The following is a 172,189-nucleotide window of genomic DNA, read 5'->3' as shown; positions in this document are numbered from 1 at the left end:
CCCTTTCGGGTTCGGTGCGGGGCTTTTCTGCGTTTACGGGTCTTTTCACTCCTTGGGTTTCGTGGTAGGGGAAACTCGGATGAAGCCGGGCCGGCCCGCTCGTTAGGATCCCGACGTATGAACGAGTACGTGATACGTCCTGTGCGGGCTGAAGAGTGGGACAAGGTGAAGGAGCTGCGGCTCGCGGCTCTGCGGGATCCGGCCGCGCCGGTCGCCTTCCTGGAGACCCTTGAGCAGGGCGAGGGGAGGAGCGATGAGTTCTGGCAGGAGCGGGCTGCCGGTGCCGCTGCAGGGCGGAGCGTCCGGCAGTTCGTGGCCGAGGGGCCTGATGGGGTGTGGGCCGGGACGGTGAGCATGCTCCTCGAGGAGGCCGGTACGACCGACATCTTCGATGGGGAGATCGAGCAGGCCCAGGCGCACCTCGTGGGCGTGTTCGTCCGACCCGGGCAGCGCGGGACCGGGCTGACCGAGAAGCTGTTCTCGGCCGCGCTGGAGTGGGCCTGGGGGCTGGAGGAGCCGGCGCTGGTGCGCGTACGGCTCTTCGTGCACGAGGAGAACGCGCGGGCCGCGGCGTTCTATCGGCGGTTCGGGTTCGTACCCAGCGGGACGGTCGTGCCGATGCCGACCGACCCGTCCGCGAAGGAGCTGGAGTACGTGTTCCCGCGGCCCGCCTAGCGGGCGGCTACGGGGAGGTCCGCTTCCGGCCAGCGGGAGCGGGCCTGTTCGCGGCTGCGGCACAGGGCGACGAGCGGGAGGGTCGTGTCCTGGAGCAGCTGTGGCAGTTGGGGGATAGGGGCCACGGCGGCGACGTCCTCGAAGACCAGGGTCAGTGGTGGGTCGAGCCGACCGTCGGATGACCGTGCGGCCATGCGGCGGCCGTGCTCGACCACGCTCGAGGCGAGTGCGGTCAGCAGTGGCATCGCACCCGGGTGGGCACGGGGGTCTTCCAGGGGTTCGCCCACCACGTAGAGGGTGCCCCCTTCGGAGACGAACGATGCCAGGGCGAGGGAATCGGTTCGGTTCGGGGTGCAGGATTCCCGGATGTGGATCGAGGAGAGAGCGGTCAGGGCGCGGGCCGTGAGGTGTTGGGCCTGTTCGCGGCGGTCGGGGTGGGCGGTGAGCGCGCTCTCCAGTTCGCCGGCCGCGCCGGGGGCGGCCGTCGCCGCCTGGGGGTGGGTGCGCAGGATGCGGACCGGCTCCTGGGCGTTGGTGCCCTGGGCCCAGCGGTGCAGCTGCTTGAAGGGGCGGTCGTCCAGGGCGGCGGCCTGGAGCCAACTGCGCAGGAGCGTTTCCGCGGTGTCCGCGAGGGCGGAGTCCATACGGGCCTGGGGGCGGACCGGGGCGAGCAGCGCGATGGCTCGGGCGGCGGCGGTGGCGCGGTCCGCGCAGCCTTCGGTGGGGCTCCAGTGGATGCGGGCCGGGGTGTCGCAGAGGTGGGAGGGGTCGTAGAGGAGGACGGGGCCCAGCTTGGAGCGGGCGTCCTTGGTGTCCGACCAGAGGGCGGGGGAGGACGTGATCACGAGGGTCGCGCCCTGTGCGGATGCGATGGCTTCTGCGGCTGCGGTGGTTCGGGCTTGGGGTGGGGCGTAGGCGAGGCGCGGGGCGTGTGGCGGGGTGGGGGCAGGCACCGGCACCGGCACCGGCGCCGGGGTCGGTGCGTAGCCGAAGCCGTAGCGGTATGCCTCGTCCGTGGGGGCGGCGGCGTTGCCGGGGGCTCTGCCCCCGGGTCCCCGCTCCTCAAACGCCGCAGGGGCTGAGAACCGCTGCGACGGGGCGGGGACGGGGTGGGGTTTGGTCGGGATGGGGACCGTGGCGGGGTGCGGCGCCGCCGCCGGGGGCCGGCTCCCGGGCCCCCGCTCGTCGAGCGCCGGTGGGGCTGGATGTGGCTTCGGCCGGTCCGGAGGGTGGGGCGGTTCGGCCGTCGGGGGGTGGCGGCGGCGGGATTTCGTGCGGGCGACGATGCCCAGGGTGAAGATCGCCAGGACCAGGAGGATCAGGAGCTGGCTGATGAACAAGCCCCAGAAGAGGCCCCAGTTGGAGAGGGCCTCGGGGGGTGTGTCCGGCCAGGCGGCCGGGATGTTCTGCGGTTGGGCTATCAGCGAGCGGACCGCGGTCGGGGTGCGGGTGAAGGTGACCTCGCTCGGCCAGGCGCCCTTCGTGAAGAAGGCCGCCAGGCCGGTGGACGTCCAGATGAGGACGGCCAGGCCCAGGAGGAAGGCCAAGAGGCCTACCAGGAGGCCGTCCGGGATGCCGCCTTGGGGGCGATGGTCCGTGCTGTTGGGCATGTCAGGCCACCGTGGTCGCCGAGCCGCCGGCGTTGCGGTGGCGTTCCATCAGGAGGGCGCGCTCCTCCGTCTCCAGTTCGGCGGCGAGGAGGTCGTCGGGCAGGCGGTGCTGGACCGAGGATTCGGTCATGGCGCGGTCGGTGAAGACCAGGGGGCGTTCGGCTTCGGTGATCAGGTGTTTGACGACCTGGACGTTGCCGTTCACGTCCCAGACCGCGATGCCGGGGGTCAGGGTCGGGATGATTTCCACCGCCCAGCGGGGGAGGCCCAGGACGCGGCCCGTGGCGCGGGCCTCGTCGGCTTTCTGGGCGTAGATCGTGCGGGTCGAGGCCATCTTGAGGATCGCCGCCGCTTCGCGCGCTGCTGCGCCGTCCACTACGTCCGATAGGTGGTGGACGACCGCCACGAAGGACAGGCCCAGGCGCCGGCCGAACTTGAGGAGGCGCTGGAACAGCTGGGCCACGAAGGGGCTGTTGATGATGTGCCAGGCCTCCTCGACGAGGAAGATTCGCTTCTTGCGGTCCGGTCGGATCCAGGTGTGTTCCAGCCACACGCCGACGATCGCCATCAGGATCGGCATGGCGATGGAGTTGCGGTCGATGTGGGAGAGGTCGAAGACGATGAGAGGGGCGTCGAGGTCGATGCCCACGGTGGTCGGGCCGTCGAACATGCCCCGCAGGTCACCGTCGACGAGGCGGTCGATGACGAGCGCGACGTCGAGGCCCCAGGCCCGGACGTCGTCTGTGGCCACGTTCATCGAGAGTGCCGATTCGGGTTCCGGGTGGCGCAGTTGTTCGACGATGTCCATCAGGACCGGCTGGCGGTCGCGGATCGTTTCGACCACGTAGGCGTGCGCGACCTTCAGGGCGAAGCCCGAGCGTTCGTCCAGGCCGTGGCCCATGGCGACTTCGATGATGGTTCGGAGCAGCGCGAGCTGGCCCGTCGCGGTGATCGCCGGGTCGAGGGGGTTGAGGCGGATCCCGTCGTCGTTGGCGGCGATGGGGTCCAGGCGGATGGGGGTTATTCCCAGCTGCTGGGCGATGAGGTTCCACTCGCCGACGCCGTCTTCGCCCTGGGCGTCCAGGACGACGACCTGGCGGTCCCGGAAGCGGAGCTGGCGTAGGACGTACGTCTTCTCCAGGGCGGACTTGCCGTTGCCCGACTCGCCCAGGACGAGCCAGTGGGGGGCCGGGAGCTGCTGGCCGTACAGCTGGAAGGGGTCGTAGATGTAGCCCTTGCCGCTGTAGACCTCACGGCCGATGATGACGCCGGAGTCGCCGAGTCCGGGGGCGGCCGTGGGCAGGTAGACGGCTTGTGCCTGGCCCGTGGACGTGCGGACGGGGAGTCGGGTGGTTTCGACCTTGCCGAACAGGAAGCTGGTGAAGGCGTCCGTCAGGGCGGACATGGGATCTCGCATGGGCGGCCATTCCCTCCAGCTAGCGTCGGATGCCGGTGGCGAACGGCAAGGTGTTGACGAAGGCGCGGTGGTGCTCGCGGTCGCACCACTCGAGCTTCAGGTAGGACTTGCCCGCCGAGGCGCGGATGGTGCGCTTGTCGCGGGCGAGGGCTTCGGGGGAGCGGGAGGAGACCGTGATGTAGCCGACGAGGTTGACGCCGGCGGCGCCGCTCGCGAGGTCTTCGCCGCGCTGGTCGAGCCGGCCGTGCGCGGCGATGTCGCGGGGGTCGACGGTGCGGTTCATCTTGGCGGCGCGGCTGGCGTCGGCCTCGTCGTTCGTCTTCTCGGTGAGCATGCGCTCGATGGCGATCTCGGTGGGTTCCAGGTCCATGGTGACGGCGACCGTGCGGATGACGTCGGGGGTGTGGACGAGGAGCGGGGCGAGGAAGTTCACGCCGACCGGGGTCATCGGCCATTCCTTGACCCAGGCGGTGGCGTGGCACCAGGGGGCGCGGGTGGAGGACTCGCGGGTCTTGGCCTGGAGGTAGGTCGGTTCGACGGCGTCCAGTTCGGCGGGCCAGGCGTTGCGCTTGGTCATGGCCTGGATGTGGTCGATGGGGTGGTCCGGGTCGTACATGGAGTGCACGAGGGAGGCGAGGCGGCCCTGGCCCAGCGGCTGGCGGACGCGGATGTCCGCCTCGGCGAGGCGGGCGCAGATGTCGGTGAGCTCGCGGGCCATGACGATGGCGAGACCGGCGTCGCGGTCGACCCTGCGGCCCTTGTGGGGGGTCGCGGCGCGGGCGATGGTGTGGGCCTCGGCGGCGAGTTCGCGGGTGAAGTGGATGCAGGCGACGAGGTACGCGCGGTGCTGCTCGGAGGAGGTCGACACCATCGACTGGAGCTGGTCGTACGAATCGCGCAGCCAGACCGGGGCGTTGGTGTTGCCGCGGGCGGCAACGTCCTTGTCGTGGGCCTCCGGGTCGGCGGGCAGGGTGCGTACGAGCATCTGGAGGCGGGTGACGAAGCCGTCGCCGTTGGCCACGTGCTTGAGGAGGGTGCCGAAGCGGTCCACGAGGGCCTCTTGGTCCTCGCTGTCGCGCAGGCCCACGCCGGGGCCCTCGATCTCGATGGCGGCGGTCACGGTTCTGCGGTCCGCGTGGAGCAGGACGGCGATCTCGTCGGGGCCGAAGGGAGCGGCGAGCCAGTTGATGCGGCCGATGCCGGGGGGCGGGCCGACCTCGACCTCGCGGCCGTCGGCGGCGCGGATGCCGGCTTCCATGGCGCCGGAGCGGAACGTCGTGCCGCGGCGCAGGGTGCGCTTGTAGCTGCGGTTGATCTCGAACCAGCGGTAGAAGGTGCGGCCGCGGTAGGGGACGTAGACGGCGGCGAGGGCGAGCATCGGGAAGCCGGCGAGGGAGGCGATGCGCAGGGTGAGGGAGGGGACGAGCAGTCCGCTCATCATGCCGAGGAACGCGCCGACGATGATCAGGGCGATCTCGCCGGTCTCGCGGTTCTTGCCGACGATCGCGTTCGGCCGGGCCCGGCCGATGAGATACGTGCGGCGGGGCGTGACCGGGTGGAGCTGGTGGGACTGGGTCGTCACCGCCCGTCACCTCCTGTGTTCCTCGTGCTGGAGCCCGTACGGGGCGGGGGTGCGGCGGCGGGGCCGCCGCCGTTTCCGCCGCCGGAGCCGCGGCTGCTGTGTGCGGCCATGCCTCCGGAGATCTGGTTGGCGTCGCCGCCGGCGCGGTGGGCGCCGCCGCCGCTGTTTCCGCCGCCGCGGCTGCTGTGGGTCTTGATGCCCTGGGAGACGAGGGAGGCCGGGGAGCTGATGACGGCGGCCGCCTGGGCGCCGTCGGTGGCCTTGCTGCGGTTGGTGCGGGCGGAGGCGATCTCGTCGCCGAAGCCGGGGACGAAGCGGTAGATCATCGCGGAGGCGAAGATCGCCAGGAGGATGATGGCGAGGCCGGAGACGACCGCGGAGAAGGCGTTCGGTCCCTTGTCGCCCGCCAGGGCTCCGGCGAGGCCGAGGACGATGACGATGACCGGCTTCACGAGGATGACGGCGATCATGATGCCCGCCCAGCGGCGGACGTGGCCCCAGAGGTTGCGGTCGACGAGGCCGGCGTAGACGACGGTGCCGAGCAGGGCGCCGACGTAGAGGAGCGCGGCGCGGATCACGAGCTCCAGGCAGAGGATGCCGGCGGCGAGGACGGTGACGAGGGCGACGACGATCAGCATGATCGGGCCGCCGCCGATGTCGTCGCCCTTTTTGAGGGCTTCGGCGAAGGAGCCGAAGAAGACGTCGGTCTGGCCGCCGGTGGCGGAGGCGATGACCTCGGTGACGCCGTCGGTGGCGGAGACGACGGTGTAGAGGATGAGGGGGGTGAAGGCGGAGGCGAGGACGGTGAGCCAGAGGAAGCCGATGGCTTCGGACATGGCGGTGGCGAAGGGGACGCCGCGGATGGCTCGTTTGGCTACGGCGAAGAGCCAGAGGATGAGCGTGAGGATGGTGGAGGCGGCGAAGACGATGGCGTACTGCTTGAGGAAGGCGCCGTTGGTGAAGTCGACGTTGGCGGTGCCGTTTACCGCTTTGCTGAGTTCGCCGACGATCCAGGCTGCGGCGTCGGCGCAGCCCTTTGCGAGGGAGGAGAGGGGGTTGAGGGCGTCGGTGGGGTCGCTGGGGGTGAGGCCTGCGCCGGGGGCGGGGGCGGAGCCGTCGCGCTCGCAGTAGTCCTTGGCAGGACCTGAGATCAGCCCGCAGGGGTTGCTCGGGCTGGGCAACGGGGCCGGCGGCGGTGACGGAGCGGCCGTCGCGCGGGTGGCGAAGAGGATGACGGCGGTCTGAACGGCTGCCGCCGTGGCACCGATGCCGCGGAGCGGCAGCTTGCGGCTACCGGGCATAGGTGAAGCCTCCGAACTCGGTGACGGCGCGGCCGATCTCGTCTGCGGTGGACACCGGGTCGTCGCCGGTCACGGGGGTAGGACCGTCCCTCTGCGCGGTTTCGAGGACCTTCCAGTCGGACCCGTTCCACTTCAGCGTCAGGGAGATGGTGAACCAGCCGCTGGTCACGGGGCGGGTGGACTTCTCACCGGTCAGGCCGAACATGCCGATGCACCAGACCTCGACCGAGGCGGTCCCGTTGGAGAAGCTCTTGACCTTGGCGCCTGCCGGAACGGTCCGGTTGACGAACGTGGAGCCCGTGGGCGCGAGGCCGTCCTTGGTCAACCCGATCTGCGCGAGCAGACCGGGCGAGTAGTCGGCGTCGAAGCCGCTCTGGAGCTTCGTCTTGGTGCTGTCGTCTGCGACGGCGTCGACGATGGCGTGTCTGCGCGCAGGGTTGAACATGCCGTCAGAGCCGAGTGCCACGGCGTAGTTCGATGCCGCGGACTGGGCTCCCTGCTGATCCTGTGGGAAACCGGAGGGCACCCCAGCCGACTTGCCGTCCACCGGGGCGGTGCCCGTGGCCGCCGTCGGGTTGGTGGCGGTGGGGGGCTTGTCCGCGGTCGGGGGGTTCTCGGGGGTGCGGGACTGGTTGGCGAAGGCGATGGCTGCGATGAGGAGGACCACTACTCCGACGACTGTGATCAGGCCTCGGGGGGTGCGGCGCGGTGGGGCGTACGGGTCCGTGGGCTCCGGGAAGCGGGTACGGGTCTGGCCGGTGCCGCCGACCTCGCCGCGACCGTATGGGTCGTCGGTGCTCATTCGGTGTTCGCCCCCTCCGCGTCGTACGACGGTAGCGCTGGTATCCGCGCAGGCGCGGCGTGGTGAGTCCTCATCAGAGCTCGGGCTAGACGGCCATTCCGTAGACGATCGTGAAGAGGGTGCCCAGTGAGCCGATGATGAAGACGCCCGTCAGGCCGGCCACGATGAGGCCCTTGCCCTGTTCCGCGCTGAAGGTGTCGCGCAGTGCGGTGGCGCCGATGCGCTGCTTGGCCGCGCCCCAGATGGCGATGCCCAGGCAGAGCAGGATCGCTACGGCCATGACCACTTCGATCATGATCTTCGCTTCGTTGCCGAGACTGCCGAACGGCCCCCAGTTCGGGGCGATTCCGCCGATGATGGTGGTGATGTCGCCCTTTTCGGCTGCCAGGATCATGTAACTCACCGCCCCTGTATGGGTAGTTCCGGTAGCCCGTGCCCGGACGGCAGGGGTCACGCTCTATCTTCCCTGATGAAACCGCCGTCGGATGTCGACTTGACTGCTCTCTTTACCCGATCCGTCGCCCCGGGTGCCGTTCGTATGTCCTGACCTGGGGTCGGGCGGCGTGTGGGGGAAAGAACGTATCGTCACTCTGTGTATCACGAGGCGTGACTGCGGGCAATGATTGCCGTCCCGGTGTGCTGGGTGGTCGCCGTGGGGGCGCCGTTTGGCGCAACGGGGCGTGGTTCGTTCGACCATGCCGATGGTGTTTTCCGACATTCCGTCAGTCGGTCGATCCGCGCCACCGGTTGCGGGCGATGCTTCGTGTGGGCAGGCCGTCGTCAGGCCGTGCCGGCCGGCGTCCCCGCGGTGCCGCGCCCGGGGCACGAGCCGGGCGCGGGATCCGCGGGGTGGGGTGGTGTCCGGGCTACGGGACGAAGATGTTCGAGGTGAACGGGGCGAAGCGGGTCTCGCCCGAGTGGATGACGCCGATGACCGCCCCGGTGCACCAGCGGCCGCTGGTGATGAAGACGGGGCCGTCGGTGTGGTTCGTGACCGCGGCGGGGCCGTTGTGCAGGACGCAGCCGGACGGTTCGTGGATCGCGTGGCCGTTGATGAACAGTTCGCCCGAGGACGCGTGGGCGGAGCCGCCGAGGCCGAGGGCGAGGGTGGCGGCGGCCGCGAGGGTGCCGAAGGTCGTGGTCGGGCGTCGTCGCATGGTGGGGAGCCTCCAGTGGGCCGGTAGGTGACGATCATCTTCCGGTTGCGTGGCTCACCGTATGGGGCCGGTAGCGGATGGTGACGCCCGTCGGGGGGCGCGTGGATGCGTCAGGGGCGCACACGTGTCCGGTGTGCGCCGCCAGTCGCCGCGTCGGCTTCGAGCCGGACCTCGGGCGGAGCGGAAGCCGCCTCTACGGGAGCCAGTGCGCGGGGCGGGTGAGGGCGGGCGGGATGCGGGTCGCGGGGTTGCCCCGGGCCGCGTTCAGCTGGGGCTGGGTGAGGAAGAGGGCCTCGCGGAGGTCGGCGTCGCGCAGGTCGGTGTCGCGGAAGTCCGCGCCGATCAGGTCTGCCGTGCGCAGGTCCGCGCCGCTGAGGTCGGCTGCGATCAGGTAGGCGCCGCGGAGGTTGGCACCGCGCAGGTCCGCGCCGGAGAGGCGGGCGCCCATCAGGTCGGCGCCGCGGTGGTTCTTCTTGCGGCCCGCCACCTTGGCCCGTACGAGCTCGCTGGTCTTGAGGAGCAGGGTGTTCACCTCCTGGCGCAGCGGGGTGATGTCGAGCTCCGCGAGGGCCTCCGGGGTCGCGCCGGTCCACCCGGTGGTGTCGGCCAGGGCGGTGCGCAGCTCCGCGTGGAGCGGGCGGGCCGCGGGGAGGGTGAGGGCCTCGGTGAGGTAGGAGAGCAGCTCGTGCAGGCTCCGCATCACCGGGAAGGCCGTGAACATCGCGCGGGCCGTGCCGGGGTGGGTGCGCCAGTCGCGGCCGCCGAAGGTGACCTGGGAGACCTGCTGGCCCGCGCCGAAGCAGTCGAAGACGGTGCAGCCCTGGAAGCCCTGGTCGCGCAGCCCGGTGTGGATGCCGCAGCGGAAGTCCTGCCGGAGGTTCTTGCAGGGGGTGCCGGCGGACTTGTTCACGGCGAAGTCGCTGGACTTGGAGAAGGGCAGGGCCACGCAGCAGAGCGCGAAGCAGTTGGCGCAGTCCGCTTGGAGGAGCGGGAGCGGAGCGGGGGCGGCGGGGCTGGCGGGGCCGGCGGGAGGAGGCTTGGGCACGTCCCCATTGTCTCCCGGAGGGGGAGTTGTGCCGTCGTCGGGTGCCCGGGGCGCGGAAAGCCCTTGATCGTTGTGGGCGGGTCCGGGGAGCATCGCCGCATGACCGAAGTGATCGCAGTAGCCGTCATCACCTTCCTCGCCGTCATCAGTCCCGGCGCGGATTTCGCCATGGTCGTCCGCAACAGCTACCTGTACGGGCGGCCCACCGGCCTGTTCGCGGCCGCGGGTGTCGCGGCCGGGGTGCTGGTGCACGTCTCGTACACGATGCTCGGGGTCGGTCTGCTGATCGCCTCTTCCGCCGAGCTGTTCACGGTGATCAAGCTGGCGGGTGCCGCGTACCTGGTGTGGATCGGGATACGGACCTTCCGGGCGCGGGCCGAGCTGACCGTGGACCTGGAGGAGAAGGGCGGGCTGACCCCGTTCGGGGCGCTCAGGAGCGGTTTCCTGACCAACGTGCTCAATCCGAAGACCACCCTGTTCGTGGTGTCCACCTTCACGCAGGTGGTCGGGCCGGGGACCCCGGTGTGGCAGCAGGCCGGGTACGGGCTGTTCATGTCGGCGGCGCACCTGGGCTGGTTCGGGGCCGTGGCGCTGTTCTTCTCCAACTCCCGGCTGCGCGACCGGATGCTGAAGGCGCAGAAGACGCTGAACCGGGCCATCGGGTCGGTCCTGGTGGGGCTCGGGGTGGGGCTGGGCTTCGCCCGTTGAGGAGGGTGGGGGCTGGCGGTCGCCGGTTACCACTCGGTAGCGTGGCGGCCATGGGCGCCGAGGGCAAAGTCAGCGATGTAGAGGGGTTCTACGAGCGGATCGACGCGGGACGGTTCCTGGCGAGCGGCTACACGCGCGGCCCGTGGGATCCCGGCGCGCAGCACGCCGGTCCGCCGGCGGCGCTGCTCGGGCGGGCGATCGAGGAGCGGCCGGGCGGGCGGGGCGACATGCGGATCGCCCGGATCACGTACGAGATCCTGCGCCCGGTGCCGATCGGCCCGTTGGAGCTGACGACCAGCGTGCTGCGGGCCGGCCGCGGCACCGAGGTGGTCGAGGCCGCGCTCGCCCCCGCCGGGGCCGCGCCCGTGATGCTGGCGCGGGCGCTGCGGATCCGGGTGGCGGGGGAGTCCGTACCGTCCGTCGTGCCCGGGCCGGAACTGCCGCCGCCCGGGGAGGTGGGGCCGACTCCGTTCTTCCCGGTGCCGTGGGAGACGGGCTACCACTCGGCGATGGAGACCCGGTTCACGCGGGGTGCGTTCGTCGAACTGGGGCCCGGGACGTGCTGGATGCGGATGAGGGTGCCGCTCGTCGCCGGGGAGGAGCCCCGGCCCCTGGACCGGGTCCTGGTCGCGGCGGACTCGGGCAACGGCATCAGCTCCGTCATGGACTTCGCTCGGTACGTCTTCGTCAACGGCGACCTGACCGTGCACCTGCACCGCCATCCGGCCGGTGAATGGGTGTGCGTGGAGGCCCGTACGAGCGTGGACGCGGCGGGCATCGGGCTGGCGGACGCACGGCTGCACGACGAGAAGGGCCCGATCGGGCGGAGCGCGCAGAGCCTGTTCGTGGCGCCGAGGGGGTAGAGGGGCCGAGGGGCCTAAATACTTCGTATCGTCGTATGAGTTCACCCGTACGCCGGGGGCCGTGCTCCAACTGCCCGTGGTGCTGCGGTTCCTGTGGCGGTTCCCCGGCGGGATGATTCGACACGGGGTGGAGCAAGCCCCGGGAAAAGCCGTTCGATGGGGGAAGGTTGGCGGGTGCGCAGACTCTGGGTGGTCGGTGGAATCAGCTTCGGGGCGTGCCTGTGCTTTCTCGCCCTGCTCGTGGTCGGTACGTACTCGGCGGCCGCGGGCATCGCGACCGGCGCGGCCGGGCGGGCCGGCGGGCTCGCGAAGGGGGCCGTGCCGGGGAAGTACCAGTCCCTCGTGCAGAAGTGGGGCAACCTCTGCCCGACGCTCACCCCGGCGCTGCTGGCCGCCCAGCTCTATTCGGAGAGCGGCTGGAACCCGGGCGCGGTGAGCCCGGCCGACGCGCGGGGCATCGCGCAGTTCATCCCGGGGACCTGGGCCACGCACGGCGTCGACGGGGACGGCGACGGGGACCGTGACATCTGGGATCCGAACGACGCGATCCCGTCGGCGGCTTCGTACGACTGCGAGCTGGCGCGGTACGTGTCCAAGGTGCCGGGCGACCCGGTCAAGAACATGCTGGCCGCCTACAACGCGGGGCCCGGCGCGGTGAAGCAGTACGGGGGCGTCCCGCCGTACCGGGAGACCGAGGGGTACGTGAAGACCATCACGACCCTCGCCAAGAGCTTCGAGGCCCCCATCGGGCGGGTGGCGCCCTCGCAGCAGGCCGCCGGGGCGATCTACTTCGCGCAGAAGCAGCTGGGAACCCCGTACCTGTGGGGCGGGAACGGGACGCCCGAGCAGGGCGGGCGGTTCGACTGCTCGGGGCTGACCAAGGCCGCGTACGAGTCGGTGGGGATCGATCTGCCGCGCGTGGCGAACGACCAGTACAACGCCGGTCCGCACCCCTCGCGCGCGGAACTGCTGCCGGGAGACCTGGTGTTCTTCTCCGACGATCTGACGAACTCCCGGGAGATCCGGCACGTCGGGCTCTACGTGGGCGGCGGGTACATGATCAACGCCCCGTTCACCGGAGCCGTGATCCGCTTCGACAAGATCGACACGCCCGACTACTTCGGCGCGACGCGCGTGACGAAGGACGGTGCGGAGGCGCTGCCCCGGCGCGAGGGCGTTGGCAACACAGCGTGAAGCGAAGGCCCTGAGCTGCGACGATGAGTCACTCTTCGATAACGTTGGGGTGATCATTCGGTGGAGAGTGGAACGTAGCAGCCAGAACGGGCGTTCCATGGTCACTGGGGCAGGACGAGCGGAAGCGCCGGATTGATCACCGGGGGCGAAGGGCCGCACATCGGCGTGCGGCCGTACGGGTACCAAGGCAAGGGCAAGGGGCCGCATCACCATGGCTGGACTCACAACAGGTGGGCCGAACGTGGATGTAAGCCTGCTGTACGAGATCAACGGACTGGCGCGGCAAGCCCCGGAGTGGCTGGACCGGACGGTCGCGCTCCTGGGCGAGTACGGGATCCTGCTGGCCCTCGTCCTCCTGGTGCTCTGGTGCTGGCGCGGAGCGCGCCGGCAGGACGAGCCCGCCGCCGTCGAGTCCTTCACCGCGCTCCTGTGGGCCCCGCTCGCCGCCGGTGCCGCGCTGCTCCTGAACGTCCCGCTGCGGGAGTTCGTGGGCCGGCCGCGGCCGGCCGCGCAGCACGGCGGGGTGGAGGTGCTGGAATCCGGCGCCGGGATCGGCGACAGCGCCTTCTCCTTCGTCAGTGACCACGCGACGCTCGCGATGGCGCTCGGCGTCGGCCTGTTCGTCGCCCACCGCAAGCTCGGCTTCATCGGGATCGGGCTGGCCCTGGCGGAGGGGTTCACGCGGGTCTACATGGGCCTGCACTATCCGACCGACGTCATCGGCGGGCTCGCCCTGGGCACCGCGGTGGTGCTGCTGCTCGCGCCGCTCGCGATGGCGCTGCTGACCCCGGCGGTGCGGGCCGTGGCCCGGTCCCCGCGGCTGGGCGTACTGGTCCGGCCACGCGAGCGCGTGGTGGCCCGGCCGGTGGGCCTCGCGGCGGCGGAGCCGGCGGGGCGCGGGCACGAGAGCGACCTCGCCGCCTGAGGGGGTGCTCCGGGCGGTGTCCGGAGCCTCAGCCGATGCGGTACGAGTCCCAGACGGCCAGCACCACGGCGGCCAGCAGGCACAGCGCCGCCGCACCGAAGCAGACGCGGACCGCCGCCGGCCGGGAGCGCGGGGGCGGGGTCACGGATCGCCGCCGGGGTCCGTGCCGTCGGCATCCGAGTCGGTGCGCCGGTAGTGGGAGCGCAGCCACAGACCGGTCCCGGTGGCCGCGGCGGTGGTGACCCCGATGGCCAGGGCGACGTCGCCGGGCCCGTCGGCCGTACCCACGGGGCTGGCCCGGGCCGGGGTGGCGGGGGCGAACGCGATCAGCAGGGCCCAGAGGAGGGCGGCGAGTCGTGGCGCGGGTCCGGGCATGAGACAAGGGCATCCGCTCCCGGGCGAGTCGGCCAGCCGGGCCGTCCGATCGGGCGAACCGCTATGCCGCGGCGTGGCCGGTGGCGTCCCTGCGGGCCAGATCGCGGGAGCGGCGGGCCGGGCCGCGCCAGCCGCACGTACAGACGGCCAGGCTGAACGAGCCGCGGTCCGAGGTGCTGGTGGCGTGGCCGACGGGCGGTGTCCCCGCCGGACCCGAGGGGTCGCGGGGCAGCGGTACTGCGGCAAGCGGAGGGACGAGGGTCGCTTCGGTGTGCGGTTCCACTCCACCAAGGTACCGGGCCGGGGGCGGTTGGGGCACTGGCCCGGGGTGAGGAGCGCGCGGCCGTGACGGGAGGCCCGGGACCTCGTTAAGCGGAGCGGGTGGGCCTCGGGCAAACAGCGGTCACGCGTTGGGGGTTGGCAGGCGATGGTGGTGCACCAGCACAGGCGGAGGCGGCGACGCGCGGGTCGGGTCGCGGCCGCGGTCGGCCTGGCCCTGACCGTGGCGGCGTTGAGCGGGTGCGGTGGCGACGCCGTCGCGGGCGACGACGCCCGGCCCGGCGACGACCCGGCGGCGACGGTCCGCGGAGCCGCCGACGCGCTCCTCAGGACCGGGAGCGCGCAGACCCGTACGGCCATGGAAATGGCGACGGGCGGCACCCGGGTCACGATCCGGGGCGAGGGCGGCGTCGACTTCAAGAACCGGATGGGGCAGCTGCTCGTCATGCTGCCCGACGACGCCAAGGGCAAGGCCGAACGCCGGCCCATCACCGAGCTCCTGGTGCCCGGCGCGCTCTACATGAAGAACCGGGGCGCGGGCGTCCCCGACGACAAGTGGGTCCGCGTCGACACGACGGCCCTCGCCGACGGGAACCTCGTCACCGGCGGGGCCACCGACCCGATGGCCGCCGCCGAGCTGCTGCGCGGGGCGCAGGACGTGACGTACGTGGGCGAGACCGAGGTGGCCGGGACCAAGGTGCGGCACTACCGGGGTACGACCGACATCGCGCGGGCCGCGGCGCAGGCCTCACCGGCGGTGAAGGGGGCGCTGGAGGCGGCGGCGAAAGGGTTCAGCAAGGACGCGGTGCCGTTCGATGCCTACCTCGACGCCGAGGGCCTGCTGCGCAAGGTCCGCCACCGCTTCACCTACGTCAACAAGGGCGTGATCGACGTGTCCTCCACCACGCTGCTCTACGGCTTCGGGACCCCGGTCACCGTCGTGTTGCCGGCGGAGGGGGACATTTATGCCGGGAAGATCGCCGATTAGCCGGCCGGAGCCCCCCCCCCCGGGGGGCGGCGCGATCGGGCCGCCCCCGGCCAACGGGCCCATGTGAGGGGGCCGGAAATGGTCCATCCGTGTCATGCGCGCCGCGCCGCGCGCTCCCTACGCTGAGAAGCCGAGTGCCGGCGACCGTACGACGGCAGATTGAGGTGACACGCGTGACTCCCGCAGGCGGTTCGACGGTGCAGGACCTCGTGGCTCTGGCCGAGATCGAACTGTGCGGAGAGCTGATCATCGCGGCGTCGGCCGTGGCCGAGGAGAGACTCAGCCAGGACCGGATCGACGAGGTGCTGAGGGGCGTGTGGTCCGGCTGACCGCCGTTCCCCGGGTCAGGTGCGCAGCAGTCGGGCGATCGCCTTCGTCGCTTCCTCGACCTTGGCGTCGATCTCTCCCCCGCCCTTGACGGCCGCGTCGGCGACGCAGTGCCGAAGGTGCTCCTCCAGGAGCTGGAGCGCGAAGGACTGGAGCGCCTTCGTGCTCGCCGAGACCTGGGTGAGTATGTCGATGCAGTAGACGTCCTCGTCGACGAGGCGCTGGAGGCCCCGGATCTGGCCCTCGATCCGGCGCAGCCGCTTGAGGTGCTCGTCCTTCTGGTGGTGGTACCCGTGCACCGCGCCCGTGTCCGCGGCCGTGGTGGCGGCCGTGGTGGCTCCGGAGCCCTCCGCCTGGATGGCAGTCATGCGTCCTCCCGTGGTCCGGAATGGAGACCTATACCCCTCATGGGTATAGGGTACCGGCCCTCGGCCGTAGGGGCAGGGGTCCGTCGTCCTCACTCTGCCTGATGGAGGACACTGGGGAACTGCCGGTTAGCCGTGGCCGGGGGATGCGCCTAGCATCAGCCTGACCGAATCCAATGCACCCCGAGGACCTCACGTGCGATTTCGTCTGACCCCCAGGGAGACGAGCTTCTACGACATGTTCGCCGCATCCGCGGACAACATCGTCACGGGCTCCAAGCTCCTCATGGAACTGCTCGGAGCGGACTCCTCCGCCCGGGTCGAGATCGCGGAGCGGATGCGGGCAGCGGAGCACGCGGGAGACGACGCCACGCACGCGATCTTCCACCAGCTCAACTCCTCCTTCATCACACCGTTCGACCGCGAGGACATCTACAACCTGGCGTCCTGCCTCGACGACATCATGGACTTCATGGAGGAGGCGGTCGACCTGGTCGTCCTCTACAACGTGGAGGAGCTCCCCAAGGGCGTCGAGCAGCAGATCGAGGTACTGGCGCGCGCGGCCGAGCTGACCGCCGAGGCCATGCCCCACCTGCGCACGATGGAGAACCTGACCGAGTACTGGATCGAGGTCAACCGCCTGGAGAACCAGGCCGACCAGATCCACCGCAAGCTGCTCGCCCAGCTCTTCAACGGCAAGTACGACGCCATGGAGGTGCTGAAGCTGAAGCAGATCGTCGACGTGCTCGAAGAGGCGGCCGACGCGTTCGAGCACGTCGCGAACACGGTGGAGACCATCGCGGTCAAGGAGTCCTGAACCTCGTGGACACCTTCGCTCTGGTCGTGACCATCGGTGTCGCGCTCGGCTTTACGTATACGAACGGTTTCCACGACTCGGCGAACGCGATCGCGACCTCGGTCTCGACCCGTGCGCTGACCCCGCGCGCCGCGCTCGCGATGGCCGCGGTCATGAACCTCGCCGGCGCCTTCCTCGGCAGCGGGGTCGCCAAGACGGTGAGCGAGGGCCTGATCGAGACGCCCCACGGCAACCGGGGCATGTGGATCCTCTTCGCGGCGCTCGTCGGCGCGATCGTGTGGAACCTGATCACCTGGTACTTCGGCCTGCCCTCGTCCTCCTCGCACGCGCTGTTCGGCGGCATGGTGGGCGCGGCGCTGGCGGGCGGCACCGAGGTGCTCTGGTCGGGCGTGGTCGACAAGGTCGTCATCCCGATGTTCATCTCGCCGGTCGTCGGCCTCGTCGTCGGCTACCTGGTGATGGTCGCCATCATGTGGATGTTCCGCCGTGCCAACCCGCACAAGGCCAAGCGCGGGTTCCGCATCGCGCAGACGGTCTCGGCGGCCGGCATGGCGCTCGGCCACGGCCTGCAGGACGCGCAGAAGACCATGGGCATCGTGATGATGGCCCTGGTCATCGCCGACGTGCAGAACGCGGGCGACTCGATCCCGGTCTGGGTCAAGGTCGCGTGCGCCGTGATGCTCTCGCTGGGTACGTACGCGGGCGGCTGGCGCATCATGCGCACCCTCGGCCGCAAGATCATCGAGCTGGACCCGCCGCAGGGCTTCGCGGCGGAGACCACCGGTGCCTCGATCATGTTCGGTTCGGCGTTCCTCTTCCACGCGCCGATCTCCACCACGCACGTGATCACCTCGGCGATCATGGGCGTGGGCGCGACCAAGCGGGTGAACGCGGTCCGCTGGGGCGTCGCCAAGAACATCATCCTGGGCTGGTTCATCACCATGCCGGCCGCGGCGCTGGTCGCGGCGCTCAGCTTCTGGATCGTGAACCTGGCCTTCGTCGGTTAGCGACCGGCCGGTCGCCGACGGACCTACGAAAGCGGGCCGGCTCCCCCCACCCAGGGGGAGCCGGCCCTTTTCTTTCTTTCGCCTTGCGGTGGCACCGCCATGCAGCACCGCAGGACGTTCTGTGGGGCCGCGGCTCAGCCGAAGCGGCCCGAGATGTAGTCCTCGGTCGCCTGCACGGACGGGTTCGAGAAGATCCGGTCCGTGTCGTCGAGCTCGATGAGCTTGCCGGGCTGGCCGACCGCGGAGAGGTTGAAGAAGGCCGTGCGGTCGGAGACGCGCGCCGCCTGCTGCATGTTGTGCGTCACGATGACGATCGTGAAGCGCTCCTTGAGCTCGCCGATCAGGTCCTCGATGGCGAGGGTGGAGATCGGGTCGAGGGCCGAGCAGGGCTCGTCCATCAGCAGGACCTGGGGCTCGACCGCGATGGCGCGGGCGATGCACAGGCGCTGCTGCTGGCCGCCGGAGAGGCCGGAGCCGGGCTTGTTCAGGCGGTCCTTGACCTCGTTCCAGAGGTTGGCGCCCTTGAGGGACCGCTCGACGATGTCGGCGAGCTCGGCCTTCTTGAAGGAGCCGTTCAGGCGCAGACCCGCGGCCACGTTGTCGAAGATCGACATGGTGGGGAAGGGGTTCGGGCGCTGGAAGACCATGCCGACCGTGCGGCGGACCGCGACCGGGTCGACACCGGGGCCGTACAGGTTCTCGTCGTCCAGCAGCACCTTGCCCTCGACGCGGCCACCGGGGGTGACCTCGTGCATGCGGTTCAGGGTGCGCAGGAAGGTGGACTTGCCGCAGCCGGAGGGGCCGATGAAGGCCGTCACGGAGCGGGGCTCCACGGTCATCGAGATGTCGTCGATGGCCTTGTGGGTGCCGTAGAAGGCGGACAGTCCGCTGACGTCGATTCGCTTCGCCATGGTGGTCACTTCGCTTTCTGTGGTCGCGTCAGCGACCGGTCTTCGGGGCCTTCCAGCGGGCGATGCCGCGAGCCACCAGATTGAGGATCATGACGAAGGCGATCAGGACGAGCGCTGCGGCCCATGCCCGGTCCATCGAGGCGTCGGTGCCTACGGAGTACTGCTCGTACACGTAGAGCGGGAGCGACGACTGGGCGCCTTCGAAGGGGTTCGGGTTGATCAGCTTCGTACCGAAGACGAGCAGCAGCACCGGGGCGGTCTCACCCGTGATGCGGGCGACCGCGAGCATCACACCGGTGGTGATGCCGCCGATGGCCGTGGGGACCACGACCTTCAGGATGGTGCGCCACCTCGGGACTCCGAGGGCGAGCGAGGCCTCGCGGAGTTCGTTCGGGACGAGCTTGAGCATCTCCTCGGTCGAGCGCACGACCACCGGCATCATCAGGATGGCCAGGGCCATCGCGCCGGCGAATCCGGAGGGCCCGAAGCCCAGCATCAGATTCCAGGTGGCGAGGATGAACAGACCCGCGACGATCGACGGGATGCCCGTCATGACGTCGACGAAGAAGGTGACCGCCTTGGCGAGCTTGCCGCGGCCGTACTCGACCAGGTAGATCGCCGTGAGCATGCCGATGGGCGCGGCGATCAGCGTCGCGATGCCGACCTGTTCCAGGGTGCCGAGCAGGGCGTGGTAGATGCCGCCGCCCGCCTCGACGTCGAGCAGGCCGCTCATCGAGTGGGTCAGGAAGTACGGGTCGAGGACCTTGATGCCCTTGCCGACGGTGATCCAGGCCAGCGACAGCAGCGGCACGATGGCGAGGGCGAAGCAGACCCAGACGATGCTGGTCGCGACGCGGTCCTTCGCCTGGCGGCTGCCTTCGACCTTGCTGGTGATCGTGTAGTTGGCGACCACGAAGAGCAGGGCGGCGATCATGCCCCACTGGATCTTGCTGTGCCAGCCCGCGGCCAGGCCTATGCCCGACGCCACGGCGACGGAGGTGACGGCCATGGCTGCCGGCGCCCAGCGGGGCAGCCGGGCGTGGGCCAGGGAGGTCTGGCCGAGCGCGGGGGCGGGCCGCTTGTCTTGGACGAGCTGGCTCATGCGTTGGCCCCCGAGTACTCCTTGCGGCGCGCGATGATGAGGCGAGCGGCGCCGTTGACCAGCAGGGTGATGAGGAAGAGGACGAGGCCGGAGGCGATGAGCGCGTCACGGCCGAACTCGTCGGCCTCGTTGAACTTCGCGGCGATGTTCTGCGCGAACGTACCGCCACCCGGGTCCAGCAGGTGGCCGGAGATCAGGAAGCTCGGGGAGAGGACGACGGCGACGGCCATCGTCTCGCCCAGGGCGCGGCCGAGGCCGAGCATCGAGGCGCTGATGATGCCGGAGCGGCCGAACGGCAGGACCGCGATGCGGATGACTTCCCAGCGCGTGGCGCCGAGGGCCAGAGCGGCCTCTTCGTGCGCCTTGGGCGCCTGGAGGAAGACCTCGCGGGTGACGTTGGTGATGATCGGCAGGACCATGATGGCCAGCAGGATGCCGACCGTGAAGATGTTCCGGGCGATGCCTTCGGAGGTCTTGTCGAAGATGTACGTCCAGCCCATGTACTGGTCGAGCCACTGGTTCAGGCCGCCCAGGTACGGGACCAGGAAGACCGCGCCCCAGAGGCCGTAGATGATGCTCGGCACGGCGGCCAGCAGGTCGACGACGTAGCCGAGCGGGCCGGCCAGCTTGCGGGGCGCGTAGTGCGAGATGAACAGCGCGATGCCGATGGCGACCGGCACGGCGATGGCCATCGCGATGACCGAGCTGACGACCGTGCCGTACATGAGGACGGCGACGCCGAACACCGGCGGGTTGCCGGCCGGGTTCCACTCGGAGGTGGTGAGGAAGTTCCCCTCGTTCCGCGACAGCGCGAGGACCGTCCGGTAGGTGAGGAACGCCGCGATGGCGGCCATGATCACGAGCAGCGTGATGCCGGATCCCCGGGACAGGCCCAGGAAGATCTTGTCGCCGGCGCGGCCGGTGCTACGTCGCGCGCGAGAGGCGCGGGGTGCCGACGGTGGCAGTTTCGACTCTGTGGTGTGCGTGGCTATGTCCATGGTTTCTCCGGTCTGCGGAGCTTGCGCTCCAGGCGGCGGTGCACCGGATGGTGCGGCCGGCCCCTCGGGTGTGGGGGCCGGCCGCGGAGGGTCAGGAGAGGGTGGGGACGATCTCGCGGACCTTGGCCGCGATCTCGGCCGGGATCGGCGCGTAGTGGGCGTCGGTCAGGACCTTCTGGCCCGCGTCGCTCACGGCGTAGTTGAGGAAGGCCTTCAGGGTGGGCAGGGTCTCTGCCTTGTTGCCCTTGTCGCAGACGATCTCGTACGTCACCAGGACGAGCGGGTAGGCGCCGTCGGCCTTGGTCTTGTAGTCGAGTCCGAGCGACAGGTCGCTGCCGGTGCCCTTGACCTTGGCGGCCGCGATCGCCTTGGAGGCGTTCTCGCTGGTCGCCGCTACCGGGGCGGCCGCACCGGTGTTCAGGGCGACGGCCTTGATGTTGCCGGACTTCGCGTACGAGAGCTCGAAGTAGCCGATGGCGCCTTCGGTGCTCTTGACGTTGGAGGCGACGGAGGAGGAGCCGTTCGCGGCCTGGCCGCCGGGGGCGGGCCAGGACTTCGCCTTCGGGTCGTGCGTCCACTCGGCCGGGGCGGCCTCGCTCAGGTACTTGCCCAGGTTCTGGGTGGTGCCCGACTCGTCGGAGCGGTGGAAGGCCTGGATGGCGGTCGAGGGAAGCGCGGCGCCCGGGTTCAGCTTCTTGATGGCCTCGTCGTCCCACTTGGTGATCTTCGAGTCGAAGATCTTGGCCAGCGTGGGGGCGTCCAGGACGAGGTTGTCGACGCCGCTCAGGTTGTAACCGATGGCGACGGGGCCGCCGACCATCGGGAGGTTGATGCCCTGGCCGCCGGTGCAGATCTTCTGCGACTCGGCGACCTCGTTCTCCTTCAGCGCGGAGTCGGAGCCCGCGAAGGCGACCTGGCCCTGGGTGAACTTGGTGATGCCGCCACCGGAGCCGATGGCCTGGTAGTTGATCTCCACGCCGGGGCAGGCGGCCTGGAAGGCCTTGACCCACAGGTCCATCGCGTTCTTCTGCGCCGTAGAGCCCGCGGCCAGCAGCTGGCCCTTGGCGTCGTCGCACTTGACGTCACCCGCAGCGGCCGGAGCCTTCGTCGTGCCGTCGCCGGTGGCCTTGGTGTTGTCGTCCGAGCCGCACGCCGTGAGGACCAGGGCGCCGGACACGACGAGCGCCCCGAGGGCGGAGGCACGAAGCATGTTCTTGCGCTGAAGCTTCACTTTCGGGTGTTTCCTTCCAGAAGCCGCCGGCCGCTTTCTGGATCGGGGCGGCGTGCGAAGAGGACTACGTCGATTGCCCGGAGGAATCGTCCGCTTTCGCGGCGACTCGCTCCCTGCTCCTACGAAGTTAGGCAGATCAGGTGAAGCGGCCGACCGCGGCAAGTGAACGGACGGTGAACCGTGGTGGGCGGGGTGGTGTGTCCGGTCGGCTCCGGGACTGGACGTCATCTTCCGTTACCCCGCCGTTACCATTACGTGACCGCGTCGGCCGGGCCGGAAGCGGATGCGACGCCGGCGTGGTCCGGCGGGGTCAGACCCCCGCGTGGCTGGAATCGGCCGGTTGCCAGATGTGCTGGAAGGTGGCGCGGGAGGACTCGACCTCGTGCCGCTGGTCCGCGTGCAGGACGCCCAGGGCGTACGCCGTCGCCGGGGCGATGCGGGGGGTGCGGGCCGCCGTGGCCGAGGCGGCGGCGGCCTCCGCGGCGTCCCGGTGGCGGGTCAGGGCCTCGCCCGCGGCCGTCAGGCGGGCCACGTCGCCGCCCAGGGCCTCCTGCGCGTAGCGGTGGACGCGCAGCAGCCGGCGCACCTCGTTCCACGAGCCGTCGTGGTCCGCGTCGTACGGGTGCGAGGGCGAGGGGGCGGGGAGCGAGTGCACCGCCACGGACAGGCGGGAATGCGCCACCTCGGCCAGGGGGACCAGGACGTCGTCCACCCGGCCCCGGGCCGCTACGGGGTCCAGCGGGACCTCGGAGGCCAGTACCGCCACCGCGTCCGCGACCGCGTGGAAGCGGGAGGAGCCGAGCGCGTGCAGGGTCGCGGAGTGGGCCCGGGTGCGGGCCAGGGTGAGCTGGCGCTCCAGCAGGGCGCCCGCGCGGGCGGAGCCCACGGTCAGGGAGCCCGCCGTGCCCCTGGGCGCCGGCACCTCGGGGTTCCCCGACAGCCGTTGCAGGGCGTCCATCAGCCGTGACAGCCGGGCCGCATACGCGTGCTCGTCGGCCAGCGTCCCCGACAGCCAGACCAGCTCGGTGCGCAGCGAATCCGCCCAGGCGGAATCGGCCACCGCCCTGAACGTGGACAGGGAGCAGGAGATCCGGCGCGCAGCCCCCCGCAGGCCGCGCGCCGCCTCGCCGCCGCCGCTCGCCGCGCCCTCCTCGTGCAGGCGCAGGCCCCGTAGGAAGGCGGTGGCCTGCGCCCGCAGGTACGTACCGAGTACGGTGCCTGCCGTCGTCGCGGTCAGGTCATGGTTTGGCTGAGCCACGCCGGCGCCTCCGGGCCTCAATGAGCATCTCCTGAACGTGCCGCAGCGGCTGGCCCTCGCCGTCCGTGCTGTGCCGCGTCCATTCGCCGTCCGGGCCCAGGTGCCAGGAGGTGGTGGCGTCGGACATCCCGGTCTCCAGCAGCCGGTCCAGAGCCGCGCGGTGGGCCGGGTCGGCGACCCTGACCAGTGCCTCGATACGGCGGTCGAGGTTGCGGTGCATCATGTCGGCGCTGCCGATGTACACCTCGGGTTCGCCGCCGTTGCCGAACGCGAAGACCCGGGAGTGCTCCAGGAAGCGGCCGAGGATCGAGCGGACCCGGATGTTGTCCGAGAGCCCGGGGACACCGGGGCGGATCGCGCAGATGCCGCGGACCCATATGTCGATGGGCACGCCGGCCTGCGAGGCCCGGTAGAGCGAGTCGATGAGCGCCTCGTCGACGATCGAGTTCATCTTGAGGCGCACGTACGCGGGGCGCCCCGCCTTGTGGTGGGCCGCCTCCTTGTCGATCCGGGAGATCAGGCCGTCGCGCAGCGAGCGCGGGGCCACCAGAAGCCGGCGGTAGGTCTCGCGGCGCGAGTAGCCGGACAGCCGGTTGAAGAGGTCGGAGAGGTCCGCGCCGACCTGCGGGTCGGCGGTGAGCAGGCCGAGGTCCTCGTAGAGCCGTGCCGTCTTGGGGTGGTAGTTGCCGGTGCCGACGTGGGAGTACCGGCGCAGCGTGTCGCCCTCCTGGCGGACGACGAGGGACAGCTTGCAGTGGGTCTTGAGGCCGACGAGCCCGTAGACGACGTGGCAGCCGGACTCCTCGAGCTTGCGCGCCCACTTGATGTTGGCCTGCTCGTCGAATCGGGCCTTGATCTCGACGAGTACGAGGACCTGCTTGCCGGATTCGGCGGCGTCGATCAGGGCGTCCACGATCGGGGAGTCGCCGGAGGTCCGGTACAGGGTCTGCTTGATCGCGAGCACGTCGGGGTCGGCGGCGGCCTGCTCCAGGAAGGCCTGCACGGAGGTGGAGAAGGAGTCGTACGGGTGGTGCAGCAGCACGTCCCGCTCGCGCAGCGCCGCGAAGATGTCGGGCGCGGACGCGGATTCGACCTCGGCGAGGTCGCGGTGCGTGCCGGCGACGAACTTCTTGAACTTCAGCTCCGGCCGGTCCAGGGAGGCGATCCCGAAGAGGGCCGTGAGGTCGAGGGGGCCGGGGAGCGGGTACACCTCGGACGGGTTGACCTTCAGCTCCTGCACGAGCAGGTCCAGGACCCCGGGGTCGATGGACTCCTCGACCTCCAGGCGCACCGGCGGGCCGAAGCGGCGCCGCATCAGTTCCTTTTCGAGGGCCTGGAGGAGGTTTTCCGCATCGTCCTCTTCTACCTCGAGGTCCTCGTTGCGGGTCACGCGGAACATGTGGTGCGCGAGCACCTCCATGCCGGGGAACAGCTCCTCCAGGTGCGCGGCGATGACGTCCTCCAGCGGGACGTAGCGCTGCGGGGAGGCCTCCAGGAAGCGGGAGAGGAGCGGGGGGACCTTGACCCGGGCGAAGTGGCGGTGGCCGCTGACGGGATTGCGTACGACCACGGCCAGGTTCAGGGAGAGGCCGGAGATGTACGGGAACGGGTGCGCGGGGTCCACGGCCAGCGGGGTGAGCACCGGGAAGATCTGGTTGCGGAACAGGGTGAAGAGGCGCGCCTGCTCCTTCTCGGTGAGGTCGGGCCACCGGATGAGGTGGACGCCCTCCTCGGCGAGCTGCGGGGAGATGTCCTGCTGGAAGCAGGCGGCGTGGCGGGCCATGAGCTCGCGGGAGCGGGTCCAGATGAGGTCGAGGACCTCACGGGGCTGCAGGCCCGAGGCCGAACGGGTGGCGACGCCGGTCGCGATGCGGCGCTTGAGGCCGGCGACGCGGACCATGAAGAACTCGTCGAGGTTGCTGGCGAAGATCGCCAGGAAGTTCGCGCGTTCCAGGAGGGGCGTGGCGGGGTCCTCGGCGAGCTCCAGGACGCGCTCGTTGAAGGCGAGCCAGCTGCGCTCCCGGTCGAGGAAGCGGCCCGGGGGCAGCTCGCCGGTGTCCTTCTCGTCGTAGGCGTCCAGGTCCGCGTCGAGATCCGGTTCCAGATCGACGTGCGGGCGGTGGGCGGCTATGGACCCCAGGCGGGCGTGTGCGCCGGTGGCCGCGCGGGCCGCCACCGCCTCGGGCGTGGCGGCGGCCGCGGCCACGGAGGCGGAGATGTCCGCGGCCGTGGGCGCGGACGGGGACGCGAACTTCTGCGGCGGCGGCTGGTTGGGGACCTCGGTGGGGGCTGCGCTGGGCTTGTGGCTCATGACTCCATTCTTCCGCGCACGCGGGAGGACAGGCGCGTCGGACGGGTCGGCCGTCAGTCGGAGTCGGGGCTGCATGCCGTCAGCTTCGCGACCGCGCATTAATGCCCGGTTAATGGCGTATGGCTTCCAGGGTCCGCGCGGACGGCTGGGGAGGTGCCAGCGGGTGCGGGGGGCCGGGGGGTGTTCTAGCGTCGGTAGGAGGGAGGGATGTCCTGCCGAGCCGGTCCGGTACGGGGACCGGGCCCGGGCCGTACGCGGCCGCGCGTGCTCGGCGCCGTTCCCGCGCGGTCCGGTCACGTCGTGCTGGGCCGGGCGCGTCTCGGTACGCCGAGGCGCGTCGGGGTCCCGGTCGGGGTCGCGTGGAGATTCCGGAGAGCAGGTGCGTCCCATGCGCACGTCGATCCGTATCGCAGGTGTCCTCACCGGTCTGACCCTCGCCCTGGGAGGCGCGGCCGTTGCGGCCCCCGCCGTCCAGGCCGCCGTTCCCGCCGACGTCTCGGCCTGCATCAGCCAGGTCGAGCGGGAGCTGAAGGGCGGCGAGGCTCCGGCAGCCGTTCGCGCGGCGTGCTACGTCGCGGTGACCGGGGCCCAGGACGAGTGTGTGACCGGCCTGACCGAGGTCAGCGGTGTCACCAAGGCGACCGCGGAGAGTGCCTGCAAGCTGGGCGCCGAGTAGCCGCACAGCCGCATGGCCGAGGGGCCGAGGGGCCGAGGGAAACCCGGCCCCCGGCCCCCGGCCCCCGGACCGGACGGGGGTCAGCTCTCAGTGCGGTACATCAGGTCCACCTCGTGGGTGGTGAAGCCGAGGCCCGCGTAGACGGCCAGGGCCGCCGGGTTGTCGGCGTCCACGTAGAGCATCGCGGTGGGCAGGCCCGCCGCGGCCAGGTGGCGCAGGCCGATCGCGGTGAGGGCCTTGCCGAGGCCGCCGCCCTGCGCGCCGGGGCGCACCCCGAGCACGTAGACCTCGCCCAGCTGCTGCTCGGCGTGCACCTTCGTCCAGTGGAAGCCGATCAGTTCGCCGTCGCGCTCCGCGAGGAAGAAGCCCTTGGCGTCGAACCAGGGCTGCGCGATGCGGTCGTTCAGGTCCCGCTGCGTGAGCGAGCCCTGCTCGGGGTGGTGGGCGAAGGCCGCCGCGTTGACGGCCAGCCAGGCGGCGTCGTCGGTGCCGGGCACGAAGGTGCGTACGGTCACGCCCGCCGGGAGGACGGCTTCCGGCAGGGCGGCCGCTTCCGCGCCGAGCGGGCGGCGGAGCTGGCGCAGTTCGCGGAACAGGGTCAGGCCGAGCACCTGCGCGAGGTGGCGGGCCGCTGACTTGCCGCCGTGCGCCCACACCCGGATCCGCTTGCCGGAGGCGGCCAGCAGGGCGGTGCCCAGCGCCCGCCCGTGCCCGCGCCCGCGCATCGCGGGGTGCACGACGAGCTCGGCCGCGGGGGCCTCCACCGGGTCGGTGTCCTCCAGTTGTCCGTACGCGGTGAGCCGCCCGTCGGAGGTGAGGAGGAAGTGGCGGATCCCCTCCCGCGCCCCGCCGCGCAGCTGGAGCCGGCCCTGCTCGGACACGGCGGTGGTGCCGTCGGTGCGGGCCGCGTCCTCGATCAGGGCGAGAACGGCGTCGGCCTGCTCATCCGTCAGTTCGTCGAGGGTCTGGATCTGCCGTCCCGGCTCCAGGACCACTGCTGCGTCGTCAGTCATGGAACCGAGCCTACGACCACGGTGGGGGAGCGGCGGGGTGCGGCCCGGACGGGCGCCCGGACGGCCGCGCGAACCGGCCTCGAACCGGTCACGAACAGTCCCGCCAGCCCGCGGACAGCCCCGCGGACAGCCCCGCGGCCGGGTGCTCGTCTCTTGTGTGTAACCAGCTCGATACCCAGTACCCCTGTCGCGCTACGCGCGTTGACTCTAGGCTTCGGCAGACCTCCCAAGATGTATCGCTGTCCGCAAAGGGGACCAAATGTCAGCGACGCCACAACGGCACCGCCGAAACCGCCGGTTGGCCCTCACCGCTCTCGCCGTTGCCGCGGCGGGCGGTGCGATGATCGCCGCCGCCCTTCCGGCCGGAGCCGCGAGTGGTGACGGATACGGCCGTGACACCGGCCGCACCGTCGACGTACAGATGCTGTCGTTCAACGACCTCCACGGCACGCTGGAGCCCCCGCAGGGCTCCTCGGGCTCCGTGACCGAGCGTCAGGCCGACGGCACGACCAAGGCCATACCCGCGGGCGGTGTCGAGTACCTCGCCACCAGCCTGCGCGAGGCCCGCAAGGGCCACCGCTACTCCGTCACCGCCGCGGCCGGCGACATGATCGGCGCCAGCCCGATGGTGTCCGGCCTCTTCCACGACGAGCCGACGATCGAGGCGCTCAACGACCTCGACCTGGACGTGAGCGGCGTCGGGAACCACGAGTTCGACGAGGGCAAGACCGAGCTGCGCCGCATGCAGTACGGCGGCTGCCACCCGCTCGAGGGCTGCTTCGAGTACGGCAAGGAGTTCGGCGGCGCCGACTTCAAGTACCTCGCCGCGAACGTGGTGGACGAGAAGACCAAGCGTCCGATGATGAGCCCCACCTTCATCTGGAAGAAGGGGGACGTGAAGATCGGCTTCATCGGCGTCACCCTGGAGGGCACCCCCGACATCGTGACCGCCGAGGGGGTCAAGGGCCTCGCGTTCGGCGACGAGGTCGAGACGGTCAACAAGTACGCCGAGGAGCTGAACCGCCAGGGCGTCAAGTCGATCGTGGCGCTGATCCACGAGGGCGGCCTGCCCGCGAGCGGCGCGTACAACTACGACTGCGACGTGCCGGGCGCCGGCGCCGGCATCTCCGGGGCCATCGTCGACATCGCGAAGAACATCTCGCCGAAGGTCGACGCCCTGGTCACCGGCCACACGCACCAGGCGTACGCGTGCAACATCCCCGACCCGGCGGGCAATCCGCGCACGGTCACCTCGGCCGCCTCGTACGGCCGGCTGTACACGGACACCACCCTGACCTACGACCGCGCGACCAAGGACATCGTCCGTACGCCGGTCGCGTCGCCGAAGGTCCTCCAGAAGGTCGTCACCCGGGACCAGCCCAAGGCCCCGGACCTGACCGCGCTGATCGAGCGCTGGAACGCGCTGGCCGCGCCGATCGCGAACCGTCCCATGGGCTACATCTCGGCCGACATCCCGGGCCGCGGCTCGTCGGAGTACGAGAAGCCGCTCGGTGACGTGATCGCCGACGCGCAGCTGGAGGCCCTGGCCCCGGCGGCCAAGGGCGGCGCCCAGCTCGCCCTCATGAACCCGGGCGGCATCCGCGCGGACCTGGCCTACAAGGCCGCCGGCGCCGAGGGCGACGGGGTGGTGACCTACGGGGAGTCCTACACCGTCCAGCCGTTCACCAACATGATGACGGTCGTCGACCTGACCGGCGCCCAGCTGATCACCGCGCTCCAGCAGCAGGTCAGCGGACCGGTCAACGGCGTGAGCCCGAAGATCCTGCAGGTCTCCAAGGGCTTCACCTACACCCTGGACACCACCAAGTCGGGCGCCGAGCGCATCGTCGTGGACTCGGTGAAGCTGAACGGCGAGGCCATCGACCCCGCGCGGACCTACCGGGTCGCGATGAACGAGTTCCTCGCGGGCGGCGGTGACGGCTTCGGCGTCCTGAAGGAGCACAAGAACAAGCTGGTCGGCGCGTCCGACCTGGACATCTTCAACGCCTACCTGGCCGGGCACTCCTCGGCGGCCGCGCCGCTGGCCCCGCCGGCGGCGGACCGGATCACGGTCGTCAAGTAGCACCTGCTTCTCGGGGGCGGCGGGCCATCGGCCCGCCGCCCCTTCGGCGTTCCCAGGCGTCCTACAGCGTCGCCAGGAAGCCGCGTACGGCCTCCGCGAAGCCCTGCGGGTCCTGGAAGGGCACGAAGTGCTCGGTGTCGAGGCCGGCGTACGAGGTCCCGGGGCGCCGGGCGACCATCGCGTCGGCCAGCTCCCGGGAGAGCACGTCGCTGCGCAGTCCGTGGATGAGCAGCGCCGGGCAGTCGCTCGCCTGCCAGACGTCCCAGGTGGAGCCGTCGCCCTCGGCGAGGGTGGCCAGGGTGGCCCCGGGGTGGAACGGCAGCCGCCAGCCGGTGTCGCCCCCGGACAGCGGACGCAGGAAGGGTCCGATCCCCTCGCCGAGCGGGCCGAGGGCGGCGAGGAGTTCCTCGCGGCTCGGCGCGGTGTACGGGAGCTCGTGCAGGAAGTCCCAGAAGGACGGGCCGTCCGGGCGCGAGAGCTCCACCGGGGCGTCGACGTTGATCAGGGCGGACACCAGGTCGGGCCGGTCGGCGGCCAGGTGGTAGGCGTTGACCCCGCCGAGGGAGAAGCCGAGGACGGGCACGGGGCCGCCGGGGGCGAGGTGTTCCAGCAGGGCCGCGGCGTCGGAGACGTAGCCCGCGCGGCTGTACTCCGCGGCGAGGTCGGAGTCGCCGTGCCCGCGCTGGTCGGGGGCGATGACCCGCCAGTCGTCTCCGAGCACGGTGGCGAGGCCGGTGAAGTGGGCGCCCTCGGAGAGGCCTCCGTGGAGGGCGAGCAGGGGGCGGCCGGGCCCGCCGAAGTCCAGGTAGGACAGGGTGCGGTCGTCGATCTTCAGCTCGTGGCGCATGGCGTTGCTCTCCCCGTGTGTGCTTGTCCGTGGGCCGGGCACCAGGCTGCCAGTATTTGGGCAAGTGCGCAATACGATTGTGTAGGGCGCTCGCCCAAAACCCGGCGCAGATACGATCCGGGCATGGGAAATCGCGAGGACCTGCTGGCCGGAGCCCGGCGCTGCCTGGAGGAGAAGGGGTATCTCCGGACGACCGTGCGCGACATCGCCTCGGCCGCGCAGGTGAGCATGGCCGCGATCGGCTACCACTTCGGGTCCCGCGAGGTGCTGCTCAACCAGGCGCTGTTCGCGGCCATGGACGAGTGGGCCGCGGGGTCGGGCCGGCTCGCCGGGCAGGGTGACACCGCGCGGGAGCGCTACGCCGACACCTGGGACCGCAAGATCCGGGACTTCGGCGAGATGCGCTGGCTCTGGACCGCCTCCGTCGAGGCCTTCGTGCACGCGCAGTCCTCGCCCGAGCTGCTCGCGGTCCTCGCTGAAGGGCAGCGCCAGAGCCGCCGCATGGCGGCCGCGCAGTTGCGCGGAGTGCCGGAGGAGGCGGTCGGGGAGGAGGACGTACGGGCCCTCGGGTCGGTGCACGTCGCGCTGCTGGCCGGGGTCATGGTGCAGTGCCTGACCGACTCGGAGCAGGCGCCGGACGGCCGTGAACTGGTGCGGGGGCTGCGGGAGATGGCGGCATTGCTGGAGGGTTAGGCCGGCCTCCTCGTGACGGCTCGGAAGGCACCGATCCGTACCCGTGGGTAGTAAAGCTGACGTGAACACGCCATAATCCGGTCCCACCACTGGGTCGGCAAAGGGGCGGGCATGGGCGTGGGCATGGATCCGGGCGCGGATACGGATACGGGTACGGGTACGGGTACGGATACGGATAGGGGTACGGGTACGGGGCTGCGGCGGCGCGGCTTCCTGGCGGGGGCGGCGGCCCTGGGCGGCGCGACCCTGCTCGGCGCGGGCGCCGGCACGGCTTCGGCCGCCACCGGGGCCACATCCGCGGCGGCCACCGCACTCGGCACCCAGGACTGGATGGCCGGCCTCGGCGACTCCACCGCCCTCCAGCGGATGACCATCCCCGGCACCCACGACTCGGGAGCCACCCGGGGCGGGCTCTACGTCGCCTGCCAGAACACCTCCATCGCCGACCAGCTCGGCTCCGGGATCCGCTTCCTCGACGTCCGCTGCCGGGTGACCGGCGGATCGTTCGCGATCCACCACGGCGCGTACTACCAGAACCTGATGTTCGGCGACGTCCTCGGCGCCTGCTGGAACTTCCTCGCCGCGCACCCCTCCGAGACCGTGCTCATGCGGCTCAAGCAGGAGTACTCCGAGGAGAGCGACGCCACCTTCCGCGCCGTCTTCGACGACTACCTGAACAACCGCGGCTGGAGCCCGCTCTTCAGGATCGCGGACTCGCTGCCCGACCTCGGCCAGGTGCGCGGCAAGGTGCTGCTGCTCCCCGACAACGGCGGCCTGCCCGGCGGCCTGCGCTACGGCGACGGCAACGTCTTCGACATCCAGGACGACTACATGGCCGAGCCCTTCGCCAAGCGGGGCAAGATCGAGAACCACTTCCGCAAGGCCGTCCAGCAGCCCGGCAAGTTCTTCGTCAACTACACCAGCACGGCCGCGGCCCTGCCGCCCCGCTGGAACTCCGACCGCCTCAACCCGCAGGTGCACGCCTTCGTCGACGGCTCCGAACTGGCCGGCCGGACCGGGCTCGGGATCGTCCCGATGGACTTCCCCAACACCCGCTCCGGCCTGGTCGCCTCACTGATCCGGCACAACTGACGCCTGCGCGGGCGGCGGAGCCGGTGCGCCCGGGATGCTGAGGACCGCCTCCGTGCCCGCGCCGCCGTCCGCCGGGGCACGGAGCTCGGCAGTGCCGCCCGCGCGCTGCACCGTACGGGCCACGATGGACAGGCCGAGGCCGCTGCCGGGCAGGGCCCGGGCGGACGGGGAGCGCCAGAAGCGCTCGAAGACGTGCGGGAGGTCGTCGGCGGGGACGCCGGGGCCGCGGTCCCGTACGGTCAGCTCGCCCGCGCGCAGCGACACCGTGACCGTGCTGCCCGGCGGGCTGAACTTCACCGCGTTGTCGAGGACGTTGACCACCGCCCGCTCCAGGGCCGCCGCCTCGCCGCGTACGTACCAGGGCGCCAGGTCCGAGTCGAAATCCAGCTCCGGACCGCGCAGCCGGGCCCGGGACAGCGCCGCGCCCGCGATCTCGTGCAGGGCCACCACCCCGAGGGGGCCGGGGGCGGTCGCGTCCGGGCGGGACAGCTCCTGCAAGTCGCCGATCAGCGAGGCGAGCTCCGTCATCTGCGCCTTCACCGAGGCCAGCAGCTCCTTGCGGTCCTCCGGCGGGATGGCCCGGCCGGTCTCCTCGCTGCGCGCCAGCAGCTCGATGTTGGTGCGCAGCGAGGTGAGCGGGGTGCGCAGCTCGTGCCCGGCGTCCGCGATCAGCTGGGCCTGGCGCTCCTGGGAGGAGGCGAGCGCGGCCGTCATGGAGTTGAAGGAGCGCGAGAGGCGGGCGATCTCGTCGTCGCCCTGGTCGGGGATGCGGACGGTGAGGTCCTCGGTGCGGGCGATGTGCTCGACCGCGCCGGTCAGCTCGTCGACCGGGCGCAGCCCCGTACGGGCCACCCAGAGGCCGGCCACGCCCGCGCCGAGGACGCCGACGCCGCAGACGAAGAGCAGCACCCAGGCCAGGGTGGACAGGGGCTTGTCGATGTCGGCGAGCGGCTTGGCGACCGAGATGGCGAAGAGCGGGGAGGTGGCTGAGACCCGCGCGGGCTGGGTGTAGACGCGCATGTCCACGCCTTCGGCGGTCGTCACGTCGTGCAGGGTGGCGCCCCGCAGGCCCGAGGCGATCTGCTTATCGAGGTCGGTGACCGGCAGGTTCGCCGGACCGCTCACCCAGCAGTGCCCGCCGTCGGCCGTCACGATCTGTACGGACGCGTTGAGGCTGCCGGCGATCTCCTGGCCGGGCTGGGTGTTCTGGTCGTTCTGCGTGGGCGCCTTGTCCGGGCACGGTCGGTTGCCGAAGATGAGCCGCCCCACCTCCGCGGAGGCGTTCGTGGACATCAAGGACCGGTCCAGCTGGTCGCGCAGCTGCGTACGCACCATCACCCAGGACACCGCGGCGACCGCCGCCACGGCCAGCGCCACCGCGACGGTGACCAGGAGGGCGAGGCGGGAGCGGAGCGGGAGGGCGCGGAATCTGGCGCTGGGGCTCACTCGGGACCGCCGGTGTCGCCGGCCCCGGCCGCGCGCAGCACGTAGCCCACCCCGCGCACGGTGTGGACCAGGCGGGGCTCGCCCCCGGCCTCGGTCTTGCGGCGCAGGTACATCACGTACACGTCCAGGGAGTTGGAGCTGGGCTCGAAGTCGAAGCCCCATACGGTCTTGAGGATCTGCTCGCGGGTCAGGACCTGGCGCGGGTGCGCGAGGAACATCTCCAGCAGGGTGAACTCGGTACGCGTCAGCTCCACCGGGCGGCCGCCCCGGGTGACCTCGCGGGTGGCGAGGTCCATGCGCAGGTCGCCGAAGGTCAGCGCGTCGGCGTCGCCGGGGTGGCCGTCCCCGTGCGAGGGGGCGGCGTAGGAGCTGCGGCGCAGCAGGGCGCGCACCCGGGCGAAGAGCTCGTCCAGCTCGAACGGCTTGACCAGGTAGTCGTCGGCGCCCGCGTCGAGGCCGGTGACGCGGTCGCCGACCGTATCGCGGGCGGTCAGCATCAGGACCGGCGTGGTGCTGCCGGAGGCGCGCAGCCGGCGGGCCGCCGTCAGACCGTCCATCCGCGGCATCTGGATGTCCAGGATGATCAGGTCGGGGGCGTACGAGTCCGCCTTGTCGAGGGCGTCGAGCCCGTCGACGGCGGTCTGGGTGCCGTACCCCTCGAAGGCCAGGCTCCGGCGCAGGGCCTCGCGTACGGCCGGTTCGTCGTCGACGACGAGGATGCGCTGCTGGTCGCCTTCGGCGCTCATACGGGGTCCCCCCAGGTGGTGGTCGGTCTCCTACCAGGCTCGCACGGGCGGGCTAGAAGGAGGTCCCGAAACCGTTCGCGGCGCTGCCGGCGCCGTTGTCGGAGCTGTTGCCGGCGCCGCCGGCGCCGCCCTTGCGGAGGGAGGGGAGGTCGGCCTTGATCGTGTTGACCGGGATGGCGAAGCCGAGGCCGACGCTGCCCGCGGCGTCGCTGCCGCTGGAGGGGGAGTAGATCGCGGAGGGCATGCCGACGATCTCGCCGTTCATGTTGACGAGGGCGCCGCCGGAGTTGCCGGGGTTGAGGGAGGCGTCGGTCTGGATGGCCTTGTACGAGGTGGTGTCCGTGCCGGTGTTCCCGTTGAACTGACGGCCGCCGTAGGCGAACGGGTAACCGCCCTGCGGGGACTGCTGCTTCTCGGACTTCGGGACGTTCACCTCGCGGTCGAGCGCGGAGACGATGCCGCTGGTGACCGTGCCGGTGAGGCGGTCGGGGGAGCCGATGGCGACGACCTCGTCGCCGACCTTGAGGTTGTCGGAGTCGCCGAAGGCGGCGGGCTTGAGGCCGCTCGCGCCTTCCAGCTTGATGAGGGCGAGGTCCTTGTCCGGGTCCGTGCCGACGGTCTTCGCGCTGTACTTCTTGCCGTCGCTCATCGTCACCTGGATCTGGCTCGCGCCGTCAATCACGTGGTTGTTGGTGACGATCTCGCCGTCGGCGGTGATCACGATGCCGGAGCCGGTGCCCTGGCCGGCGGTGGTGCGGGTGTCGATGCGGACGACGGAGGGGCTGACGTTCTCGGCGACGCCGGAGACGGTGCCGCTGTTCGACCGGGAGATGGTGCTGCCGTTGACGCCGGTGCCGGTGCCGTTGGTCTTGCTCAGCATCTGCTGGACGGCGGCGGCCGTTCCGCCGCCGACGGCGGCCGCCGCGAGGGCCACGGCGGCGAGCAGGGCGACCGGGCGCTTGGCGCGGGCGTGGCCCTGCGGGGCGGGTCCGGCCGGGGCGGCCCCGCCCCAGGTGGCCCAGCCGCCGTTGCCGCCGGCGCCGCCGGTGCCCTGGGGGACGGTCTCGCCCTGGATGACCGGGGGAGTGTGCGCCTCGTGCCAGCCGGGGGCCGGGGCGGCCGGGGGATAGGACGGGGGCGGCGGGTACGCGGCGTCCTGTGCGAGCCGGTCACGACCGCGCTGCCAGTCCTCACCCCAGGGGGCGGGCTGCTGGGGGCGGTTTTCCTGGGGGTACTCGCCTTCGCGGCGGAGGTTCTCGGTCATGCATATGACTGTGTCCGCCGATCATGAGAGCTTCCTGAGTCCCGGCTGAGAAGCCCGACAGAACCGTGTATGCCCGATATAAGGCCGACTGGGACGGGTGGGTCGGGGGCGGGTGGTGCGCCGCTGCACGTGCGGGCTGACGCCGGCGAAAATCCAGCCCCTCCGGCGTTTGAGGAGCAGGGGTCCGGGGACTGGTCCCCGGGTACGGCGCCGCGCGCGGATGCGGCGGGCAGCACGCTCCGGGGTGCCGGGTTACATCAGCGGCCGGCTGCTAGCGGCAGCCGCAGGAGCGGCGGATGACCAGGGCCGACGGGAACTGCTTCAGGCGTTCGCGGCGCGAGCCCGCCACCCGCAGGGCGTCGTCCAGGACGAGGTCCACCGCCGCGCGGGCCATCGCCGGGCGGTCCGAGGCGATCGTGGTCAGGGGCGGGTCCGTGAGGGCCGCCTCCTTGACGTCGTCGAAGCCGGCCACCGCCAGCTGCTCGGGCACGTCGATGCGCAGCTCGCGCGCGGCGCGCAGGACGCCGATCGCCTGGTCGTCCGTAGCGCAGAAGATCGCCGGCGGGCGGTCCGGCCCGGCCAGCAGCTCCAGGGCGACCTTGTACGCGTCGTAGCGGTTGTACGGGGCCTGGAAGAGCCGGCCCTCCACCGAGCGGCCGGATTCGAGCATGGCCCGCCGCCAGCCCTCGACGTGGTCGGCCACCGGGTCGCCGACCTCCGGGGTGTTCTCGACGCCGCCCAGGCAGGCCACGTACGGGTGCCCGTGTTCGAGGAGGTGCCGGGTGGCGAGCTGCGCGCCGCCGATGTCGTCCGTGACGACGGCGACGTCGTCGATGGCCTCGGGGCGCTCGTGGAGGAGGACCACGCGGGCGTCCCACGCCTCGATCTCCGAGGCGGCCCGCTCGCTCATGCCCTGGCTGACCAGGATCAGGCCCGAGACCCGCATGCCCAGGAAGGCCCGCAGGTAGTGGACCTCGCGCTCGTCGCGGTAGTCGGAGTTCCCGACCAGCACCATCTTCCCGCGCTCGGCGGCGGCCTGCTCGACCGCGTGCGCCATCTCCGCGAAGAACGGCTGACGGGCATCGGGGACGATCATGCCTATGAGGTCGGTGCGCCGTGAGGCCATCGCCTGGGCGACCCGGTCCGGGCGGTAGGACAGCTCCTTGATCGCGGCGAGTACACGCTCGCGCGTGGCCGGGGCAACCGGCCGGGGTCCGTTGTTGATGACGTAGCTCACGACGGCGGTAGAAGTACCCGCAAGTCGTGCCACGTCATCCCGCGTCACCTTGGCCACGCGCGGAAGTCTACGCGGGGCGACCTACCTCTGGGCAGGGCGTCCAGAGGAGATCATTCCCAAAGCGTTCCCACAGGTCCCCTAGTCCATCCGGGTGAGTGCCGCCGCGGCCCGCGCGGAGGCCTCGGCCGCCGCCTTCGTGGCCGCCTGCGCGGCCGCTTCCGCCGCCGCCCGTTCCACCTTCTCCGGGGTGACGAAGCGGTACCCGACGTTGCGGACGGTACCGATCAGCGACTCGTGCTCGGGCCCGAGTTTCGCGCGCAGCCGCCGTACGTGCACGTCGACGGTGCGGGTGCCGCCGAAGTAGTCGTAGCCCCACACCTCCTGGAGGAGCTGGGCGCGGGTGAAGACCCGGCCCGGGTGCTGGGCGAGGTACTTGAGGAGTTCGAACTCCTTGAAGGTCAGGTCCAGGACCCGGCCCTTCAGCTTCGCCGAGTACGTCGCCTCGTCGACCGACAGGTCACCGTTGCGGATCTCCATCGGGGAGTCGTCCGAGCCGAGCTGCTGGCGACCGGTGGCGAGGCGCAGCCGCGCTTCGACCTCGGCCGGTCCCGCGGTGTCGAGAAGGACGTCGTCGATGCCCCAGTCGGCGGTGACGGCCGCGAGGCCGCCCTCGGTGACGACGAGGATGAGCGGGCAGCCGGGGCCCGTGGAGCGCAGCAGCTGGCACAGCGACCGCACTTGGGGCAGGTCGCGGCGGCCGTCGACGAGGATCACGTCGGCGCCCGGGGTGTCCACGAGGGCGGGGCCCTCGGCCGGAGCCACCCGGACGCTGTGGAGCAGCAGGCCGAGGGCGGGCAGCACCTCGGTGGACGGCTGCAGGGCATTGGTCAGGAGCAGGAGTGAGCTCATGCCCGACCACCTGCCCGGGTCGGGCGGTGGTGCTGGTGTGCGTGAACGTGCGCAGATACGTGCTCCTGCGCCTGCTCCCGCACGACGGTTCGCTGGTCCATCACGTCGGTTCCTCCTCGGTCCCGTCGAGGACTTTCGCGGCACTGCTTCGTACGACTTGCCTGGTGTCCGCCCGGTCCCCGCGCCCTGAGGTCCGGATGGATACCACTGTTCTCGGTCCGTTCAACGTGCTGAAAGCACAAAAGGACCCGGGGGCTACGTTGCCCGGATCCTCTCGCCAGCAGAATAGCCCACCCTCCCCGGCCGGGCCGAGGCTTCGGAACGTTCCACTTCTGTGGTTCCCACCACGCCCGGGACCAGCGTATGCCCCGGTTTCACCGTATCGGTGGACTCCGTGCGGGCCGCCCGGGCGCACGCGGGGCGCGCGGAGGCACGCCGGGATCGGGTGCCCGAGGCGTCATGATGGAGGCCGACGGCAGAGCGCCGACGAGAGGAGCCTGCAGTGGCAACCGGAACCATCCGCTACTGGGCGGCGGCGAAGGCCGCGGCCAAGACGGCGGAGGAGCCGTACTCGGCACGGACACTGGCCGAGGCGCTCGACGCCGTGCGGGAACGCCACCCCGGGGAACTGACCCGGGTCCTGCTGCGCTGCTCCTTCCTCGTGAACGAAGAGCCCGTGGGCAAGCGCCCCCACGATTCCGTCGAGCTGACGGAGGGGGGCACCGTCGAGGTGCTCCCGCCGTTCGCGGGCGGGTGAGCGGAGCCCCATGAGCACGCCCGAGGAACAGCGGCAACAGCAGCAGCTACAGCAACAGCAACAGCAGTTTCTGGAGCAGCAACAGCAGCAGCAACAGCAGCCGGAGTCGGAGGCGTACGGGACGCAGACCTGGCAGTCCCCCACGTGGGACACCTCGTACCAGCCGTTGCAGGCGCCGCTGGACGGCGTACCGGCGCAGTACCCGGTCGCCCCCGAGGGCTGGTTCCGCGAGGAGCCGCAGGCCCAGTCGCAGGCCCAGGCCCAGCCGCAGGCCCAGGCGCCCGTCTCCGGGCAGGAGTGGGGGCAGCAGCAGGGGTACGCGGAGTCCTACCCGGATCCCTACGCGGCCCCGGCCTACCCCCAGACCTCGGCGCCGGACCACTGGTTCCGCGACGAGGTACAGGCAGCCCCGCAGGCCCCGCAGGTGCAGCAGGCCGAGCCGCCGCAGCAGTGGGGGGAGACGGCGTACCTGCCGCCCTACCCCGGCCCGTCCGACCCGTCCGACCCGGCGGCCCCGTTCCGGGCGGAGGCCCGGGCCCAGGCTCCGGCCCCCGGCCAGGAGTGGGCCGCGGAGCCGGCCCCGTACCTCCCGCAGCAGGCGGCCGGGGCTCCCGTAGGCCCCCCGGCGGCCGGCGGGGCGGCCGAGGAGGAGCCCGCCTGGTCGCCGCCCACGCTCGCCGGCAACACGCTGCGCGCGGTGGACCCGGCCCAGGCCCGCGCCGAAGGCCGCTCGCCGATCATCGATCCCGGTCCGCAGGCGGCCATACTGACGGCCGCCCTCGGGCTGGTCATCGCGGCCGCCGCGGCGCTGGGCGAGTTCGCGCTGCTCGCGCCGCTGATCGCCCTCCAGGGCCTCACGGCGGCGGGCTGGTTCCGGCTCAACGGCATGTGGCCGGCCCGTCAGGGCATCGCCCTGGCCTTCGCCGGGGCGGTCGTCGCCGACGCGGCCGTGCTCGCGGTGGACGAGCCGTACGGGCCCGGCGCGATCATCGGCACCCTCGGGGCCTGGGTGCTGCTGACGCTGGTGCTCCAGCTGCGCAGCCACGCCGATCCGGACGAGCGGATGTACGGGCTGATGGCCTCGGTGGCCTCGGCCGCGCTGGCCATCGTCTGCGCCGGCTACCTCGCGGCCGACTCCGCCGCCGCGAGCGTGGGCGCCGCCGCCGTGGCGGTGGCCGTCTTCGCCCGCGCGCTCCCGCTGCCCACGGCGCCCTCGGTCGGCGTCTCGCTGGCCGCCGCGGCCGGTGCGGGCATCGCCGTGGGCGGGCTGACGTCCGTCGGAGCGGGCGGTGCGCTGATCGGCCTCGCGGCCGGGGTGTGCGCGCTGATCGGGCTGCGCGTGGCGGCGTACGACTACCCGTCGAAGTTCGTCCACATGACGGCCGGCGTCGCGCTGCCGCTGGCCGCGGCGGCTCCGGCGGTCTACCTGATCGGCAGGGTGGTGGGCTGAGTCCCCCGACTCCGCCCCCTGCGCCCTGCCCCCCGCCCCCCGCGTCGCCCGCCCCCCCTTGCCCCGGGGCGGGCGACGCGCCGCCACCTCGGGTCATCTCACAGCGCCCTCACGGCCGGACATGGTCCACTGGGCCGACGTACCAATCGTCTGGGGGGTGGGCACGTGCGTGTCCTGCGTGTCGTTGTGATCATCGGAGTGGTCCTCGGCGGCCTGTTCGTCGGGCTGGACCGGTGGGCCGCCGGCTATGCCGAGGACCGTCTGGCGGACCGGATCCAGGCCCGGCAGGGCCTGTCCGGGGTGGAGGTGGACATCCACGGGTTCCCCTTCCTGACCCAGGCGCTCTCCCACGACCTCGACCAGGTCGACCTGAAGGTGGCCGGCCTCGACGCGGCGACGGCGGACGGCCGTAAGACGCACCTGTCCCGGCTGCGGGTCGCCTTCCGCGGAGTGGAGCTGAACGGCGACTACAGCGGCGGCACCGCGCGGTCCGCCAAGGGCTCGGCCCTCGTCACGTACGCGGACCTGACCGCGGCCGCGCAGCCCGGGGTGACGGTCGGCTACGGCGGGGCGCCGGGCAAGCTGAAGGTCACCGCGAGCGTGGAGTTGCTCGGCCGGACGCTCAGCCGCAGCGTGGTCTCGACGGTCTCCCTCGTCGACTCCGGGGACGGCAAGGGCCCGAAGCTCGTCCGGGTCCGCGCCGACGAGGTGCCGGGTGAGGGCCTTCCCGGGATCGAGGCCGCGGTCCGCAAGAAGACCGACTTCGACCGGCGGATCGACGGCGGACTGCCGTCCGGAGTGCAGCTGACGACGCTGACCTCGGACGAGACCGGTCTGGTGCTCACTCTGGGCGGTACGAATCTGACGCTGGCCGGATAGTGAGACGGACAGGTCCGATCCGCAGATGGGAGGGCCATTAGGGGCCCCGGGCACCCCGAGCCGGAAGATCGCCGAGGACTCCGATCCCAGCATTCGGACGATCCTGTCTCGAAATATGACACGGCGGTGACAGGGCGACTGATTCGTCCCTACGATCCATGGCTATGAAGCATCAGCAGGCGGACCTCACGAAGCGACGGGCAGTAGACCTGTGTCGCGTCGCCGCCATGCTCTGTCGATCCATGTGACGTGTGAGCGCATCCCGCTCCATAGCCGGACGACGGCCTTCCGCTTTCCCGTGTGACCACCTCTGCCTCCCGCCCTCCTGAAGCCTCCCCGCAACAGGATCCGTGAGCGCACCCGGACGCACGCACCCCGTACCACCAGCACCACCCCGCCGCACACTGCCCCGGAGGAGAACATCATGAGCCGCAGCGACGTCCTTGTAGACGCCGACTGGGTCGAGGCCCACCTGAACGACGCGAACGTCGTCATCGTCGAGGTGGACGAGGACACGTCCGCGTACGACAAGAACCACATCACCAACGCCGTCCGGATCGACTGGAAGAGCGACCTCCAGGACCCGGTCCGCCGCGACTTCGTGGACCAGGAGGGCTTCGAGAAGCTCCTCTCCGCCAAGGGCATCTCCAACGACGACACCGTCGTCCTCTACGGCGGCAACAACAACTGGTTCGCGTCCTACGCCTACTGGTACTTCAAGCTCTACGGCCACCAGGACGTCCGCCTGCTCGACGGCGGCCGCAAGAAGTGGGAGCTCGACTCCCGCGACCTGGTCGACGGCACCGAGGTCCCGAACCGCCCGGCCACCCAGTACAAGGCCAAGGCCCAGGACACCTCGATCCGCGCCTTCCGTGACGACGCGGTCGCCGCGATCGGCACGAAGAACCTGGTCGACGTCCGCTCGCCCGACGAGTTCTCGGGCAAGCTGCTCGCGCCGGCGCACCTCCCGCAGGAGCAGTCGCAGCGTCCGGGCCACATCCCGAGCGCCCGCAACATCCCGTGGTCGAAGAACGCCAACGACGACGGCACCTTCAAGTCCGACGAAGAGCTCACCGCCCTCTACCAGGCCGAGCAGGTCGACCTGGCGAAGGACACCATCGCCTACTGCCGCATCGGCGAGCGCTCCGCGCTCACCTGGTTCGTGCTGCACGAGCTCCTGGGCCAGGAGAACGTCAAGAACTACGACGGCTCGTGGACCGAGTACGGCTCGCTGGTCGGCGTGCCGATCGAGCTCGGCGCCAACAAGTAGTTCCGGGCAACAAGTCTTCCGGGGCACGCGACGCCCCGCAGTCGTACCTCTCTAGGACAGGACAGAGAACATGTGTGGAGCAAAGATCGGCGGGCCCGACCTCTCGACGCTGAAGCCCGGTGAGACGGCCATCCAGGGCCAGATCACCAAGGACGGCGAGCCCGTCAGCGGTTACGTCCGCCTGCTGGACTCGACCGGCGAGTTCACCGCCGAGGTCCCGACCTCGGCGACCGGCCAGTTCCGTTTCTACGCGGCCGAGGGCTCATGGACGCTGCGCGCCCTCGTGCCCGGCGCCCAGGCGGACCGCGCCGTGGTCGTCGTCGAGTCCGGCGGCGTCACGGACGTGGCGATCGCGGTCTGAGCACCGCACCTGTGTGACCGCATGACCGGCCGAAGGGCCGCACCCCCGGGGGTTGGACGCCATCGGATCGGGGTGCGGCCCTTCGTGTCGTTCCGGGCCTCCCCGGAAGCGCGGGGCGGATCTACCCTGAAGTCATGTACGCCCGGCGCCGGCGCGTCTACTTCCTGCTCATGGGCGGATGCCTCTTCCTCTTCGTCTCCGCCTGGTCCTTCGTGCGCCTGTGGTCCGTCGAGGCCGCCGTGGCGCTGTGCGTGGTCGCGATGGTCATTCCGCCGGTCGCCGCGGTGATCGCGAACCGGCGCGGCCCGGACGACCGCTGGTGGGACGACCCCTCGGGTGACCCGAAGTCCGACGAGTGGTGGGACGAACTGGATGGAAAGCGGCGTCACGAGGACTGAAACCCGTTGAGATAAAAATGTAATAAGGGTGATCACAACATCTCCCCACGCGAGGGTGTCTTCTGTGTACGCGGGCGATCGGTCCGCGACTCCAGTCCTGTGGGGGGACTTCTTTTGGAACACGAACAGACCATCCCTGACCAGCGGAAAGAGGGGGAGAGTGCCTCGGAACCAGGCATTCCGGACGCGGTTTTGGGCGCAGCTCCGACCACCCCCCGCCGCCGTCGCGGCGGCCGTACCGTCCTCCTGATCGCGGGCGCCGTCGTGCTCGGCGTCCTGGCGGGCACGGTCACCGGCTACGCGATCCAGTACGACCGCGAACCGACCCCGCTGGCGCCCCTGGCGCAGGCGGAGCTGGTGCACCCGAAGGCCATCGCGCCCGACGACGCCACCACGCACAAGACGATCAACGCCAACCGCTGGCACAAGACGGACGACGACCTTGCGAAGCTGCTGATCGAGGCGCCGGGCGGGGCGAAGAACGGCGGATCGGGCTACATCTCCACCGACTTCCTCTCGCTGGATTACGAGTACCCGGACCGCGCCCTGCGCAACTTCGCCGCCACCGGGCTCCGTCGGGCCGTAACGGCGAGGTGGTCGCAGAACGACACGACCTTCGTCGAGGTGACGCTGCTGCAGTTCGACGACCGCAGTGGCGCGGACGACTACCAGAGCGATCAGTCCCGGTACATGTCCTCGGACGAGTACGCGGGCAACGACGGTATGCCCATCGACGGCCTGCCCCCGGGACTCGGGCACGTCTGGGTGTACTCGAAGGCCGACGAGGAGCCGGGCTACCTCCCGGTGCTTTCCGCGCGAGCCTTCGCCCGCCGCGGCGACCTCGTCCTCGAGATCCACTACAGGAACAACCGGGGCAAGGTCGCCGCGGGCGATGTCATGGAGCTTGCCAAGCGACAGCTGGAGCGACTGTGACCGAGCCGCAGAACGAAGTGATCCCGGCAGCCGTCCCGCAGACCCCTGAGGCCGGCGGTCCCGCTCCCGAGACGACGGCCGAAGCCGCGGTCCTGCCTGTGCCGCCCGTGAAGAGCGCGCGCCGTATCAACCGCAAGGCAGCCGCCCTGGTCGCCGGCGGCGTGGCCTTCACCGCGCTGGCCGGCGGTGGAGTCTGGGCGTCCTCCGCGCTCGCGGACGCGGACCGGGAAGCACCCACCGCGTACTGGGTCCCCGTCGGGGACCGGGTGGGGAAGTACGCCGAGCCCGGCTCCGTGCCCGCGAACGAGCTCACCGCCAAGCTGCTGCCGGTCCCGTCCGGCTTCACCCTCGGCCCCGACCTGGGGGCGAAGGGCAAGGACTTCTTCGCCTCCGGGGAGAACGCGGCCGAGGGGGTCAAGGAATCCCGCGACGGCCTGTCCACCACGGAGCGCAAGAAGCGCGACGAGGCGTTGGACGAGCTCAAGCTCAAGGGACTGGCCGGACGCAGTTACACCCAGGGCCAGGGCGAGTGGGTTGCCGAGGTCCGCATCATGCGGGCCGACCCGAAGGCCGTGGGCAACGTGTCCGAGGTCACCAAGAAGATCTTCGAGCTCATCGGCGACAAGCGCGAGGCGCCGAAGGTGGACGGGTTCCCGGACGCCAAGTGCTCGCTGATGGCGATGGGGGAGAAGGGCAAGGAAGTGGTCGACTCGATCGACTGCACGGCCGTCGAGGGCGATGTGGTCGTCACCTTCCGCGCCTACGGTCCCAAGCCCTTCTCCAGCGCCGACGCCGTCGCGTTCTTCAAGAACCAGATGACCCACCTGAAGTCCCCCGGGGAGTCCGCGTGAGCGAGCAGAACACCACCGGATCCGTATCGGCACTCCCTGAGGACGCCGCACCGCAGCACGCGGTGGCCACGGACACCGTCGCCGACGCGGTCCCCGAGCAGGCCCCCGAACCGACCGTCCCGGCGGCCGCGCCCAAGGACCGCCGCAAGCTGTTCGCGGCGCTGCGCTGGACCGCCGCCGTACTCGTCTTCGCCGGTGTGGGCACGGGTGTCGCGTACGGGCTCGCCCAACCCGAGCGCACCGACATCCCGGGCCTGTCCACCAAGGCCGACGGCCGCTGGGACTACCCGGCCCTGGCCAAGCCGACGCTGCCGCCGGGTGCCGCGCTGCCGTTCGCCGAGGACAACGAGGACGGCATCCACTACGCCGGCCTCACCCAGCTGCTCCTGCCGCCGCCCGTCGGCTCCACCCCTGACTCCACGATGAAGCTGGAGAAGGACGAGGTGGTGACCCAGGACACCTTCCTGACGGAGTACGATGCCTCCGCGCACGGGGAGATGAAGTCGCAGTTCGCCAACGAGGGCCTGCGGCAGATCGTCGGCCGCGGCTGGACCACCCCGGACGGCACCCGCACGCGCGTCTACCTGCTGCGGTACCACTCCTCGGGCTTGGCGGACACCTTCAAGGAGTGCAACGTCGGCATGCACCTGAACGCGGCAAACGTCGCCACGGACTCGGCCTGGAGCAAGGGCAGGACCGGCCAGTCCGTGCCCGTCCTCACCGGTGTCTCGCTCTACGCGGAGACGGCCCCGTTCGGCGACGAGCAGGCCAAGGTCGGCTGCGTCCGATCCGGTGACGTGGTCGCCGTCATCCTCCAGACCCGCAAGGGCGAGGTCGCGACCATCCCGTTCCACCAGACGGTGATCCTCCAGCACCAGCTGCTCGGCTAGCGCGCGGTCTCCGGGGCAGCGCGTCGTACGGGCTACCTCACACGGTGCCCCGGTCCCCGGGCCAGTAGGCTTGGGGACCGGCCCCGTAACGCCACCCTTCACTCCGAGGAGCACCCCGTGCTTGAGGCAGTCTTCACCTCCCTGCTGGTCCTGGTCTGCGTCGGCGTCATGGCCTTCACCGTCCTGGCCGTGAAGAAGCTGTACCAGGGCCAGCGCTGATCCCCTCGGATCCGCAGCCGTCCGCCCCGGACACCGCAAACCCTCCCAACAGATCGCCTGAGCTGAGCAGCCATTCATGATCCAGATCCCGTCCGACCTGAACCCGGGGCTCGTCCCCCTCGCCTTCCTCCTCGGCAACTGGGAGGGCGCAGGCGTCTTCGACTTCCCCGGTGAGGAGAAGTGCAACTTCGGCCAGGAAGTCGTCTTCAGCCACGACGGCCGGGACTTCCTGGAGTACACCTCGCACACCTGGGTGCTCGACGCCGAGGGCACCAAGGTGCGGCCGCTGGAGTCCGAGTCGGGCTACTGGCGCATCGACAAGGACCGCAAGGTCGAGATCGTCATGGTCCGCGACCAGGGCGTCGTCGAGGTCTGGTACGGCGAGCTCGCCGACAAGAAGCCGCAGATCGACGTGGTCACCGACGCGGTCGCGCGCACCGCGGCCTCCGGCCCGTACAGCGGTGGCAAGCGGCTCTACGGCTACGTGAAGAGCGACCTGATGTGGGTCGGCGAGAAGGCCACCCCCGAGGTGGAGCTGCGCCCGTACATGTCGGCGCAGCTGAAGAAGGTCGTCACGCCCGAGGAGGTCGCGGAGATGGCGCGCAACCTTCCGGACATGCCGGACGACGGCATCGCCTTCTTCCGCTAGGCCGCGAGGCCGTCCGGCCGATCCGGCCGATCCGGCCGAGCGAGGTCATGCGTACGCCCGGGAGCCCCCGGCGGCTTCGGCCGCCGGGGGCTCCCGCACGTGCGGCGCCGTCCCGCGCCGCCGTCCCGCCCCGCCTCCCCGCTCCCCTCGTGCGGGCCCGAGGCCTACACTGGCCGGGTGGTGACCACCGACAGCACCAAGCACACCGAGAACGCAGCCGCCGCCGACGGCGGCGACTGGAAGAGCGACCTGCGCCAGCGCGGATACCGCCTGACCCCGCAGCGCCAGCTCGTGCTGGAAGCCGTGGACGCCCTGGAGCACGCCACCCCGGACGAGATCCTCGTAGAGGTGCGCAAGACGGCCTCCGGGGTCAACATCTCCACGGTCTACCGCACGCTGGAGCTCCTGGAGGAGCTGAAGCTCGTCTCGCACGCCCACCTCGGGCACGGGGCCCCGACGTACCACCTCGCCGACCGGCACCACCACATCCACCTGGTCTGCCGCGACTGCACCGAGGTCATCGAGGCGGATGTGGACATCGCCGCCGAGTTCACGGCCAAGCTCAGCCACACCTTCGGCTTCGAGACCGACATGAAGCACTTCGCGATCTTCGGCCGCTGCAAGAACTGCGCCGCCAAGCAGCAGACGGGCTGATCCCGTGGGCACGGCCTAGGACTGCCCGGGGCAGGGTCGTACGCTGGTGCCATGACCAGCAGCCCTTTGCTCCATCTCCCCGGCGCCGTGCAGGCCGAAGGCCGTGACGAGGGCGTCGCCGCCCACTACGGAGAGCTGTACGGCGAACAGCGCGCACTCGCCGACGGCCGAGGCTTCGTGGACCTCTCCCACCGCGGGGTCGTCACCGTCACCGGCTCGGACCGGCTGAGCTGGCTGCACCTGCTGATCACTCAGCACGTCACCGCGCTCCCGGCCGGCGAGGCCACCGAAGCGCTGATCCTCTCCGCGAACGGCCACATCGAGCACGCGCTCTACCTCGTGGACGACGGCGAGACGACGTGGATGCACGTCGAGCCCGGCACCCAGGAGGCGCTGATCGCCTACCTGGAGTCGATGAAGTTCTTCTACCGCGTCGAAGTCGCCGACCGGACCGGCGAGTTCGCCGTCTTGCACCTGCCGGCCGGCTCCATCGCGGAGGTCGCCAAGGAACTCGCCGTACGGGAGACCCCGTACGGCCGTGACGTGTTCCTGCCGCGCGACGGGCTGGAGGCCTTCGCCGTCTCCCACGGCCCGGTCGCCGGGCTGCTCGCGTACGAGGCCCTGCGCGTCGAGGCCCACCGGCCGCGGCTCGGCCTGGAGACCGACCACCGCACCATCCCGCACGAGCTCGGCTGGATCGGCACCGCCGTGCACCTGCAGAAGGGCTGCTACCGCGGCCAGGAGACGGTGGCGCGCGTCCACAACCTGGGGAAGCCGCCGCGCCGGCTGGTCTTCCTGCACCTGGACGGCTCCGAGGTGCTGCTCCCCGCGCACGGCGCGCCCGTACGGCTGGCCGCGGACGGGGAGGAGGGCCGCCAGCTGGGCTTCGTGACCACCTCGGTCCGCCACCACGAACTCGGCCCGATCGCCCTCGCGCTGGTCAAGCGGAACGTCCCGGTGGACGCCCCGCTGCTGGTGGGCAAGACGGCCGCCGCACAGGAGGTCGTCGTAGCGCCGTGACGGCCGCGCGCCAGTCCGTCTAGATGTCGATGACGATGGTGAACGGGCCGTGGTTGGTCAGCGAGACCCTCATGTCCGCGCCGAACCGGCCCGTCTCCACCGTCGCGCCCAGCGCCCGCAGCTGCGCCACGACCGCGTCCACGAGCGGCTCGGCGAAGGCCCCGCCGGCGGCCGCGTTCCACGTGGGGCGGCGGCCCTTGCGGGCGTCTCCGTAGAGCGTGAACTGGGAGATCACCAGCAGCGGCGCGTTCACGTCGCTGCAGGACTTCTCGGCCTCCAGGATCCGCACCGACCAGAGCTTGCGCGCCAGCAGCTCCGCCTTCTCCGGCGTGTCGTCGTGGGTCACACCCACCAGCACGCACAGCCCCTCGCCGACGATCTCCCCGACGGTCTCGCCGGCCACCACGACGCTCGCGCCGTCCACCCTCTGCACCACTGCTCGCATAACACCTGTGTACCAGGCGTGCACCGTTGCTATCGATGCGGGCCGGTACCGGCCCCATCGCTGCCCACCGGCCTGGCCGGTCGTCTCCCCGAACGGTCTTGGGAGGCGGGGAACAGCGCGAGCTGGTCGCTTCGGTCCCGGCAGGTCTTGTCACCCGGGTGGGGTGGTGTGCCTGTGGTCCTTGGCGGGCTCGCGGTTCCGCGTGCCCTCGGTACGAGAACGGTCTGGCCGGTAGCTCTCCGCGCGACGATCCTCTGGTCGTGTGCGGTCACACCTGGCCGACGCCGTGTTCCGTGTCCGAGGGCACGTCTGCCGATCGCCACTGCGGCCGCGTGGTGGCCGGTGACGAGCGTGGTCTTGGGAGGCGTGCGTGTCCCGATTCTTTCCCCTTCACCCATATGGGGTATTTGGTGAACGGCAACGGCTGACAAGCGAATCAGTTGGGCCGTCCGGGGCCGATCGGGTGGAGTGGGACTGCGTCAGTACCACGGAGAGTGGCACGATGCACGCAGGCGGTGCCCCCAGCACCGGTCGAGGGGACGGACACGAACGCATGAATACTTCTGGTACCTCCGCACCTGCTTCTGCGCCCATCGCGCCCATGGGATCCGGCGGACCCGTCGCACCCGTGGCGTCCGCGGCGTCCGCCGAGACCTCGGCGCCGCGCCCGCCCGCGCAGCGGACCGGGGCCGCGGACGCGGCTCCGACGGCGACCACCGCGCTCGGACTGCCGGAACTGCGCGGGCTGCGCCGCGACGCGCAGCGCGACGAGGCCGACCTGAGCTACGTACGCCGGATCCTCCAGGGCCGCATCGACATCCTGCGCGCCGAGCTCGCCCGCCGTACGGATCCCGAGGCGCCGGTGGTGGACCGGCTCTCGGAGATCCTCGCGGACGCCCCCTCCAGCCGCAGCGCCTCCGCCCGGCACGTCACGCTCGGCACCCCGCACGGGGAGGAGTACCGGCTGCTGGCGGCCGAGATGCTCTCCGACGTGGAGCTGTCGGACCTGGGAGCGCGCACGGACGAGGAACTCCACGAGGGCATGGGCCGGTTGGTGCGTTACGAGCAGCAGGTCTCGCGGCGCCGGCAGCAGCTCCAGCGCACGGCCGACGACTGCAGTGCGGAGATCACCCGGCGCTACCGGGAGGGCGAGGCCCAGGTGGACGACCTCCTGGCCTGAGCGGGCGGGCCGGCGGAGCGGGCGGGGCGACAGGAGCCGGCCGGGCGCACGCGGAAATGCGGGCGACGCGGCCGGGGCGGGCCGATTAGCGTGGCCGCCATGAGCGCTGACGTCCGGCCGATCGCCGCATCCGAGCTTCCCGAGTGGCTGAAGACCCTGCACACCGGCTTCCTGCGCCCGGACCGGGGCACGGCCGAGGACGTCGAGCGGCTGGCCGACTACGTCGACCCGGCGCGGACGCAGGGCGCGTTCGACGCGGATACCGGCCGGTGCGTGGCGACCTTCCGCTCCTTCGCCCAGGAACTGACCGTGCCGGGCGGGGCGTTCGTCCCGTCGAGCGCCGTCACGCACGTGTCCGTGCTGCCCACGCACCGCAGGCAGGGCCTGCTGACCCGGATGATGGCCGCCGACCTGGCGGCCGCCCACGCGCGCGGCGACGTGCTGTCGACGCTGATCGCCGCCGAGTACCCGATCTACGGGCGGTACGGGTACGGGGCCGCGACCTCCGCCGCGGAATGGGAGATCGACGTACCGCGCACCGGACTCGACGGGCGCTGGTCGGCGGCCGAGGAGGGCGGGCGGATCGAGCTGGTGGACGTGGACGAGGTGCGGAAGGCGGGCCCCGCGCTGCACGAGCGGCTGCGGGCGGCCACGCCCGGCGCGGTGAGCCGCGACGCCCGCTGGTGGCGGCTGACCACCGGCGAGGAGGAGATGTCGCACCACCATGACGAGGCCGGGTTCCACGCCGTGTACCGAAACGCCCTGGGCGAGGTGACCGGCCTGGTCAGGTACGGAACGGACGACAACTGGACCGATGCGAAGGTCCCCCACAACACCCTGCGGGTCAAGCAGCTCATCGCCGTCACACCCGAGGCGGAGCGGGCGCTGTGGCACTTCCTCTGCTCCGTCGACTGGGTGGTGAAGGTCCGCACCGGCTACCGCGCCCCCGACGACCTCGTCACCGGACTGCTGCCCGACGCGCGCGCCGCCCGCCTGGTGACCTCGGCGGACTGGCTGTGGGTGCGGCTGCTGGACGTCGTACGGGCCCTGCGCGCGCGGACGTACGCCGTACCCGGGGTCCTCGTCCTGGAGGTCGCCGACCCGTCCGGGCCGGCGGGCGGGCGCTACCGGCTGGACGCGGGCGCGGGGGACTGCGTACGCACGGAGGAGCCGGCCGATCTGCGCCTGGACGTGGGCACACTGGGGTCGCTGTACCTGGGCGACGGGTCGGCTGTGCGGCTGGGGGCGCTCGGCGCGATCGTGGAGGAGCGCCCCGGGGCGCTCGCGCTCGCGGACGCGGTGTTCCGCACGGCGCGCCGGCCGTGGTGCCCGGACATCTTCTGAGCGCTGTAAGGGTGTTGGGCCTGTCGGCTGCGGAAAACCGGGAACACGAGGACTGAGGTACTTGGCAACACTGGTGGAAGCCCTGCGCGCGGCCGGCTGCGTCTTCGCGGAGGAGGAGGCGGAGCTGCTGACGGCCGCCGCGCGGGACGCGGGGCACCTGGAGGGGCTGCTGGCCCGGCGGGTCGCGGGCGAACCGCTGGAACACGTCGTCGGCTGGGCGGAGTTCTGCGGGCTGCGCATGGAGGTCGGCGAGGGGGCCTTCGTGCCGCGCCGGCGCAGTGAGTTCCTCGCGCGGGAGGCGGCGGAGGCGGCCCGGCCCGGCGCGGTGGTCGTGGACCTGTGCTGCGGGGTGGGCGCGCTCGGCGCCGCCGTGGCCGCGCACGTGCCGGGGGCCGAACTGCACGCGGCGGACATCGACCCGGTCGCGCTCGCCTACGCCCGGCGCAACGTGGCCCCGTACGGCGGCCGGGTGTGGGAGGGCGACCTCTACGCTCCCCTGCCGGCCGGACTCCGGGGCCGGGTGGACATCCTGGTGGTCAACGCCCCGTACGTCCCGACCGGGGAGATCGGCCTGCTGCCGGCGGAGGCCCGCGACCACGAACCGCCCGTCTCCCTGGACGGCGGGGCGGACGGCCTGGACGTCCACCGCCGGGTGGCGGCCGGGGCCCGGCCCTGGCTCGCGCCGGGCGGCAGCCTGCTCATCGAGACGAGCGCCCGCCAGGCACCGGTCACGGCCTCGGCCCTGACGGCGGCGGGCCTGTCGGTACGGGCGGTGGCCTCGGAGGAGTACTACGCGACGGTGGTCATCGCGCGGGCACCGTAGCCCGGGAGGCGGGCACGGCCTCTTCGACGCGGTCACCGGCGGGTGGGAGTTATTGCAAGCAGGTGCTTGCAATAGTTAGCAAGGTGCGGCAGGATCGGGGCATGGCATCGCTCAACGTCGGGAATCTCGGCGAGTACCTGCGCGAGCAGCGGCGGCAGGCGCAGCTTTCGCTGCGGCAGCTGGCCGATGCGGCGGGGGTGTCGAATCCGTACCTCAGTCAGATCGAACGCGGGCTGCGCAAGCCGAGCGCGGACATCCTGCAGCAGCTCGCCAAGGCGCTGCGGATCTCCGCCGAGACGCTGTACGTGCAGGCCGGAATCCTGGACGAGCGGGACCGGGACGACGTGGAGACGAGGGCCGTGATCCTCGCCGATCCGTCGATCAGCGAGCAGCAGAAGCAGGTGCTGCTCCAGATCTACGAGTCCTTCCGCAAGGAGAACGCCGCCGAGGCCGAGGCCGGGGCGGCTGCCGGGGCGGCGGCGCGAGGCGCTGCCGACGGCGGCAGCGGCGATGCCGAGACGCGCCGTACGAGCTGAGCACGCACTGAATACGCACTGAGCACGAACTGAGACCGTGATCCGGGAGGACCACCACATGGCCATCGCCGATGACCTGAAGAAGACCCTCACCGACCCGACCCCCCTCTACTTCGCCGCCGGCACCGCCGACCTCGCCGTGCAGCAGGCCAAGAAGGTGCCCGGGCTGATCGAGCAGCTGCGCGCCGAGGCCCCCGCGCGCATCGAGGCCGTGAAGAACACCGACCCGAAGGCCGTGCAGGAAAAGGCCAAGGGGAAGGCCAAGGAGGCGCAGGAGGCGGTCACCGCCACGGTCGCCGAGGTGCTCGGCGCGATCGACGCGAAGAAGTTCGGGGAGACCGCCCAGGACCTGGCGCTGCGCGGGGTCGGCGTGGCCGCCGAGTACGCGGTCAAGGCCAAGGAGGCCTACGACAAGGTCGCCGAGCACGGTGAGCAGACCGTACGGGCGTGGCGCGGGGAGGTCTCCGAGGAGATCGTCGACATCGCCGTCGTCGTGGAGCCCGAGCCGGCGGCGCAGACCGCGCCGGAGCCGGAGTCGGCCCCGGTGGCCGATGCCGCCGCCGAGGAGAAGCCCGCCGCCCGGAAGACCACCGCGCGCAAGAGCACGGCCAAGAAGGCCGCTGCCGCGTCGGGCGACGAGGGCTGAGCCGCTTGCAGTGCGGCGGGCCGGGCACCTGTGAGGTGTCCGGCCCGTTGTAGTTCGTGAAGGGGTTCGGGCCGGTAGCGTGGAGTGGAAGACAGCAGGCCCGTGAGTACCAGAAGGTGGTCGACGCGATGCGGTTGATGGACAGTTTTGACAACGGCGTGATCCCGTTGATCGGGCTCGCCATGCTGGTGCTCGCGGTCGTGGCCTTCGTCCTCGCCCTGGTGGCGCGGGAGGATGCCTACCGGGCCGCCGACAAGAAGACCAAGACCTTCTGGCTGGTCCTCCTCGGCATCACCGTCGTCGTGGACTTCTTCCTGCCGCAGATGCTGTTCCTGACGGTCGCCGGACTGATCGCCACCATCGTGTTCTTCGTCGACGTGCGCCCCGCTCTCAAGCAGGTGTCCGGCGGCGGCCGTGGCGGCCGGCGGGGCGGCAGCAGCAGCGACGGGCCGTACGGGCCCTACAACGGCGGCCGGTAGACCGGTAGACCGGCAGGCGCGGGCTGGTCCGCGCGGCCGGTCAGCCTTCGGCGCGGGAGAGGAGGACGACGGCGACGTCGTCCGTCAGCTCCCCGCCGTTGAGGCGGCGGGCTTCGGTCACGGAGGCTTCGAGCAGGCCCTCGCCGGTCAGTCCGTCGGCCAGGTGGCGGTTGATTATCTCGACCATGCCGTCCTGCCCCAGCCGCTCCTTGCCCCGCCCGATCTTGCCCTCGATCAGGCCGTCGGTGTAGAGCATCAGGCTCCACGTGCCGCCCAGTTCCACCTGGCGGCGCGGCCAGCGGGCCCGGGGCAGCAGGCCGAGCGCCGGGCCGCTGTTCTCGTACGGGAGCAGTCGCGCGGGACGGCCCGGCCGGGAGATCAGCGGCGCCGGGTGGCCCGCCAGGCACAGGCCCGCGCGCCGGCCGTCCGGGGCGATGTCCACCGTGCACAGCGTCGCGAAGATCTCCTCGCAGGGGCGCTCGACTTCGAGGACCTCCTGGAGGGTGGCGAGCAGGTCGTCTCCGCACAGGCCGGCCAGGGTCAGCGCCCGCCAGGCGATGCGCAGCTCGACGCCGAGGGCGGCCTCGTCGGGGCCGTGCCCGCAGACGTCCCCGATCATCGCGTGGACGGTGCCGTCGGGGGTGCGGACGGTGTCGTAGAAGTCCCCGCCGAGGAGCGCGCGGCTGCGGCCGGGGCGGTAGCGGGCGGCGAAGCGGAGGTCGGAACCCTCCAGGAGCGGGTGCGGGAGCAGCCCGCGCTCCAGGCGGGCGTTCTCCTGGGCCCGCAGTTTCGATTCTGCAAGCTTGTACTGGGCGATGTCGGCCCGTTTTCTCTCCACCGCGTAGCGGATGGCGCGGCTGAGCAGCCGCCCGTCGAGCTCGTCGCGGAACAGGAAGTCCTGGGCCCCCACGCGTACGGCCTCCGCGGCGCGCTCCGCGTCCTCCTCGGAGGTGAGCACGAGGACGGCGTGCCGCGGGGCGATGCGGAGGACCTGGCGCAGGGCGCCGAACGGATCGGCGGCGTCGCCCGTGCCGCCGGCTCCGCCGTGCGGGAGCGCGAGGTCGAGCAGGACGCAGTTCACGTCGGGGGTGAGCAGCCGGGCCGCCTCCGTGAGGTTGCGGGCGCTGCGCAGCCGGATGCGGTGGCCGTCGGCGTCGAGGATCTCGGGGACGGTGAGGCCGCCGGCGGGGTCGTCCTCGATCACCAGCAGGGTGAGCGATGACATGCCGCCCGGGCCGCTCTCGGTGCCCGGGATGTCCCTCTGCCGCGGTACGGGTACGGGCATCGTCTCCGGTTCCTTCCCGCCCCCTCGGGGGTTCGCTCGTCCGGCGACCCTAGCGGCGGGACGAGGGAAGCGGAATGGCAGGTCCGGCTCGGGGCTCCGGCATATGCCGTTATCGGGGGGGAAAGTCCGCGTCGCCGAATGACCAACGTCACGGCGCAGGGGTACGGCGTCCCGCCCACCGAGACGTGACGGCGCCCAGTGCCCTACGTCCCCCGCGACGGGCGCCCACCGACGGTGCTGCCTGTCGGTGAGCGGGCCGTCGCTACGCGTCCGGCCTGACCACGGCCTTGATCGGCATGGACCCCGCGCCCGCCATGGTGACGTTGCGGCCGGGTCGGGGGGCGTGGACCATCGCGCCGTCCCCGACGTACATCCCGACGTGGCTCGCGTCGTCGAAGTAGATGATCAGGTCGCCCGGCCGCATGTCCTTGACCGCGACCTTCGGCAGCCGCAGCTGCTCCTGCGAGGTGCGCGGGATCCTCTTGCCCGCCGCCAGCCAGGCCTGCGAGGTAAGCCCGGAGCAGTCGAACGAGCCCGGCCCCTCCGCACCCCACACGTACGGCTTCCCTATCTGGGCGGCCGCGAACTGCACGGCCCGCTTGCCCGCGTCGGTGGCCGCCGTGCCCGCGGAGCCGGTCATCGCGCCCGTGGACAGCCAGTCGGTCTGCGCCTTGCGCTGCGCTTCCGCCTCCAGCTCCAGCAGCCGCGCCTTCTGCTCGGCCTCCAGCTTGCTTTCGAGGTCCTCCGCCGCCTTGATCTTGTCCTCGACCTGCTTCTTCGCGGCCTCCTGCTTGACCCGGTTCGCCTCCAGGGTCTCCCAGTGCGCGCTCGCGTCCCTCGCGTACTGCTGCAAGTCGCTCTGGGTCCGGTTCAGTTCCGAGAGCAGGTCCGCGCCGGCCTTCTCGCCCTGGCGCAGCCGGTCGGAGCCGTCCAGGAACTGGGCCGGGTCGTTGCTCAGGGCCAGCTGCGCGCCGGGCGGCAGGCCGCCCGAGCGGTACTGGGCGCGGGCGGCCGCGCCCGCGCGGCCCTTCAGGGCGGTGATGCGGTCCTGGCCCGCGAGGACCAGGTGGGCGATCTCCACGATCTTGTCGGACTGCGTCTTGGTCTCGCTCTCCGCGAGGTTGAAGGCGTCCGTGGCCGTGCCGGCCTCGCGGTAGAGGCCCTCTATCTCCTTGCGGACCTGCTCCAGGGACTTGCCCTGCCGGGGCTCCGGTGCGGCGTACGCGGTGCCGGCCAGCGCGCCGGGAGCGGACAGCAGCGCCATCGCGCAGAGCAGTGTGAGGGCGATCGAACCCCGTCGTCGTTTCCTCATGGTCCCCCCAGACACAGGATCGATTAATCGTCAGTAACGTGTCATTGCCTTCGGGATGGTGCCACGAGTCGCTGAATTCCAACACCCTTGTGGATATCCACCCGATGAGTCCCCATGGGTCCCACTCGCCGCCCCTGCGGCCCCCCGGCCCCCCTGGCTGCACCGGCCACTCCCGCCCCCGTCACCCCGAAGGCCTCAACGCGTCCCACCGCACCGTGAGTTCCCCCTGGCGCCACCGCACCGGCCCGTCCGCCAGCGGCCAGTCCCCGGACAGCGCCCGCGCCGTCCGGATCCAGCGCTGCCGCGCCCCGTAAGAGGCGTACGGGGCCGCCGCCGCCCACGCCCGGTCGAAGTCGCGCAGGAACGCGTGCACCGGTTCGCCCGGCACGTTCCGGTGGATCAGGGCCTTCGGCAGCCGCTCCGCCAGGTCCGAGGGGCGCTCCAGGGAGCCCAGCCGGGTCGCGAAGGTCACCGTGCGCGCCCCTTCGGGCCCGAGCGCGACCCATACGTGGCGCCGCCCGATCTCGTCGCAGGTCCCCTCCACCAGCAGCCCGTCGGGAGCGAGCCGGTCGCACAACCGCTCCCACACCGCCTCGACCTGCTCCTCGTCGTACTGGCGCAGCACGTTCGCCGCCCGGATCAGCGCCGGCCGCACCCCGCCCTCCAGCGGCACCTCGAAGCCGCCGTGCCGGAAGCTCAGGCCCTCCCGCTCGTACGGCTTCGCGCCCGCCACCCGGGCCGGTTCGATCTCGATGCCCACCACCCGCACCCGCGGAGCCGCCTCCCGCAGCCGTGCCAGCAGCTCCACCGCGGTCCAGGGCGCGGCCCCGTAGCCGAGGTCCACCGCCACCGGGGCGTCCGCGCGCCGCAACGCCGCTCCGTGCGTCGCCGCGATCCAGCGGTCCATGCGGCGGAGGCGGTTCGGGTTCGTCGTCCCGCGGGTCACCGTGCCGACGGGGCGACGAGGGGGAGGGGTGGAGCGGGAGGCCATGTGCAGAGAGTAAGCGGAGCGCTCCCGCGCGATGAAAATCCGGCTCGGCAGCAGGAAAAACGCCCGCCCCGGAATGCGGGACACGGCCGTCCGGGTTGCACTCCTAGAAGAGCGCCGACAGCGCTCTCGGTGCCATGCCGTCCGAGCGAGAGGAACTGCTCCCTTGAGCCAGTACGTGTCCCGCATCGGCGGCAGCATCGGCGGCCGCTTCGCCGCGGCCCGTTCCGGCACCCGCCACGAGCCGCCGCGCCTGCGCCTGCCCGCCGCCGTCGGCGGCCACCGCAAGCCGCGCCGCGTCGCGATGCTCAGCGTGCACACCTCACCGCTGCACCAGCCCGGCACCGGCGACGCCGGCGGCATGAACGTCTACATCGTCGAGCTGGCCCGGCGGCTCGCCGCGATCAACATCGAGGTCGAGATCTTCACCCGGGCCACCACCGGCGGCCTGCCGCCCGTGGTCGAGCTCGCGCCCGGAGTCCTCGTACGGCACGTGGACGCGGGCCCGTACGAGGGCCTCGCCAAGGAGGAGCTGCCGGCCCAGCTGTGCGCCTTCACCCACGGCGTCATGCAGGCCTGGGCCGGCCACCGCCCCGGCTACTACGACCTGGTCCACTCCCATTACTGGCTCTCCGGCCACGTCGGCTGGCTCGCCGCCGAGCGCTGGGGCGTCCCGCTCGTGCACGCGATGCACACCATGGCCAAGGTCAAGAACGCGGCGCTCGCCGAGGGCGACACCCCCGAGCCCGCCGCCCGCGTCATCGGCGAGACGCAGATCGTCGACGCCGCCGACCGGCTCATCGCGAACACCGCCGAGGAAGCCGACGAGCTCGTCCGCCACTACGCGGCCGACCCCGGCAAGGTCGCCGTCGTCCACCCGGGCGTGAACCTCGACCGCTTCACCGTCGCCGACGGCCGCGCCGCCGCCCGCGCCCGCCTCGGGCTGCCGCAGGACGCCGTCATCCCGCTCTTCGCCGGCCGCATCCAGCCGCTCAAGGCTCCCGACATCCTGCTGCGGGCGGTCGCCGAGCTGGTGGACCGGGAGCCGGCGCTGCGCAGCCGGCTGTTCGTGCCCGTCGTCGGCGGGCCGAGCGGCAGCGGGCTCGCGAAGCCGGAGGGACTGCAGAAGCTCGCCGCGAAGCTCGGCATCGCGGACCTCGTGCACTTCCATCCGCCGGTCGCGCAGGACGCGCTCGCGGACTGGTTCCGGGCGGCGTCCGTCCTGGTCATGCCCTCGTACAGCGAGTCCTTCGGGCTGGTCGCCATAGAGGCGCAGGCCACCGGCACGCCGGTGCTGGCCGCGGCCGTCGGCGGGCTCCCGGTCGCCGTCAACGACGGGGTGACGGGCATCCTCGTACCCGGCCACGATCCGGTCGACTACGCCCGCGAGCTACGGCGCTTCGTGGACGAGCCGGGGCTGTCGGACCGGATGGGCGCGGCGGCCGCGCGGCACGCGCAGTTCTTCGGCTGGGACACCGCCGCGAGCGGCACGGCCGACGTGTACACGGGGGCCATGCACGATCATCGCCGTCACGTACGCTCCCACCATGGCTGACGCTGAACCCACCGACGGCACTGACGGCACCGGCATCGCGGCGATCATCGAAGCGACGCTGACCGGCGCGGAACTGAGCTGGGAGAGCCCGGAGCCGGGCTCGTACGTGGTCCAGCTCCCCGGCACCCGCAAGCTGAGCACCACCTGCTCGCTCAAGGCCGGGAAGCACTCCCTGTCGGTCAACGCCTTCGTGATCCGCCACCCGGACGAGAACGAGACCGGAGTCCACCGGTGGCTGCTGGAGCGCAACCTCAAGCTGTACGGCATGGCCTACGCGGTCGACGCGCTCGGCGACGTCTACCTGACGGCCCGCCTCCCCCTGTCGGTGATCACCCCCGACGATCTGGACCGGCTGCTCGGCACGGTCCTGGAGGCGGCCGACGGAGCCTTCAACACCCTGCTGGAGCTGGGTTTCGCGAGCGCGATCCGGCGGGAGTACGAGTGGCGGGTCTCGCGGGGCGAGTCCACGCGCAACCTGGACGCCTTCAAGCACCTGACGCGGCCTTCGGCCTGACCGGCCATCAGCCCGGGCGGCCATCAGCCCGGCCGGCCCCCGAGGCGCCGGATCCCGGGCGGCCGCGCCGGGAACGGCGCCGCGCGGCGCCCCGGGCCGCATCCCCGCCTCAGACGCCGGCGCCACCGGGGACGACGGCGGTCGCCGGAGCCGGCTCGCCCGTGAGGACGGCCACCGGAGCGGTCTCCGCCCTGAGGACGGCTGCCGGAGCGGGCTCCGCCGGGGCGGGCTCGGCCGTGGCGACGGGCACGGGGGAGTCGCCCGGACCCGCTCCCGGTTCCCCTTGGGGGAGCCCCCGCATCAGCAGCCAGTAGCCCAGCGCCGCCACCGTGCCCAGGACCGCCGTCGCGCCCCACAGCCACGCCGCGCCGAAGTGCTCGATCGCGAAGCCCGCCATCAGCGGCGCGATCAGCGAGGCCACCGCCCAGGACATCGTGTACATGCCCTGGTAGCGGCCGCGCCCGTGGACCGGGGAGAGCCGCGCCACCAGGCCCATCTGGGTCGGCGAGTTGATGATCTCGGCCAGCGTCCACACGCAGACGGTCAGCGCCAGGCTCCACACCGCGCCGCCGAAGGCCGTCAGCCCGAACCCGTACCCGGCCAGCAGCGCCGAGATCACCAGCAGCTTCTGCGGATCGCGGTGCTCGATGAACCGGGTGACCGGGATCTGCAGCAGCACGATCAGGACGCCGTTGACCCCGATGACCAACCCGTAGTCGGCGGTGGAGAACCCGGCCGCGCCCATCGCGAGCGGCAGCCCGAACGAGCCCTGCATGAAGATCAGCGAGATCAGGAACGACAGCCCGACCACACCCATGAACCGCCCGTCCCGCAGCACCGTCCCCAGGCCGACCTCCGGCTCGGCGGCCGCCTTCTCCGCCTCCGTCTTCTCCGGCCGGGACTCCGGCAGCTTGAGATAGACGAGCACCGCGCAGACCAGCGTCAGGGCCGCCTCGCCGAGGAAACCGGCCAGGTAGCTGTACTCCGCGACGAAGCCCGCCACGGTCGCGCTGACGGCGAAGCCCAGGTTGATGGCCCAGTAGTTCAGCGCGAAGGCCCGTACCCGGTCCTCCGGGCGGACGATGTCGGCCATCATCGCCTGCACCGCCGGCCGCGAGGCGTTGGAGGTCATGCCGACCAGCAGCGCCACCGCGGCGATCGCCGCCGGGTGCTCCATGAACCCGAGCAGCGCCACCGAGAACGCGGTCGACGCCTGCGCCACCATCAGCGTGGGCCGCCGGCCCAGCCGGTCCGTGAGCACCCCGGCGACGAGCGAGGACACCACACCGCCGAGCCCGTGCAGGGCCACCACAAGTCCCACGAAGGAGGCCGAATAGCCCCGCTCCAAGGTCAGGTACAAGGTCATGAATGTGGCGACGAAGGCCCCGAGCCTGTTGACCAGCGTGCTCGTCCAGAGCCACCAGAACTCCCGGGGCAGACCCGCCACGCTCTCGCGGGCGGCCCGTCTCACACTGGCAACGGACATATGGGATCCCCCCGGAGATGTAAGCGTCCCTCTACTCGATCGGACCCTACGGACCCGGGCCCGCCGGAGCCACTGGATTGACGGCTGCCGTCAATCGGGGACCGTCCGCGCGCCCTCCGCGCGCGGTCCACACCGCGCGCGGGCGCACGGGTGCGTCCATTAGGCTCGTACGCATGGCCGACGCACCGTACAAGCTGATCCTCCTCCGCCACGGCGAGAGCGAATGGAACGCGAAGAACCTGTTCACCGGCTGGGTGGACGTCAATCTCAACGAGAAGGGCGAGAAGGAGGCAGTCCGCGGTGGCGAACTCCTGAAGGACGCCGGACTTCTCCCCGACGTGGTCCACACGTCCCTCCAGAAGCGCGCGATCCGCACCGCGCAGATGGCGCTGGAGGCCGCGGACCGCCACTGGATCCCGGTCCACCGCTCCTGGCGCCTGAACGAGCGCCACTACGGCGCCCTCCAGGGCAAGGACAAGGCCCAGACCCTCGCCGAGTTCGGCGAGGAGCAGTTCATGCTGTGGCGCCGCTCGTACGACACCCCGCCGCCGGCGCTCGAAGACGGTACGGAGTTCTCGCAGTCCGGGGACCCGCGCTACGCCTCCATCCCGCCGGAGCTGCGCCCGCGTACCGAGTGCCTCAAGGACGTCGTCGTCCGCATGCTCCCGTACTGGTACGACTCGATCGTCCCGGACCTGCTCGACGGCCACACCGTCCTGGTCGCCGCGCACGGCAACTCCCTGCGCGCGCTGGTCAAGCACCTCGACGGGGTCTCCGACGCCGACATCGCGGGCCTGAACATCCCGACCGGCATCCCGCTCTCCTACGAGCTGGACGCCGACTTCAAGCCCCTCAACCCGGGCGGCACCTACCTCGACCCGGACGCCGCCGCGGCCGCCATCGAGGCCGTCAAGAACCAGGGCAAGAAGAAGTAGTACGAGCGCCCTGCCCCCGACCCGCGCCCCCGCGCGGATCGGGGGCATTCGTCTGTCCTGGGCCCCCTGGGGCCCTCGGTGTTGACGCCTGCTGAAGCGGTGAACTCCGCCCCGCCCCCGGCTCAGGTCACGGCGCGGGGCGGGGGAGCGGGCCCCGGTCCGCCGGGGGCCCCGACGGGCGGGGTCGCGTCGCGCGCTCGGCGATCCTGCGGGCCATCTCCGCGCGCCGCGCCTTCGCGTTGCTGCCGTCGATCTGGCCGGCGAAGGCGCGGTACGCCGCGGCCACCAGCTCGTCCGAGGCGCCGGGGAAGGCACGGCCGATCGCCCACAGGGCGTTCTCGGTCGCGGCGTCGAGCCCCGTCTCGGTACGGACGCCGCGCCCCGACAGCACGTCCGTCAGGACGCTGTCGAAGGTGCGCCGCACCTGCTCCTTGCCGGGACGACCTGAGCGCACGGCGGCCTCCTCCTCGTAGGGACCGGTGCGAAGGGCCCCGGCCGACGGGGTGTCGGACGGGGCCCTTCGCGTACGGGCGACCGTACGGGCGGCCTCAGCCGCCGCACTGGCAGGGGGCTCCGGACTGGCAGCCGCAGCCGCAGCCCGAGCCGCAGCCGCAGGCCGCGAGCAGGGGCAACCGCAGGCGCAGGCCCTCCGGGGGCTGCGCTTCCTGCTCCGGGGTGATGGGGACGGGGGAATCGGGCATGGATCCTCCTCGTGGGCGTCGTGCCTTCGCCCTCATTCATGCCCAGCCCGGCCCCCGCGTCAACGGCGCATTGGGGGCTCGTTGTTGATCCAGGCTCAGCGGAGACCGGTCGGGCGGTCCCGGCTCAGGCGCCCTCGACCGGGGTGGGCGCCTGGAGCTCGTCCGCGTGCTCGCCCGTCACCAGGTAGACCACGCGCTTGGCGACCGACACCGCGTGGTCCGCGAAGCGCTCGTAGTAGCGGCCCAGCAGCGTCACGTCGACCGCCGTCTCGATGCCGTGCTTCCAGCGGTCGTCCATCAGGTGCTGGAACAGCGTGCGGTGCAGCTGGTCCATCTCGTCGTCGTCCTGCTCCAGCTGGAGCGCCAGGTCGACGTCCTTCGTGATGATGACCTCGGCCGCCTTCGCCATCAGCCGCTGCGCGAGCTGCCCCATCTCCAGGATGGTCGCGTGCAGGTCGCGCGGGACCGCCGTGTCCGGGAAGCGCAGCCGCGCGAGCTTGGCGACGTGCTGCGCCAGGTCGCCGGAGCGCTCCAGGTCGGCGCTCATGCGCAGCGAGGTGACGACGATGCGCAGGTCTGTGGCGACCGGCTGCTGGCGCGCGAGCAGCGCGATGGCACGGGCCTCCAGGTCGTGCTGGAGGTCGTCGACCTTCTGGTCGGCGGCGATGACGCTCTCGGCGAGCTTCAGGTCGGCGTCGAGCATGGAGGTCGTGGCCCGCCCGATGGCGGAGCCGACCAGCCGGGCCATCTCGACCAGGCCTTCACCGATCGAGTCCAGTTCCTCGTGGTACGCGTCACGCATTCTCGTGTCCCTCTCTCGACCTACTACTGCCTACTGCGGGTACTGCCCGGGGCGCGGGCCGGTGCGGCCATCGCCCCCACGTTGCCACGGTGAACCCCGAACGCGACCGACTCCGGCACCACAAGTGAATCAGCACGGTCGTCAGGGTGAACTCTGGGCGACGACTGTTCGAGGTGCCACCCGAACGGCTGTGGAAGTGTCCCCCCACCTGCTTAACCTGGAGTCATGGACGTGAACGCGGCGGTCGCCGCAGCTGCAGCGATCGCCGGTCTTTGCACCGGTGTGATCGCGATGCTGGCGTTCCGCTGGAGCGAGCGCGACCAAGCCCGCCCCACCCGGAGCTCCATGCGCCCCGACATCAACGCGGTGCTCCCACCGGGAGTGGACACCGTCCTCTCCGTGCTCCGCTCCTCCGCCGTCGTGCTCGACGAGGGGGACGCGGTGGTCAAGGCCAGCTCGGCGGCATATGCCCTCGGCCTGGTCCGCGGCGGCAAGCTGGCCGTCGAGCCCATGCTCCACATGGCCCGCGACACCCGGCGCGACGGGGAGATACGCCAGGTCGAGCTCGACCTGCCCCGGCGCGGCACCGGCCGCGGCGAGGCGCTCGCCGTCTCGGCGCGCGTCGCCCCGCTCGGCTCCCGCCTGGTGCTCCTCCTCGTGGAAGACCTCACCGAGGCCCGCCGCATCGAGGCCGTGCGCCGCGACTTCGTCGCGAACGTGTCGCACGAGCTCAAGACCCCGGTCGGCGCGATCTCCCTGCTCTCCGAGGCCGTCATGGACGCCTCGGACGACCCCGAGGCGGTGCACCGCTTCGCCGGCCGCATGCAGATCGAGGCAACCCGCCTGATCAACCTCGTACAAGAACTCATCGACCTCTCCCGGGTACAGAACGACGACCCCCTGGAGGACGCCGAGCCCGTCCGCGTGGACACCCTCGTGGCCGAGGCCATAGACCGCTGCCGCCACACGGCGTCCGCGAAGCAGATCACCATGGCCGCCGGCGGCACCGCCGACCTGCGGGTATGGGGGAACCGGGGGCAGCTGGCGGCCGCCCTCGGCAACCTGGTCGAGAACGCCGTCAACTACAGCCCCGCCCGCACCCGCGTCGGCATCGCCGCGCGCCGGGTCACCGCGCCGGGTGGAGACTTGATCGAGATAGCCGTGACCGACCAGGGCATCGGCATCCCGGAAAAGGACCGCGAGCGCATCTTCGAACGCTTCTACCGTGTGGACCCGGCCCGCTCCCGCGCCACGGGAGGAACCGGCCTGGGCCTTGCGATCGTGAAGCACGTAGCGGCTTCGCACGGCGGGGAGGTGTCGGTATGGAGCTCGGAGGGCCAGGGTTCCACGTTCACCCTGCGACTCCCCGAAGCGGCCGCGCCGGCCCCGGCGAAGGCCTCCGCACCCGCCAACCCCCTGCTCGAACCTCACACCGCACCAGCCATCCCTGCCCCGGAGGTCCTTCCGTGACCCGAGTGCTCGTCGTCGAGGATGAGGAATCCTTCAGCGACGCCCTGTCCTACATGCTCCGCAAGGAGGGCTTCGAGGTCGCCATCGCCGCGACCGGGCCCGACGGGCTCGACGAGTTCGAGCGCAACGGCGCCGACCTCGTCCTCCTCGACCTGATGCTCCCCGGCCTGCCGGGCACGGAGGTCTGCCGGCAGCTCCGCGGCCGCTCCAACGTCCCCGTGATCATGGTGACCGCCAAGGACAGCGAGATCGACAAGGTCGTCGGGCTGGAGATAGGAGCCGATGACTACGTCACCAAGCCCTTCTCCTCGCGGGAGCTGGTCGCCCGCATCCGCGCGGTCCTGCGCCGCCGCGGCGAGCCGGAAGAGGTCACCCCGGCAGCCCTGGAAGCGGGCCCCGTCCGGATGGACGTCGACCGCCACGTGGTCACCGTCGCCGGAGGCAAGGTGGACCTCCCCCTGAAGGAGTTCGACCTGCTGGAGATGCTGCTGCGCAACGCGGGCCGCGTACTGACCCGCATGCAGCTCATCGACCGGGTCTGGGGCGCCGACTACGTCGGCGACACCAAGACCCTCGACGTTCACGTGAAGCGCCTGCGCGCCAAGATCGAGCCGGACCCGGGCGCGCCCCGCTACCTGGTCACGGTGCGTGGCCTCGGCTACAAGTTCGAGCCGTAAGCCGCAACGGGCGGATGCGTCCGGCCCGCCGCCGGCCGGAGGCCGGCGCAGCGTCCCGAAGCCGGGGAGGCCCCTTGGGGCCGAGCGGTGCGAGGGGCGCGTGTGGGAGGAGACGCACGTACGGGAACGGCCCCCGTCCGCATCGAGCGGACGGGGGCCGTTCCCGTTGAGTACGGTGCCGCGTGCCTCAGTGGCCGGTGCCGGTGGACGCCGACCCGGACGGGGAGCCCGACGGGCCGCCCGCGTGCGAGCCCGAGGGGGACCCGGACGGCGAGCCCGAAGGGGACCCGGACGGCGAGCCCGAGGGGGAGCCCGACGGGGTGGCGCCCGCGACCGGGGCGACGGTCGGGCCGTAGCCCGCGTACATGCCGGTGGCCGGGACGACGAAGCCTTCCAGCTCGACGTCGCCCGTGGTGCTCAGCTGGAAGACGATCTTCTGGACGTTGCCGTCCACGATGGAGTCCCCGCCGCCCGCGATCGCGGCGGAGGCGTTGCCCTTGCCGCCCAGGACGACGGAGCCGCCGGCCGGGACGACGACCTTGGAGCCGCTGCCCGCGGGCTTCAGCGTCACGATGGCCTTGCCCCCCGGAAGGGTGATGGCATCGAGCGTCTGCGCCTTGGTGCCGGTGTTGAACACCGTCGCGGAGACCGCGGCCGGGCCCTTCTTGTCCTTCTCCTGGGTGATCACCAGAGCGTTCTGGATCTTGATGTCGCCCTTGGTGGTGGCGGCATTGTCCGGCTTGACCTGGAGAGTCGGCGCGTCGTTGCCCGCGGCGCAGGCGCCCAGCGAGACGATCGAGAACGCGACGGCGGTGGCGGCGAGGGCGCCGCGTCGAAGGCTGCGGCTCACGGGGGAGGCAACTCCTTGGACGTACGGAACGGAAGGGTGGACGCCTCGGAGCGGCGAAGTAAAGCCGCTCTAAGGATGTGTCAGCGCGCTTAGGTTACCGAGCCGCCGCCCTGCCCCCGCACCCGACCCTCCGCAGTGTGGGACCGGGCCCTCCGCGGGGTTCGGCCCCCGCACCTGCGGCTCCCGACGCGGCCCGGCCGGGGTCGGGTGATCTTTCATTCGCAAAAGACCCGGGCGCAAAGGCCGGCGCGGCTCCGGTGATCAATTTCGGGATTTCATCGAACACCGCCGGGTGATCAATTCCGGATTGGGCCGGAGCGGACCCCGTACGGGTGGCCGCCAGTCGAACGGAGTAGTTCGGTTTCCCGCCCTGGAAACCGTCAAAACGGGACGTACGACACATCGTCGGGGCTCCCGGGCAGGTGTAACGTAGCCGTTTCGCCTGGTCCGCACAGCGCCTCCGACCTGCGAAGACCCTCTTCCGGAAGCCTCTCGCAGCACGTTCCTGTCGCTGTTGTCAAGCCCTGAGATGGGCCCTGACCTGCGAAAACGCCATTCATAACGGTCGATTCTCGTGTTACCCTGGATAGCCACGGAAGGGGTACCTGTCACATGACGTTCAAGGTTGGCGACACCGTGGTCTATCCCCATCACGGGGCCGCGCTGATCGAGGCTATCGAAACTCGCCAGATCAAAGGCGTGGACAAGACCTACTTGGTGCTCAAGGTCGCTCAGGGCGACCTGACCGTTCGTGTGCCTGCGGACAATGCGGAGTTCGTCGGTGTTCGCGACGTAGTCGGCCAGGACGGGCTGGACCGGGTCTTCGAGGTGCTTCGCGCACCGTACGCAGAAGAGCCGACGAACTGGTCCCGGCGCTACAAGGCAAATCTGGAAAAGCTCGCTTCTGGCGATGTCATCAAGGTCGCCGAGGTTGTGCGTGACCTGTGGCGTCGTGAGCGCGAGCGCGGGCTTTCCGCGGGCGAGAAGCGCATGCTCGCGAAGGCGCGTCAGATCCTGGTGAGCGAGCTCGCGCTCGCCGAAAACACCAACGAGGACAAGGCCGAGGCCCTCCTCGACGAAGTGCTCGCGTCCTGACGCGATCATTCGTACGCTCTGTCGTACACAGTTGTGCCGCGGTGCCCGATGACAAGGAGACTTGTTGCCGGGCGCTGCGGCATGTCTGGACCCATGCCTGTATCGCTACTGCCTGCACTGACCAGCTGCACCCACTGGCGTGCCGGGTCCGGGCAGCCGACTCGACCGGTCGTCACGGAAGGGGCGAGGGCGTCGCACCCGGCACCCTTCAGGCCATACCCATGTCGGCCGAAGTCACAAACCTGGCTCGGAGCTACTGATGTCTGACGAATCGCGCCCGCACCGCACCGCCGCGGTGATCCCGGCCGCCGGCCGCGGAGTCCGTCTCGGTCCCGGCGCCCCCAAGGCCCTGCGGACCCTGGGCGGCACCCCCATGCTCATCCACGCCGTACGCGCCATGGCACGCTCCCGCGCGGTCGCGCTCGTCGTCGTCGTGGCGCCCCCCGCCGACACCGCCGAGGTGCGCCGACTGCTCGACGAGCACGCGCTGCCCGAGCGCACGGAGATCCTGGTCGTCCCCGGCGGGGAGACCCGGCAGGAATCCGTGCGCGCCGGCCTGGACGCCCTCCCGGCCGACATCACCGCCGTCCTCATCCACGACGCCGCCCGCCCCCTGGTTCCCGTCGACACCGTCGACTCCGTCGTCGAGGCCGTCCGCGACGGCGCGCCCGCCGTCGTCCCCGCCCTCCCGCTGGCCGACACCGTCAAGGAGGTCGAGCCCGGCAAGCCCGGCGAGCCCGAGCCGGTCGTCGCCACCCCCGTACGGGCCCGGCTGCGCGCCGTACAGACCCCGCAGGGCTTCGACCTCGCCACGCTCCGCCTCGCGCACGAGAAGATCGCCCTGAACGGTGAGGGCGCCACGGACGACGCCGGCATGGTGGAGCAGCTCGGCGTCACCGTCGTGGTGGTCCCCGGCCACGAGGAGGCCTTCAAGGTCACCCGCCCGCTCGACCTGGTCCTCGCCGAGGCCGTACTCGCCCGCCGGAGGGCCACCGATGCGTACTAGCTCTGCAGGTTCCGAGGAGTCCGCGGGCGCGGGCGCCGGTTCCGCGGCTCCGGCCGAGGCCGCCGCCCGGCCCGCCGCCGCCGCGGCCGCGGGTGACGGCGGGCAGGCCGCCGCCGGCCCCGTCATCCCGCTCGTCGGCATCGGCACCGACGTGCACGCCTTCGAGGCCGGCCGCGAGCTGTGGTGCGCCGGCCTGCTCTGGGAGGGCGAGGACGGCCTCGCCGGGCACTCCGACGGGGACGTCGCCGCGCACGCCGCCTGCGACGCGCTGTTCTCCGCCGCCGGCGTCGGCGACCTCGGCGCACACTTCGGCACCTCCCGCCCCGAATGGTCCGGCGCCGCCGGAGTCACCCTTCTGGCCGAAGCCGCCCGCATCGTCCGCGCCGAGGGCTTCGAGATCGGCAACATCGCCATCCAGGTGATCGGCGTGCGCCCGAAGATCGGCAAACGGCGCGAAGAGGCGCAGAAGGCGCTCGCCGCCGCCGCGGGCGCCCCCGTCTCCGTCTCGGGCACCACCACCGACGGACTGGGGCTCACCGGCCGCGCCGAAGGCCTCGCCGCCCTCGCCACGGCCCTCGTCTACCGGACGAACCGGGCTTAGGGGGTGTTTCCCGGATCTCCGCGGCGTCGCGGGCTCCGGGAAACACCCCCTGATACCCCGTACGCCCACACCGCTCCCGCGACTCTTCGACAACAAAGCGGGCCCCGCGTTCCGAAAGGGTCGCGGGGCACTGCTACAGGCGCACTACCCTGGATGCCGTGACTATTCGCCTGTACGACACCAGCGCCCGGCAGATCCGTGACTTCACCCCGCTCGTTCCGGGCTGCGTCTCGATCTACCTCTGCGGCGCCACCGTGCAGGCGGCCCCGCACATCGGGCACGTCCGCTCGTACCTGAACTTCGACATCGCGCGCCGCTGGTTCACCTACCGCGGGCTCGACGTCACCTTCATCCGCAACGTCACCGACATCGACGACAAGATCATCGCGAAGGGCGAGGACCAGGGCCGCCCCTGGTGGTCCATCGGCTACGAGAACGAGCGCGCCTTCAACGACGGCTACAACGCGCTGGGCTGCCTCCCGCCCACGTACGAGCCGCGCGCCACCGGCCACGTGCCCGAGATGATCGAGATGATGCGCGGGCTCATCGAGCGCGGCCACGCCTACGTCGCCGACGGCAGCGTCTACTTCGACGTGCGCTCCTTCCCCGGCTACCTGGAGCTCTCCAACCAGGACCTCGACGACCTGCGCCAGCCCGCCGAGTCGGGCATCACCGGCAAGCGCGATCCCCGCGACTTCGCCATGTGGAAGGCCTCCAAGCCGGGCGAGCCCGACTGGGAGACCCCGTGGGGCCGCGGCCGTCCCGGCTGGCACCTGGAGTGCTCCGCGATGGCGCACAAGTACCTCGGCAGCGCCTTCGACATCCACGGCGGCGGGCTCGACCTGATCTTCCCGCACCACGAGAACGAGATCGTCCAGGCCAAGGCCTACGGCGACGAGTTCGCGAAGTACTGGATGCACAACGCCTGGGTCACCCTCTCCGGCGAGAAGATGTCCAAGTCGCTCGGCAACTCCGTCCTCGTCTCCGAGATGCTCAAGGTCTGGCGCCCGATCGTGCTGCGCTACTACCTCGGCACCCCCCACTACCGCTCGATGATCGAGTACAGCGTGGAGTCCCTGCGCGAGGCCGAGTCCGGCTTCGCGCGCATCGAGGGCTTCGTCCAGCGCGTCATCGAGAAGGCCGGCGGCTCCGTCGAGCCGGCCGCCGAGGTGCCGCCCGCCTTCGCCGAGGCCATGGACGACGACCTGGGCGTCCCGCAGGCGCTCGCGATCATCCACACCACCGTCCGCCAGGGCAACAGCGCGCTCGCCGCCGACGACAAGGACGCCGCCATCGCGCGCCTGTCGGAGGTCCGGGCCATGCTGGGCGTCCTCGGACTCGACCCCCTCGACCCGCACTGGGCCGGCGAGGCGGACCGCGGGGAGGACCTCCACGGAGCCGTGGACACCCTCGTACGCCTGGTCCTGGAGCAGCGCGAATCGGCGCGCGCCCGCAAGGACTGGGCCACCGCCGACGCCATCCGCGACCAGCTCCAGCAGTCGGGCCTGGTCATCGAGGACAGCCCCACCGGACCCCGATGGACGCTCGGCCCCCGCTGAGCCCACCGGCGCAGTCCCACTGGCGCACCCAGATTGGGCCGCCCGGCGATCCGGGCGGCACACTCTTCATACGTACATATCGCAGAACCAACGAAAACAGGTAGAGGTCATGGCCGGGAACAGCCAGCGCAGGAACCGCCGCACGTCCAACAAGAAGGGCGCGACGGTCGGCAGCGGTGGCCAGCGGCGCAAGGCCCTGGAAGGCAGGGGCCCCACGCCCAAGGCCGAGGACCGCAAGAAGCACAAGGCCAACCGCATCAGCAACGCCATGGCCAGGCAGGCGGCCAAGCGCCGCCCCGCCCCCCGCCGCGGCGGCCCCAAGGGCACCAGCGAGATGGTCGTCGGCCGCAACCCGGTCTTCGAGGCGCTGCGCGACGGCGTACCGGCCGTCACCCTGTACGTCCAGCAGTTCATCGACAACGACGAGCGCGTCCGCGAAGCCCTCCAGCTCGCGGCCGAGCGCGGCAACATCAACCTGATGGAAGCCCCGCGCCCCGAACTCGACCGGCTGACCAACGGCCTCAACCACCAGGGCCTGGTCCTCCAGGTCCCGCCGTACGAGTACGCGCACCCGGACGACCTCACCGCCGCCGCGTACGAAAACCACGAGGACCCCCTCATCGTCGCCCTCGACGGCGTCACCGACCCGCGCAACCTCGGCGCGATCGTCCGCTCCGTCTCCGCCTTCGGCGGCCACGGCGTGGTCATCCCCGAGCGCCGCGCCGCCGGCATGACCGCCGGTGCCTGGAAGTCCTCCGCCGGCACCGCCGCCCGTACCCCGGTCTCCCGGGTCACCAACCTGACCCGCGCCATCCAGGAGTACAAGAAGGCCGGCATCACCGTCGTCGGCCTCGCCGCGGAGGGCACCCACGAGGTCCACGAGCTCGAAGCGCTCGGCGGCCCCGTCGTCATCGTCGTCGGCTCCGAGGGCAAGGGCCTCGGCCGCCTCGTGGGCGAGAACTGCGACTACCTCGTGCGCATCCCGATGCCGGGCGGCGCCGAGTCGCTCAACGCCGGTGTCGCCGCGGGCGTCGTCCTGTACGAGGCCTCCCGCCGCCGCGCCACCCGCGGCCGCGCCTGAGCACCACCACCCGCACGCACCACCCGCGATCCCGCCGGCCGCAGCCGTTCGAGCACCACCGCGGCCGCCGCTTGATCCACTTGGCTCACCGGACGTGACCCGTGAGCGTGTCACCCCGCCCCTTACGGGCGGGGTGGCTTGATTTGACGGGTCTCGGACACATCCCTGATGTCAAGGCAGTGTCCTAAACACCCGTCACTCGGTTAGATGAGTGTGGACACCAGAACGCCAGGGTTCGACGACCAGCCCGCGCTGAGCATGGTCAAGGTGCCGTGCGACCCCGCACAGGTCATCGTCAACCACGCCAGCTTCCGCGTGCGGCTCGCTCCGAGCCCCAGCGCGCGTCCCAGGCCCGCGGGCGCCCCCGGGCTCGCCCCGGCACTCGGCGGGGCCCTCGCGGCCGCCGGAGCCGGAGCCGCCCGCCGCCGACCCGTCGTCTGGAGCGGCAAGTCCGCCCCCGGCGACGCCGCCGCCAGCGCCGCCATGGGCGGCCTGCTCCAGGCCGTACGCGATCACGGGCGCGCCCACGACGGCCACGCAGAGTACGACGGCGGAGCCACCCAGGTCATCCCGCGCATCGACCTCGCCCACGACCTCGCGGACGACACCCTCGCCACCCCGACCGTCATCGGCCAGCGCAGCTACGGCGATTCCCCCGATGACGCCGACACCCGCGCGCAGCCCGTCGTGGGAGGCCGTTCCCACCCCCACGAGGCCTACGACGCCGCCCACGAAGCCACCGGATCCGCGGACTCCCGCCGGGCCCAGGGCGACGCCCGCGCACAGGCCTCGTACTACCCCGGCCGCCGCATGAACCTCGGCGTCGTGCTGCTCCCGCTGCGCGTCTTCCTCGGCTTCATCTCCATCTACGCCGGCATGGGCAAACTGTGCGACCCCGTCTACTTCGACGGTGGCGAGCGCGGCTCCATGGTCACCTGGCTGCACACCCTGCAGCCCTGGGCCCTCGCCGAACCGCTGCGCGACTTCGCGCTCGCCCACCCCGTCGGAGCCGGGCTCAGCGTGGCCTTCCTCCAGGTCATCGTGGGCGTGCTGACCGTCTTCGGCCTGTGGCAGCGGTTCGCCGCCTGCTTCGGCGCCCTGCTGTCCGCCGCGCTCCTCATGACGGTGAGCTGGAAGACCGTCCCCGCCTACGACGCCCCGGACATCATCTACCTCGCCGCCTGGAGCCCGCTGATCATCGCCGGCGCCCCCGTCTACTCCCTGGACGGCCGCCTCGCGAGCGAGGCCTGGCGCACCCTGGGACCGCGCTCCGAAGTCTGGCGGCTGCGCCGCCGGGTCCTGCGCCGCGGAGCCGTCATGGCCGGTGTCATCTGCGGGCTCACCCTGCTCATCGGCTCGCTCCTCGGCGGCGCCGTCCGCTCCACCACCGTGGTCACCGTGCCCGGCCCCGGCGAAGCCCCGAGCAACTACCTGCCCGGGCGGCCCCTGCCGCGCACCCCGCAGCAGCAGCCCGTCAGCCCCAAGCCCTCGAAGCCGGCCGCACAGCCCTCGGCCGGTGCCTCCTCGCCCGCCGCCAAGTCCGGGCGCGGCACCGCCGGTTCGACCTCCCCGACGGCCGGCTCCGGCTCGCCCACCGCGACCCGCGGCACCACCAGCGGCAGCCAGACCCCGCGCAGCACCCCCCGCCAGTCCACCCCGCAGAAGCCCCCGGCCAGCTCCACGGGAACGGGCAGCGGCGGCTCCACCGGCGGCACGGGAAGCACCGCACCGTCGCAGCCCGACCTGCTGGGCGGACTCCTCGGAGGCTGACGGGCACCCGACGAAGGCGAAGGGCCCGGCACGCGAGAGCGTGCCGGGCCTTCTTCGTGTGCGGCGGCCGTACGGGCCCGGCGAGGGCCCGTGCGGGTCTGTACGGGCCGCACGGGCGCGGGTGGCGGTACGGGGGCCCGCCCGGGCGCGTGTGGGCGGCAGGAGGCGCTACGGGGCCTTCTGCGCGGCCAACTCCCGCGCCGCCTCGGTCAGGTCCTTCGCCGTGTCGATCGCCCGCCAGTAGGCCCCCTGGGGCAGCGGGAAGCCCGCCAGGCGCCGCTCACGGGCCAGCCGCGGGAACGTCGTACGCTCGTGGTCACCCAAATCCGGCAGCAGCGCGGCGAATTCGGGCCCGAAGACGTACACGCCGGCATTCACCGGGTACGGCGACTGCGGCGCCTCGATGAAGTCCAGTACGTGCCCGTACGCGTTGATCTCCACGACCCCCCACGGAATGCGCGGCCGGGCCAGCGCGAGCGTGGCCGTGGCGCCGCGTTCGGCATGGAAGGCGGCCATCTCGCGCAGCGAGAAACGGGTCCACACGTCCCCGTTGGTCGCGTACCAGGACCGGTCGGGGTGCGGAAGGTGCCGGGCGGCGAACTTCAGACCACCGCCCCGGCCCAGCGGCTCGTCCTCCACCACGGTGGTCACCCGCAGCGGCAACGGGGCCTCGGCCAGCCACTTTTGGAGCACCTCGGCGAGGTGTCCGCAGGAGACCACGGCATCCGTCACCCCCTCGGAGGCCAGCCAGGCGAGCTGGTGCCCGATGATCGGCATCCCCGTTCCGGGGATCTCCACCATCGGCTTGGGACGGTCGTCCGTATATGGCCGCAGCCGCGAACCCTGACCCCCCGCCAGGACGACCGCCTGGGTCGGGGAAGCCGGGAACGCGGCCGCGTGAATTCGGTCGGAACGCTCGGAATCGGTCATGTTCGTTGTGTCCGGGTGCTGAAGGGAGTGCGGCGGCGACCGTCAGCCCATGGAGGCGACGCCGGACGCGTACGAGGTGTCGCACACCGGCCGCGCGAACGACTGGGCCTTCGTGGGCCCGTAGGCGTCCACCGCGGCCCGCCCGAGGGCGCGCGCGATCCCCACGCAGTGCTCGGCGAGGGACGGCCGCCGGTCGACCTCCTGCTGGAGGTGGGTGAGGACGTCACCCGGCTGCTCGCCCTGCTGGATCTCGCTCAACAGCTTGGCGCGCAGCACGTCCTGGGCGGCGAGCGGCTTCGCGGGGACGGAGACGTCCTCGGCGGACGCGGTCAGGATCTGGGAGGGGGTGTTGTCCGCCCAGGGGACCATGGTGACCGCGAGGGTCCCGGACAGGACCAGGACGACGGGCAGGACCAGGGCGAGGGATCGGCCGATACGGCGGGCAGTGTGGGTCACGAGGGCGAGAGTAGCGCTCGGTGAAGATATGGCGACATTTAGTCACCCGGTCGGGGGATGGTTCGACGTGGCTTTTCGAATTAAGGGTTGACGCTTGGGGCCGAATGGCCCGATCTGCCGGAACTCACGCCGGAGGGGCGCCCCTTGACGGGACGCCCCTCCGGCGCTTGCGCTTCGAGCGTGGGACGGGTCAGCCGGACAGGCGTGCACCCGAAGACGTCGAGAAGACGTGGATCTCGTTGCCGCGCGGCACCACGTGCAGCGTGGAGCCCTTCTCCGGCACCTGGCGGCCGTTCACGCGCACCACGATGTCCTGCGAGCCCTCGGAGTGCGAGGTCGAGCCGTAGACGTACCCGTCGGCGCCCAACTCCTCGACGACGTTCACGATGATTTCCAGGCCGCCCGTTTCGCCGATGTCGAAGTGCTCGGGGCGCACGCCCACGGTGACCGTGCGGTCACCCGCGTCGGCGGCGGCGGACAGCGCCTCGCGCGAGACCGGGACGACGCTGTCGCCGAACTTCACGCCGCCGTCGGTGATCGGGACCTCGACGAGGTTCATGGCCGGCGAGCCGATGAAGCCGGCGACGAAGAGGTTCGCCGGGCGGTCGTACATGTTGCGCGGGGTGTCGACCTGCTGGAGCAGACCGTCCTTGAGGACCGCGACGCGGTCGCCCATCGTCATGGCCTCGACCTGGTCGTGGGTGACGTAGACGGTGGTGATGCCCAGGTCGCGCTGGAGCGCCGCGATCTGCGTACGCGTGGATACGCGGAGCTTGGCGTCGAGGTTCGACAGCGGCTCGTCCATGAGGAACACCTGCGGCTTGCGCACGATCGCGCGGCCCATCGCGACGCGCTGGCGCTGACCGCCCGAGAGCGCCTTCGGCTTGCGGTCGAGGTACTGGGTCAGGTCCAGCATCTTCGCCGCGTCCTCCACCTTCCGGCGGATGGTGGCCTTGTCCTCACCGGCGATCTTGAGCGCGAAGCCCATGTTGTCGGCGACGGACATGTGCGGGTAGAGCGCGTAGTTCTGGAACACCATCGCGATGTCCCGGTCCTTGGGCGGCAGGTGCGTGACGTCGCGGTCACCGATGCGGATGGCGCCGCCGTTGACGTCCTCCAGGCCGGCCAGCATGCGCAGCGAGGTGGACTTGCCGCAGCCGGAGGGGCCGACGAGGACGAGGAACTCGCCGTCCGCGATCTCCAGCTCCAGCTGGTCCACGGCGGGCTTGTCGCCCCCGGGGTACAGACGGGTCGCCTTGTCGAACGTGACAGAAGCCATGGTGATGAATCCCTTCTACCGGCAGGAACGTGCCGGACGATCCGAGTGGAAGGTCTAGTCCAGTGACCTGGACTCGGCCCGACGCTACCCGCCCGAGCCGCTCCTGTCAGCACCTGGGCGGGGGTGACTTCCCCGACGTCCCCGACCGACCCGGGCGGCTGTCAGCGGCGGCTGCTTTGATCGCTCCCATGACCATCTACGACGTGACCCGCGGGCTGCCCGGCATCGAGACGCTGCGCGACCGCTGCCGGGCCCTGGCGGCGCTGGAACTGGTGATCAGCGGCGAGGAGGGCGACGGCTACTTCTCCTACGACCCGGCGTGGGGCCCGGGCGAGGAGGCGGCGCTGATGGACAACGGCTCCGGCGACGACTACGCGATCGTCTTCACGGCGGACGGAGTCTTCGGACACGGCTTCGACCACGAGTCGGTGATGAGCCCGTGGGCGGACACCGGCCACGAGGACGGGTGGCCGGGCCTGACCGACGGCATACCGGAGGCCTTCCGGCCGTACCTGACGGAGCCGGCGTTCTGCGCGGACGGCGTCTTCAACGCGACCGCCGTCTTCTGGCGCGAGACCGGCGACACGCAGTGGCGCACGGGCCAGGTGGAACTGCCGGAGGGCAAGTCCGACCCGGACGGCGCGGACTACCTCTTCGAGCTGCTCGTGACGGGCACCCCGGAGGCCTACCGCGACTTCGCCGAGGACTACTTCGAGACGGACCTCCCCCTGGAGGCGATCCGCCACGTGTGGGAGCTGCGCCCGCTCACCCAGGCCGTCGTGGACGCCCTCAACCCGGGGCTGCCGCTGGAGGCGGTGCGGCCGAGGGTGGCGCGGGCGGGGTACCCGGGGCCTTCGCCCTGCCCGTGAGGGGCTTGGCCGCGCGCCGCTGGTGCTTGCGCTGGTCGGGGACGCCCAGGACCTCCCGTTTGAGGCGCTTGGCCTCGGCGCCTGTGACGCGCTTCTTGTGCTCCGCGGCTTCGGCCACGAACCCTCGCACCCCTGTGGTCCGATCGTCGGACGTGTAGTTCAGTACGTAGAACGAACGGGCAGGCGAGGGGTTGTGGACGCCGGAAAGTTCTTCGCGGCGGGGTTGGGCGGCTGTGTAGAGTGAAGGCGATTCTGTGCGCTGCGCAGTGTCACATGTGCCCCCTTAGCTCAGTCCGGCCAGAGCACTCCACTTGTAATGGAAAGGTCGTCGGTTCGAATCCGACAGGGGGCCCCATCCCAGGTCAGAAGCTTTAAGGCCAAGGGAATTCGTACAGAAGCGGAAGGCCCCGGGCAGTCGCCCGGGGCCTTTTGCGTGTCCGTCAGTGGCGGCCCGAGATGCGGTCCGCCAAGCGGGCCAGCGGGGTTGTCGTCGGGGTGTGGGTGGTGGATTCGCGGCGGTCGGCTTCGCGGTAGGCGGCGTAGAGGGCCTGGACGCCGAGCCAGCGGAAGGGTTCCGGCTCCCAGCGGCGGACGCGGTGGTTGACCCAGGGGAGGGTGGTGAGGTCGGTCGTGTCGCCCAGGACCAGGTCGCGGAGGGTGCGGGCCGCGAGATTGGCCGTGGCCACGCCGGAGCCCACGTAGCCGCCGGCCCAGCCGAGGCCCGTCGTGGAGTCCAGGGTGACCGTGGCGCACCAGTCGCGGGGGACGCCCAGGACGCCGGACCAGGCGTGGGTGATCTCCACTCCCGTGAGGGCCGGGAAGAAGGATTCGAGGAGATGGGTGAGGGCGGCGATCGTGGCGGGCTGGGTGCGGCCGTCGTGGTCCGTGCGGGAGCCGTAGCGGTAGGGGACGCCGCGGCCGCCGATGGCGATGCGGTCGTCGGCCGTGCGCTGGGCGTACATGTAGGCGTGGGCCATGTCGCCGAGGGTCGCGGCGTCGGACCAGCCGATCTGGGACCAGACCTCCGGCGGGAGCGGGGCCGTGGCGATCATCGAGGAGTTCATCGGGAGCCAGGAGCGCTTCTGGCCCTTGAGGGCGGCGGTGAAGCCCTCGGTGCAGCGCAGGACGTACGGGGCCCGGACCGTGCCGTACGGGGTGAGGGCGCGGCGGGGGGCGATCTCCGTGACGGGGGTGGACTCGTGGATGACGACGCCGAGGCGTTCGCAGGCCGCTGCCAGGCCCTTGACCAGCTTCAGGGGGTGGATGCGGGCTCCGTGCGGGGTCCAGGAGGAGCCCACGGCGTCCGCGACGTCGATGCGGGCGCGGGTGTCGGTGGCGTCGTAGAGCTCGCGGTCCGTTTCGCCGAAGGCGAGTTCGGTGGTGTGGAAGGCCTCGAGGCGGGAGAGCTGGGCGGGGGTGCGGGCCACTTCGAGGACTCCGCCGCGGTGGATGTCGGCGTCGATGCCTTCCTTGGCGGCGGTGTCGATGACCTCGGTGACGGTCTCGTTCATGGCGTGCTGGAGGCGTTGGGCGGCCGGGCGGCCGTGGAGGGCGGCGTAGCGGTCGCGGCCGGCGATGCCGTTGTAGAGCCAGCCGCCGTTGCGGCCGGAGGCCCCGTAGCCGCAGAACTTCTGCTCCAGGACGGTGACGCGCAGGTCGGGGGCGGCGGCCTTGAGGTAGTACGCGGTCCACAGGCCGGTGTAGCCGCCGCCGACGATGACGACGTCGGCCGTGGTGTTGCCGGTGAGCGGGGCGCGGGGTGGGTGGGCGGGGGCGGTCTCGTCCGTCGCGTGCCAGAAGGAAATTCCGCCGTTGATCGTCATGAGGGTGTTGGTACACGGGGTTCCGGAGGGGTGTCCATGGGCGGGGCGTCGGGTTTCGGGGGCTGAGAGGTGGCCGAATGGCTGATGTGGGTGGTCTGGTCTCGTCCTTAGGGTGGTGCGGGGATTTTGTCAGGTTTTGTGTGAGAGGTGCTGCTTCGTATGGCACGGGTTGTGGTGGCGGGGCGGCTGGTCGCGGCGGTCGCGTCCGTGGCTCTGTTGGGTGGGGCGGTCGTCGGCTGCGGGTCCGGGGAACGGAAGGCCGTGGCCGTCTCCGAGGCTCCGGTGCGGATCAGCCCGATCGCCGACCGGCTCGCGGGGCTGCCCGCGACGGTGGACGGGGCGAGGATCGTCGTGGGGAAGCCGGACGCGCCGCGTACCGCGCAGGTGCTGGTGGATCCCAAGTGCGGCCACTGCGCGCGGTTCGAGGGGGCCGGCGGGGAATCGCTGCTGAGGCCGGCGGTGGCCGGGCAGGTGAAGATCGAGTACCTGTTGGCCTCGTTCTTGGACCAGGGCGGGGCGAGCGGTTCGGTCGAGGCGGTCAACGCGCTGCGCGCGTCGGCGGACGCCGGGAAGTTCGCGGAGTTCCACGCGGCGGTCTTCGCCAGCCGGCCGGAGGGGAAGTTCACCGACGAGCTGCTCCTGAAGATCGCGGACCGGGTGCCGGGGCTGCGCGGGGCGGAGTTCGACGCGGCGGTGAAGGAGCGGAAGTACGAGGGGTGGGTCGCCGAGGCCGAGAAGGGCTTCGAGGCGACGGGTGCGCGGGCGACGCCGATGGTGCTGGTGGAGGGGAAGCCGGTCGGGTCGAGGGACGGGTCGCTGTTCGACGCGGGGGCGTTCACGCGGGCGTTGCGGGGTGTCGGGATCGGGGCCTCCGCCTAGGGGGGTGGGCCTGCGGTGGGGTTCCGGTGCCCTTCGTGCGGGCGCAGGTGCGTGCCAACGGTGTGGCAGGGCGGGAGTTCGTCGATGCGCTGCGCGCGTTGGCCGGGGAGGGCTGCGTACGGCTGCTGGCGGACGATGCGGAGACCGGCACGCTGCTGCTGGAGCGCCTTGACGAGGGCAGGCACCTGTCGGCGCTGGCGGTACGGGATTCCAGGCGGGCGGTGGAACTCGTCGGGGGGTTGCTGGCCCGGCTGACGGCGGTTCCGGCGCCGGCGGGCTGCGGCGGTTCGGGGACGAGGCGGCGGAGATGCTGGAGGCGGTGCCGGGTGCGTTGGAGCGGCTGGCGGAGGGCGGGGAGCGGGGGCTGGTCGCGGACTGCGCGGCGGCGCTCGCGGAGGTGGCGGGGGAGCCGGGGGACCGGCTGCTGCACTGGGACTTGCACTACGACAACGCCCTGGCGGGCGGGCGCGAAGCGTGGCCGGCCATCGATCCGAAGCCGCTCGCGGGTGATCCGGGGTTCGAGCTGCTGCCGGCGCTGGTCGACAACTTCCGTGCCGGGGAGGTGCGGTGGCGCTTCGAGTCGCTCGCGGAGGCGGTGGGGGCGGACCGGGAGCGGGCCCGGGCGTGGACGCTGGGTCGGGTGCTGCAGAACTGCCTGTGGGACGTGGAGGACGGGGACCGGCCGGCGGCGGTGTGCAGTTGAGGGTCGCGGAGTCGCTGCTGGGGTGAGGCGGGGTGGGGAGTGGCCGGGGTGGGGGTGGTCAGGGCGGGGGGTGGTCGGGGTGGGTCGGGCGCGGTGAATCGTAGGGTGCAGGCATGATCCGTAGCGCCGTCGTCAGCGACGTACCCGTCATCCACGCCATGATCCGCGAGCTCGCGGAGTACGAGAAGGTGCCGCACGAGGCGCGCGCCACCGAGGAGCAGTTGCGGGAGGCGCTGTTCGGGGAGCGGCCGGCGGCGTTCGCGCACCTCGCGTGCACGGAGGAGGGCGAGGCGGTCGGGTTCTCGTTGTGGTTCCTGAGCTTCTCGACGTGGCGCGGGGTGCACGGCATCTACCTGGAGGACCTGTACGTCCGTCCGGGCGTGCGTGGCGGCGGCCACGGGAAGGCGCTGCTGCGGGAGTTGGCGCGGATCTGTGTGGAGCGCGGGTACGAGCGGCTGGAGTGGTCGGTCCTGAAGTGGAACGAGCCGACGATCGCCTTCTACGAGGCCCTGGGTGCGCGGCCGCAGGACGAGTGGTCGGTGTACCGGCTGACCGACGGGGCGCTGGGGGAGCTCGGGGGCGCGTAGGCCGGGGCCGGGCGGCCGTCAGGGTTCCAGGACGACCTTGCCGGTGGTGGCGCGGGTTTCCAGGTCGCGGTGGGCCGCGGCGGCTTCGGCGAGGGGGTAGCGCTGGAGGGCCGGGCGCAGGCGGCCGGCGGCGGCTTCGGCGAGGGCGCGGGTTTCGAGGAGGCGCAGGGGGTCTTCGCCGCCGGCGCGTCGGAGCATGGCGGGGCCGAGGACGTGCTGCGTGGTGATGCCGCGGGCGTCCAGGGCGGCCTGTTCGGCGTCGGTGAGGGTGAGGGGGCCGCCGGACCAGCCGAAGACGAGGTGGAGGGCGCCTTCGCGGAGGAGGCCGAGGGCGGTGCGTGCGACGGGCCCGCCGACGGAGTCGAAGAGGACGGTGGCGCCGTCGGGGTGGTGGGCGCGGAGGGTGTCGGCCCAGTCCGGGGTGGTGTAGTCGAGGGCGAGGTCAGCGCCGTTGGCGGCGGCCCGGGCGGTTTTGGCGGGGCCGCCGGCGAGGGCGACGACGGTGGCTCCGGCGTGTTTGGCGTACTGGACCAGCAGGGTGCCGATGCCGCCCGCGGCGGCGGGTACCAGGGCGACGGAGCCGGGGCCGAGCTCGGCGAACTGGAGGATGCCGAGGGTCGTGCGGCCCGTGCCGATCATGGCGACGGCGGTGGCGGGGTCGAGGCCGGGCGGGACGGGGTGCAGTCGGGCGGCGTCGGCGACGGCGTATTCGGCGTAGCCGCCGGGGGTGAATCCGAGGTGGACGACGACGGACCGGCCGAGCCAGGCGGGGTCGGTGCCGGGGCCGAGCGCGTCGACGGTGCCGGCGACTTCGCGGCCCGGGACGGTCGGCAGCTCGGGCAGGGGTGCGGGCGGGCCCTGGACGCCGCGGCGCAGGGCGGTGTCGATGAGGTGCACACCGGCGGCGGCCACGGCGATGCGGACCTGGCCGGGGGCGGGGGCGGGTCGGGGGACGGACTCGTAGGTGAGGTTCTCGGCGGGGCCGAAGGCGTGGAGGCGGATGGCGCGCATGGTGGCGGGGGTGGTGGGGGTGACCCTGGTGTCGGCAGCGGCGGCGGGGTTCGTAGGCATGGGTGAAGCCTCCGACCTCACGTGCGGTTGAGGTCAAGGGGTGGGTCAGGATGGGGGGATGGTGATGGCGCGGGACGGTCGGAAGACGCAGAAGCAGTCGGTGAAGGCGGCGCGGCGGCCGGAGGTGCGGCTGCCGGAGCTGAGCGGGTGGGCGGACGCGGGGCAGGAGCTGGAGCCGGACGGGGACTACGACGGGCTGGAGCTCGTCGAGGTGGACCTGGCGGGCGGGGACGGGCGGGGGGCCCGGTTCATGGACTGCGCGCTACGGCGCTGCGTGCTGGACGAGACCGGGCTGGCCAAGGTACGGATCCTGGACTCGGTGCTGGAGGGCGTCCGGGGGGTGGGGTCGGACCTGTCGGGGGCTTCGCTGCGCGACGTGGAACTGCTGGACGCCCGGCTGGGCGGGGTGCAGTTGCACGGGGCGGTGCTGGAGCGGGTGCTCGTACGCGGGGGCAAGATCGACTACTTGAACCTGCGCACGGCGCGGCTCAAGGACGTGGTCTTCGAGGGGTGCGTGCTGGTGGAGCCGGACTTCGGGGGTGCGGTGCTGGAGCGGGTGGAGTTCCGGGACTGTGAGCTGCGGGGGGCGGACTTCTCGGGGGCGCGGATGGCGGACGTGGACCTGCGGGGGGTCGCGGAGCTGGGGATCGCGCGGGGGGTGGAGGCGTTGGCGGGGGCGGTGATCAGTCCGGCGCAGCTGTTCGAACTGGCTCCGGCGATGGCTGCGCAGCTGGGGCTGCGGGTGGTCCCGTAGGCGGCCCGGCGGCCCGGAGGGTCCGCAGCCCGGTAGCCCGGTAGCTCTGCGGCCCGGTAGCCCGGTAGCCCGGTAGCCCGGTAGCCCAGCGGCCCGGCGGCTCTGCGGCCCGGTAGCCCCGAGCCCGGTAGCTCGGCTGCTCTGCGGCCCGGTAGCCCTGCGGCCCGGCAGCCCGGAGCCCTGCGGCCCGGCAGCCCGGAGCCCGGCGGCCCGGTGGGTCGGGCGGGCCCGGGGGGCGGGTGGTGGGCCTGGGGGTTAGGCCGGGACTCGGGGGAAGCGGGACTGGAGGGTCCAGATGACCGGGTTGTCGCCTAGGCCGTCGTGCATGTCGACGAGGTCCGCGATCACGTCGTGGAGGAAGTCCCGGGCTTCGCGGCGCAGCAGGCGGTGACTGAAGGTGAGGGGGGCTTCCTCGGACGGCATCCAGTCGGCCTCGACGTCGACCCACCCGAAGCGGCGCTCGAAGAGCATGCGGTCCGAGGACTCGGTGAAGTCGATCTCGGCGTACTGCCGGTTGGCGGCGCGGCTGCCGCGCGGGTCCTGGTCGAGCTGCTCGACGATGTCGCACAGCGCCCAGGCGAAGTCCAGTACGGGCACCCATCCCCAGGCTGTGGACACTTCCCGGTCCGCGTTGGTGTCGGCGAGGTAGACGTCCCCGCAGAACAGGTCGTGGCGCAGCGAGTGGACGTCCGCCGAGCGGTAGTCGGTCTGCGGGGGGTCGGGGAAGCGCCGGGAGAGGGAGTAGCCGATGTCGAGCACGTACCCGATGGTGTCACGTGCGGGGCGGGTGGCGACCCGCACGGACCCCTGCGGACCCCCACGGACCCGCGCGGACCCGCGCGGTCGGTGCGGGACCGGGCGGGGGTCGGTGTTCCTGACGGCTCCCGGGGTGGCGGTTCGCCGGATCGGGCTCGGCGCGCCCGGGGGCCTCAGGGGAGGAGGCGCTGTTCCTTGGCCACCGAGACCGCGCCGGCGCGGGTGTCGACGCCGAGTTTGTCGTAGATGCGGCCCAGGTGGGTCTTGACCGTGGCCTCGCTGATGAACAGGGCGCGGGCGATGTCGCGGTTGCCGAGGCCGCGGGCGAGCTGGCCGAGGATGTCGAGCTCGCGGTCGGTCAGGGTGGGACGGGTGCCCCGCATGTGGGCCATCACGCGGCTGGCGACGGGGGCGGAGAGCGTGGTGCGGCCCTGGGCGGCGGAGTGGATCGCGGCGAAGAGCTCCTCCGGGCGTTCCGCCTTCAGGAGGTAGCCCGTGGCGCCCGCGCCGATGGCCCGGGTGATGTCCGCGTCGGTGTCGTACGTGGTCAGGACCAGGACGTGCGGGGGGTTCGGGGCGGCGGTGATGCGGCGGGTGGCTTCCACGCCGTCGATGCCGTCACCGAGCTGGAGGTCCATGAGGACCACGTCGGGGTGGAGTTTGGCCGCGAGCGCGACGGCCTCTTCGCCGCTGCCCGCCTCGCCGAGCACCTCGATGTCGGGCTCGCTGCCGAGCAGGGCCAGCAGGCCCGCACGGACCACGACGTGGTCGTCGCAGAGGAGGATCGTGGTCGCGGCCCCCTGGGTGGACGCGGCCGGGGCCGGGTTCGCCTCCGTCGGGTCCGGGGTCGTGGCGGCCGGGTTCTCGTTCGTGCTCATGGGGTGGGCTCCAGGGGGATCGACGCCGACAGGACCGTGCCCTCGCCCGCGGTGGATTCGATGGTCAGGGTGCCGCCGAGTTGGCGGACGCGGGCGCGCATGGCGGGGAGGCCGTGGCCGCGTTCGGCGGCGGAGCGGGTCTGGGTGAAGCCGTGGCCGTCGTCGGCGACGTCCAGGACGACCTGGTCGCCGAGGAAGCTCAGCGTGAGGGCAGCGGTACGGGCCTGCGAGTGCTCCCGTACGTTCGCGAGCGCGCCCTGCGCGATGCGCAGCAGTGCCTGCTCGGCGCGGTCGGGGAGGGGCGCCGGTGTGCCCTCCAGGTGGAAGCGGACCTCGATGTCCGGGCCGGCGTCCAGCGCGCGCAGGGCGTCCGGGAGGCCGGCGCCGCCGGCGAGTTCGGCCGGCGCGAGGTCGTGCACCAGGCGGCGTGCCTCGGCGAGGCCGCGGGCGGTGATGTCGGTGGCGGTGCGGACGTGCGCGCGGGCGGTGCCGGGGTCGCTGTCCCAGGTGCGGTCGGCGGCCTGCAGCAGCATCTGCTGGCTGGACAGGTGCTGGGCCAGGGTGTCGTGGATCTCCATGGACAGTCGCTGGCGTTCGGCGAGGGTGCCGGCGCGGCGTTCGGTGGCGGCCAGTTCCCGGCGGGTGCGGATCAGGTCGTCGATCAGGGTGCGCTGGGCTGCCGCCTGGCGCTCCATGTGGACGAAGACGGCGGTGGCGAGGGCGGCGACGGCCGGTGGGGCGAGGAGGAGGTTGGGGTCGAAGGGCTCGGAGCCGGAGGCCTGGGCGAGGCGGAGCTGGGCCGCTACGACGAACACGGTGAGCAGGGCCACGAGGACGATGGCCGCGCGGGGCGGGAGGGTGCGCAGGGCCGTGTAGAAGAGCGGTACGGCGCACCAGGCGAAGCTCGGCGCGAGGACGACGAGGACCACCCAGACGGCGACGACCAGGCCGAGCCAGAGGAGGCGGCGCAGGGTGGGGGCGGCGCCGAGGGCGGGGCCGAGTACGTAGAGCAGGGCCAGGGTGATGCCGAGGGCGAGGATCCACGGGGTGCGGGGCTCGTCGGGGTGGCGGAGGAGGAAGCGGGCCACGGAGGCGCCGAGGAGGAGGAAGAAGGCGGTGTGCATGACCGTGGCCAGGGCGCGGGTGTCTTGGGGGGGTGGGGTGGTCGCCGGGCTCGGCGGGGCCGCCGGGGGTGGCGGGGTTGCCGGGCTCGGCGGGGGCGCGCTGGTCACGGGGTGCTCCTGGGGGGTGGTGCGTCTGTCCATGGTGCCTGTTGCCGTGCGGCGGGGGTGGGTGGCGCTGCGCGGGGCCGTCCCCTACCCGCCCTTCCACCGTTCCCAGGGCTCCGCCCTGACCCGTCGGGCCCGGGCTGCGCCCGGGGCTTCCGGGGCTCCGCCCCGGACCCCGGTCCTCAAACGCCGGACGGCTGGAAAACCGGACCCGGCGGTCGGGAAGCAGGACCGCAGGACGGCTGGAAAACCGGACCCTGCGTTCGGGAAGCAGGACCGCAGGACGGCTGGGACGAACGCCCGACGGCTGGGGTGAGCGGCTGGGACGGTTCAGGTAAGCCGTCGGTGGGGGCGGGGCGCATCGGCCGATCGGTTGACCCCGGGGTCAACCGGTGGGGGTCGGGTTGGGAGCCGGTACGGGGACGGGGTGGCGGGGGTTTCGGGGAGAGGGTTGGAGCAACGGCAGGACAGCCCGCCGTGCCGACGTTCACAGGAGCAGCAGACATGAACACCCGCACCCGCGTTCTCACCGGTACCGCCGTCGCCGTCGCCCTCGGCGCCGGAGCCTTCGGCGCGGTCAGCGCCAACGCCGCCCCGGCCTCCGCTCCGGCCGCCGCCCAGGCCGCCGTCGCGAAGAAGGACGGCGACAAGAAGAACTTCACCACCTCCACGCACCTCACCATCGACGCCGCGACCCGCGCCGCGCAGGCCGCGCTGGACGCCGCCGAGCAGGAGAACCAGCGGGTGACCGTCGCGGTCGTCGACCGCAACGGCAACACCATCGTCACGCTCCGCGGCGACGGCGCCGGCCCGCAGTCCTACGAGTCGGCGGAGCGCAAGGCCTTCACCGCCGTGTCCTGGAACGCGCCGACCTCGGTGCTCGCCGGCCGCCTCGCGCAGACCCCGAACCTGAAGGACATCCCCGGCACCCTCTTCCTCGGTGGCGGCACCCCCGTCCAGGTCGAGGGCGCCCCGGTCGCGGGCATCGGCGTGGCCGGCGCCCCGAGCGGTGACCTGGACGAGAAGTTCGCGAAGGCCGGCGTGGACGCCCTCACCAAGTAGAAGCGTCACGGGACGTAACCTCGAGCGCGTGGATCACCGCGTTCTCTCCCGCCTGGCCGCCCCCGCCGTCGCCGCCCTGCTCGCCCTCACCACGGGCTGCACGGGGGAGACCGTGCAGGGGCGGCCGGGCGCGTCCGGGGTCCGTGACCCGTTCTTCCCCAAGGCCGGCAACGGCGGCTACCAGGTCGAGCACTACTCCCTGGACCTCGACTACGACCCGGCCGACGGGCTGCTGCACGCCACCGCCGTCATCACCGCCCGGGCCGAGCAGGGACTCAGCTCCTTCAACCTCGATCTCAGCGGACTCGAGGTGGAGGGCGTGGACGTGCAGGGCGTCGGGGCCCGGTTCAACCGCACCGGCAACGAGCTGACGGTGCGCCCCGCCGAGGATCTGGAGCGGGGGGAGGTCTTCCGTACGGAGGTCGACTACTCCGGCCGCCCCAGGACGGTGACCGACCCCGACGGGTCGGAGGAGGGGTGGATCGTCACCCCTGGTGGCGGGGGCGCGGTGGGGGTCGGCGAACCCGTCGGGTCGATGGCCTGGTTCCCGGGGAACCACCACCCCGGCGACAAGGCCGCGTACGACATCAGGGTGACCGTTCCCCGGGGGTACGAGGCCGTGTCCAACGGCGAGCTGCGTTCCCGGACGGAGGAGGGCGACGGGCGGACCGTGTTCGCCTGGCACTCCGCGGAGCCGATGGCGAGCTACCTGGCGACCGTGGCCGTCGGGAAGTTCGAGGTGACGACCGGGCGGACCGCCTCCGGGATCCCCGTGTACACGGCGGTCGCGCCGGAGGAGGCGGCGGCGAGCGGGGCCGCGCTCGCGCGGCTGCCCGAGATGGTGGAGTGGGGCATCGGGCGGTTCGGCCCGTACCCCTTCTCCTCGACGGGTGCGATCGTGCTGCCCGCCCACAGCCTCGGCTACGCGCTGGAGACGCAGACCCGGCCGGTGTTCCCGGGGGCACCCGGCAGCCAGGAGCTGGTGCTGCACGAGCTGGCGCACCAGTGGTTCGGGAACTCGGTGTCGCCGAAGTCCTGGAAGGACATGTGGCTCAACGAGGGCTTCGCGACCTACGCGGAGTGGCTGTGGTCCGAGGACCACGGCGGGCCGACCGCGCAGCAGCACTTCGACGCCTACGTCGCCGGGGACACCCGTGTCGACGGCGAGGCGGGCTCGGACTGGGGCGCCTTCCCGCCGGCCGCCCCGCGGGGCCCGAAGGAGATCTCCGGGTCCCCGGTGTACGGGCGCGGGGCGATGGTCCTGCAGCGGGTCCGGCAGGAGGTCGGCGACGAGAAGTTCTTCGCCCTGATGCGCGGCTGGGCCGCCGACCACCGGCACGGGAACGCGAGCACGGCCGATTTCACCGCCTACGCGGAGAAGAAGACGGGCCGTGACCTGACGGAGGTCTGGGACGTGTGGCTGTACGGGAAGGACCGCCCGAAGGCGCCGAAGACACCGAGGGCGGCGAAGACCCCGAGGGCGGCGAAGGCGCCGTAGCCCCCTGGGGTGCCGTTGCCGGTGGCGGCGCCGCGCCTACAGGGCCTTGCGCAGGACCGTGCAGGGGCGGCCCATCTCGCGGTCGGCGCCCTGGCGCAGGGTGACGTAGCCCTGGGACCGCCAGAAGGCGAGGCCCTTCTCGTTGGCGTCGAGCACGGCGAGCCGTACGCCCGACCGTCCGGCGGCGCGGAAGCGGTCCTCGACGAGGGCGACGACGGCGCGGCCGTATCCCTCGCGGTGCGCGGTGGCGTCGATGAGCAGGAGGCCGATCCACGGGTCGGGGTCCTCGGACGCCGGATCGGGATGACGGGCGAGGGTGGCGGCCAGGCCTACGAGGCGTCCGGCGGAGCGGGCGAGGAGGACCTCGGCGCCCTCGTGGGCGAGCTCGTCGGCGAGTGCGGCTGCGACCTGTTCGACCGTGATGCGGCCGGGGTCGGGGAAATCGCCGCTGAGCTCGAAGAACGCGTGGTTCGTCGCGTAGAGGGTGGCGATTTCGGTGAGGACCGGGCCCGGCAGGGCGCCGTCCTCGACGGGAGCGAGCGGCAGGAGGATCACGTACCGAACGGTAGCGAAGCCCCCTCCCCGGACGGCCGGGAGGGGGCTTCAGCTGAGACGCGTCCGTGGACGCGGGCGCTCAGGCTTAGACGTTGACGCCGAAGTCCTGGGCGATGCCGGTCAGGCCGGAGGCGTAACCCTGGCCCACGGCGCGGAACTTCCACTCGGCGCCGTTGCGGTACAGCTCGCCGAAGACCATGGCGGTCTCGGTCGCCGCGTCCTCGGAGAGGTCGTAGCGGGCGATCTCGACGCCGCCGGCCTGGTTCACCACGCGGATGTACGCGTTGCGGACCTGGCCGAAGTTCTGGCTGCGGGTCTCGGCGTCGTAGATGGAGACCGGGAAGACGATCTTGTCGACGTCGGCGGGCAGGCCCGCGAGGTTGACGTTGATGGCTTCGTCGTCGCCCGCGCCCTCGCCGGTGCGGTTGTCACCGGTGTGGACGATGGTCTGGTCCGGGGTGGACTTGTTGTTGAAGAAGACGAAGTGGCCGTCGGAGACGACCTTGCCCTGGGCGTTGACCGCGATGGCGGAGGCGTCCAGGTCGAAGTCGACACCGGTGGTCGTGCGGGTGTCCCAGCCGAGGCCGACGGTGACGGCCGCGAGGCCCGGGGCCTCCTTGCTGAGCGAGACGTTTCCGCCCTTGGAGAGGCTTACTGCCATGGTGACTGGTGTCCCTTCCTAGTCTCACTTGGTCTCACTTGTCGTATCGACCGTGAGAGTGCCCAAGTTACCGCTGACCTCCATAACGCGGGGAGAGGGGCACCAGGTTCCGCAGTCCGGGAATTGTTCGCGTCGGAAATGCGGGTGACGGGGGTCCGGCGGGCACGGATCATAGGGGGCATGCCTGGTCCTTATGTCATCCGCGGTTCGGTCGTGCTCCCCGAGGGCGAGCTCGCCTGGCGTTTTTCGCGGTCCTCGGGGCCGGGCGGCCAGCACGTGAACACCTCGGACTCCCGCGTGGAGCTCCTCTTCGACGTCGCGGCGACGAAGTCGCTGCCCGACGTGTGGAAGGAGCGGGCGCTGGAGCGGCTCGCGTCCCGGCTGGTCGACGGGGTGGTGACCGTACGGGCTTCCGAGCACCGCTCGCAGTTCCGCAACCGGGAGATGGCGCTGGTCCGGCTGACGGCGCTGCTGGCCGAGGCCACGGCGCCGCCGCCGAAGGCGCGGCGGGCGACGAAGATCCCCCGGGGGATCAACGAGCGGCGGCTGCGCGAGAAGAAGGCCCGAGGCGAGACCAAGCGGGGCCGCAACGCGCGGGACTGGTAGCCGCCGGGGCCGCCGGGGGCGCGCCACGGACCGGAGCTCAGGGCGCCAGGTGCCGGTAGCGCCCCCGGAAGTACGTCAGCGGCGGGGAGTCCGGCGCCGGCTGGGTGGCGGTGAGGACGTGGCCGATGACCAGGGTGTGGTCGCCCGCCTCGACGCGGTTCTCCGTACGGCACTCCAGGGTGGCCAGCGCCCCCGAGAGCAGCGGGGCTCCGGAGACGCCGCCGCGCGTGTAGGGCAGGTCCGCGAAGAGCAGCCGGTCGCTGATGCGGTTCTTCATCGAGAACCGGCTCGCGATCTGGAGCTGGTGGTCGGCGAGCACCGACACCGACCACAGGGGCTGCTCGGCCAGCAGGTCGTCCATCCGTGAGCCCTCGCGCACGCTGACGAGGACGAGCGGCGGCTCCAGGGACACGGACATGAAGGCGGTCGCCGTCATGCCGACGTCCTCACCGCGCGGGCCGGCTGCCGACGGCGGGGGCTCCTGTGCGGTGATGAGGCACACGCCCGCCGCCAGTCGGGACATCGCTGCGCGGAACTCGTCGTTGCTCACCCCCACAGCATGGGGTGCGGTCAGGGAAAGTGATGTCACAGGGGTCGTAGGGGGCACGGTCGGGACGCTACTGTCACCCCTCGCGCGGCGCATCGGGCGGAGGGCCGAGCCCCGCCCCCGCCCGTCGACCTAGGCCGCCCCAGATCCGGGCGTATCGTTTGCTTCCGGGAACAGATCGGGCGAACCGGCCTGAATGAACCCGAGTGGGGCGACGCGAAGGCCGCCCTTATTCATCTCATGTGACTTGAGTCACAGAGAGCAAGATTTGTTGACCCTGTGTACCTGCCGCACAGCTCACTGTGATTCAGTGGACGGGACACCGCAACGAAGCGCCGATGACAAACCTGGAGTTGCTGTCGAGGTCTCGGGGAGAGCGAGCAATGGAGACCGAGTCGGAGCCGTACGTCCGTCTTGCGACCCTGCGGCAGCTGCACCGGGTGGTGGCCGAGCTCAATACGGCCCGGAGCCTGGCGGACACCCTGCAGACCGTCGTGGACGGCATCGTCCTGGGCCTCGGCTACGAACTCGCCTGCGTCAACCTCGTTCGCCCCGACGGTGATCTGGTCGTCGCCGCCTTCGCGGGGGACCCCGCCGCCGAAGCTCTGATCACCGGCCGCGTCGGCTCGCGCGCCTCCTGGGAACGCCGCCTGACGATGGGCGAGAACTGGGACGGCCTGCGCTTCATCCCGCACACCGAGGGCTGGGTCCTCGTCGAGGACGACGTCCCGCAGTGGCACACGGAGGGCCCCGACCCGCGGTTCGAGGACGAGTGGCACCCCGAGGACCGGCTCTACGCCCCCATGTACGCCTCCGGCGGCGAACTGCTCGGCGTGGTGTCCGTGGACCGCCCGCGCAACGGCCGCCGGCCCGGCGCCTGGGGCCGCGAAGCGCTCCAGATGTACGCCTTCCAGGCCGCCATTGCGATCAGCAACGCCCGGCTCCGCGCGAACATGCAGCGGGCCCTGGTCCGTCTGGAGCGCGAGCAGCAGGCCCTGCGCGCCAGTGAAGAGTCGTTCCGCCAGGCCTTCGAGTACGCGCCGAGCGGCATGGCCATCGCCGAGATGGGCGGCGACCAGCACGGCCGCCTGCTGCGCACCAACGACGCGCTGTGCCGGCTGCTGGGGCGGCCCGCCTCCGTGCTGCGCCGCTACTCCTTCTCCGACCTCGTGCACCCCGAGGACATCGGCACCCTGCTGCGCACCTCCGCCGAGGGCGGCCGCGCCGAGCTCAGACTCGGCCGGCGCGACGGCACGTACGTCTGGGTCTCGCTGCGCAATTCCGTCGTCGCCGACGCCGCCGACGGCCCGCGCTTCCTGCTCACCCACGTCGAGGACATCGAGGAGCGCAAGCGGCACGAGCTCCAGCTCGCCCACCGGGCCAGCCACGACTCGCTGACCGGCCTCCCCAACAGCGCGGAGCTGCGCTCCCGGCTCGGGGCCCGGCTCTGCCGCCGCCCGCAGTCGGTGCGCGCCACCGCCGTGGAGGCCCTGGACGCGGCCTTCGAGACGCGGCCGGCGGGGGAGGGCGGACCCGGTGAGCACGCCGAGCACGGCTTCCGGCCCGACGGCTTCCCCGAGCCCTTCGAGTTCCCCGGGGGCATGGGCGGCCCGCTCGGCGGTTCGGCCTCGGCGGGCCCGTACGACCACCACGTGCACACGGTCGCACCGGCGACCGACATCGACGACGGTACGAAGGGGCTCGCGGTGCTCTTCTGCGACCTCGACGGGTTCAAGTCGATCAACGACCGGTTCGGGCACCACACCGGCGACGCGGTCCTCATCGAGGTGGCCCGGCGGCTGACGACCGGCGTCCGGGACGGGGACACGGTCGCCCGGCTGGGTGGTGACGAGTTCGTCGTCCTCGCCGACGGGCTGGGCGCCGCCGACGCCGCCGACCTCGCCGTGCGGCTGCGCAACGCGATCATCCCGCCGATCCGGGTGGACGGCCGCGCGGTCCGCGTGGGAGCCAGTTTCGGCATCGGCTGGGCGAGCTGCGGCATGTCGGCGGACGAGGTGTTGCGCTCCGCCGACCAGCGGATGTACATCGAGAAGCGGTCCCGTTCGAAGGCGCACCGCAGGGCCGGGTAAACTCTCGGGCCGCCCGTGGGCGCACCTGTTCGGGGTAGGCTCCCCGGGGTCGAAAGGAGTGACCTGCGATGACGACGCCCGCGAACCACGGCCCGAACAACGGGGCGAGCAAGCCCGAGGATGACGACCCGTTCGGCTACCTCTACGAGGACGGCCAGGCCGCGGGGGCCACCCCGCCCGGGCAGGGCGGCGGGTACGGCTACCCGGGTTCCACGGCCGGCGCTCAGCCGGGTGTGCCCCGGACCTCGTACAACCAGGTCCGCACGGTCGGCGACCGGCCCTACGGCGGCCAGCGCGGGCAGGTCCCGCCGCAGCAGCAGCCCCCGGCCTACCAGGCGCAGTACCAGGCCCCCGAGGCGCTCCAGCAGGGCGGCTACGGCGTTCCGCCGCAGCAGCAGCCCCCGCAGTACACCCAGTCCGTTCCGATGCCGGGCGGCGGGCGCGGCGGCGGCCACGGCGGCGGCGGGTCCAGCCGCAACGGCATGCTCATCGCGGCCGTCGCGGTGGTCGCCGCGGTGGCGATCGGCATCGGCGCTGCGGTGATCTTCGGCAAGGACGACGACAAGGACAAGGGCAAGAACACCGCGAACACGGGCCAGAGCCCGTCGGCGCCCGCCCAGAACACCCCGTCGGGCCAGCCGAGCGGGTCCACGTCCCCGGAGGCTCCGATGCCCAAGGGCGACGCGGGCGGCTCCGGCATGGTGATCAGCGGTGGCGCCGCGCTGGAGAGCGCGGTGCCGGGGGCCAAGAGCGCGGGTGGCAAGTACGTCGGCGGGTTCACCCAGCAGGGTGCCGCCGTGACCTGGACGCTGGAGGTCCCCAAGACCGGGGAGTACACCTTCCGGATGTACTACGGCGTGCCGGGCAAGGACGCCAGCATGACGCTGGCGATCAACGGCGAAGCGCAGACCCGGCCGATCAACATGAAGAACTTCGCGAAGGCCGGCGAGGGTGCCTGGGACAAGGGCTGGACCAACACCTACTCGTACGTGAACCTCAAGCAGGGCACGAACACCATCAAGATCTCCTGCGAGGCGGGCAACTCCTGCGAGGCGGTCATCGACCAGTTCGTCCTCGAGAAGCGCTGACCGGCCCGGCGTACGCCTAGCCCGCCGTCACCTTCACCGACCCCCGTACCTCCTCGTAGGTGCGGAGGTCGAAGTCTCCCGCCGTGGGGGCGGCGACCGTGGCCGCCGAGAGGGCTACCGCGCGGGTCAGGCGGTCCGGCCAGTCCAGGCCTTCGACGAGGGCCGAGAGCAGGCCCGCGACCGCGGAGTCGCCGGCGCCGGTGGGGTTGCCCGCCAGGGTGCGGGGCGGGGCCGCCCGCCAGGTGCCCCGGGCGGTGGCGGCGAGCAGTCCGGCCGGGCCGAGCGAGGTGACCACCGCGTGGGCCCCGCGCCGGCGGGCGTCCCGGGTGGCGGGCAGCGGGTCCCGCGATCCGGTCAGCTCGGCGAGCTCGGCGGCGTTCGGCTTGATCACGTCGGGGCGGGCGGCGACCCCGCGGTGCAGGGCCTCGCCGCTGGTGTCGAGGAGGACGGGCGCGCCGGCCGCGCGGGCCGCCCGTACGAGGGTCGCGTAGGCCCCTACGGGTACGCCCGGGGGCAGGCTGCCGCACAGGGCCACCGCGCGGGGGACGTCGGCCAGCAGGGCCTCGTAGCGGGAGAGGAACCCGGACCACTCGGCGGCGGTGATCAGCGGGCCGGGTTCGTTGAACTGCGTGGTGTCCCCGGAGGCCTCGTCGACGACGGCCAGGGTGCGCCGGGTGGTGCCCGCGCAGGGGACCAGCTCGTCGCGGACGCCGGGGGAGCCGGCGAGCAGCTCGCGCACGAGGGCTCCCGAGGGCCCGCCCGCGAAGCCGGTCGCGGTGACCTCGTGGCCGAGCGCGGCGAGCACGCGCGCCACGTTGAGGCCTTTGCCGCCGGGGCGTTCGGTGACCTCGGTGACGCGGTGGGAGGCGTGCGCGAGCAGGCGCGGTACGCGGTAGGTGACGTCGAGCGCGGTGTTGAGGGTCACGGTCAGGATCATGGCGGGCCCCGGGTCTCGGTGTGTGCCGCCTCTCGCGGGGGCAACAGCATGCCAAATGCGGGAGCGGCCGGCCCGGTGTCACGGGCCGACCGCCGGCTCGTACCGTGCGGTCAGCTCCGTGCCGCGAGCGGGTCCACGATCCATTCGCCGCGCCGCATGACGCCGCGGACGTCGAAGGCGGAGTCGAGGACGACGAGGTCCGCGTACTTTCCGGGCTCCAGCGAGCCGACCTGGTCGTAGACGCCGAGCAGCTTGGCCGGGTTGGCGGAGATCGCCTGGACCACGGACTCGACGGGGAGCTTGTCGAGGGTGACCGACCGCTTGAAGGCGGTGTCCAGGGTGAGGGTGGAGCCCGCGATGGAGCCGCCCTCGACGAGGCGGGCGACGCCCTCCTTGACCTCCACCTCCAGCAGGCCGAGGTGGTAGGTCCCGTCGCCGAAGCCGGCGGCGTCCATCGCGTCGGTGATCAGCGCCACGCGGTGCGCGCCCGCGTGGTGGAAGGCCAGCTCCAGCATGGCCGGGTGCAGGTGGGTGCCGTCGTTGATCAGCTCGACGGTGACCCGCTCGTCCTCCAGCAGGGCCGCGATGGGGCCGGGCGCGCGGTGCTCCAGGCCCGGCATCGCGTTGTAGAGGTGGGTGGCCACGGTGGCGCCGGCGTCGATGGCTTCGAGCGTCTGCTCGTACGTGGAGTCGGTGTGGCCGATCGCGGCGATGACCCCGTGCTCGGCGAGCAGCCGTACGGAGTCCAGGCCGCCGGGGAGCTCGGTGGCGAGGGTGAACATGCGGGCGGCGCCGTGCGAGGCGTCGATCAGCTTGCGGACCTCGGCCGGGTCGGGGTCGCGCAGGAGGTCTTCCTTGTGCGCGCCCTTGCGGCAGGGGTTGATGAACGGGCCCTCGAAGTGGATGCCCGCGATGTCGCCCTGCTGGGTCAGCTCGGCGAGCAGCCCGGCGCGGCGGGCGAGCTCGTCCAGGTCCCCGGTGACGGTGGAGGCGACCAGGGTGGTGGTGCCGTGCTCGCGGTGGGTCCGTACGCCCTGGAGCACCTCCTCGGCGGTGCCGGAGGTGAAGGAGGCGCCGCCGCCGCCGTGGTTGTGCATGTCGACGAAGCCGGGGACGATCAGGCACCCGGAGAGGTCGACGACGGCCGCGTTCTCCTCGGCGCTGCCTGCGATGCGCTCGCCGTCGACGATGAGGCGCCCGCCCTTGACGATGCCCGTGGGCAGCACCACGTCGGCGCCGGAGAGAACGGTGCTGCGGCCCACATGTGCGCTTCCGGACATCAGGCAGGTACCTCCGTGGCGAGTAGATCCCAGGCGAGCAGCCCTGCACCCAGGCATCCGGCGGTGTCCCCTAGGGCCGCCGGAACGATGTGGGGCAGCCGCTGGAACGTCACGCGTTCCTCCACGGCCGTCCGTAGTGGTGTGAACAAGGTTTCCCCGGCCTCGGCCAGTCCGCCACCGATGATCAGCGTGCGCGGGTCCAGCAGGGTGATCGCGGTGACCAGCCCGTCGGCGAGGGCGCCGATGGCGGCGAGCCAGACCTCCAGGGCGCGCTCGTCGCCGGATTCGACGGCCTTGGCGCAGTCCGCGGCGTCCGCCTCGGGGTCGCCGGAGGCGGCCGCCCAGGCGCGGCTGACGGCGGAGGCGGAGGCGAGGGTCTCCAGGCAGCCGTGCTGGCCGCAGCCGCAGGCGGGTCCGCCGGGGCGGACCACGATGTGGCCGATCTCGCCCGCGTACCCGTGCGCGCCGGCCTCGATGCGGCCGGCGATGCCGATGGCTCCGGCGATGCCGGTGCCGAGGGGGACGAACAGGAAGCGGTCGGCGCCGCGGCCCGCGCCGATGCGGCCTTCGGCGAGTCCGCCCGTGCGGACGTCGTGGCCGAGGGCGACCGGGATCCCGCCGAGGCGTCTGCCGAGCAGTTCGCGCATGGGGACGTCGCGCCAGCCCAGGTTCGCCGCGTAGACGGCGATCCCGTTCTCGGCGTCGACGATGCCGGGGACGGCCACGCCGGCCGCGGAGGCGGTGGTGGCGAAGCGTTCCCGGCCGAGGTCGAGGAGCTCGGCGGCGAAGTCCTGGATCGTCTCGACGACGGCTTCGGCGCCCCGCTCGCGGCCGGTGGCGCGGCGCGCCTCGTGGAGCAGGGTGCCGTCGGCGGCGACGAGGGCGGCCTTCATCCCAGTGCCGCCCACATCGAGGGCGATGACGTGTTTCACGGGTTTCACGGGTGACAGTCTCGCGTGATCGGAGGGCAAAGGTCTAGTCCACTGAGAGGGATTGTTGAGTGGCCATACAAATTCGGGCCCTTCGTCGGCGGAAGGGCCGGTGCGCGGGTCCGTGCGCGGCTCCGCACGGGTGTGCGCGTGCAGGCCGTGTGCACGTTTGGGCCCGGATGTTGACCAGGCTCGAAAGTGGTGTAGACCTTTACGCGAATCGTACGGAACAACCTGGGGTGGAACGAGAACTGTGAAGGCCCGAACTGTCCAGGCCAGAAGGCCGAACCTGGCCGCCTCCGGCCTCGCACTGTGCCTGACCGCGGTGACGCTGACCGGCTGCGGCGCCGTGTCGGGCCTCACCGGGGACAACGAGGTCACCCTGAAGGTCGTGGCGGCCGACTACGGGGACAAACCGGAAAACTCCTCGAAGCCCTACTGGAAGGACCTCGCGGCGTCCTTCGAGAAGGGCCACCCCGGCATCAAGGTCCAGGTCGACGTCTACTCCTGGTCGGAGGTGGACGCCAGGGTCGCCGAGATGGTCAAGGCCGGCGAGGCCCCCGACATCGCCCAGATCGGCGCCTACGCCGACTACGCGGCCGAGGGCAAGCTGTACTCCGCCGACGAACTGCTCTCCGTGAACACCGAGGCCGACTTCCTCGCCCCGCTCGCCGACGCGGGCAAGGTCAGGCGCGTCCAGTACGGCCTGCCCTTCGTGGCCAGCACCCGGCTCATGTTCTACAACGAGAAGCTGTTCGCCGACGCCGGAGTCATTCCCAAGGACGGCAAGACCCCCTGGCAGCCCAAGAGCTGGGCCGAGCTGGAGGCCGCCGCCAAGAAGCTCAAGGCGGCCGGAGTCCCGACGCCCTTCGCGCTGCCCCTGGGCCGCGAGGAGGCGCAGGCCGAGACGATGCAGTGGCTGCTCTCGGGCGGCGGAGGCTACGCCGACAACGAAGAGCAGTACGCGATCGACACCCCGGCCAACGTCGACACCCTGGAGTTCCTGCGCGACAAGCTCGTCGGCGCGGGCCTGACCGGCCCCGTCGAACCGGCCAAGCTGGACCGCCAGGCCGCCTTCGACTCCTTCTCGCGCGGCGAGGTCGGCATGCTCAACGGGCACCCGACCCTGCTCAAGCAGGCCGCCGCGAAGGGCGTGAAGTACGGCATGACCCCCATGCCGACCGCCGACGGGGTGCCGCACCCGACGATGGGCGTCGCCGACTGGGTGATGGCCTTCAAGACCGGCCACCAGACGCAGTCCGGGAAGTTCCTGGACTTCCTGTACGAGGCGAACAACGTGACGGCCTTCACCGAGAAGTACGACCTGCTCCCGGTGACCACCAGCGGCTCCCGGGCGATGGAGGCCTCTACGGGGTCCTCCTCGGCGGAGCTGAAGACGTTCCTGCGCGCGCTGCCCAACGCGCGGCTCTACCCGGTGGGCAAGAAGTCCTGGGCGGCCGTGAGCGAGGACGTCAAGAAGAACATCGGCAAGGCCGTGCAGCCGGGCGGACAGCCCGAGAAGACCCTCGGGGACCTCGCGGAGATGGCGCGCAAGGCGGAGCCGCGCTGATCGGCGCTGATCGGCACTGATCAGTGCCGATCGGCGCGGGGCGGGCGCTGTCGTAGGGCGGAGTTAATCTGGCCGTATGACGGACGCGGACGAGAGGCCGCCGGCCGGGCTGAGCCCCGACGAAGCGGCCGTACTGGCCTACGAAGGCCGCACCTGGCCCGGGCCGGGCGCCAAGGAGCGGGCGATAAGGGAAGGACTGGGGATGCCCCCGGTCCGGTACTACCAGCTGCTCAACGCGCTGATGGACGACCCGCGGGCACTGCGGCACGCGCCGGGCACGGTCAACCGGCTGCGGCGCATCCGCGAGGCCCAGCGGGCGCGGCGGTAGCGGTGGCGCGGCCGCGCTGTCCGGGCCGGGACGGGTCACGGCCGGAGGCGTGGCCGAAGCCGCGGCCGCAGGCGTGGCCCGCGCCATAGCCGTGGCCCGGCGGGGCCGTTAGGGTCGAGCGTATGGGGAGCCATCCGCACGATCTGCCGATGCCCGTGACCACCGCCGGACGCGAGGGCCTCGAAGCCCTCCTCCGTGCACCGCGCAGCTCCGTCGTCGCCCTCGACTTCGACGGCACCCTCGCCGACATCGTCCCCGACCCCGACCAGGCGCGCGCCCACCCCGGAGCCGTCGCCGCGCTCGCCGCCCTCGCCCCCGAGGTCGGCTCCGTCGCGGTCGTCACCGGCCGCCCGGCCGGGGTCGCCGTCCGCTACGGGGGCTTCGCCGGGGTCCCGGGACTGGAACACCTGGTGGTGCTCGGGCACTACGGGGCCGAGCGCTGGGACGCCGTGAGCGGCATCGTGCACGCTCCGGCCGAGCATCCGGGAGTGGCGGCGGTCCGGGCGGAGCTGCCCGGGTTCCTGGAATCGATCGGCGCGTGGCGCGGGACCTGGATCGAGGAGAAGGGCCAGGCGCTGGCCGTCCACACCCGCCGCGCGGAGGACCCGGAGGCGGCCTTCGCGGCCCTGCGCGAGCCCCTGGCCGGGCTGGCGGCCCGGCACGGCCTGATGGTCGAACCGGGGCGGGCCGTACTGGAACTGCGGCCGCCCGGGATGGACAAGGGCGTCGCGCTCACGGAGTACCTCGCGGAGGTGGGAGCGGAGGCCGTGCTCTACGCCGGGGACGACCTGGGGGACCTGGCGGCGTACTCGGCGGTCGAGAAGCTGCGGGCCGGGGGCATGCCCGGGCTGTTGCTGTGCAGCGGCTCGGTGGAGGTCCCGGAACTCGCCGCTCGCGCGGACCTGACGCTGTCCGGACCGTCGGAGGTCGTCGCCTTCCTGGCGGGCCTGGCCGTGGCGGTGCGGGCCCGCTCCTGACGCGTCGAGTGGGGGTGCTGCCGCCGCCGCGTGACGGCGCGATGCCCGCTGGGCTGGTGCGGGCTCGCTGCCCTGCGGGGCTGTCCCCTCCCCGCCCTTCCCCCGGTTCCCCGGGCTCCGCCCAGACCCGCGCCTCACACGCCGGGTCTGGGCAGAGCCCAGGGGCCGGGAGGATCAGGCGCGGAGGGCGTCCAGCTGGGCCGTGAGCCACTGGGCGGGCGGGAGGGCCGTCGCCGCCGCGGCCAGCCGCTTCGTGCGGTCCGCCCGCTCCGCCGCCGGCATGGCGAGGGCGGCGTGCAGGGCCTCCGCCGTGGCCGTCACGTCGTACGGGTTCACCGTCAGCGCGTCCGCGCCCAGCTCCTCGTGCGCCCCCGCCCCGGTGGACAGCACCAGCACGCACCCCGCCTCCGACACCACCGGGATCTCCTTCGCGACGAGGTTCATGCCGTCGCGCACCGGATTGACCAGCGCCACGTCCGCCAGCCGGTACGCCGCCAGCGACCGCGCGAAGTCGTCCTCGACGGAGACCAGGACCGGCTGCCAGTCCGCCGTGCCGAACTCCGTGTTGATCGAAGCCGCCAGTTCCCGCACCGACTCGGTGTACTCCCGGTAGACGGCCAGGTCCTGCCGGGACGGGTACGCGGAGGCCAGGTGGACCACCCGTTCCCGCCACTCGGGGTGCGTGACCAGCAGCTCCCGGTACGCCAGCAGCCCCCGCAGGATGTTCTTCGACAGCTCCGTGCGGTCCACCCGGACGATCGTCTTCAGCCCGCCGACCTCCGCCCGCAGCGCCGCCAGCTTGTCGTCCACCTCCGGCCGGTGCGCGAGCACGCGCAGCTCGTCCCCGTCCACGCCGAGGGGGTACGCGGTGACGTCGGTGAAGCGGACCTCCCCGTACCCGTGCCCGTCCGCGGCCGTCCTGCGGTGGCGCACCCCGCGCTCGGGGGTCCCGGCCGGGACGGACGCGTCCGCGACACCGTGGGCGTCGTCCCTGGTCGCGCCGGCCAGGAAGTTGGCCGCCCACCCCCAGGTGTGGAAGCCCAGCCGGTCCGCCCCGAGCAGCCCCCACACCAACTGGCTCCGGATGTCCTCCGGAAGCATCTCCAGGAACTCCCGCGAGGCCCACGGCGTGTGCGTGAAGTGCCCGATCCGCAGGTCGGGGCGCAGCTCCCGGAGCATCCCGGGGGCCAGCGCCAGGTGGTAGTCCTGGATCAGGACCGCCGCGCCCTCGGCCGCCTCCTCCGCCAGCGCCGCCGCGAAGGCCTCGTTGTACGTGACGTACGACTGCCACCGGCGCCGGAACTCCGCGTCGAAGACCGGTTCGCGCGGGATCTCGTACAGGTGGTGGTGGAGGAACCACAGCACCGAGTTCGCGATGCCGTTGTACGCGCCGTCGTAGACCGCCGGGTCGATCGGCAGCATCCGTACGCCCGGCTCGGCGCCCCCCCGCCGCACCGCCTCCCGGTCCGCGTCCGACAGCGCCGCGCAGATCCACAGCGCCCCGGGCTGCTCCGCGAGGGCGGCGGAGAGGCCGGAGACGAGGCCGCCACCGCCGCGCCGGGCACTGAGCGTGCCGTCCGCGGCGAGGTCGTACGAGAGGGGGCCGCGATTCGCGGCGACGAGCACCTGGGAAGCCATGCGGCGAACCTAGCCCGCCTCGCCTCCGGTCAAACGTCGGCGCCTGCGTGTGCGCCGGACCGAGAGGAAGACCACACCGCCGAGTGCCGTGAGCGTGGCGGCCGGGCCGGTGCTGGAGGTGCCCTCGGCGGGCGGTGCCTGCGGGCAGCCCGTCACCGACGTGGTCGTTACGCCACGCGACGGCGCGCGTACTCCTCGATGTCCCGCATCGGCGGCCGCTCCTCGGTGTCCACGGCGTAGGTGTGCGGTACGAACCCCTCCGGGCCGCGCTCGAACTGCGTCAGCTCGGGGCGTACGAGGTGCCCGCGGGCGAGCCGCGCCAGTGCCGTGCGGTAGATCGCCGCGGCCATCCGGCCCAGCGCCTGGCCGTCCTGGTGCCGGTGCAGCCGTACGCCCACGTCCACCTGGGCCAGCGCGTCCAGCCCGGCCGTGTGGAGCGCGTCCACCAGAAGGCCCAGCTCGACCCCGTAGCCCACGGGGAACGGCAGCCGCTCCAGCAGCTCGCGGCGCACGGCGTACTCGCCGCCCAGCGGCTGGACGAAGCCGGCCAGCTGCGGCCAGTGGAGGTTGAGCAGGGGGCGGGCCACCAGCTCCGTGACCCGGCCGCCCTGGCCGTGGGCCCTGGTGGAGGCCGGGGCGGCCGGGTCGGCGAACTCCTGGCCGAGCGGGCGGTCGTACATCGCCTTGACGAACCGCACGTCCGGATCGGTCAGCAGCGGTCCGACGATCCCGGAGACGAAGGCGGACGAGAAGTCGCGCAGATCGGCGTCCACGAAGCAGACGACGTCACCGCTGGTGACGAGCAGCGAGCGCCACAGCACCTCGCCCTTGCCGGCCAGCGCCGGGATCCGCGGCAGGACCTCGTCGCGGTGCACCACCCGGGCCCCGGCCTTGGCCGCGACCTCCGCGGTGCGGTCCGTGGAGCCCGAGTCGATCACGACGAGCTCGTCCACCAGGGGTACCGGCAGGCCCTCGATCAGATCGCGCCGGATCACCTCGACGATCTCGCCGACCGTCGCCTCCTCGTTCAGCGCCGGCAGCACCACGCTCACCGTGGTGCCCGCTGCCCGCTTGGCCGAGAGCAGCCGGTCGAGCGGTCGGTCGGCGGCTGACCAGGAGCGGTCTGCCAGCCAGCGCTCCACCTCTTCCAGCACCTTCAGGACTCCCTGGTTCTTCAGTGGTTTGGACCGAAATGTGATCCATCTCGCGGTTCGGACGGCTGTCTCAACCACCCGGGCCTTCGGTTACAGTCTTGAACAACGCGAAGGTCCGCCGCATGCCGGGGGGCCGCCGCGCACAAACGCACCGGCGCGCCACAGAGCGCGTGTCCCGGTGCCATACCGCTCATCCAGAGGGGCAGAGGGACACGGCCCGTTGAAGCCCCGGCAACCCTCCAGTCGGTTCTCGCGATCGCGCATTCCAGCGCCGCCAGCGAGGTCCCCGGCTAGGGAAGGTGCCAATTCCGTCTCATGGCGAAGTGCGCCATGGGGAAGATGAGGAGAAAGGGCCTCGCCATCATGGCTGCACAGTCTGTCGCAACCTCTGCCGAAACCGTTGAAAACGCCGGCGTCGAAACCGGCACCGCCGGCACGTCTGTCGATCTCGGTCCCGCCACCGGCCTTTCCTGTCGTGAGTGCGGTACCCGCTTCCCGCTCGGCCCGATCTTCGCCTGCGCCGAGTGCTTCGGACCGCTCGAAGTCGCCTACGACCTGCCGCTGGGCGACCCGGAAGCCCTGCGCGCCGCCATCGAGGCCGGCCCGAACAACATCTGGCGCTACGCGCCTCTGCTGCCCGTCCCGGCGGACGTGGCCTCCAAGCCGAGCCTGAACCCGGGCTTCACCAAGCTCGTGGACGCGGCCAACCTGGCCAAGGAGCTCGGCGTCACCGGCAAGCTGTACGTCAAGGACGACTCCGGCAACCCGACGCACTCCTTCAAGGACCGCGTCGTGGCCATCGCCGTCGAGGCCGCCCGCGCCTTCGGCTTCACCACCCTCTCCTGCTCCTCCACCGGCAACCTGGCCGGCGCCGTCGGCGCCGCGGCCGCCCGCGCCGGCTTCCGCTCCTGCGTGTTCATCCCGCACGACCTGGAGCAGGGCAAGGTCGTCATGGCCGGTGTCTACGGTGGCGACCTGGTCGGCATCGAGGGCAACTACGACGACGTCAACCGCTTCTGCTCCGAGCTCATCGGCGACCCGCTGGGCGAGGGCTGGGGCTTCGTCAACGTCAACCTGCGCCCGTACTACGGCGAGGGCTCCAAGACCCTGGCGTACGAGATCTGCGAGCAGCTCGGCTGGCAGCTGCCCGACCAGATCGTCATCCCGATCGCGTCCGGCTCGCAGCTCACGAAGATCGACAAGGGCCTCCAGGAGCTCGTCAAGCTCGGCCTCGTCGAGGACAAGCCGTACAAGATCTTCGGTGCCCAGGCCGAAGGCTGCTCGCCCGTCTCGACCGCCTTCAAGGCCGGTCACGAGGTGGTCCGCCCGCAGAAGCCGAACACCATCGCCAAGTCGCTGGCCATCGGCAACCCGGCGGACGGCCCGTACGTCCTGGACATCGCGCGCCGCACCGGCGGCTACGTCGAGGACGTCAACGACGAGCAGGTCGTCGAGGCCATCAAGATCCTCGCCCAGACCGAGGGCATCTTCGCCGAGACCGCGGGCGGCGTGACCGTCGGCGTGACGAAGAAGCTCATCGAGAACGGGCACCTCGACCCCGCGCTGACCACCGTGATCCTCAACACCGGTGACGGCCTCAAGACCCTGGAGGCGGTGGCCGCCGACAGCGGCCAGACCGCCACCATCCGCCCCAGCCTGGACGCGTTCCGCGCCGCCAACCTGGCCTGATCCTCTTCTCCCTGCACACCGGAAAGGCAGTAGCGCCATGAGCGTCAACGTCCGCATCCCCACCATCCTGCGCACCTACACCGGCGGCCAGGCCGAGGTCCCCGCCGAGGGCGCGACCCTCGAAGAGGTCATCCAGTCCCTGGAGGCGAGCCACCCCGGCATCGCCGCGCGCGTCCTGGACGACCAGGGCAAGCTGCGCCGCTTCGTCAACGTCTACGTCAACGACGACGACGTGCGCTTCGAGGGCGGGCTGCAGACGTCCACTCCGGACGGCGCCGGCATCTCGATCATCCCCGCCGTCGCGGGCGGCTGCTGAGCCTTCGCGGTACCCCGTAGGGCCCGTAGGACCTCGTAGAAACTGAATTGCCCCCTCCGTTACCAAACGGAGGGGGCAATTCTGCTGGGTTGGGCGCGGTAGAGTTGGGGAAGTCCCCTCCGCTGTTCTTGCCCGCCGCATATGAGCGGGCCGCGGCAGGGTTGACATTGAGTCAACATGCAAGTGCGCTATGGGTCCTTGGCGAAGTTTGTCCGGCCCGAGTTGCCCTGGAATATTCTGGGTTTTCACCCTATTTCAATCTTTTGCCGTGTCCAGAATTCTCGTCGGAATGACCTGTTGCAGACAGCAGCGGTGCGGATACATTCAGCCCCGGTCGAGGCGTTCCGGCGCAAGTTCTGACCCGGGATCGCGAAGTGCGGTCCCGCGCAAGGGCCAGTAATAGGGGAGTTAGGCATGGCTCAGGGCACCGTCAAGTGGTTCAACGCGGAGAAGGGCTACGGCTTCATCGCGGTCGACGGTGGTGCGGATGTGTTCGTCCACTACAGCGCCATCCAGATGGACGGGTACCGCACCCTTGAAGAGGGTCAGCGGGTCGAGTTCGAGATCTCGCAGGGCCAGAAGGGTCCGCAGGCGGACATGGTCAAGCTCGCCGCCGGCTAGTCCGACCGCGATCGACCACCGACACGTACGCGGCCACGCACAGCGGCCGCGTACGACGGCACAACGGCATATGTACGAGGGGCCCACATCCTGGACACGGGATGCGGGCCCCTCGTGCGTGGCGGCCCCGGCGCCCTTGCGGGGCCCGGCTGTTCACCGCGGGTTGCCCGAAGCCGCTTGCACTCGAGGGGGTCGAGTGCTAATCATTGGCGTTAGCACTCTCCTGGTGAGAGTGCTACCTATACGAGGACCGGGTCAGTGAGGCCCACAGGGTCCGGCGGGAAGAAACCGCCGGGCACGCAGGCCGTCCGTCGCGGGCGCGGGCGCGGTCCGGGAGCAATCCACCGCTGTCCGGGAGGACCACTTCAGATGGCCAAGATCATTGCGTTCAACGAGGAGGCCCGGCGCGGTCTCGAGCGAGGCATGAACCAGCTCGCCGACGCCGTCAAGGTCACCCTTGGCCCCAAGGGTCGCAACGTCGTCCTTGAGAAGAAGTGGGGCGCCCCCACGATCACCAACGATGGTGTCTCCATCGCCAAGGAGATCGAGCTCGAGGACCCGTACGAGAAGATCGGCGCCGAGCTGGTCAAGGAAGTCGCCAAGAAGACGGACGACGTCGCCGGCGACGGTACGACCACCGCCACCGTTCTCGCCCAGGCGCTCGTCCGCGAGGGCCTGCGCAACGTGGCCGCCGGTGCGAACCCGATGGCCCTCAAGCGCGGTATCGAGAAGGCCGTCGAGGCCGTCTCCGCCGCCCTGCTGGCGCAGGCCAAGGACGTCGAGACCAAGGAGCAGATCGCTTCGACGGCCTCCATCTCCGCCGCCGACACCCAGATCGGCGAGCTCATCGCGGAGGCCATGGACAAGGTCGGCAAGGAAGGCGTCATCACGGTCGAGGAGTCGCAGACCTTCGGCCTGGAGCTTGAGCTCACCGAGGGCATGCGCTTCGACAAGGGCTACATCTCGGCGTACTTCGCCACCGACATGGAGCGCATGGAGTCGTCCCTCGACGACCCGTACATCCTGATCGTCAACTCCAAGATCGGCTCGGTCAAGGACCTGCTGCCGCTCCTGGAGAAGGTCATGCAGTCCGGCAAGCCGCTGCTGATCATCGCCGAGGACGTCGAGGGCGAGGCGCTCTCCACCCTCGTCGTCAACAAGATCCGCGGCACCTTCAAGTCCGTCGCCGTCAAGGCTCCGGGCTTCGGCGACCGCCGCAAGGCCATGCTCGGCGACATCGCCATCCTCACGGGCGGCACGGTCATCTCCGAGGAGGTCGGCCTCAAGCTCGAGAACGCCGGTCTCGACCTGCTCGGCCGCGCCCGCAAGGTCGTCATCACCAAGGACGAGACGACCATCGTCGACGGCTCCGGTGACAGCGACCAGGTCCAGGGCCGCGTCAACCAGATCCGCGCCGAGATCGAGAACTCCGACTCGGACTACGACCGCGAGAAGCTGCAGGAGCGCCTGGCGAAGCTCGCCGGCGGTGTCGCGGTCATCAAGGCCGGCGCCGCGACCGAGGTGGAGCTCAAGGAGCGCAAGCACCGCATCGAGGACGCCGTTCGCAACGCGAAGGCGGCCGTCGAAGAGGGCATCGTCGCCGGTGGTGGCGTGGCCCTGCTGCAGGCCTCCTCGGTCTTCGACAAGCTCGAGCTCACCGGCGACGAGGCGACCGGCGCCAACGCCGTCAAGCTCGCGCTGGAGGCCCCGCTCAAGCAGATCGCCATCAACGGTGGTCTCGAGGGTGGCGTCGTCGTGGAGAAGGTCCGCAACCTGCCGATCGGTCACGGCCTGAACGCCGCGACCGGCGAGTACGTCGACATGATCGCCGAGGGCATCATCGACCCGGCGAAGGTCACCCGCTCTGCCCTGCAGAACGCGGCGTCGATCGCGGCCCTCTTCCTCACCACCGAGGCCGTCATCGCCGACAAGCCCGAGAAGGCCGGCGCCGCTGCCGGCGGCGGCATGCCGGGCGGCGACATGGACTTCTGATCCGCCCCCGGGCCCCGGCCCGAAGGTAGATCGGCTGTTCTTCACGTACCGAGGGCGGCACCCCTTCCTGACGGAGGGGGTGCCGCCCTCGGGCGTTGGCCGGCCGTGCGCCGCAAGCCGCTGCGCGGCTTCATCTCGTCCTGGACCTGATCGATCTGATCGACCTGATCGACCTCGATCCGGGCATCCGCATCCCGGCCCAGACCGTGCGGCCCGCCACCGTTCGAAGCCTCGATGCCATCCAACTGGCGACAGCGCTCGGCATCGGCGCGCGCCTGACCTCGTTCGTCACCTACGACAAGCGCCTCGCGGGTGCCGCCCGCGATGCGGGACTGTCCGTCGACGCCCCCGCGTGAGCTGGTTGACTGTCGGCATGACTGACGTGAGCGACGTGTTCATCAAGATCTGCGGGCTGCGGACCGAGCGGGACGTCGAAGTCGCCGTGGCGGCCGGGGCCGATGCCGTGGGCTTCGTCTTCGCGCCCGGCAGTCCGCGCACGGTCGGCGCGGAGACGGCACGGGAGCTCGCCGGGCACGTGCCGGACGGGGTGCTCACCGTGGGGGTGTTCCGGGGACAGTCCGTGGCGGAGGTGCGCCGGTTCACCGAGGAGAGCGGCGTACGGGGCGTGCAACTGCACGGCGAGGAGGGCCCGGAGGACTTCGCGGTGCTGCGCGCCGAGGGCCGCACCCTGCTGCGCGCCACGGCGCAGCACGTGGAGCGCTGCGGGGAGTACGGCGAGGACCTGCTGCTGCTCGACGCCCCCGACCCCGGCTCCGGCAAGCCGTGGAACTGGGGCTCGGCGGAGTTCACCGCCCCCGCGGGCCGCTGGCTGCTGGCGGGCGGGCTGACGCCGGGGAACGTCGGGGAGGCCCTCACGGTCACCGGCGCCTGGGGCGTGGACGTCTCCAGCGGCGTGGAGAGCGAGCGCGGGGTGAAGTCCCCGGACCTCATCCGCGCCTTCATCACGGCGGCCCGGGGTGCGAGGCCCCGCCGGGTCTGACGGCGGGGGGCTTTCGGCCGCCCGGTGCCCGAGGCGGGGCCTTTCAGCCGTCCGGCGTGATTTTCAGCCGTCCGGCGTGTGAGGACCGGGGTCCGGGGCGGAGCCCCAGGGGGTCCGGGCGCAGCCGGTACCCCTCCCCAGCCCGTCCGGCGTTTGAGGACCGGGTCGGGGCAGCGCCCTGGGAACGGTGGAAGGGCGGGTAGGGGACTCCGCCCCGCAGGGTCCAGCCATCCGGCGCCGTAGTGCGGCTAGGCCAGCGAGTCGATCCAGCGCTCCAGGCGGCGTCCCTCCGAGGCCATCATCTCCGGGTCGCGGAAGGTGTTCGTGAGCAGCGAGATGCCCTGGTACGAGGCGATCAGCGCGACCGCGAGTTCGCGCGCGTCGGTGGTCCGGCCCAATGCGAGGAACTGCTGCTCCGCCCAGTCGAGCAGCACCCCCATGACCTTCGCGAGGGTCTGGTCGAGGCCGTCGTCGCGCTTGTCGAGCTCGGAGGCCAGGGATCCGGTGGGGCAGCCGTAGCGGGCGGTGAGCTCGCGCTGATCGACCCAGCCGGCGAGGAGGGCCTTCAGCCGGTCCTGCGGGGCGGGGAGTTCGTCGAGGGCGCTGATCATGCCCGCGAGGGTCTGGGCGTGCGCGTCGATGGCGGCCTCGACCAGCTGGTCCTTGGTCTTGAAGTAGTAGTAGACGTTGCCGAGGGGGACGTCGGCCGCGCGCGCGATGTCGGCGATCGTCGTCTTCTCCATGCCCTGTTCGTGCAGGACCTGGGCCGCGGCCGCGGCGAGGCGCTCGCGCTTGCCCCCGCGCTTCGTACCTGAGTAAGTCACCTGACTAAGTGTAGACGGGCGCCGCCCGGGAGGCTATGGTCGGCCCAGAAGTAAGTCAGTCGACTAACTCGGACGGGCTTCAGGGGGCGGCCTTCATGATCGTCATCACCGGTGCGACCGGAAACGTCGGCAGCGAGCTCGTACGGATCCTCGCGGCAGCGGGGGAACGGGTCACCGCGGTCTCTCGCCGGGCGCCGGGGGAGGCCCTGCCCGAGGGGGTGCGCCACCACCGGGCCGACCTCGCCGAGCCGCAGAGCCTGCGGCCCGCCCTCGCCGGGGCCCGGGCCCTGTTCCTGCTCGTCGCCGGCGAGGACCCGCAGGCGGTGCTCGGCCTGGCTGCGGAGGCCGGCGTACGCAGGGTCGTACTGCTGTCCTCGCAGGGCGTCGGGAGCCGGCCCGAGCAGTACCGGCACCCCGCCGACTTCGAGGAGGCTGTCCGCCGGTCCGGCCTGGAGTGGACGGTCCTGCGCTCGGGCGGGCTCGACTCCAACGCCTTCGCCTGGGCCGAGTCGATCCGTGCGCACCGCACGGCCGCCGCGCCCTTCGGGGACGTCGGGCTGCCGACGGTCGACCCGGCGGACGTGGCCGAGGTCGCGGCGGCCGTACTGCGGGGCTCCGGGCACGCGGGGAACACGTACGACCTGACCGGCCCGGCGCCGGTCACCCCGCGCGAGCGGGCCGGGGCGATCGCGGAGGTGATCGGCGAGCCGGTGCGGTTCGTGGAGCAGAGCCCCGAGGAGGCACGGGCGCAGATGCTGACCTTCATGCCCGAGCCGGCGGTGGAGGGCACGCTGTCGATCCTGGGCGCGCCGGTCGCCGCCGAACGGGCCGTCAGCCCGGCCGTCGAGCGGATCCTCGGCCGGGCCCCGCGCCCCTTCGCCGCCTGGGCGGACCGCTCGGCGGCGGCCTTCCGCTGACCCCCGGGGCCGACCGGCGGCCCCTTTCCCCTCCCCCTTCCCCGTCTCCTCTTTCTCGTCCCCAACGCTCAGGAGCAGCAGCCATGCCCGTACAGCCCGTACTCGACTCGACGATCCACTACCGGGAGGCCGGTGCGCCCACCGGTGTGCCCGTGGTCTTCCTGCACGGGAACCCGACCTCCTCCCACCTCTGGCGGGAGGTCCTGCCCGCCGTCGGCGGCCCGGCCCGGCTGCTCGCGCCGGACCTGATCGGGATGGGGGACTCGGGCAAGCCCGCCATCGGCTACACCTTCGCGGATCACGCCCGCTACCTCGACGCCTGGTTCGACGCGCTCGGGCTGGAGCAGGCGGTGCTGGTCGGGCACGACTGGGGAGGCGCGCTCGCCTTCGACCGGGCTGCCCGGCATCCGGGGCAGGTGCGTGGGATCGCGTTCACGGAAACCATCGTCAAGCCGATGAGCTGGGAGGAGTTCCCGGAGGGCGGCCGCGAGCTGTTCCGGGCGATCAAGACGCCCGGCGTCGGCGAGGCCATGATCCTCGACGCGAACGGCTTCGTCGAGCAGGCACTGCCCGGCACCGTCGCCCGCCCGCTGGACCCCCGCGACATGGACGCGTACCGGGCCCCGTACCCGACGAGGGAGAGCCGGCGCCCGCTGCTCCAGTGGGCCCGGTCGATGCCGCTGGGCGGGGAACCCGCCGAGGTGGTGGCCCGCGTGGCGGCGTACGGGGAGTGGCTCGCGGGGAGCCCGGACGTGCCCAAGCTGCTGCTGACCTTCGCTCCCGGACCCGGGGCGATGATGGGCCCGGAGACCGTCGAGTGGTGCGTGGCGAACATGGCCGCCCTGGAACTGGCCCGGCACGACGACGTGCCCGCCGGGCACCACACCCCGGAGGACCACCCGCTGCTGGTCGCGGCGGCGGTAGGGGACTGGGCGGGGCGGCACGGTCTGTGGGCGTGAGTCCCGAGACGGGGCGAAGGGCGCGCGGCGCGGGCCTTCCGTCCCCCCGGCGACGGACGTAGGTCCCTGTCGGTGGGCCTTCCGCCCCGGCGAGACTTCGACACATGGACACTCTGGATTCGGTGATCGTCAACGTCAACGATCACCTCTGGACCTACCTGCTGATTCCGCTGGTGGTCGGTGCGGGCCTGTACTTCACGGTCCGCTCCCGGGGTGTGCAGCTGCGCCTGCTTCCCGAGATGTTCCGGGTGGTGAAGGAGAAGACCCCGCCCCGCGCCGACGGCCGCGAGCAGGTCTCGTCCTTCGGCGCCTTCACGATCTCGGCCGCCGCGCGCGTCGGTACGGGCAACATCGCCGGTGTCGCCGCGGCCATCACCCTGGGCGGCGCGGGCGCCGTCTTCTGGATGTGGACGATGGCGCTGATCGGCGCGGCCTCCGCCTTCGTGGAGTCGGCCCTCGCCCAGCTCTACAAGGTGCGGAACTCCAGCGGCGCCTACCGGGGCGGCCCCGCCTACTACATGCAGCGGGCGCTCGGTAAACGCTGGCTCGGGGTGCTCTTCGCGGTGACGATCACCGTCACCTTCGGCTTCGTCTTCAACGCCGTGCAGGCCAACACCATCACCGCCGTCGCCTCCGGCTCGCTGGCCGACGCGGACGGGTCGAACTGGTTCGGCCCCTCGCTGGGCGTGCTGCTGGCCGCCCTGCTGGGCCTGGCCGTCTTCGGCGGGGTCAAGCGGATCTCGTCCATCACCACGGTCCTGGTCCCGGTGATGGCGATCGTCTACCTGCTGCTCGGCGCGGCGGTGGTCATCCTCAACATCACCGAGTTCCCCCGGGTCATGGCGGACATCGTCGGCGGCGCCTTCGGCTTCCGCGAGCTGGCGGCCGGCGGTATCGGCGCGGCCATCCAGCAGGGCATCCGGCGCGGCATGTTCTCCAACGAGGCGGGCCTGGGCTCGGCCCCGAACGCGGGCGCGGCCGCCGAGGTCTCGCACCCGGTCAAGCAGGGCCTCGTACAGTCCCTCGGCGTCTTCTTCGACACCCTCCTGGTGTGCACGATGACGGCCTTCATCGTCCTCGTCACCAACCCTGAGCTGTCGGGCCGCCAGGGGGCCGACCTGACGCAGACGGCGCTGAGCGACACGCTGGGCGGCTGGGCCGGCCACCTGCTGACGGTGGTGGTCTTCATGCTCGCTTTCAGCAGCATGATCGGGAACTACTACTACGGCGAGACCAACATCCAGTTCATCACCCGCAAGCGGTGGGTCCTCCCCGGATACCGGGTGCTGGTCCTGTCGGCGGTCGTCCTGGGCTCGCTCGGCTCGGTGTCGATCGTCTGGAACCTGGCGGACGTGTTCATGGGCCTCATGGCCCTGATCAACCTGGCCGCGATCATCCCGCTGTCGGCCATCGCCTTCCGCCTCCTGGACGACTACCTCGCGCAGCGCCGGGCGGGCCTGGAACCGGTCTTCACCCGCGACCGCATGCCGGACCTGAAGGGCGTCCAGTGCTGGGACCCGGTCCGTACGGTGGTCCCGTCGGCGCAGGCTCCGGAACGGGTGTAGCGGGCGCCTGCGCCACTCGATCGTGGGACGGGGAAGGGAAGCGCCCGCCACCCGTCGGCGGCCCGCCCTACCCTCGCTGGCATATGCCACACAGAGGGGAACCGCGATGACCACCGCCACGCCCGAGCCCGGCCGCGACACCGGCGGTCACACGTGGGAGTACGTGCTGCAGACCTGGTGCGACCTGGACGTACCGAAGGGCTGGCGGGCCGAGAGCAACGGCGGCCGGATCACCTTGGACCCGCCGTCCGACCGTCACCACCACGCCATCGCGGCCAAGGTGCAGCGGGCTCTGTACGGGGTCGTGCCGCGCGAGCGGGGTGTCTATCAGTGGCTCGGCGTCCACATCGCCGCACTCGGCGAGATCTACGTTCCGGACCTGGTGGTCGCCCCGTCCGCCCTGGTCGATGACGTCGAAGCCGAGGTCTCCGACCCCGTCGACGCGGCCGAGGCCCTGCTCGTCGTGGAGATCACCTCCCGGAGCAATGCCGATGACGACCGGAAGAAGAAGCTCTGGGCCTACGCCCACGCCCCCGTCCCGGTCTACCTCCTCATCGACCGCTTCGACGAGCACGGCCCCACGGCCACGCTGTTCACCGAGCCCCAGAACGGCGCGTACAAGCACGCCGCCCGGGTGGCCTTCGGCGACGGGTTGCGGCTCCCCGAGCCCTTCGCGCTGACGCTGGACACGGGGAGCTTCCCGCACTGATCAGGGGTTAGACGGCGGGGCCCGCGACGGTGACCGGGCCGTCCGCCTCGACCGAAGTCACGACCGCCGTCGCCCGCAGGGACTCGACCTGGTCGGGGGAGAGTCGGGCGCTGAAGCCGTTGATGGCGTGGCGGTAGACGTGGACCGGGGTGATCCCGTAGGCGTCCGCGACGGCGGCCGGGTCGAGGCCGCGGTGCACGGTGACGATGTACGCCGGCCACTCGGCCGGGGCCGTACGGGACGCGGGAGTCGCGGGGCCGGGGGGCGGGTCGAGGGCGGCGGCGTGCGCGGGCAGGGCGGCCGAGGCGGCCAGGGCGAGGGCGGCGAGGGTCGTCGGCAGGGTCCAGCTCGTACGAGTACGCATGGGGCGAGGCCACCACGCCGGTCCGGCCCGGTCAACGACCCCGCCCGGTGCGGCGGCCGCGGGCGGTGGTGAACCGCGACGACCGCGCGTGCGCCCCCTCGCCGGATCCGCGTGCACCGCCTTCCGTACGGGTGAACTTGCAGGTCCGTGCCACACCCGAGCGAGGCCGGCCGCCAGGCCGGCAGGGCCCCGGAGGCGAGCGGACCGAATCCTTTCTTCAGTCGGTACGAGTATCGGATCGCGGCGAACGGCGGTGCGGCCGGACGGCGGTGGCAGCCGGTCAAGACCATCGGCCGGCCCGCCGATGAAGGAGGGGCCGCACTCCGGGACGCGTTCCCCGTCGAACGGTGGCGGCTTCCGTGTGCCGCCCTCCACCCTTCGGGAGTTCCCTCGATGTCCATGCGCCTGCTCGCCCGCGCCGCCACCGCCGCCCTGCTCGCCGTCACCCCGGTGGCCGTCGGTACCGCGTCCGCCGCCGCGCCCGAGCCCGCCCCCGTGCCGCTGACGGTCTCGGCCAACGCCATCCCCGGCCAGTACATCGTGACGCTGGAGCCGGGCTACGACCCGGCCAAGGTCGCGGAGCGGCTGGGCCTCAAGCCGAAGTTCCTCTACACCAAGGCCATGAACGGCTTCGCCGTCCCCATGACCAAGCTTCAGCTGGAGATCGCCCGCGTCGCCCTGGGCGTGAAGTCGGTGGAGACGGACGCGAAGGTCTCGGCGCCGTCGAGCGCGGCGAGGACGGCCACCGCCCTGCGCGGGCCGTCCGCCTCCTGGGGCCTGGACCGGATCGACCAGAGGCAGCTGCCGCTCGACAACGCCTTCACCACCCAGGGCAACGGCGCCGGGGTGACCGCGTACATCCTCGACACGGGCATCGACTACAAGCACGAGGAGTTCGGCGGGCGGGCCACCTTCGGTTTCGACGCGATCAAGGACGGCCGCGACGGCCAGGACTGCAACGGCCACGGCACGCACGTCGCGGGCACGGTCGCCGGCAGCACGTACGGGGTGGCTCGGAAGGCCTCCGTAGTCAGCGTCCGGGTCCTCAACTGCGAGGGCACGGGCGATTCCTCCGGGATCCTCGCGGGCCTGGACTGGGTGGCCAAGAACGCCAAGCAGCCCGCCGTCCTCAACGGCTCCCTCGGCGGTGACAAGTCCGAGGCCCTGAACAACGCGGCGAACGCCGTGACGGACGCCGGCGTCCTGCCCGTCTTCGCGGCGGGCAACTCCGCGAAGGACGCCTGCCTCGTCTCGCCCGCGTCGGCGAGCAAGGTCCTGACGGTCGCCGCCGGCAACCAGTGGGACGAGGAGACCAGCTTTTCCAACTACGGCACGTGCGTGAGTCTTTACGCGCCCGGAGAGGCGATCGTCTCCGCGAAGCTGGGCGGCGGCAGCGTGGCCGAGAACGGCACGTCCATGGCCGCACCGCACGTCACCGGCGTGGCCGTCCTCTACAAGCAGGCGAACCCGGCCGCGACGCCGCAGGACATCGCCGAGTACCTGGACGACGAGTCCACGAAGGACGTCTTGAAGAGCATCAGCAAGGGCAGCCCGAACCAGCTGCTGTTCACCAACGGCCTCTGACCACCGCGGGCGCGGGCGTAGCGATCACGCTGCGCCGAGCAGCGCAGCGCCGCGCCGCGAGGACTCCTGCTCAGACTCGGGCTCGAGCAGGCACCTCGCGGACGAGGAGGAGTGCCACGGCGCCCAGGAGGGTGCCGGTGACGCGGCGTTGGACGGTGGACCAGGTCGGGCGCTGTGCGAGGAACGTGGCTATGGCGCCGGCGGCGATGACGAACAGGCCGTTGACGGTCAGGCTCACGGCGATCTGGACCGACCCGAGAGTCAGGCCCTGCACGGCCGGATGTCCGCGGTGCGGGTCGATGAACTGCGGGATCAAGGTCAGGTACATGATCGCGGCCTTGGGGTTGAGCAGGTTCGTCACCAGCCCCATGCGGAAGAGGCGGGCGGGGCTGTCACGGGGAATGTCGCGGACCTCGAACATGCCCCGCCCTCCGGGGCGCAGGGCCTGCCACGCGAGGTGGGCCAGATAGAGGACGCCGGCGGCTTTGAAGGCGATGAACAACCAGGGCACGGCGACGAACACGACCGCGAGTCCGAGGTTGCCCATCAGCATGTAGGTGACGAAGCCGACGCCGGTGCCGGTCAGGGAGATGAGCCCCGCGGTGCGCCCCTGGCTGATGCTGCGCGAAACGAGGTAGATCATGTTCGGCCCAGGGGTCAGGACCATGACCAGCGCGGTGAGTGCCATCCCGAGGAGGGACGTACCGGACACGGGTGAGGACAACGAGGTGAGGGACATGCCACCACCCTGATGTAATGCCCTTATGCATCTCAACCCTTACGGGGAGTACGCCGTACTGCTCGCCCGTTCCTTGGCCGACGACTGGCCCGATACCCGTGCCGGGATCGTGGAGCGCACCCGCGAGTTCGGCATGACGATGCCCTTCCCCGAGCGGCCCGGGGACCACGCCCGCTGCCGGGCAGTGCTCGACGGCTGGCTCCGCGTGGTTGACGCCCACGACCCGAACGAGCGGGCGGAGATCCTCAACGAGCAGATGGCCGCCGCGACTGCGTACCCACGCCTGACCGACCACAACGGCGAGGGCTGGCACCTGCACTATCGCGACGTCGACGACGACCTGGCCCGAGTCCTGCACGCCGTGTTCAGCGTCGGCACCGCACTGCACCTGACGACGCGTGGCATGAGTCGCCTCGGCCGGTGCATGGCCCACCCCTGCGCGAACGTCGTCGTCGACACCTCGCGGAACGGCACCCAGCGGTACTGCTCGCCACGCTGCGGCAGCCGGGACGCCGTCCGTCGGCACCGAGCCCGTCAGCGCGAGCGGTGACGACCCGCGCCGCGACCGGTTGCTCGGGATGCACGCGCCGTCGTCGGTGGCCCTGAGCGGCATTGGGCCGTGGCGGTCATCGTCTCAGGCCGTTCGGGGGAACGGCTGCGATCCGCTCCGCCCCTTCTGCCGTCCGGCGTGGGCATCGTCGAGGAAACGAAAGAAGGTGGACGCGATGCCGCTCTATCTGTCGAGGTTCAGCTACACGCCGGAGACCTGGGCGAGGTTGATGGCCCACCCCGAGGACCGCGCTCAGGCCGCCCGGTCGTACATCGAGTCGGTCGGCGGGGAGCTGCACGGCTTCTGGTACGCCTTCGGCACGCACGACGGCTACAACCTCTGGGAAGCCCCGGGCAACGTGTCCATGGCCGCGGTAGCCCTGGCGATCAGCGGGGGCGGCGCGCTCAGCTCGTTCGAGACGACGGTCCTCCTGAGCGTCGACGACACGCTGGACGCCCTGCGCAAGGCCGAGCAGATCCGGTACCGGCCTCCGGGCACGCCCGAGACGCGGTAACCCGGCGGTCGGCGCTTCCCTCCCCCCGGTCTCCTCAGTCCGTGCTCAGGCGGGCGTGGAGGTGTTCGTCGTGCCAGCCGTCCGTGTGGAGGAGCGCGCCGCGCATGGTGCCCTCCAGGGGGTAGCCCGCTTTCAGGGCGACGCGGCAGGAGGCCGGGTTGGCCACGGAGTGGGTGATGCGCAACCGGTGCAGGCCGAGGTCCTCGAAGGCCCAGCGGGTCAGGACGGACAGGCCTTCGGCAGTGGCTCCGATGCCGCGGCCGGCCGGGAGGAGCCAGTACATGAACTCCCCGCTGCCGCCGCGCAGGTCGAGGTCGGCGAGGCCGATCAGGCCGACTGCCGGCGCGTCGACGGTGGTGGGGGAGAGCGCCCAGACCGCTGCGCGTTCGGCGTGCCAGCGTTCGCGCCAGCGGGCGATGCGGGTGACGGCCTGCCCCTCGGTGAGCGGGTCGGGGCGGTTCCAGTGGCGGATGTCCGGGTCGGCGTACGCGGCCACGAGCGCGGGGGCGTCGTAGGGCTCCCAGGGGCGCAGCCGCATCCCGCAGGGGAGGGCGTACGAGGGCTGGGCGAGGGCGGCCATGCGGCCGGACGGGACGACGGCCGGTATCGAGTCGGTCATCGGGCCATTGTCGGACCGTCGCCCGGGATGGCCGGCGGCCCGTCGGCCCGGGTGCTTGCAGGGCCGGTCGCGTTGGCGGGCGTAACAACAGGTGAACACGTCATCACGGTGAGCGACATTTCGTCCCTTTCTTCCTAGTCTCGCGTCCCGGTACCGAGCGAACGGACGATGAGATGAGACGACGGCTTCTGGCGATCACCGCGGCCGGTGTGGCCGCGATCCTCGCGCTGGGCGGCGGGACGGCCGCGACGGCGACCGAGACCGCGGGGACGAACCCGGACGGTGGCAAGGGCGGCAAGGGCCTGTGCGCCCCGGGCGTTCCGATCGGGCCGGAGGGCGAGAAGTTCTACGATCCGCCGTCGCCGCTGCCCGAGGGGGAGCACGGCGACCTGATCTGGGCCCGCCGCGTCGACGCCCCCGACGGTGCGCGCGCCTGCCGGATCCTGTACCTCTCGACCCTGCAGAACGGCACCCGCGTCGCCGTCTCGGGCATCGTCGCCTGGCCCGACGCCCCCGCGCCGCGCAGCGGGCGCAACGTCGTGGCCTGGGCGCACGGCACCGTGGGCGGACCGCGGCAGTGCGCGCCCTCCGCGGTGCCGAACCCGGCGACCGACCTCGTCGGCTACTACACCTACGACAGCCCGTGGGGCATCGACGTCGGCGTGCCGGCGCTGACGCAGTTCCTCGACTCCGGGGACGTCGTGGTCGGCACGGACTACCAGGGCCTGGGGACCCCCGGCGTGCACCAGTACACGGTCGCCGTGACCGAGACGAACAACGTCCTGGACTCGGTGCGGGCGGCCCGCCAGATCACCGACACCCGTGCGAACGGCAAGGCGGCCGTACTGGGCTGGTCGCAGGGCGGCGGTGCGGCGGCGTTCATCGCCCAGAACTACAAGGCGTACACCCCGGAGACCCAGCTCGTCGGCATCGCGGCGCTGGCGCCCGCCGCCAACCTGGGACCGGACTTCCGCGGCCTCGTGCTGCCCGGCCCGACGTCCGCCACCTCGCCGTCCCACAACGCGGCGCTGCGCATCAACGTCTACCGGGGCTTCCTCGCGGCCTACCCCGAGCTCAAGGCCGAAGACGTGCTGAAGCCGGCCGGTCTGGAGGCGCTGCGCGGTGACGGGGTGATGTGCATCGAGCACCTCGCCGACGTGATCCAGAACAACGTGGGCAACGCCGGGCAGCTCGACACGCTGTTCCAGCCGTTGTCGGTGGTGCCGGAGGCCTGGCACCGGCGCTTCCGCGAGAACACCGCGGGCCTGGTCGCCTCGGTGGCGCCGGTCCTGGTGATGCAGGGGACGGCGGACACCGTCATCAACCCGAACTCCACCGACGAGTACGTGAAGCGGGCCTGCCGGTTCGGCAAGCCGGTCGAGTACACGAAGTACCAGGGGGCGACGCACCAGACGATCCCCCACGTCGCGGAGCCGGAGTACCTGGGCTGGATCGCGGACCGCTTCGCGGGCAAGCCCGCTCCGTCGAACTGCCCGTGACGTGACGGGTATCTGAGCAGTATCCGAGCAGTACGTGAAGGCTCCCGGCCGGTGGACCACACCGGCCGGGAGCCTTCGTCCGTGGGGGACCGCCGTCAGCGGCCCGCGGGGACCGGCGCGGAGTCCGTGGTGTCGGCGGGCGCGGCCGCCGGCGCCGCCGCGGCGGAGGCCTGCGGGGCGGCGGCCTCCGCCTCCGGGGCCGCGTTGAACTCGGCCAGCATCGGCCGGGTGAAGCCGAAGGAGTAGGTGGCGGCGAAGCCCACGAGGTAGCCGACCGCCAGGCCGCCCGCGTAGATCGTGATGGTCGTCCCCATGCCCGACTTGCCGTCCAGCAGCGGGAACAGCGCCCACCCCGAGGGACCGATGGCGGCGGAACCGAAGGCGGTGCCGAGCTGGTTGAAGAGGCCTACGAAGGCTCCGCCCGCGGCGCCGCCGATGCAGGCGGTGATGAAGGGGCGGCCCAGGGGGAGGGAGACCCCGTAGATCAGGGGCTCGCCGACACCGAGGAAGCCTGCCGGGAGGGCGGACTTGATGGTGGCGCGGATCGAGCGGTTGTGCGGGAGCTTGTAGTAGACGGCGATGGCCGCGCCGACCTGGCCCGCGCCCGCCATGGCGAGGATGGGGAGCAGGACGGTGTAGCCGGTCTGCTCGATCAGGGTGGTGTGGATGGGGATCAGGGCCTGGTGCAGGCCCAGCATGACCAGCGGGAGGAAGAGTCCGCCGAGGACCAGGCCGGCGAAGGCCCCGCCGGTGGCGAGCAGCCAGGTGGCGAAGGTGCCGATCGCGCTGGAGACCTCACCGGCGACGAACATCAGGCCGAAAATGGTGACCAGGCCGGAGATCAGCACCGTGAGGGTGGGGGTGACCAGGACGTCCAGGGCCTCCGGGACCCACCTGCGGCACCACTTCTCCACCTGAACGGCGAGCAGCGCGGCGGCCAGTGCGCCGAGGACGCCGCCCTGGCCGGGGGAGAGCTGCTGGCCGAAGGCGTCGATCTTCGCGACGCCCGGGAAGACGATGATCGCGGCAACCGCGCCGCCGAGGATGGCGGTGCCGCCGAACTCCTTGGCCGTGTTGTAGCCGACGAAGACCGCGATCAGGGACATGAACCCGGAGGCCATCGCGGCGAGCGCCGGGACGACGGCCGGCACCCAGCCCATGTTGGTGAGGAACCCGTTCAGCCCGGCGATGATGCCGCAGCCGATCAGGGCCGGGATCAGCGGGACGAAGATGTTCGCGATGCGGCGCAGGAACAGCTTGAAGGGGGTGGAGTTCTTCGCCTTCCGGGCGTTCTTGATGGCCGCGCCCTGGGCGGCGAGTTCCTCGGCGGTGTGGCCGGCGCCGGTCCCGGCGGGTGCCGGGGCGGCGGCGGAGGAGGAGGCGGAGGAGGAGGCGGCGGAGGCGGAGGCGGACGAGCGGCCCTCCGCGACCAGGGCCTCGAACTCGGGGGTGACGCGGGCGACGGTGCCCGGTCCCAGCACGATCTGGTACGTGTCGTCCTCGACGACCCCCATCACGGCGGGGAGGGCCTTGAGGGCCTCGTCCTGGACCAGGGAGCGGTCAAGCAGGGTGATCCGCAGGCGGGTCATGCAGTGCGCGATGGAGAGGATGTTGTCCGGACCGCCGACCAGGGGAAGGATCGCGGCGGCTGTGGCGCGGTTCTTGTCAGTGGACATCGTGGGGTTCGCCTTGCTGCTGGGGGTCAGCGGGGGTGGGCAGGGGTGGGTCAGCGCGGGGTCTGGGTGAGGGCGGCCCGGAGGTGGCCCCGGGAGGCGGTGAGCAGTTCGGCGGCCGTGGGGCCGTCGACTCCGCCGAGGATGACGAGGATGGCCTGCTTGACCTCGCCGTCGGCGGCGGCGAGCGCGGCCTCGATCTCGGCGTCGGGGGCGCCGGTGGCCAGCGAGACGATGCGGCGGGCGCGGGCGCGCAGCTTCTCGTTGGAGGAGCGCATGTCGACCATCAGGTTTCCGTAGGTCTTGCCGAGCCGGATCATCGTGAGGGTCGAGATGAGGTTGAGGACGAGCTTCTGCGCGGTGCCGGCCTTCAACCGGGTGGAGCCGGTGAGGAGTTCGGGGCCGACGACCACCTCGATGCCGTGGTCGGCGGCTGCGGCGAGCGCGGAGCCGGCGTTGCAGGACAGGCCGACGGTGAGCGCGCCGCGGTCGCGGGCGAACTCGACGGCGCCGATCGCGTACGGGGTGCGGCCGGAGGCGGAGATCCCGATGACGGTGTCGTCCGCGGTCAGGGTCAGCGCGGTCAGGTCCTGGGCGGCCAGTTCCTTGGAGTCCTCGGCGCCTTCGACGGCCTTGACCATGGCGGAGGGGCCGCCCGCGATCAGGCCGACGACCTCGGAGGGGTCGGTGTTGAAGGTGGGCGGGCATTCGCTGGCGTCCAGTACGCCCATGCGGCCGGCGGTGCCGGCGCCCGCGTAGATCAGGCGCCCGCCGCGGGCCATCCGCTCGGCGATCCCGTCGATGGCGGCGGCGATCGTCTCCAGCTCACCGGCGACGGCGGCCGGGACGGTGGCGTCCTCGGCGTTCATCAGGCGGGCGATCTCCAGGGTGGAGAGCCGGTCGATCTCGGCCAGTTCGGGGCGGAAGGCCTCGGTGGTCAAGATGGCGAGCTGGGCGCGGAGTTCGGCGTACGCGGTCATGGGCTTCGGCTCCTGAGGTACTGGCTGCTAGCGGGTGGTGCTGTTGCGCTTGGCGGTGGGTACGGGGGTGTGGTGGCGGGGCGCGAGCGCCTCGTACGAGGCTGCGAGCGCGGGCGCCGCCGTCTCGTAGGTCTGCTGGGCGACGCCGACGAACAGGCAGTCGACGACGAGGAGCTGGCTGGTCCGGCTCGACATGGCCGCCGGGCGCAGCTGGGTCTCGCGGGCGGCGGAGGTGGCCAGCACGAGGTCGGCGTAGTGGACGACGGGGGAGTTGGCGCGGGCCGTGAGCGCGAGGGTGGTGGCGCCGTACTCGAAGGCGGTCCGCAGGGGCTCGATGACGTCGCCGGTGCCGCCGGAGTGGGTGATGGCGACGGCCACGTCGCCGGGGCGGAGCAGGACGGCGGTGGTGACGGCCAGGTGCGGGTCGCTGTGCGCGTGGGCGATGAGCCCGATGCGCGACAGCTTCTGCGCGAGGTCCTGGGCGACGAGCCCGGAGGCTCCGACGCCGTAGATCTCGATGCGGCGGGCGCCCGCGAGGGCGGCGACGGCCGAGCCGAGGGCGGCGACGTCGAGTCCGGCGGCGGTGTCGGTGAGGGTCTGCGCCTCTTCCTGGGCCAGTTTGGCGACCACGTCCGCGAGGGAGTCGTCGACGGCTATGTCCACGGTGACGGCGGGGGCCGCGCCGGACTCCTGCTGGGCGGCGAGCGCGGCGAGCGCGAGGCGCAGGTCGCGGTAGCCGGGGTAGCCGAGGAGGCGGGCGGTGCGGACGACGGTGGCCTCGCTGGTGCCGGTGCGGGCGGCGAGGTCGCTGACGGTGAGCGCGGCGCAGGCCGCGGGGTCCTCGGCGACGGCTTCGGCGACGGCTTGCATGGAGCGGGTCATCGAGGGGCCTAGGCTGCGGACGCGGGCCCGCAGGGCGGCGGGGGCAGGGACGGGGACGGTCGCGTCCGCGCCTCCGCTGAAGTTTTCTTTCACGTTCTCGCTCACCCTTGAAACTTATTTTCAGAGGGGGGGAACGTCAAGACGCCATAAGTCACCGGCGGAAGAGGACCTTCGCCACCCGGCCCGTCCGGGTCCACAATGTGTCCATGGACCACGCGACCCCCCTTGAGCAGGCGCTGCACGCCGCACGCGCCCTGGTACTCGCCGATCTCGTCGCGGGCGAGGTCGCCGAGGCCTATGTCGTCTCCCTCGTCGAGGAGGCCGTCACGCACCGCCGGTGGTGGGTGGAGGAGTGGCCGGAAGGCGTCGACTACCTCGCCGGACTCGTCGCCCAGGACGTGAAGGACGCGCTGCTGGAGAAGTACGGGCGCTGGCCGCTGTGCCCGGTCTGCAACCACGGCGAGCCGCACGCGCTGGACGTGGAGCCCGAGCTAGGACCGGACCCGATGTGGGTGTGCTCGGAGGCCGGCGTGCGGGTGGCGCCGGTGGGCGGCCTGGCACCGGTCCTCGGCGGCCTCGGCTCCGGGAGCGGCTCGGCCTTCGGGTACGGCGAATGAGCCGCCGATGACCGTCTACATCGACCCGCCCGACTGGCCGGGCCACGGCCGCATGTGGTCGCACCTGGTCAGCGACGCCTCGTTCGAGGAACTGCACGCCTTCGCGGCGTCGATCGGCTGCCCGCCGAAGGCATTCGAACGCGACCACTACGACGTCCCGGAGCACCGCTACGCGGACGCGGTGGGCGCGGGCGCGGTCGAGATCGGCAGCAAGGAGCTGGTCCGGCGACTGACGGCCGCCGGCCTGCGACGTCCCAAGGGCCGGCCGGCGTAGTTCCGCCGTGCGGGGCGCGTTGTCGGTGGCGGGGGCTAGCCTCCGGGAATGATCGTGATTCCCGGTGACGACCGCCGCTTTCCCGCTGCCCTGGCCGACGTGGCACGGGTCGAGTTCGACTACGGGGACGAGGGTGAGGGCGTCGACTTCGCGCCCTACACGGCCTTCGCGTCCGCCGAGGAGACCACGGACTGGCTGCGCCACTGGACGGGGAACCACGAGCTCGACGGGGACGCGTACCGGGTCTTCGGCCAGGACGGCTCCGGTGGCCTCGCCGCTGTCTGGTGCGTCCGTCCGGGGCAGCCCCTCGACCGTCAGCCCGTGGTGTTCATGGGCTCGGAGGGTGAGGTCGGCCTGGTCGCCGGTGACCTGTCCGGATTCCTGTGGGTGCTCGCGGACGGTTTCGGGCCGCGGGAGGCGGCCCTGTACGCGGAGCGGGCGGCGCGGCCGGACGCGGCCCTCGCCGAGATCGCCGGGCGGCACGCCACCGCACCGCGCAGGCCCGCGCTGGAGATCGTCACCGAGGCTCGGGCGGAGTTCGCGAGCTTCGAGGAGGACCTCGACGAGCTCTGCCGCTGACCGGCACGTGGCGGCGTGCGCCGGCCTCGCCCGCCCGGGCTGCCTCGCCCGCCCGGACTAACCCGACTGCTCCGCAGTTGCCCGCGCCGCGGCCGGCCGGGCCGCCGCCGAGCCGGTCACCAGGCGCGTGGGGATTGCCGTACGGCGGTCCAGGCGGAGGGCCGCGAGGCCCAGGGCGATGGCGGTGACGGTCATCGCGCCGCCCGCCCAGGCGGTGGCGGAGTAGCCGTATCCGGCGTCGATGACGGTGCCGCCGAGCCAGGGTCCGCCGGTGTTGCCGAGGTTGAAGGCGGCCGTGGTGGTCGCGCCGGCCAGGGTCGGGGCGGCGCCCGCGACGTTGAACATGCGGGCGTTGAGCGCCGGGGCGGTGAAGAACGCCGAGAAGCCGATCAGGAACGAGAGGGCGATCGCGGCCGCCGCGGTGGAGGCCATCAGGGCCAGCGCCGCCAGGAAGACGGTGGAGGCGGTGATGCCCCACAGCATCACCCCGAACAGGTGCGCGTCGGCGATCCGCCCGCCCAGCGCGGTGCCCGCCAGCGCGCCGATGCCGAAGAGGCCGAGGATCCAGGGGACCCACGCCGAGTCGAGCCCGGCCACGTCCGTGAGCAGCGGGGACAGGTAGCTGAAGGCGCAGAAGACGCCGCCCGCGGCGAGCGCCGTGATGCCGATCGACAGCCACACCTGGCGGTCGCGGTAGATGCGCAGCTCGCGTGCGAGGGTCGGCTTCTCGGCGGGCAGCGGGATCTTGGGGATCAGCGCGAGGATGCCGACGAGCGCGACGGCGGAGGCGGCGCCGACCGCCCAGAACGCGGAACGCCAGCCCAGGTGCTCACCGAGGAACGCGCCGGCCGGGACGCCCAGGACGTTGGCGATCGACAGCCCGCCGATCATGACGGCCATCGCGCGGGCCCGCTGGTGCTGCTCGACCATGGCGATGGCCACGGCCGCGCCGACCGCCCAGAAGCCGGCGCAGGCGAGCGCCGAGACGATGCGGGAGGCGAAGAGCAGCTCGTACGAGGGGGCCAGCGCGCCCGCGACCTGTCCGACGCCGAAGAGGCTGATCAGCGAGAGCAGCGTGGTGCGCCGGGGCAGCCGCAGGGTGGCGACGGCGAGCAGGGGCGCTCCGACGACCATGCCGATCGCGAAGGCGGATATGAGCAGGCCCGCCTGGGGGATGGTGACGCCCATGTCCTCGGCGATGGGTGGCAGGAGCCCGGAGAGCATGAACTCGCTGGTACCGAGTGCGAAGACGGAGAGGCCGAGGATGTAGACGGCGACGGGCATGCGGGTGCGTTCGGCTGCTGCGGGCATGAACTACCTCAACCATCACGAACGGGATCACATTCCCGAGCCCCCGGGGCTATTCGGAGCTGCTCGGAGCTGCTCGGGGCTACTCGGGGCCGCCCCCGCCGAGCTCCGCGAGCTCGGCGGCCAGGTTCGCGCGGGCCGGGGCCTCCCAGTGCGCGGCCCCGTACGCGGTGCGGAAGAGGCGGGGCAGCTCCAGGAGCTGGCGCAGCACGGCGGCGCGGCCGGCGCGGAAGGCCTCGTCGGGGACGAAGCCGTACTCCGCGCGCACGGCTGCCGCGTAGGCGGCGTACTCCTGCGCCGTGCCCGCCAGGACGCCCAGGTCGGCGTCGCAGAGCAGCTCGCCGTTGGCGTCGCCGGGCGCGGGGTCGTGGGTGACCGTGAGCCGGACGAGACGGGCCACCTCGGCGGTGCGGGCGCCGTCGATGCCGAGCTCGGGCAGGGCGCGCTCGGCGAGGGCGGCGCTGCGCTCCTCGTTCTCGGAGCGGTCGGGCCGGTAGACGGCGTCGTGGAACCAGGCGGCGAGCTCGACGGAGGCGCGGTCCGCCGCCTCCGACTCCTCCTCCCGGGCGAGTACGTCGATGCGTGCGAGTACGTCGGCCAGGTGCGCGGTGGTGTGGTACCTGCGCTGCGGCTCCGCCCAGGCGGTGAGGAGGCGGTCGGCGTACGGGGCGGGGTCCCGGTCGGCGGCTGCTCCGGCGGCGGCGGTGGTGGCGTGCCAGCGGGCGCGGAGGTCCTGCTCGCGGTGCGTGTCGGACGTCATGGCGGATGTCATGCGCACATTGTGGTGGTGGCGTGATTGTGCTGGTGAAGGGTGGGCGGAGGCCCGTACCCTGGATATTGGACTAGACCTATTTTCCAATGTGGGACGAAGGATGGGATTACATGAGCAACCGTGCGCTCCTGGAGGTGATCGCCCTCGACGTGGAGGACGCGGTCGCGGCCCAGGCCGGTGGGGCGGACCGACTCGAGCTGGTCACCGACATGGCCGCCGACGGGCTCACCCCGCCCCGCGAGACCTTCGCGGCGATCCGGGCCGCGGTCGACATCCGGCTGCGCGTGATGCTCCGGAAGGCGGACGGCTTCTCGGCGGGCTCCGCGCAGGACGTGGAACGCCTGGTGGAGGAGGCGCGGGCGCTGCGCGCGGAGGGGGCGGAGGAGTTCGTCCTGGGCTTCCTGAACCCCGACGGCAGCCCCGACCTCGCCGCCGTCGATGCGGTCGTGGCGGAGCTCGGCGGCTGCGGGTGGACCTTCCACCGCGCGATCGACCGCGCGGCTGACCGTGACCAGCTCCGCAAGGCGGTCGCGGACCTGCCCGGGCTCGACACGTACCTGACCGCCGGCGCGGCGGGCGGCGTCGACGAGGGCCTGCCGGTGCTGCTGGCGGAGGCGGCGAAGGCGGGCACCCCCGGCTACGAGCCGCGCATCCTGGTGGGCGGCGGCCTGGCACTCTCCCACCTCCCGGTCCTGCGGGAAGCGGGCATCGACGCCTTCCACATCGGCGGCGCGGCCCGCCCTTCCGGGTGGGACCGACCGGTGTCGGCGGCGGCCGTCGCGGAATGGCGCTCGGCCCTGGCCTGACCGGCCTTGGCAGGGGCGGGCCGGACCGGACCGGCCTGACCGGGGCGGACCTGGCCGGGGCGGGGTGAGGGCGGCCCTGCGGGGCTGTCCCCTACCCGCCCTTCCACCGTTCCCCGGGCTCCGCCCGGACCCGTCCCCGGCTCGGACCCGTCCCCGGCTCGGACCCGGACCCGGACCCGGACCCGGACCCGGCCCGGACTCGGCCCCGGACCCGGTCCTCCAACGCCGGGCGGGCTGGATGCATCCAGTCCCGCCGGCCCTACGCCAGGGCCGCCGGCAGGGGGGCGGCGTGCAGGAGGGTGAGGCCCGAGACGGCTCGGGTGAGGCAGACGTAGAGGCGGCGCAGGCCGGTCCGCTCGTCCGGCTCGCCCGCGACGATCGCCGCCGGCTCGTCCAGGACCACGTAGTCGTACTCCAGACCCTTGGCCAGCGACGCCGGCACCAGCGTCAGCCGCGACTCCGCCGTCGTCTCCTCGCCGGGCGAGAGGTAGGGCAGGCCCGCCGAAAGCAGGGCCTCCGCGAGCTCCGGGATCCGCGCGTCCGCCGCGATCAGCCCGATCGACCCCTCGTGCACGAGCGAGGCCCGGCACGCGTCCAGGGCCGCGCCCGTCGGATCGGTGACCGGCGAGACCACCAGCGAGCCCGGCGTCTCACGGACCGAGGCGACCGGAGCCAGGCCCGGCGAGATCGCCGGCAGCAGCCGCGAGGCGTAGGCGATCACCTCGCGCGGCACGCGGAAGCCCGCCGTCAGTTCCTCCAGCACCGCGCCCGGCTTGCCCAGATGCCCCAGCGCTTCGTCCCAACTCCGCGTCGCCCACGGGGTCGTGCCCTGCGCGAGGTCCCCGAGGACCGTCGCCGAGCCGGTCGTGCAGCGCCGGCCGACCGCCCGGTACTGCATCGGGGACAGGTCCTGCGCCTCGTCGAGGACGACGTGGCCGAGCGAGTGCGTGCGCTCCACCAGGTCCGTCGCCTCGTCGATCAGCACCAGGTCCGCCGCCGACCACTTCGCCGACTTCACGCTGCGCGCCGGCTTGGCCCACAGCAGCAGCTCCTGCTCCTCCGCCGACAGGATCCCCTCCGCGTGCTCCGCGAGGAACCCCGCGTCCGAGAGCAGCCGCAGCACCAGCTTGGCCGGTTCCACCAGCGGCCACACCGCCTTGACCACGGCCTTCACGGCGGGATTGCGCGCCACCGCGTCCTGGACCCGGTCGTCGGGCGCCTCGCCCGCCTGCTCCATCCGTACGAGGACCGCGTGCGCGATCCGCTGCGGGAGGGCGTCGCGGGCGGCTCCGTAGCGGATGTCGCGGTTCTGGAGCTCGGCGACGATCTCGGCGAGCTCGTACGCGGGCACCCGCCAGCGGCGCGATCCGCGGACCACCATCAGCGGTTCGACGGGCTCGCTGACGTGGGAGTGGACGGAGCGGCGCAGTACCTCCGCCATCCGGGCGTCGCCCTTGACCACGGCGGTTTCGGCGGCGTCCGCGCCGCGCACCTCCAGGTCCGCGCGGGCGACCAGGTCGTCGACCGTGGCCTGCTTGACCTCCAGCTCGCCGAGGGCGGGCAGGACCTGCTCGATGTAGTGCAGGAAGGAACGGTTCGGCCCGATGACCAGGGTGCCGGTACGGGCGAGGCGGTCGCGGTGCGCGTAGAGGAGGTACGCGACCCGGTGCAGGCCGACGGCCGTCTTGCCCGTACCGGGACCACCCTGCACGCAGACGGAGCCCGACAGGCCGGAACGGACGATCTCGTCCTGCTCGGGCTGGATCGTCGCCACGATGTCGCGCATGGGGCCGACGCGCGGGCGCTCGATCTCCTGCTGGAGCAGCTTGCTGACCGCTACGGCCTCGGCGGGGTCGGAGAGGTGCTCGTCCTCGTACGCGGTCAGCTCGCCGCCCGTGTAACCGAAGCGGCGGCGCAGCCCGATGTCCTGCGGGTCGTTCTTCGAGGCCCGGTAGAAGGGCTGGGAGACGGGCGCGCGCCAGTCGATCACCATGGGGTCGCCGCCGGCGTCGTGGACGTGGCGGCGGCCGATGTAGAACTGCTCGCCCTCCGCGCCCTCGGCGAGCTCCGCGCCGGGCGCGTGCAGGTAGTTGAGGCGGCCGAAGAAGAGGGGGGTGTGGGCGAGGTCGGCGAGCGCCTTGATCCGGTCGTCGATCTGGGCCTGGAGGACGATCGCGTTGACCCAGTTCGCGGTGACGTCGCGGATGTCGAGGTTCTCGACGTCCTCGCGCATCGCGCGGAGCGCGGACCGCGAGGCGGCGAGGTGGGCCCGCTCGCGCCCCAGGGGGTCGGTGGGGGCCGGGGCGGGGGCCGCAGCTGCGTCGGGGTCGGCGTCGGGGTCGGCGTCGTGGTCGGTGACGTGGGCGTGCGCGGGCACGGAACTGCCTCCATCTGCTGAGGACCTGCGTGATGCGGGCGGACGGGCCCGCCGGTTTCCGAGCGGCGGGCGGCGCTCCCGATGACGCGGCGGGAGGCGGCAAGAGCGGAGATTCTAGCCATCGCGGACGCGCTGCGCGAATGGATTGAGGGGGCCGAAAGTCCTTCGGGGCGGTGACCCCGTACGGGGGCCGTCCGGTCCGCGTCCTCCTTCGGACAGAGCCCGTAGGGGGCGGCATGGGCCGGGAGGAGGAGGCCGGAGACCTGGAGGTTCAGCCCTCAGGGCGATGTGACGAGCCGGTCGAAAACCGACCATGGATACATGAGCACCGCAACCTGCACCCCGGTCCAGGGTCGCCGCCCTCGCGGCGCCACCGCCACGTCCGACTCCCGCTCCCGCCACAGCGTCGGCAGCGTCCTGCGCGCGGCCAAGGTCTTCGCGGCGACCGCCGTGAGCGTGGTCGTCCTCGGTGAATACTCCGAGGACGCGGGCGTCATACGCCACTGAGGCACCACCGAGGGGCCACCGGTTCTGCGCCGCCCCGCGCCGCCGGTCACGCCGCCGGTCACCCCTCGGGCAGCAGGATGTCCGTGTCGTCGAAGACCCGCAGCACCATGAGCAGCAGCCGCCCGCGCGACATCACGTACTCGGCCACGCCGGCGTAGCGTTCGGCCGGCCGGCCCGCCCGTCAGCCGTCGGCCAGCAGCTCGTCGGCGTCCATGATCCGGTAGGCGTAGCCCTGTTCGGCCAGGAAGCGCTGGCGGTGCGCGGCGAAGTCCTGGTCGATGGTGTCGCGCGCGACCACCGAGTAGAAGCGCGCCTCGTGGCCGTCGGCCTTCGGGCGCAGCACCCGGCCGAGCCGCTGGGCCTCCTCCTGGCGGGAGCCGAAGGTGCCGGACACCTGGATGGCGACCGTGGCCTCGGGCAGGTCGATGGAGAAGTTCGCGACCTTCGAGACGACCAGCACGCTGATCTCGCCTTCGCGGAAGGCGTTGAAGAGCTTCTCGCGCTGCGCGTTGGAGGTCTCGCCCTTGATGACGGGCGCGTCGAGGTGCTCGCCGAGCTCGTCGAGCTGGTCGATGTACTGCCCGATGACCAGCGTCTGCTCGCCCGCGTGCTTGCGCACCAGCGCCTCGGTGACCTTCCGCTTGGTGGCGGTGGTCGCGCAGAAGCGGTACTTCTCCTCCGTCTCGGCGGTCGCGTAGGCGAGGCGCTCCGACTCGGTCAGGTTGACCCGCACCTCGACGCAGTCGGCCGGCGCGATGTAGCCCTGCGCCTCGATCTCCTTCCACGGGGCGTCGAACCGCTTGGGCCCGATCAGTGAGAACACGTCCGACTCGCGCCCGTCCTCGCGCACCAGCGTCGCCGTCAGCCCGAGCCGCCGACGCGCCTGGAGGTCCGCGGTGAACTTGAACACCGGAGCCGGCAGCAGGTGCACCTCGTCGTAGAGGATCAGGCCCCAGTCCCGGGAGTCGAAGAGCTCCAGGTGCGGGTAGATGCCCTTCCGCTTCGTGGTCAGGACCTGGTACGTGGCGATCGTGACGGGCCGGATCTCCTTGCGGGTACCGGAGTACTCGCCGATCTCCTCCTCCGTCAGCGAGGTCCGCTTGATCAGCTCGTGCTTCCACTGGCGGGCGGACACGGTGTTCGTGACCAGGATCAGCGTGGTCGCCTTGGCCTTCGCCATCGCGCCGGCGCCGACCAGCGTCTTGCCGGCTCCGCAGGGCAGTACGACCACGCCGGAACCGCCGTGCCAGAAGCCCTCGACGGCCTGCTGCTGGTAGGGGCGCAGCGCCCAGCCGGTCTCGTCGAGCTCGATGGGGTGGGCTTCGCCGTCCACGTACCCGGCGAGGTCCTCGGCCGGCCAGCCCAGCTTGAGCAGGGTCTGCTTGATCTGCCCGCGCTCGGAGGGGTGTACGGCGACGGTGTCGGCGTCGAGGCGGGCGCCGACCAGCGGGGCGACCCGCTTCGACCGCAGGATCTCCTCCAGCACCGGCCGGTCGGTGCTGGTCAGGACCAGCCCGTGGACGGGGTGCTTGGAGAGGGAGAGCCGGCCGTACCGGGCCATGGTCTCGGCGACGTCGACGAGCAGCGCGTGCGGGACGGGGTAGCGGGAGAACTCCACGAGCGCGTCCACGACCTGCTCGGCGTCGTGCCCGGCGGCCCGTGCGTTCCACAGTCCGAGCGGCGTGATCCGGTAGGTGTGGATGTGCTCGGGAGCACGCTCCAGCTCGGCGAAGGGCGCGATGGCGCGCCGCGCGGCCGCCGAGAGCTCGTGGTCGATCTCGAGGAGGAGCGTCTTGTCGCTCTGGACGATCAGTGGACCATTCACACGCAGCGCCCCGTTTCACTCTGGCCAAACCTCCAGTGTGCCGCATCGCCGCATGTTCAGGAACATGGCGCTCGGAGGGTCCCAGGTGGTGCGGGGTCCCCGGCGGTCAGGTCGTTTCCCCGGTGCGGGTGGTGAGGCGGCCGGCTGCTCCGCGTCGGGCCAGGCGTTCGTGTTCCCGGTCGGCCCAGCGTCGTACCCGGTCGGGTTCCAGCGGGGAGCCGTGGCCGACGTGGAGTCGCGTGGGGTTGAGGGCGAGCATGTCGCGGAGGCTGGCGAGGTTGCGCCGCGGGTCGTCGTGGAACGGCGGATTGGCCGGCCTGCCCGGAATGAGGCCCATGAAGGAGTTGGCCACCAGGTCGCCGGCGACGAGGTCTCCGTCGTCGGTGAGGACCGAGATCGATCCGGCGGTGTGTCCGGGGGTGGGCATGATGCGGGCGTCGATCCCGAAGTCCTCCAGGGGCGTCTCGCCGCGGATCAGGACATCGGGGTCGAGGGGTTCGGCCTGGGCGTGCAGGTCCTTGCTCCGGTCCATGACGCGGCCCATCGGGCCGGTGGGCAGGTACGGTTCGCGGACCCGGCCGGAGCGGTACGGCCCGAGGTCGGCGATGTGGCCGGCGACGGGCGCGCCGGTGAGGCGGTGCAGTTCGGCGGCGGAGCCGAAGTGGTCGATGTGCCCGTGGGTGATGACGATCAGCGAGACGTCGCGGGGGTCCACTCCGTGCACGGTGATCCGGTCGTAGATCTTCCGGCCGCTGCCGGGTGTCCCGGCGTCGACGATCACGGGCCGGCGGCCCAGGAGCAGGTACGCGTTGATGGCCGTTCGGCCCATGACGGGGATGGGGATGACCTTCGTGCGGGACATGGCGTCCTCCCTGCGGTGACGGACGGCTGCTGCCCGTGCGGGCATGCCGGGGATCCGCCGGGCTGCCGGCGGATGGTCGGTGTACGGGTGTGGGTGGGGGTGTGGGTGTGAGGGGGACGCGCCGGCCTAGCGGAATCGGCGGCGGTATGCGGCCGGAGTGGTCCCCAGCCGGCGCTGGAAGGAGCGGTGCAGGGTCTCCACCGAGCCGAGGCCGCTGGCCGCGGCGATGTCCGGCAGGCTGCCGTCGCTCTCCTCCAGCAGCCGGCGGGCGGCTTCGAGGCGGGCGGACTCCACGTAGGCGGCGGCCGTGCCGTGCGTGCGCAGCCGGAACAGCCGGGAGAAGTGGCGCACGCTCAGGTGCAGTCGTGCGGCCAGGGCCTCCGCGGTCAGGTCCTCGGTGAGGTGGTCGGCGATCCACACGCGCAGGTCGTCGATCCGGTCGCCCGACGTGGCCGGGGCGGAGAGCGGAACGCTGAACTGGCTCTGCCCGCCGGACCGTTTGACGTACATGACCATCATCCGTGCGGTGGCCAGGGCAAGGGCCTGGCCGTGGTCCTCGGCGACCATCGCCAGTGCCATGTCCAGCCCCGAGGTGACACCGGCGCAGGTCCACACGCTTCCGGACCGGATGAAGATGGGGTCCGGATCGACGGAGACCCGGGGATGGTCGGCCGCCAGCCGTGCGGCGGTGAGCCAGTGGGTGGTGGCGGACAGGCCGTCCAGCAGGCCCGCGGCGGCCAGCAGGTGGGCTCCCGCGCAGATCGATCCGGTCCTGCGCGCCGTCGGAGCCGCTTCGCGCAGCCAGCGGGTGACCTCGCCGTCGACGACGGGCTCGACCCCGTCGCCGACCAGGTCGACGGCGCCCGCCACGAGCAGGGTGTCGACCCGGCCCCGCACCTCGTCGAGGGCCAGGTCGGCCAGCAGCCGGACGCCGCTGGAGGTGGCCACCGGCCCGCCGTCGGCCGTGGCGATCTGGACGAGATAGCCGGGGCGGCCGGCGGGGCCGGCGTGGTTCGTGCCGGCCACCCGGGTGGCGACCGAGAAGACCTCGGCCGGGCCGGTGACGTCCAGGAGTTCCACACCGGGGAAGGCCACGATGACGACTCTGTGCGCTGGGGGCGCGGGCGCTAACGCGGCTGAGGCTGCGGATGCGGATGCGGGCATGTGCAGATCATTTCCTCCTGCCGCGATGGCCGCAATGACGAAGTTCTGTCACATCCGGCCACCCGGGGGGGGCGGGGGCACCCGCGCGGGAGGGTGTTACGCCCGCCCGGCGGCGAAGGCGAGGATCTCGGGGGCGGCCTCGCGCAGGGTGGGAAAGTGGCGGTGGGCTTCGGGGTGGGGGCCGGGGGTGTTGACCGTCCAGACGGTCATGCCCGCCGCGAGGCCCGACCGGACGCCCGAGGGGGCGTCCTCGATGACCAGGCAGTGCGCGGGGTCGGCGCCGAGGAGGGCCGCGCCCCGCAGGTACGGGGCCGGCGAGGGCTTGCCCTCGGTGACGGCGGCGGCGTCCACGAGGACCGGCGGCACGGGCAGGCCGGTGCGGTCGAAGCGGCCGCGCACCCGGTGCTCGTAGTTGGAGGTGACCAGGCCCCAGCTTGCCGGGGGCAGGGCGGCCAGCAGCTCGGTGGCGCCGTCGAAGGCGGCGTAGTCGCCGGAGCGGACGTCCTCGTCCTCCAGCTCGTGCAGCGCGGCCAGGCACGCCTGCGGGTCCTGGTCCGGGGCGACGGCCGCGAAGGTCTCCACCGGGCGGGTCCGCAGGGCCACGGCGTAGACGGCGTCCGGGTCCAGTCCGTGGCGGGCGGCCCAGGTCGCCCAGACCCGGCGCTGGTTGGCGACGGCGTCGACGAGGGTGCCGTCGACGTCGAACAGGACGTACCGGGCGGGAGGGACGGGCGGGACGGGAGGGGCGGGAGGCGTGAGAGGGGCGTCTGCGTTGGTCACCGGCGGATCATGCCAGGCCGCGCAGGAGCAGCTTCAGCCCGCCCTCGAACTCCCGGTCCGGGGTGACCGAGCGGGCGTCGCGGGCGGTGGCCGTCATGTACGGGAACTCGTCCGGGGGGAGGCCTGCGATGGCGGTGGTTCCGGGTCCGGCCAGCGGCCCGAGGTGCTCCAGCTGGGTGGCGCCGATCACGTACGCGATGAGCGCGCGCAGCGCGAGCACCCGCTCCTCGGCCTCGATGCCGGCCTCGGTGAGCACTCCGAGCACCGTTTCCGACCAGCGCAGGCCGCCCGGCGAGCGGTGCCGGTGGGCCAGGGTGAGCGGCAGCGTCGCCGGGTGGGCGCTCATGGTGTCGCGCAGGCGGCGGGCCAGGACCGTGATCCGGCCGGGCCACGGCCCCGGGGGCGGCGGGGTGGTGTCGACACCGCTGAGGACGAGCGCGACGACGAGCGCTTCCAGTTCCTCGCGGTCGCGCACGTAGCGGTACAGGGCCATGGGGCTGATGCCGAGTTCGGTGGCGACGGCGCGCATGGAGAGGCCGGGGAGCCCGTCGCGGTCGATGACGGCGAGGGCGGCGGCGGCCAGTTGGTCCGGGGTGTGCGAGCGGGGGCGCGGCATGACGGTTGACAGCGTACGGGATACGCCTACGCTGAGAGGTAGGCGTACGGCATACGCCTACGCCTGTCGAGGGAGGGGTTTCCCGTGCTCGAACCCGGTTCCGTGGTGCCCGTACGCATGCTCACGTCCGTCACCTCCGGCACGTCCGCCGGGGGTGGGACCGTCTCCGTGCCCGACCCGGAGCGACTCGTCCATCTGCAGTTCCGGCGCTTCGCCGGCTGTCCCGTCTGCCACCTCCACCTGCGGTCCGTCGTCCGGCGCCACGCGGAGATCGAGGCCGCCGGGATCCGCGAGGTCGTGCTCTTCCACTCCGCCGCGGAGGAACTGCGCTCGCACACCGCCGACTTCCCCTTCGCCGTGATCGCCGATCCGGAGAAGAGGCTGTACCGGGAGTTCGGCGTCGAGTCCTCCCCGCGCTCCCTGCTGGACCCGCGCGCCTGGGGCCCGGTGGTGCGGGCGATCGCCCGGTCCGCCGTCGAGGTGGTGCGGGGCCGGGAGCGGCTCCCCTCCCCGCGGCAGCCGGGCGGGCGGCTCGGGCTGCCCGCCGACCTGCTGATCGGGCCGGACGGGAGGGTGCTGGCCGTGCGGTACGGAGAGCACGTCAACGACCAGTGGTCCGTGGACGAGTTGCTCCGGCTGGCCGCGGACCGATATCCCGTGGGCGCGGGGGGCGGGGCTGCGTAGGGTCGCCGCATGACTACTCATCAGCAGGGTTTCGTGCCGCCGGCCGAGGAGTTCGACGTGCCCGTCCGTCTCGCCGGGGCGGGCTTCCGGCTGGAGCCCCTCGGCCCCGAGCACAACGAGAGGGACCTCGCCGCCTGGAGCGGGAGCATCGAACACGTGCGCGCGACGCCCGGGTTCCTGGGGGACTGGCCTCCGCTGGAGGGCATGAGCCCCGAGGCGAACCTCGCCGACCTGGTGCGCCACGCGCGGGACTTCGCCGAACGGCGGGGATTCACGTACAGCGTCCTGGCAGCGGAGCAGGGCGAGGAGGAGCGGGGCGCGGAGCACCGGGCCGGCGAGGTCATCGGGTGTCTCTACATCTACCCCGCCAAGGACGATCCGGCGCGCGTGCAGGTCAGTTCCTGGGTGCGCGCCGACCGGGCCGCGCTCGACAAGACCCTGTACGAGGCCGTCACGCGCTGGCTCGCCGAGGCGTGGCCGTTCGACGCGGAGCGCATCGACTACGCGGCGAGGTGAGCACGGCCGAAGGGGCCCGGCCCGCGCGGTGCGCGGGCCGGGCCCCTTCGGGGTGGCGGGGTGGGTGGTGCGGGGTGACTAGCCGCGGACGGTGCGCCGGCGGCGGGCGAACCAGGCGGCCGCGCCGCCGAGGCCGATGAGCACGGCGGCCAGCCCGGAGTACAGGGCGGTGTCGGAGTCCGAGCCGGTGCGCGCGAGGGAGCCGGCCGCGGAGGGGGCGTTCCCCGTGGCCGGGGCCGTAGTGGCCGCCGGAGCGGTGGTCGCGGGGCCGGTCGGGGCCGGGGCGGCGGGCGCCGGGTCGGTCGGCGCGGGGGCCGTCGGGGCCGGCGAGGCCGGCGGGGTGGGCGTCGGGTAGGCGGGCGGGGTGGCGGTCTTCGGGCCCAGCTCGAACTGCTGGTCGGTGGAGAGGAAGGGGTAGGTGTTGCCCTCGGCCAGGCCGACGGAGGCGGTCACCTTGACCGGGGTGGGCTTCTTGAGCTGCGCCGCCGGGCCGAGCTTGATCTGCATGCGAACGATGTGGTCGCCGGAGGCGGCCCCGAAGCCCTTGGCGATGACCGGCAGGTTGAAGTTGCCGGTCTCCCCCTCCAGGTCCTTCCAGGCGCCGTCGACCTTGACGCGCCCCCGGAGGTCGGCCTCGGCCAGGCCGGGCATGCCCACCTGGATCCAGGTGCCGAGCCCGGAGTTGAACTCGCCGTCACCGGTGACCCGGTACCGCACGTCCATCTCCTGGCAGTCGGGGGACGCGCCGTCCGCGCAGGGGCTCACGTGGTCGAACCAGGTCTCCAGGGTCCCGGGCTTGGACGCCGGGCTGGTCTTGAAGGACAGGGAGCCCTCACCGCCGTCGGCGAGCTCGTTCGCGAAGGTCGACGCGCGCAGCTTGAAGTCACCGTTGAGGGTCGGGTAGCTCTTGCCGAGGCCGAGGGTGACCTTCCAGACCATCGTGCCCTTGGCCGGGATCTCGAAGCCGGCCGCGGCCTTGTCGCCCGCCGGGTAGAACAGCCCCTGCCACTCGCCGTCCTGCTGGCCGATCGCGGACTCGGTCGCGGGGGCGCTCACCGCTTCGACCTTGTAGATCACGTCGCTCTGCTGGAGCGGGCTGCCGCCGGTGTGGTCGAGGAGCATCCACGGGTGGTAGGCGGAGGGCTTGTCCGTCGTGTTCGTCACCGTCAGGTCGAACGTCTCCGTCGCACCGCCGCGGGTCAGCGGGCCGCTCGGGACCGGCGCGCTCATCGTGGTCGTCAGCGCCTTGTGGTTGCCCTCGGTGGCGGAGGCCGTCATCGGCATCAGGACGGTACCGGCGATGGCGGCGGCGACGACGGCGGCGGAGGCGGAGGCGGTGCGGAGGGTGGCGGTGCGAGCGGACATGGTGGACTCCCCCAGGAATCATCAAGATCAGGCGACAGCAGCGGCCGAGAGGCAGAGCAGAGGTCGAGAGGCAGAGCAGAGGTCGAGCAGAGGCGGAGCGGGCCGGGCGAGGTGGCCGGCGGTCGAACGCCGGTCCTGTGGTGCTCGGTTCTCGCCGGCGACCCGGTCTCAGTCCCCGGTCGTTGCTGCGATGAGCTGATCTTCACACAGGCCGCATCTCCCATCAGTCATCGGAATGTCACCGCCGTGCAACAGGCGCAATCGGCCCTGTTGGCCCGCCTGACCTGCGGAGACGGCGGAACGGCCGGGGCCTGTCTCAGTGCTGCGCACCCAAGTGCTCCAGCGGCCCCGCCGGATAGGGCGTCTCCACCGGGAGCAGGGCCCGCGCCGCCTCCGGTTCTCCGGAGCGGAGCAGGTCGTGGACCTCCCGGGCCAGCGGGGTCGCATCGCGGATGGCGACCGTCCACTCGTCGGCGTAGGCGCGCGACGCCGTTCCGGACAGGCCCAGTTGGAGCGAGCGGTACGGCAGCGGGTTCAAGTGCAGATCGCGCTCCGGGTCCCACCGCACACGGGCGGGGGAGGTGCGCAGCGCCCGCGTCCAGGCCGCGCGGTCGGCGTGCACGCCGGGGACGTAGTGCGACAGGCAGGCTCCGGCGAGCGCCCGGTCGAAGCCGGTGCGGGTGATCTCGACGGCGATGACCGTCTCCTGGTCGGCCTTGGTGGCCCAGCCGCAGCGGTACATCATCCACAGGAACGACGGCTTCACCCAGGTCATCCGCTCCCGCTTCCAGGCGGGCGGAAAACGGCCCTCACGGGCGGCCGGCACCCCGATCCCGGGCCGGTACGCCTGGTACACGGTGAGGGTGTCGGCGGTGTGCGAGGCGCGGATCTGATGCCGGGGGAGCGGCTGGCGGGGGGCCTGGACGGGTGCGTCGGACATGACGCCAGGGTGCGGGGCCGTACCCCGTCCGGGCCAGCGGATTTCCCCCGCCCCGCCGACTAGACCTGGTCCTCCGCCAGTTCGGCGACCCCCGTGATCCGGTGCAGGGCGAACGTCCGCACCTCGTCCGCCGTGTGGTCGTAGCCGGTGACGAAGCCGCCCTCCACCCGTACCGGGGCGATGACCCGCTGGCTCGCCGCCCCGTCTGCGTTGACGTAGCCGATCCACACCGCCGAGCCGGTGAGCGCGGCCGCCTGCACCGTCGCCAGGGTCTCCGCCGCGCTCGTGCGGGGGAGTTCACCCGGGGTGCCGGAGCCGCCCGCCCCGGACGCTCCCGCCGGCTCCTTGCGGACCGCCGTCGCCGCCAGGTCGCCCGCGCGGATCGCGCGTACGGCCGCCCCCAGCAGCGTCGCGTCCGGGACCGGCGGCCCGTCCCGGACCGGCACGGGCACCGCGCGGGCAGGGGTGCGGTGGGCGTCGGCGCGGGAGACCAGGACGTCCCCCGTACGGGATTCCGCGGCCGGGGCGTAGCCCATGGCCCGCAACCCGTCGAGCAGCGCGCCCGGTTCGGCCTGCGCGGCCAGCACGGTCGGGGCGAGGCGGCGCAGCCCGAGGCCCGCGGACCGCTTGTCGGCGAGGATCTCGTTCAGCATGCCGTCGTCGTCGCAGCGCACGTACGAGGAGGCCGCGCCGACCCGGAGGTGCCCGTGCCGCCGGGCCACGTCGTCGATGAGGTACGACAGCGGCTGCGGCACCGGGGTCCGGCTGTGCTCGGTGAGGAAGGACTGCAGGTCGACGGCGGTGTGGCCGGCGTCGAGGGCGCGGCGGACCGAACCGGGCGTGAACCGGTACACGGTGGCCCCGCCCTTGGACTCCACGTCCGCGAGTACGGCCAGCACCTCGGCGACCGCCCGCCGCAGCGGACCCGGGGCCACCGCCGTCAGGTCGGCCTGGAGCAGTACGTGGTCCACGGGCTCGGGCAGCAGCGGCGCGAGCAGCGGCGCCGGGTCGCGGCCCTCCAGCAGCGCCCGTCCGGGCGCGGAGAGCGCGCCCCGGCCGGTGACCCCGAGGACCTCGGCCTCCCTCAGCATCCAGCGGGCGAGGCGGGAGCGCAGCTCGCTCGTACCGCGCACGGGCCGCTCCCACGCGAGGCGGGCGAGGAGCACGGCCGGGTCGGGGGAGCCGCCCTCGGGGAGGTCGGCGAGCAGGCTCAGGACGCGGCGGCGCACCTCGGGCGCGGCGGAGCGGTCCAGTTCCGCGCCCAGCACCGACAGCGTGCGGCCCTTCGCGTCCTGTTCGCCGACCAGGCCGGGGGTCCGGGTCGCGGTCAGCCAGGCCGCGGCCAGGACCGACCAGCGCTCGGCCGACGGGAGTTCGAGCCAGCCGTCGAAGGCGGGGGTCGGGGCGTAGCGTTCGTCGGCCTCGCCGTCGCTGGCCAGCAAGCCCGCCGAGTAGGCCAGTTCGATCCAGAACGCCGCCGACGGCTCGTCGGTGTCCAGGGTGGCCGCGGCCCGCTTCAGGTCGCGTACGGAGAGCCCGCCCGCCCGGAGCACCGGCGGACCGGCGTGCTCCCAGGACTTCACCAGCTCCTCGACCGTCGACAGCGCGGCCAGTGCCTGGCCGGCCGCGTTCGCGTCCACAAGCTGTGGACGGTGCTCGCGGTGCGCGGGAACCTCCGGGGGCAGCGGCTCCGTCACCCGGTGCGCGAGCCCGCCGCGCAGGTACAGCGCCACCTCGCGCGGCAGCAGCACGGTGCGCGCCGAGGCCGGCAGCAGCAGGCCCCGGTCGCGCAGCCAGCGCACCGGGGGCGTCGGATGGGGCGTCACTTCCCCGTAGGGCGGGCCCCACACGAGCCGGCCCAGCACCTGGTGGGCCTCCGCCGGAGCCTCGTCCAGCAGCGCCGACATGCGCTCCGGGTCGGTGAACAGGGCCGTCAGCGCGGTCACCGCCGACACCGGGTCGTGCGTCGCGGGCAGCCCGGCGGCCGCCACGATCTCCTGGATCCGGGTCGGCGACATGCCCGCGGTGGCCTCGGCGACGGTCGGGCCGAGCCCGGTGGGGGAGGGCCGCGTCGGGGAGGGGGCGAGCAGCTCGCGGGCGGTGCGCACCAGGCGCAGCCGCTCGTCGTCGCCCCATACGAGGGCCTGCTCGCGCAGGGTCGCCAGGGCCCGGGGGAGTTCGGCGCGGGCCCCGTTGTCCTCGCCGGAGGTGGTGCCGGTGTCGCCGCTGAGCAGGGACTCCAGTACCGCGTACGGGCAGGGCTCCGGCCCCACGGCGAGGGCCTCGGCGGCCTGCAGCGCGAACCGGTCCAGGTGGTCCAGCGCGCGCACCACCGAAGCCCGCGTCCCGGCCCGCGTGGCGAGCTGCGTCACATCTCCGGGGACGGGGTTCAGCAGGTCCGGCCGGGCGCGCAACAGGGCGCCGAGCCCCTCGTCGTCGCGGGCGCGCAGCGCTTCGGCGAGGGAGCGCGGAGCGCTTCCCGCGGTGCTCGGGTCAGGCACGGTCGTCGCCTCCTGGTCGCGTCGGCCGGTCAGTCGGCCGGTCCCCATCCGGTCAACGGTATCCGCTGCGCCCCCGGCCGCTCCACGGGCGCACGCGCTACCTTCGCTGGAGGTGGCACGGGAGGAGCCGGGGCGTGGGGATCGAGAGCGACCATCTGGTCTACGAATATCTGAGCCGGGTCGGGGACTTGGCGCAGCGCAGGCACCTGTCGTCGGGGGACCGGATGCGGCTGGTGGCGGGGCTGCGGGACGAGATCGACCGGCGGCGGGCCAAGTACGAACCGGAGACGCCGGCGGCGGTACGGCGCATCCTGGAGCGGATCGGCACGCCGGAGGAGGTCCTGGACACGGTGTCGACGACGGGCGCGGCGGCGGCCGCCACGTCGTTCCCCCCGGTTCTCTCCGCCCCCTCCGCTTCCGCGGTGCCGGTGCAGCGGGGGGCGGCGTCGCCGCATCTCGCGGGGCTCGACGAACTGGGTGAGGGCGAGAGGCTGGAGCCCGACTGGTGGACGGTCGGGCCGGGGTCTTCGGTGGAGGGCTTCGCGGGGGGCATCGAGATCCCGGAACTGCTGAAGCGGCCGACCGCGGATTCTGACGCGGAGGCGGAGGCGGAGGCGGAGGCGGGCGGTGATGCGGGCTCGGACTCGCGGCCGGGGGGTTCCGGCCCTGGAGCCGCGGAGGGTGGGCGGCCCACGCTCATGGGGTTCCTGCGCGAGCGGCGGCGCCGGGCGAAGGCGGAAGCCGCGGCGGCCACCGCGGCTCCGGGGGCTGCGGTGGCTGCGGTGGCTGTGCCGAGGCAGAGGCCGCACGTCTTCCTGATGCTCGCGGCGGTGGCCCTGGTGGCGGGGGCCGTCTCCGGGTACTGGCTGCTGCTCGCCGGGGGCTGGCTGCTCGCGTACGCCTCGCGCGTGCTGGGTCCTGCGGAGCGGAAGTGGGTGGTCTTCGGGCTGCCCGGGGTGGTCTTCGCGGGGGCGGTGGTGTGGCTGTGGGGCCGCCTGAACGGGCGGTGGGGCGAGGCGCTGGCGGACGAGGCGCTGAGCGGCAGCTTCCAGGGCCTGCTGCCTTGGCTGGCGCGGGCCGCGGCGGTGTCCTCGGCGCTCTACCTCTTCTGGCGGTCCCGCCGCCGCTGACCCGCTCCGCGCGGCGCCGTTGCCGGGGACCGGTCCCCGGGCCCCTGCGCCTCGAACGCCGGCGGGGCTGGGGTGTTGCCGGGCGGCGCTTGCTGCGGGTGGGGCCGGTGCCGGGGGCGGGGTGGGGTGTCGGCCTGGACTGCATGATTTAGGCGCCCTGTGCCTTACGTTCGGCAGCTCGGGCTTCTTCTGCGCCACAAATCACGCTTTACGTCCCGGCCGACACCCCACCCCGCCCCCGTCCCCGGCCCGACGCCCAGTCCCGGCCCTGGCCGGGGGGACGTTCAGCCCCCGACGGGGTTCAGCCCCCGACGGGGATATTCAGCCCCGGACGGGGACATGCAGCCCCGGCGGGGGAATTAGCTCCGGACGGGGGCATGTAGCCCCGGACTGGGACATGCAGCCCCGGACGGAGAGCTTCAGCTCCGGGCGGGGCGCCTTCAATCGGCCGGGGCTTGGTCTTTTCCGGCCCGGCTGTGCCGTTTCAGCCGTCCGGCGTTTGAGGACCGGGGTCTGGGGCGGAGCCCCAGGGGGTCCGGGCGCAGCCCGGGGCCTGCTTTCAGCCCGTCCGGCGTTTGAGGACCGGGTCCGGGCAGAGCCCGGGGGCCCTCTCAGCCTCGCCGGCGTTTGAGGCGCGGGTCCGGGCGGAGCCCGGGGAACGGTGGAAGGGCGGGTAGGGGACTTCGCCCCGCAGGGCCGTTCCACCCGCACCCGCCCACCGGGCCCACGCCGGGACGGCGGTGGCGAACACCCCGACCAGGCACCGCCGGACGGAGTCAGGCGCAGCGGCGCGAAGCCGGGGAGGCCCGCCAGGGCCGCGCCGTGCGAGGGGTGCGTCAAGACGGAGCAGGCGCGGGGGCGGCCCAGGGGGACGTGGGGATGATCAGGGGGGAGCCCGTCACCGGGTCGGGGATGACGATCGAGGCGAGGCCGAAGACCTCGCGGACCAGGTCGGCGGTGACGACATCCGCCGGCGGGCCCTCCGCCACCACCCGGCCCGATTTCATCGCCACCAAGTGGTCCGCGTACCGCGCCGCCTGGTTGAGGTCGTGGAGGACGGCGACCACCGTCCGGCCCCGCTCGTGGTTGAGGCGGCGGACCAGGTCCAGCACCTCGACCTGGTGGGCGATGTCCAGGAACGTCGTCGGCTCGTCGAGGAGCAGGATGTCCGTGTCCTGGGCGAGAGCCATCGCGATCCAGACCCGCTGCCGCTGCCCGCCCGACAGCGCGTCCACCGGCCGGTCCGCCAGGTCCGCGACCGAGGTCCGGGCCATCGCGTCGACGACCGCCCGCTCGTCCGCCTCCGACCACTGCTGCCACCAGTGCTGGTGCGGCTGGCGGCCCCGCGCCACCAGGTCCGCGACCGTGATCGCCTCCGGGGCCGAGGGGGACTGCGGGAGCAGTCCGACGGCCTGGGCGATGCGCCGGGTGGGGAGGGAGGACAGGGCCTCGCCGTCGAGCACGACCGACCCCGAGCGGGGGCGGAGCAGCCGTCCCAGGGCCCGTAGCGTCGTCGACTTGCCGCACGCGTTCGGGCCGACGATCACCGTCACCTTGCCGTCCGGGACGGCCAGGTCCAGGTCCTCGACGACCACCCGGTCCTCGTACGCGAGGGTCAGTTCCCGCGCGGACAGACGGCTCACGGCTTGCCTCCACTACGGCTGCGCATGATCAGCCAGATCAGGTACGGGGCTCCGACGGCGGCCGTCAGCACGCCCACCGGGAGTTCGGTCGGGGAGAGGAGCTTGCGGGCGAGGAGGTCGCCCAGGACGACGATCACCGCACCCGTCAGGGCGGAGCAGAGGAGGGGGATCTGGGCGGTGCGCGTCATCCGGCGGGCGATCTGGGGGGCCAGCAGGGCCACGAAGTCGACCGGGCCGGCCGCGCCCGTGGCCACGGAGGCGAGGATCACGCCGAGGGCGACGAGGCCGAGGCGGACCCGGCCCAGCCGGACGCCCAGGGCCGTGGCCGTGTCGTCGTCGAGGGAGACCGTGCGCTGGGCGCGGGCCGCCCACAGGATGCCGGGGAGGAGGGCGAGCAGGACCCACGCGAGGGGGGTCGCCACGTCCCAGCCGCGGCCGTTGAGGGAGCCCGTCATCCAGATCTGCGCCTGCTGCGCGACCAGGTAGTCGCCCTTGGTCATGAGGAGGGTGGTCACCGACCGCAGGGCTATGGCGAAGCCGATGCCGATGAGGACGAAGCGGGTGGCGTGCAGGCCGCCCCGCCAGGCGAAGACGTACACGAGGGCTGCCGCGGCCATCCCGCCGAGGACCGAGAGGTACGGGAGGACCGTGTACGAGGTGACGCCGAAGGTCAGCGCCGCCACCGTGACGGCGCTCGCGCCCTGGCTGATGCCGATGATGTCGGGGGAGGCGAGCGGGTTGCGGGCGACGGTCTGGATCAGTGCGCCGGCCACGCCGAAGGCCAGGCCGACCAGCAGGCCCACCGTCATCCGGGGCAGTCGCAGGGTGCCGACGACCAGGTCGTCGGGGGAGGGCTGTCCGAGGAGGACCTTCACCACCTCGCCGGGGGCGACGAAGGACTCGCCGACGGAGAGGTACGCGACGCACACCGCCGCGAGGAGCAGGGCCAGGCAGAGCGCCGCGGCGGCCGCCCGGCGGTGCAGGAGGAAGGAGCCCCGGCCCGAGCGGTCGCGGAGGAGTCCGTAGCCGGCGGGGAGGACCCGTTCCCGGGTGCTGACGCTCATGCCGCCACCACCGTCTTGCGGCGGACCAGCGCGACCAGGAACGGCACGCCGATCAGCGCGGTCATCACCCCGGCCGGGACCTCGCCGGGCGGCACCACGATCCGCCCGAGGACGTCCGCGACGAGCAGCATCACCGGGCCGATCAGGGCCGCCATCGGCAGCACCCACCGGTGGTCGCTGCCGACGAGAGCCCGCGCGAGGTGCGGTACGGCCAGCCCGACGAAGGCGATCGGCCCGGCCGCGGCGACCCCGGCGCCGGTGAGGACGGTGGCGCCGAGGCCGCCGACGATCCGCACGGCCCCGACGTTCTGCCCGAGCCCCTTCGCGAGGTCCTCGCCCAGCGCGAGCGCGTCCAGGCCGCGCGCCACCGACACCACGAGTACCGCGCCGACCAGCAGGAACGGCCAGATCTGGTGGACGACGGAGACGTCGCGCCCGGCGATCGAGCCGACCTGCCAGAAGCGGAACTCGTCCAGCGCCGAGGCCTTCGTGGTGAGGACGCCCATGGTGACCGACACCAGCAGGGCGTTGATCGCGGCCCCGGCCAGCGCCAGCTTGACGGGGGTCGCCCCGCCGCGGCCGCCGGAGGCGACGGCGTACACGGCGACCGAGGCGACGGCGGCGCCCGCGAAGGCGAACCACACGTAGCCGCTCAGGGTGTGGACCCCCGCGAAGGCGATGGCGCAGACGACAGCGACCCCGGCTCCCTGGCTGATGCCGAGGATGCCGGGGTCGGCGATCGGGTTGCGGGTGATGCCCTGGAGCGCGGTCCCGGCGAGGGCGAGGCCCGCGCCGACCATCAGGGCTATGAGGGTGCGCGGTACGCGCAGCGTGCGCACGACCTCGGCGTCCGGCCCGGTCGCACCCCGGAAGAGCGCGTCGAAGACCTCGCCCGGCGCGATGGCGCGGGCGCCGACGGCCAGACTGAGGAGCACCGCGCACAGCAGCGCGGCGAGGCCGGCCGCCGTCCATGCGATGCGACGGGTCGTCAGGGCGCGCCGGACCACGGCGGGGGCGGCGGGGACGGGAGCCGGGGGAGCCTCGGGGGCCGCGGGAGCGGGGGCTGACATGTCACCGAATTTCACTGTCTGGTAAGGCGAGGCTAAGTCTACGTTCCCGTCCGCAGTGCCCGGCTCGGCACAATGGGGGCATGAGCCCCGAGACGCAGCTGACCGTCGGATTCGACCTCGACATGACCCTCATCGACTCCCGGCCTGGAATCAGGGCCGCCTACCGGGCGCTCGCGGCGGAGACGGGTGCGTACATCGACGCCGACGCGGCCGTCACGCGGCTCGGGCCGCCGCTGGAGGAGGAGCTCGCGCACTGGTTCCCGGAGGCGGAGATCCCCGCCATGGCCGACCGCTACCGGGAGATCTATCCCACACACGCCATCGAGCCGACTCCGGCGATGCCCGGCGCCCGCGAGGCGGTCGAAGCGGTCCGGGCCCTCGGCGGCCGCGCGATCGTCGTCACCGCCAAGCACGAGCCCAACGCCCGTATGCACCTGGACCACCTGGGGATCAAGCCCGACGCGGTCATCGGCTGGCTGTGGGCGGAGGCCAAGGCGGTCGCCCTGCGCGAGTACGAGGCCCAGGTCTACGTCGGCGACCACGTCGGCGACGTCCGGGGCGCCCGCGCGGCCGGAGCGGTGTCGGTGACGGTCCCCACCGGCCCCTGCCCGGAGCCCGAACTGCGGGAGGCGGGCGCGGACGTGGTCCTGGCGGACCTCACGGAGCTGCCGGCCTGGCTCGAGGCGTACGAGCGCACCCGGACCGCCTGACCGCGACCCTGCCGCGCCGGCCCTACGCCTGCGAGGCGCGGGCCGCCGTCCGCTGCGCGGCGGCCGAGCGCAGAACGCCCGCCGCCGAGATCGCGAAGCCGACGCCCATGAGCATGCACACGGCCCACGCGTACGAGGGGAACGGGTCCACGTCGAGGAAGAGCGGGGCCATCGTGGCGAGCGTGGCGACGGCGCCGGCGATGAAGACGATGCCGCCGGCCTTGACGAGCCCGTCGCCGGGGCGGGCGGTGTCGTCGGCGCCCTGCTCGGGCTGAGGGGTCTCGGGCTGAGGAGTAACAGTCACTCGACCAGGGTAGTTCCCTGGCCGGAGCGGTCACCCGCGAAGGACCGGGGAACGTCTTGTCACCCGGAGAGGGGCAACTAGCCTGAGAGGTGCGGGCCTGCGGCCCGCTTCCCACCCGACGAACGCAAGGACAGAGGACGGACGTGCCTACCGGCAAGGTCAAGTGGTTCAACAGTGAGAAGGGCTTCGGCTTCCTCTCCCGCGACGACGGCGGCGACGTCTTCGTCCACTCGTCGGTGCTCCCCGACGGGCTGGACGCGCTCAAGCCCGGCCAGCGCGTCGAGTTCGGCGTTGTCGCGGGGCAGCGCGGTGACCAGGCACTTTCGGTGAGCGTCCTGGAGCCGGCCCCCTCCGTAGCAGCCGCGCAGCGGCGCAAGCCGGACGAGCTCGCCTCCATCGTGCAGGACCTCACGACCGTCCTGGAGAACGTCACGCAGCAGTTGGAGCGGGGCCGTTACCCCGACAAGGCGCAGGGCGGGAAGATCGCCGGCATGCTGCGCGCGGTGGCCGACCAGCTGGACGTCTGAGCCCGGCGCACGACCGTGCCCCGCCGCCCACCAGGGCCGCGGGGCACGTTCATGTCCTACGGGAACTGCAGCGCGTCGGCTGCGATGGCCGGAACAAGACCCTCCGCGGCCGCCCGGGTCAGCAGCCCGCGCACGGCCGCGTAGCCGGCTTCGCCGAGGTCGGCGGTGAACTCGTTGACGTACAGCCCGATGTGCTGGTCGGCGACGGCCGGGTCCAGCTCCTGCGCGTGCGCCCGTACGTAGGGCCGGGACGCCTCGGGGTCGGCCCAGGCCATCCGGACCGACGTACGGGCCGAGTCGGCGAGCGCGCGCAGCGCGTCCGCGCCCAGGGAGCGCTTCGCGATGATCGCGCCGAGCGGGATCGGCAGGCCGGTCGTGGACTCCCAGTGCTCGCCCATGTCGGCCAGGCAGTGCAGTCCGTAGTCCCGGTAGGTGAACCGGGCCTCGTGGATGACCAGTCCGGCGTCCACCCGGCCGTCCCGCACGGCGGGCATGATCTCGTGGAAGGGGAGGACGACCACCTTGCCGACGCCCTCGGGCAGCACGTCGGCGGCCCACAGGCGGAACAGCAGGTAGGCGGTGGAGCGTTCGCTCGGGACCGCGACCGTCTTGCCGGCCAGGTCCAGGCCCGGCTCCCGGGTCGGACCGCGGTCTTTTACGAGCACAAGGGGCCCGCAACCACGGCCCAGCGCGCCGCCGCAGGGGAGCAGCGCGTACTCCTCCAGGACCCACGGCAGGACGGCGTAGGAGACCTTCAGCACGTCGAGCTCGCCGCGCTCGGCCATGCCGTTGGTGACGTCGATGTCCGCGAAGGTGACGTCGAGGGCGGGCGCGCCGGGGACCCGGCCGTGGGCCCAGGCGTCGAAGACGAAGGTGTCGTTCGGGCAGGGCGAGTACGCGATCCGCACGGGCCGTGCCGGGTCGGCGCCTGTTCCGGTCATGAGGGTCCTCCCCAGGAAGCGAGTACGGGTCCCAGTGCCCGGAAGCCGTCGGCCAGCGCCGTCAGCGCCTCGCCGATCCGCCAGGCGTCGCGGTCCCGGGGGCCCACGGCGTTGGAGACGGCACGGACCTCCAGTACGGGCAGCCCGTGCGCGGCGGCGGCCTCGGCGACCCCGAATCCCTCCATCGCCTCGGCCCCGGCGAGCGGGTGCCGGGCGGCGAGGGCGGTCGTACGGGCGGCGGTGCCGGTGACGGTGGAGACGGTCAGGACGGGCGCGAGCAGTGCCCCGGTCGCCTCGGCGGCGCGCGCGGCGAGCTCTGCGGGAGGCAGGTGCACGCTGCGGCCGAAGCCGAGTTCCACGACGGTCAGGAACCCCTGCGGGGTCTCGGCGCCCAGGTCGGCGGCGACGATCGCGTCGGCGACCACGAGGGTGCCGGTCGGGGCGGCGGGCGCGAACCCGCCGCCGATGCCGGCGGAGACGACGAGGCCGTAGCCGTCCGGGGCGGGCGCGAGCGCCAGGGCGGTCGCGGTCCCGGCGGCCGCGGCGGCCGGGCCGACGCCGGCGACCAGCACGTCGAAGGCTCCCCGGCGGTGGATGAGGTAACCGCCGGGGAGGGTGCGCGGCTCGGAGGCGTCGGCGGGGCCGGACAGGCCTCGGACGACGGAGTCGGCCTCCGCCGTCACCGCGGTCACGATGAGCGCGCGCATGGTGGGTGTGTGACTACTTGAGCTTGACGTTGAAGGCCCAGACGGCGAGGGGCTTGCCGTCCTCGGAGACCTGGACGATGTTCAGCTTCTTGGAGGCCGGGGCCTCGCCCTGGCCGCCGGTGGCGAACAGGTCGGCGCCGGGGAAGCTGCGGTAGGTGTTGGAGGAGGGCTCGGTGATCGGCTGCCCGTCGAGGACCGCCTGCCACTTCTTGCCTTCCTCGACGACGTCCGGCTCGACACCGAGGCGCAGCGTGTCGCCGCGGCCGTAGTCGATGTTCTTGGCGTGCTTCAGGTCGCCGAAGCACTCCTGGACCTTCTCGGCCTTGAGCTCCGTGCTGTCGCTGCAGGCGGCTTCGGTGGACACCGACGAGGTGCCGACCGTCACGGTCGCCAGCGGCGTCGGCTTGTCACAGGCGGAAAGGAGGAGGAGGCCGGCGGAAACGGCTCCGAGGGCCGCGACGCTGCGGCGGGCCCTACCCGAGAAAAGCGGTGCGGTCATGAGCCGAAGGCTATCGGGCGGGTGGCGTGCCTTGCTGCACGGGGTCCTACGGTGCGGCGCGCTCCGCGGGCGGGACCCGCACCGGTGCGGCGCCGTGGCGCAAGCGCCCCCGGCTGCGCCGGGCTTCCCGGGGCTCCGCCCCGGACCCCGCGCCTCACACGCCGGCGGGGCTGGATTCGGCTATGCCACTCGCGGTCGCTGCGCGCCCGAGTGGGTGTGCCGCGGGGACGTGAGGAAGCCGCGCAGCGCCATCGCCGTGCCCAGGGCGACCACCACCGCGGCCACCGACATGCCGAGGACGCCGTTCAGGGGGAGGGCGATGCCGATCGAGCCGCCCAGCACCCAGGCCACCTGGAGCAGGGTCTCCGAGCGGGCGAAGGCCGACGTGCGGACGGCCTCGGGCACGTCGCGCTGGATCATCGCGTCCAGCGAGAGCTTCGCGAGGGCCTGGCAGAACCCGGCCGTCGCACCCAGGACGGCCATGAACACCCCGCTGAAGAAGACCGCCGCGAGCACGGCCACCGCGAGGGTGAGGGACAGCACGGCGGCGATGATCGCCTCGGGCGCGCGGGCCCGGAGCCAGGCCCCGACGGCCGTCCCGCAGGCGTTGCCGACGCCCGCCGAGACGCCGACGATGCCCAGCGACACCGCCGCGCTCTGCCCGGCGAGCGGGTGCTCGCGCAGCAGGAACGCCAGGAAGAAGATCAGGAACCCGGACAGCCCGCGCATCGACGCGTTCGCCAGCAGCCCGCACAGCACCGGCCGGCTGACCGTCCGCAGCCCCGGCCGCTTCGAGTGGGCCTCGTGGGTGGACAGCCGGGCCCGGCGCTCGCCCTTCGCCTCGTCGACCTTGTGCGGGAGGGTGAACGCCGCGAAGGTGCCCCAGATGAAGATCGCGCACGCCCCGTAGAGCGGCCACGGCGGCCCGATCGTGTGCAGGGCGGCGCCCACGGGCGCGGCGGCGCCGGTGGCCAGCAGGCCGGCCAGCGTCACCCGGGAGTTCGCCTTGACCAGGGAGAATCCGGGTGGGAGGAGCCGGGGGACCACCGCGCTGCGCACCACCCCGTAGGCCTTGGAGGCGACGAGGACCCCGAGGGCGGCCGGGTACAGCTCCAGGCCGCCCGTGGCGACCGCGCCCGACATCATCACGGCCAGCAGGGCCCGCGTGAGCATCGCGCCGGCCATCGCGGCCCGCCGCCCGTGCGGCAGCCGGTCCAGCAGGGGGCCGATCACCGGGGCCAGCAGGGTGAAGGGGGCCATCGTGATGGCGAGGTACAGGGCCACTCGGCCGCGTGCCTCGTCCGTGGGGACGGAGAAGAAGACGGTGGAGGCGAGGGCGACTGTGATCATCACATCACCGGCGCCGTTGATCGCGTGCAGCTCGATCAGCTTGCCGAGGCCCGATTCGCCCGCCCCGTGCGCGTGCGTGGCCCGCCGGATCCCGCGGGCCGTGCCCGTGAACGGCAGGTGCAGGGCACGCCCCATGGCCCGGCCGGCCCGCCTGGCCGGTCCCGAGCCGTCATCGGACGACCGTACGGGTGCCACGTGGCCATAGTGCCCCACTCGGCCCCCCGGGACCCTTCCCGGCGCGTCGCGGGGGCCCGGCCGCGACCCGTGTTGGCCGCGGGTGTCCGCGAATCGGACCTTGCATGTGGGCCCAGGGCGCCGGAGGAGGTAGCGTGCGTAGCGCGCCACCGGCGGTTGCTCCTGGCCGCGCGCCTCTTCGCGATCCCGCAGAATGGATCGCAGGTAGGTGCGCCCTGGAACCCGATCGGGCGCGGACGTCGACGCGGCCCCCTGGTCCGCTCCGCCCGCGCTACGTAGGGACAGCCGACGGGTCGTTGTGGACGACAAGTACGGACGGCGCACTCGTGAGACGGCGTAGGAGAGAACGAGACCTGTGAGTGCTGCGACGACGCGAAGCCGTACCCCCGACCGCCTGTGCGTCGAGGCGGTAGACCTCGCCCGAGCGGCGGCCGAAGAGGCCGCCCACCCAGGAGTGGTGGGCGAGCACACCGCCGCCATCGCGGAAGGTGACAGGGTCGTCACGCACTTCTTCGAGTGCAAGGACCCCGGCTACCGCGGCTGGCGCTGGGCCGTGACGGTGACGCGTGCGTCCCGCGCGAAGAACGTCACCCTCGACGAAACGGTGCTGCTGCCGGGCGACGACGCCCTGCTGGCTCCCGAGTGGGTGCCGTGGAGCGAGCGGCTGCGGCCGGGCGACATGGGCCCGGGCGACCTGCTCCCCACGGACGCCGAGGACCTGCGGCTGGAGGCGGGCTGGTCGGGCGAGGACGCCCCGCCGCCGAACTCGGTGGTGTCCGCCGAGATGGCCGAGCTGGTCGAGGCGGAGGACGCCGACGTCACCGACCGCGCGGTGGTGCCCGTACGCGGCTCCATCACCTCGGTGGCGGAGGAGCTGGGCATGCGCCGGGCGCGCGTGCTCTCCCGCTACGGGCTGCACAGCGCGGCCGACCGCTGGGACGAGTCCTTCGGCGCGAAGACCCCGATGGCGCAGGCGGCTCCCGCCTCCTGCGTGTCGTGCGGCTTCCTCGTCGCGATCGGCGGCTCGCTGGGCCAGGCGTTCGGCGTCTGCGCGAACGAGTTCGGACCGGCGGACGGCCGGCTGGTCTCCCTGTCCTACGGCTGCGGCGGCCACTCGGAAGCCGCGGTCATGCCGAAGACGCCGCGACCGGCGCCGCCCGTCCTGGACTCGATGGCCTCGGACGAGTTCGTCCTGCGCCCGTCCCCCGACTCCGGCTCGGTCCTGACCACGGACCCCCTCGCCGCGGACCTCGGCCACTCCTGACCGACCCCCCCGTCCGGGCGAGCCGGGGCCGGGCGCGGCCCCGGCTCGCCCGGACGGGTGACTCGGGGCGCGACGGGCCGTCAGGCGTGATCCGCTGGGCGGGATGAAGACCTCCCCGCGCCCCGAGACCCACACCGGGCAGGCGGCCCCCACCCGGACCCGCCTGTCGTGGGTGGACTTCGCCGTGGCGGCCGCCTTCCTGGTCCTCGGGTACACGATCCTCCGGGTCGGCGAGGGCACCACGGTCAACTTCGACCCCGCCGACGTCCCCGACGTGGACACGGACCCCGCGAAGCTCCCGTACTACGCGGCCCGCAGCGTCCTGCGGATGTTCATCGCGCTGCTCGCCTCCGTCGTCTTCACCTTCGGCTACGCCTACGCCGCCGCCCGCAGCCGCCGCCTGGAGCGGGTGCTGATCCCGGCCCTGGACATCCTCCAGTCCGTCCCGGTCCTCGGCTTCCTCTCCGTCCTCGTCACCTTCTTCGTCGCGCTCTTCCCCGGCTCGCTCCTCGGCCTCGAATGCGCCGTCGTCTTCGCCATCTTCACCTCGCAGGCCTGGAACATGACCTTCGGGTTCTACGCCACCCTGACCTCGCTTCCCCGTGAACTCGACGAAGTCTCCCGCTCGTTCGGCTTCACCCGGTGGATGCGCTTCTGGCGCGTGGAGGTCCCCGCCGGGGTCATCGACCTGGTGTGGAACGGCATGATGAGCTTCGCCGGCGGCTGGTTCATGCTGGTGGCCTCCGAGGCGGTCTCCGTCTCCGGGCACGACTACGCCGTCCCGGGCCTCGGCTCGTACGCGGGCACCGCGATCGGCGAGGGGGACCTCGGGAAGGTCGGCTGGGTCATCCTCGCGATGACCGTCACCATCGTCACCGTCAACTTCTTCTTCTGGCGGCCCCTGACGGCCTGGGCGGAGAAGTACAAGAACGAGCAGTCGGAGTCCACCGACGTCCAGCGCAGCTGCGTACTGGACTTCCTGCGCCGCTCCCACTGGCCCCGCCTGCTCGGCCGGGCCACCGCCCCCGCCCGCGACGCCACCGGCCGGGCCGCCCGCGTACTGGGCCGCGACGACAGGGCGCTGTCCGTGGACCCGGCCCGCCGCCGGACCGGCGACGTGGTCTTCACCGTGATCGCCGGAGCCGTCATCCTGTGGGGCCTGTACGACCTGGTGCGCTACCTCCAGCGCGAGACCGGCCTCGGGGTCTTCGGGGAGCCGCTCGTGCTCGGGCTGATCACCTTCGTCCGGGTGATCGTGCTCGTCGCCGCCGCCACCGTCGTGTGGGTGCCCGTGGGCGTGTGGATCGGCTCCTCGCCCCGGCTCACGAAGACCGCCCAGCCCGTGGTGCAGGTGCTGGCGAGCTTCCCCGCGAACCTGCTCTTCCCGGTGGCCGTCTGGTTCTTCCTCAAGACCGGGCTGGACATCAACATCGGCTGCGTCCTGCTGATGGCCCTCGGCGCGCAGTGGTACATCCTCTTCAACGCCATCGCCGGAGCCATGGCCATCCCCTCCGACCTCAAGGAGGCCATGGACGACCTCGGCGTCCGCGGGCTCCAGCGCTGGAAGCGCCTGATCATCCCGGCCGTGTTCCCCTCGTACGTCACCGGCGGCATCACGGCCTCGGGCGGCGCCTGGAACGCCTCCATCGTCGGCGAGGTCGTCACCTTCGCCGGGACGACCCTGTCCGCGACCGGCCTGGGCGCGTACATCTTCCACGCCACCGAGGCCGGTGACTTCCCCGAGCTGATCGCCGGGATCGCCGTCATGAGCATGTACGTCGTCGGGCTCAACCGGCTGTTCTGGCGGCCCCTGTACCGGCTCGCGGAGCGCCGCTACTCCCTCTGACCGCCCCGACCGAGGAGCCCGCCCCGAATGACCGCGACCACGATCCTCCAGGCCGCCGCCCTCACCAAGTCCTACGCCGGCGCCGACGGGGAACTGCCCGTGCTCGGCGGCATCGACCTGGAGATCCGGGAGGGCGAGATCGTCGCCCTCCTCGGGAAGTCCGGCAGCGGCAAGTCCACCCTGCTGCGCTGCCTGGCCGGCCTGATCCCCGCCAGCTCCGGCTCGGTCACCTACCGGGGCGAGGAACTGCGCGGGGCGAACCCGGGCACGGCGATGGTGTTCCAGACGTTCGCGCTGCTGCCCTGGCTGACGGTGCAGCAGAACGTGGAACTGGGCCTGGAAGCCAAGGGCGTGGACCGCGGGACGCGGGCCCGGCAGGCGGTGGAGGCGATCGACCTGATCGGCCTCGACGGCTTCGAGTCGGCCTACCCGAAGGAGCTCAGCGGCGGGATGCGCCAGCGCGTCGGCTTCGCCCGGGCGCTCGTCGTGGAGCCGGACGTGCTGATGATGGACGAGCCGTTCTCCGCCCTCGACGTGCTCACCGCCGAGAACCTGCGCGGCGAGCTGATGGAGCTGTGGGCCTCGGACCGCTTCCCCGCCAAGGCGGTCGTGCTGGTCACGCACAACATCGAGGAGGCGGTGCTGATGGCCGACCGGGTGGTGGTGCTGGGCTCGCGGCCCTACGGAACCATCCAGGAGACCTTCGCCGTGGACCTGGCCCGGCCCCGGGACCGGGGCGGCGCCGACTTCGAGCGGATCGTGGACGCCGTGTACGCGGTGATGACCGGCCGCACCGCCAAGACGCCGGCCGCGGCCCCGCCGGCCAAGCGCACCCCGGCCAACACCCCGCTCCCGGCGGCCAGCGTCGACGGGATGGCGGGCCTCGCCGAGATCGTGCTCCAGCGGGGCGCCGGCGACGGCAGCGAGGACCTCGCCGACCTCGCCGACGAACTGGGCCTGGAGGTGGACGACGTCCTGCCCCTGGTGGACGGGCTGGAGTTGCTGGGCCTCGCCGAGGTACGGGACCTGCACCTCGTCCTGACCGCGCGCGGCACCGCCTTCGCGGGGGCCGACGTGCAGGAGTCGAAGGAGCTGTTCGCGGAAGGGGCCGTGGAGGTCCCGCTGGTCCACCTGATCCACACCACCCTGCAGCGCTCGCGCGGCGGCACGCAGCGGGCCGGCTTCTTCCGCGACCTCCTCTCGCACCACTACACGAGCGAGCAACTGGAACGGCAGCTGGAGACGGCGACGGACTGGGGCCGCTACGGAGAGCTGTACGGCTACCACGCGGACGCCGAGGAGTACCGCCTGGACGAGGACCGGGCGGTCTAGCCGCTGTCAGGGCGGAGCCCCGTGAGTGGTTCAGTCCGTCCGGCGCTTGAGGACCGGGTCCGGGCAGAGCCCGGGGAACGGTGGAAGGGCGGGTAGGGGACTCCGCCCCGCAGGGCCCACCCACCGGCACCCGGGACCGGACGGGTCCCGACCCGGAGGGTCAGGCCCTGGGCCGGCGCCGCAGGAGCCGCTTCGCGGCCAGGGTCAGCGTGATGGCCGCCACCAGGACGAGCGCGCCCTTCGTGAAGCTCCCGCCCTCGGGCCCGGCGGGCGCGCCCGGGGCCGGAGCGGGAGCGGGAGCGGCCGAGCCGGAGGCTGACGGCGACGGCTTGGCGCCGGAGGCGACCGGCACGGCGACGACCCGGCTGTTCGCCCCCTCCGCCCCGAACATCAGCGTCGTCCCGTCCGCCGTGTACGTCACCGACTCCGCCTGCCCCTGCCACGGCGCGGCCACCGTCTCTCCGTCCCCGGTGGGCCGCCCGTCCTTCCACGGGTAGGTCTTCGCCCACAAGTACCCCCGCAGCGCGAGCCGCCCCCCGTCCGGGGAGAACGCCCCGTCCGTGACCCACGGGACGTCCCCGATCCGACGGAAGGTGTTCGTGCCGGAGGCGGACAGCGCCTCGGGGCCCTCGTAGAGCCCGCCGGCCCGTTCGTCCTTGCTCGCGATGTACACCCGACCCGTCACCGGGTGCACCATCAGCGCCTCCGCGTTGCGCGGCCCGTCGGCGTACTTCACCGTGAACTGCTCGGCCTTGAGGGTGGTGTCCCCGAGCGTCTTCGGCTCGGCGAACCGGTAGATCCACACGTGGTTCCAGGAGCCGCCCAGGTTGTCCCCGATGTCGCCGACGTACAGCCGCCCGTCCGGGCCCAGCGAGATCCCCTCGACGTCCCGGGGCTTGCCGATGCCCGTCAGGGTGATCCGTGCGACGGTCTTCCCGGTCGCGGAGTCCACGGCGTACACGTACGGGCCGTCGTCGCTGTCGTTGTGCGTCCAGTAGACACCGGGGTGGATCCGGCTGGCCGCGAGCCCGCTCGACTCCTTGATCCGGGGGTCGGTGATCGTGAACCCCGACGCAGCGGATCCGGACGCGGCGGACCCGGAGGCGGCGGCGCCCGAGGGCAGCAGGGCGAGAGCAGCAGCGGCGGCGGTCAGGGGCAGCAGGTGCGGGCGCATCCCCCTACCCTGCCAGCCCGCCCCGCGTGTCCGGCATCACAGGGGCCGCGGCCCGGTGATCCGCGAAGATGACCGGATGCGTTTCATGTTCGTCGGGGACTCCATGACCATCGGACGCGCCGGCGACTACACCTGGCGCTACCGGCTGTGGCAGCACCTCGACACCACCTTCGGCGGCCCGTACGAGATCGTCGGCCCCCGCAGCGGGCTCTACGACCCCCGCTCGGACGCGCCGACCAGCGACGCCTACGCCGACCCCGGCTTCCCCGTCGGGGCCCGCCGCCACCTGGCCGGCTGGGGCGAGGGCTGGCAGCACATGGCCCCGGTCATCGGGCCCGCCGTCAGCAGCGCCGGGGCCGACGTGCTGCTGGTCTCCCTCGGCCTGATCGACCTGGGCTTCTACACCGCCGCCGAGGGCACCGCCGCCAACGTCCGCCGGTTCGTCGAGGGCGCCCGCGCCGCCCGGCCCGGGATACGGATGGTCCTGCTGCCCGTCATACCCAACGTCCGGGCCCGGGACGACGCGCCCTTCGCGCGGCAGGTCGAGCTCTTCAACGAGCTGCTCGCCAAGGCCGTCGCCGACCTGTCGACCCCCGCCTCGCCGATCCTGCTGGCCGCGCGCCCGCAGGCGTACGAGATCGACCGGGACACCTACGACGGCACGCACCCCAACGCCTCCGGCGAGCACCGCCTGGCCGGGGAGTTCGCGGCGGTCCTCCACCAGGCCTGGGGCCTGGGCGGCCCGTACCGGCCCCGGCAGGACACGTAACACGCCCTTCACGGGCGGGTCTTGCTTCGAGCGCACTCGAAGGAGTTGGCTAGTGGCCCATGGAGTACACGCAGCTCGGACGCACCGGTCTCAAGGTCAGCCGACTTGTCCTCGGCACCATGAACTTCGGCCCCCAGACGGGCGAGGCGGAGAGCCACGCCCTCATGGACACGGCCCTCGACGCCGGTATCAACTACTTCGAAACGGCCAAGCAGGCACTTTAACGCCAGATTGAGTAGGAGGTGGTCGCCGCCCAGGGCGAAGGGACGACGACCGCCGTACGTACGGCTACCTGATCACCAGGCGAAGGCCTCCGGGGACGGTCCCGGTCCGGGGAAGATCTCGTCCAGCCCGGCCAGCACCTCCTCGCCGAGCTCCAGCTCCAGCGCGCGCAGGGCGCTCTCCAGCTGCTCGGCGGTGCGCGGGCCGACGATGGGGCCCGTCACGCCCGGACGGGTCAGCAGCCAGGCCAGGGCGGCCTCGCCGGGCTCCAAGCCGTGCTTGTCGAGCAGGTCCTCGTACGCCTGCACCTGCGCCCGTACGGAACTCTTGGCCAGCGCGTCCGCCGATCGGCCGGAGGCGCGGCGACCGCCCTCGACCTCCTTCTTGATGACCCCGCCGAGCAGGCCGCCGTGCAGCGGGGACCAGGGGATGACTCCGAGGCCGTAGTCCTGGGCCGCCGGGATGACCTCCATCTCCGCGCGCCGCTCGGCGAGGTTGTAGAGGCATTGCTCGCTGACCAGGCCGACCATGCCGCGCCGGGCGGCCGTCTCGTTGGCCTGGGCGATCTTGTAGCCGGGGAAGTTGGAGGAGCCCGCGTAGAGGATCTTGCCCTGCTGGATGAGCACGTCGACGGCCTGCCAGATCTCCTCGAAGGGGGTCCGACGGTCGATGTGGTGGAACTGATAGAGGTCGATGTAGTCGGTCTGGAGCCGCTTGAGGCTGGCCTCGACGGCCCGGCGAATGTTCAGGGCCGACAGCCGGTCCTCGTTGGGCCAGGTGTCGCCCTCGCGGGACATGGAGCCGTAGACCTTGGTGGCCAGGACCGTCTTCTCGCGCCGGCCACCACCCCCGGCGAACCAGGTGCCGATGATCTCCTCGGTGCGCCCCTTGTCCTCACCCCACCCATATACGTTGGCCGTATCCACGAAATTCAGACCTGCGTCGAGGGCGGCGTCCAGGATTCCGTGGCTGGTCGGTTCGTCTGTCTGCGGACCGAAGTTCATCGTGCCGAGTACGAGTCGGCTGACCTTGAGTCCGGTGCGTCCGAGCTGCGTGTACTTCATGGGACCCAAGCCAACTGCTTCGAGTCCACTCCAGGCAAGAGCGGCCCGCACAGCCCTCGATTTATGCGACAACGCACATGGTCGCGTTGATGCACAGACGGCTGACTGCCGCCCTCCGTACGGTCTTGGTGGTCGGCCCCTCATGCGGCATCGACCAGCCGGTAGAAGCCCTTGGTGGCGTCCGGGGAGACGGGCAGGAGCCCGATGTCGTCGACGGTGATCAGGTCGATGAAGATCAGCAGAAGCATCACCGAGTAGTTCGGTGGCGACGAGCTGGCGCCGTCGGAGGAAGAGATCGCCGAGGGCATGCTCAAGAAGTCGGCAGAGTTCGCGGCCTCGGGCAACCGCGTCTACCCCCCGCTGGCTGACTGACCCAGCAGAACGGACCGGCCCGCGACCTCATGGGGGAGAGAGTCGTGGGCCGGTCCGCTTGTGGCCGTCCGGCAAGCCGGTCCGGCCATCCGCTACTTGAGGAATGAGCGGATGAGGTCCTGTGTAAACGGCTGGCGCTTAAGGCGGTCTGGAGTTGGGAGTTGACCTCCACCAGCCGCAGCCACCAACGCGGGGTGGGTCGAGACCGTCCGATCCGCCACGCAGGCCGGCAAGCGGATGTACCGGGTGCACATCGTCTCCCGACCGTTGACGGACTACCTCCGCTATGAGCTCGGCTGGGGGTACATGAAGAACATGGTGGGTGGTGAGGAGTTCTTCATCCTGGACATCACCGACAAGCCGAACCCCCTGGAAGGGGTGCCGGACTTCTGGCTGTTCGACGAGACTTCCCCGGTCGTCATGAACTACGACGACACGGGTGCGTTCCTTGGGCCGGATTTCCTTGAGGCCGGGCGTGCGGCGGACTTCGTCCGCTACCGGGACGCGGCTCTCGCTCACGCCGAGCCGTTCTCCGGATGGTGGGCGAAGTACGGCGGGTGAACAGAACCGAACTGGGATCGGCGCTGCGGGCGCTCCGGCAGGCATCCGGCAAGGAAGCCAAGGCCGTCGCACGCAGCGCCGTCATGTCCACCGCCAAGCTGTCGAAGATCGAGAACGGCCACGTGGCGCCCAGTGTGGTGGACGTAGAGCGCATCCTTACGGCCTTGGATGTGTCCGAGGAGGTCAAGGCCGAGTACATGGCTGCGGCGCGTGCTCAGGCCACGGAGGCGACGGCCTGGCGGCTGTTCCGGCGTATGGGCTTCCACCGGAAGCAGGAGGAGATCCGGGCCCTGGAAGCCTCGATGAAGCTCCTGCGGCTGTTCCAGCCGTCCCTGGTCCCTGGGCTGTTGCAGACACCCGAATATGTACGCGCCGTATTGCAAGGCAAGGGACTGAGCGAGGACCAGCTCGCCCGAACCATCGGAGCCCGGATCGAGCGTCAACGGGTGCTGTACGACACCGGCAAGCAGCTCCGCTTCGTCATCACGGAGCCCGTGCTGCGCTGGCGTCTTCTTCCGCCCGCGATGATGGCCGGACAACTGGACCGCATCGCCTCTATCTCCCGCCTGCCGAACGTGGACGTCCGAGTCGTCCCGCTGGACCGTCCGCAGACCGATGTGCCGGGGCACTCCTTCGTGATCCGGGACGACCGCATGGTGACCGTCGAGACCACGCACGCCGAGGTGATCGTGACCGATCCCAGGGATGTCGCCCTGTACGTCGACAAGTACGAGCGCTTCGCCTCAGGGGCCATCGCCGGCGACGCAATGCGAGCGACGCTCGCTGACATCCGGGACGGATTCTTGCGTGAACGGGAAACGGGCTAGATCCCGCTGATCAGCGGCTGGACCATCGTCTCCACCGATTGAGCGAGCGGGGAGGCGCACGGCGTGAGCAGAGCGAAGACGACGATGTCAGGGCCGATGTACCCGTCGTTGCCAAACGTGCCGCCGAAACCGGCGGACGGGTGTGGGGTGTGTAGGGCCCTGGTCGCGCAGCGGCAGGAGGCTCGGGATCTGGGCGATCCGTCGGCGGCGACGGACGCCGACGTGGAGATCCGCAACCATCCGCACTGGAATCGGTGGTTGCGATGACGCGTTCGGTCCTGCGGTACGTGGAACACCGCATCAGTCGACACCCGGGGACGGACGTGACCTTCGAGGCCGAGTGCCTGCGCTGCGACTGGCAGGCGCCGGCCTCGGACGACGGAGCAGCGGTGGACATCGAGTGCATGAGCCACACAGGCCGAACGGGGCACCAAGGTTTCCGCCGCTGGTGCACGTCCTTCGCGTGGGTCGAGCGCACGGGATAGCCCACGGCCGCATCGTGGGAAGCGGCGCCTTAGACGTCCTCGGATGGTCGGCGGCGAAGGCGTGGGGTATGACCCCCTGAGCCTGACAAGGCAGACCGCCACGTCTTGGCCGCTGAGATCCTTCCACGGTTCCAAAGGCCGTCAGACAACGGCGAAGGGAGGCGACTGCGAAGAACCGCAGGTCAAGCCCCCTCACCCCATCCGGACGATGGCCAGGAGGCTGCACAAGAGTGCAGCTCTTTGAGCTTGTCCTTCGCGGCTTCGCTCCTTGGGGGCGCGCAGCGCCCACCTGGGTAGCTTCCTGGCCTTCGCCTTCGGGGCCCCTGCGGGGCCGCTCCGTCGAAGCAGGCTCGGGCGGATGGCGGCCTGACGGCCGCCCCTTGCCTCTGCCGCTGAGGGCGCTGTCGCGCCTCGCGTCCCTTCGCCGTTGCCCAGCATGCCGCTTTGCGCTGTCAGTCCGGGCAGGGGCCGCTCTGTGAGGCCAAATAGATAAGAGAGGCGGCGTTCGTTTCCGCAGCTCAGAGGCGTTGTGGGTACACGCGAGGCGTGTGTGGACTACACGCGGGAGCAGCGCCTATCGGTCTTGGTGGATGCGGCACGGGACCGGAGCGCCCTTCCTCTTCTGGAAGAGGTGAGGCGAGACAACGAGGCAAGCGGCCCCGGATCGCGGTGACACGAGGTCCAGCCGCTTCGCTCGGATGACGGCATTGGTCGCGCTCTGGTCCGACAGGGGCTGGTCCTCCTTGCCCAGCAGAGCGGCCAACTTCCCCGGACCGAAGCTCGCGTGGCCCTGGCAGTCGGCCCACCCGAGGGCGGCGAAGTGGACGCGGTAGGCGAGCTGGTGCCGGGAGTCCTGGGCCATGCGCCGGTACTCGTGCTGGGAGATCCCGCCCCAAGAGCGGCCGGTGCCGAAGTGGATAGCCACTGAGCGCGGCTCCTTCCTGTGCGGCGCACGGATGCGCCAGTTGCCCCCGCCTGGTGGCGGGACATATGCCTCCCTTTCTTCGCGGGGGTGGACCAGCCATGGCCGGCATGGTCTTCACAGGGTGCCCTGGCTTCGGGCCTGGACTTGGTCTCGTGCAGTCGGGAGCGACGGCGGCGACCTGGCAGGAATCCTACAGAGCAGGGGAGGGCCCGTAGCGGGGCCCTCCTGTCGTCCAAGGAGGAGGCGGTCAGCTCTCGCTGTGCACCGCCGCCAAGTCCCGGACCCGACGCTTGAAGTCCATCGGGATCAAGACCTGCACGCGGCCCTTCCCTTCCTGCCACATGCCGTCATGTCCTTCCGGGGACATGGCCTGCACAGCGGTCAGGGGCGGCAGCTTCTCGGCGTGGATGACCGCCCTGACTCCGGCTGCCCGGAGTTCCTTGCCCTTCTCGTGCTGGGTCGACAGCTTTGCCCAGCGCTCGCGGTAGGTCTCATTCGTCGGGATCTCGTCCCAGCCGTCCGGCCGGGTGGGCTGGGCCATGAGTTGCTCGCGTCGCGCGTCCAGCCGTTTGTACGTCTCCCGGTACTCCTGCTTGCCCAGCTCGCTGGAGTAGAGGCCGGCTTCGCGGTCCTCCCGGAGTTCTGCCAGCGCGCGGTTCACCTCCTCGATGTCCCGCGTGAAGTCGACGCCTGGGCGAAAGACCTTCCGCACGATCTCGACATCGCCGGCCGCGCGCAGGAAGACCTCCTCGACGGCTCCCTCCAGCACATGAGCTGTGATGCCCTTGCTGCCCGTAGGGCAGGGCTTGTGCGTGGTCCGGGACGCACAGCGGTAGTACGGCCAGTTCCGCCCCGGGCCGAGGTACGCCGGTTCTCCGCAGGTGCAGAACGCGACCCTGAGCATGGGGGAGCCGCCCTTCCGGTTGCCGTTGCGCTTGCTGGTGTTCTCGTCCAGCTTCTTGTTCGCCAGCTCCCACTCGTCTTGAGTGACCAGCGGCTCCGCACGCTGGAGAGGGCGCCCGTCCGTGTCACGGACGATGCGGGTTCGCTTCGTCTTCTGGCCATCAATGACGACTTCCTCCATCACCTCCATCTGACCGAGAACGTTCAGAGAGCGCACTACCTTGGCTGTGTTCGCGGCGGTCCACCGGCCGCCCTTCGGAGGCTTGCCGTTCCTGATCAGCTGAGCGTCGAGCGATGTCGGGGTTTTGGTCGGGTCCTCGTTGAGCCACTGGGCGATGCTGTTCGCCGACTCGCCCTCGATAAGCCGGCGGACGATCTCGCGCAGCGTCCCGGCGGTGTCCGTTCCGTAGTCGTCCAGGACCAGCCGCCAGCCGTCACCGGTTTCCTGCTTCTCCGCCCGGTAGCCGTACGGGATCCGACCACCGCGCCAGCGCCCCTCCTTCACCAAGTGGTTGTACGAGGACTTCGCCCGGGCCTTGATGGCTTCGAGCTCCCCCTCCGCGAAGGAAGCGATCAGGCTGAACAGCAGCTTGCCCATCTGCGTGTTCAGGTTGATCCCGTCCTCGACGGTGGCGACCTCCTTGCCGTGCTTCTCACACCACTCCACGAGTGTGTGCACGTGGAGCACACGCCGGGAGAGGCGGTCTAGCTTCAGCGCGCAGATGATGTCGTACTCGTCGGCCCGGGACTCCTCCAGCGCGATTCGGTGCTCGATCGAGCTGACGTCCTTGCCGATGGTGGACGGCAGCCACTTGCCGAACTCCGGGCGCTTCCACGGCTCGACACCGCCGGATACGTCGATGTCCTCGACCCATCCGACGACGACGTGTCCTTCCTGGTCGGCCCATCGTTGAACCGATCGGCGCTGACGCTCCGGCGATGTGGTCTCGTCCGACACCTTCGACAGGCGGATTACTCCCAGGACCCTTGCCACTTGTTCTCCCCATCCCCTGTGGTGCTTGGGGATCGACGCTAGGGCCCTTGCAGGCTTGGCGTCAAAGTGGATTCTTCGGTACGGCAAATGTGTACGGGTGGGGCGCCAACAAGGGCCGTACCGAGGAGATCATCGGCACCTGGTTCGGCCAGGGCGGCGGCCGTCGCGAGAAGACGGTCCTCGCCACCAAGGTCTACGGGAGCATGGCCGCCGAGGGCGACCCGTGGCCCAACTACGACCGCCTGTCGGCGCTGAACATCCGGCGGGCCGTCGACGCCAGCCTCAAGCGCCTGAACACCGACTACATCGACATCTACCAGTTCCACCACGTGGACCGGCTGACGCCCTTCGAGGAGATCTGGCAGGCCGTCGAGGTCCTGATCCAGCAGGGGAAGGTGCTGTACGCGGGCTCCTCGAACTTCCCCGGCTGGAAGATCGCCCAGGCCAACGAGGCCGCGGCGCGCTCGGGGCGGCTCGGCCTCGTCAGCGAGCAGTGCCTCTACAACCTCGCCGAGCGGCGGGCGGAGCTGGAGGTCATCCCGGCTGCCGAGGCGTACGGGCTCGGCGTCATCCCGTGGTCCCCGCTGCACGGGGGGCTGCTGGGCGGGGCCATCCGCAAGGCGTCGGAGTCGGGCCGTACGGCCACCGGCCGCTCGGCGGACGCGCTCGCGAGCAGCTCCGTACGGGCGCAGGTGCAGGCGTACGAGGACCTGCTGGACAAGCACGGACTGGAGCCCGGCGAGGTCGCCCTGGCATGGCTGCTGACGCGTCCCGGGGTCACGGGCCCGATCGTCGGGCCGCGTACGCCGGAGCAGCTCGCGTCCGCGCTGCGCGCGGTGGAGCTGGAGCTGTCGCCGGAGGTGCTGGCGGGGCTGGACGAGGTCTTCCCGGGGCCGGGGCCCGCTCCGGAGGCGTTCGCCTGGTAAGCGGCGGTCTACGGGCCCGCCGGCCTACTGGCCCACCGCGGCGGCCACCGCCACCACGAGGAACATCAGTACGAGCACACCGGCCATGACGCGGTTTCTGGTCTTGGGATCCACCCGTCGAGCCTAACGCGACCGGGCCCGCCCTTCGTACGGAGGGGCGGGCTCTCCCAGTTCCCAGGAGCCGACGACCTCGTAGCGGGGCCGTTCGCCGGGGACGCCGGAGTCGGGCAGGTTGCTGCGGACCAGGCTGAGCTCGCCGACCTGCCAGGCGGTGCCCTCGAAGGAGGCCAGGGCCGTGCAGTAGGGGCGGACGTCGTGCCGCTCGTCGCGGAGCCGGCCGAGGGTGAGGTGGGGGGTGTAGCGGTGGTGCTGGTCCATGGGCACCCCGGAGCGCCGGGCGGCGGCGTCGGCGCGCTCGGCGAGCATGCGCAGGGCGTCGAGGTCCCCGGCGGCGCCGGCCCACAGGGAGCGGTGGCCGAAGTGGCCGGAGCCGTGGATCCGGAGCGGGAAGGGCGCGGTGCGGGCCGCGGCCCGGGCGAGGCGGGCGTGCAGTTCGGGGAGGACCTCGTCGCGGACCTCGCCCATGAAGGCGAGCGTGAAGTGCCAGCCCGCTTCCGCGGTCCAGCGGAGGCGGTCGTCCTGTAGGCCGCGGACGGCCTCGGCCAGTTCCGAGATGGCCGCCTCGGGCGGGATGACGGCTGCGAACAGTCTCATGGTTCCGAGACTAGCGAGGTGGTCGCCGTGCGGCGCCGTTGCCGGGGACCGGTCCCCGGTCCCCCTGTGCCTCGCACGCCGGCGGGGCTGGATGTCGGCCGGCGGGACCGGATCGCCCGGAAGGCGATCCGGTCGCGCCGGGTGCGTCACGCAGCCGTGGCCAGCTGGCGGCGGCGGTCCGAGGGGACGAAGGCGACGCCGTGGCGGTTCACGCTGAGGCGGAGGTTGCCGATGCGGGAGAGGACGAGGCCGATCGTGACGGCGGCGGCCAGCGAGACCACTCCGCCGGCGGCCATGCCGATCCGCGCGCCGTAGGTGTCCGTGACCCAGCCGACCAGCGGGGCCCCGATCGGCGTGCCACCGGTGAAGACCATCATGAACAGGGCCATCACCCGGCCCCGCATCTCGGGGTCGGTGGCCATCTGGACGCTGGAGTTCGCGGTGACGTTCACCGTCAGGCCGAAGACCCCGATCGGGACCAGCAGCGCCGCGAACAGCCAGAAGCTCGGTGCGAAGGCCGTCACCAGCAGGAGGACGGAGAAGAGCACCGCCGCCGCGACCAGCAGCCGCAGGCGGGACAGGCCCCGCCGGGCCGCCAGCAGTGCGCCCGCCAGGGAGCCCGCCGCGATCAGGGTGTTGAAGAGCCCGTACGTGCCCGCGTCGCCGTGGAAGACCTTGCTGACGAAGGCCGACAGCCAGATCGGGAAGTTGAAGCCGAAGGTGCCGATGAAGCCGACGAGGACGATCGGCCAGATCAGCTCGGGCCGCCCGGCGACGTACCGCAGGCCTTCCCGGAGCTGGCCCTTGGCGCGCGGCTGGACCTCGACCCGGTGCAGGTCGCGGGTCCGCATCAGCAGCAGGGCCGCGATCGGCGCCGCGAAGGACAGGCCGTTGAGCAGGAAGGCCCAGCCGGAGCCGACGGCGGTGATGAGGACACCGGCGATGGCCGGTCCGATCAGTCGCGCGGACTGGAAGTTGGCCGAATTCAGGCTGACCGCGTTGGCCACCTGGTCCTTGCCGACCATCTCGGGGACGAAGGTCTGGCGGGCCGGGTTGTCCACGACGGTGACCAGGCCGAGGAGGAAGGCGGCGAGGTAGACGTGCCAGACGCTGACGTGGCCGGCGAGGGTGAGGACACCGAGTGCGAGGCCGGTGAGGCCCATGGCGGCCTGGGTGCAGAGCAGCAGCGGCCGCTTGGGGAGCCGGTCGGCGAGTACGCCTCCGTAGAGCCCGAAGAGCATCATCGGCAGGAACTGCAGGGCGATGGTGATGCCGACCGCGGAGGCGGATCCGGTCAGCGACAGGACCAGCCAGTCCTGGGCGATGCGCTGCATCCAGGTGCCGGTGTTCGAGACGGCCTGGCCCGTGGCGAAGAGCCGGTAGTTCCTGATCTTCAGCGAGCTGAACATCGAGTGGGGATTCGAGTTCTTCTTGGTGCCGGGCGTGCGCGTCGTGGTGGATGTGTGGCCGGGGGCGGAGTCTGCTCCGGGTCCCGTACTCAAAAAGGTTCGCCTCCTGGCGTCGTTCCTATAGGTGCGCGAGCTTGTCCAGGACGGGCGCGGCTTCGCGCAGCTTCGCCCATTCGTCCTCGGTCAGCTCGGCCGCGAGCCCGGCGAGGAAGGCGTTGCGCTTGCGACGGCTCTCTTCGAGCATCGCTTCGGCCTCCTCCGTCTGGCGGACCACCTTCTGGCGGCGGTCGTCGGGGTGCGGTTCCAGCGTGACCAGTCCCTTGGCTTCCAGCAACGCGACGATCCGCGTCATGGACGGCGGCTGTACGTGCTCGCGCCGGGCCAGCTCACCGGGGGTGGCGTGGCCGCAGCGGGCGAGGGTGCCGAGGACCGACATCTCGGTCGGGCTCAGCGATTCGTCGACACGCTGGTGCTTGAGGCGCCGGCCCAGCCGCATGACGGCGGAGCGGAGGTCGTTCACGGCGGCTGCGTCGTCACCATGGGAAAGGTCATGCATGTTCTTTAGAGTAACTCATTACCCTGCCTAAGGAACACCACTTATCTGGTGTCACTCGTACGGGTGAGACGGCTCCGGAAAGTGACACGCGTCCATGCCCTGTGCCCCGACTCTTTCGGCATGGGGACACATGTGCTGAGCATGCGCATAGACGGGGAGCTCCTCGACAGGCTCCGGACTCATGCCGCCAAACGCGGAATGAGCGTCCAGGACTATGTGGTCCGGACGCTCATTCGCGACGATTTCGACGAACGCTTCAAGGCGGCCGTCGACGAGACGGAGAAGTTCTACGGGCTCACCTGAGCCCGCGTCCCGACTCCGGGTGCCCTCGGGGGCGGGGGTTACGTGAGGCCCAGTGCCGGCATCGCGTAGTAGAAGACGAAGACCGCCGACACGACGTACATGGCCACCGGGACCTCGCGGCCCCGACCGGTCGCCAGTCGCAGCACGGAGAAGGCCACGAAGCCGATGCCGATGCCGTTGGTGATCGAGTACGTGAACGGCATCATCACCATGGCCAGGAAGGCCGGGACGGCGATGGTGAAGTCGTTCCAGTCGATGTCCCTGACCGAGCCGGCCATGATCAGGAAGCCGACCGCGACGAGGGCGGGGGTGGCCGCCTGTGAGGGGACCATCGTGGCGAGCGGCGTGAGGAACAGCGACACGGTGAACAGGCCGCCCGTCACGATGTTCGCCAGGCCCGTCCTGGCCCCCTCGCCGACGCCGGCCGTGGACTCCACGAAGCAGGTGGTGGCCGAGGAGGAGGAGGCGCCGCCCGCGGCGACGGCCATGCCGTCCACGAACAGGACCCGGTTGATGCCGGGGAAGGAGCCGTCCGGCTTCGTCAGCTTCGCCTCGTCGCCGACGCCGAGGATGGTGCCCATCGCGTCGAAGAAGCAGGACAGCAGCACGGTGAAGACGAACAGGACGCCGGTGAGCATGCCGACCTTGCCGAAGCCGCCGAACAGGCTGACCTGGCCGATGAGGCCGAAGTCGGGCGCGGCCACCGGGTTGCCCGGCCATTCGGGGACCGTCAGGCCCCAGGCCGTGTCCGGGAGCTCGGTGATCAGCTGGATCACCAGGGCGGCGACGGTCATGGCCACGATGGAGATCAGGATCGCGCCGGGGGTCTTGCGGATGATCAGCGTCAGCGTCAGCAGGACGCCGACGACGAAGACCAGTACGGGCCAGCCGTGCAGGTGGCCGTTGCTGCCGAGCTGGATCGGGACCGTGGTGTGCGCGAGGTCCGGGATGCGGCTGACGAAGCCCGAGTCGACCAGGCCGATCAGCATGATGAACAGGCCGATGCCGATCGCGATGCCCTTGCGCAGGCCGAGCGGGACGGCGTTCATGACCCGCTCGCGCAGGCCGGTGGCGACCAGCAGCATCACCACGAAGCCCGCCAGGACCACCATGCCCATGGCGTCGGGCCAGCTCATGCGCGGGGCGAGCTGGAGGGCGACGACGGTGTTGACGCCGAGGCCGGCCGCGAGCGCGATCGGGACGTTGCCGATCACGCCCATCAGCAGGGTGGTGAAGGCCGCGGTCAGCACGGTGGCGGTGACGAGCTGGCCGCCGTCGAGCTGGTTCCCGTACATGTCCTTCGCGCTGCCCAGGATGATCGGGTTCAGCACGATGATGTAGGCCATCGCGAAGAAGGTGGCGAACCCGCCGCGGACCTCGCGGCCGAGGGTCGAGCCGCGCTCGGAGATCTTGAAGTAGCGGTCCACGGGGGCCGACGTGCTCATGGGGGTCCTGGTCCTCAGTGGTGGTTTCATACAGCGAAATCGGGCCAAGCCCAAACCGTTTCAGTATGAACACATGAACGAAGAGGCGTCTATCTCCGCGCGTAGACCTGCCGCCGACCGGCCTAGACTTGGCCGCATGGCGAAATGGACTGCGCAGCACGAGGCCCCCGAGCCCCTCGAGGGTCCGATCGTCGGAACCGTCGCGGGCGGCACGATCATCTGGTTCGCCCTCTTCCTCTTCCAGCTCCCCTTCTACGGCTGGTTCGCGGACCGGGGCATGCTGTGGTGGGTCTGGACGTGCGCGGTCGGCGGGGTCCTCGGCCTGATCGGCCTCTGGTACGTCCGCGGCCGCGATGCGGCGCTGAAGCGGCACGCGGCTGAGCTGGCCGCTCGGAACGAAGGCGGCCCGTCGGCCCCGTCACCTCAGGCGGGCTAGCCCGCCCGGGGCGATTTCGCAGGGCTACCAGGGGAGGATTCGGCTCATCCCAAAGTCGGATCTTCGTACCTCTCGGCGGGTGAACCCCTGAATCGCCCTTTACCGTCGAAAGCATGACGCAGCGGGCGAGGATCGAACCAGACGGACCGGAGCCGGGCGGCGGTGGCGGTACGGCCGCCGGGACCGCCATCGACGCGGGCGCCGAGCTCGATCCCGTCCACCCGGTCCAGCCGCCCGCACCCCGCTTCAAGCCGGCCGGGCTGTCCACCGCCGAAGTCGCCGAGCGCGTCGCCCGCGGAGCCGTCAACGACGTCCCCGTCCGCAGCAGCCGCTCCACGGCCGACATCGTCCGCGCCAACGTCTTCACCCGCTTCAACGCCATCATCGGCGTCCTGTGGGTGGTCATGTTCTTCGTCGCCCCGATCCAGGACAGCCTGTTCGGCTTCGTGATCATCGCGAACACCGGCATCGGCATCATCCAGGAAATGCGGGCCAAGAAGACCCTGGACAGCCTCGCGGTCATCGGCGAGGCCAAACCCAGCGTCCGGCGCGACGCCCGTACCGCCGAGATCTCCACCTCCGAGATCGTCCTCGACGACGTCATCGAGCTCGGACCCGGCGACAAGGTCGTCGTCGACGGGGTCGTCGGCGAGGCCGACGGGCTGGAGATCGACGAATCCCTCCTGACCGGCGAGGCCGACCCCGTCCTGAAGAAGCCCGGCGACCCGGTCATGTCCGGCTCGTTCGTCGTCGCCGGCGGCGGCGCCTTCACCGCCACCAAGGTCGGCCGCGAGGCCTACGCGGCCCAGCTCGCCGAAGAGGCCTCCCGCTTCACGCTCGTCCACTCCGAGCTGCGGTCCGGCATCTCCACCATCCTCAAGTACGTCACGTGGATGATGGTCCCGACCTCCATCGGCCTGATCATCAGCCAGCTGATCGTCAAGGACAACAACCTCAAGGACGCCATCGCCCGCACGGTCGGGGGCATCGTCCCGATGATCCCCGAAGGGCTCGTCCTCCTCACCTCGGTCGCCTTCGCCATCGGCGTCATCCGGCTCGGCCGCAAGCAGTGCCTGGTCCAGGAGCTGCCCGCCATCGAGGGGCTCGCCCGCGTGGACGTGGTCTGCCTCGACAAGACCGGCACCCTCACCGAGGGCGGCATGGACGTCACCGAGTGCAGGCCGCTCGGCGGCGCGGACGCCGCGTACGTCAAGAAGGTGCTCGGCGCGCTCGGCGAGAGCGACCCGCGCCCCAACGCCAGCCTCCAGGCGATCATCGACGCCTACCCCGACAGCGCCGTGTGGCGCTGCACCGAATCGCTGCCCTTCTCCTCCGCCCGCAAGTACAGCGGCGCCAGCTTCAGCGAGGGCGACGGCGAGAACAACACCTGGCTGCTCGGCGCCCCCGACGTGCTGCTCCCGGCCGGGGACCCGGCCCTGGAGGAGATCAACGAGCTCAACGAGCAGGGCCTACGGGTCCTCCTGCTGGGCCGGGCCACCCTCGAACTCGACGACCCGGCCGTGGCCACCGGGGTCAAGCCGACCGCCCTCGTCGTCCTGGAGCAGCGGCTGCGCCCCGACGCCGCCGACACCCTGCGCTACTTCGAGGACCAGGACGTCAAGGCCAAGGTCATCTCCGGGGACAACGCCGTCTCGGTCGGCGCGGTCGCCGGCAAGCTGGGCCTGCCCGGCGCCGAGAACACCGTCGACGCGCGCACGCTCCCCACCGACCGGGGCGACATGGCCGACGTCCTCGACGAGAACGCCGTCTTCGGGCGGGTCACCCCGCAGCAGAAGCGCGACATGGTCGCCGCCCTCCAGTCCAGGGGCCACACGGTCGCCATGACCGGCGACGGGGTCAACGACGTGCTCGCGCTCAAGGACGCCGACATCGGCGTCAGCATGGGATCGGGTTCGGAGGCCACCCGGGCGGTCGCGCAGATCGTCCTCCTCAACAACAGCTTCTCCACGCTGCCTTCGGTGGTGGCCGAGGGCCGCCGGGTCATCGGCAACATCACCCGCGTCGCCACCCTCTTCCTCACGAAGACGGTCTACTCGGTGCTGCTGGCCGTCCTGGTGGTCTGCTCCCAGGTCGAGTACCCGTTCCTGCCGCGCCACCTGACGCTGCTGTCCACGCTCACCATCGGCATCCCGGCCTTCTTCCTGGCCCTCGCGCCCAACAAGGAGCGGGCCAAGCCGCACTTCGTGAAGCGCGTGATGCGGTACGCGATCCCGGGCGGGGTCATCGCCGCCGTCGCCTGCTTCGTGACGTACGTGATCGCCCGGCACCACTACACCGGTCCCGACGCCCTCAAGGCCGAGACCAGTGCCGCTACCCTCGCGCTGTTCCTGACCTCGATGTGGGTCCTGGCGATCATCGCCCGCCCCTACACGTGGTGGCGGGTGGGCCTGGTCGGCGCGATGGGCGGGGCGTTCCTGATCGTCCTCGTCGTGCCCTGGCTCCAGGACTTCTTCCAGCTCAAGCTGGAGGGCGCCGTGATGCCCTGGGCCGCCGTGGGCATCGCGGCCGTCGCGGCCACCCTCATCGAGTTCACGTTCCGGTGGGTGGACCGGAGGTTCCCGGCGTAGCCAGTGGCTCGGGGTTCACCCATCAGGGGACTGGACGGGCGCCTCGCGAGTTGGTCATACTTGCTATATGGCTACGAAGAAGATCACGATCACCGTGCCTGAGGAGCTCCTGGAGTCCATCCGCTCCCGGGTGGACTCGCGCGGGGTGTCGGCGTACATCACGGAAGCGGCGGCCGGTAGGGACGCTGTGGACAAGCTGGGTGAGCTGTCGGCCGGCCTTCAGGAGGAGTACGGCGCCCTGACCGACGAGGAGCTCCGTGCCGCGGATGACTGGCTCGCCGAGATCGACGCCAAACACGACGCACTGAGAGCGGGAGCCGAGGTGACCCGCGACCCAGGGCAGGCTGCGGCATGACGCCCCGCCCGAAGCCCGCGGCCGTTCATCGCCCGAGGCTGTTCGTCTTCGACTCCGAGGCACTGTCCAAGGCGGTGCGCGGGGACCGGGCCATCGTCGGTCTGGTCAACAAGGCCTGGGAGCGCAAGGCGCCGGTCGTCACCTCCGGGCTCACGACGTTGGAGGCATGGGATCCACGGCCGGGCAAGGCGCCCCGGCTCTGGGACTGGTCCCTGTCCCGCATCGAAGTCG

At 72.0% G+C, this 172,189-nt stretch carries 173 protein-coding genes, 1 tRNA gene, 5 pseudogenes and 1 riboswitch (1 of these 180 only partly in view); of the genes and pseudogenes, 95 read left to right on the top strand and 84 right to left on the bottom strand.

Annotated elements, in window-relative coordinates; genetic code table 11:
- Window positions 1–117: 117 nt before the first annotated feature.
- Complete coding sequence (locus tag AC6CKD_RS25205) at window positions 118–675, top strand: GNAT family N-acetyltransferase (protein WP_498330099.1); 558 nt, start codon at window positions 118–120, stop codon at window positions 673–675.
- On the opposite strand, the gene AC6CKD_RS25200 is transcribed toward AC6CKD_RS25205, so the two are convergent.
- From AC6CKD_RS25200 to AC6CKD_RS25165, 8 genes are all read right to left on the bottom strand, one after another.
- On the bottom strand, window positions 672–2,285 hold the full coding sequence (locus tag AC6CKD_RS25200) for a type VI secretion protein (protein WP_498330097.1): 1,614 nt from the start codon (window positions 2,283–2,285) through the stop codon (window positions 672–674). The genes AC6CKD_RS25205 and AC6CKD_RS25200 overlap by 4 nt on opposite strands.
- 1 nt (window position 2,286) lies before the next feature.
- Window positions 2,287–3,702: an ATP-binding protein gene (locus AC6CKD_RS25195; RefSeq protein ID WP_498330095.1), complete on the bottom strand. Its 1,416-nt coding sequence runs from the start codon at window positions 3,700–3,702 to the stop codon at window positions 2,287–2,289.
- A gap of 19 nt (window positions 3,703–3,721) precedes the next feature.
- Window positions 3,722–5,284 (bottom strand): SCO6880 family protein, encoded by a 1,563-nt coding sequence (locus AC6CKD_RS25190; protein ID WP_498330093.1) that lies wholly within the window; start codon window positions 5,282–5,284, stop codon window positions 3,722–3,724.
- Window positions 5,281–6,585 carry a hypothetical protein gene (locus AC6CKD_RS25185; protein ID WP_498330091.1) on the bottom strand — a complete coding sequence of 435 codons (1,305 nt, stop codon included), beginning with the start codon at window positions 6,583–6,585 and terminating at the stop codon, window positions 5,281–5,283. Before AC6CKD_RS25185 ends, AC6CKD_RS25190 begins: the two co-directional genes overlap by 4 nt.
- A complete protein-coding gene (locus AC6CKD_RS25180; protein WP_498330089.1) occupies window positions 6,575–7,387 on the bottom strand; it encodes a hypothetical protein in 813 nt (270 codons plus the stop codon). The genes AC6CKD_RS25185 and AC6CKD_RS25180 overlap by 11 nt, the downstream gene beginning before the upstream one ends.
- 85 nt (window positions 7,388–7,472) lie before the next feature.
- Window positions 7,473–7,781 carry a DUF8827 family protein gene (locus tag AC6CKD_RS25175; RefSeq protein ID WP_031145169.1) on the bottom strand — a complete coding sequence of 103 codons (309 nt, stop codon included), beginning with the start codon at window positions 7,779–7,781 and terminating at the stop codon, window positions 7,473–7,475.
- 472 nt (window positions 7,782–8,253) lie between these two features.
- A complete protein-coding gene (locus tag AC6CKD_RS25170; RefSeq protein WP_498330087.1) occupies window positions 8,254–8,544 on the bottom strand; it encodes a hypothetical protein in 291 nt (96 codons plus the stop codon).
- Window positions 8,545–8,737: 193 nt separating this feature from the next.
- On the bottom strand, window positions 8,738–9,589 hold the full coding sequence (locus AC6CKD_RS25165; RefSeq protein ID WP_498330085.1) for a pentapeptide repeat-containing protein: 852 nt from the start codon (window positions 9,587–9,589) through the stop codon (window positions 8,738–8,740).
- Window positions 9,590–9,688: 99 nt separating this feature from the next.
- Here AC6CKD_RS25165 and AC6CKD_RS25160 point away from each other — a divergent pair, with 99 nt between their 5' ends.
- The 4 genes from AC6CKD_RS25160 (at window position 9,689) to AC6CKD_RS25145 (ending at window position 13,279) form a co-directional block, all read left to right on the top strand.
- Window positions 9,689–10,297 carry a LysE family translocator gene (locus AC6CKD_RS25160; RefSeq protein ID WP_498330083.1) on the top strand — a complete coding sequence of 203 codons (609 nt, stop codon included), beginning with the start codon at window positions 9,689–9,691 and terminating at the stop codon, window positions 10,295–10,297.
- A 50-nt stretch (window positions 10,298–10,347) separates the two neighbouring features.
- Window positions 10,348–11,160: a thioesterase family protein gene (locus AC6CKD_RS25155; RefSeq protein WP_498330081.1), complete on the top strand. Its 813-nt coding sequence runs from the start codon at window positions 10,348–10,350 to the stop codon at window positions 11,158–11,160.
- A 156-nt stretch (window positions 11,161–11,316) separates the two neighbouring features.
- Entirely contained in the window at window positions 11,317–12,354 is a 1,038-nt protein-coding gene (locus AC6CKD_RS25150; protein ID WP_498330079.1) for a C40 family peptidase, read from the top strand.
- 211 nt (window positions 12,355–12,565) lie between these two features.
- Entirely contained in the window at window positions 12,566–13,279 is a 714-nt protein-coding gene (locus tag AC6CKD_RS25145) for a phosphatase PAP2 family protein (protein WP_498330078.1), read from the top strand.
- A 141-nt stretch (window positions 13,280–13,420) separates the two neighbouring features.
- Here the strand turns inward: AC6CKD_RS25145 and AC6CKD_RS25140 are convergent, their stop codons facing one another.
- Together AC6CKD_RS25140 and AC6CKD_RS25135 are read right to left on the bottom strand one after the other, a co-directional pair.
- Window positions 13,421–13,654, bottom strand: coding sequence for a hypothetical protein (locus tag AC6CKD_RS25140; RefSeq protein WP_498330076.1), 234 nt, complete (start codon window positions 13,652–13,654; stop codon window positions 13,421–13,423).
- A gap of 61 nt (window positions 13,655–13,715) precedes the next feature.
- Window positions 13,716–13,937: a hypothetical protein gene (locus AC6CKD_RS25135; protein ID WP_498330074.1), complete on the bottom strand. Its 222-nt coding sequence runs from the start codon at window positions 13,935–13,937 to the stop codon at window positions 13,716–13,718.
- 144 nt (window positions 13,938–14,081) lie between these two features.
- Here AC6CKD_RS25135 and AC6CKD_RS25130 point away from each other — a divergent pair, with 144 nt between their 5' ends.
- Window positions 14,082–14,921 (top strand): SCO4651 family lipoprotein, encoded by an 840-nt coding sequence (locus AC6CKD_RS25130; protein ID WP_498330073.1) that lies wholly within the window; start codon window positions 14,082–14,084, stop codon window positions 14,919–14,921.
- Between the two features lie 173 nt (window positions 14,922–15,094).
- Entirely contained in the window at window positions 15,095–15,250 is a 156-nt protein-coding gene (locus AC6CKD_RS25125) for a hypothetical protein (protein WP_498330125.1), read from the top strand.
- A gap of 15 nt (window positions 15,251–15,265) precedes the next feature.
- On the opposite strand, the gene AC6CKD_RS25120 is transcribed toward AC6CKD_RS25125, so the two are convergent.
- Window positions 15,266–15,616 carry a metal-sensitive transcriptional regulator gene (locus tag AC6CKD_RS25120; protein ID WP_498330072.1) on the bottom strand — a complete coding sequence of 117 codons (351 nt, stop codon included), beginning with the start codon at window positions 15,614–15,616 and terminating at the stop codon, window positions 15,266–15,268.
- A 193-nt stretch (window positions 15,617–15,809) separates the two neighbouring features.
- On the opposite strand from AC6CKD_RS25120, the gene AC6CKD_RS25115 reads away from it, so the two are divergent.
- Together AC6CKD_RS25115 and AC6CKD_RS25110 are read left to right on the top strand one after the other, a co-directional pair.
- Window positions 15,810–16,430, top strand: coding sequence for a DUF47 domain-containing protein (locus AC6CKD_RS25115; protein ID WP_388507743.1), 621 nt, complete (start codon window positions 15,810–15,812; stop codon window positions 16,428–16,430).
- A gap of 5 nt (window positions 16,431–16,435) precedes the next feature.
- Window positions 16,436–17,437 (top strand): inorganic phosphate transporter, encoded by a 1,002-nt coding sequence (locus tag AC6CKD_RS25110; RefSeq protein WP_498330070.1) that lies wholly within the window; start codon window positions 16,436–16,438, stop codon window positions 17,435–17,437.
- A gap of 134 nt (window positions 17,438–17,571) precedes the next feature.
- On the opposite strand, the gene pstB is transcribed toward AC6CKD_RS25110, so the two are convergent.
- From pstB to AC6CKD_RS25080, 6 genes are all read right to left on the bottom strand, one after another.
- Window positions 17,572–18,348, bottom strand: a complete 777-nt coding sequence (gene pstB / locus AC6CKD_RS25105; RefSeq protein WP_498330068.1) for a phosphate ABC transporter ATP-binding protein PstB — start codon at window positions 18,346–18,348, stop codon at window positions 17,572–17,574.
- Between the two features lie 28 nt (window positions 18,349–18,376).
- The gene (gene pstA, locus AC6CKD_RS25100) at window positions 18,377–19,450 is read right to left on the bottom strand and encodes a phosphate ABC transporter permease PstA (protein WP_498330066.1); all 1,074 of its coding nucleotides are present in this window, start codon (window positions 19,448–19,450) and stop codon (window positions 18,377–18,379) included.
- A complete protein-coding gene (gene pstC / locus AC6CKD_RS25095; protein WP_498330064.1) occupies window positions 19,447–20,448 on the bottom strand; it encodes a phosphate ABC transporter permease subunit PstC in 1,002 nt (333 codons plus the stop codon). The genes pstA and pstC overlap by 4 nt, the downstream gene beginning before the upstream one ends.
- Before the next feature lie 91 nt (window positions 20,449–20,539).
- Window positions 20,540–21,679 carry a phosphate ABC transporter substrate-binding protein PstS gene (gene pstS / locus AC6CKD_RS25090; RefSeq protein WP_498330062.1) on the bottom strand — a complete coding sequence of 380 codons (1,140 nt, stop codon included), beginning with the start codon at window positions 21,677–21,679 and terminating at the stop codon, window positions 20,540–20,542.
- A gap of 310 nt (window positions 21,680–21,989) precedes the next feature.
- The gene (locus AC6CKD_RS25085) at window positions 21,990–22,937 is read right to left on the bottom strand and encodes a CHAD domain-containing protein (RefSeq protein ID WP_498330060.1); all 948 of its coding nucleotides are present in this window, start codon (window positions 22,935–22,937) and stop codon (window positions 21,990–21,992) included.
- Window positions 22,918–25,248: an RNA degradosome polyphosphate kinase gene (locus AC6CKD_RS25080; RefSeq protein WP_498330059.1), complete on the bottom strand. Its 2,331-nt coding sequence runs from the start codon at window positions 25,246–25,248 to the stop codon at window positions 22,918–22,920. The genes AC6CKD_RS25085 and AC6CKD_RS25080 overlap by 20 nt, the downstream gene beginning before the upstream one ends.
- Window positions 25,249–25,636: 388 nt before the next feature.
- Here AC6CKD_RS25080 and AC6CKD_RS25075 point away from each other — a divergent pair, with 388 nt between their 5' ends.
- Window positions 25,637–25,924: a hypothetical protein gene (locus tag AC6CKD_RS25075; RefSeq protein ID WP_498330057.1), complete on the top strand. Its 288-nt coding sequence runs from the start codon at window positions 25,637–25,639 to the stop codon at window positions 25,922–25,924.
- 80 nt (window positions 25,925–26,004) lie between these two features.
- Here the strand turns inward: AC6CKD_RS25075 and mshD are convergent, their stop codons facing one another.
- On the bottom strand, window positions 26,005–26,937 hold the full coding sequence (gene mshD / locus AC6CKD_RS25070; protein WP_498330055.1) for a mycothiol synthase: 933 nt from the start codon (window positions 26,935–26,937) through the stop codon (window positions 26,005–26,007).
- Between the two features lie 259 nt (window positions 26,938–27,196).
- On the opposite strand from mshD, the gene AC6CKD_RS25065 reads away from it, so the two are divergent.
- Window positions 27,197–29,020, top strand: coding sequence for a bifunctional metallophosphatase/5'-nucleotidase (locus AC6CKD_RS25065; protein WP_498330053.1), 1,824 nt, complete (start codon window positions 27,197–27,199; stop codon window positions 29,018–29,020).
- A gap of 61 nt (window positions 29,021–29,081) precedes the next feature.
- Here the strand turns inward: AC6CKD_RS25065 and AC6CKD_RS25060 are convergent, their stop codons facing one another.
- Entirely contained in the window at window positions 29,082–29,867 is a 786-nt protein-coding gene (locus AC6CKD_RS25060; RefSeq protein ID WP_498330051.1) for an alpha/beta fold hydrolase, read from the bottom strand.
- Between the two features lie 123 nt (window positions 29,868–29,990).
- On the opposite strand from AC6CKD_RS25060, the gene AC6CKD_RS25055 reads away from it, so the two are divergent.
- Both AC6CKD_RS25055 and AC6CKD_RS25050 read left to right on the top strand, forming a co-directional pair.
- The gene (locus tag AC6CKD_RS25055; RefSeq protein ID WP_498330050.1) at window positions 29,991–30,560 is read left to right on the top strand and encodes a TetR/AcrR family transcriptional regulator; all 570 of its coding nucleotides are present in this window, start codon (window positions 29,991–29,993) and stop codon (window positions 30,558–30,560) included.
- A 111-nt stretch (window positions 30,561–30,671) separates the two neighbouring features.
- On the top strand, window positions 30,672–31,652 hold the full coding sequence (locus tag AC6CKD_RS25050) for a phosphatidylinositol-specific phospholipase C (protein ID WP_498330048.1): 981 nt from the start codon (window positions 30,672–30,674) through the stop codon (window positions 31,650–31,652).
- Here the strand turns inward: AC6CKD_RS25050 and AC6CKD_RS25045 are convergent.
- The 5 genes from AC6CKD_RS25045 to AC6CKD_RS25025 all read right to left on the bottom strand — a co-directional run bounded on the left by AC6CKD_RS25045 (window position 31,632) and on the right by AC6CKD_RS25025 (window position 37,254).
- Window positions 31,632–33,098, bottom strand: coding sequence for a sensor histidine kinase (locus AC6CKD_RS25045; protein ID WP_498330046.1), 1,467 nt, complete (start codon window positions 33,096–33,098; stop codon window positions 31,632–31,634). The two genes, AC6CKD_RS25050 and AC6CKD_RS25045, sit on opposite strands and share 21 nt — an antisense overlap.
- Window positions 33,095–33,844, bottom strand: coding sequence for a response regulator transcription factor (locus AC6CKD_RS25040; RefSeq protein WP_498330044.1), 750 nt, complete (start codon window positions 33,842–33,844; stop codon window positions 33,095–33,097). The genes AC6CKD_RS25045 and AC6CKD_RS25040 overlap by 4 nt, the downstream gene beginning before the upstream one ends.
- Before the next feature lie 52 nt (window positions 33,845–33,896).
- The gene (locus AC6CKD_RS25035; RefSeq protein ID WP_498330042.1) at window positions 33,897–35,108 is read right to left on the bottom strand and encodes a S1C family serine protease; all 1,212 of its coding nucleotides are present in this window, start codon (window positions 35,106–35,108) and stop codon (window positions 33,897–33,899) included.
- Between the two features lie 271 nt (window positions 35,109–35,379).
- Window positions 35,380–36,402, bottom strand: coding sequence for a LacI family DNA-binding transcriptional regulator (locus tag AC6CKD_RS25030; RefSeq protein WP_498330040.1), 1,023 nt, complete (start codon window positions 36,400–36,402; stop codon window positions 35,380–35,382).
- 81 nt (window positions 36,403–36,483) lie between these two features.
- Complete coding sequence (locus tag AC6CKD_RS25025) at window positions 36,484–37,254, bottom strand: response regulator transcription factor (RefSeq protein ID WP_243339450.1); 771 nt, start codon at window positions 37,252–37,254, stop codon at window positions 36,484–36,486.
- A 502-nt stretch (window positions 37,255–37,756) separates the two neighbouring features.
- Between AC6CKD_RS25025 and AC6CKD_RS25020 the strand changes: the two genes are divergently transcribed.
- From AC6CKD_RS25020 to ygfZ, 13 genes are all read left to right on the top strand, one after another.
- The gene (locus AC6CKD_RS25020; RefSeq protein WP_112449116.1) at window positions 37,757–38,011 is read left to right on the top strand and encodes a MoaD/ThiS family protein; all 255 of its coding nucleotides are present in this window, start codon (window positions 37,757–37,759) and stop codon (window positions 38,009–38,011) included.
- Between the two features lie 10 nt (window positions 38,012–38,021).
- Complete coding sequence (locus tag AC6CKD_RS25015) at window positions 38,022–39,461, top strand: hypothetical protein (RefSeq protein ID WP_498330038.1); 1,440 nt, start codon at window positions 38,022–38,024, stop codon at window positions 39,459–39,461.
- 165 nt (window positions 39,462–39,626) lie between these two features.
- Window positions 39,627–40,340 carry an LmeA family phospholipid-binding protein gene (locus AC6CKD_RS25010; RefSeq protein ID WP_498330036.1) on the top strand — a complete coding sequence of 238 codons (714 nt, stop codon included), beginning with the start codon at window positions 39,627–39,629 and terminating at the stop codon, window positions 40,338–40,340.
- 158 nt (window positions 40,341–40,498) lie between these two features.
- Window positions 40,499–40,588 (top strand): Ms5788A family Cys-rich leader peptide, encoded by a 90-nt coding sequence (locus tag AC6CKD_RS25005; RefSeq protein WP_350875872.1) that lies wholly within the window; start codon window positions 40,499–40,501, stop codon window positions 40,586–40,588.
- A gap of 176 nt (window positions 40,589–40,764) precedes the next feature.
- On the top strand, window positions 40,765–41,610 hold the full coding sequence (locus AC6CKD_RS25000) for a sulfurtransferase (RefSeq protein ID WP_498330034.1): 846 nt from the start codon (window positions 40,765–40,767) through the stop codon (window positions 41,608–41,610).
- 70 nt (window positions 41,611–41,680) lie between these two features.
- The gene (locus AC6CKD_RS24995) at window positions 41,681–41,971 is read left to right on the top strand and encodes a DUF1416 domain-containing protein (RefSeq protein WP_478689224.1); all 291 of its coding nucleotides are present in this window, start codon (window positions 41,681–41,683) and stop codon (window positions 41,969–41,971) included.
- Between the two features lie 134 nt (window positions 41,972–42,105).
- On the top strand, window positions 42,106–42,369 hold the full coding sequence (locus AC6CKD_RS24990) for a DUF3099 domain-containing protein (protein WP_469368524.1): 264 nt from the start codon (window positions 42,106–42,108) through the stop codon (window positions 42,367–42,369).
- A 192-nt stretch (window positions 42,370–42,561) separates the two neighbouring features.
- On the top strand, window positions 42,562–43,302 hold the full coding sequence (locus AC6CKD_RS24985; RefSeq protein ID WP_498330032.1) for a hypothetical protein: 741 nt from the start codon (window positions 42,562–42,564) through the stop codon (window positions 43,300–43,302).
- Window positions 43,299–44,153, top strand: coding sequence for a hypothetical protein (locus AC6CKD_RS24980; RefSeq protein WP_498330031.1), 855 nt, complete (start codon window positions 43,299–43,301; stop codon window positions 44,151–44,153). Before AC6CKD_RS24985 ends, AC6CKD_RS24980 begins: the two co-directional genes overlap by 4 nt.
- Entirely contained in the window at window positions 44,150–45,043 is an 894-nt protein-coding gene (locus AC6CKD_RS24975; protein WP_498330030.1) for a hypothetical protein, read from the top strand. The genes AC6CKD_RS24980 and AC6CKD_RS24975 overlap by 4 nt, the downstream gene beginning before the upstream one ends.
- Before the next feature lie 295 nt (window positions 45,044–45,338).
- On the top strand, window positions 45,339–45,911 hold the full coding sequence (locus AC6CKD_RS24970) for a heme-binding beta-barrel domain-containing protein (protein ID WP_498330028.1): 573 nt from the start codon (window positions 45,339–45,341) through the stop codon (window positions 45,909–45,911).
- A 177-nt stretch (window positions 45,912–46,088) separates the two neighbouring features.
- Complete coding sequence (locus AC6CKD_RS24965; protein WP_498330027.1) at window positions 46,089–46,565, top strand: Fur family transcriptional regulator; 477 nt, start codon at window positions 46,089–46,091, stop codon at window positions 46,563–46,565.
- Between the two features lie 51 nt (window positions 46,566–46,616).
- Entirely contained in the window at window positions 46,617–47,585 is a 969-nt protein-coding gene (ygfZ, locus tag AC6CKD_RS24960) for a CAF17-like 4Fe-4S cluster assembly/insertion protein YgfZ (RefSeq protein WP_498330025.1), read from the top strand.
- A gap of 19 nt (window positions 47,586–47,604) precedes the next feature.
- On the opposite strand, the gene dtd is transcribed toward ygfZ, so the two are convergent.
- The gene (gene dtd / locus AC6CKD_RS24955) at window positions 47,605–48,030 is read right to left on the bottom strand and encodes a D-aminoacyl-tRNA deacylase (protein WP_243339461.1); all 426 of its coding nucleotides are present in this window, start codon (window positions 48,028–48,030) and stop codon (window positions 47,605–47,607) included.
- 553 nt (window positions 48,031–48,583) lie between these two features.
- Here dtd and AC6CKD_RS24950 point away from each other — a divergent pair.
- The 6 genes from AC6CKD_RS24950 to AC6CKD_RS24925 all read left to right on the top strand — a co-directional run bounded on the left by AC6CKD_RS24950 (window position 48,584) and on the right by AC6CKD_RS24925 (window position 53,038).
- Complete coding sequence (locus AC6CKD_RS24950) at window positions 48,584–49,210, top strand: RsiG family protein (protein WP_498330023.1); 627 nt, start codon at window positions 48,584–48,586, stop codon at window positions 49,208–49,210.
- A gap of 99 nt (window positions 49,211–49,309) precedes the next feature.
- Window positions 49,310–50,554 (top strand): GNAT family N-acetyltransferase, encoded by a 1,245-nt coding sequence (locus tag AC6CKD_RS24945; RefSeq protein ID WP_498330021.1) that lies wholly within the window; start codon window positions 49,310–49,312, stop codon window positions 50,552–50,554.
- A 61-nt stretch (window positions 50,555–50,615) separates the two neighbouring features.
- The gene (locus AC6CKD_RS24940; protein WP_498330019.1) at window positions 50,616–51,377 is read left to right on the top strand and encodes a putative protein N(5)-glutamine methyltransferase; all 762 of its coding nucleotides are present in this window, start codon (window positions 50,616–50,618) and stop codon (window positions 51,375–51,377) included.
- A 101-nt stretch (window positions 51,378–51,478) separates the two neighbouring features.
- Window positions 51,479–51,913, top strand: a complete 435-nt coding sequence (locus AC6CKD_RS24935; protein WP_498330017.1) for a helix-turn-helix domain-containing protein — start codon at window positions 51,479–51,481, stop codon at window positions 51,911–51,913.
- 58 nt (window positions 51,914–51,971) lie between these two features.
- Complete coding sequence (locus AC6CKD_RS24930) at window positions 51,972–52,559, top strand: hypothetical protein (protein ID WP_498330016.1); 588 nt, start codon at window positions 51,972–51,974, stop codon at window positions 52,557–52,559.
- Window positions 52,560–52,687: 128 nt separating this feature from the next.
- Window positions 52,688–53,038, top strand: coding sequence for a DUF2516 family protein (locus AC6CKD_RS24925; protein ID WP_498330014.1), 351 nt, complete (start codon window positions 52,688–52,690; stop codon window positions 53,036–53,038).
- A gap of 40 nt (window positions 53,039–53,078) precedes the next feature.
- On the opposite strand, the gene AC6CKD_RS24920 is transcribed toward AC6CKD_RS24925, so the two are convergent.
- The 3 genes from AC6CKD_RS24920 to AC6CKD_RS24910 all read right to left on the bottom strand — a co-directional run bounded on the left by AC6CKD_RS24920 (window position 53,079) and on the right by AC6CKD_RS24910 (window position 56,626).
- A complete protein-coding gene (locus AC6CKD_RS24920; protein WP_498330013.1) occupies window positions 53,079–54,323 on the bottom strand; it encodes a PP2C family protein-serine/threonine phosphatase in 1,245 nt (414 codons plus the stop codon).
- Between the two features lie 262 nt (window positions 54,324–54,585).
- Window positions 54,586–55,635, bottom strand: a complete 1,050-nt coding sequence (locus AC6CKD_RS24915) for a C40 family peptidase (protein WP_498330011.1) — start codon at window positions 55,633–55,635, stop codon at window positions 54,586–54,588.
- Window positions 55,636–55,816: 181 nt separating this feature from the next.
- On the bottom strand, window positions 55,817–56,626 hold the full coding sequence (locus AC6CKD_RS24910; RefSeq protein WP_498330010.1) for a class I SAM-dependent methyltransferase: 810 nt from the start codon (window positions 56,624–56,626) through the stop codon (window positions 55,817–55,819).
- A gap of 163 nt (window positions 56,627–56,789) precedes the next feature.
- Here AC6CKD_RS24910 and mshA point away from each other — a divergent pair, with 163 nt between their 5' ends.
- Window positions 56,790–58,178, top strand: coding sequence for a D-inositol-3-phosphate glycosyltransferase (mshA, locus tag AC6CKD_RS24905; RefSeq protein ID WP_498330008.1), 1,389 nt, complete (start codon window positions 56,790–56,792; stop codon window positions 58,176–58,178).
- A complete protein-coding gene (locus tag AC6CKD_RS24900) occupies window positions 58,171–58,692 on the top strand; it encodes a type III secretion system chaperone family protein (RefSeq protein ID WP_498330006.1) in 522 nt (173 codons plus the stop codon). The genes mshA and AC6CKD_RS24900 overlap by 8 nt, the downstream gene beginning before the upstream one ends.
- Before the next feature lie 109 nt (window positions 58,693–58,801).
- On the opposite strand, the gene AC6CKD_RS24895 is transcribed toward AC6CKD_RS24900, so the two are convergent.
- The gene (locus tag AC6CKD_RS24895) at window positions 58,802–60,178 is read right to left on the bottom strand and encodes an MDR family MFS transporter (RefSeq protein WP_498330004.1); all 1,377 of its coding nucleotides are present in this window, start codon (window positions 60,176–60,178) and stop codon (window positions 58,802–58,804) included.
- Window positions 60,179–60,351: 173 nt separating this feature from the next.
- On the opposite strand from AC6CKD_RS24895, the gene AC6CKD_RS24890 reads away from it, so the two are divergent.
- Complete coding sequence (locus tag AC6CKD_RS24890) at window positions 60,352–61,113, top strand: phosphoglyceromutase (RefSeq protein ID WP_403717052.1); 762 nt, start codon at window positions 60,352–60,354, stop codon at window positions 61,111–61,113.
- Window positions 61,114–61,240: 127 nt separating this feature from the next.
- On the opposite strand, the gene AC6CKD_RS24885 is transcribed toward AC6CKD_RS24890, so the two are convergent.
- The 3 genes from AC6CKD_RS24885 to phoU all read right to left on the bottom strand — a co-directional run bounded on the left by AC6CKD_RS24885 (window position 61,241) and on the right by phoU (window position 62,616).
- Complete coding sequence (locus AC6CKD_RS24885) at window positions 61,241–61,567, bottom strand: hypothetical protein (protein WP_498330002.1); 327 nt, start codon at window positions 61,565–61,567, stop codon at window positions 61,241–61,243.
- A 94-nt stretch (window positions 61,568–61,661) separates the two neighbouring features.
- Complete coding sequence (locus tag AC6CKD_RS24880; RefSeq protein WP_243339483.1) at window positions 61,662–61,814, bottom strand: hypothetical protein; 153 nt, start codon at window positions 61,812–61,814, stop codon at window positions 61,662–61,664.
- 124 nt (window positions 61,815–61,938) lie between these two features.
- Window positions 61,939–62,616 carry a phosphate signaling complex protein PhoU gene (gene phoU / locus AC6CKD_RS24875; protein ID WP_498330000.1) on the bottom strand — a complete coding sequence of 226 codons (678 nt, stop codon included), beginning with the start codon at window positions 62,614–62,616 and terminating at the stop codon, window positions 61,939–61,941.
- Between the two features lie 225 nt (window positions 62,617–62,841).
- On the opposite strand from phoU, the gene phoR reads away from it, so the two are divergent.
- Both phoR and phoP read left to right on the top strand, forming a co-directional pair.
- Entirely contained in the window at window positions 62,842–64,086 is a 1,245-nt protein-coding gene (phoR, locus tag AC6CKD_RS24870; protein WP_498329999.1) for a two-component system sensor histidine kinase PhoR, read from the top strand.
- 5 nt (window positions 64,087–64,091) lie between these two features.
- Window positions 64,092–64,763: a two-component system response regulator PhoP gene (gene phoP / locus AC6CKD_RS24865; protein WP_465270294.1), complete on the top strand. Its 672-nt coding sequence runs from the start codon at window positions 64,092–64,094 to the stop codon at window positions 64,761–64,763.
- A gap of 187 nt (window positions 64,764–64,950) precedes the next feature.
- Here phoP and AC6CKD_RS24860 read toward each other — a convergent pair whose 3' ends face one another.
- Window positions 64,951–65,613 carry a DUF461 domain-containing protein gene (locus tag AC6CKD_RS24860; protein WP_498329997.1) on the bottom strand — a complete coding sequence of 221 codons (663 nt, stop codon included), beginning with the start codon at window positions 65,611–65,613 and terminating at the stop codon, window positions 64,951–64,953.
- A 612-nt stretch (window positions 65,614–66,225) separates the two neighbouring features.
- On the opposite strand from AC6CKD_RS24860, the gene AC6CKD_RS24855 reads away from it, so the two are divergent.
- The 6 genes from AC6CKD_RS24855 to AC6CKD_RS24830 all read left to right on the top strand — a co-directional run bounded on the left by AC6CKD_RS24855 (window position 66,226) and on the right by AC6CKD_RS24830 (window position 72,725).
- Window positions 66,226–66,708 carry a CarD family transcriptional regulator gene (locus tag AC6CKD_RS24855; protein WP_003953493.1) on the top strand — a complete coding sequence of 161 codons (483 nt, stop codon included), beginning with the start codon at window positions 66,226–66,228 and terminating at the stop codon, window positions 66,706–66,708.
- A gap of 259 nt (window positions 66,709–66,967) precedes the next feature.
- Window positions 66,968–67,714 (top strand): 2-C-methyl-D-erythritol 4-phosphate cytidylyltransferase, encoded by a 747-nt coding sequence (ispD, locus tag AC6CKD_RS24850; RefSeq protein ID WP_498329994.1) that lies wholly within the window; start codon window positions 66,968–66,970, stop codon window positions 67,712–67,714.
- Window positions 67,704–68,315: a 2-C-methyl-D-erythritol 2,4-cyclodiphosphate synthase gene (gene ispF, locus AC6CKD_RS24845; RefSeq protein WP_498329993.1), complete on the top strand. Its 612-nt coding sequence runs from the start codon at window positions 67,704–67,706 to the stop codon at window positions 68,313–68,315. Before ispD ends, ispF begins: the two co-directional genes overlap by 11 nt.
- 158 nt (window positions 68,316–68,473) lie before the next feature.
- Window positions 68,474–69,874, top strand: a complete 1,401-nt coding sequence (gene cysS, locus AC6CKD_RS24840; RefSeq protein WP_498329991.1) for a cysteine--tRNA ligase — start codon at window positions 68,474–68,476, stop codon at window positions 69,872–69,874.
- Window positions 69,875–69,983: 109 nt separating this feature from the next.
- Window positions 69,984–70,955: a 23S rRNA (guanosine(2251)-2'-O)-methyltransferase RlmB gene (rlmB, locus tag AC6CKD_RS24835; RefSeq protein ID WP_498329989.1), complete on the top strand. Its 972-nt coding sequence runs from the start codon at window positions 69,984–69,986 to the stop codon at window positions 70,953–70,955.
- 207 nt (window positions 70,956–71,162) lie between these two features.
- Complete coding sequence (locus AC6CKD_RS24830; RefSeq protein WP_498329987.1) at window positions 71,163–72,725, top strand: DoxX family protein; 1,563 nt, start codon at window positions 71,163–71,165, stop codon at window positions 72,723–72,725.
- A gap of 168 nt (window positions 72,726–72,893) precedes the next feature.
- On the opposite strand, the gene AC6CKD_RS24825 is transcribed toward AC6CKD_RS24830, so the two are convergent.
- The 3 genes from AC6CKD_RS24825 to AC6CKD_RS24815 all read right to left on the bottom strand — a co-directional run bounded on the left by AC6CKD_RS24825 (window position 72,894) and on the right by AC6CKD_RS24815 (window position 75,390).
- Entirely contained in the window at window positions 72,894–73,655 is a 762-nt protein-coding gene (locus AC6CKD_RS24825; protein ID WP_498329985.1) for a nucleotidyltransferase family protein, read from the bottom strand.
- 42 nt (window positions 73,656–73,697) lie between these two features.
- Window positions 73,698–74,111 (bottom strand): hypothetical protein, encoded by a 414-nt coding sequence (locus tag AC6CKD_RS24820; protein ID WP_498329984.1) that lies wholly within the window; start codon window positions 74,109–74,111, stop codon window positions 73,698–73,700.
- A 190-nt stretch (window positions 74,112–74,301) separates the two neighbouring features.
- Entirely contained in the window at window positions 74,302–75,390 is a 1,089-nt protein-coding gene (locus AC6CKD_RS24815; RefSeq protein WP_498329982.1) for an ABC transporter ATP-binding protein, read from the bottom strand.
- Window positions 75,391–75,578: 188 nt separating this feature from the next.
- Between AC6CKD_RS24815 and AC6CKD_RS24810 the strand changes: the two genes are divergently transcribed.
- Both AC6CKD_RS24810 and AC6CKD_RS24805 read left to right on the top strand, forming a co-directional pair.
- Window positions 75,579–76,259 carry a hypothetical protein gene (locus AC6CKD_RS24810; RefSeq protein WP_498329981.1) on the top strand — a complete coding sequence of 227 codons (681 nt, stop codon included), beginning with the start codon at window positions 75,579–75,581 and terminating at the stop codon, window positions 76,257–76,259.
- Window positions 76,260–76,536: 277 nt separating this feature from the next.
- A tRNA-Thr gene (locus AC6CKD_RS24805) sits at window positions 76,537–76,614 on the top strand.
- 85 nt (window positions 76,615–76,699) lie between these two features.
- Here the strand turns inward: AC6CKD_RS24805 and AC6CKD_RS24800 are convergent.
- A complete protein-coding gene (locus tag AC6CKD_RS24800; protein ID WP_498329980.1) occupies window positions 76,700–78,082 on the bottom strand; it encodes an NAD(P)/FAD-dependent oxidoreductase in 1,383 nt (460 codons plus the stop codon).
- Between the two features lie 159 nt (window positions 78,083–78,241).
- Between AC6CKD_RS24800 and AC6CKD_RS24795 the strand changes: the two are divergent.
- The 3 genes and pseudogenes from AC6CKD_RS24795 to AC6CKD_RS24785 all read left to right on the top strand — a co-directional run.
- Window positions 78,242–78,823: pseudogene (locus AC6CKD_RS24795) on the top strand (DsbA family protein); the annotation flags it as partial.
- A pseudogene (locus AC6CKD_RS24790) lies at window positions 78,799–79,664 on the top strand (aminoglycoside phosphotransferase family protein). The pseudogenes AC6CKD_RS24795 and AC6CKD_RS24790, both read left to right, overlap by 25 nt.
- Window positions 79,665–79,777: 113 nt before the next feature.
- On the top strand, window positions 79,778–80,251 hold the full coding sequence (locus AC6CKD_RS24785) for a GNAT family N-acetyltransferase (protein WP_498329978.1): 474 nt from the start codon (window positions 79,778–79,780) through the stop codon (window positions 80,249–80,251).
- 18 nt (window positions 80,252–80,269) lie between these two features.
- Here AC6CKD_RS24785 and AC6CKD_RS24780 read toward each other — a convergent pair whose 3' ends face one another.
- Entirely contained in the window at window positions 80,270–81,262 is a 993-nt protein-coding gene (locus AC6CKD_RS24780; protein ID WP_498330122.1) for a zinc-binding dehydrogenase, read from the bottom strand.
- Between the two features lie 118 nt (window positions 81,263–81,380).
- Here AC6CKD_RS24780 and AC6CKD_RS24775 point away from each other — a divergent pair, with 118 nt between their 5' ends.
- Window positions 81,381–82,076: a pentapeptide repeat-containing protein gene (locus AC6CKD_RS24775; RefSeq protein ID WP_498329976.1), complete on the top strand. Its 696-nt coding sequence runs from the start codon at window positions 81,381–81,383 to the stop codon at window positions 82,074–82,076.
- Between the two features lie 255 nt (window positions 82,077–82,331).
- Here the strand turns inward: AC6CKD_RS24775 and AC6CKD_RS24770 are convergent, their stop codons facing one another.
- The 3 genes from AC6CKD_RS24770 to AC6CKD_RS24760 form a co-directional block, all read right to left on the bottom strand.
- Entirely contained in the window at window positions 82,332–82,835 is a 504-nt protein-coding gene (locus AC6CKD_RS24770) for a hypothetical protein (RefSeq protein ID WP_243339590.1), read from the bottom strand.
- Between the two features lie 170 nt (window positions 82,836–83,005).
- Window positions 83,006–83,710, bottom strand: a complete 705-nt coding sequence (locus AC6CKD_RS24765; RefSeq protein ID WP_498329975.1) for a response regulator — start codon at window positions 83,708–83,710, stop codon at window positions 83,006–83,008.
- Window positions 83,707–84,942, bottom strand: a complete 1,236-nt coding sequence (locus tag AC6CKD_RS24760; RefSeq protein WP_498329973.1) for a sensor histidine kinase — start codon at window positions 84,940–84,942, stop codon at window positions 83,707–83,709. The genes AC6CKD_RS24765 and AC6CKD_RS24760 overlap by 4 nt, the downstream gene beginning before the upstream one ends.
- A 501-nt stretch (window positions 84,943–85,443) precedes the next feature.
- On the opposite strand from AC6CKD_RS24760, the gene AC6CKD_RS24755 reads away from it, so the two are divergent.
- Entirely contained in the window at window positions 85,444–86,001 is a 558-nt protein-coding gene (locus AC6CKD_RS24755) for a GlcG/HbpS family heme-binding protein (RefSeq protein ID WP_498329972.1), read from the top strand.
- A 28-nt stretch (window positions 86,002–86,029) separates the two neighbouring features.
- Window positions 86,030–87,499, top strand: coding sequence for a M1 family metallopeptidase (locus AC6CKD_RS24750; RefSeq protein WP_498329970.1), 1,470 nt, complete (start codon window positions 86,030–86,032; stop codon window positions 87,497–87,499).
- 36 nt (window positions 87,500–87,535) lie between these two features.
- Here AC6CKD_RS24750 and AC6CKD_RS24745 read toward each other — a convergent pair whose 3' ends face one another.
- Both AC6CKD_RS24745 and AC6CKD_RS24740 read right to left on the bottom strand, forming a co-directional pair.
- Window positions 87,536–88,054: a GNAT family N-acetyltransferase gene (locus AC6CKD_RS24745; RefSeq protein ID WP_498329969.1), complete on the bottom strand. Its 519-nt coding sequence runs from the start codon at window positions 88,052–88,054 to the stop codon at window positions 87,536–87,538.
- A gap of 85 nt (window positions 88,055–88,139) precedes the next feature.
- On the bottom strand, window positions 88,140–88,715 hold the full coding sequence (locus tag AC6CKD_RS24740) for a TerD family protein (protein ID WP_243339523.1): 576 nt from the start codon (window positions 88,713–88,715) through the stop codon (window positions 88,140–88,142).
- A 180-nt stretch (window positions 88,716–88,895) separates the two neighbouring features.
- Between AC6CKD_RS24740 and arfB the strand changes: the two genes are divergently transcribed.
- Window positions 88,896–89,321 (top strand): alternative ribosome rescue aminoacyl-tRNA hydrolase ArfB, encoded by a 426-nt coding sequence (gene arfB / locus AC6CKD_RS24735; protein ID WP_243339524.1) that lies wholly within the window; start codon window positions 88,896–88,898, stop codon window positions 89,319–89,321.
- 37 nt (window positions 89,322–89,358) lie between these two features.
- Here the strand turns inward: arfB and AC6CKD_RS24730 are convergent, their stop codons facing one another.
- Entirely contained in the window at window positions 89,359–89,844 is a 486-nt protein-coding gene (locus tag AC6CKD_RS24730; protein ID WP_498330120.1) for a flavin reductase family protein, read from the bottom strand.
- A gap of 407 nt (window positions 89,845–90,251) precedes the next feature.
- Here AC6CKD_RS24730 and cdgB point away from each other — a divergent pair, with 407 nt between their 5' ends.
- Together cdgB and AC6CKD_RS24720 are read left to right on the top strand one after the other, a co-directional pair.
- Entirely contained in the window at window positions 90,252–91,958 is a 1,707-nt protein-coding gene (gene cdgB, locus AC6CKD_RS24725) for a diguanylate cyclase CdgB (protein WP_498329966.1), read from the top strand.
- Window positions 91,959–92,026: 68 nt separating this feature from the next.
- Complete coding sequence (locus AC6CKD_RS24720; RefSeq protein ID WP_498329964.1) at window positions 92,027–93,046, top strand: CBM35 domain-containing protein; 1,020 nt, start codon at window positions 92,027–92,029, stop codon at window positions 93,044–93,046.
- 16 nt (window positions 93,047–93,062) lie between these two features.
- On the opposite strand, the gene AC6CKD_RS24715 is transcribed toward AC6CKD_RS24720, so the two are convergent.
- The 3 genes from AC6CKD_RS24715 to AC6CKD_RS24705 all read right to left on the bottom strand — a co-directional run bounded on the left by AC6CKD_RS24715 (window position 93,063) and on the right by AC6CKD_RS24705 (window position 96,195).
- The gene (locus tag AC6CKD_RS24715) at window positions 93,063–93,983 is read right to left on the bottom strand and encodes a 1-phosphofructokinase family hexose kinase (RefSeq protein WP_498329963.1); all 921 of its coding nucleotides are present in this window, start codon (window positions 93,981–93,983) and stop codon (window positions 93,063–93,065) included.
- A 110-nt stretch (window positions 93,984–94,093) separates the two neighbouring features.
- Complete coding sequence (gene nagA / locus AC6CKD_RS24710; protein WP_498329961.1) at window positions 94,094–95,263, bottom strand: N-acetylglucosamine-6-phosphate deacetylase; 1,170 nt, start codon at window positions 95,261–95,263, stop codon at window positions 94,094–94,096.
- Window positions 95,263–96,195, bottom strand: a complete 933-nt coding sequence (locus tag AC6CKD_RS24705; protein ID WP_498330118.1) for an ROK family protein — start codon at window positions 96,193–96,195, stop codon at window positions 95,263–95,265. The genes nagA and AC6CKD_RS24705 overlap by 1 nt, the downstream gene beginning before the upstream one ends.
- A gap of 250 nt (window positions 96,196–96,445) precedes the next feature.
- Between AC6CKD_RS24705 and AC6CKD_RS24700 the strand changes: the two genes are divergently transcribed.
- From AC6CKD_RS24700 to otsB, 3 genes are all read left to right on the top strand, one after another.
- On the top strand, window positions 96,446–97,762 hold the full coding sequence (locus AC6CKD_RS24700) for an extracellular solute-binding protein (protein WP_498329959.1): 1,317 nt from the start codon (window positions 96,446–96,448) through the stop codon (window positions 97,760–97,762).
- A gap of 76 nt (window positions 97,763–97,838) precedes the next feature.
- Window positions 97,839–98,090 carry a DUF3263 domain-containing protein gene (locus AC6CKD_RS24695; protein ID WP_478691105.1) on the top strand — a complete coding sequence of 84 codons (252 nt, stop codon included), beginning with the start codon at window positions 97,839–97,841 and terminating at the stop codon, window positions 98,088–98,090.
- A gap of 122 nt (window positions 98,091–98,212) precedes the next feature.
- Window positions 98,213–99,067: a trehalose-phosphatase gene (gene otsB, locus AC6CKD_RS24690; protein WP_498329957.1), complete on the top strand. Its 855-nt coding sequence runs from the start codon at window positions 98,213–98,215 to the stop codon at window positions 99,065–99,067.
- Between the two features lie 174 nt (window positions 99,068–99,241).
- Here the strand turns inward: otsB and AC6CKD_RS24685 are convergent, their stop codons facing one another.
- A complete protein-coding gene (locus tag AC6CKD_RS24685) occupies window positions 99,242–100,705 on the bottom strand; it encodes an alpha,alpha-trehalose-phosphate synthase (UDP-forming) (RefSeq protein WP_498329956.1) in 1,464 nt (487 codons plus the stop codon).
- A gap of 167 nt (window positions 100,706–100,872) precedes the next feature.
- Window positions 100,873–101,859, bottom strand: coding sequence for a glucosyl-3-phosphoglycerate synthase (locus tag AC6CKD_RS24680; RefSeq protein WP_498329954.1), 987 nt, complete (start codon window positions 101,857–101,859; stop codon window positions 100,873–100,875).
- Window positions 101,860–102,046: 187 nt separating this feature from the next.
- Window positions 102,047–102,205, top strand: a riboswitch (SAM riboswitch).
- On the opposite strand from AC6CKD_RS24680, the gene thrC reads away from it, so the two are divergent.
- From thrC to AC6CKD_RS24650, 6 genes are all read left to right on the top strand, one after another.
- Complete coding sequence (gene thrC / locus AC6CKD_RS24675; protein ID WP_498329953.1) at window positions 102,199–103,548, top strand: threonine synthase; 1,350 nt, start codon at window positions 102,199–102,201, stop codon at window positions 103,546–103,548. It overlaps the preceding riboswitch by 7 nt.
- A 37-nt stretch (window positions 103,549–103,585) precedes the next feature.
- Entirely contained in the window at window positions 103,586–103,864 is a 279-nt protein-coding gene (locus AC6CKD_RS24670) for a MoaD/ThiS family protein (protein WP_266907411.1), read from the top strand.
- Window positions 103,865–104,278: 414 nt separating this feature from the next.
- A complete protein-coding gene (locus tag AC6CKD_RS24665; RefSeq protein ID WP_008743607.1) occupies window positions 104,279–104,485 on the top strand; it encodes a cold-shock protein in 207 nt (68 codons plus the stop codon).
- 369 nt (window positions 104,486–104,854) lie between these two features.
- Complete coding sequence (gene groL / locus AC6CKD_RS24660) at window positions 104,855–106,477, top strand: chaperonin GroEL (RefSeq protein WP_498329950.1); 1,623 nt, start codon at window positions 104,855–104,857, stop codon at window positions 106,475–106,477.
- A gap of 95 nt (window positions 106,478–106,572) precedes the next feature.
- The gene (locus tag AC6CKD_RS24655) at window positions 106,573–106,833 is read left to right on the top strand and encodes a PIN domain-containing protein (RefSeq protein ID WP_498329948.1); all 261 of its coding nucleotides are present in this window, start codon (window positions 106,573–106,575) and stop codon (window positions 106,831–106,833) included.
- A 17-nt stretch (window positions 106,834–106,850) separates the two neighbouring features.
- Window positions 106,851–107,477, top strand: a complete 627-nt coding sequence (locus tag AC6CKD_RS24650) for a phosphoribosylanthranilate isomerase (RefSeq protein WP_498329947.1) — start codon at window positions 106,851–106,853, stop codon at window positions 107,475–107,477.
- A gap of 248 nt (window positions 107,478–107,725) precedes the next feature.
- On the opposite strand, the gene AC6CKD_RS24645 is transcribed toward AC6CKD_RS24650, so the two are convergent.
- Window positions 107,726–108,301, bottom strand: a complete 576-nt coding sequence (locus AC6CKD_RS24645) for a TetR/AcrR family transcriptional regulator (protein WP_498329945.1) — start codon at window positions 108,299–108,301, stop codon at window positions 107,726–107,728.
- 95 nt (window positions 108,302–108,396) lie between these two features.
- On the opposite strand from AC6CKD_RS24645, the gene AC6CKD_RS24640 reads away from it, so the two are divergent.
- The 4 genes from AC6CKD_RS24640 (at window position 108,397) to AC6CKD_RS24625 (ending at window position 112,451) form a co-directional block, all read left to right on the top strand.
- Entirely contained in the window at window positions 108,397–109,218 is an 822-nt protein-coding gene (locus AC6CKD_RS24640; RefSeq protein WP_498329943.1) for an SDR family oxidoreductase, read from the top strand.
- An 83-nt stretch (window positions 109,219–109,301) separates the two neighbouring features.
- Window positions 109,302–110,177 (top strand): haloalkane dehalogenase, encoded by an 876-nt coding sequence (locus AC6CKD_RS24635; RefSeq protein WP_498329941.1) that lies wholly within the window; start codon window positions 109,302–109,304, stop codon window positions 110,175–110,177.
- Window positions 110,178–110,281: 104 nt separating this feature from the next.
- Entirely contained in the window at window positions 110,282–111,742 is a 1,461-nt protein-coding gene (locus AC6CKD_RS24630; RefSeq protein WP_498329939.1) for an alanine/glycine:cation symporter family protein, read from the top strand.
- Window positions 111,743–111,848: 106 nt separating this feature from the next.
- Window positions 111,849–112,451, top strand: coding sequence for a Uma2 family endonuclease (locus tag AC6CKD_RS24625; protein WP_498329937.1), 603 nt, complete (start codon window positions 111,849–111,851; stop codon window positions 112,449–112,451).
- Window positions 112,452–112,458: 7 nt separating this feature from the next.
- Here the strand turns inward: AC6CKD_RS24625 and AC6CKD_RS24620 are convergent, their stop codons facing one another.
- Window positions 112,459–112,815 carry a protease inhibitor I9 family protein gene (locus AC6CKD_RS24620; RefSeq protein ID WP_498329936.1) on the bottom strand — a complete coding sequence of 119 codons (357 nt, stop codon included), beginning with the start codon at window positions 112,813–112,815 and terminating at the stop codon, window positions 112,459–112,461.
- A gap of 399 nt (window positions 112,816–113,214) precedes the next feature.
- Here AC6CKD_RS24620 and AC6CKD_RS24615 point away from each other — a divergent pair, with 399 nt between their 5' ends.
- Window positions 113,215–114,399 carry a S8 family peptidase gene (locus AC6CKD_RS24615; protein ID WP_498330116.1) on the top strand — a complete coding sequence of 395 codons (1,185 nt, stop codon included), beginning with the start codon at window positions 113,215–113,217 and terminating at the stop codon, window positions 114,397–114,399.
- Between the two features lie 70 nt (window positions 114,400–114,469).
- Here AC6CKD_RS24615 and AC6CKD_RS24610 read toward each other — a convergent pair whose 3' ends face one another.
- Window positions 114,470–115,138 carry a LysE family translocator gene (locus tag AC6CKD_RS24610; RefSeq protein ID WP_498329934.1) on the bottom strand — a complete coding sequence of 223 codons (669 nt, stop codon included), beginning with the start codon at window positions 115,136–115,138 and terminating at the stop codon, window positions 114,470–114,472.
- Between the two features lie 25 nt (window positions 115,139–115,163).
- Here AC6CKD_RS24610 and AC6CKD_RS24605 point away from each other — a divergent pair, with 25 nt between their 5' ends.
- Window positions 115,164–115,688 (top strand): CGNR zinc finger domain-containing protein, encoded by a 525-nt coding sequence (locus AC6CKD_RS24605; protein ID WP_498329932.1) that lies wholly within the window; start codon window positions 115,164–115,166, stop codon window positions 115,686–115,688.
- A 175-nt stretch (window positions 115,689–115,863) separates the two neighbouring features.
- Window positions 115,864–116,202, top strand: a complete 339-nt coding sequence (locus tag AC6CKD_RS24600) for a GYD domain-containing protein (protein ID WP_498329930.1) — start codon at window positions 115,864–115,866, stop codon at window positions 116,200–116,202.
- Between the two features lie 34 nt (window positions 116,203–116,236).
- Here the strand turns inward: AC6CKD_RS24600 and AC6CKD_RS24595 are convergent, their stop codons facing one another.
- Window positions 116,237–116,821, bottom strand: a complete 585-nt coding sequence (locus tag AC6CKD_RS24595) for a GNAT family N-acetyltransferase (protein ID WP_498329929.1) — start codon at window positions 116,819–116,821, stop codon at window positions 116,237–116,239.
- A gap of 173 nt (window positions 116,822–116,994) precedes the next feature.
- On the opposite strand from AC6CKD_RS24595, the gene AC6CKD_RS24590 reads away from it, so the two are divergent.
- Window positions 116,995–118,320 carry a lipase family protein gene (locus AC6CKD_RS24590; protein ID WP_498329927.1) on the top strand — a complete coding sequence of 442 codons (1,326 nt, stop codon included), beginning with the start codon at window positions 116,995–116,997 and terminating at the stop codon, window positions 118,318–118,320.
- A 95-nt stretch (window positions 118,321–118,415) separates the two neighbouring features.
- Here AC6CKD_RS24590 and AC6CKD_RS24585 read toward each other — a convergent pair whose 3' ends face one another.
- The 3 genes from AC6CKD_RS24585 to AC6CKD_RS24575 are packed head-to-tail and all read right to left on the bottom strand — an operon-like array spanning window position 118,416 to window position 121,960.
- Window positions 118,416–119,996, bottom strand: coding sequence for a PTS transporter subunit EIIC (locus tag AC6CKD_RS24585; RefSeq protein WP_498329926.1), 1,581 nt, complete (start codon window positions 119,994–119,996; stop codon window positions 118,416–118,418).
- A 50-nt stretch (window positions 119,997–120,046) separates the two neighbouring features.
- Entirely contained in the window at window positions 120,047–120,973 is a 927-nt protein-coding gene (gene murQ, locus AC6CKD_RS24580; protein ID WP_498329925.1) for an N-acetylmuramic acid 6-phosphate etherase, read from the bottom strand.
- Window positions 120,974–121,000: 27 nt separating this feature from the next.
- On the bottom strand, window positions 121,001–121,960 hold the full coding sequence (locus AC6CKD_RS24575) for a MurR/RpiR family transcriptional regulator (RefSeq protein WP_498329923.1): 960 nt from the start codon (window positions 121,958–121,960) through the stop codon (window positions 121,001–121,003).
- Window positions 121,961–122,061: 101 nt separating this feature from the next.
- On the opposite strand from AC6CKD_RS24575, the gene AC6CKD_RS24570 reads away from it, so the two are divergent.
- From AC6CKD_RS24570 to AC6CKD_RS24560, 3 genes are read left to right on the top strand one after another with little or no spacing between them, the layout of a single operon-like run.
- Window positions 122,062–122,472 (top strand): DUF8819 family protein, encoded by a 411-nt coding sequence (locus tag AC6CKD_RS24570; protein ID WP_498329922.1) that lies wholly within the window; start codon window positions 122,062–122,064, stop codon window positions 122,470–122,472.
- Between the two features lie 7 nt (window positions 122,473–122,479).
- Window positions 122,480–122,746 carry a DUF4031 domain-containing protein gene (locus AC6CKD_RS24565; protein ID WP_478689397.1) on the top strand — a complete coding sequence of 89 codons (267 nt, stop codon included), beginning with the start codon at window positions 122,480–122,482 and terminating at the stop codon, window positions 122,744–122,746.
- Window positions 122,747–122,794: 48 nt separating this feature from the next.
- Complete coding sequence (locus AC6CKD_RS24560) at window positions 122,795–123,325, top strand: SMI1/KNR4 family protein (protein ID WP_498329920.1); 531 nt, start codon at window positions 122,795–122,797, stop codon at window positions 123,323–123,325.
- A 57-nt stretch (window positions 123,326–123,382) separates the two neighbouring features.
- Here the strand turns inward: AC6CKD_RS24560 and AC6CKD_RS24555 are convergent, their stop codons facing one another.
- Together AC6CKD_RS24555 and AC6CKD_RS24550 are read right to left on the bottom strand one after the other, a co-directional pair.
- Window positions 123,383–124,609, bottom strand: coding sequence for a Cmx/CmrA family chloramphenicol efflux MFS transporter (locus AC6CKD_RS24555; protein WP_498330115.1), 1,227 nt, complete (start codon window positions 124,607–124,609; stop codon window positions 123,383–123,385).
- A 106-nt stretch (window positions 124,610–124,715) separates the two neighbouring features.
- Window positions 124,716–125,405 (bottom strand): HD domain-containing protein, encoded by a 690-nt coding sequence (locus tag AC6CKD_RS24550; protein WP_498329918.1) that lies wholly within the window; start codon window positions 125,403–125,405, stop codon window positions 124,716–124,718.
- A 110-nt stretch (window positions 125,406–125,515) separates the two neighbouring features.
- Between AC6CKD_RS24550 and AC6CKD_RS24545 the strand changes: the two genes are divergently transcribed.
- The gene (locus tag AC6CKD_RS24545) at window positions 125,516–126,211 is read left to right on the top strand and encodes a copper homeostasis protein CutC (RefSeq protein WP_498329916.1); all 696 of its coding nucleotides are present in this window, start codon (window positions 125,516–125,518) and stop codon (window positions 126,209–126,211) included.
- Between the two features lie 259 nt (window positions 126,212–126,470).
- Here the strand turns inward: AC6CKD_RS24545 and AC6CKD_RS24540 are convergent, their stop codons facing one another.
- On the bottom strand, window positions 126,471–128,588 hold the full coding sequence (locus AC6CKD_RS24540) for a HelD family protein (protein WP_498329915.1): 2,118 nt from the start codon (window positions 128,586–128,588) through the stop codon (window positions 126,471–126,473).
- 321 nt (window positions 128,589–128,909) lie between these two features.
- Between AC6CKD_RS24540 and AC6CKD_RS24535 the strand changes: the two genes are divergently transcribed.
- The gene (locus AC6CKD_RS24535) at window positions 128,910–129,095 is read left to right on the top strand and encodes a hypothetical protein (RefSeq protein ID WP_498329914.1); all 186 of its coding nucleotides are present in this window, start codon (window positions 128,910–128,912) and stop codon (window positions 129,093–129,095) included.
- A 181-nt stretch (window positions 129,096–129,276) separates the two neighbouring features.
- On the opposite strand, the gene AC6CKD_RS24530 is transcribed toward AC6CKD_RS24535, so the two are convergent.
- The 5 genes from AC6CKD_RS24530 to AC6CKD_RS24510 all read right to left on the bottom strand — a co-directional run bounded on the left by AC6CKD_RS24530 (window position 129,277) and on the right by AC6CKD_RS24510 (window position 134,342).
- Window positions 129,277–130,920, bottom strand: coding sequence for a DNA repair helicase XPB (locus AC6CKD_RS24530; protein ID WP_498329912.1), 1,644 nt, complete (start codon window positions 130,918–130,920; stop codon window positions 129,277–129,279).
- Between the two features lie 106 nt (window positions 130,921–131,026).
- The gene (locus AC6CKD_RS24525; RefSeq protein WP_498329911.1) at window positions 131,027–131,782 is read right to left on the bottom strand and encodes an MBL fold metallo-hydrolase; all 756 of its coding nucleotides are present in this window, start codon (window positions 131,780–131,782) and stop codon (window positions 131,027–131,029) included.
- A gap of 126 nt (window positions 131,783–131,908) precedes the next feature.
- Window positions 131,909–132,946, bottom strand: a complete 1,038-nt coding sequence (locus tag AC6CKD_RS24520; RefSeq protein ID WP_498329910.1) for a GlxA family transcriptional regulator — start codon at window positions 132,944–132,946, stop codon at window positions 131,909–131,911.
- Between the two features lie 96 nt (window positions 132,947–133,042).
- Window positions 133,043–133,726, bottom strand: coding sequence for an HAD family hydrolase (locus tag AC6CKD_RS24515; protein WP_498329909.1), 684 nt, complete (start codon window positions 133,724–133,726; stop codon window positions 133,043–133,045).
- Between the two features lie 7 nt (window positions 133,727–133,733).
- Window positions 133,734–134,342 (bottom strand): TetR/AcrR family transcriptional regulator, encoded by a 609-nt coding sequence (locus tag AC6CKD_RS24510; RefSeq protein WP_498329908.1) that lies wholly within the window; start codon window positions 134,340–134,342, stop codon window positions 133,734–133,736.
- A gap of 117 nt (window positions 134,343–134,459) precedes the next feature.
- Between AC6CKD_RS24510 and AC6CKD_RS24505 the strand changes: the two genes are divergently transcribed.
- Together AC6CKD_RS24505 and AC6CKD_RS24500 are read left to right on the top strand one after the other, a co-directional pair.
- Entirely contained in the window at window positions 134,460–135,026 is a 567-nt protein-coding gene (locus AC6CKD_RS24505) for a peroxiredoxin-like family protein (protein ID WP_498330113.1), read from the top strand.
- A 9-nt stretch (window positions 135,027–135,035) separates the two neighbouring features.
- Complete coding sequence (locus tag AC6CKD_RS24500; RefSeq protein WP_498329907.1) at window positions 135,036–135,542, top strand: N-acetyltransferase; 507 nt, start codon at window positions 135,036–135,038, stop codon at window positions 135,540–135,542.
- A 78-nt stretch (window positions 135,543–135,620) separates the two neighbouring features.
- Here the strand turns inward: AC6CKD_RS24500 and AC6CKD_RS24495 are convergent, their stop codons facing one another.
- The 3 genes from AC6CKD_RS24495 to AC6CKD_RS24485 all read right to left on the bottom strand — a co-directional run bounded on the left by AC6CKD_RS24495 (window position 135,621) and on the right by AC6CKD_RS24485 (window position 140,396).
- On the bottom strand, window positions 135,621–136,907 hold the full coding sequence (locus AC6CKD_RS24495) for an LAETG motif-containing sortase-dependent surface protein (RefSeq protein WP_498329906.1): 1,287 nt from the start codon (window positions 136,905–136,907) through the stop codon (window positions 135,621–135,623).
- A gap of 316 nt (window positions 136,908–137,223) precedes the next feature.
- On the bottom strand, window positions 137,224–137,847 hold the full coding sequence (locus tag AC6CKD_RS24490; RefSeq protein WP_498329905.1) for a DUF4291 domain-containing protein: 624 nt from the start codon (window positions 137,845–137,847) through the stop codon (window positions 137,224–137,226).
- A gap of 59 nt (window positions 137,848–137,906) precedes the next feature.
- Window positions 137,907–140,396 (bottom strand): helicase-associated domain-containing protein, encoded by a 2,490-nt coding sequence (locus tag AC6CKD_RS24485; protein ID WP_498329904.1) that lies wholly within the window; start codon window positions 140,394–140,396, stop codon window positions 137,907–137,909.
- An 86-nt stretch (window positions 140,397–140,482) separates the two neighbouring features.
- Between AC6CKD_RS24485 and AC6CKD_RS24480 the strand changes: the two genes are divergently transcribed.
- The gene (locus AC6CKD_RS24480) at window positions 140,483–141,478 is read left to right on the top strand and encodes a hypothetical protein (RefSeq protein WP_498329902.1); all 996 of its coding nucleotides are present in this window, start codon (window positions 140,483–140,485) and stop codon (window positions 141,476–141,478) included.
- 836 nt (window positions 141,479–142,314) lie between these two features.
- Here AC6CKD_RS24480 and AC6CKD_RS24475 read toward each other — a convergent pair.
- From AC6CKD_RS24475 to AC6CKD_RS24465, 3 genes are read right to left on the bottom strand one after another with little or no spacing between them, the layout of a single operon-like run.
- On the bottom strand, window positions 142,315–143,121 hold the full coding sequence (locus AC6CKD_RS24475) for an ABC transporter ATP-binding protein (RefSeq protein WP_498329901.1): 807 nt from the start codon (window positions 143,119–143,121) through the stop codon (window positions 142,315–142,317).
- A complete protein-coding gene (locus tag AC6CKD_RS24470) occupies window positions 143,118–144,185 on the bottom strand; it encodes a FecCD family ABC transporter permease (protein WP_498329899.1) in 1,068 nt (355 codons plus the stop codon). The genes AC6CKD_RS24475 and AC6CKD_RS24470 overlap by 4 nt, the downstream gene beginning before the upstream one ends.
- Window positions 144,182–145,255 (bottom strand): FecCD family ABC transporter permease, encoded by a 1,074-nt coding sequence (locus tag AC6CKD_RS24465; protein ID WP_498329897.1) that lies wholly within the window; start codon window positions 145,253–145,255, stop codon window positions 144,182–144,184. Before AC6CKD_RS24465 ends, AC6CKD_RS24470 begins: the two co-directional genes overlap by 4 nt.
- An 80-nt stretch (window positions 145,256–145,335) precedes the next feature.
- Here AC6CKD_RS24465 and AC6CKD_RS24460 point away from each other — a divergent pair, with 80 nt between their 5' ends.
- Window positions 145,336–145,965 (top strand): HAD family hydrolase, encoded by a 630-nt coding sequence (locus tag AC6CKD_RS24460; RefSeq protein WP_498329896.1) that lies wholly within the window; start codon window positions 145,336–145,338, stop codon window positions 145,963–145,965.
- Window positions 145,966–145,987: 22 nt separating this feature from the next.
- Here the strand turns inward: AC6CKD_RS24460 and AC6CKD_RS24455 are convergent, their stop codons facing one another.
- Window positions 145,988–146,269, bottom strand: a complete 282-nt coding sequence (locus AC6CKD_RS24455) for a hypothetical protein (RefSeq protein WP_498329894.1) — start codon at window positions 146,267–146,269, stop codon at window positions 145,988–145,990.
- A gap of 143 nt (window positions 146,270–146,412) precedes the next feature.
- Here AC6CKD_RS24455 and AC6CKD_RS24450 point away from each other — a divergent pair, with 143 nt between their 5' ends.
- Entirely contained in the window at window positions 146,413–146,796 is a 384-nt protein-coding gene (locus AC6CKD_RS24450; RefSeq protein ID WP_498329893.1) for a cold-shock protein, read from the top strand.
- A 56-nt stretch (window positions 146,797–146,852) separates the two neighbouring features.
- Here the strand turns inward: AC6CKD_RS24450 and AC6CKD_RS24445 are convergent, their stop codons facing one another.
- The 4 genes from AC6CKD_RS24445 to AC6CKD_RS24430 form a co-directional block, all read right to left on the bottom strand.
- Window positions 146,853–147,737: a 1,4-dihydroxy-6-naphtoate synthase gene (locus tag AC6CKD_RS24445; protein ID WP_498329891.1), complete on the bottom strand. Its 885-nt coding sequence runs from the start codon at window positions 147,735–147,737 to the stop codon at window positions 146,853–146,855.
- Entirely contained in the window at window positions 147,734–148,444 is a 711-nt protein-coding gene (locus AC6CKD_RS24440; RefSeq protein WP_498329889.1) for a futalosine hydrolase, read from the bottom strand. Before AC6CKD_RS24440 ends, AC6CKD_RS24445 begins: the two co-directional genes overlap by 4 nt.
- Window positions 148,445–148,457: 13 nt before the next feature.
- On the bottom strand, window positions 148,458–148,943 hold the full coding sequence (locus AC6CKD_RS24435) for a DUF2771 domain-containing protein (protein WP_498329887.1): 486 nt from the start codon (window positions 148,941–148,943) through the stop codon (window positions 148,458–148,460).
- Window positions 148,944–149,123: 180 nt separating this feature from the next.
- Window positions 149,124–150,428, bottom strand: coding sequence for an MFS transporter (locus AC6CKD_RS24430; protein WP_498330112.1), 1,305 nt, complete (start codon window positions 150,426–150,428; stop codon window positions 149,124–149,126).
- 415 nt (window positions 150,429–150,843) lie between these two features.
- Here AC6CKD_RS24430 and AC6CKD_RS24425 point away from each other — a divergent pair, with 415 nt between their 5' ends.
- The 3 genes from AC6CKD_RS24425 to AC6CKD_RS24415 all read left to right on the top strand — a co-directional run bounded on the left by AC6CKD_RS24425 (window position 150,844) and on the right by AC6CKD_RS24415 (window position 154,930).
- Entirely contained in the window at window positions 150,844–151,752 is a 909-nt protein-coding gene (locus AC6CKD_RS24425; RefSeq protein ID WP_498329886.1) for a DUF3027 domain-containing protein, read from the top strand.
- Window positions 151,753–151,855: 103 nt separating this feature from the next.
- On the top strand, window positions 151,856–153,598 hold the full coding sequence (locus AC6CKD_RS24420) for an ABC transporter permease (protein WP_498329884.1): 1,743 nt from the start codon (window positions 151,856–151,858) through the stop codon (window positions 153,596–153,598).
- Window positions 153,599–153,625: 27 nt separating this feature from the next.
- Window positions 153,626–154,930, top strand: coding sequence for an ABC transporter ATP-binding protein (locus tag AC6CKD_RS24415; protein ID WP_498329882.1), 1,305 nt, complete (start codon window positions 153,626–153,628; stop codon window positions 154,928–154,930).
- A gap of 160 nt (window positions 154,931–155,090) precedes the next feature.
- Here the strand turns inward: AC6CKD_RS24415 and AC6CKD_RS24410 are convergent, their stop codons facing one another.
- Window positions 155,091–156,104: a WD40 repeat domain-containing protein gene (locus AC6CKD_RS24410; RefSeq protein ID WP_498329881.1), complete on the bottom strand. Its 1,014-nt coding sequence runs from the start codon at window positions 156,102–156,104 to the stop codon at window positions 155,091–155,093.
- A gap of 76 nt (window positions 156,105–156,180) precedes the next feature.
- On the opposite strand from AC6CKD_RS24410, the gene AC6CKD_RS24405 reads away from it, so the two are divergent.
- Both AC6CKD_RS24405 and AC6CKD_RS24400 read left to right on the top strand, forming a co-directional pair.
- On the top strand, window positions 156,181–156,873 hold the full coding sequence (locus AC6CKD_RS24405) for a GDSL-type esterase/lipase family protein (RefSeq protein WP_498329880.1): 693 nt from the start codon (window positions 156,181–156,183) through the stop codon (window positions 156,871–156,873).
- A 59-nt stretch (window positions 156,874–156,932) separates the two neighbouring features.
- A pseudogene (locus AC6CKD_RS24400) lies at window positions 156,933–157,082 on the top strand (aldo/keto reductase); the annotation flags it as partial.
- A gap of 87 nt (window positions 157,083–157,169) precedes the next feature.
- On the opposite strand, the gene AC6CKD_RS24395 reads toward AC6CKD_RS24400, so the two are convergent.
- Both AC6CKD_RS24395 and AC6CKD_RS24390 read right to left on the bottom strand, forming a co-directional pair.
- Entirely contained in the window at window positions 157,170–158,159 is a 990-nt protein-coding gene (locus AC6CKD_RS24395) for an aldo/keto reductase (protein ID WP_498329878.1), read from the bottom strand.
- A gap of 143 nt (window positions 158,160–158,302) precedes the next feature.
- Window positions 158,303–158,398, bottom strand: a pseudogene (locus AC6CKD_RS24390) (ATP-binding protein); the annotation flags it as partial.
- A gap of 319 nt (window positions 158,399–158,717) precedes the next feature.
- Here AC6CKD_RS24390 and AC6CKD_RS24385 point away from each other — a divergent pair.
- The 3 genes and pseudogenes from AC6CKD_RS24385 to AC6CKD_RS24375 form a co-directional block, all read left to right on the top strand.
- Window positions 158,718–159,092: pseudogene (locus AC6CKD_RS24385) on the top strand (DUF6879 family protein); the annotation flags it as partial.
- The gene (locus tag AC6CKD_RS24380) at window positions 159,068–159,919 is read left to right on the top strand and encodes a helix-turn-helix domain-containing protein (RefSeq protein WP_498329877.1); all 852 of its coding nucleotides are present in this window, start codon (window positions 159,068–159,070) and stop codon (window positions 159,917–159,919) included. The pseudogene AC6CKD_RS24385 and the gene AC6CKD_RS24380, both read left to right, overlap by 25 nt.
- Window positions 159,920–160,182: 263 nt before the next feature.
- On the top strand, window positions 160,183–160,404 hold the full coding sequence (locus AC6CKD_RS24375; protein WP_373916381.1) for a DUF7848 domain-containing protein: 222 nt from the start codon (window positions 160,183–160,185) through the stop codon (window positions 160,402–160,404).
- Window positions 160,405–160,978: 574 nt separating this feature from the next.
- Here AC6CKD_RS24375 and AC6CKD_RS24370 read toward each other — a convergent pair.
- Window positions 160,979–161,329 carry a hypothetical protein gene (locus tag AC6CKD_RS24370; protein ID WP_387985415.1) on the bottom strand — a complete coding sequence of 117 codons (351 nt, stop codon included), beginning with the start codon at window positions 161,327–161,329 and terminating at the stop codon, window positions 160,979–160,981.
- Window positions 161,330–161,576: 247 nt separating this feature from the next.
- Window positions 161,577–163,226 carry a recombinase family protein gene (locus tag AC6CKD_RS24365; RefSeq protein ID WP_498329876.1) on the bottom strand — a complete coding sequence of 550 codons (1,650 nt, stop codon included), beginning with the start codon at window positions 163,224–163,226 and terminating at the stop codon, window positions 161,577–161,579.
- 47 nt (window positions 163,227–163,273) lie between these two features.
- Here AC6CKD_RS24365 and AC6CKD_RS24360 point away from each other — a divergent pair, with 47 nt between their 5' ends.
- Entirely contained in the window at window positions 163,274–164,152 is an 879-nt protein-coding gene (locus AC6CKD_RS24360; protein ID WP_498329875.1) for an aldo/keto reductase, read from the top strand.
- Between the two features lie 123 nt (window positions 164,153–164,275).
- On the opposite strand, the gene thpR is transcribed toward AC6CKD_RS24360, so the two are convergent.
- From thpR to AC6CKD_RS24345, 3 genes are all read right to left on the bottom strand, one after another.
- A complete protein-coding gene (thpR, locus tag AC6CKD_RS24355) occupies window positions 164,276–164,866 on the bottom strand; it encodes an RNA 2',3'-cyclic phosphodiesterase (protein ID WP_498329874.1) in 591 nt (196 codons plus the stop codon).
- Between the two features lie 146 nt (window positions 164,867–165,012).
- Window positions 165,013–166,368, bottom strand: coding sequence for an MFS transporter (locus AC6CKD_RS24350; protein WP_498329873.1), 1,356 nt, complete (start codon window positions 166,366–166,368; stop codon window positions 165,013–165,015).
- 25 nt (window positions 166,369–166,393) lie between these two features.
- Window positions 166,394–166,831, bottom strand: a complete 438-nt coding sequence (locus AC6CKD_RS24345; protein ID WP_498329872.1) for a MarR family winged helix-turn-helix transcriptional regulator — start codon at window positions 166,829–166,831, stop codon at window positions 166,394–166,396.
- Window positions 166,832–166,951: 120 nt separating this feature from the next.
- On the opposite strand from AC6CKD_RS24345, the gene AC6CKD_RS24340 reads away from it, so the two are divergent.
- Window positions 166,952–167,134, top strand: a complete 183-nt coding sequence (locus tag AC6CKD_RS24340) for a hypothetical protein (RefSeq protein WP_030156886.1) — start codon at window positions 166,952–166,954, stop codon at window positions 167,132–167,134.
- Between the two features lie 38 nt (window positions 167,135–167,172).
- Here the strand turns inward: AC6CKD_RS24340 and AC6CKD_RS24335 are convergent, their stop codons facing one another.
- Window positions 167,173–168,579, bottom strand: a complete 1,407-nt coding sequence (locus AC6CKD_RS24335; protein ID WP_498329870.1) for an NCS2 family permease — start codon at window positions 168,577–168,579, stop codon at window positions 167,173–167,175.
- A gap of 136 nt (window positions 168,580–168,715) precedes the next feature.
- Here AC6CKD_RS24335 and AC6CKD_RS24330 point away from each other — a divergent pair, with 136 nt between their 5' ends.
- The 4 genes from AC6CKD_RS24330 to AC6CKD_RS24315 all read left to right on the top strand — a co-directional run.
- Window positions 168,716–169,015: a DUF2530 domain-containing protein gene (locus AC6CKD_RS24330; RefSeq protein ID WP_498329869.1), complete on the top strand. Its 300-nt coding sequence runs from the start codon at window positions 168,716–168,718 to the stop codon at window positions 169,013–169,015.
- 113 nt (window positions 169,016–169,128) lie between these two features.
- Window positions 169,129–171,603 (top strand): HAD-IC family P-type ATPase, encoded by a 2,475-nt coding sequence (locus AC6CKD_RS24325; RefSeq protein ID WP_498329867.1) that lies wholly within the window; start codon window positions 169,129–169,131, stop codon window positions 171,601–171,603.
- 67 nt (window positions 171,604–171,670) lie between these two features.
- Window positions 171,671–171,958 (top strand): hypothetical protein, encoded by a 288-nt coding sequence (locus AC6CKD_RS24320; protein WP_498329866.1) that lies wholly within the window; start codon window positions 171,671–171,673, stop codon window positions 171,956–171,958.
- Window positions 171,955–172,189, top strand: the 5' portion of a protein-coding gene (locus AC6CKD_RS24315; RefSeq protein ID WP_498329865.1) for a hypothetical protein. Its footprint extends 209 nt past the window's final position; 235 of the gene's 444 nt are visible here — the first part of the coding sequence; the start codon lies at window positions 171,955–171,957; its stop codon lies off the right edge, out of view. The genes AC6CKD_RS24320 and AC6CKD_RS24315 overlap by 4 nt, the downstream gene beginning before the upstream one ends.

It is taken from the genome of Streptomyces sp. GQ60, assembly GCF_059758875.1.
This window is presented reverse-complemented; position numbering and strand designations above follow the sequence as displayed.

Coding starts and splice junctions, on each gene's coding strand:
- AC6CKD_RS25205 (WP_498330099.1), top strand. CDS start 118: ATGAACGAGTACGTGATACGTCCTGTGCGGGCTGAAGAGTGGGACAAG.
- AC6CKD_RS25200 (WP_498330097.1), bottom strand. CDS start 2,285: ATGCCCAACAGCACGGACCATCGCCCCCAAGGCGGCATCCCGGACGGC.
- AC6CKD_RS25195 (WP_498330095.1), bottom strand. CDS start 3,702: ATGCGAGATCCCATGTCCGCCCTGACGGACGCCTTCACCAGCTTCCTG.
- AC6CKD_RS25185 (WP_498330091.1), bottom strand. CDS start 6,585: ATGCCCGGTAGCCGCAAGCTGCCGCTCCGCGGCATCGGTGCCACGGCG.
- AC6CKD_RS25180 (WP_498330089.1), bottom strand. CDS start 7,387: ATGAGCACCGACGACCCATACGGTCGCGGCGAGGTCGGCGGCACCGGC.
- AC6CKD_RS25175 (WP_031145169.1), bottom strand. CDS start 7,781: ATGATCCTGGCAGCCGAAAAGGGCGACATCACCACCATCATCGGCGGA.
- AC6CKD_RS25170 (WP_498330087.1), bottom strand. CDS start 8,544: ATGCGACGACGCCCGACCACGACCTTCGGCACCCTCGCGGCCGCCGCC.
- AC6CKD_RS25160 (WP_498330083.1), top strand. CDS start 9,689: ATGACCGAAGTGATCGCAGTAGCCGTCATCACCTTCCTCGCCGTCATC.
- AC6CKD_RS25155 (WP_498330081.1), top strand. CDS start 10,348: ATGGGCGCCGAGGGCAAAGTCAGCGATGTAGAGGGGTTCTACGAGCGG.
- AC6CKD_RS25150 (WP_498330079.1), top strand. CDS start 11,317: ATGGGGGAAGGTTGGCGGGTGCGCAGACTCTGGGTGGTCGGTGGAATC.
- AC6CKD_RS25145 (WP_498330078.1), top strand. CDS start 12,566: ATGGCTGGACTCACAACAGGTGGGCCGAACGTGGATGTAAGCCTGCTG.
- AC6CKD_RS25140 (WP_498330076.1), bottom strand. CDS start 13,654: ATGCCCGGACCCGCGCCACGACTCGCCGCCCTCCTCTGGGCCCTGCTG.
- AC6CKD_RS25130 (WP_498330073.1), top strand. CDS start 14,082: ATGGTGGTGCACCAGCACAGGCGGAGGCGGCGACGCGCGGGTCGGGTC.
- AC6CKD_RS25120 (WP_498330072.1), bottom strand. CDS start 15,616: ATGACTGCCATCCAGGCGGAGGGCTCCGGAGCCACCACGGCCGCCACC.
- pstB (WP_498330068.1), bottom strand. CDS start 18,348: ATGGCGAAGCGAATCGACGTCAGCGGACTGTCCGCCTTCTACGGCACC.
- pstA (WP_498330066.1), bottom strand. CDS start 19,450: ATGAGCCAGCTCGTCCAAGACAAGCGGCCCGCCCCCGCGCTCGGCCAG.
- pstC (WP_498330064.1), bottom strand. CDS start 20,448: ATGGACATAGCCACGCACACCACAGAGTCGAAACTGCCACCGTCGGCA.
- AC6CKD_RS25080 (WP_498330059.1), bottom strand. CDS start 25,248: ATGAGCCACAAGCCCAGCGCAGCCCCCACCGAGGTCCCCAACCAGCCG.
- AC6CKD_RS25075 (WP_498330057.1), top strand. CDS start 25,637: ATGCGCACGTCGATCCGTATCGCAGGTGTCCTCACCGGTCTGACCCTC.
- mshD (WP_498330055.1), bottom strand. CDS start 26,937: ATGACTGACGACGCAGCAGTGGTCCTGGAGCCGGGACGGCAGATCCAG.
- AC6CKD_RS25065 (WP_498330053.1), top strand. CDS start 27,197: ATGTCAGCGACGCCACAACGGCACCGCCGAAACCGCCGGTTGGCCCTC.
- AC6CKD_RS25060 (WP_498330051.1), bottom strand. CDS start 29,867: ATGCGCCACGAGCTGAAGATCGACGACCGCACCCTGTCCTACCTGGAC.
- AC6CKD_RS25055 (WP_498330050.1), top strand. CDS start 29,991: ATGGGAAATCGCGAGGACCTGCTGGCCGGAGCCCGGCGCTGCCTGGAG.
- AC6CKD_RS25050 (WP_498330048.1), top strand. CDS start 30,672: ATGGGCGTGGGCATGGATCCGGGCGCGGATACGGATACGGGTACGGGT.
- AC6CKD_RS25040 (WP_498330044.1), bottom strand. CDS start 33,844: ATGAGCGCCGAAGGCGACCAGCAGCGCATCCTCGTCGTCGACGACGAA.
- AC6CKD_RS25035 (WP_498330042.1), bottom strand. CDS start 35,108: ATGACCGAGAACCTCCGCCGCGAAGGCGAGTACCCCCAGGAAAACCGC.
- AC6CKD_RS25025 (WP_243339450.1), bottom strand. CDS start 37,254: ATGAGCTCACTCCTGCTCCTGACCAATGCCCTGCAGCCGTCCACCGAG.
- AC6CKD_RS25015 (WP_498330038.1), top strand. CDS start 38,022: ATGAGCACGCCCGAGGAACAGCGGCAACAGCAGCAGCTACAGCAACAG.
- AC6CKD_RS25005 (WP_350875872.1), top strand. CDS start 40,499: ATGGCTATGAAGCATCAGCAGGCGGACCTCACGAAGCGACGGGCAGTA.
- AC6CKD_RS25000 (WP_498330034.1), top strand. CDS start 40,765: ATGAGCCGCAGCGACGTCCTTGTAGACGCCGACTGGGTCGAGGCCCAC.
- AC6CKD_RS24995 (WP_478689224.1), top strand. CDS start 41,681: ATGTGTGGAGCAAAGATCGGCGGGCCCGACCTCTCGACGCTGAAGCCC.
- AC6CKD_RS24990 (WP_469368524.1), top strand. CDS start 42,106: ATGTACGCCCGGCGCCGGCGCGTCTACTTCCTGCTCATGGGCGGATGC.
- AC6CKD_RS24970 (WP_498330028.1), top strand. CDS start 45,339: ATGATCCAGATCCCGTCCGACCTGAACCCGGGGCTCGTCCCCCTCGCC.
- ygfZ (WP_498330025.1), top strand. CDS start 46,617: ATGACCAGCAGCCCTTTGCTCCATCTCCCCGGCGCCGTGCAGGCCGAA.
- dtd (WP_243339461.1), bottom strand. CDS start 48,030: ATGCGAGCAGTGGTGCAGAGGGTGGACGGCGCGAGCGTCGTGGTGGCC.
- AC6CKD_RS24950 (WP_498330023.1), top strand. CDS start 48,584: ATGAATACTTCTGGTACCTCCGCACCTGCTTCTGCGCCCATCGCGCCC.
- AC6CKD_RS24945 (WP_498330021.1), top strand. CDS start 49,310: ATGAGCGCTGACGTCCGGCCGATCGCCGCATCCGAGCTTCCCGAGTGG.
- AC6CKD_RS24935 (WP_498330017.1), top strand. CDS start 51,479: ATGGCATCGCTCAACGTCGGGAATCTCGGCGAGTACCTGCGCGAGCAG.
- AC6CKD_RS24930 (WP_498330016.1), top strand. CDS start 51,972: ATGGCCATCGCCGATGACCTGAAGAAGACCCTCACCGACCCGACCCCC.
- AC6CKD_RS24925 (WP_498330014.1), top strand. CDS start 52,688: ATGCGGTTGATGGACAGTTTTGACAACGGCGTGATCCCGTTGATCGGG.
- AC6CKD_RS24920 (WP_498330013.1), bottom strand. CDS start 54,323: ATGCCCGTACCCGTACCGCGGCAGAGGGACATCCCGGGCACCGAGAGC.
- AC6CKD_RS24915 (WP_498330011.1), bottom strand. CDS start 55,635: ATGAGGAAACGACGACGGGGTTCGATCGCCCTCACACTGCTCTGCGCG.
- AC6CKD_RS24910 (WP_498330010.1), bottom strand. CDS start 56,626: ATGGCCTCCCGCTCCACCCCTCCCCCTCGTCGCCCCGTCGGCACGGTG.
- AC6CKD_RS24900 (WP_498330006.1), top strand. CDS start 58,171: ATGGCTGACGCTGAACCCACCGACGGCACTGACGGCACCGGCATCGCG.
- AC6CKD_RS24895 (WP_498330004.1), bottom strand. CDS start 60,178: ATGTCCGTTGCCAGTGTGAGACGGGCCGCCCGCGAGAGCGTGGCGGGT.
- AC6CKD_RS24890 (WP_403717052.1), top strand. CDS start 60,352: ATGGCCGACGCACCGTACAAGCTGATCCTCCTCCGCCACGGCGAGAGC.
- AC6CKD_RS24880 (WP_243339483.1), bottom strand. CDS start 61,814: ATGCCCGATTCCCCCGTCCCCATCACCCCGGAGCAGGAAGCGCAGCCC.
- phoU (WP_498330000.1), bottom strand. CDS start 62,616: ATGCGTGACGCGTACCACGAGGAACTGGACTCGATCGGTGAAGGCCTG.
- phoR (WP_498329999.1), top strand. CDS start 62,842: ATGGACGTGAACGCGGCGGTCGCCGCAGCTGCAGCGATCGCCGGTCTT.
- AC6CKD_RS24855 (WP_003953493.1), top strand. CDS start 66,226: ATGACGTTCAAGGTTGGCGACACCGTGGTCTATCCCCATCACGGGGCC.
- ispD (WP_498329994.1), top strand. CDS start 66,968: ATGTCTGACGAATCGCGCCCGCACCGCACCGCCGCGGTGATCCCGGCC.
- ispF (WP_498329993.1), top strand. CDS start 67,704: ATGCGTACTAGCTCTGCAGGTTCCGAGGAGTCCGCGGGCGCGGGCGCC.
- rlmB (WP_498329989.1), top strand. CDS start 69,984: ATGGCCGGGAACAGCCAGCGCAGGAACCGCCGCACGTCCAACAAGAAG.
- AC6CKD_RS24830 (WP_498329987.1), top strand. CDS start 71,163: ATGAGTGTGGACACCAGAACGCCAGGGTTCGACGACCAGCCCGCGCTG.
- AC6CKD_RS24825 (WP_498329985.1), bottom strand. CDS start 73,655: ATGACCGATTCCGAGCGTTCCGACCGAATTCACGCGGCCGCGTTCCCG.
- AC6CKD_RS24815 (WP_498329982.1), bottom strand. CDS start 75,390: ATGGCTTCTGTCACGTTCGACAAGGCGACCCGTCTGTACCCCGGGGGC.
- AC6CKD_RS24810 (WP_498329981.1), top strand. CDS start 75,579: ATGACCATCTACGACGTGACCCGCGGGCTGCCCGGCATCGAGACGCTG.
- AC6CKD_RS24800 (WP_498329980.1), bottom strand. CDS start 78,082: ATGACGATCAACGGCGGAATTTCCTTCTGGCACGCGACGGACGAGACC.
- AC6CKD_RS24785 (WP_498329978.1), top strand. CDS start 79,778: ATGATCCGTAGCGCCGTCGTCAGCGACGTACCCGTCATCCACGCCATG.
- AC6CKD_RS24780 (WP_498330122.1), bottom strand. CDS start 81,262: ATGCGCGCCATCCGCCTCCACGCCTTCGGCCCCGCCGAGAACCTCACC.
- AC6CKD_RS24775 (WP_498329976.1), top strand. CDS start 81,381: ATGGTGATGGCGCGGGACGGTCGGAAGACGCAGAAGCAGTCGGTGAAG.
- AC6CKD_RS24765 (WP_498329975.1), bottom strand. CDS start 83,710: ATGAGCACGAACGAGAACCCGGCCGCCACGACCCCGGACCCGACGGAG.
- AC6CKD_RS24755 (WP_498329972.1), top strand. CDS start 85,444: ATGAACACCCGCACCCGCGTTCTCACCGGTACCGCCGTCGCCGTCGCC.
- AC6CKD_RS24740 (WP_243339523.1), bottom strand. CDS start 88,715: ATGGCAGTAAGCCTCTCCAAGGGCGGAAACGTCTCGCTCAGCAAGGAG.
- arfB (WP_243339524.1), top strand. CDS start 88,896: ATGCCTGGTCCTTATGTCATCCGCGGTTCGGTCGTGCTCCCCGAGGGC.
- AC6CKD_RS24730 (WP_498330120.1), bottom strand. CDS start 89,844: ATGTCCCGACTGGCGGCGGGCGTGTGCCTCATCACCGCACAGGAGCCC.
- cdgB (WP_498329966.1), top strand. CDS start 90,252: ATGGAGACCGAGTCGGAGCCGTACGTCCGTCTTGCGACCCTGCGGCAG.
- AC6CKD_RS24720 (WP_498329964.1), top strand. CDS start 92,027: ATGACGACGCCCGCGAACCACGGCCCGAACAACGGGGCGAGCAAGCCC.
- AC6CKD_RS24715 (WP_498329963.1), bottom strand. CDS start 93,983: ATGATCCTGACCGTGACCCTCAACACCGCGCTCGACGTCACCTACCGC.
- nagA (WP_498329961.1), bottom strand. CDS start 95,263: ATGTCCGGAAGCGCACATGTGGGCCGCAGCACCGTTCTCTCCGGCGCC.
- AC6CKD_RS24695 (WP_478691105.1), top strand. CDS start 97,839: ATGACGGACGCGGACGAGAGGCCGCCGGCCGGGCTGAGCCCCGACGAA.
- otsB (WP_498329957.1), top strand. CDS start 98,213: ATGGGGAGCCATCCGCACGATCTGCCGATGCCCGTGACCACCGCCGGA.
- AC6CKD_RS24685 (WP_498329956.1), bottom strand. CDS start 100,705: ATGGCTTCCCAGGTGCTCGTCGCCGCGAATCGCGGCCCCCTCTCGTAC.
- thrC (WP_498329953.1), top strand. CDS start 102,199: ATGAGGAGAAAGGGCCTCGCCATCATGGCTGCACAGTCTGTCGCAACC.
- AC6CKD_RS24670 (WP_266907411.1), top strand. CDS start 103,586: ATGAGCGTCAACGTCCGCATCCCCACCATCCTGCGCACCTACACCGGC.
- AC6CKD_RS24665 (WP_008743607.1), top strand. CDS start 104,279: ATGGCTCAGGGCACCGTCAAGTGGTTCAACGCGGAGAAGGGCTACGGC.
- groL (WP_498329950.1), top strand. CDS start 104,855: ATGGCCAAGATCATTGCGTTCAACGAGGAGGCCCGGCGCGGTCTCGAG.
- AC6CKD_RS24650 (WP_498329947.1), top strand. CDS start 106,851: ATGACTGACGTGAGCGACGTGTTCATCAAGATCTGCGGGCTGCGGACC.
- AC6CKD_RS24640 (WP_498329943.1), top strand. CDS start 108,397: ATGATCGTCATCACCGGTGCGACCGGAAACGTCGGCAGCGAGCTCGTA.
- AC6CKD_RS24635 (WP_498329941.1), top strand. CDS start 109,302: ATGCCCGTACAGCCCGTACTCGACTCGACGATCCACTACCGGGAGGCC.
- AC6CKD_RS24630 (WP_498329939.1), top strand. CDS start 110,282: ATGGACACTCTGGATTCGGTGATCGTCAACGTCAACGATCACCTCTGG.
- AC6CKD_RS24625 (WP_498329937.1), top strand. CDS start 111,849: ATGACCACCGCCACGCCCGAGCCCGGCCGCGACACCGGCGGTCACACG.
- AC6CKD_RS24620 (WP_498329936.1), bottom strand. CDS start 112,815: ATGCGTACTCGTACGAGCTGGACCCTGCCGACGACCCTCGCCGCCCTC.
- AC6CKD_RS24615 (WP_498330116.1), top strand. CDS start 113,215: ATGCGCCTGCTCGCCCGCGCCGCCACCGCCGCCCTGCTCGCCGTCACC.
- AC6CKD_RS24610 (WP_498329934.1), bottom strand. CDS start 115,138: ATGTCCCTCACCTCGTTGTCCTCACCCGTGTCCGGTACGTCCCTCCTC.
- AC6CKD_RS24605 (WP_498329932.1), top strand. CDS start 115,164: ATGCATCTCAACCCTTACGGGGAGTACGCCGTACTGCTCGCCCGTTCC.
- AC6CKD_RS24600 (WP_498329930.1), top strand. CDS start 115,864: ATGCCGCTCTATCTGTCGAGGTTCAGCTACACGCCGGAGACCTGGGCG.
- AC6CKD_RS24595 (WP_498329929.1), bottom strand. CDS start 116,821: ATGACCGACTCGATACCGGCCGTCGTCCCGTCCGGCCGCATGGCCGCC.
- AC6CKD_RS24590 (WP_498329927.1), top strand. CDS start 116,995: ATGAGACGACGGCTTCTGGCGATCACCGCGGCCGGTGTGGCCGCGATC.
- AC6CKD_RS24585 (WP_498329926.1), bottom strand. CDS start 119,996: ATGTCCACTGACAAGAACCGCGCCACAGCCGCCGCGATCCTTCCCCTG.
- murQ (WP_498329925.1), bottom strand. CDS start 120,973: ATGACCGCGTACGCCGAACTCCGCGCCCAGCTCGCCATCTTGACCACC.
- AC6CKD_RS24570 (WP_498329922.1), top strand. CDS start 122,062: ATGGACCACGCGACCCCCCTTGAGCAGGCGCTGCACGCCGCACGCGCC.
- AC6CKD_RS24565 (WP_478689397.1), top strand. CDS start 122,480: ATGACCGTCTACATCGACCCGCCCGACTGGCCGGGCCACGGCCGCATG.
- AC6CKD_RS24560 (WP_498329920.1), top strand. CDS start 122,795: ATGATCGTGATTCCCGGTGACGACCGCCGCTTTCCCGCTGCCCTGGCC.
- AC6CKD_RS24555 (WP_498330115.1), bottom strand. CDS start 124,609: ATGCCCGTCGCCGTCTACATCCTCGGCCTCTCCGTCTTCGCACTCGGT.
- AC6CKD_RS24550 (WP_498329918.1), bottom strand. CDS start 125,405: ATGACATCCGCCATGACGTCCGACACGCACCGCGAGCAGGACCTCCGC.
- AC6CKD_RS24545 (WP_498329916.1), top strand. CDS start 125,516: ATGAGCAACCGTGCGCTCCTGGAGGTGATCGCCCTCGACGTGGAGGAC.
- AC6CKD_RS24535 (WP_498329914.1), top strand. CDS start 128,910: ATGAGCACCGCAACCTGCACCCCGGTCCAGGGTCGCCGCCCTCGCGGC.
- AC6CKD_RS24525 (WP_498329911.1), bottom strand. CDS start 131,782: ATGTCCCGCACGAAGGTCATCCCCATCCCCGTCATGGGCCGAACGGCC.
- AC6CKD_RS24520 (WP_498329910.1), bottom strand. CDS start 132,946: ATGCCCGCATCCGCATCCGCAGCCTCAGCCGCGTTAGCGCCCGCGCCC.
- AC6CKD_RS24510 (WP_498329908.1), bottom strand. CDS start 134,342: ATGCCGCGCCCCCGCTCGCACACCCCGGACCAACTGGCCGCCGCCGCC.
- AC6CKD_RS24505 (WP_498330113.1), top strand. CDS start 134,460: ATGCTCACGTCCGTCACCTCCGGCACGTCCGCCGGGGGTGGGACCGTC.
- AC6CKD_RS24500 (WP_498329907.1), top strand. CDS start 135,036: ATGACTACTCATCAGCAGGGTTTCGTGCCGCCGGCCGAGGAGTTCGAC.
- AC6CKD_RS24495 (WP_498329906.1), bottom strand. CDS start 136,907: ATGTCCGCTCGCACCGCCACCCTCCGCACCGCCTCCGCCTCCGCCGCC.
- AC6CKD_RS24490 (WP_498329905.1), bottom strand. CDS start 137,847: ATGTCCGACGCACCCGTCCAGGCCCCCCGCCAGCCGCTCCCCCGGCAT.
- AC6CKD_RS24485 (WP_498329904.1), bottom strand. CDS start 140,396: ATGGGGACCGGCCGACTGACCGGCCGACGCGACCAGGAGGCGACGACC.
- AC6CKD_RS24470 (WP_498329899.1), bottom strand. CDS start 144,185: ATGAGCGTCAGCACCCGGGAACGGGTCCTCCCCGCCGGCTACGGACTC.
- AC6CKD_RS24465 (WP_498329897.1), bottom strand. CDS start 145,255: ATGTCAGCCCCCGCTCCCGCGGCCCCCGAGGCTCCCCCGGCTCCCGTC.
- AC6CKD_RS24460 (WP_498329896.1), top strand. CDS start 145,336: ATGAGCCCCGAGACGCAGCTGACCGTCGGATTCGACCTCGACATGACC.
- AC6CKD_RS24445 (WP_498329891.1), bottom strand. CDS start 147,737: ATGACCGGAACAGGCGCCGACCCGGCACGGCCCGTGCGGATCGCGTAC.
- AC6CKD_RS24440 (WP_498329889.1), bottom strand. CDS start 148,444: ATGCGCGCGCTCATCGTGACCGCGGTGACGGCGGAGGCCGACTCCGTC.
- AC6CKD_RS24435 (WP_498329887.1), bottom strand. CDS start 148,943: ATGACCGCACCGCTTTTCTCGGGTAGGGCCCGCCGCAGCGTCGCGGCC.
- AC6CKD_RS24430 (WP_498330112.1), bottom strand. CDS start 150,428: ATGGGGCGTGCCCTGCACCTGCCGTTCACGGGCACGGCCCGCGGGATC.
- AC6CKD_RS24420 (WP_498329884.1), top strand. CDS start 151,856: ATGAAGACCTCCCCGCGCCCCGAGACCCACACCGGGCAGGCGGCCCCC.
- AC6CKD_RS24415 (WP_498329882.1), top strand. CDS start 153,626: ATGACCGCGACCACGATCCTCCAGGCCGCCGCCCTCACCAAGTCCTAC.
- AC6CKD_RS24410 (WP_498329881.1), bottom strand. CDS start 156,104: ATGCGCCCGCACCTGCTGCCCCTGACCGCCGCCGCTGCTGCTCTCGCC.
- AC6CKD_RS24405 (WP_498329880.1), top strand. CDS start 156,181: ATGCGTTTCATGTTCGTCGGGGACTCCATGACCATCGGACGCGCCGGC.
- AC6CKD_RS24395 (WP_498329878.1), bottom strand. CDS start 158,159: ATGAAGTACACGCAGCTCGGACGCACCGGACTCAAGGTCAGCCGACTC.
- AC6CKD_RS24380 (WP_498329877.1), top strand. CDS start 159,068: ATGGTGGGCGAAGTACGGCGGGTGAACAGAACCGAACTGGGATCGGCG.
- AC6CKD_RS24375 (WP_373916381.1), top strand. CDS start 160,183: ATGACGCGTTCGGTCCTGCGGTACGTGGAACACCGCATCAGTCGACAC.
- thpR (WP_498329874.1), bottom strand. CDS start 164,866: ATGAGACTGTTCGCAGCCGTCATCCCGCCCGAGGCGGCCATCTCGGAA.
- AC6CKD_RS24345 (WP_498329872.1), bottom strand. CDS start 166,831: ATGCATGACCTTTCCCATGGTGACGACGCAGCCGCCGTGAACGACCTC.
- AC6CKD_RS24340 (WP_030156886.1), top strand. CDS start 166,952: ATGGGGACACATGTGCTGAGCATGCGCATAGACGGGGAGCTCCTCGAC.
- AC6CKD_RS24335 (WP_498329870.1), bottom strand. CDS start 168,579: ATGAGCACGTCGGCCCCCGTGGACCGCTACTTCAAGATCTCCGAGCGC.
- AC6CKD_RS24330 (WP_498329869.1), top strand. CDS start 168,716: ATGGCGAAATGGACTGCGCAGCACGAGGCCCCCGAGCCCCTCGAGGGT.
- AC6CKD_RS24325 (WP_498329867.1), top strand. CDS start 169,129: ATGACGCAGCGGGCGAGGATCGAACCAGACGGACCGGAGCCGGGCGGC.
- AC6CKD_RS24320 (WP_498329866.1), top strand. CDS start 171,671: ATGGCTACGAAGAAGATCACGATCACCGTGCCTGAGGAGCTCCTGGAG.